Below are 230,686 nucleotides of genomic sequence, written 5' to 3' on the forward strand. Positions count from 1 at the left end.
TGCCCTGATCTTAAAACCTGGTACTAAGACTTGGCTTGAGTATATTATAATCCCTTTCTACCCAAAAAGAAAAGCTAAGAAAAACTAAAATCCAATAGATCTTCCATCCACAGCTAACATTGCTTCTCCGATAATCTCCGAAAGGGTAGGGTGAGCATGTATAGCTTCACCAATCTCCCAAGGTGTTGCATCCAGAAGCTGTGCCAAGGCCGCTTCTCCAATTAGATCCGTCACATGAGGACCAATCATCTGCACACCAAGAATATCTCCACTGCTACGATCGGCTACAACTTTGACAAATCCGTCCTTCTGGCCATATACAATTGCCTTACCAATGGCCGAGAATGGGAACTTGCCAATCACTACATCATGTCCAAGCTCTTTAGCTTCCTTCTCGGTGTAGCCCACACTTGCTACCTCAGGCCGAGTATAGACACAACGTGGTACTAAATGTATATGATAAGGATGTAGCTTCTCACCAGATAGATGGTTAACCGCCATAATCCCTTCATGACTGGCTGCATGAGCCAATTGAAGCCCGCCGATGCAGTCGCCAATCGCATAAATATGCGGTTCTGCCGTCTGCATACTAGCGTTTACAGCAATAATCCCTTTGTCAAAGCGAATGTCTGTGTTTTCCAGACCAATATTCTCGATGTTGGCCACTCTGCCTACGGATACAAGCAATTTTTCTGCGGATAGGCTTTGACTTTGCTCTCCCTTACGGGCTTCGATCGAAATTCCATCCTCCGTTACCTGGCAGGTTGCAGCATCCACTGTAGTTTCAGTCAGTACCTTAACACCACGCTTTTTCAACAACCGTTGTAGTTCCTTAGCTACCTCTTCATCCTCTTGAGGCAGTAACTGACTTGCCGCTTCAACCACAGTCACCTGCACTCCAAAATCAGCCAGCATTGAAGCCCATTCGACCCCAATTACACCGCCGCCCACAATAATGATAGAAGATGGCAGCTCTTCGAGCATGAGCGCTTCATCACTGCTAAGAATCACTTTCCCGTCTAGTTCGAGACCAGGCAATACTCGTGGGCGTGAGCCCGTAGCAATAATAAGATGGCTGGAAACTACTGTTTCCATCTCCCCATCTTCCAGTTCCACAGCTACAGCACCGCTGCGCGGAGAAAAAATAGAAGGACCCGTTACGCGCCCTTTACCTTTGACAACTTGTATTTTATTTTTGCGCATCAAATATTGTACGCCTTGATGAAGTTGCTCAACTACAGCTTCTTTGCGTTTCTGTACCTTTGGGAATACCAGCTGTACACCGCTTGTCTCAATGCCATAGCTCTCGCTCTCATTGATTTCAGCATATACCTCTGCACTACGGAGCAGTGATTTACTAGGAATGCAGCCCCGATGCAGACAGGTTCCTCCAAGTTTGTCCATTTCGATGACGACAACGGACTTTCCAAGCTGTGCAGCGCGAATAGCCGCCACATACCCTCCAGTACCTCCGCCAAGTATGGCCACGTCACATGAAATTGTCATGATATGTATCCTCCAGTCATTACTCGTAAGTTCATTTTACTTAGTATATTGTACTCTCTTTTTGCTCTATTACAAAACTTATAAACGTCATATGCAAATGGACTTTTTCTTGCTAAAGCGTTATCATATGGGTGAATCTAAAGGGCTAAGAGGGGTAGGAGACACTTATGAAACTGTTAATTTCACGCTTCATTGCCATCCTTATTCTTGTGTTTCCGGGCTTAATAGCAATGAAGGGCTTCCTTATGATGAAGGATGATATTTTTGATTACATATCCATGCATGGTGATGATACCGTTGTGCCCCACTTTGCTTGGCTGCATTTCGGTGGTGGATTGCTGCTCTTCGCAGCTGGCATGACTTTCCTTGGTGGCTGGATTCTGGCTAGGGACCGTAAGAAGAATTACGTAGGTCCAAGGTTCAAGGAGAAGCAAAAGGTGAAACAAGCCGGAACGCAGGAAACGATCTCTTAAGATGCTATGTTAAACTTAGAATCAGCTTTTTCATCTCATCATTTGTTCATCTGATCATATGAATCTCGAATCGCACACAATCAAGCCTTATTACCCTGCTGATTGTAATTTGTACAATAGATTTCCCCACATTCAAACCCTCCCAGCTCACCCGATCTGGTGCTCGTTATCTATCACAAATAACATAAAGGCGAGAACTTTCAAGGACGCAATCTGCGCTCCCTGAAAATTCTCGCCTTTTTCTTAAATACCAGACTTATCAAGTGCCTCGTTCCGCCGCCCCTGTACCAACTCACTGTACAGTCCGCCTTGCTTCAGCAGCTCTTCATGAGAGCCTTGCTGCAATAATCTGCCGCCCTGAAGCACAAGAATTCGATCAGCCGCACGAATCGTGCCAAGTCTATGAGCGATGACGAAGCTCGTTCGCCCTTTCATCAGCGCCTGCAGCCCTTCCTGAATCTTGATCTCGGTCACTGTATCAATACTGCTGGTTGCTTCATCAAGCACAAGCATAGAGGGGTTAGCAAGAATCGCTCTCGCAATGGAGAGCAGCTGCTTCTGCCCTTGGCTTATACCGCTGCCATCCGCCGAGAGCATCCGTTCATAACCTTCGGGCATTCGCATAATAAAAGAATGGGCATTGGCCAGCTTAGCCGCCTCTTCAACCTCTTCATCGGACGCATCCAGCCTCCCGTACCGGATGTTATCGCGGATACTCCCTTTGAACAAAAAGGAATCCTGCAATACAAAGGCCATATGACTTCTCAAGCTTTCCCGCCGAATCGAAGTGATATCTAAGCCATCCAGCGTGATTTTCCCCTGATTAGGATCATAAAAACGGGATAACAGCCCTATTAGCGTTGTTTTGCCTGCACCGGTAGGTCCAACTAAAGCGATCATCTCACCAGGCTTCGCTTCAAAGCTGATATCCTGCAGCGTGTTAGAACCTCCATCATAAGAAAAAGCTACATTTTCAAACTTCACCGCACCCTGTACAGTTTCAAGTGATATGGCTGCACCTTCATCTTTAGCCTCGGTCTCTTCGTCCAGCACTTCAAACACCCGTTCTGCCCCTGCCACCGCTGAAAGCAAGGTATTCCACTGATTCGCTAAATCATTAAGCGGACGAGTAAACTGGCGGGTATATTCAACGAATACGATGATCACACCCACTGTAATCGACCCACGGATCGCAAGCAGACCACCAATTCCTGCAACAATGGCGAAGCTGAGATTATTAAGACCATTCATAAGCTTGGGGATGAAACCAGAAATGGACTGCGCCCAGTAACCTGACAGCATAATTCGCTTGTTGCGTTCATGAAAACCGGAGATGACCCGTTCCTCTTGTGAAAAAGCCTTGATAATCCGTTGTCCGGATAAGGTCTCCTCAATATAACCGTTAAGCTCCCCTACATTGCGCTGACGTTCTTTAAATAGTGGGCCTGTACGGCGTGTAATCCAGCGCATGCCTAACAACATCAAAGGCACGACGAGGAATGTGAGCAGCGTCAACAAGGGACTAAGCCACAGCATAACCCCTACGGTTCCCAGCAAGGTTAAGACACTTGAAAATATCTGAATAGCCGAGCTATTCAACGTAGAGCTGACGTTCTCGATATCATTGGTAAGACGGCTCATAATTTCTCCCTGCTGTCTCCGATTAAAAAAGGAAATGGGCAGACGGTGTAAATGGGAGAATAGCTCCGTACGCATCCGTAATACAGTTTCTTGAGCAATTTCGATCATCCATATGTTTTGCAGCCAAGAAGTCAGAGAATAAAAAATGTACACACAAGCAAGGCTTGTCAGAAAAACAACCCATGAGCGCCCGCCGGTACCTTCCAGATAATTATCCACCGCTCTGCCAATCATGTATGGCCCCAGCAGCGCTAGCGCTGAGCTGAAGACAACCATGATCAGTACAAGAATAAGCTTGGCTTTACGCTCAGCTAGATAACTCCAGATCCGGATCAGCGTCCCTGACCAATCCTTCGCCTTTGCTTTGGGTTTGCCGCCAGATGCTGTCCCTAGACTTCGTCCCACGCCAAGTTCAAAGTTCGGTTTAGGATGACGAAAAGGTTCAATTAATGCTTTGAACATGCTGCTTCGCCTCCTCTACCTGTGATTCATAAATCTTGCGGTACAGCTCGGAGCTTGCCATAAGCTCCTTATGCGAGCCTTTGCCAATTAATCGTCCCTCATCCAGCAACAGGATCAAATCGGCTGATGCCGTTGAACTGATTTTCTGAGTAATCAAAAAGGTTGTACAGGAGATATCCTTTAGCGCCTCCAGCAAAAGCCCTTCCGTAACCGCATCAAGTGCACTGGTGCTGTCATCAAGGATCAACATAGCCGGTTTCCTAACAAGTGCGCGGGCAATCGTTAACCGCTGCTTTTGTCCGCCGGAGAGATTAACCCCTCGTTGACCAAGCATCGTGTCATAGCCATCCGGCAACCCTTTTACCGTCTCGTGAATTTGTGCAGCCGCCGCTGCTTGTTGGATTTGTTCAAGTGTGGCGTGTTCATTGCCCCATGCAATATTATTGCGGATTGATCCGCTGAAAAGCTGCAATTCCTGAGGCACATAACCTATCGATCTCCGCAGTCTGGAAATATCGATATCAGCACTTTTTTCACCGTCAATCCAAATGGTGCCGTCTGTCTCTTCATACAAGCGCGGAATCAGACTCACGAGTGAGGATTTTCCTGATCCGGTCGCCCCCATAATCGCTACTCGCTCACCAGCAGCTACTTCAAAATGAATGTCCTCCAGGACAGAGATATCACTATTAGGATACTTAAAGCAAACGCCTTCAAATTTAACGTGGCCCTGTATCGGCTCGCCTTGCAAAGTCCCGCCTTCACGAACTCCAGCTCCCGCTTCCATAACTTCTGAAACACGCTGAGAGGAGGCACGAGCGCGGGAAAACGTTACAACAAGACCAGATATAGCTGATAGTGCTCCAATCGTTCGCAAGGAGTAATTAATAACAGCAACAGTCTGACCCAAAGTAGCATCCCCATTGGAGATGGCTATCCGTCCAAACCATAAAATCGCCAAAATCGCCGCATTCACAATAAGCATAACAAAAGGCATCGTCGTCTCAGTCAAACGCAAGGCAGACACCGTTGATCTCATCAAATTCCCGCTAAATACCGTGAAACGTTCAATCTCATACCCCATACGCACAAATACGCGGATCAAGCGAATACCCGTAAGATTCTCCTGAATCACGCCATTAACTCCGTCTAAACGCTGCTGGACCGTACGAAATAACAAGGAAGCTTTTCTCATAATCCAGTAGAGGAAAAAAATCAACAAAGGTAACGCCACCGTCAGCAGTAATCCCAGCTTCACATGAACAACTAACGCCATAATCACACTGCCTACCACAACAAGTGGCACCCGTGTCATAAAGCGCAAGCTCATAAAAATAGTATCCTGCAGCTGTGATACATCACCAGTCAGACGGGTAATCAGTGAAGAGGTAGCAAAACGATTGAATACTTCATACGTAAAAGACTGTACCTTTTCGTACAATTTGTCCCTAAGATCGAACGCAAAGCTCTGACTTGCATGGGCAGCAAAAAAAGAACTGAGTACCCCGGCTGTAAACGCAACTACCGCGCTGCCGATCAATACACTGCCCCACAGCCATACTACAGAGGTATCTTTTTCTCGGATCCCTAAGTCAATGATTTTGGAAATGATCAAAGGCTGTGATAATTCTACCGTCAATTCAATGAGCATCATTACAAGGGCAGCTATTGCAGCTACCTTATATTTTTTGAGAAAAGAGAAAATCAAAGCCATTCGCATACCCTCTTTTTCTATTCGTACAGTGCATCCCTTAACCGAGTTGACATCGTGGAAGCCTGTCCAGTTTTCAGTATTGCTCTACGCAGTGCTTTATTACTCCGATTCAATTCCACCAAATCCGCCATCATTTCTTCCAGCAAGCTTTCAGTGTCACTGGATAAATCTCCATTCTGCTGCAAAAGAGCTAACCGTTCCTTATATTCGTCTAATCTTTCAGTCACACTTATTACTTCCTTTCCCATCTCTTATTACCTCTTATCATACCACATCCAAACAATCGCAATGTTTTCACTGGATACATCCGATCCGAATATGATACTCTAATATGGTCGCATTTTTAAGATATAATCAATGTTTTTTACGAAAGGATAGATGGAAGTGGCACAATTGTTTTTCAAATACGGAGCAATGAACAGTGGTAAATCTATTGAGATACTCAAGGTTGCACATAATTATGAAGAGCAGGGGAAATCGGTGCTTATTTTCACTCCATCCATAGACGACCGGGACGAGGTTGGTTTTATTTCTTCTCGTATTGGGCTTCGGAAACAAGCAATCCCCATCGATGAGAACACAGATATTTATAATATCGTCAGCAGTAACCAACCTAAACCACACTGTGTACTTATTGATGAATGTCAATTTCTAAGCAAGGAATGTATTCTCCAGCTAGTGCGTATCGTTGATGAGCTGGGTATTCCGGTAATGGCCTTCGGACTTAAAAATGATTTTCAGAATCAGTTATTTGAAGGCAGCAAATATATGCTGATCTACGCTGATAAAATTGAGGAAATGAAGACGATCTGCTGGTTCTGCGAGCGCAAAGCTACTATGGCTCTACGAGTAGAAAACGGCAAGCCCGTATATAGCGGCAAGCAAATCCAGATTGGTGGTAATGAAGCTTACTATCCGGTATGCCGCAAATGTCACAAGAATCCACCGCTATAGCCGTGTATAAAAAGCATCCCAAAGCCATAAAGGCTATTGGAATGCTTTTTTGATTAAGAAGATATTACCCTAAATATCTATCTTTAAGAATATTCAAATGATGATGGTCATGTCCAATCATAATGCAGGCCTGAGCTCTCGCAGAAAGAGTAGCCTCGTTAACTATTCCCTTCCGGATCCATGCTTCCTCCGGCAGAGTTTCCATTAGGAGTAATGTCGATTCTCGAACAAGCTTGTAATGGGCCAGTAATGCTTTTAAAGTGTGTACTTCGAAATTGGCGTTAAGTACGTAGTCTTTCTCTTCAAAACCCGGCAGTGGAGTCGTATCCCCTCTGGCGATGCACAATAAACGGTAGGACATGATTCTTCCGGTATCAGCCAGATGTCCGACCATTTCCTTGATACTCCATTTCTCTGGAGCGTAACGATAGTCCCCTTGTTCTTCCGTAAGATTCGAAATAAAAGTGCAAATCTCATCCGTCTGCTCTCTAAAAATAGTAATGATGTCTCCTTCAGCTGGCACTAAATCGACATATTTTGATAATTCTTCGAGATACTCACTGCTTTCTGGACGTCGCCCCATGTCTAAACCCCTCTCATTTTGAATTTTTTTGAAAAAATAGGAGGAAAATTATACTGTAGTTGTTGTATTTTAGCTCATTTTATACGATACTTGCAATAATAGGGTTGGTTAAACTAGAAGTCATCGGGAGTGTCGGCATGCTAGATTTTATTCTTTTTATGATATTTTCAATACTAGAGACTTATGCAATGTTTTTTCTGGCTTTCAAAATCTTCAAAATTGATCTATATCATAAAGAGATGGTGTTTGCTAGTTTTATTATGGGCTTTTGTTCTTATACAATTAGGATCAACTATGGGATGTTTCCATTAGATATTTTCTCACAATATGCACTAATGTTTTGTTTTATGTGGATGTTATTCCGGATTCATCCCTTCTACGCTTCTATATTAACAGGGATGACCTATCAAGCATACTTGGTGATTCAGACCAGTCTTATGTATCTATTAAACTCTGTAATCATCATGCCTCTAAATATCTTGAACCCGATTACCAAAAACATGATTACAATGCAGGTTTTATCAGCATTAACCGCGATTCTCATTGGTATGTATGTAGGTCATAAACGTATTGGATATGACTTTGTACCTGATAAACCCGATGTAAAAATTAAACCAACGACTAATGAAAAAATATTATTCGCTCTTAATCTTCCTACAATAATTGTCGTCACTTCACTCAACTACTTTTTTGAATCTTGTTTCTTTTTCATAATCCCATTTCTCTATGGAATACTATTATGGGGATATCTATATTTCTCATACAAAAAGGACAGAAATAATTATGAATCATTTATCTCTTAAAATTGTTGAGTTCATTAAGAAAAGTAATCCAGAGCAAACGCATTCTATTGAAATCATGCATTATGCCCTTAGCATTATTATGAATACTTTATTAATTATTATGACTTCGTTATGCATTGGCGGGCTCACTGGACAGCTAAAGGAAACATTCTTAGCCTTATTCAGCTTCATACTCCTAAGAATGTCATCTGGTGGTGTGCATTTAAAATCCGCAAGAGCCTGCAATATTGTATCTATCTTTATCTGTTCACTTATCCCTCATATTACCTATCTAATACATAACCATTTGATTTGGATTAATCTTTTTTCTTTAATTGTAATGATCTTATGTGCTCCGAATCCTGATGCTAATGCCCAAATCCCCAAAGAATGGTATTTGGGTTTAAAGATCATTTCCATAATTCTGGTTTCTTTGAATTTTTGGATCCATTCGTCTGTCATTGGATTGGCATTTTTAGTTCAATCCTTTACAGTTATAATCCCATTACAAAGGAGGTCAATCAGATGAAAAAAACCTTAGCTCGTTATGCTTCTAACCTACTGGGTACTTCTGCTCAAGTTTTTACAAAAATTCTAAAACCAGCAGCTTACAGCCCTGAAATTCCAAAAGAACTGCGCAAGTAATTAAACAAGGATGGGGAAAAGATGCGTGTCTTACAGAAAGACGGTTCCTCTAGTGATATTCTAGAGGAAGATATATTGTATTTCTCGAATTATAAAAATACAATATTCGTCCATACGAAAGAAGGCGAATTTATTCTCCCCACCACGCTTTCCGATCTTTCCGTAGCGTATGAGGGTAAGGGATTCGAACGCCTTGACCGCAGCAATGTCGTCAATATCAACAACATAGAAGGCTATGATCCCGGGCGGAAGATTGTATGCTTTAATCAAGGTACGCAGTTCACTACTGTTTCGGAATCCAATGAACCGCGCCTTAAGAAGTATCTTGCTTCACAAAAGAAAAAACCGTCAGAATAAAATTCAGTTTTTTAATAATCCCGGCATGTTCACGCATGCCGGGATTATTTTATTAAAAATTGAAACTTTTTAGCAATTTCCTCAAAATCGCACATTATGCCATAATAATCCTCAAATGTAAAGATAAATTCGTAGGATGAATGACAGGAGACGGATCCTATTCCAAATGATACCATATAGATAAACCTATAATAAAAACAATTAATGATGGAGGATCATAATGAATTACTATTTTCATCCCTCTCCACGGCCCTCATCTCTGGAATCTATATCTGACGAGGATTTACTAAGAATCTATGAGCTAGCGGTTGATGCCCATGCGTTACCGGATTTCATTGAAATTATTAAAGATATCATGAGAGGTAGAAATCTCATAGATTCTGAAAGTATATAACATCCCCTTCCCCATTAAATTCACACTGCGCATGGTACACATTATTCTTCAGCTTCAACCAACAATAAACTCCTTAGGTCGCCTTAAGTCAAGTACATAAACATAAAAAAAGGTAGAGCCTCCGCGGCCCTACCTTTTTTATATGCACATATGATGGTTAATCTGAGATAAAAATAATGCTCTATTCTGTAATTTCTGTTTTGAAAACATTTTCCAATTTGCCGCCGAGTCTTTTCTTCAAGGGAACTTTAATATCTCTGCCCAATTCTTTAAAGAAAGTTTCAACATCACATTTCACATTTTTTGCAGTTGCGATTACCGCACCATCACCAACAATGTTTTGATTCGCTTCAAGAGGAACATCAACTTCGATGTCATACTTTTTGGATAATGTCTTGATGTAACGTGCGAAGATCTCCAGCAATTCCTCGTTATTAAAATTCTCTATAGCGACTTTGCCCTTGCTGGTAAACTTCATGTTAATTTTCATTATTAATATCCCCTTTTCTGTCAAACCATTTTTAGTTGTTAGTTTATGGATCAAGATGAATAGATGGCTGCAAGAAAGGGCAACATTCATTCATTTTTGAGATCATTAGCAAAAGGCATACATTATTTATAAGCACCCTTTATTTGTTGTACTTTAAACTGAGTAAATTCTTTAAGTGCTTGTATGACCTGATCCTGTTCCTCTTCCTTCAGTTCATAAACGCACTCCCGTAGCCACTCGCCAAATAGAAAGGCTTGACGCCCTTTACGGGGGCTCTTTCTTAAGGAGTCGAGGTTACCCTCAAACTTATCGTTCAGGACATCGGTCAGATTGTATTTCTCAATCTTCTCTATTACCATTCCTGCCCCATATTCCGTTTCGTAAACTATAACTTCATTCGAATCAAAGGAAACGTACGATGTTTCTTTCCCTTCCTTCGCTCTGAATTCCTTAAGCTTGTTAAAGGCTGTCTCGTAGATGTAATCTTGAGACTGTTTGAGCTGTGGCAGCTCATATCCTTGCTTCAAGGTCTTGATATATTCAATATCTGGCATATAATCTGCCAAATGGTACATCCGATTCTTCAGATCCGTTCCAAGCGCTTCAATGATCTTGTCCAGATTGTCTTTAAGCGGAATGCTCTCTCCACGTTCGATTTTGCTGAGCTGTGAGTAACTTATACCGCTCTTTTCTTCCAGTCCTCTTAAGGTTAACCCTCTCGTCTTTCTGATGTGCCGAATGAAATTACCCAGCTCATCGGGATAGTTCTCAAAATCATTCATGGGAGTCACCTCCCTACTATCATAACACAACATAACAATTTGTGTTGGCTAATAACAATTATTCCTTGTTTTTACTTGCCTCTGAAGAGTAATTCCCAGTATTCCACGCCCAATATAACCCTATCTTTACAAAATACCGGAAAAAGACTCGGCGCTCGTCTGTAAGCATTTGGAATATGCTCGATACTCGCCTCAGTTTTACTATACGCTTAAACCCCATCTGTATTCTGCATCTTATCTTCCGTTTACTGACTCAGTTTACTGACTCAGTTTACTTACTTTACTCATCTAGCTCACCTTCTCAACTTGCTCACTTTACTCACTTGACTTACCTAGCTCACTTGGCTCACATAGCTCACCTTACTCACCTTACTCACCTTACTCACCTTATTAACTCAATTCTACTTCATCGGACCGAGGAGACCTTATTAAGCTGATTTCTGCCATTCTGCTCAGCTATCGGACTCAAATGCAGCTATTCATTAAAATATATTACGATTCCGTGCAAAAGTATGACAATAAGAGCTATGGAGTCCGAAAAATTGGAAAAATAGACCAAAAAGTTAAAATAGCGGCAATACAGTCCGTTACGATCCCAAACCATCGAGGCTATCTGTTAAAACAAACTTTCTTGATAAAAGTAGCTCGTCCGAGCCAAACTTACCAAGTGTGCATCGCTGTTGGCACACTTTAGCTTTAGCGTACCTCAGTGAGCGTACTTTAGCTTTAGCACACCTCAGCGAGCGTGCCTCAGCTTTATCGTACCTTAGCGAGCGTGCCTTAGTTCTCTGTTCTCCATATACACTTACCTTTTGTGTCTCACCCTTATTTTTACTTTTACTCCGCTTCCCCCTCAGTGTATTCATGCGTGCGTATCCTGCGTATATCCCACTAATCCAATTATCAAAAAAACAGCCAGTCCCCATAAACCTGAGACTGGCCATAATCATTACTCCATAACACTCAGCAGGTTGAGGATCATCTGTGCACTTTCAGCACGTGTTCCGTTTTGGCACGGTGCAAATTGCCCTTCAGCACGTCCTTGCATCAAACCAAGTCTGTACACTTCGCTGGTTGCCTCTTGAGCCCACTGTGGAGCAAGACCAATATCATTGAATGCCGAAATGTTACGGCTAGCTACAGATACACTACTCTTGGTGTAAGCTTAAAATCCATTGGGAACACCCGTAGCAAAACCGGGGATTTCATAGAAATCACCGTTGATCCCTGCGATCACTCGGTTTCCAGGCGAATCCGCATACATGGCCATTTCGGTAACGCCCTTCATACCGTATACCTTTCCATCCTTCGTACCTGCCCGCAGCTCCAAATTTCCTTGTTGCGGGTTGAACTCCACTGCATGTATCTTTTGTAAACCACGTTCATTCTGGAGATCTATCCAGGTATACATCGCCCCGGGTGCAAGCTCTGTTTGGCGAACATCAATAACGGTTCCGTAATCTGTTGCTGGTAAATCAGAAATGGAAGCGCGAACAATTGCTCCCGGTTGTAACAACGAAATCAACAAAACAAAGATAATAACAACATTAATTTGCCTAAGATACCATCTCACTGTGTTGACATCCTCCCCACTTGGCTGTCCTAATATCGATCTGAGCTTGGACAACATCATAGGGTTAATATTAACTAGGAAGCGTAAAGGTTAGATAAAATTTACCAAGGCATACTGTTAACTTCGTCTAATCATTTCATCAAATTCATGCTTTAGCCTGTTGATAAATCTCCGGGCGGTCTGGGAGGTCTGTTTTGAAGCAGAGACAATAGCTCCTGAATATTTCGCACGGGTATCTGGTGATCGTAACTCGATGGTTTTCATGAAGCCTGGAGAACCCTCTGATATTTTTAGAAACGAATAATCCAGACCAATTGTGATGGCCAGTCCTTCTGCAACTGCATTCTCAATCGCCCGTGTGTTGTTACTTACAAAAAGCAAATTGATCGGCCCATAGCCAGATAAATATCGCTCTACATAGTCCTTAATGTAAGAATCATCGTATAAAACCAACGTCTGCCCCACTAACTGAGCAGGTGTAAGGATGGAATTCAGGGCAAGCGGTGAGTGAGGATGTACACCAACTACAATCTTTCCTTCCACTAACCGTTCAAACTTAACCCCTTTATATTTGTCAGGCATTCCCTCCGGCGAGACCATAAGTCCAATATCCATTTCATCCTGAAGTACATTATCCAGAATTTCTTTGGGTCCCTTTTCAAAAATCTCTATTTTCACATTTGGAAAATCTGCCTTAAAGCTAGAGATTACCTTCACCATCAAATGCATGGGTCCGGGTATCGTAGCAATTTTCAAATGACCACTTAACGTATCGCTGTAAATCTGTGCTTCTTCTTTTAATTCATTTACTTTCATCAGGACTTCATTTGCTTTGCTAATAATGGCATTTCCTTCTGCTGTGGGAACCGCCTTTTGCCCGCGCGAACGGATGAACAAAGTAACTCCCAGCTCAGCCTCCAGCATGGTAATGGACTGACTCATTGCGGATAGAGTGATATGACGATTCTGAGCTGCTTTGGTTAAAGAACCAATCTTTGCGACTTCTACGATATTCTCGCACTGCTCCAAATTCATTTGAATCACCCCTTAAGTTAATCTTTACTTAATAACTATTAAATTTACTTAAATTTTAATTAATTTAGACAAGTGCTACAATGTAAACAAGTTAGTAAGTAACCATTTTTACTATATCAACTTTCATTTCTAGTATAACTATATTTCTCGAGGAGGAAACTCAAATGACAGACAAAAGAGTAGCCGTAATAACAGGTGGAGCCAGTGGAATCGGGAAACAAACCGCCATTAAATTTGCAAGTAAAGGTGATCAAGTTGTCGTTGCCGATTTCAATCAACAATTAGGTGAAGAAACGGTAGCACAAATTATTAAAGATGGTGGCGAAGCTATTTTCGTCAAAACTGACGTCTCAAAATACGAAGAAGTTGAAGCACTCGTTCAGAAAACTGTAGATACTTATGGAAGAATTGACGTAATGTTCAACAATGCCGGCATCGGCCGCGTCACTCCTGTACTAGACCAAGACCTTAAGGATTATCATAGTGTCATTAATGTCAATCAGCATGGCGTAGCCCATGGGATTATCGCTGCTGGTAAAAAAATGCGTGAGCTCGGCATTAAAGGTGTGATCATCAATACAGCTTCTGTATTTGGATTCCTAGCTTCCCCAGGTACATTCGCATATCACGCTTCCAAAGGTGCGGTCATTATGATGACTAAATCCGCAGCACTAGAACTTTCCGTCCATGGTATCCGCGTGCTTGCCGTTGCTCCAGGCGCTGTAGATACGCCAATTATCCAAGGATATAAAGATCAAGGAATGGTCGACCAAATGAAGAGTAAAGTAATGGGTAACAAATTAACATTGCCTGAACAAGTTGCAGACACTGTATACTTGCTCTCCTTACCAGAAGCTAGTGCAATTAACGGTAGTGTTGTAATGGCTGATGAAGGTTATGCTTCATTTAAATAAAATTTCGGGTGAAAAAAATCCAAGGCTTCCCACAGAGGAGGTCCTTGGATTTTTTTTTATAGTATTCAATAGATACACCTTACTCCCAAGTCCTCTGTTCATTAATCTCCAGCTTACGTTTAAAAGCCTGCTCCAGATCAATGCCAAGTTTATTGGCCAGATCAAAAATATTCCACACCACATCGTACATCTCGTATCCCAAGTTTTCTTTCCGCTCTGCATCTGGATGAAAAGATACGGACAAAACTTCTTTGGACAACTCCCCAACCTCAGTCATTAAGTACAGCATTCTCTGCTCAATGGTGCTGGTATCAAACCCTTTGATTTCACTGAACTCCTTAACATACTGTTGAAACTCTGCTGCATTCATTTCCTTACGCCTCGCTTTTTGGGTAAAAATCCCTATGTTCTATTGCTGCCTTAGGTTTAGATGGCTTGAATTGATTTATATTATACTACAAGGCAATTCGAACAGTACTCATTTATGTTCTTTGCTTCCTCCCCTGCTTCATTAATAGCGCCTCTACTTCTTATCTTCTGCAGGAACATCCGGAAATAATGGCCGCCCTTCCGGATAGGTTAATTGATTCAGCTGATCGCCAACCCATGCTTCGCCGTCTTCGCCCATTTCTTTTTTCCAAATAGGCACGATTTCTTTAATCCGGTCAATCACATATTCATTCGCTTCGTAAGCGGCCTTACGGCGCGGCGAGGATACAGCGATCACAACGGCGATATCAGTGATTTCAAGTTTTCCTATCCTATGGGTTACAGCAACCATAGTATTTGGCCAACGCTCATTCACTTCCTGCCCAATTCGTTCCAATTGCGCTACAGCCATGAGCGGATAAGCTTCATATTCAAGATATAATGTCCGCTTACCCTGCGTGAACTCCCGTACAGTGCCTAGGAATAAGGTAATCGCTCCCGCTTCTCTACGCAGGACTTTATCAGATACCTCCGCTGGTGTGATCGGTCCGTCTGTAATTTCAAATAATGAACTGCCCATGTGATCACTCCCTTTCGATAGATGCAGCAAATCCTTATATTGCTCAGGTGTATCTACATCTACAGTGAAATCCTCATATATACCAGCACCAGCAAGGTCGCCCTTATCTACCCCTAACCAATGCATCGAATCTAATAATCCTGATAGCCGGTACTGTCGTGTTTCCAGTCTATCAATGATACTTGGCAAAATCAGGTGCGGCCGATATACCCCATGGAGCATCTGATGCTTACCGTTAATGATGGGAAGAACAGCATCATAGTCGCCTTCCTTGAACCGGGTGAGCATCCACGAAGCTGCAGGGGCTGAAATATTAGGACTATCGCATCCGACAACCCAAGCATAATCCGTTTCCACCCTGACAAAAGCGGCATGAAACCCGCTTAAGGGTCCATGCCCTTCATAGATGTCCGGTAGAAAAATGAGACCGGATGGAAGACAATCCTCATACAGGGATGCATCTTTCGTAACAATAATGATCTTGGAGCAAAGGGTACGCATCTCCTTCACCTGTCTAACAATAAAATGCTCCCCGTGATAGGTCAGGAGCGCTTTATTCCGACCCTTCATCCGGGAATTCTGTCCCCCTGCCAGTATTATTCCAGTCAGCACAATGTGCACCTCCTGTAAGGGAATCTCCTTCTCTTATGTCAGGGATTCCCATATTAGATTGAAGCAGCGACAAAGCCAGGTTGAGGACCTCCTGATCAATAAGAGCTTGATCCCTTAAAAGTAGTACAGGGGTAGTATTCTTGCTTACCGCAGACGTTACACTTTTCATATTAGCGTCCTCCTCCCAGCTTAACCACATATAAATATTCGTTGCTTGACTTCGCAGATTTATCATTTCATTTACATTGCGGATCAAGGCGATTTTGGGATAATCTGCAGATTTGAACCCTTCAGCAATCAGCAGATCAACCTTACCATACATAGACTGTACGATTTCTTCTAATGAAGTCTCGGACTTCCGCATTATTCTTGTAGCCTCAGACGATGTCAGTACGGTTTCAATCGCACCGTGCAGCAGATGCCTGCTGCTGTCTGTACCCGGATCATCTAATTGAAAATGGTGAGCATCGTGTTTAGCAGACCCGACGCGTATACCTTGAGTAGATAGAGCGCGAATTAAACGGCAGGCAAGTGTTGTTTTTCCGCTATTCTTGTACCCGACAATTTGTAATACAGGAACCGGACCCTGTACTGTTGCATGATGAGATTCCATACTCACGATGTTTACTCCTTTTCTTAAAATGATTAGTGCTTCAAATCACCCGGGTCCCCTCAAGGAAAAACGTATAGTTAAAGAGTATGGCATCCTCGCATGCCATGATATTTCAGGGTAGGAGGATGTTTACTATGAAGAAGTATATCCCTAACCAGCACGGCGCCTGGGCGATGCTCGTCCTTCCCTTTCTGTTCGGGGTAGCCGCATCCCAGGAGCAACCGATACATATTCCGCTGTTTGCTTGCTGGCTTCTGATCTATTTGTTCAGTTTTCCTTTACTGCAGGGGGTGAAGACAGGAAGATTTAAACGCTATGCCCAGCCCTTGAAGGTATATGGAATTCTGCTACTCCCTTTGATCGTCTATCTGGTAGTAGCCGAACCTAAGTTGTTATGGTTTGTTCTACCGCTCGTGCCTTTGTTCGCTGTAAATCTCTATTATGCAAAAACTAAAAATGAACGTGCCCTGCTCAATGACATCTCGGCCATTTTGGCATTTTGCCTGATCATTTATCCGGTCTTCTACGTCGGTCAGGGAGAAAGCTGGCGGACAGCGACCGAGTTGTTCCTGCTGGCTGTCCTGTACTTTGTCGGAACCGCTTTGTATGTCAAAACCATCATCCGTGAACGAAATAATATTAGCTTCTATTACGGATCTGTTCTATATCACCTGCTGGTTGCAGCAGCCGGGCTGTTCCTGTTTCCATCTCTGCTTGTTCCGCTGCTCATCCTGCTTGTGCGGGCAGCTGTCCTGCCAAAGACGGGCATCACAGTAAAACGTACCGGAATCATCGAAATTGGCTTCTCCTTTATGTTATATGTGTCTGTGCTCGTGTTGTACTTCTAGTATACAGTTGTAAAAAACCAGAAAGCTCATCTGCCGGTAATCCGGGTAGAGGAGCTTCCTTGTTGTTGCGTTAGTCTATTCTGCGATCATTTCCGGATTGCTCGATCCTGGAGGTACAATAAGGATACATTGCTCAGCCAAAAATGATCTGCCATCCGGCTCGATCAACAGCTGAAATTGCATTCTGCTCTTTAACCTCCAATATAGGACATGCCGATCTTTGTTCTGTTCTTCACGGTTTGTTCTGTCCGCTCATCGGAGTAACGGTCTGTCCGCTGCTCCCATACATCCCTAATGGCTAGCAGCAGGCTTTGGTCACTCGCCCCGCTGCGGAGCATTTCCCTGAGATCAAAACCGTCTGATGCGAACAGGCAAGTGTATAATTTGCCGTCGGAAGACAGCCGGGCACGTGTACAGGAAGAGCAGAACGATTCAGATACGGAAGTAATAAAACCGACCTCGGTACAGCTACCCTTGTACCGGTACCTTTTGGCTACCTCGCCAAAATAATTATGGTCCTGTGCTTCCATTTCAAATGAGCCTTGGAGGCGCTCCAGTATTTCCCGTTTGGTTACAACCTTCTCATAGCTCCAGCCGTTATCGTTGCCGGCATCCATAAACTCGATGAACCGCAAAGTTATATTCTTATCCTTGAAATAGGCAGCCATCGGTACAATCTCCGATTCGTTCACACCTCTTTGTACCACCATGTTTACTTTGACCTCAAACCCGGCTTCTACGGCATGATCAATATGATGCAGAATTAATCCAGACGTAAAGCCCCGTCCGTTCATTTTTCCAAACCGCTTATGCTCCAAAGCATCCAAGCTGACGTTCAGTCTGCGGAGTCCCGCAGCATACAGTGGCGCTGCCTGCGCACCGAGCAGTACCCCATTCGTCGTCAGTCCCATATCTTTTACACCGCCGATAGCGCGGATTCCCGCAACAAGCTCAGGCAGATTACGCCGCATAAGCGGCTCGCCACCGGTCAACCGGATTTTGCTTACTCCAAGGGATACGAACAGCTTCGTCAGCCGGTAGATTTCCTCAAAGGTTAACAGCTCGCTTGCGGGGAGGAATGCATAATCATCACCGAACACTTCCTTCGGCATGCAGTAGGAACAGCGGAAATTGCACCGGTCTGTTACCGAAATCCGCAAATCATGGATAGGCCGTCGCAATTGATCCTGTAGTGGATGTGCATTCATGACTCTTATCTCCCTTCCGGTAGGCTTACAGTACCCATTTATCCGTACCTTCTTCAACACCCAGAAGCAGTACATCAACAAGATCACCTGCGGCGTAACCTCTTGTCCCGCCCGGCAGCACAATCAGCGAATTCCCGCGTGCGATGGAAGATACGGCATTAGATTTATTGAAACCGGCAGGACGCACCGAGGTGCGGTCATGAACAGCCCGGATAAACCGGGTGAACGGATTGGCCTTTGGGTAATCCTCTGCCAGTACCGCCGTCGTGCGCGGCAGATAAATTTTATCCGCTCCCATCATTTTGAGCAGGGCGGGTCTAACAAACAGCTCGAAGCCTGTGAAGCAGGCAGAAGGATTGCCGGACAGTCCGAACAAGTACGTATCCCCGGCAACCGCAACTGTGGTCACGCTGCCCGGACGCATCGCCACCTTGTTGAACAGCACATCAGCCCCGAGACGGTTATATATTTCCGGCAGGTAGTCATAATCACCGACGGACACACCTCCCGTTGTGATCAGGCAGTCTGTTTCTGTCATTGCCTTCCGCACCGTCAGCAGGCATGCTTCCAGTTGGTCTGCGGCTGTATCATACATCCGGTAAGGAATACCCATCCGGGCGAGCTGGGCTGCGATCATCGGTCCGTTACTGTTGCGGATTTTGCCGGGTGCAAGCTGTGCTGTCACCTCCAGCAGTTCGGTTCCCGTAGACAATATCCCTACTACCGGCCGCTTACCGACCTGAACATACCCATAACCGAATGTAGCCAGCAGCGCTACAATCCCGGGATGAATGAAGCTGCCGGCCGGAACGATCATTTCTCCTGACCGCATATCTTCACCCTTCAGGGACAGATTCTCCTGTGGCGCAAAAGCTTTACGGATTGTAAACGTATGACCTGCTGCTGTGGCCTGTTCAAACATAACTACAGCATCCGCTCCTGACGGCAGCGCCGCTCCCGTCATCAGACGGACAGCTTCGCATGGCCCAATTGCAATCTGAGATACTGCCCCTGCGCCGATATGATCTACTACAGTAAAGCTGATCCTGTTATTACCGGAAGCACCGGCAGAATCTGCCGAAGAAATTGCATATCCGTCATAGGGTGATCGGGTAAAATGCGGAACATCATGGGTTGCCGTCAGCGGCTCCGCCAGGATCCGTCCATAGCTTTCAGCAAGTGGAATCCTTTCTGTACCTATGCAACATGCTCTTTCAGTTACCCGGAATACAGCTTCGGCAACGGTAACCGGAGTTCTGGTCTTTTCCACCTTCATCTGCTCCTAACTTAGTGCCGTACTAAAAAACGGTTCATCCGGTTATTTCTCCGTAATATCGCTGAATGTGCCTACATACCGGACATCTTCGCCGGTCTCATCCTTTACAGCGCTGATATTCAGCCACTGCAAATACTCTTCCCCGCCCTTGCGCTTGTTCCAGATTTCACCCTGCCACATCCCCTTCTCCCTGACCTCGCTCCACATTAAGCGGTAGAACTCCTTGGATTGGCGGCCTGACTTCAGAATGCTGGGCTGTCTGCCAAGAACTTCGTCTTCCGTATAGCCGGTGAGCTTCGTGAACGCCGGATTGACGGTCTTGATCAGACCGGAGACATCCGTAACCAGAATCCCCTGTCCGGTAGAATTGAACACTTCAGAGGTAAGCGCAAGCCGGTCCTGAAAATAGATCCACACTACCAGCACCAGACTGGCCAGCGCTACCTGAGAGAGCAGCATGAACCCGATGGAATATTGCCCTGTAGCCGAATAAATCACCGACAGCATAATGGGAGGGAAAAAACCGCCCAGACCGCCCATCATCGATACGATCCCGTTGGCGACACCCGCCTGCTTATTGAAGTACAGTGGGACTAATTTGAATATGACTCCGTTACCGATTCCCGCACTGAACGCAATAGCAAGGCAACCTACTGTATATAAGCCCATGTCAGGCATAAATGCCAGGATGATTGCTGCAACCGTATAAATACTAAATGTGCCGGTAAGCAGAAACAAAGGCTGGAACTTGTCGGCAAGCCAGCCGCCTATCGGCCGGAAGAAGGTCGCAACGGCAATGAAGCCGGCTGTGCGCATCCCGGCATCCACTTTTTCCAGATCGAAGTTCGAAACTAGAAAGTTCGGCAGATAAATAGTGAAGGCAACGAAGGAGCCAAAGGTAATGAAATAGAACAAGGAGAAAAGCCAGAGCTTTTCATTTTTGGACACGCCCTTGATCTGTTCAATAATCGGCGTTTTGAGTTTAGGCTCATGACGATCCCCAAAGAAGAAATTTAATGCGATAAATACCAGTAACAGGATCAGATACATTTTAACCGCGGGTGCCCAGCCAATCTGTGCTGCCACAATCGGAGCCGAGAAGGTAGTGACAGCTGTTCCGATATTCCCGATCCCGTAGATTCCGTTGACCAGACCATGCTTATCTTTGGGGAAATACTTCGGCAAAGAGGTTACACCTACCGAAAAAACGGCTCCGCCGATTCCCAGGAACAAACCTCCGATAATTAAATGAGTGACCGAGGATGCTTCACTGATGAAATATACCGGAAACAAAAGCAGGATAAAGCTGAACATAAAAATAATGCGTGCTCCCAGAATGTTTGCATAATAGCCTAAAGGAATCCTTAGAATAGAGCCGAGCACCACCGGAATAGCCGTGACCATCGCTAGCCGCCCCGGAGGAATGCTGATATCCTCGGAAATAAAGGGCATCAGGGAAGAGATGATCACCCACACCATGAATCCAGTAATCAAGTTTAATGTTTGTAGCGGCAATTGCATTTTTTTAATCATTCGACTCACCTTTTCGCCGTTTATTCTCTTGATTATTCATACCAATACTTCCTGTACTCATTGTATCCGCCGATCCCCCGGCTCAGATATAGGGGAGTCCCCTTTCCCTGACAGGGGAAACCCTAAAAATAAAATAACCCCACATAGTGGGGCCTTGCTCCAGAACTTATTCACTCCTATCACAAATGAAACATAATACCTTATCTACTCTCTTAATAAGACCCAAAAAAGCCGCCCCAAGTAGGAGCAGCCTGTTCATTATCACGTAATGAGCGTATTCAATTGCTGGCTTAACCGTTCTTTGTCTTTCGCACTCAGCTGATGCTCGGCCATCGGGTAAATGACAGTCTCTTCTTTGACAAAGTGTACCGTCAGAACCTCAAAAGCCTCCCCTGCATCCTTAACAGCTGCGCGGATATCCTCAAGCGGCAGCATATCTATATTGCCCTCTGTGTAATGCAGGAAATGCCCTATATATCCGTCAATCTCGCGGTGCTCCTCCTGGATGCCGACCAGTGGTCCTTGTTCAAAGCCGATATAACTGCCAAGCAGCGGAAAAAAAAACGTTTCTTCCTTCACTGTATGCTTCTTCAACGGACCAGTAAACTCCAGAATCGCCTTACGCAGCTTATGCAGCTGTGTCCTAGATTCTTCCAGAGCGGGCTGATCGTGTTCAAACCAGAGTACAAGGGCATGCCATTCTTCCATCAGAAATGATAAATAGCGGTGTTCATTCTCAAGAATACGCATGGCGGGCATCGTAAACTTGAGCCCTGTATTTTCCGGCATCCTGCTAACCCTCCATTTGCAAATCAGAAATCCAGCATTTTTTTCCTTAAAGCATACTCGACCAGCTCCGGTCTGCTTCTAAGGTTTAACTTCTCCATAATTTTCGCTTTGTGGGCTTCCACCGTTTTTACCGAAATAAACAGCTTCTCTGCGATTTCCTTGTTCCCGTATCCCTTGGCGATAAGCGGCAGGATCTCCAGTTCACGTTTGGACAACAGCTCAAACAGATCCTCTGTACCGCCGGATTTGTCCTGCTTAATAAATTCACGGACCAGTGAGGTCGCCATCTTAGGATGGATATAAGTGCCGCCTTCATAAATGGTCCGGATGGCCAGCAAAAGCTCCTCGTCCGGAGCGCTTTTGAGAACATAACCGGAGGCCCCGTTCTTCAATACATGAAAAAGATATTCATCATCGTCATGCATCGTCAGAATCAGGATTTTGGTATCGGGATAATCCTCTTTAATCTTCCCGGTTGCAACCAGCCCACTTTCGCCCGGAGGCATGCTTAAATCCATAATCAGAATATCCGGCCGGAATTTGGCAACCATTATATAAGCTTCCCTCCCGTCTGCCGCCGCTCCGATCACTTCTATGTCATCCTGAAAATTGAGAATCATGGAGAATCCGCTCCGTACGATCGCATGGTCGTCTGCAATGACGATCTTCATCAGAAGCTCATTCCTTTCCTCTGGATAATCCTACTGGCACCTGTAAAATAATGGTTGTGCCCCTACCTATCCCTGAATCTACGGTGAAGGTGCCACCCACCAGCTCCGCCCGTTCCTGCATGCCAAAAAGACCAAGTCCGGTTCCATTGGGTTCGTCTCCCTGAATGAAGCCTGTTCCCTCATCCTTAATCAGAAGCCGCAGCACGCCGTCATTTTCTGTAAGAGATACTTTGACGCTGTCTATCTGGGCATACTTCAGGGCGTTCAACACAGCTTCCTGGCATACACGGTACATGACGGTTTCAATCTCACTCTCATACCGTTTCTCCAAAAGCCGGGACTCATATTCAATTATAAGTCCGTAGCTTTGTTCCATCCGCTTGAAGTGTGACCGGAATGCAGCCTCCAGCCCGAAATCATCAAGTGCAGCCGGCCTGAGCTCCACGGAAAGGTTGCGGATATCATTCAGAAGTCTTGTCATGGATACTTCGGTCTGCTTCACCTTCTTCAGCAGCTGTTCATCAGCTGTCATATATTTGAGCACACGCAGATCAATCACGGCACTCATCAGCTCTTGGGCAACGCTGTCATGCAGTTCACGGGATATCCGCTTGCGTTCATTCTCCTGCGCCTCAATGATATGCTTCATCATCTTGTTCTGGTAGAACTTCTCTTGTGTCGTGAACTGTCTGCTCAGATCCCTGAGCATAAACACTCTGATACCATTCTCGTCATCTATCGTGTGAAAGGTGGCGGCATAAGGGACAATACCCTTATCTTTCGTCTCCAGATAGACTTGATAAGAGGTAAAATCCTCTGAGTCCGGTGTATGAAAGTAACAATTAAGGCATGTGCGGAGCTCCGTCTCACTAGTGTATCCCCGGCAGGTCCCGCATAGTGCCTCCGGATTTCCCTGATACAACTGCTTCAGGATATCCTGGTCAACGATGTTCTCGGCAGCCGGATTCATCGCCAGGGCTTTCCCTTGCCGGTCAAAAAAGAACATCGCCTCCGAGCTGTTCTCGAACAGCTTCGTCATGAGCAGGCTCCGCAGATCCATTCCGGGTGTCATCAACTGAGCAACAATTCCTTCCCGTTCAAGTCTCCAATCCCCTTACGTGCTACCCTGTCCAGGTCTCTCAGCATTTCAGCGGTTACCTGCCGTTCACCCCTGAAACCGCCTAGAAGCACGCCTGCGACGCGGGCATCATTCCACACCGGTACAGCACCAATACTGTTCAAATTCTCCATCTTAGTAATGGGATAATTAAACAAGGTATCAGGCTTCACATCTGTCTGCACAGAAGGGATTAAGAACGGTTTTCCGGTCTTGAACACGATCCCTGCAATCCCTCTGCCGGATTGAAGTACAATCCGTTTGTAACGGTCATTAGTGTTCCCTGAGGCGTATTTCCACCGGATTACATAGTCATATTCCGCAGGTTCAGCAAGAGCCAGCGACATGAAGTCATATCCTAGAGCTGCGCGGATCCGGTCAAGTTCGATTTGATAATCCACCTTATTGTTCATCGTTTTCTCTCCTCGATTAGAACAGGAAAAGAAGTCCACGCAACTCTTTCCGTTAATTCGATTTATTTCTTCTGTATAGGATATAACTTCTGCCTATATAATTCAACGGAACACTCCATACATGGACCAACCGGGTGAACGGCCAAAAGGCAAAGATGGCAAACCCCGACAAGATGTGAAGCTTGAAGGAAAACGGCACATCACTCATCAGTGACGGGTCCGGACGGAACATGAACAGGCCGCGGAACCAGACAGAAATCGTATCGCGGTAGTCAAACTCAGGTTGTACGGCATTCGTTACAATGGTAGAGTACATCCCCATAAACACGATAAACAGGAGGAGTGAGTTGACTATCAGGTCCGATGCACTGCTGAGACGGCGGACATTCTTAAGCGTAAAGCGCCGCGAAGTCAGAATCAGCATCCCGAGCAGTGTGGCTGCACCGAAGATGCCCCCGATGTATACCGCGCCGATATGGTAAAGATGATCACTTACGCCGATGGATTCCAGCCATGATTTCGGAACAGCGAGCCCGCCAATATGGCCCAGGATAACCGGCATAATTCCGAGGTGGAACAGAATGCTGCCGAATTTCAGTTGTTTCTTTTCAATAAACTCACTTGATTTGGCCGTCCAGTTAAACTGATCCTTACGATAACGAAAAATATGTCCGCCGATAAAGATCACCATACACATGTAGGGAAAAATGACCCATAAAAACTGACCCAGCATATTCATTGACTCAGGGCCTCCTGTTCAGCACAAGCTTTTAATGTTTCGCGCAATCCCTTAACCAGATGGAAATAGGGACTTTCATTTCGTTCCAGAGCCTTGAGCAGATGATACGTACCATCCTCAAGAATCGCTATCAGCATCCGGAAATTCTCCGGCGCTCCCGGGACTTCCAACCACTGCGCGGCATATAGAAATTCACACATAAGCGGCAAATAATCAGGTAGTTCTTCCTCCGGCATTTCCAGACCGAACATTTCGTACAGAAGCTTCAACTTGGCGAGCATTTGCCCCCGTTCCTTGGCCTCCTCAAATTTGAAATAGGTCATATACAAGGCGCAGTCCTTCTGAAAATCAAATGTAGCGGCATAACTCTCCTGAATCTCATCCAGACTGAAGCTCTGCATTTGCTTCCAATAGGTATGCACATGGGCATAACCCGGATGAGTGCTGTCAAACGCCTCTTCCAGAAAAGCCGGATGAAAGTCCAGCTTCTCCGGGTACATGAGCTGCAGGGCGAAATAACCGAAGGATTCCTTGTAATCATGCAGTTTGATCAGATCAATCACGCCAAATCCCCCCGTAGAAATTCTCTTCATACATTTCCTTGCCGGTCTTCATCGTGTCGCCGGCAGAGCTGGCAGGTCCGCAGCCGTCACAACCGGAGCCGGAGCCCATATCGCCCATCCCGTTTCCGAAACCGGTCGAGCCCTGGGCACGGTAAGGGTTCATGTGCTGCTCCTTGTGGGAGGTTGGGATCACGAAACGGTCTTCATATTTGGCAATCGCGAGCAGCCGGTACATTTCCTCTGTCTGCTGTGCTGTCATACCGACACGTTCAAGACGGCTAGCGTCAAACCCTTGGCCTGAGGATTTAGCGCGCATGTAGGAACGCATCATGGCCATCCGCTGCAGGGCTTCTTTGACGGTCTCCGTATCGCCTGCGGTCAGCATGTTCGCCAGATACTGGATCGGTGTGCGCATCTCTTCGATAGCCGGGAAAATCATATCGGGATTCTTCAGCGAATCTTTACCTTCAAAATAATTCATGATCGGGCTAAGCGGCGGCACATACCACACCATAGGCAGTGTGCGGTATTCCGGGTGAAGCGGGAAGGCAAGCTTGTGCTCAATCGCCAGCTTATAGACCGGTGAGTTCTGGGCTGCCTCCAGCCAATCCTCAGAGATACCATCTTTTCTCGCCTGGGCAATGACTTCCGGATCATGCGGATTCATGAACAGATCACATTGTGCTTTGTACAAATCTTTCTCGTCCGGGGTGGATGCGGCATCAAGAACCTTGTCGGCATCATACAGCAGAACCCCGAGATAGCGGATTCGGCCTGTACAGGTCTCGGAGCATACCGTAGGCAGTCCTGCTTCCACACGCGGGAAACAGAAGGTGCACTTCTCCGCTTTGTTGGTCTGCCAGTTGAAATACACTTTTTTATACGGACAGCCAGTCATGCAATATCTCCAGCCTCGGCAGGCTTCCTGGTCGACCAGAACAATCCCGTCTTCATCCCGTTTGTACATCGCACCTGAAGGGCAGGAGGCGACACAGCTTGGGTTGAGGCAGTGTTCACAGAGGCGCGGCAGATAGATCATAAACGATTTCTCGAAGTTGAATTTAATTTCTTCCTCGATCTTCTGGATATTCGGGTCAAGCGGGCCGGTTACATGCGCTCCCGCCAGATCATCCTCCCAGTTAGGCCCCCATTCCAGATCCATCTTCTCGCCTGTTACAGCAGAATGAGCCCGCGCCACCGGGGAATGCTTTTGCTCTCCTGCATTCGTCAGATGCTCATAATTGTAAGTCCACGGTTCATAATAATCCTTCATCTCCGGCATGTCGGGGTTGTAGAAGATTTTGCCGAGCGCAATCTTGGACAGCTTATTGCCGGATTTCAGCTCCAGCTTCCCCTTGCGCAGCTGCCAGCCGCCCTTGTAGAGCTCCTGGTCTTCCCAGCGTTTCGGATAACCAATCCCCGGTTTCGTTTCCACGTTATTGAACCACATATATTCCGCACCTTTACGGTTCGTCCAGGTCGTCTTGCAGGTCACGCTGCAGGTGTGGCAGCCGATGCATTTATCCAGATTCATTACCATTGCAACTTGCGCTTTAATTTTCAAGCCAGTTGACCTCCTTCATTTTGCGGACGGCTACGTAGACATCACGCTGGTTGCCGATCGGACCATAGTAGTTAAAACCGTAGCTGAGCTGTGCGTATCCGCCGACCATCTGGGTAGGCTTCAGATGAATCCGGGTAGGCGCATTGTGGCTTCCGCCGCGCGTATCCGTAATTTCAGAGCCCGGTACTTGAATGTGCTTGTCCTGGGCATGGTACATAAACATGGTGCCTCTCGGCATCCGGTGACTGACAACCGCGCGTGCAGTTACGACACCGTTACGGTTGTAGACTTCGAGCCAGTCATTATCCTCAATGTGATGTGCCGCAGCATCCTCATTATTGATCCACACGGTTGGACCGCCCCGGAACAACGTCAGCATGTGCTGGTTATCCTGATAGGTCGAATGGATATTCCATTTCCCGTGCGGTGTCAGATATCTCAGAACCAGAGAATCCTGTCCACCCTTCACTTCCTTGTCACGCGGCCCGAAGACCATCGGAGGCAACGTTGGCTTGTAAACCGGCAGCGCTTCGCCGAACTGCTGGAAGATTTCATGGTCAATGTAGAAATGCTGTCTTCCGGTCAGCGTCCGGAACGGAACGAGACGTTCAATGTTCGTGGTGAACGGTGAATAGCGCCGTCCCTGCTTGTTCGACCCGCTGAATACCGGTGTCGGAATGACTTCCCGCGGCTGTGCGGTGATGCTCTGGAACGTAATCTTTTCTGCGGCCCGGTCCGCCGAGATATCTCGCAGCTCTACTCCTGAATCCTTCTCCGCTGCAGCGTAAGCCTTCTGGGACACGCGCCCGTTGGTAGCCGAAGACAGGTGAAGAATCGTATCTGCGGCCTGGCGGGCAGTCTGCAGCTTCGGCAGTCCGTTTTTAATCGTTTCATCGAAATAAACACCGCTGAGCTTCTTCAATTCCTCATATTCTTCGGCGACAGAGAAGCTGATGCCGTGCGCGCCTGCTTTGCCGATTGCGAGGTTAGGTCCGAGTGAAATGTATTTGTCATGAATTTTAGTATAATCACGCTCTACAATAGTAAAGTTCGGCATTGTTTTGCCCGGGATAGCCGGAACTTCGCCTTTGGTCCAGTCTTTGACAAGACCCATCGGCTGTGAGATCTCGCTTACCGAATCATGGCCGAGCGGTGACATCACAACATCCTTATAAACGCCAGGCAGATGCGATTTTGCCATTTCGGAGAATACCTCAGCCAGCTGGCGGTAAATATCCCAATCCGACCGGGATTCCCACAGCGGGTTAACTGCCGGATTGAACGGATGAACAAACGGATGCATGTCAGTCGACGACAGATCTGTTTTCTCATACCAGGTTGCGGCCGGCAGCACGATATCTGCATAGAGGGGTGTTGTCGTCATCCGGAAATCCAGGGCAACCATCAGATCGAGCTTACCTTCGACATCCTCACGCCAGATAATCTCTTCCGGTTTCTGTTCTTCATTCGGCTCGGCCAGCAGACCGTCGGAAGCTCCGAGCAAATGCTTCATGAAGTATTCCTGCCCTTTGGCAGAGCTTGAAATCAGGTTCGAGCGCCAGATAAATAATGAACGGGGAAAGTTCTCCGGTGCGCCGGGATCTTCCACGGCAAACCGTGTTTTCCGTGATTTAATCTCTTCCACGGTGTGACTGATAATCTCGCTGTTAGTCTTCTTGCCTTGCTGTGCGGCTTCCTCGGCGAACAGAAGACTGTTCTTGTTGAATTGCGGGAAGGATGGCAGCCATCCGAGACGGGCAGCCAATACGTTATAGTCAGCCGGATGTTGGTAAGCTACATCCCCTCCAGTCGGCGATTTCAGTGAATCAGTGCCGCTCTCCTCATAACGCCATTGCTCTGTTGCGAAATAGAAGAACGAAGTCGCGTTCTGCTGACGTGCCGGACCCTGCCAGTCCTTGGCAAAAGCAACCGTTGACCAGCCTTCAATCGGACGGCATTTCTCCTGACCAACATAATGCGCCCAGCCGCCGCCGTTAACACCTTGGGAAGCGGTCAGCACCACTAGATTCAGAATGGAACGATAGATGGTATCGCTGTTGAACCAGTGATTAATCCCTGCGCCCATGATGATCATAGAGCGTCCACCCGTATCAATCGCATTCTGGGCAAATTCGCGGGCAATCTGAACTACGACACTCGCCTTTACCGTCGTAATCTTCTCTTGCCATGCCGGGGTGTAATAAGAGGATTGATCCTCATATCCCTTTGCGTTAAGCGGACTTTCTGTACGTGCGACGCCATACTGGCTCATCATCAGATCATAGACTGTGGCGGCATAACGTTCTGCACCGTCGGCAAGCCGTATTTTGCGGGCCGGAATCACCCGTCTGAAGGTGCCGTTGCCGGCATTATCGAAGTACGGGAACACGATTTCCGTCCACTCTTCTCCGTGGCCTTCGATGGTCAAGGCGGGTTCTACTTTACTGCCGTCTTCCCGCTCGAGGATCAGATTCCATTTCTTTCCTTCCTCCCAGCGCTGCCCCATGGTACCGTTCGGAACCATCATCTCACCAGCCACCTCGTCAAAGATTACCGGTTTCCAGTCTGAGTGCTGGGAGTTATCTCCAAGATCACTCGCCCGCAAGAAACGTCCGCCTTTAAGGGCATCCTCATGAGGGTCAAGCAGAATCAGGAAAGGCATATCTGTATATTGCTTCGCATAATTCAGGAACATCGGCTCCTGGCGTTCCTGGTAGAACTCTTGCAGGATGACATGCGTCATGGCCTGGGCAAGCGCAGCGTCCGACCCTGGATTCGGGGCCAGCCAGTTGTCGGCGAATTTGACGTTCTCTGCGAGATCCGGTGCCACCGACACGACTTTGGTTCCCTTATAGCGTACTTCAGTCATAAAGTGGGCATCCGGCGTCCGAGTTAGCGGTACGTTAGAGCCCCACATCATCAGGTAACCGGCGTTGTACCAATCCGAAGATTCTGGAACATCCGTCTGCTCGCCCCAAATTTGCGGGGAAGCCGGAGGAAGATCAGCATACCAGTCATAGAAACTGAGCATTTGACCGCCTAGTAGTGATATGAATCGCGCCCCCGATGCGTAGCTGACCATGGACATGGCCGGAATCGGTGTGAAGCCGGCGATGCGGTCGGGACCGTATTTCCGGATCGTGTAGATCAGCTGGGCCGAGATCAGCCGCAGCGCGTCGTCCCAGGCTACACGTATATGTCCACCTTTACCGCGCGCCTTTTTGTACTGGCTAGCCTTCTCGGGGTCTTCAACAATACTGGCCCAGGCATCGATGTAATTGTCATGCTCCTTCAACGCCGTTTGCCACAGCCGCCACAGTTTCCCTCTGATATACGGGTATTTCACGCGCAATGGACTATATTCGTACCACGAGAAGGTAGCTCCGCGGGGACAACCGCGCGGTTCAAACTCCGGCATATCCGGTCCGCAGGAAGGATAATCGATCTGCTGATTTTCCCAAGTAATGATTCCGTTCTTCACAAACACCTTCCAGCTGCAGGAGCCTGTACAGTTGACTCCGTGAGTGGTACGCACTACTTTATCGTGAGACCAGCGCTGGCGGTACATATTCTCCCAATCTCTATTTTTCTCTTCAAGAATGGACCAGTTTCCGGAATAGCTTTCAACCGGTTTAAAAAAGTTAAGTCCGAATTTCTTCTTCATCGATCCAGAACACTCCCTTCAAAATTTATTCAATTAATACCATTATGGATCTACCCGGCCGTGCTTCCCATTAGGGAAACACCTATTGAACCTCGGGAATTCCCTCGATCTGAATAAAAAGCAAATAGCCTTTCCCACTGAGGAGAAAAGCTGTGTTCCTGCCGTTTACTTCCCGGGCAGAGGATGCCATTAGGGACTTCCCTCTTTTTGGTCCGGGGAATTCCTTAGCGGGAATTCCTCTGCAAATTCGTGTGCTATACTGGCAAGTGGAAACGGCTTTACCGTCCTTTTCTGAAGACGGTACCGTTTCAGCGAGAAGTAGAATGATCATTATCATATGAAACATATAGATTTTATATTTTCGAAAAACGGGAGGATGAAGCAACATGCCAGGACCCTCACTACGCCAGTTGCATGCCCACCATGCCATTCATCAGGGCGGGCTCTCCGGCGCTGTAGCCAAGACCGAAGAAGTGGAAGAACTGCTGGAAGCGAAGGAATTTGAAGTGGCGCATCAGGCCGCCGAACATCTAATTGAGTACTGGGAGACGCGGATTATCAGCCATGCTGACGCGGAGGAAGACGGGTTCTACCAGGAAATGGCCGGGAAGAATCCTAACCTGCAAGACGCAGTTCTCGGGCTTACACGTGATCATGAATTATTGCGGATTATAGTAAAAGATGTCAAAGCATTGCTTGCGGAAGAAGGCCTCACTCCGGAGGTGCTTCACCAGTTCCACGCGCTGCTGGTTGTGAACGCGATTCATAGCCGGGATGAAGAACGTCTTCTGTTTGAGGAGGCGTGACCTCATTTCTAGCTTGCAGGATGGCACGCAAATCAGCTTTGTTAATCAGTAATTCTTGCAGCGTGTATTCGCCCAACAATGGAAGCGATGATTGGCGAACTGCCCAGGCTCGGGATGAAAGAAGAGCAAATTCATTATGAGTTTTTCGGACCGGCACTCCAATTGAACAACAATTTAATTATGAATCTATTCACCCAGCATCTAATTTTATTTATTAAAAAAAGCACACGGGCCTCCCTCGAAATCCTTAACGATTCGGGGGAGATCCGTGTGCTTTTTATCTGGAAAGCAGCCATTTATATAATACATTCGCATGATTATGTATTGGGTCTTTCGCGGCATATACCAACGTAACATCCTGTTTCAGCACCCGTTCACGGATTGTCGCTGCAAGTCTCACGCGCGTCGGATCTTCCTCCAGTTCCCGGATATAACGGTCACTAAATGCCGCAAAACGCTCCGGCATGTGGTCAAACCATTTGCGCAGCTCCGGGCTTGGAGCAATCTCCTTCATCCATTCGTCTAATGCCGCCTGCGGTTTCGTAATTCCGCGTGCCCACAGCCTGTCCACCAGTATCCGGTACCCGTCCTCCGGAGCCGCCGGCTCATAAATCCGCTTCAGACATATAGAGTACTGATGTTCATCTAAATTGCGGCAGGTATTCTCCAACATGTAGTCTCCCTCCTGGCATCCATACTGGAACGGACCGTTGTCCAATGCTGTATCGAACGTGCGGCAGCTATTCCAAAAGAGCGATTTCTTAGTACACTGAATATACCATGGAACAAATTTTCCTGCCAAAGACAGTAACTTGGAGGGAATGTGGTACCGTAAGCAGGTTGATTGCCGATTAAATCCTCTAATTTCTGAGCGGCACTAGTGCCAGGCACAAGAAGAGCAACATTGTTTGTACCTTCTAATACTTGTGAGATAATCCGTGGAAACGGTGAATCGATCGTTAAAATATTGAAAATATACTCAGATGGAATAGAAACTTGTTACATTGCTTCTGGAACGATTCACGAAACTTCTGCAACCAATACAAATATAATGTTATTGCTTCAGGTGGGATGATCTTTTACTATTCACATTATTTTTACATAAAAAATACTCCTTCATTGGTTTTCCAAACCCAATAAAGGAGTGAATCCGCTTATTTACCAGCCCCTATTTCAGCCACTCTACGATTCTGGAAATGACGGATATCCGGACGCTCCAATCCTAAATGTTCACGAAGAGTACTCCCCGTGTACTCAGTACGGAACAAGCCGCGTGCCTGCAAGATGGGCACAACATGATCCACAAATTCATCCAAGTTGCCCGGCAGTACTGGTGGCATAATATTAAATCCATCGCAGCCGTACTCTTCGAACCACAATTGCATTAAATCTGCCAATTGTTCATAGGTTCCAACAAACTGCATATGTCCTCGTGCACCAAGCAAACGACGGCCTAATTCTAATATCGATAATTTGCCCTTACGAGCCATATCCATAATCAGCTGAACCCGGCTTTTCATTCCATTTGATGCTTCTACTGGATCAGGAATCTCAGGCAGCTGTCCATCTACTGGGTATTCGGACAGGTCAAACCTCAACATGCCAGACAACATACCAACAACAGCAGCAGGAGGAATCAACTCCTGCAGTTCTTTATATTTACTTTGGGCTTCCTCTTCGGTCGCTCCAATGATCGGAGATAAGCCCGGCATAATTTTTAAGCTACCACGTTCACGTCCGTAATCTGTTAATTTGGAATTGACGCTTTCATAGAAGGCCTTAGCCGCTTCAAGCGACTGCTGTGCCGTAAAGATCACCTCTCCAAAACTAGCTGCAAAATCTTGTCCTGGACCAGAAGATCCGGCTTGAATAAGTACAGGATACCCTTGAGGTGAGCGAGGAACATTGAGGGTTCCTTTTGTAGAATACCACTCCCCTTTGTATTCCACTTCTTTGATCTTCTTCGCGTCAGCAAATTGTCCGTCTTCGCGGTTGACGATTAAAGAGTCATCCTCCCAGCTGTCCCAGAGAAGTGTTGCCACCTCAACAAATTCACGTGCCATTTTATACCGAAGTCCGTGCTCCGGATGCTCCGGCTTCCCATAGTTATAAGCTTCCACATCGAGCTGGGAGGTGACAATATTCCAACCCGCTCGGCCTTCACTAATATGATCTAAAGAAGCAAATTTGCGGGCCACATTATAAGGTTCGTTATACGTGGTCGATACGGTAGCCGTTAATCCGAGTTTTTCTGTTTCTGTCGAAAGGGCTGACAACAGCGTCAATGGGTCCAGCATACCCGAAGCAGCTTGATCCGCACCCATCACGTACAACAAATCCGCCAAAAACATCATATCGAACTTCCCACGCTCGGCGGTTTTTGCCAATTCGCGATAAAATTTATAATTGAAGATCTTATCCGCTCCTGATTCCGGATGCCGCCAGCCATAATGATGATGTCCTGAATAATAAATAAATGCACCTAAATGTATCTGATCTTTTCTGGTTCCCATAATGACCCTGCCTTTCGAGTTCTAGAGTTCGTTAACCTTTGAATGTATCACGCCAATGCAGCCATCTTCTCTCCAGCAATCGAATTGCGGAATCCGAAAGTTTTCCTATCACTGCAAAGATTGAAATTCCAACGAATACTATATCTGTTTGCGAATAAGCTCTGGCATCCTGAATCATATAGCCTATCCCCGCACTTGTTCCCATCATCTCCGCTACGACGAGTACAAGCCACGATGCACCAAGTGATAAGCGAATACCAAGTAGAATATTAGGCATTGCAGCCGGAATAATCATTTTGCTAAGCAGCTGCCATCTTGTGTATTGGAAAATATGGGATACTTCAACAAGCTTGATATCAACATTACGAATTCCTAGAAAAGTGTTCAGATAAACTGGAAAAAAAGCACCTAATGAAATCATTAGTATTTTAGAAAACTCACCCACACCAAACCACAAAATGAATAACGGAATAAGGGCAAGTAATGGAATCGTTCGAAGCATCTGTAAAGATGGATCCAGTGTACGCTCTACTAATTTCCCAAGTCCTGTAGATAAGCCAAGCAGCAGTCCAGTAGCAGATCCCAATAAAAAGCCAAGCCCTGCCCGATAGGCGCTAATCCCCAGATGTCGAAACAGCTCACCGCTAGCTATTAAAGAAAAGAACTGCGCAATAATGGTAGATGGAGCAGGCAATGTCGTCGCAGAGACTAAATGGAGCGCAGCTGCCACTTCCCAAATCACCACTAGAGCTAGAGGTACAATCCAGCCATGCAGTTTTTTTGGAATCCAGCTTAAACCATCGTCGTGACGCTCTATTTTATTACTGGATAGGTGATTGCTCATGATCCTTTATCTCCTCTATAACTGTCCTGCCATCTTAGCAATCTCGATTCCAACAGCTTTACTAATGAGTCTGACAGCTTTCCTACTACGGCAAACACGATGATCCCAACAAATACCACTGTGGTCAAAGAAAACGATCGCGCGTCATTGATTAGATAGCCAACACCTGAGCTAGAACCCATCATCTCCGCTACGACAAGTCCAAGCCAAGCTATGCCCACAGACAAGCGGATACCTAAAAAGATGTTGGGCAGTGAGGCTGGAATAATTAATTTACTCACCATCTGCCATTTACTGAATTGCAGTACTCTCCCAACATCAAACAACTTGTTGTCCACCGAACGGATTCCTAGAAATGTGTTCACGTATAACGGGAAAAATGAACCTTTGGCAATCAACAATATTTTTGAGGTTTCACCGAATCCGAACCACAAAATAAATAGTGGAGCGATTGCTAAATGAGGCAGCGTGCGCAGCATTTGCAGCGACGGATCCAGCAAACGTTCTGTTTTGTATGAGAAGCCTACCCACAAACCCGCCGTTAAGCCAAGCCCTCCCCCAATTAAGAAACCAAGCAGTGCCCGCCAAGCAGATATGCCTAAATGTTTCGCCAGCTCACCGGACGCGGTCAAGCTAACCAGTTCCCGCCATATTTCACTTGGCCTTGGCAGCAATATAGGATTTAACTTTCCCATCGCTCCGGCTATCTCCCAAATCAGGAGTAAAGCAATTGGTAAGATAAGTCCAAGCAATATATTCGTCGTTTGGATGGAAAGTCCACGTTTCTTTACTGGATTCTTTTTATGGATTAGTGGCGAGATCACAGCTTTTTCAGCACTGAATTGCATGTAAACAACCTCTTTTCTACATCTGTGGTTTCATCCGTTACTTCAAAGGTTCCTTCAGTGCTGCTTCAATATATTGATTGTCTGTTATTTTAGAAACTTCAATCTCTTTACGGATGTTCTTAATATTAAATTGAAAATCGGCTGTCTTCTGCAATTCATCAACAACAGCATCACTAATTGGAATGTTGATCATCTGGGAACGTTCAAACGTACCCTCGATTACCGCTGCCGGAATGTTCCGCTCAGCTGCATATCTTTCAGTCGCTTCAGCGCGATTATCTGTCTCCCAAGCTATAGCTTTGTTGGTCACTTTTAAATAAAGCGTAACTAGTTCTGGATATTTCTCTGCGAACGCTGAACGGGAGATCACAAAAGAAGGAGATAAGACACCCAATTGCTCACCATCCGTCAAAACCTTCCCTTTACCGGTCAATGCATTTAGAGTAATATACGGATCCCATGTAGCCCATGCATCAACGCCACCGGATTCAAATGCAGGTTGTGCTTCATCGGGCTGTAGCTGGATAATCTCAAAATCTGCTTCTTTAAGACCTGATTCCTCAATACCGCGATAAAGGAAGTTGTAAGCATTGCTGCCTTTTGTAACAGCTATCTTCTTGCCTTTCAGATCCTCCAGTTTCTGAGCAGTACTACTACCAGGTACAAGAAGAGCAACGTTATTCGTACCTTCTAATACTTGTGAGATAATCTTAATAGGAATGCCCGCAGCTTGGGCTGCGATCACCGGCATGTTACCAAGCGTCGCTATGTCCAACTTATTAGAAGCGATCGCCTCTGTCATTGGGGGTCCACTTTGAAATTCCGTCCATTCTACTTTGACGCCCAGCTTATCAAATTCTTGCTCATACCATTTTTCCTCACGGGCTTTACCAAACATTCCCCCGCTGCCCTGCACGCCAATTTTAATGGTCACACCTTCATATTTGTTCGCATCGTTCTTTCCCGCGCTCTTTTCATTCGATGCACAACCCGTTGCAAATACAGACAAAACAAGCATAACAAGTAGTGAATTACGAAATAATTTCATGGATCATTTCTCCCCTTTTTATAAAAAATGGACTCTCTTTATCTAGATACCAGCACCAACATCGATTGCCGGTTCTTCAACCTTCTCAAACTCACTCAGAACCAGTCGACGTAACTCTTGGAATGAAGTACTGGATCTTTTTCGCGGAAACGGTAAATCGATGGGAAGAATATTGCGAATATGTCCAGGTCGAGGATTCATAATGACTACCCGCTCACCCAAAAATACAGCTTCATCCAGATCATGAGTTACAAATAACATAGTCGTCTTATTACTCTGCCAAATATCAAGAAGTACCTCTTGCAGATGTGATCTAGTAAAAGCGTCTAGTGCGCCAAAAGGTTCATCGAGCAATAATACATCCGGATTACGGAGCAACGCCCTAGCAATAGATACTCGCTGGGCCATCCCGCCTGACAGCTCACGTGGATAGGATTTCTCAAAACCCTTTAATCGTACAAGTTCAATCAATTCATTTACTTTTTTGCGAACCTCTGGATTTTTAAGCGATAAATTTGCTGCAATATTATGCTCCACCGTCAACCACGGAAAAAGTCTTGGTTCTTGAAATATAAATCCCTTCTCAATACTCGGACCGTCGATCTGTTTGCCATTCAGTAGAACCGTGCCGCTATAGCTCGTATCCAGTCCTGCCACAATTTTTAGCAAGGTACTTTTTCCGCAGCCGCTGGGACCTATAATCGTAATCAACTCGCCTTTTTTCACCTTCAGCTGAATATTACTTAATGCGATAACATCACCTGCAGGCGCGGCGTATACTTTATTCAAATGTTCGATAACCAGTGTTTCCTCCGACACTCCATTCACCCTTTCCGATAAATATAAATTAAACTATACTTATGTATTTAATAGGTATTTAAAGCAAAAAAATAATGAGATCCTCTAAAGAACCTTATCCGATTATTCAACTAGGTTTAATTTACATCATCTTATCAGTGACATTCCTCACATGTCAAACATTATTTTCCAAATGAGTGTCTATTATGTGAAGTGGAGTTTTGTGTGAATGGCAGGGATTTATCTAATTGCAAGTAAAAAAAGCCGCACCAGTAATGGCGAGACTTTTCGTCATTATTCATTTATTATTCGCCGAGCTGCGTCTTGATCTGCGAAATTTCTATTTCCATGAACTCTACACGTTTATTCAACTCCGCGATATAGTTTCTTCTAGCCTCTAAGTCTGCTGCGCTTGTTAGGTCGGCCGCAGTAGTTTCCACCAGTTGGATCGCTTCTTTGAGAACTTGAACGCTTGATTCTGCCCCTGCTAATCTTTCCCGGAGTTTAGCCGCAGCAATACTTGCCTTTAGCGCTGCCTTCTCAGTCTCCTTACTCTCCACTATTATCGTTTTTCCTTCAACCGTCACCCCTGCTCCGGTCGCTTCGGACATCGCGCGTACAGGTACGTAGGCCGAGTTATTTACTACAATCGCATCTGCAATCTTCTTTCCGTGCCACAGCCAACCCAACTACTGGCCAGATGTAATCGAGCTATAATACGCTATCTGGGCAGGCGTGATCATATTGTTCTAAGTTGTATTTTAAAATTTCACAAGCAACTTTAATGCGAAATGATTGAAGTTGCTTGTAAACAGTGTTACTCTATCAACGGTAAACTCAAAATCTGTGCTCTTCAATACATCTTATAATAGTCACTATTTTTAGTTAAGAAAGGTAACACTATGATAAAAGTTGATAACTTATCCTTCGCATTCCCGCAAAAAGACCTATATAAAAACATTTCATTTACGCTTGAAGAGGCACAACATTGCGCTTTTATAGGAACAAGCGGCAGTGGTAAAAGTACACTGATCGATATACTAATGGATCCAGAAAAATATTTGTTCGAAGGCAAGCTAGAGATGGACCCAACCTGCAAAATTGGGTATGTAAGTCAGTTTTCGCAACTAGACAAATCTAAAGAAACAACCGTTTTTGAATATATAGGAGAAGAATTTATTAAGATACAAAATGAAATAACAGCTATCCTCACTGAAATGGAAACATCATCAGATATTGATTCATTACTCGAAAAGTATCAATTAGCTCTAGATGCCTTTGATTTAATGGATGGAAATGATTTTGAAAGCAATATTAATAAGAAACTAAATTTAGCCAACCTCTTGAAGCTAAAAGATGCTAGGGTATCCGACCTAAGTGGTGGGGAATTTAAGCTTATTCAAGTGATGAAGGAAATGCTGACTAATCCAGACTTAATGATTATGGATGAGCCCGATGTATTTTTAGATTTTGAAAACCTAAATGCACTTAAAAATCTTATTAATGCTCACAAAGGAATATTGCTAGTGGTTACGCATAACCGTTATCTATTGAATCATTGTTTTAACAAAATTATACACCTTGAAAACATGGAGATCCAAGAGTTCGATGGGCGATATATTGAGTATAACTTCTCATTACTTCAGACGAAAATTGAGTTACAAGAAATCGCAGTCGCTGAACAAGAAGAGATAGAGAGATACGATAACATTATTGATAATCTTAGAGCGATCGCAACCTATAATTCAGAAGCATCTAGAGGAAGAGCGTTAAAAGCTAGGGTTAAGTTTCAAGAAAGATTGGAAGCGCGAAAAATTAAAGCACCATTCGTTGATATTAAGCAACCAAAAATCAGTTTTGGTGTGGACAATGAAATTGAAGAAGACATCACTGTTTTAAATGTGAATAATTATAGTGTTTCCTTTGATGAGTTGATTTTAGAAAATGTTAACTTTGAGATGAAACCTACAGATAAAATAGCCCTTATCGGTCCAAACGGTACCGGGAAAACGACTTTACTCCGAGATATCTTTAAAAATAATCATGATTCAATTAAAATGAATTCTGATATTAAAGTGGCTTATCTTTCTCAGCTTCAAGACGAAGTGCTAAAGGATTCTAATACCATACTAGAAGACTTCATCGATGCCGGGTTTGCAACTTATGACGAGATTAGAGCACATCTTTCAAACTATGGCTTTGAAGGAGAAATTCTTAATCAAAAGATAGAATCTTTATCTGGTGGCGAAAAAAATATACTGCAATTGGCAAAAGTTTCTGCTAGCAAAGCAAACTTATTGCTTCTTGATGAACCGACAAGCCATTTAGACACCTATACACAAATCGCACTGGAGAAAGCCATTGAAGACTATAAAGGTGCGATACTCATGATTTCTCATGATTTCTATTCTGTAGTAAATGGGATGGATTATGTACTAATCATTGACGATAAGACGATTAGAAAAATGAGTATGCGAAAATTCAGAAAGATGATTTATACCAGTCATTTTGATAAAGATTATTTAGAAAATGAACAAAATAAAAAAGCAGTTGAAATGAAAATAGAATTAGCTTTAAAAGACAATAATTTTGAACTTGCAAAAGGTATGGTTGATGAGCTAGAAGAGCTGATTAAGTTGCTTTAAATTCCAACCCTCTGAATGAAATGATTACAAGAACGATGAAATAAAATGTTGGTGGAAAAGTATCCAAAAAAAAGACACTGATGAATAGATCTCAGTGTCTTTTTACTGCATTGATTTTATTGATAGCTCATGCCGCGGACACTCTGATTGATATAACTATAATGAAGTATCATGAGAAATTTTTATCAAAACAGTCTTTAGTCGCGCATTTAATTTTATACCATTGATAACCATAATCCGATAAGTTTGGTAGGATCAATAATTTGTTACCACAGCGGATACAATTATTTTCTGATAAATTGCCGTTCTTATAGTCAGCTAAGTAACCTTCTGCTAGTTCTACTTCCTTAATGATATTTTCTAGAGCAACATCGCTTATATCAAAAGGGGTCATATCTCCTCTATTTGCATGGATAGAGCGTGAAAAAGCTCCAAATCCACCAACCAGTTCGTGGTGATGCGTATTAATCCGTCCCCCACCTCTCTCAAATAATTTGATCATCGGTTCATATATATCTGGAAACTGCAATGCGATATTGTCGCGCGCATCAAGCAAAGAGCACCAGCGTAAATAATGTATACTTATTAATTTCATAAGCATAATATCAATTTTATTAAAATTCGGACACGTTTCTAAGAAACTGTCCCACTCATTTTCCTCCATCTTAAAACCTAATAACATATCCATTCCTATGTATATACTTGCTGCTTCCTTTGAGATAAACTGCAAAAACACGCCGACTCTACGGTAATACTCTGCAATCAAATTAGCATCTGCTTCATATTCACCCTTAGATCTTACTTCTTCGTATCTTTTTTTTGAAATTTCAATGTATAAATTCGCATCAATATTCCTAATTCTTTCAACACCTGATTCGTAATAATTCATGAAGATTCCTCCGACTTAACTCATAAATGTAGTTCTGTATCTGGATAGAAAATTAGTTTATCTAACCAGTTCGCCCGATTGTTCTATGTCCCTGCTTGAGTTTCACCATTTATAAGATGGCTAATCTTTAAATAAAAACAAAACCCAATAAACCAAAAAGGTTTATCGGGTGAGATGGAAAAAGTTTATCGGCTTCAAAACAAGTTTATCGGTTTTTATATACTGACTGTAAACACCTACCATCAACCTACAATCCCTTACCCCGCACTACCCCTAACCCTTTCAACTAACCTTATGTTCAATCCGCAGCTTGTCTGCTACCATGGCAATAAATTCCGAGTTAGTAGGCTTAGATTTGGAGATATTAATGGTGTAACCGAATAAATGGCTGATGGAGTCGATGTTCCCACGTGTCCAAGCCACTTCAATCGCATGGCGAATCGCCCGTTCTACGCGTGAAGGCGTGGTTTTGAACTTCTCAGCGATTGCTGGGTAGAGCGTCTTCGTAATCGCACCAAGGATCTCGATATTGTTATATACCATGGTGATCGCTTCACGCAGGTACTGATAGCCCTTGATATGCGCTGGGACACCGATTTCATGGATGATCGAGGTAATGTTAGCGTCGAGGTTCTTGCCCTTAGAGAGCGGCACTACATTCGATCTGGACGTCGACGAATAATTGTACATGTTGGAGGAAGAGCTCATGCTGCCTTGAGAGCCGACAAGCTGACGTACACGATTTGCCAGGACCTCCATATCGAACGGTTTCAAAATATAATAGGATGCACCAAGCTGTACAGCTCTTTGAGTGATGTTCTCCTGACCAAAAGCAGTCAGCATGATGATCTTCGGTTGAGGATTCAGATCCATATCACGTAGACGTTCCAATACACCTAGGCCGTCTAAATGCGGCATGATGATATCAAGAATAAGAACATCGGGAATTTTACGCGCTTCGCTAAGCATTTGAAGCACTTCTTCACCATTGTAGGCGATACCCGTTACGGTCATATCTTCTTGCTCAGAAATGTACTCGGAAAGCAAATTCGTAAATTCCCTGTTATCATCGGCCAACAACACTTCAATATTCTGCACTGGCTGCTTCCTCCTTAATTATATCTGCTATTCGAAAATAACATTTTTTTCTTGTCTCTTACGTTTTCGACATGGAGATCGAATTCCCTTCTGTCGAAAATTATTTTTCTTTATTTTTTTTCTGCGTTGGATTATAATTAAATATTTTATCTCAATGTTCGAGGTTCTTCGTAATCGTTCGACAAAAAATCTTAAGGCTAAACCGCCTTAAGATTTAATGAATACCTATTCTCCTGTTTGGTCACACCTGAATCTTGAAGCATCCATTCGATGAAGCACCCATAACCGGACTTAGGATCATTTACAAATACATGAGTTACCGCCCCTATGAGACGGCCATCCTGTACGATAGGACTTCCGCTCATGCCTTGAACGATACCGCCTGTCTTATCGATAAGACGTGGATCGGTGATTCGCAGCACCATTCCTTTAGTGGCTGGCGTTTGCTGATGTGCTACATGAATGATCTCAACCTTAAACCGCTCCACCTGCTGTCCGTCAACTACAGTTAGGATCTCAGCAGGACCTTCCTTGACTTGATCACTCATCGCCACGGGAATCGGTTCTTTGTAAAGACTGTGCTCGGGATTGGAGCTCATTTTACCGAAGATGCCGAAGTCAGTATTACTCTCCACATTTCCAAGCACTTGGCTTTCTTTCAAAAAATGCGCTCGTTTCTCGCCCGGATCGCCATCCTGGCTTTTGGATATGGAGGTTACACTGGACTGAACAATATGACCACTGCCTACAACAATTGGGGTACCGGTATTCATGTCTGTAATCACATGTCCCAAAGCTCCATATACACCTTGCTCGGGAGCATAAAAAGTTAATGTGCCGACACCCGCTGCTGAATCACGAATGTACAGGCCTAACCGCCACACTTTGTCATGAATGTCATACGCGGGCTTTAGCTTAGCTGTATGCTCTTTACCCCCGCGTTTGAAGACAATGGTCAAGGGGTTATTCGCTTTACCAGCACGATCCACCAGCTTGGCCACCTTGGACAACTCATCCAATTTCTCACCATTCATGGAGATCATCAGATCACCCGGCACTAAACCGCTGACCTCTCCTGGGGAAAGCTTAGATTTCTCTGATACTTCAATCAGATGATGACCAACAACCAAAACACCTGCTGATTTCACTTTCACACCGATCGTTTGACCTCCCGGGATCACCTTAAGCTCGGAATGAATTCCTTGTGCAGTCACCTTGGCTGGTTCACCATGCAGTGGTGCAGCAGAACTTAGATTTGTTCCCGTTATGCCCGATAAACTAAGAAAGAAGGCAAATAAAAGGCCTGGCATTAACTTCCTGAGGTTAGGCTTCAATGGCTGTCACGCTCCCTTTTGCTTCTTTCGCTTGACGAAAAAGGTGGTCGCCAATTGCGTACCTATAAGATAACCTTGCCCCCAGGCTTTTATTACTGTCAATCATTGCTCCGCTTAGCTTGTTGCAGCCTTACTTGCCTCGGCCAGATTAAGCATTTCCTGCGAGTGATGCAATGTTTTTTCGGTAATTTCTACGCCACCCAGCATCCGGGCCAGCTCCATTACACGTCCATCGTTTGTTAGGGATTCCACTTCAGTCATGGTTCTTCCATCCTCAACCTTTTTGCGGATTAAGTACTGATGGTCAGCCATACAAGCCACCTGCGGCAAGTGAGTAATGGAGAACACCTGACAGGTAGAGGATAGCTTAAACAGCTTATCTGCGATGGACTGAGCGGCTCTGCCGCTGACACCGGTATCCACTTCGTCAAAAATCAGAACTGGAATTGCATCATGGCGCGCAAAAATACTTTTCATTGCCAGCATAATACGCGACAGCTCACCACCAGAGGCGATTTTGCCAAGAGGTCTCAGGGGTTCGCCCGGGTTAGGGGATATCATAAATTCTGCGCTGTCTATCCCTTGTCTTGTGAGGCGAATACGCCGACCATTGTATTCCACTCCACGGGGGTCCTCCAGCGTGTCTAATTTGACCTGCAACGAGGTTCTTTCCATTTGAAGGTCTTTAAGCTCACCCTCCACTTGGGTGGCCAGATCAGCAGCACAAAGCTTGCGTGCTTCACTTAATTCCGTAGCTGCTTCCATTAATACAGACAGCAGCGAATCGCGCTTCGCCGTCAGTTTCTCCAGATATTCATCTTTATTCTCAAGCAAATCAGTTTCCCGGTGAATTTGTTCATAATAAGCCAAAATCTGTTCTACACTCTCTCCATATTTACGTCGGAGTCCAGTGATCAAATCCAGACGATTCTCGATTTCTTCAAGTCGCATCGGATTGAACTCGATATTTTCCCGGTAATCACGAAGCTGAAAAGCAGCATCCTCTAGCTGGTAATATGAGGACTGCAGCTGTTCGAGCACTGTTCGCAGACCCTTCTCATCGTAACGAACTGCATCCTCAAGTCTGGAAATGACATTACCGATCGATTCCAAGCCTTGTCTGTCGTAAAGCAGCTCATATGCACCCGATACGGAATCCATCATTTTCTCACTGTGGGATAGTTTGACCCGTTCTTCGGTAAGTAATTCATCTTCTCCCGGTTTTAATCCGGCGGATGAAATTTCTTCAAGCTGAAAACGATATAAGTCGAGCATTTGGTATGCCTTCTGGCTGGATTCCTGCAGCTCTCGCAGCTCTTTCTCCACCTTCGCGAAGGCAGAATACCTTTCCTGAAAAACTGCCTTTAGCGGACCAATAATCGGTTCTCCGTATGTATCCAGCAGTCCCAGATGCCGTTCCGCCTTCAGCAAGTTCTGGTGCTCATGCTGGCCGTGTATATTAACCAGCTGCTCGCCGATCTCGCGAAGCATGGTAAGATTGACCATCTGTCCATTTACACGTGATGTACTTTTACCTTGAGAGGTAAGCTCGCGTCGTATAATAAGATGCTCCTCGCGCTGGGCCTCAATGCCAAGACGCTCCAAAGTCTCCCAAACGGGATGACCGCTGGGAAGACTGAAGAGCGCCTCCATCTCCGCTTTTTCACAACCATAACGAATGGAATCCGCTGAACCGCGGCCTCCAACAATCAATCCAAGCGCATCAATAATAATGGATTTACCTGCCCCGGTCTCTCCCGTAAGCACGTGGAAGCCAGGATAAAAATGCACATCAACCGCCTCAACGACGGCAAGATTGCGTATAGACAAGGTTTCTAACACTAATAGAGCACCTCCGAGAAGATGACAGGCATCTGATTAATTATAATTAAGAAATATAACCCATGATTTGTGAAATTACAGTCTTACTGTCCTCAGGTAAACGGCAAATAATAAGGATTGTATCATCACCAGAAAGGGTTCCCATAATTTGCGGCCAGTCAATATTATCAATCAAAGCAGCGACAGAGTTAGCCGTACCTGGTAAACATTTCATCACCACAAGATTAGCCGAGGAATCGATCTGCACAAAATTATCCACAAGAACGCGCTTAAGCTTCTGAATGGGATTGTACCGTTGATCCGTTGGAAGTGAATATTTATATCTTCCATCATCCATGGGTACCTTGATGAGCAACAGCTCTTTTATATCTCGAGATACTGTGGCTTGAGTAACTTGAAAACCTGATTCACGCAAGGCTTCCACAAGCTCGTCCTGTGTCTCGATATCCTTTTGTGTAATAATTTCACGAATCTTAATATGTCGTTGTCCCTTCATTGTTGCCTCCTGGTATATAAAAAATATGGACTCAGTTTGATTCTCCATCGTCTTTGCCAAGCTTAATTACATGGATCGATGCTGTTGCTACATTAACATATAGAACGCCGCTGCATTCCGGATAGATCAGCAGGTAGGGAAGCAAGGTATCACGTAAGCCGCTGCCAGTGAAATCCAAAGGCTTGCGTGGTCTGGAAAGGATAACTAAATATAACGATCCTTCCTCTTTTGTCGCCACATAATCTATAAATAACCGGCTATACATCTGCGCCCCATTTACGTTGAAAGACAAGGGGATTTTTAATTTCCCTCCAACGACCTCATATCCTTCATCCTCAAGTATATCAATAGAGGGATGTGGAATAATCACTTTATTGAACGGAATCTGATCCTTCATAAAAGAACGCGGAGAACTCTGCAGCCATACATATACCCGATATATTATAAAAATCGATAATGCTACCCCAATAAACGCCATAACGACCTTGTCAGAGCTACCCGCCACTATCAATCACCTCGGTGATTTATTCGCGTGAAGCCCTGGTAAATCCTGCTTCTAAGCTGTTTTTTTACGAGCTTTCCGCATAATTGATATTATTCGCTAATTCAGCATTTTACAATTACAACGAGCACAGTAAATCCAAAAAAGATTCAAAATATAAAGACCCGGATTTTATACCGGGTCTTTATTTTAATAAATTCAATCCATTTGAGCAAATCTGCAAAACACCCCGCTGACCATTTGAGGTTGACGGGGTGTTCATAAAGCTCTAGCGGCGCGGGGAGTTTCCATGAGTAGAACTCACATTAAAAGTACTCGTAGCCTGCTTAATCACTTCATCAGCAAGGGAAGCGAAGTCCTCCACTGGAATGACTGCTGCAACAGCAGCTGCCGGCTGTACGGATACTTCTTCGCCTTCCACCACTTCTGGCGTCAGTCTCCAGTGAGCAAGAAACTCAATATTGCCTTCTCCGCCTGTAATTGGTGAAAAGGTTAATCCATGTAGACCGAATCCTAACTCTGCAGCCATAGTCAGTACATTAATCAATACCTCTTTATGGACCGCGGAATCACGAATCACACCTGATTTTCCAACCTTCTCACGCCCAGCCTCAAATTGCGGCTTGATGAGTGCAGCGATATCTGCTGGACGTTGCAGCAAGGCTTTGAGGGGTGGGAGAATTATTTTTAAGGATATAAAAGAAACATCAATACTGGCAAAGTCCGGAACAGGACCCTGCAAATCTGAAGGTGTCATATACCGGAAGTTCGTACGCTCCATGACGCTCACTCGCTCATCATTACGCAGTGACCAATCCAGCTGGTTATAGCCAACATCAATGGCATACACATGGCTTACACCATTCTGAAGCGCACAATCTGTGAAGCCGCCAGTGGAAGCACCAATGTCCAGCATGTTCCGTCCGGTAAGATCAATATTAAATTGGCGAAGAGCCTTCTCCAGCTTTAGGCCTCCACGACTGACATACGGATGCACAGAGCCTTTAACCTTAAGGGTAGACTCCCGCGAGACCTTCATGCCAGCTTTTTCAATACGTTCCTCATCCGCGAGCACCAACCCTGCCATAATAGCAGCTTTAGCTTTCTCCCGGCTTTCATAAAAACCTTGCTCCACAAGCAGTACATCAATCCGTTCTTTACGGTGTTCCATGGTCATCTCCCGATCGTTCAAGGGTTACTAATTTCCGGCTTCCACTTAGGAAGACGAAGTCGTTTTGTAATTATAAGCACTTAGAGCCATCATGGACTTGATACGTGCACATAACGCTTCTACGGTAAGGCCTGTTTGCTGACGTTGTTCTTTAATGGAGCCATGCTCCACGAAGATGTCGGGCACACCCATCAGATGTACACGAGCGTCATAAATTTCATGCTCCGCGTAGAATTCCAATACCGCACTGCCGAGACTTCCCGCTTGGCAAGCCTCTTCAATAACAACCATATTGGTTCCAGCATGAGCCAAATCAAGAAGCATGGAGTTATCAAGCGGCTTCAGGAAACGCGCATTCACAATACCCACCTGAATCCCTTCCCGCTTCAGCAAATCAGCGGCTTCTTCAGCCACTTGAACCATAGGACCACATGCCACCACAGCATATCCTTCTCCTGTACGCAGTCGTTCCCATGATCCTATAGGAAGGGTATGCAGTTCAGCATCCATTGCCACGCCTGTTCCGTTAATACGCGGATAGCGGTAAGCAATTGGACCGTCATTATATTCAAGTGCCGTCTTCATCATATGACGCAGCTCATTTTCGTCTTTCGGCATCATCATCACCATATTAGGGATATGGCGCATAAAAGCAACATCGTACACACCCTGATGAGTCTCACCATCCGCACCCACAAATCCAGCACGGTCAATGGCGAACATAACATTGGCGTTATGGCGGCAAATATCATGGACGATCTGATCATAGGCACGCTGCATGAAGGTAGAATACACGGCGTATACCGGCTTCATCCCTTCCATAGCCAAAGCTGCACACAGGGTTGCTGCATGCTGCTCGGCAATACCGACGTCAATCATGCGATCCGGAAATTCCTTCGCAAAAGGAAACAACCCTGAACCGCCTGGCATCGCAGGGGTAACTGCAATCAGGCGCGAATCTTCACGTCCCAGCTCAATCAGCGTACTGCCAAATACTTCGGTATACATTGGAGGACCTACAGCTTTAAGTGCCTGACCCGACTCAATTTTGTAAGGGGAAATGGCATGCGATTTATAGAAATCAGTCTCAGCCGGTTTGTAGCCCTTGCCTTTGGTCGTCAGCACATGCACAAGCACAGGACCCGCCACGTTATCTGCTTGATGGAAGGTGTCGATCATTTTCTCCAGATCATGTCCATCCACTGGCCCAAGATACGTAAAGCCAAGCTCTTCAAACAATACTCCGGGTACCATCATATATTTAAGACTGTTTTTTAACTGTTCAGCGGTTTTCGCTAATCGTCCACCGATGGCCGGAATCTTCTTAAGCAGCCCTTCAACCTCGTCTTTAGCACGCAAATAATGACGGTCCGAACGAATTTTGCTTAAATAATTGTGCATCGCCCCTACATTCGGAGCAATCGACATTTCATTATCGTTCAAAATAACCATCAGCTTACGCTTCTCATGGCCAATGTGGTTAAGCGCTTCAAAAGCCATCCCGCCGGTAAGCGCACCGTCACCAATCACGGCAATTACCTTGTTGTCTTCGCCTTTAAGATCACGAGCCATAGCCATCCCCATCGCTGCCGACAAAGAGGTGCTGCTATGTCCAGCTTCCCACACATCATGTTCGCTTTCAGAGCGCTTAACAAAGCCGCACAATCCCTGATATTTGCGCAGGGTATCAAAGCGATCTTGACGGCCGGTCAGTATTTTGTGGACATAGGCTTGGTGGCCAACGTCGTAGATCATTTTGTCACGAGGACTGTTGTAGCAATAATGTAAGGCCAGCGTGAGCTCCACCACCCCCAGATTAGAACCGAGGTGCCCGCCGGTTGCTGTAAGCTTCTCAATCAGAAATCGTCGAATTTCCTCTGCAAGAGTAGTTAATTCTTCGACTGACAGTGATTTCAGTTGTTGTGGATCATTTATTTGTGGAAGCAGCACGAATAGTTCCCCGCTTTCCTAGATGTTGTAAAATATATAAAAACCATTATAACACAAACGAAACGGCTGTCGAAATACAGCCGCTTCGAAAGTTCATACTTAGTGATCACGTGCCATTAAATAATCTGCAATTTCCAGCAGGCGCTGGTTGTCGTAAAAACCGCCATTCAGCACAGCATTTTGAGCTGCTTCTGTAAGCTGCTTCACCTCAGCACGAGATTCCTCTAACCCAATAAAATAAGGGTAGGTTACCTTCTGCTGTTTGATATCGCTGCCTGTTTTTTTACCAAGCTTGCCTTCATCTCCAACCAAATCAAGAATATCATCCTGAATTTGAAAAGCGAGTCCGATGCTTGTGCCAAAATCACGCAGAGCTTCAAGCTGCTTCTCTGTTGCCCCTGCGATACGTCCGCCGGCTAACAACGAAAAGATAATTAAATCTCCGGTTTTATGCAGATGAATATACTTCAGCTGTGCAAGATCTGTTAGTCCTTGCTCGCCTTCCATATCTGCTATCTGACCGCCGACCATGCCGCGTGGACCCGCCATTTCCGCCAGATCCTCCACTATGGATAAAACATTATCAGCAGGGATGCCAAATTTACGGGAGGCTTGTACCACACTGTAAAAAGCATGGGTCAAAAGCGCATCACCCGCAAGAATAGCTGACGCTTCACCAAAGACTTTATGATTCGTCAGCTTGCCGCGCCGATAATCATCATTATCCATGGCAGGCAGATCATCATGAATCAACGAGTAGGTATGTACCATCTCAATAGCAGCAGCAATAGGCAAGGCTGCTTCACGGCTGCCTCCCAGTGATTCACAAGCAGCGATCACAAGCAGCGGCCGGAGGCGTTTGCCCCCTGCCATTAGCGAATACTTCATCGCTTGCTGTAAATTTTCCGGAACCGTCCATGCTGCGGGAAGAATAGTCTCAAGCTCCTGTGAGAGCAAATCACTTATCGATGCGATGTAATCCTCCAGCGGCTGCCGCATGCTTTCACTTGCGGACCTTCCCTCCAGATCATTCTCAAAGCGATTCATCGGCGTCCCCTTCCAGACGTGCACCAAACGGCTTTTTGCGCAGTTCTCCGTCCTCTTGGGTAATCATTTCGATCTTACGCTCTACTTGTTCCAGCTTGCTGCCGCAAAGCTGCGACAGCTTCATGCCCTGCTGAAATAAATCGATGGCCTTCTCCAGAGGAACGTCGCCGTGTTCAAGCTCACGAACGATTTCCTCCAGTCGGTCCATAGCGCCTTCAAAATCAAGTTCCGCTTCCTTCGTCATCGTCTTTGCCATCCTCCTTCATCCCCCATACTTGGCAGTTCAGCTGTCCGTCATTCATCTTTATCACCACAAGATCGCCAAGCTGCACTTCGGTCAGCGATTTGATTAAATGTTCTTCCGCCTCGTCATACACTAAGCTGTAGCCGCGCGACATTACTTTTAGCGGGCTCAGCGCATCCAGGTGACGAATCTCTGCCACATAGCGAGATCGCTTCTCCTGCAAACGAGCCTGCATAGCGCCCATTAACTCACGGCGCATGCTGTCCGTGCGCTGACGTGCTGCGGCAACACTGTCGCGCGGATGGAACCGCTGCAGACTGTGATGCAGCACCGCCTTACGCTCGCGGGAACGGCTGAGCCGTGCATCCGCTGAGCGCTGGAGCCGCTCACGCAGCATGTCCAACCGCTGCGTGTGCTGAATCAGCGTCCGGCGCGGGCCTGCCAGCGCCAGCGAGCGCTGCAGCACCGAGTGGCGCTCGCGTCCACGCTGGGCGCGTTGTTGCAGCGCTTGGCGCAGCCGCTGCTGCAGCTGGCGAAGCTGCGCAGCTAGCTCGCCGGCATGAGGCACGGCCAGCTCAGCGGCCGCTGTGGGCGTAGCCGCGCGGAGGTCGGCGGCGAAATCGGCAATCGTGAAATCGGTCTCGTGGCCGACGGCCGAGATGACCGGAATCCTTGATGCCGATATCGCTCGTGCGACTTCCTCCTCGTTGAACGCCCACAGCTCCTCCAGCGAACCGCCGCCGCGGCCGACGATAAGCACGTCGGCTTCACCCATGGCGTTCAGCGCGCCAATCGCCTTCACTATCGAAGGCGCAGCGCCTTTGCCTTGCACCAGTACGGGATAGATTACAATAGCTACCTGCGGAAACCGCCGCTGAAGCGTAATCACAATATCTCGTACAGCTGCTCCTGTTGGGGATGTAATCACACCAATACACTTCGGGAACCGCGGCAACGAACGCTTGCGAGCTTCTGCAAAAAGGCCTTCTTTTTCAAGCTTGCTCTTCAGCTGCTCATAGGCCAGATATAAACTGCCAATCCCATCAGGCTGCATATGTGTGGCGTAGAACTGATATTGCCCATCCCGTTCATAGACGGTCACATTACCTCTGGCAATTACCCGAGCGCCTTCCTTCGGAATAAAAGGCAGCCGCTGGTTATGAGAAGCGAACATAATCGCTTTAATGCGGCTGCTCTCATCCTTAAGTGTGAAATACATATGCCCGCTGCCATGATGTGTAAAGTTGGAAATCTCTCCGCGAATCCACACATCCGAAAGTAAATTATCCGAGTCTAGCTTCATGCGGATATAACGGTTGAGTTCTTTTATCGAATAAACCTGCCGCTCTGCCGCCATGAATCTTACCCCTATTCCAGGCCGTGACGGCGTTTAGCCGCAATCAGCGTGTTGCTCATCAGCATTGTAATAGTCATCGGTCCAACCCCGCCTGGAACAGGCGTGATGTATCCGGCAACTTCTTTTGCACTTTCATAATCAACGTCACCTGCGAGTTTACCGTTATCCAGACGGTTCATGCCCACATCGATGACAACAGCACCCGGCTTCACATAGGAAGCATCAATGAAATTAGCTCGTCCGATCGCTACAACCAAAATATCCGCTTGACGGCTAATCTCTTGCATATTAGCTGTACGGGAATGGCACATAGTTACGGTAGCATTTTCGCGTTGCAACAAGAGGGAAACTGGCTTTCCTACAATATTGCTACGACCAATTACAACGGCATGTTTACCTGCCATACCTGTTCCTGTACGTTTAATCAGTTCGATTACTCCTGCAGGAGTACATGGAAGAAGACTGTCGGCACCGATGACCAGGTTGCCTACATTGACAGGGTGAAAGCCGTCTACATCCTTTTCCACGGAGATTGCATCAATAACAGCCTTCTCCTCGATATGCTTAGGCAATGGGAGTTGAACCAGAATTCCGTCGATATCATCGCGTCCGTTTAGCTCTGCTACCAGTGCCAGAAGTTCTTCTTGAGAAGTGGATTCATCCAATTTATGCACTTCCGAATGGAATCCTAAGCTGATACAAGATTTCTCCTTATTGCGAACATAAACCTGAGATCCCGGGTCTTCACCTACTAGAATAACAGCCAAACCGGGCTTTACGCCGCGTTTCGCCAGTTCAGCAACCTCTTGGGCAATGCTAATACGAATTTCCTCGGATACTTGTTTACCACTGATGATTGCTGCTGTCATGTTAGTCTCTCCCCTTTTATATACTTTACTATGGTTTATAAATTAAGAATGGTCAGCTTTAATAGTATCTATCTCTTGGATCATCTTGCCGAGTACTCCGTTAACAAACTTCCCGGAATCATCCGTTCCAAAATGCTTGGCCAAATCGATCGCTTCATTCACCGCAACCTTCGCAGGCACATCATTGGCGAACACCATTTCATACGCTGCTAAACGTAGAATCTGACGATCCACACGTGACAGACGGCTCATTTGCCAGCCCTTCAGGTAATGTTCAAGTATATCGTCGATCGCTACCTTGTGCTCCCATACCCCATTCACATGCTCTACCACATAGTGTTTAAGCTGAATCTCGTCCGTGATTACACGTTCGGTTTCATTCTCTTCTGAAGCTTCCTCGAGCAGCATTTCTACGGCTTCCGCGCTTTCCACATCGTTCATTTCCATCTGATACAGGCTTTGGACAATAATCTCTCTAGCTATACGTCTTTTCATGTGTTCCTCCTAAAATCTTATATCGCATTAAAATATTCACTTGTACTGCAACAACGTCTACGACCTAAATATCGCTTCACACTTATTCATTCTTTCCCTAATCCTGTGAGGATTATTGCACAAAGCGAAGATACCTTCAGAGGAAGCTCGCAAATATACCTATCCCTTGTCGCAAAAAAACCGCAATGCCTTTCTTCCGGGGGCAACGGACAACACAAACTTACGGTTTCCTGCTCCGGGAAAAAGACTATCGCGGTTCACTTAAAGGGACGCCAGCGTCCGGATAATCGCGAAACCAACTCCTGCCATTGAAACAGGGGCGCTTGCGCGGTATCCTTTCTTTTGCCGAGCGTATATCCGATGAACACTACCAGTGCAAAGAACAGCATATCCCAAAAACCGCAAATTAAATAAATCAAACCCAGACCAATGCCGAAAGTCACTCCGGCGATTCTACCCCCGTGACTTTCCCATACTTCTTTCCAAGACATAAGGGAAACTCACCTCTATTCCACTCGACTTTTGAAGCTTGGAGACTGCGTGAGGTTAGCAATATATACAGACACATCAGCAACCGGAATGCCGGTTGTCTCCTGCACGAAATCATGCACCTGACGTTGTACTTCTGTCGTAAGCAGCGGTAATGAATGCTCACCGTCCACTACTGCACGAATTGTAATTTCAAGGCCAGCCTGAGAGACACGAATACGTGACTTGAGATCTCTGATTCCCTTCACTTTACCAGCAGCCTTAAGACTCAGATTCTCAATGGTTTCCATTGAAATCTGGATATCCCCATACTCTGTACGCTGATCGACCGAAGGCAATGAAGCGCGATCACGGCGCAGAGAGATGTAGAAAAATCGGATGCTCAGAAGGAACAAGACAACTGCTACTATTATTGCTGTAATATAAGCTGCTGGTCCATTCTCAATCTCCAAAGTTCTAGGAATCGCACCGCTTAAGAGGAGGATGGCAATAACAGATAGTATTCCGATACTTAAGCTGTAGACAAACAGCAAAAGTCTGTCCAAAATTTTTGCCACGAGTCTCATAACCTCCTTAAATTAGAGTAAACCCTCGACTTTGCTGTCGGGGGTTTATGGAAGAACGATGACTGCTATTTCACACGAAGAATCGTTTCAGCTTCTTCGTTCTTGTCTACAGTGTTGTTGTTCTTGAATTGCACATCATGAATATGCACATTCACTTCCACAACAGTCAGACCAGTCATAGTCTCGATGGAGCGCTTAACATTACGTTGAATTTCAGCAGCCACTTCAGGAAGGCGATTGCCATATTCAATAATTACAGAAACATCCACCGCAGCTTCACGTTGTCCAACCTCTACTTTAACTCCTTTGGACAGATTCTTACGTCCAAGAAGTTCAACAATACCACCGGCGAATCCGCCGCTCATACCTGCTACACCTTTAACCTCAACGGTCGCCAGACCTGCAATAACCTCGATTACTTCAGGAGCAATCTGGATTTCACCGATTTCCGTCCGTTCGTATTCTGTCGGCAATGTACTCATTTTAGACTTCACACCTTTCAAGAAAGATTGTTCATGATTTCAAGCGTAAAGCACGTCTCTTATTAAACATACTATATCATTTGACGAACTTTATGACAAACAAACCGAAGTCGTCCTAAATTTCATACTCTTCAAGAAACTTAATGTCAAAGTTACCATCCAAAAATACAGGATGCTCCAACAGTTTCTGATGGAAAGGGATGGTAGTATGAATGCCTTCCACGGCGAATTCAGCCAAGGCGCGCTTCATCTTCGCAATCGCTTCCTGACGTGTAGGAGCCCATACAATCAGTTTTGCAATCATAGAATCATAGAAAGGGGAAATCGTATATCCTGGGTACGCCGCACTATCTACACGAACGCCAAGGCCTCCGGGTGGCAAATAAAAGCCGATTTTTCCTGGTGAAGGCATGAAATTACGCTCTGGATCTTCAGCATTTATACGGCATTCAATCGACCAGCCATTAATCACGATATCTTCCTGAGTGAATGACAGCGGATTGCCTTCTGCTACAGAAATCATTTCCTTAATCAAATCCACGCCTGTAACCATTTCCGTTACTGGATGTTCGACCTGAATACGAGTATTCATCTCCATGAAGTAAAACTGTCCATCCGGTCCAAGCAGGAATTCAAGTGTTCCGGCTCCCGAATAATTCACGGCAAGTGCTGCTCGAACTGCTGCATTACCCATTGCTTCACGAATTTCAGGTGTGAGCACTGAACAAGGTGCCTCTTCAATCAGCTTTTGGCGACGACGCTGCACGGAGCAGTCCCGTTCGCCTAAGTGCACTACATTGCCATGTTTATCTGCAATAATCTGAATCTCCACATGCTTCATGCCTGTTAGGAATTTCTCCAGATATACACCAGCGTTACCAAACGCCTTTTGTGCTTCCTGTTGTGCAGCAGTGATCTGCTTCACCAAAGATTCCTCGTCCTCAGCAATCCGTATTCCCTTACCCCCGCCACCCGCAGTAGCCTTAACGATGATTGGGTAACCAATATCGCGGCCCAGCATGACAGCTTCCTCTACATCGCCTACAAGACCATCTGAGCCCGGGATAATCGGAACTCCAGCCAGTTTCATGGTTTCCTTCGCCACAGCCTTGTCACCCATACGGTTTATGGCATCTGGAGAAGGTCCTATGAAGATAATATTGCAAGATTCACAAATCTCTGCAAAATCCGCATTTTCAGCTAAAAATCCATAGCCAGGATGGATGGCATCACATTCCGTTAAGGTGGCTACACTCATAATATTTGTAAAGTTCAGATAGCTGTCCTTGGCCGGCATCGGACCGATGCAGTAAGCTTCATCAGCCAACCGGACATGCAGTGAATCCCGGTCGGGTTCCGAATAGACCGCGACGGTGGAAATGCCCAGTTCACGGCAGGCCCTAATAATGCGGACCGCGATTTCGCCGCGGTTGGCAATCAACACTTTTTGAATGTTCATGCGTTTCCTCCCAAAGTTTTGCGAAGCTTCCGCTCCTTAAGTAGTCTGCGGTATTTATTCCGGTTTAACCAAGAATAGTGGTTGACCATATTCTACAAGCTGACCGTTCTCAGCAAGTACAGACACGATTTCACCTTTGATCTCCGCTTCCAGCTCATTCATCAGTTTCATCGCCTCGATAATGCAAACCGTTGATTTTTCACTTACACGGTCTCCAACATTAACAAACGAAGGCGTTTCCGGAGAAGCGGCACTATAAAAGGTCCCCACCATTGGAGACACAATTTTATGTAGTTTGCCTTCATCAGCTGCTTGTGGCTGCTGCGCTGGAGGAACTTCACCAACTACCGGATAGGATACTTGCGGTACGCTCTGCGGCTGCGGGGCAGGCGTAAAGGGATAGGCAGCATAAGGAGTCGCCTGTACTGCTGTTCCATCAGCTTCAGGGCGATCCGGTTTGCGAATTGCAAGCTTCATTCCTTCGCTTTCGATCTCCAACTCATGTACAGAGGAGGTCTGGTCCAGCAATTTAATCAATTCCTTAATTTCGCTCAACTTGAACATATATCAGTTCACTCCTTCAGCTTTCTCTCGAAGCCACTTCTTAAGCGGACAAGATAACTTTATGTATTATATCACAATCGGTAAAAATGGAAAGAGCCCGGGGCAACCCGAGCTCTTTCGTCATTTTTCTTTTAATTTTACAGCTTATTATTGCTCGGAAACGTATTGTACACTAATTTTATCTTGAGATACACTGAGTTCCTTCATTACGAGATCCACGATACTAACCGCTTGTTTTACATCCAGTTTGTCGCTGAGAACAACCACTTTGTAGCTGTCTCCAGCTTCTTCCTTTACAATCGCTTCTCCATATTTTTGTTGAAGCTGTTCTTCGATACCGGTAATTTTGGATTCTTTTTCTTCAAGATTAAGAAGTTGTTCTTGAGCGACTGCGTTATCAGCAGGTGTTTTATCCATGTCATTAATCAAAGCAAGCAAGTCTTGTTGGTTCTTAAGATTCTTTTGCTCACGTTCATAAAGGTAGTTAGTGAACATGCTGCTCGCCGATACACTTTGAGAAGCTACTTCATCGAGAATTTCTTTGTCATTTTTGGCTGGAGTCTTGGTGGTTGTATTTGCGGCTGTATCTTTAGCAGATGTATCTGTTTTCGCGGCATCTTTAGCAGCAGTGTCGGTTGTTGCCTTCTCTGAGTCACTGCTATTTGCGGCAGCTTTACTGCTATCGTCCTTAGCAGCTGTAGTTGTACTGTCGTCCGTTTTAGCAGTAGTAGTGCTATCATCCGTTTTAGCGGTAGCAGCACTGTCATCCGTTTTGGCGGCAGTAGCGCTGTCGTCCGTAGTAGCGGCGCCAGTAGTGCTATCTACAACGCCTTCATCAGCAACAACATCGCCTTGACTAACAACTTCGTTCACAACAACACCTTTGTCACCAACCGTTGGCAACGCTGCACCTGCTGTGTCTTTCAGGGAATCAACCTGCATTGTGCCAGCCGTGTCTTTTGGAATCGAAGCACCTGAGTCTTCAGTGAATAAATAGTATGCAGAGAGGACCACCATCAAGCTGAGCATAGAAACCAACCATATCGTTTGTCTTTTGCCGTTCATTCCATATTCCTCCTAAAATTTAATCTAGTGGCTGCTTCGGAAGCACTCACTTATTGACTTTCTCCTGCTACTCTTGTTTGCGTGGTACTACTGAAATGCGCTGGATCGGGACGTTCAAGCCTTTTTCTATAGCCTGCTCGACGAGTCCACGAACAACCTTGTTCTCTGCCCCTTTGGCAACTACCAGTACGCCGCGTACCTGAGGTTTAATCCGCTTCGTCACAATGGGTGTTTCGTCCCCTGATTGCGAGTAGGTTACGATTTCGCCATCCCTCGTATATTGTGTCGTATGACGTTTTCCCCCACTGGCATCCGTCTCTTCACTAAGCTGCTGGGAGTCATTCATATTACGCACCACGACAATTTCTTCTGTAGACTCCACTGTAACCATGATATCGACTGTACCAACGCCAACGATTTTCTCCAAAATCTCCTTCATCCGGTTCTCCATCGCTAGTTCGATGCTGTCGAACGAATTGGTTGTTGTGGTTGGATCACTCTGCACCAACGCCGTTTGTGAGGACTGATTCAGCGGCGGCTCGCGCCCTGTATTCTCGTTATCAATCCTCTTCACATTGACGAAGGAATTGAATAGCATGATCGCTGCGCCCAGCAGTCCCAGAATGATCAGCCAGCGAAAGGTATGACTTCTCTTCGGACTGCCGGCCCCACCCCCAGCCCACTGCTCAAGCTTTTTCAGCCAATTGCCCACTCCCATCCCTCCTAAAAATTATAGTTATTTAGAAACCGTAAGCTCATGATTTGACGTTACTAGCCACGCCGCCATCCACCTGAATGACTTTGGGATCCAAATCCCACTTCAGTTCCAGCAGCTTTACAATGGACTCCATTTCACTCGAGGACGCGCTGTCTTCAGCCACAGTTCCGTTCACTGCTTTATTAGGTTCGTCTGATGATGTCGCTTCACTCTCTACGTTATCTCCCGGATTAGCGCCAATTTTAACTTCTACAGGTGCTACAGGAGTGATTGTAATGGGTGCTGTAGTCGCTGTGCTGGAAGCTCCGGAAGTACCCGGGGAGTTAGCCGATGTCTGAGGCATAGAGACCTTTACATTAGAAATGACAGGAACATCTTCCTTACCGGTGCCGCCAGACTTCCCCATGCCCAGCGTTACGGTGACATTAACCCCGCGTTTGCCGGTCTCGCTGATAATCTGCTCTTTCATCTGACCCGCCACCTCTTCGGCAGCGAGCTGCAGACTCTGTTCCTGACGGCCTTGTGCAAGCTTTTGCCCATCTGCCAGAATCTGTTCCAAGGATGGGTCTCCCTTCCCTCCGCCAGTGAACAAACCGCCTTCTTTCTCTTGCTGTCCCATAGCGACACTCAGTTCGGAGATTGCATCACCTTTCAGGAGAGAGACGATAGGGCTGAGCATCGTGAGCAGGATTAGGAGACTTAGCACCAATCTTGCATAACGCTCCATGGATTTGCTTGGGAGCAGCAATTCAACAAATGACGCCAACAGCACAACCAGGATGATCTCCCGCAGCCAATCGCCCAACCAGCTCATGGTTTCCCTCCTAAAGGTTTTGTTGCTTCACCTCATCATTACGGTCAAGTTGCCCGCAGTCAGCATGATCGTAACCGCCATAAAAAACATTAAGGAAACAGCAGCCAAAGCAGCGAATACGTACACCATGCTTTTTCCAATCGTCTGGAGACAGACTACAATCGGTGTCTCTCCCAGCGGCTGCATCACAGCGGCGGCTATGTTGTAGATAAGGGCAAGCACCAGGATTTTGATTGCCGGAAAAGCACACAGGAACAATATGATAATGACACCCGATAACCCGATCGCATTCTTCACCAGCAGTGAAGCTGAGATTACTGTGTCTGTGGCATCCGCGAACATTTTGCCGATGACCGGAACAAAATTCCCTGTAATATATTTGGCGGCCCGAATGGTGACCCCATCCGTTACTGAGCTTGTTATCCCTCGAACGGAAATTACACCTAGAAACACAGTTAGCAGTACACCTAACAGTCCAGCACCGATGTTTCGCAGCAGGTTAGCCAGCTGGGTTAGTTTATATTTCTCCGACAATGCGCTGACCAGATGCAGCACAGCCGAGAAGAACAGAAGCGGAAAAACAAGGGTGTGGATCATGGTGCCAACCGTATGAATCATAAAAACAATTAACGGATGGGTGACAGAGACTGTAACGATATTCCCCATCGAAGCCAGCAGCGCAAACAGCAGTGGAATCATCGCCATCATGAAATCGATCATCCGGTCGATAGCATCCTTTGCATAACCAATAGCGATATTGAAGCTGTTCACGGCAATAACCAGCACCACCATATAACAGAGCGTATAAGCGACCTTACTGACCGTTTTTCGCTCAAAAGCGGTTTGCAGCGTCTCCAGAATCATGCTGAGCACACTGATCATCACAATCGTCACGAGCAGCTTTCCATTGTACAGAACCTCATGCCACATAAAGCCTAGAAGCCCAGATAACACACCCTTTAAGCTGAGCCCCTTATCTCCTGGAAGCAGCATGTCCATTAGCGTAGGTGTGGCCCCGTCCGGGAAAAAACCACCATAATCCTTCATCAGCTGATCCCAATACGACTCCACTTTATCTTTTGGCAAATTATTCACCTGGCTCTTGACCCACTGGTCTACCGGGGAAGAACTGCCGGATTCTGGTGTTGAGGAAGCTTGCACACTCTGAGCTGTACCTGCAAACCATAGAATGAAAAAGAATGGAAGCAGCAGCAGTATTATTTTTAGTTTTGGAGGACGGAAAACACTGCGCTCTTGCATAATTTCTCCTCCCGATTCGTTGCTCAGCTCTCTTTACGATTGCTTTAAGCAGGCAGTAGTTTCATGACGGTTTCGATAATGATGCTGATGATGGGTACGGCTAGTACCATAATTAGCACTTTGCCGGCGAGTTCTATTTTGGAAGCAATGGATTCCTGACCGGCATCTCGTACAATTTGTGCACCGAACTCCGCGATATAGGAAATGCCGATGATTTTGAAAACAGTCTTCAAATAAATCATTTCCATCCCCGATGACTCAGCCACCCGCTCCAGTGTAGAGAGGATCATTCCGATCTTGCCGATCAGAAACATAAAAATTAGAATTCCTGTTGTAGTAGCAAGAAGGAAGGCGAACATCGGTTTTTGTTCCTTCAGTACGAGAATCAATATGGTCGATATCAGCCCAATCCCAACAACTTGAATAATCTCCATAGCACGCCTATTGAAAAAGAAAGATCGTTTTTATTTCCTGCAGCAACCCGTCCAGCATACGAATCACCATGAACAGCACGACTACGAACCCGATCACGGTGACCCAATGTGCGAAATCCTCTTTTCCCATCTGTTTGAGCACCGTGTGTATCATGGCGATAATTATGCCAATGCCGGCAATTTGAAAAATCGCATTGACTTCAATATTCATTCCTGGCACCTCGCTAAAAGATCAAAATGACGATCAGTACTCCAAGCAGCAGACCCAGGCTTTTACTTAACTTTTCATATTTGCCTTGATCCTCTCTGGCCACCGACTCCTCCTGCTTCAATTGCTGCAATGCTAACGCGATATGAGTGCTCTGATTCGACCTATCGCTTGTGCCGAGAGTACAGCTGAGCTGGCGAAGAATCTCTTTTTCTGTCCCCTTCATTGCGGTAGACTTCCAATATGCTTCCATCGCCCGCTGGATGGCATCCTGGGCGCTTCTGTCATAGGGAGGGCTCATCTCCTCCGCTGTTTTGACAAACAACGATTTCAGCGGGTCCTTAGACTGATTCCCAATCCGCCGCATGGCTTCCGGCAGTGGGGTGAAGCCGTACATGATCTCTGTTTCCAACCGCTGTAGTGCTGCTATTAAACCTCTGATATGTCTGGGCCTGTCTGCATATTGACGAGCAAACTGGAGACCTGCAAGCGTACCAGCCACCACAATGAGCACAGCACCGAACAGCTTAAGCATGCAAATCACCACCTAGTCGGTCCCCGGGAGAGATAAGCAGCATTCCTCTTTTCTGGCCATCCAGAATACGAAACGTGAGGCCTGCTTCTGAACGATGGAGTATGACATATCTCTCGAACATCTTTTGTTCCAGCAGTCCTCCAAGACCCGGCCTACGAGCCAACTCTGTTACATCTTTTCCGTGAGCGGAAGCAATGACAGATATTCCGGCATGCAGTGCCTCGGTAACCGCTTCGGCATCTTCAGGACGGCCAATCTCATCCGCGATTAATACATCTGGAGATAGCGACCGGATCATCATCATCATGCCTTCTGCCTTGGGACAGCCATCAAGAACGTCTGTCCGCGGACCCACGTCAAAGGCGGGAACACCACGCCGGCTGCCAGCAATTTCAGACCGTTCGTCAACAATTCCCACCTTCAGCCCCGGTCTACTCCCTTCGCGCTTGCCCAATTCTCCTAAGGAGATTTGTCTTGCGAGATCGCGGAGTAGGGTAGTCTTGCCATGTTGTGGAGGGGAGAGAATCAAGGTGTGCATCATTCGCTGCCGCCCCTTGTCCAGTAAATAAGGCAGCACTCCATCTGCGATTCCAGGTACTTCACGAGCAATACGGACATTAAAGCCAGTGATATCACGAAGATGTTCTACACCTCCGCCACTCAGTACTGTCCGACCAGCAAGTCCTATCCGATGACCGCCGGGAATCGTAATAAATCCTTTTCTCAGCTCTTCTTCCATCGTATATAGCGAATGGTTGCTGATCAGATCTAGCAGTCGATGAGTGTCTTCCCGATCCGGCTTGTAAGCTTCTTCAGGCCTCTGCGTCAAACTGCCATTCACTCTTAGAAAGTGATATTTACCAGAGTAGTTAATTTCCAGCGGACGACCTTCACGGACACGAATCTCCTCCACCATTCCTAGCAGCGGAAGGGGAAGGCACTTTAACAGCGCTCTTACTTTTTCAGGAAACAATTGCAGCCAGTCATCTGCCATACAAAGTACCCCCAAGCTGTCCTCTACTTAATTGCTTTATTCCATATTTATGCTTGTACGCGCCTAATATGCCTATCATCTATCATTTTTTCAAAATCCCGATTAAGAGAAAGGCTACACCGCAGCCCACCCAGCCTAATTTGCTCCATGACAGCTGCTGTGCCATCCCAGTCAGGCCAATTGCTGTCGTCAATATCAATATGGTCGGGCCTACCAAAGCCAGTCCAGAATTGACAGCCAGCGCCTTATCGACCTGATTTAATCTGAGCATTATCAGCGCAGCTATAATCTCTGCACTGCCCGAGAACAACCGCAGAGTCGCCATCCAGCTTACATACTTGTCCAATCTACTCCACTCCTTTTACTAATTCATTCATACCAAAAGACATCTGAGGCTTGTTTAGCTTTCTATTATTCATGGATATGCGTGGCTTTTTCACTTTAGACAATGAGAAATGACAGATTTACAGATCAGACTGTGAAAGAATTCATAGTGAGTGGGTTCATAAATAAATATAATCAGTACGATAAAATAATTTTTACGAACACCTTCATCTGTGGTATCCTTTTTAATTGGAAATATAGTGAGTTTATATTTTCAAAAAAAGGCAAACTAAAAAGACATAAGAAAAAGAGGGGATTTGTGTCATGCACGTTCGAAATTACGGGCTACCGCTCAGCATGCGGTCCGTAGTCAGACCAGTAAGAGAAGCGGCAATCATTATTTTTTCAGCTTTTTTAGTCGCCGCAGGGATGAGATTATTTCTAATTCCTCATCAACTGCTAAGCGGCGGGGTAGCGGGGGTGGCTTCAGTCATTGGGTATGTAACTAATCCGAAGTACATCTCAATCATTTATTTTGCGATAAACCTTCCTGTTCTGATCTGGGGATTTATTGCAGTGGGGAAAAAGTACATCTTACTAAGCATGCTTTCCGTTTTAGCTACCACCTGGTTCATGACAATTATTCCTGCGGTGAAAGTGACCAAAGACCCGATTTTGGCTAGTATTTTTGGCGGCGTAATTATTGCTGGCGGGGTTGGATTTTCTCTCCGTGCCGGGGGCTCATCTGGAGGATTTGATATATTAGGCTCGATTATTACACGTAAGCGGGATATTCCTATTGGGAATGTACTCTTCGTAATGGATGGGATCGTTATTCTGAGTTTAGGCTTCTTTAAAAGCTGGGACTCAGCCTTATACGCTATGCTCTGTATTTTTGTGAAAAGCAGAGTGGTTGATATGATTCATATTCGTCATGTCAAGCTAACCTGCTTCATTGTTACCAAGGAACGGGATAAAATGCTGAATCGTCTTAGAGAGCTGCCTCATGGCATCACAGTAGTCAACGCAGAGGGCGGTTACAGTCACGAGGGCAATACAATGCTGATGACCGTAACGACCCGCTATGAGCTGTCAGAGCTGCGTAAGACTATCCTTGAGACGGATCCAAGCTCTTTCGTCAATGTACTTGAGACTGTTGAAATTCTAGGCCGATTTAGACGTTTAGGATAAATACCCATATAGATGTAAAAAGGAACGCTGCATTCAAACCTGCAGCGTTCCTTTTCATTTATAGCTGATGCCCAAAAAGGAGACCCCGTAGCTAAGTAGCTGTAGGATCTCCCTTTTTATTGATTAAACGGCTCTTAACGACGATCCTTAGGACCACCAACAAAGGCCTGCTCAGTTGTATCCAGATTATAAGCGGTGTGAAGCGCCTGAATGATCGATGGCAAATTGCCGGATTCGATTACACAAGAAACCTTAATCTCTGACGTGCTGACCATCTTAATGCTTACGCCCTCTTGGGAGAGTACATCAAACATTTGAGCTGCAACACCAGGATGGCTAACCATACCCGCGCCAACAATAGAAACCTTCACGAGGTTATCCTCGGACGTCACTTCACGGTAAGGTAAAGTTTTATGGATTTCTTTAATTACTTCCTTCGCACGATCCAGTTCATCAAGTGAAACTGTAAATGAGAAGTCAGCCTGCTCATTCTGCACACCACTTTGTACAATGATATCTACGTTTACGCCTTCTTCAGCCAGCTTGCCGAAGACTTGAGCGAGTACACCCGGTACATCAGGTACTCCTAGAATACTGACACGCGCTACATTCTTATCATAAGCAATCCCACTAACTACGACACCTTGCTCCATGCTTGCTTCCTCCTTCACAACAGTACCTTCATTATGATTAAAGCTCGATCTAACGACCAGCTTAACTTGATGACGCTTAGCATACTCCACTGCACGCGGATGTAGTACGGCCGCTCCCAGATTGGCAAGCTCTAGCATCTCATCGTAAGAGATTTCGTTCAGCTTGCGGGCTGTTTTCACAATGCGTGGATCTGTAGAATAAATACCATCAACGTCGGTATAAATCTCACATACATCTGCTTGAATAGCAGCCGCAAGGGCTACAGCTGTCGTGTCCGATCCTCCGCGGCCCAGGGTAGTGATCTCACCATCCAAAGTCATCCCTTGGAAACCGGCAACGATAACGATCTGTTCGCGTTCCAAAGACGCTACTACACGGTGTGGATCAATATCATTGATACGAGCTCTACCGTGAGTTTCGTCTGTACGGAACCCGGCCTGCCATCCTGTATAAGATACTGCATTCCGCCCGATCCCATGAAGAGCTATGGACAAAAGAGCAACGGAAATCTGCTCTCCTGTTGTCATCAGCATATCCATTTCACGTGCAGGCGGCTGCCCGTTTAATTGCTTCGCCGTATCGATCAAATCATCTGTTGTATCCCCCATAGCAGATACAACTACAACGCAGCGATGTCCCTCATCCTGCTTGTCTGCGATGCGCTTGGCAACACGTTGCATGCGTTCTGTGTCGCCGACGGAGCTGCCTCCGAATTTCATAACATAAAGTGACAAAGTCCCACTCACTCCCCATATCGGTCTATGTAGTTGCTTCTAATCGGTTTCCCGCTTTAAACCAGTATAATACGAAAATAGCGTAATGCGTTAATGATTTCATTAAAAAATTATTGATTTTCCAGAAGCTAACAAAAAGATAAGGTCAGCTTCAAGACACTAGCTGACCTCATTTCACCCGTCTTCCAGTTTTTTATTGAGAAGCAGGTCGATAAGTCAGGGCCATCACTCCAGAGCTGAATCTTTTGGAGTCCACTAGCTCCAACGTCTTCTCTTCACCAACGTTATCGAACAGGCGCTGACCACTACCCAGCAGAATCGGGAAGACCAGAAGCTGATATTCATCGACAAGGCCAAGCTGCATGAGGCTCTGCGCAAGCGTACGACTGCCAAAAACGAGAATATCTCTCCCCGGCTGCTCCTTCAGCTTGGACACCTCCTGAACAAGATCGCCCTTGATCAAGCTTGAATTGCTCCATGTTGTTTCTTCGAGAGTTGTGGAGACTACGTACTTAGCGTATCCATTCATCATTTCACCGTACTCACCCGTCTGCTCAACCATATTTGGCCAAGCCTCTGCAAAACCTTCGTAGGTTGTCCGTCCTAACATTAGAGCGTCAGCAGCTTTCAGTTCAGCAAATTTGAAATGCTCCTGTTCTTCACTTCCGAATGAGAAGGTCCATTGTGGATTTTCCATAACACCATCAAGGGATATGAACTGAGATATAATTAATTTTCTCATATGCGCCTCCTTCTAATCCTTTAATTCGTAAGTATAATATCCCACACCCATACTGTTCCTCATGCATCCTCGTTTATATACCAAAAACCCCCCACCGTAATAACGGGGGAGGCTGATTGGTTATAAGTTCAGCAAGTATGATGCTTCCTACGCGCGGGAGATATATTTACCTTCGCGAGTATCAATAAGCAGCACATCTCCTTCATTGATGAACAAAGGAACTTGTACAGAATGACCTGTTTCAAGCTTGGCCGATTTAGTAGCGCCTTGAGCTGTATTTCCCTTCACACCTGGCTCAGTTTCAACAACCTTCAGCTCTACGCTGGTAGGCAGGTTGATCCCAAGGATTTCACCTTGGTAACTGATGATGTTTACAGTCATGTTCTCTTTAAGGAAGTTCAATTCCCATTCAAGCTGCTTGCTGGACAATTCGAATTGGTCATAGGTTTCGTTGTCCATGAAAGCATGCTCAGATCCGCTTGCATACAAATATTGCACGCCACGGTTCTCAATAATAGCACGGCCAATAGTTTCACCTGCACGGAAAGTACGCTCGACAGTGTTACCATTGCGCAGGTTTTTCAGCTTAGAGCGAACGAACGCTGCACCTTTACCTGGTTTAACGTGCTGGAAATCAAGAACGGTAAAAATATCACCGTCCACCTCTACGGTCAAGCCTGTCTTAAAATCGTTTACTGAAATCACTAAAAATCCCTCCTGAATTCGATAATTAAACCACTACTTTTTCTTACTTACAGTACTGTATATTCTTTGGACGAATGGGTCAGCAGCGATATTCCGCTCTCGGTGATCACAATATCGTCTTCAATACGTACTCCGCCAATCCCCGGCAAATAGATACCTGGTTCTACAGTAACGACCATTCCCGGCTGCATGATATCGTCACTCAGCTTGGACAAACGCGGCCATTCATGAACTTCCATTCCAAGTCCATGACCCGTACTATGTCCAAATTGATCACCATATCCGTAGCTAGCGATGATATCACGTGCCAGTGCATCACATTCCCGTCCAGTCATACCCGGTTTGATATGTGCCAACGTATGTAGCTGAGCTTCCAGCACAATATCATAGATTTCTTTTAGCTTCGGATCTGGAGCTCCGAGTGCAATGGTACGAGTCACATCTGAGCAGTATCCATCGAGTAATGCGCCGAAATCAAGCGTAATAAATTCATTACCTTGAATTACACGGCTGCTTGCTACGCCATGCGGCATGGACGAACGTTCACCTGAAGCAACAATCGTATCAAAAGATGACGCAGTTGCCCCGTGGGTACGCATATAGAATTCCATTTCCAAATCGACGTCTCTTTCAGTCATGCCTGGTTTGATCACATTCAGAATATGATTGAATGTAGCATCAGCCAGATCAGCTGCACGTTGCATAACAGCAAGCTCTTCAGCATCCTTGAACATACGGAGGTCTTCCACGGCTTTGGAAACTGGAACTAACACTGCCGGCTTAAGGGCTTCCGCATATGAGGTATAAGCGCTGAATGAGACATCATCCTGTTCGAAACCAACACGTACCTCACTGCCTGTTGGCAGCAACTCGCGTACTGTATCAATAAATTTAGGACCATGCTCTACAACCTTAACTCCTACCGCTTGATCCGCAGCCTGTGTCATGTACCTGAAGTCAGTTAGCAGATAACAATCATCGCTTGTCACCAATACATAACCGGACGATCCGGTAAATCCACTTAAATAGCGGCGGTTATAACCGCTGGTTATCAACATTGCTTCCAATCCTTTATCCTGCAAAACCTTACGCAGCTTGGAGACGCGCTCGTTACCCATTTTCATTCTCCTCTCGAAATAGCCACATTGTATTTTAACATAGGGATATCCCCTTGAGAAGTTTTTTCGAGCCGTTAGGCAAGTGCAGTCGCTTGCTCACGCTTTCGTTCGTCGGTATACTCAATCGCCGCTGTGTATCCAATGAACATCCCCCAAAGTAAAAAAAGGCAGAACTCACTAATCACAGTGTTCCACGGCAGCTTAAAAGGCGGCTGCATAAGAAACATTTGCGAGCCGGGAATAAATATAACTACCCACCACAAAACACCATAAACCAATCCTGGCCAAGGTCCCTTCAGCTTGCGCAGAATAAGCACATATAGCAGTGAGGCTATCACTGAAAATAAGATGAAAAACAAATAACCCACGAGATGTCCATACATTGTTGTCAGAAAAGTATGTTTAAAAAACGGCTCTGCTAAATAACCAGGACTAACCTTGGTAAAGCTGAACCAGTAGATTAACCAGTGCAGCCCTCCCCAAATCAAACCTGCGAAAAAACCTAATTCGAGCGCAAAAAACCAAATATTAGTATGATCTGATTGTTGTTGATGTGATTTGCTCATAGAATTGCCTCGCTTTCCGTATTTTAATACCGATTTGTCTCTCCTTGTCCCTATAAGGTAGTATGTGCAGCAAAAGGCGATCCAACTAGTAATGTCTTCAAAAATTAGTTACAATGTATTATATAAATCATATTAATTACGGGAAGGTGAATTGGTTGTCCCAGGAAACTCCCAGCTATGGCGGCCAAGCCGTCATTGAAGGCGTCATGTTCGGCGGCAAGCATATTAATGTAACAGCCGTGCGACGAAAGAATCAGGAGATTACATTTTTGGAGGTGCCAAGAAGCGATAAGAGCTGGGTCACTAAACTGCGCAAGATTCCGCTGCTTCGCGGCCTTGTCAGTATTATAGATGCCAGCGCCAAAGGCTCTAAGCACTTGAACTATTCGGCTGAATCCTATGCCGAAGATGAATTGGAACCCGAAGAACTGGCGAAAGAGAAAGCTAAGCCGAAGAAAAAGGACGAAGGCTGGAGCCTCGGAATGATTTTTGGCGTTGCTGTAATGGGTATTCTCTCCTTCTTATTCGGAAAGCTCATTTTTACGCTTGTCCCAGTATTTGTCGAAGATTTTTTATTCAAGAATGCATTTGATAACTATGTACTGCACAACCTCATAGAAGGCGGCATTAAAATGGTCCTCTTGCTGGTCTATTTATGGGCGATTTCGCAAACACCTGTGATCAAGCGGCTATTCCAGTATCACGGTGCGGAACACAAAGTCATCAGCGCCTTTGAAGCAGGCGAAGAACTGACTGTCCAGAACGTTCAGAAATACAGCCGTCTGCATTACCGCTGCGGAAGCAGTTTTATGATGCTGACGATTATCCTCGGCGTTATTATTTACTCCGTAGTACCATGGGATAATCTTTGGGAACGTGTGATCCAACGGATTATTCTGCTTCCTGTCGTAATCGGTGTTTCGTTTGAGGTTCTGAAGGGTACCAACGCAGTAAGAGAAATTCCAGGTCTCAAATACTTGGGATACCCTGGACTATGGCTGCAGCTGCTCACTACCAAAGAACCAAAGGATGATCAGGTAGAAGTATCCATCGCCTCTTTCAATCGTATGCGTGAGCTTGATGCAGAGATTGAAGCCAGAGGATATACGGAGGCAAGTGTGTCAGGCGGCATATTGGATCCTGCGAAAGGATGAGTGTCCTATGATCAGGCATGCTTTAATTTTTTGGATTTCAGTAATTCTTGCAATATTCGGTTTTGTGATTGGAGTCTTGACTGAGCCTTTCTACACGCTGTCGAAGCTGATTCTCCCCTTAGTATTGTTAGCGATTATCTATTATGCTTACAAAATGGGACCAGGGAAATACGCTCGCAGCAGTAATGGATCTAGAATCAAAGTCAAACCTTCGCAGAAAACCATGACCAAGGTTGCTGGGATTCGCAAGACACAAGCAGCACCAGGCAAACGCAAAAGTTATCCCTTCCAAGTCATCGAAGGAAATAAGGGGAAAAACGATGATCAGCTTCCGAAGTACCATTAACTAAATTATGACAAACACAAAAAAGCATCTCCACGTTTCAAAATAACGTGCGGGATGCTTTTTTTCTGATATTATGAAGCTTGCTTGTTATCGGGGGCGCCATTCCTTAAAGAAGTCTTCCCCTGCTTTCAGTCCGGCGGCATACAATTCGTCGCTTTGCATCTTCGTAATATTAAATTGGGTCGTGCCGATACCAAGCGTTGGGATGGTTACTGTGCGGACATATTTATCATTTTCAATATATTTCTCATCATGAGCAGACAGCATGGTACTGACCATAGCTTGCAGCATACTGAATGGTCCCCTAATCCTGTGGGGCTGCGGGTCGGTTTTACCTACTGTTTGATACCCTACGGTAGGGATTCTTTTCCCCGGCACTTTACTATTCTCATTCATCCCGTCAAATAGCCATAAAGGAAAATTGCTTAATAATCCTCCGTCCACAACGTATACAAATTGCTCAATAAAAGACTTCCCTCTAGCGGACTGTCCATTTAACCTGAGCATCACTGGATCAAAAAAATAAGGAATACTGCAGCTCATACGGACAGCCTTAGCCACCTCAAAATGTTCAGGAGAGATTCCATACTGTTCCAACCCATCTGGTAAGACCAATATCCGGCCATTGGTAATGTCAGAAGCAATTATAGATAGTTTGCCTGGAGGCAGATCACGAAAAGTGATAATTCCCTTTATAAGCAAAAGCGATCTCATCCACGATTCCAAGGCTTCACCCGAATACAATCCCTTCTTCAATAACACTCGCAGTGCAGGACCTACCCAAGCCGTATTATAAATGGGAGCTCGCTTCATAAACGATGAAAAAGAAGTTCCTTGGATAATCCGACTCATTTCCTCACCTTCATAACCCGCAGCCAGTAAAGTCGCTACAATCGCGCCTGAGGAGGTTCCAGCGACCTTTTTAAAGGTTCGCCCCGCCCTTTCTGTGGCTTCAACTGCTCCAGCGAGAGAAATCCCTTTTACTCCCCCTCCTTCAAACACAGCGTTAATCTCCATACACGAAAATCCCCCGTTTCCCATAGATTCTATTGCTTATCTATGAGCACGGGGGAGCATTCATGACTCCTTATCTAGAACAGTTATCTTATTTGGACTGAAAATAAAAGGTCAGCAAATTTGATAATCCAAACGGATTGCGGACTACAATGTCATTTGCTCTGAACATAATACTGCCTGCAACCTCTTTATATTTCTCATTATATTTAAGCTGGTTGATGATTTGGTCGCCACTTTGCCATTCTGCTTTCTGGTCACTTGCTCCAACCTTATAAGCGGCTTGCCCAATATAGAGCTTAACATTCGTATTCTCTACCTCTTTAACCCACCAATCTACTAGCTTATCGTAACGGGCAGTGCTAAAGGACAGACTCCAATAAATTTGCGGTGCGACATAGTCAATCCAGCCTTGCTTGATCCATGTCCGAACATCGGCGTACATATCGTCATAAGCGGTAACTCCAGCTGTGGTATCCGAACCTGTGCTGTCTTTTTTGATATTACGCCATACACCAAACGGACTAATTCCATAAGAAACCTTCGGTTTCACCTTATGAATCTGTTCTCCCAATTGACGGACGAATTCATTGATATTATCGCGGCGCCAATCCGCCTTAGAGGACAGGTTCTTCGTGTTATAAGTCTTATAAGCAGTATCATCGGCAAAAGATACACCTGAAGGATAGAAATAATCATCCAAATGGACACCATCTACATCATAGCCTTTGACGACCTCCAACACTGTATCGATAATATGCTGGCGGGCTGCTGGGATCCCTGGATTGATGTATTTTTTACCTCCTGCGTCTACAATCCATTCCGGATTTGACTTAGCCACATGATTACTTGCTAATGCGGATGTAGAAGCATCTGTTGTCGCGCGGAATGGGTTGAACCATGCATGGAACTGCATACCGCGTGAATGTGCAGCGCTGACCATATAGCTCAACGGGTCATAACCCGGATTTTTTCCTTGTGTGCCGGTCAGCACCTTAGACCAAGGAACTAGAACAGAAGGGTATAGGCTGTCTGCTGAGGTTCTAACCTGTACAAAAACAGCATTAAAACCAACAGCTTTTAGCTTGTCCAGCAGATTATCAAATTCTTGTTTTTGTTTCGCTTCGTTACCTGCAGAAGCTACTGAAGGCCAGTCCAGATTAAATACTGTAGAGATCCAGGCTCCCTTCATCTCCTTGTTAGCCGACGCACCAGGGATACTTGGAACTGTTGGCGAGGTCGGTTTTGGAGTCGCTGTAACGACTGGAGTCGCTGTAGGTACTGCTGGCGTTTCCGGATCAGCAGCCTGCGGCGGCTCTGTATTAGAGTACAAAGAAATATGTTTGGTAGTCTGATCCCAGATAACCTGTAACCCCAATTGCTCACTTACAAAACGAAGCGGCACCATAACCCGTCCCTGCTTAATCTGTACTGAGGTGTCGAGGGCTACAGAAGCATTATTAACTAATGCACTTTTCTGGCCACTGGTCAGCTTGATCTCTGTATCTCCTTGCGTGATTGTAACTGTCTTACTGCTTTGATTCCAAACTACTCCAGCACTCAACCCTTTACTAATGACGCTAATTGGCACCATCGTTACATTCGAAGCTGTGATATACGGCGGCACATCGCTTGCCAGCGCCTCGCCATCCAGTTCAATGGTAATCTGCACAGCTGCCGCACGTGCCCCAGGAGACCATAAAGGCAGAAACAATACTAATACTAGCAATCCCAACATCCATTTACGATAATTCATAATTCCTCCCCAAATCTAAAATAATATGTATCCAATAAAAAAAGAAAAAACGGATCAATCCTCCAAGTTGATGTACCGATTCCACCCTTCAAAAGAGCGGTATCAGTCTCAGCCAGAAAAAGGACTTATCCGTTTTGACGCTAAAAACTGGGAAAGGTTGCACTAAACAAAATAGAAACGGCTATACCATCAAGTAGTTTATGCTCACCAAAGCCTTGCTGGGCATAACTTTAAGGACGGTATCCGTTTCGGGAAAAAACATTTCAAGAATCGCTTGCCAGTTCATTGTGAATAGCATATAAAGTCTGCAGACGTTCTTCATCGCGGCGGAAATATTCCACCAACGTTTCGATACGTGTAATCGAATCCCAACTCAAGTGGTGCTCGATCCCTTCAACATCATTATAGATAAATTCCTGCTGTACTCCGATCAAACCGAGGAATTCTTCCAATAGTTGATGACGATCAACAAGACGTTTCCCTACTTTTTTCCCTTTGTTGGTTAGGACAAGCCCACGATATTTCTCATAGATGAGATATTCGTCCTTATCCAGTTTTTGGATCATCTTGGTCACAGAGGAGGGGTGTACTTCCAGTCCCTCGGCAATATCCGAGACCCGCGCATAACCTTTCTCATCAATGAGCTTATATATGCGCTCCAAATAATCCTCCATGCTGGGTGTTGGCATTAAAATTTACCTCTTTTCTATAATGAACCTGGCGCCGAGCCAAACCTTGCTCTAACAATGATACATGTTTCTAACGCCCCTTGGCAAGTCCTTCAAGAGAACATGCTGAGGAGTTACCCATGATTGCCATGCTTCTAATGAGACTCAGTTAGGCATAATAAACTTACTCATCTTTCAGAAGGAGCGTGAATTCATGACTATAGTGACACCTGAGACCCCTCCCGTAAAGAGAACCAGAAAAGCTACAGCCCTTTTTGTCCCCGAGCTTGTTTTCTTCGAGCCGGATGCTTTAAATTACCCGAAAGGTGAACGGATCATGGAATGGGTGAAGGCTAACAATATTCCCTATCGCATGACTACATCGCATAACCGCATAATGAATTTCCCGGGTGACACAGAGGTCGAGCAATATAAAATTGCCAAAAGAACACTTGTAGTCGGCCTGCGCAAAACCTTAAAGTTTGACCAATCCAAACCCTCCGCAGATTATGCAATTCCGATCGCAACTGGCTGCATGGGCCACTGCCATTATTGTTATTTGCAGACTACTTTAGGTGCAAAGCCTTACATTCGTGTATATGTAAACACCGAAGACATCATTGACGCCGCCAAAAAATATATCGAGGAGCGTAGCCCTGAAATCACGACTTTTGAAGCAGCCTGTACCTCAGATCCATTAGGACTGGAGCATATTACCGGATCTCTGTCAGAACTCATCACATTCATGGCAGCGGAGCCCCTTGGCCGCCTGCGCTTTGTGACCAAATACCAACATGTTGAACCTCTACTCGATTTGCAGCATAACGGACATACCAGAATTCGTTTTAGCGTAAATGCTGACTATGTGATCAAAAATTTCGAGCCTGCTACCTCGCGGTTTGAAGAGCGAATTGAAGCGGCTGGAAAGGTCGCACGTGCCGGCTATCCACTGGGCTTCATCATTGCCCCAATTATTTGGTATGACGGCTGGCAGGAAGGCTACGCGGAGCTGCTGGCCAAATTAGCCAAGACCCTCCCGCCGGAAATAGGAAAAGGTCTAACCTTTGAAATGATTCAGCACCGATTCACCAAAACAGCCAAGACTGTAATTGAGAAACGTTACCCGAAATCTAAACTAGAAATGGACATGGAGAAACGTAAAAAGAAATGGGGCCGCTGGGGACAGAACAAATATGTCTATCCGGATGAACAGCAAACCGCCCTGCGAGAATTTATCACAGAGCGGATTTTCGAGCATTTTCCTGAAGCAGGTATTGATTACTTCACCTAAGCTCTAAAAGTTCTTGTATTTTAAAAAATTAGCCAATCCGGCGTTATTCCTTGTAGCCACACTGTTATCCGGAACATTTGATCCGTGAACAGCAAAACACCCATAAATACCATTAGGACGCCGCCAATCTTCATCAGCAGATTCGAATACTTGAGGATACGCTTCACTCCGCCAAGGAAAAAGGCTAAAAGAAAAAATGGCAAAGCAAATCCGATGCTATACGCGGTAATCAATGTAAACCAAGTGCCTGGATCGCTTGCCGACAGTGCAATAATTGCCGTCAAAATCGGTCCGATACAAGGTGACCAACCAGCAGAAAAACCAATCCCGAAAATAAAGGAGCCCACATAACCCGCCGGTTTCCATTTTAAATCAAGCTTCCGTTCGCGAAGTAGAAACTGGGGCTGAAAAATCCCAAGCAAAAATAAACCCATTACAATAATTAGAATCGCCGACAATTGCCGGATCAGATCACGCTGGCCATTAAAGAATTGCCCGAATAACCCAGCCCCAAAACCAAGTGTGTAAAAAACAGCAGAAAAACCTAATATAAATGCCAATGTATGAGTCAGGGTGCGTATACGAACCTCTTTAGAGTTGCTGCCTGATTTTAATTGTTGAACGGATAACCCGGTAATATACGATAAATAAGAGGGGTACAGCGGTAAGCAGCATGGCGATATAAACGATGCCACCCCTGCAGCTAAAGCAATTCCTGCATTGATATTAGACAAAATAGCGGCTCTCCTTCCGGCATTCGAGTCACTTCATGGAGCTGCTTATGGCTCCTTTTTTTAATATAAGAAAGGATTAATTTCTCATTATTACTTTTCTTATATTTCACACCTAAACGCTTATCGTCCTTACAAGGACACCGAAGGCGTTTACGCTTGCCTAATGCGATACCGATTACTTAATTCGCTGTTTATGCTGGCAATCCCTTTTTACCGATCAAGGTTAATACCAATAATGATATGAGCAAAAGCACAATAGTTGCACCGGGAGCCAAATTCCACACTCCAGCTACTACTAGTCCTCCTACAACGGCAATCTCCGAAATGATAACCGCCAGGATGACCGAGGATTTAAAGCTACGAGATAGCAATAAGCTGATTGCGACCGGAATAGTCAACAAAGCAGATACTAATAGCGAGCCCACAATCTTGATCGCTGTGCTAATCACAAGTGCTGTCAGGATGGTGATCAGCATGTTAAGCAGCTTCACCGGCAGCCCACTTACACTTGCTGCATCCTCTTCAAAGCTAAGCAAAAAGAACTCTTTAAAGAACATCGATACTACTACTACAACAGCTATAGTCACTATGCCTACCACGATCAAATCAGTATTATCGAGCGTATAAATGCTGCCGAACAAATAACTCATTACGTCAGCATTATAACCTTTTCCTAAGGTGAAAAAGAGTGAAGCCAACGCCACTCCGCCCGACATTATAATGGCAATCGACAGCTCCGCATAACTCTTATAAGCCTTGCGAAGCTTTTCAATCGCGAAGGACGCTACCACTGCAAAGATAAGGCCTGCGCCCAGCGGATAAAATCCTGTTAGAAAACCGAGTGCTACCCCCGCTATAGTAACATGAGCCAGCGTATCACCAATCATGGATAATCGTCTAAGCACAAGAAAAACGCCTATAAGCGGCGCCGTTATACCAATCAGCAGTCCGCCCGCAAGCGCCCGCTGAAAAAAATCGCTAAATAGTATTTCCAACTTAAACTCTCCTTCATACAAACTCAAACCATTTTAAAACCTTTTTCAAACCTTTTTCAAACCTTTTTCGATCCCTCCCAAACCCTCCCTTCCAAGGGAGGGCCCCAAGGGCTCTGCCCTCTGGACACCCGTTAAGTGCAACTAGCGTAGGAGTTAGTGTTACTGAACATAGATAGGTCGGGGAAGATCGCTTTCGTCCCTAAAGGGACACGCTTGCAGACTGGCGGTGCCTAGATACGAGAAAGATTAAGATCAACTAGGATTGAGTCCCCGACTTCCGCACTCGCACACTATGTATAGCTCTAATCGCAGAGAAAGCTGCGATTCAGAGTTCAATTATGACTTAAGAGAGCGTGTGCTGCAGGTTCTCTTCTGTGCAATTCTGGAGATCATGTGAGTGGCGGGAGTAAAAGTTGATTTTACCATTTGTCTGCACGGGCTCATGACCTAAATAATTTTTGATCATGTCGATATCATGCGACACCATCAGGAAGGTCATATGATGATGAGCATGCATATGCGTAATTAATTCAAAGAATCCCGCTTGTGATTCGGCATCAATACCCACCGTAGGTTCGTCCAAAATCAGCAGGTCAGGATGGTTAATCAGCGCCCGAGCCAGAAAAACACGCTGCTGCTGACCGCCTGACAGCTGGCCTACTCTTTTCTCCGCAATATCTTGTATCCGCATGACTTCAAGTGCATCCTCACATTGACGATGCTGAGCCTTAGATACTCTGCGGATCAGATTCTTGTTATTATATAGACCTGACAGAACTACTTCACGCACCGTTGCTGGAAACAATGGGTTGAAGGCATTTTTTTGCGGAACATATCCGATCCGTTCCCAGTCTTTAAACTTGCGGACAGGCGTTCCGAATAATTTAATTTCACCACTGCTCGCCGGAAGCAAGCCGACGATCATTTTCATCAATGTTGTTTTACCAGCACCATTAGAACCAATGATACCAAGGAAATCTCGTTCTCTTACACTATAGTTAAGATTCGATATCACCTTCTGTTCCCCATATGAAAAAGAAAGATCCTGTATATCGATGATATGCTGATGGCAGTCCAAGGATACCGATTGCATGCTTAAGTACCGCCTTTCCCTTATACTTTCCTTATTATTGTAAGGCCATAATCAGATTTTGCAAATTTTTCTCCATCAGAGTGAAGTAATTATCTCCGTTCTTCTCTTGCTCCGCAGTAAGTCCCTCTACCGGATTAAGCACCATAGTGGAAACACCCGCTTCGGCTGCAAGTGTCTTAGCCAGTTTATCGGAGACAAGCTCTTCAAAAAAGATATACTTGATCCCTTCATCTTTTACCATTTTCGCAAGCTTCACTAAATCCTGTCCGCGCGGCTCGGCGTCCGGCGAAAGTCCCATAATCGCATGCTGATCCAATCCATAATCACGGGCAAGGTAAGAGAAAGCCTGATGTGATACTACGATCTTATGGTTGGGCAGCTTAGCAAGCTCCTCTTTGAATTTACTATCTAATGCCTGCAGACGTTCAGCAAGCTTATTGTAACGCTCTTCATAACCTTCTTTATGCTCAGGATCCACGGACTGAAGGCTTTCTTTAATATTCTGAGCCATAGTAATGGCTGATTTTGGACTTACCCAAGTATGCGGGTCCGTATGCAGGCTGTCTCCTGAGGCATTACTGTTATGATCCGTATCCTCATTTTGATGAGACTCTTCCTCACTTGCCCCATGATCATGCCCGTCATCTTCATCGGTCATGATATAATCAATACCTTGGCTTACTTCAACCGCCTTAACTTTACTGCTGCTATCAAGGCCTTTTAAAAAGTTAGGGACCCAGCCTTCTAAGCCTGCACCGTTATATAGAAATAGCTGTGCCTTAGAAGTGTTGATAATGTCTTGACTGCGCGGTGTCCAATCATGTGGCTCCACACCCACTGGAAGCAGGTTAATAGCATTGATATCTTCCCCGCCAATCTCCTTAGCAAACTCGTAAATAGGATAAAAGGTTGTAACTACATTTACTTTCCCTTCAACTATACTTCCACTGCTCTTAGGTCCGCATGCACTTAGTGTAAATACCAGTACCAGTGCAAGGACGAGCAAAATTATACGCGATTTCATTGCTGCCATTATATTGATCTACCCCTCAAATCGTAAATTTTACTATTAGTAGTATAATAGTAATCGTTACGATAAGTCAACAAAGTATCCAAAAAGAAACGGCAATATCGCCTTTAATAAAAAAGGAATGTTCCTTCAGCCAACCCGGCTGAAGGAGCATTCCCTTGATCAAACAACCTCATTAAAAAATTTCTACAACAGTATTGTCTTATTTCACTACTGCTCCGTTTGGCATGCTGTCCGGCACGGTAGCGATCGTTAGCTGGTCACCTTCAGAAGCCGCCAAAATCATCCCTTGGGACAACTCCCCACGCAGCTTCACCGGTTTAAGGTTTACGATACAAATCACTTTACGTCCCACCAGCTCTTCTGGTGTATAGAATTTCGCGATACCAGAAACCACTTGACGTTGTTCATAACCCAGATCCAGTTGCAGCTTCAGCAGCTTGTCAGCTTTTTTCACTGGCTCTGCAGCAATAACTTGAGCAACACGCAGCTCTGCTTTAGCGAAATCGTCAATGCCGATTTCCTCTTTATGCTCTTCCACTGGCTCGGAGTCCGCAGCCGCAGGAGCAGCCGCTTCCGCCACTTCAGCAGCCGCTTTGCCAGCGCCCATTGCCTCGGCAATATAAGCTACCTCTTGCTCCACATCCAGACGCGGGAAGATTGGATTGCCTTTCACCAGCTTTGTTCCCGCCGGAATCATGCCAAAAGTCTTACCGCTATCCCAAGTCGTTAACTCACCAGGCTCAATACCCAGCTGTTCCCAGATCTTCGCTGGTGTTTGTGTCAAGAACGGCTGCAACAGGATTGAAGCAGTACGCAGACCTTCCACCAGATGTCTCATCACAGAAGCCAACTCGGCAGTTCTATTTTCATCTTTGGCAAGTACCCAAGGTTGGGTCTCATCGATATATTTGTTGGTGCGGCTAATGAATGTTCCGATAGCTGTTAGCGCCACGGAAAACTCCATTTTTTCCATAGCTTCTTCTACTTTGGCATAAGTATTCTCAGCCGCAGCTTGAAGCTCACCATCAAATGCTGTTACATTCCCGTCATATGCCGGAATCTCGCCTGCAAAATACTTTTCAACCATAGCCCCTGTACGGTTCAACAGGTTACCAAGGTCGTTGGCAAGGTCATAGTTAACCCGGTCTACAAAGCTTTCCGGTGTGAACGTGCCATCAGAACCAAACGGTACTTCGCGCAGCAGGTAATATCGTAATGCATCCAAGCCATAACGATCAATCAGTGTCACAGGATCAACTACGTTACCTTTAGATTTCGACATTTTTCCATCTTTCATGAGCAACCAGCCATGGGCAAATACCTTTTTCGGAAGGGGTTCACCAAGCGCCATCAGAATGATCGGCCAGTAAATTGTATGGAAACGAACAATTTCTTTACCAACGATGTGTACATCCGCGGGCCAGAACTTGTCATACAAGGTGCGATCCTCGGAACCATAACCTAGAGCAGTAATATAGTTAGTCAAAGCATCAATCCACACGTACACGACATGCTTCTCGTCGCCCTTAACTTTCACACCCCAATCAAAGGTTGTGCGGGAAACTGCCAGGTCTTCCAGTCCGGGCTTGATGAAATTGTTAATCATTTCGTTCTTACGGGATTCCGGCAAAATAAACTCTGGATTCTCCTCGTAAAATTGCAGTAACCGATCCGCATATTTACTCATCCGGAAGAAATAACTTGCTTCCTTCACCAGCTCAACCGGGTGGCCGCTATCTGGGCTTTTTGCACCAGTAATCACACCGTTATCATCACGCACAATATCAACTAATTGCGTTTCTGTGTAAAAGGTTTCATCTGGGATACTATACCAGCCCTCATATTCACCTTTATAGATATCTCCTTGCTGCAGCAACCGATCAAAAATATCCTGTACCACTTTTTTATGACGCTCTTCCGTAGTACGGATGAAGTCATCGTTCGAAATGTCCAGCTTGCGCCATAGCTCCTTAATACCAACAACAATGTCGTCTACGAACTGCTGAGGGGTCTTTCCTGCTTCCTCTGCCTTCCGCTCAATCTTTTGTCCATGTTCGTCTGTACCGGTTAGATAACGCACTTCGTAGCCGCGCAGACGTTTGTAACGGGCCATTGCGTCTCCTGCCACGGTTGAATAAGCATGTCCGATATGTAGCTTGTCACTCGGATAATAAATTGGTGTCGTTAGGTAAAACGTTTTTTTCTCACTCATTCGGTAATCATCCTTTCTTATTAAAAAACAAAAAACTCCCGTCCCCATAATGGGGCGAGAGTATAACTCACGCGATACCACCCAAATTTCCTGCCTCTTCACAGAGCACAGGCTTCGCCAGTTCCCTCGCGGGAACTGTCCATTAACGCTGGATCACGCTGTTATCTTACGTGAACCTCAATTGCAGTCCCCGCTCGAACACAGTTCCTCCCGGACCATATTCAATCTAACGCTCCATACCGGCTTTCAGCACATTCCGGCTCTCTGTAATGGACGTAACGATTTACTTATCCGTTCTTCGGAATTCATACTATTACTTGTGAATATACCCAAAGGTAAGGCCCCATGTCAAGTCGCAGGGGCAGAATCCTTCTCAGCAGATTCATCTTGAAGCGGCGGCACAGGATCAAGTCCTCCAGGATGAAAGGGATGACATCTGGCAATCCGCTTAGCTGCAAGCCATGAGCCTTTCAGTGGACCATGGACTTCAATGGCTTCCAAGGCATAGGCAGAGCAGGTTGGATAGAAGCGACAGGTTGCTGGTTTAATAGGGGAAATGTACCTGCGGTACACCCGAATAGGCGCCTGAATCGTTCTGCGTAGGGTCACCATTTCTAAAGTCCCTTTTGTTTATCTGATGCTGCAACTAGTTCTTCTTCCCGGTTCTCTTCACATTCTTTGCAATAACCGAACACCTCAAATTTATGCTTGACTACCCGGAATTGATCGGGTGTATCCGTTAAATTCATCGGGCAGAAATTAATCGGGTAGGTCTTTTGGCATTGAAGGCAGATCATATGATGGTGATGATCCTGATGATTGCAGCTTCCCTTGAACTTCACTCCGTCTTCAAAGACAATCTGTTCAAGCACACCAAGCTCTTCCATTACACGAAGATTGCGGTACACCGTATCAAAGCTAAGCCCGCTATACTTGCGGCCCATATGCTCATATACATCCTTCGCTGACAAATATCCCTTATTCTCGCCGAATAACTGGGCAAGCGTTTTGCGTTGGTCGGTGATTCGCAGTCCTTGCCCCGACATGACTTCTAATATTTGTTCTGTCGACAGCATACGCTCATCTCCCATAAGATCAGTTCATTTATATTTCACTCTCTTAATAATGCCCCAAAATAAATGCCCCGTCAATGAAGCACAATGAAGCACCCCTACATAACCAATGAATTATTATATTTAAACAAAAGCCCGGCTGCGTATTCCTTTACGGAATATTCAGCCGGGCCTTTATTGTAGATAATTCCCCAATAGAGCTTATAGGGATATTCCTATTCTGTTATTTCTTTGCTGGAAGTGGAGTGATGAGGAAATTGACCGGCAAGTTACTGCCTGAAGCTGCTGTGAACAAAATCTCCACACTGCCGCCATACTCACCACTACGATAAACCACACTGTTCATATCAGCATTAGCAAGACTTCCCACGCTTGGCATATGCACGATTTGATTATTAACCATAACCGGCCCCATATAGTTACCGCCACGTGGATTAAACGTAATCAAGGAGTTTGGTGCAACATTTTCGAATCTGATCTTGTATAATACCCCGAAATTACCGGCATTGGATGCTTCCGTACCTGCCATTGGGTCTACGCCAGCCAGGTTCTTATCACTGGAATTATCGCCTAGCAGAAGTTTTGCAGGGGTTTTTCCTACCTCATCGGTAACCGTGATAATACGAGTAGAATCTTCGTAAGTTCCCCGATTATGCACTCCGTCTTGATCCAGAACTGGAAGTGTTGGAAGTGTAGTCAGTGGATCTTTATTCGCATCAATTAACATGACATTATAATCGATTGGATAATCACTAAATAAGTCCGCTTGCAGTGAAACAATTTCACTTGGTTTCATCGCAATTTGGTTTAGATCCGTCAGAATTGAGACGCTTTCCCCGGGTTGCAGAACAATCGTTTTATAATGCTCATTTGTAAGCATAGATTTCCAATAACGTTCTACAGACATTTTACCTGTACCTTCAGGATATGTGCTTGGGCCTGCAAAGCCAACATATTCTGTTGTAAGCGTAGTTGGGTAAAGATTGTTATTCGTAGCAATCACATACACTTTAGCTTTAATATTCAGGTTATTCTTGTGGTGAATCAAGAAGCGGGTTTTACCTAATGAAGTCTCACGGTAAGTAACACCTTCTGTATACACCGTTTCTGGGCTGTTGCTGCGAATTAGTTTATAAGGCTCGGAAGAAAGATTATAAGCTACTTGCTGCCAAGTAGGAACCATCGATCCATCGATGCTAAACACACTGCCCGGAGATGCAAATAATCTGTTGAAATCTTCTTTACTGTACAAGATTTCATCCGAAATATTAACGGTTTTCTCAAAGGTACTGATCGCGCCATGTGAATCTTTTACTTGGACAGCAATTGTCGCTGGACCCGGAGTAAAGAAAGCTTCTGCTTTGTTCGTCCAAGTTACGGTAATTTCATCACCATCAGGATCGTTACTTAGATCGGTATAAGTAATCATTTCACCCATCTTATATGAATCCTTGTCTGTAGTGAAATTAGCAACTGGAGGTGTATTAGGTTTAAGCACTGTGATGGTCATGGAGTAAGGATCACTCCACTGTTGATTCGCATCCATTACGGAATAGGTTACTACATAATATCCTGGTTGATCATAGATATCCTGCTTGTTACCTCCCCAGCTTTCATCCACAATAGCTACACCATTTGGTGACGAGCTGGAGGTAACGAAGGTCACTGGTTCGCCGGCGTAAATTTCAGTTGGCACTGTGAAAGAAGCTTTAGGTTTGTTGTTTAATGTAAGGATTACCCGCTTTTGTACATTATCAACGGTGTAAGGAATGCCCAGTGCCCCAGTTATGGATGTCAATGGAACCATGAAAGTACCCTTGTATTGGTAAGCTGGACCTTTCATTGTCTTCTTTTCACCATTAACTGTATAGACCTTGCTGTCGGTCTTAAAGCGCATAACGTCGCTTCCCTTGGTAACAATGGTTTCTTTCGTTTTATAATCATAAACGTATTTCACACCTACACGTTCTACCATAGCCCGGATCGAAACGTAGGACACGCCGTTTTTCACTGCCATAGGCTGATTAGCTAAATATTCCTGGCCGTTCTGATACATTTTGTTGCTGTTCATCATAAGGATAAGCTGATTGCTAGCCGCAGCACGAGCACCATCTGTTGTTGTAGTAGGTTCTGTAGTAACTCCAGGTGTTGCAGTTGGAAGCGGTGTTGCAGTAGGAAGCGGTGTTGCAGTAGGTTCAATTGTTGCTGTAGGTTCAACAGTAGTCGTAGGATCAACTGTCTCTGCAGGAATAGGAGTTGGTGTTGGTGACACTACTCCTCCTGGCGTCTCCGTCGGCAATGGCGGCAATGGATCGGTAGATTCTGGCATTACCTCCGGCGCAGCTGAAACAACTGTCCCTATTACAGTAGTATTACTTGGGGTATTATTGACAGCTTCAGCAAAAGCCGGCACTGCCGAGGCGGCCTGAGATACAGCCAAAACAGCAACTAACGTTAACTTTTTCAAATCCATGATATAACTCCTCTGCTCCTATTTGTAAATATAAGTAGGACTCTATCTTTTTCATACTCCTCTTATATTCCCCGCAAAATGCTACCACCCACGATAGGGCGGCAAAAAGCTTTTGCCACGATCGTCATAACAAACATAGTATTAGACGCATGCCACCATAAAAAGTTTCATTATTAAGTAAAGAAAGATTAACGCTGTATTAAATAACATTCTACAACCACGCTGTTTCCCCTGAAAAAAATGAGATTTTTTCTATAAATATGTTTATTTTTCGTCTGACTATATTCGCTTTCATTTGCTTTTGTTACAATGTATGGAAGAATATCTTTTACATGCGAGGGATAACATGTCCAAAAAAATCTCCATCCTCGTTCAATTAATCATGGGCTTCTCTCTAATCATCTTCACCATCGTAGGATTCACCATTTTTTTGTCCTACCGCTCTTCCTCTCAAGCTGTTTTAAACCGCTCCAACCAATATATCCTGGAATCCGTCAAGCAACTTCAAGGTAAAATGGACGCAATTCTTCAGGATAACGATAAGCTTTCTTCTACGATCATGTTCAGTCCCTTGATTCAAGAAACCTTGGGAGACTTAGCGTTGTCACGTTCACCTCGTACAGACGCCATGGAAATTACTCGTTACATAGATCAACAGACACGTTCCATAAACTCTGACATCCAGTTCAAGCTGCTCGGGCTGTCCGATGATCAGGTGTATACCAACAGCAGTTCCTTAAAGGTCATCTGGGACAGCGAAAAGGAAATCCGTGATGCTTATTGGTTTCCGGCTATAGCACAGAATAAAGGCCGAATGGTCTGGTTCGGTGTAGATGTATGGCAGAACGGTAATATCCCTGTGGTGATGGGTGCCAGACAAATTAATGATTGGAATGATCTAAACCGGTTAGGAACCCTGTTTCTTGTCCTCCCTGTCGAGGTTATCCATAACGCTGTCAGCCAATTTCACCTCGGCAAAAATGAGAAAATCCAAGTTGTTGATTCATTTAATACCATTGTCTATTCCACAGATCCAAAAGAAATTGGACTCTATATGAACGACGGGCTTCTAAAACAATTCAGCAATCATAAAGCCAGAATCATTCCACAAAAAATAAACTCACGCAATCTATTCGTATCCTATGCCTATTCCGACTATAGCGAGTGGAGCGTTTTTGCTTACATTGATTCTAAAGACGCTGTCAAAGATTTAAATACGATTCGCCGGAATATTATTTTAATTGGCCTGCTGGGGATGGGCGCTGCCCTACTATTCACTTTCTTTTTCTCTTGGACCCTATCCAAGCCCCTTCGTAATCTGGCAACCAAGCTGAGCAATGTCGAACGGGGAACTACTTTACCTTTTGTAAAAACAACCATGAACAAAGAAATGGCTATCCTTTATTCAAGCTATAATTCGATGCTCCAAAACCTGGATCATACTATCGCTGACCTATCCAGCAAGCAGATCAGTGAAAAGCAAGCTCAGATCGTAGCACTCAAAGCGCAATTCCGCCCGCATTTCCTTTATAACACTTTGAATACAATCTATTGGTCGCTCGCCAACAAACGCATGCAGGAAGAGTCCCAAATGGTACTCGCTCTAAGTGACCTGCTCCGCTATAGCATTGACCGCGGATCCGAATTCGTTACAGTTGAGGAGGATTTAAAGCAATTAGAACGGTTCATTTTTCTCCAGAAGCTGCGCTACGAGGACAAATTGCAGATTGATCTTTTTGTAAATCCTGAGGTTATGAATGGCCAGCTTATGAAATTAACCCTTCAGCCACTTGTCGAAAATGCCATTACTCATGGACTTGAACCCACACTTCGGGAAGTATGGCTAATTCGCATACGTGCCTATAGTGAAGGAACATCTCTGGTGTTAACTGTAGAAGACAACGGGGACGGCATGAGCGAGGAAAGTATGGCAGACGCATTAGTCGGCGGTGAGGTTAATCCGGAGAAGCTGCTTCATACCGGAATTGGACTATCCAATCTAAATCATCGCATAGAGCTGATCTACGGACAGGAATTTGGTCTACAGCTATCAACAAGCGAGCTTGGTGGCTTATTTGTGAAAGTCACTGTTCCATTACAGTATGATCAAAGTTAAGGAGGCACAACGATGAATGTGTTAATCGTGGACGACGAAAGTTTTGTTCGCCGTTCTCTGTCAGAAATGCTGGGAAGTGCGAATCATAACTTTAGCATTATTGGCTCGGCAGAGAACGGTTTAGAAGCTGTGCAACTGTTAAAAGAGCATATGGTTGATCTGGTGATATCCGATATACGAATGCCCGGCATGGATGGACTGGAACTTGCAAAGCATATCCATGAATGTTATCCAGACACTGAAACCGTGCTGCTCACAGGTTATCAGGATTTCACCTATGCTAGTCAAGCCATCCGTTATGGTGTAAAGGAATATTTGGTTAAACCAAATTCAGTAGAACATATTCTTGAAGTCGCAACAGGCGTATATGAACGTCTTCAATTGAAGAAACAGCAGAGGCAATTAACGCAGCTGAGAGAAAAAAACCTTCGGGAGAAACGCTTATCTGATCTTCTTTACGGCATCCCGTTACCCTATTTTGAAGAACAACTTATTCCTCCTTTTCATTCCTTTGTAGTCATAACCGTAAACCATCTTGGAGTAGGCATGCCGCAGAACTGGTCGGAACAAGCCATGTATGCAGCGGTCGTTAATATATTAGAAGAATGTTTTGCGCTGTACGCCAATGTTGTTGGTATTCAAGAGGAGCAGGAAGCCATCATGCTATTATTCTATCCTCTTGAGCAGCCTAACGGCGTGGATGAGGTATTGACACAAGAACTGCTGCATAAGCTGTCGGGTATTCTGAAATCGCCATTCTGTGCAGGGGTCTCCAACCCTCACTATCAATTGGGGGCACTCGCGACCGCCTATCACGAGAGTCTGGAAGCTTGTCAGCAGGTCAAAAAAGAGAGTACGCCATCCGTTATCTTTTTCAGAGACCTCACCATACATTCGGCTTCTCCACAGCTCGCTGAACAATTACAAGTAAAGGCAACGCGCAGGGTAATCTCTATGATGATTGAGGTTATGAATTCCCGGCTCCAAGAGAATCTCTCCCTCAAAATGATCGCAGATGAACTGTATATGAATCCTACCTATCTCGGCCGATTGTTTAAAGATGATGTAGGGGAACCTTTCTCTAGCTTCCTTACCAAACTTCGTATTCAAAAAGCTACTGAATTATTAGAGAATGTTACTCTCAAGGTATATGAGGTTAGCGAATTAGTAGGCTTTAAGGATCCTGCATATTTCAGCCTTATTTTTAAGAAATACATGGGGATGACTCCTCAGGAATTTCAGAAGCACAACAAATAAAGTAGAGGTGTGTTTCTCTTGAATGTAAATGGTAAGTTGATTACTGTCCTATTAGCATTTGGCTTATTACTTAATACAAGTGGTTGTCAGCTCTCCCCTTCCAAGGAAGATACCGCTTTACAAGACCCGATACAGCTGAACATCTGGCTCACTGCCGGATCAGGTCTTGAGTCGCTCATTGACCAATATCAATCTCAACATCCCGAGCTAGAGATTCATATTCAAACCTCCACCTCCACGCAGCTTCCAGCCAAGCTACAGACTTCATTCGCAGCAGGTTATAGTTCCCCGGACGTGGCTGCCATTGATATTAGCTATTTGGATCGCTTCAAACAGTTCCCTGATTATTTTTATAACCTAAAAACTTTTGAAGCTGACAATCTGAAGGACCAGTTTCTGAATTGGAAGTGGCAGGAGGTGCTGGGTAATGATTTTATTTTCGGATTACCAACGGAAATTGGACCCTATGCCATGTTATATCGAACGGATATATTCGCATTATCAGGTCTCCCTACTAAACCAGAGGAAGTGGCTAAAGAAATCCAAACTTGGGAGCAATTCCTTGAAGCGGGCACCAAAGTACAGGAAAGAACAGGAAAAGCTTTTGTAAATGACTTGGAGAACCTCTATCTCACCCTTCTACGTCAGTCCAAGCTTCAATATTACAGTCCCACAACGCAAGAATTGATCCTCGACAATAATCCAGCGGTCAAACGAGCCTGGGACTTCTCAATTCAAGCCCTTAAGCTAAATCTGTCCGCCAGTATTGCAGTGGATACGCAACGCTGGGGTGCAGGCCTGCTCAACGGAGATTTTGCAGTCATGCTCTGTCCGGCTTGGATGATTGGTCATATCAAGAGCAGTGCTCCAACTGCCAGCGGTTTATGGAATGTAACACAAATCCCAGAAAACAGCGCTAATCGCGGAGGCTCCGTTCTGACCTTACCAAAGACAGGTAATCATCCTGATGAATCCTTTGCTCTTATTAAATGGCTAACCGAACCAACGCAGCAATTGGTTTCTTTCAAGGTACAAGGGGCTTTCCCTTCCACCCCCGAAATCTATGATGACCCAGAGATCCACGATCTGCATGATCCTTATTTTCCTAATTCAGAGCTTGGTCTGACCCTTTCGTCAGCAGCAAAAGCAGTAATTCCGACCTATTACGGCCCTCATCACGCTGACGTGGAGACAAGCATGCTCGAATACTTGACCAAAGCTGAAAAAGGCGAGCTAACTCCTGAACTGGCTTGGACCCTTGCTGTTCAAGCCGCAAAACAAATAGACAGCTCCTTCCGCTAAGTAATATCATAAAAAAGGCTCTCCCCGGCTAAATTAGCCTGCTGGGGAGAGCCTTTTTTTAAATCATTTTCGCTTTATTTTTGCGCAGCCAGGAAAGCATCCAGCTGTTTTTGTTTCTCTGCAATAATCTTATCGAGCCCTGCCTTTTTCAGCTTATCAGCATACTTAGTCAGTACGGTATCAGGATCAACAGAACCCGTATCCAAACTGATGTCGTATTCATCCATTACAGCTTTACAAGCAGCCATTTCAGTCTTCATCGCGGAGGCGTCGAAGTTGAAACCAAGCGCTACAGAAGCTTTACCTTTAGAGTTAAAGGCTTTGAATTGTTCCCATTTGTCTGGAGCTTCACTTTCCCACACGGGGTTCAGGAATTGACTTCCAAGCATCCAAGCTGCAGCCGTATTATAATCAGCTGTTTTGTCTGTAGCTTTGATCGTATCACCACTTACGACTTCATAGTGAACACCTTTTATACCGAAAACAAGCAGATTGTTGATATCTTTATCTGTGTGCAGAATATCTAGCACCATCATAGCCCGGGCCGGATCACCAGAGGAAGCAGAGATCGCAAGCATAGATCCAGCAGCATCACTTGTAGAAATCGTTGGATCATTGAATGCAATTTGTTTCAGCTTGCCAACCAAGCCGGTAGCATTCGCCAGCTCACTATCTTTACCTGGTTTAAGCGATTGCACTGTCATAAAGACATTGCCAGCCTTCATTGCATCCTGAGTCGAATTCGTAGCAACTGCGGCGTCTTTGTTAATGTAACCCTTTTTCATATACTCACGAGTAAGTTTAATGATTTCTTTATAACGATCCATCTCAATCATCGATTGAATCTTAGTATCTGAGGAATCTTTAAGCAGAACACCAGGAATGGCAGCATCACCAAGGGTATCGTATTGTGCCATGTACTGTGAGTTAAAGGTCTCACCTTGTTTGAAATACAATGGAGTCAGGTCAGGTCTTTTCTCCTTCACTACTTTGAGAACTGCATCCAGATCTTGAATGGATTTCACATTCGACATATCGATGCCCAGTTCATCCGCAATATCGGAGCGATAGACAACCCCACCTTGTGCAGCCAGCTCCTTGTTTGTAGGAACAGCATAATTCACACCATTGATCGCTGAACCTTTTAAGAATTGTGGATCCAGATTTTTTAGAATCCCTTGGCCGTATTCATTTAGGAGATTACCATATTTGCCGCTATCGTCATTAATCGGGAGATAAGCGCCTTTAGCTGCATTCGTTACGTAGTTCTTCCATTGAGCTGTAAAGATGATATCGAATTTTTCCTGACTCGCAATTTTCAGATTGACATCATTGTCCCATGGACCCCAATCGATCGGTGCGATATCCAATTTGGCGTTGATTTTAGGTTCCAATAACTTATTGATTTCATCTTCTACTGCTTTTTCATCCTTTTGCACTGCACCGACATAGATTAACTTGACGGTATAAGGCTCCAATTCTTTTGCCGGTTCGGCAGTAGGATCTGCGGCTGGCTCATCCGTAGCAGCATTGGTAGCGGTTGCATTTTCACTTGGAGCAGGTGAAGCTGCTTCATTATTCCCGTTATTCCCACCGCAGCCTGCTAAACTAAAACTCAGTACCATCGTTAGCAATAGTGTCATTAGTGCGCTTTTTCTAACAGCTTTCATATACACCATAACCTCCCTCAAAATATTTATATATGCTGAATCGGCCGTTCACACCTTAGCATAAAGCGGCCGAATTAAGCCATGACAATCGTCCTTAACCTTTGACAGCACCCACGGTAAGCCCTTTAATAAAATACTTCTGGAAGAAGGAATATACAAACACGATAGGTCCAATACCAATAACAGCCATCGCCATTCTTACCGTTTCTGTCGGAATATTGATCTCTACACCTTGTGCAGCTAAGGCAGCCATCGCCTGAGGACTTGCAGTCAGGAACTGAACATTCAGCATCGTCTTATACATTAGGTATTGTAAATTGACATGACCTTCGGGTGAGATAAAGATCAAACTAAGGTACCAATCATTCCAATAGGCCAGGGTCTGAAACAAACCTACTGTAGCTAACACTGGCATAGACAAAGGCAAAATAATTTGAACGAAGATCCGGAATTCTGGTGCCCCATCGATCTTAGCAGATTCGATTAAAGCTGGTGGTATGGTATTGGCAAAAAAGGTCCGTAAGATGATAACAAAGAAAGCAGAAACCAGCAGCGGCATAATTAGAATCCATAACGTATCCTTCATATGCATCATTCGCGTGTAGACCAGATACCAAGGCACAAGGCCACCATTAAACAACATTGTAAAAAACATAAAAAATGAGAAGAAATTACGATGTGGAAAATCTCCACGTGAGATAGGGTAAGCGTACATAGCCATAATGATAAGACTCAGAATCGTGCCCACCACAGTCACAAATAACGAAACGGAAGCTGCATCGATAATTTGCCAATAATCTTTTAACAGAAATTCATAAGAAGAAATATCCCACTTGTTAGGAAAAAAGCTGTACCCGTTCTGAATAACGGAATTCTCGTCCGAAAACGATACAATAACTACGAGGATCAGCGGCACCACACAAATCGCTGTGTATATCCAAAAGAATATATTAATTAGCAAATTAGATATATTAGATATTTCATTGGGTTGTCTTTGCCGTTTTGTGCGCTTTCCTGTACGCCGTGACGACCCTATTGCTGTTTCTGTCTGGCTCAACACTCCCACCTCCCTTTAAAATAAAGCATCATCTTTACTGATTCGTCGCACTGCTAGATTCGCCAAGAAAATCAATAGAAATCCTACAACAGATTGAACGAGACCCGCGGCTGAAGACATTCCTATATCACCGATTGCAAGGAAGGTCTGATATACATAAGTGTCGATAACCTGCGTCGTCGAGTATAACGCTCCTGCATTTCTCGTAACCTGAAAGAATAATCCGAAGTCTGCGTTAAAAATCCTACCTATCTGCAGCAGCGTCATTACTATAATAACTGGACTGATCAGGGGCAGCGTGATTTTTCGAATCTGCTTCCATTTAGAAGCTCCATCAATAAGTGCCGCCTCATAATATTCATTATCTATTCCAATGATAGCGGCCATATAAATAACCGTTGTATACCCAATCTCTTTCCATATCTTCACAATTACAAGAATCCCAGGCCAATATTTAGACTGTGAATACCATTCGATAGGATCTACCCCAAAGAACGGGAGTAATGTCTTGTTCATGAACCCATGCTCTGCACTCAGAAAGCCGTATACTAAGTAACTTACGACGACCCAAGAGAGAAAATAAGGGAGAAACATAGCGCTTTGATGGAATTTCGATAGCCATCTGCTACGCATTTCGTTAAACATAATTGCGAAAGCTAGCGAAAAAAATAGCGTCAGTATAATAAACGCTGTATTATACAATAACGTATTCCTCGTAATGATCCAGGCCGTCTCCGTCGAGATTAAATATTTGAAGTTTGCTAACCCGACCCAATCACTACCTAGAATCCCTTTTTGGTAATTGATATCCTTAAATGCAATTACCGTTCCTAACATCGGTATGTAGTTATTGATGATTAGAATCACTATCGCAGGTAACATCATCAAATAGAACACCCAATATTTCTTCATTACTCTAAGGAAATTCGGCGTTCTTCCCCTGCCTGGTTTCTTTACTTCTGACAAGCTGACGGAAGGATTCGTCACACTCATTTTTGGTTCCCCCATTCTCCATCATCCCATTCTTAAGTCCCAAATACTCTTGCTTGCCTAACGTTTTGCGTATCCTCCTTACACTCTAATTAAAACATATGATAATTTATGGGAGTATAGGGAACATATTATATTTCTATAAAAAAAGAGACGATTATCCTCGAAAATCAAGGAAAACCATCTCTTCAGCCTCTAAATAGAGGCAAAAAATTTAATTAATCATAGCTTATGTACCTTAATCGCATTTATCACAGCCAAGAACTGATCGATAATCTTTGCTCTTTATCACAGCCAAAGGCTGGTTGATAATCTTCGTACTTTATCACAGCCAAGGGCTGGTCGATAATCTTTGTACTTCATCACAGCCAAGGGCTGGTCGATAATCTTTTCTCTTCATCACAGCTAAGGCTGGTCGATAATCTTTGCTCTTTATCACAGCCAAGGCTGGTTGATAATCTTTTCTCTTCATCACAGCCAAGGGCTGGTTGATAATACCTGCCTGCCTTAGATTAACCTAGGCAATCAGCCCTTGTGTTCCCAGAAAGGCCCACATCCGTAGGTGTGGGACGGCCCCTATACTACTACGAAGAGGGGTGAGGGAGAAGGAACGGAGAGGAAGTTTGGAACTGTAGGAGCGTAGCGTTCGCCTTTATCCTCGGATTTCAACCGCTAATAGCGGTTTCTAATCAAGAAATCTGAGGATAACAGCGACCGGAAGTCCAAACATTCCTTGGAGCGACGCTAACCTCACCACTCAGCAACAAACATTCCTCAGAGCGACGCCGACCTCACTGCACTTCGGTCCGGCATCGGTCGCGATACTCCTTAGGCGACATCCCCGTCTGCTTCTGAAATACCTTGGTAAAATAACGCCGCTCCTGATAGCCAACTCCGGAGCCAATCATCGTAATACTCTTATCACTGTTAGTTAGCATAAACTTAGCAGCTTCAATTCGTTGTAGGGTCACGTATTCCACAAAAGTCATAGCAAAACGATTCTTAAATAAGAGACAGAAATAACTGCCACTAATCCCGATCTTATTCGCCACTTCCTCAATCCCAATATCAGAATGGAGATGTTCTGTGATGTACTTAGCTGCTTGGTTCATCAGCTGATCCGGTGTTTTTTTGCCAGAATCATCTTCACCTTCAGGGATTTCCTGAAAAATTGGAATGCTATTATACAGTTTATTCTTAAACTGCTTACTACGGATCTTAGCCCCAATTTCCCGTACCTTATTGCCAAGCTCTTCATAATGTATCGGCTTACAAATATACTCTTTAACACCTAGCCGAATCGCTTCACGTGCATAATCAAACTCCTGATATCCGGTAAGAAGCAGCACCTCGCTATCCAATCCCATCTCCCGCAACTTACCGATAAAAGTTAACCCGTCCATCACTGGCATACGGATGTCACATAACACAAGATCAGGCTGTTTCTCCTCGGCAATACGCAAAGCATCCATTCCACTTCGCGCCATACCGACAACCTCCATCCCCATCTCCTGCCAAGGCAATACCCTGTTCAGATTATTCAGAATTGGGGCTTCGTCATCAACCAATAATACTTTTAGCATAATGATCTTCCCCCTGCTCGTATTTAGGTATGACACATTGGATAATAGTACCATGACCTGGACTAGAACAGATAAATATTCCGTACCTGTCACCGTATTCAATGCGGATGCGATCTGCTACACTGCGAATACCAAGACCTCTGCGTTCAAGATTCATCCGGTTATCCCGTTCAACCTTAACTTCTTGCTCCACAGGATCATTCACAATATATTGAAAAATAGCTAACTGAGACGGTGTAATACCAATACCATTATCTTCAATACGTAAAATCAAATCCCCCTGCTTCTCCCAAACTTTCACAGAAACATGACCTTTGTAATCAATGCCCTCAAATCCATGTTGAATGCTGTTCTCTACAAGCGGTTGTAAAGTGAGTTTAAGGATACCGCAACTCATCAATTCATTCGGAATATCGATCTCATATTCGAACAAATCTTCAAAGCGGAATTTTTGTATATCCAAATAATTGCGCAAATGTTTAACTTCTTCATCCAGCGTAATCTCTTCCCGATCCTGAATGCTAATTCGCAAAATACTGGCCAGCCTGTAGACCATCTCACTAACTTTTTTACCTTCATTCTGTATAGCGAGAACATTGATTGATTCTAATGTATTGAATAAAAAATGTGGTTTAATCTGTGCCTGCAGAACACGCATCTCAGCTTGATTCTTGCGACGCTGCTCCACATGAATTCTGTTAAATAACCCATTAATTTTATCCATAAGATCATTAAATCCCTTAGCAAGCAGCGTTAACTCATCATTTCCTTTAACTTCTACCCTAGTGGTCAGATCTCCGTCTTCAACCCGGCGCATAAAACGAACAATGACGGCGATGCCGCCGGTAATCCGGTTCATAAAAAATAAATTGAAGATCACAGCTGCCAATAAGCAAAGGAAAATCACAGCGACGAACCAGCGAGCAAATACTGTAACTTCGTGAGACAACGTATTCCAAGAAGTCACAGATACCAGACTCCATGGATAGTCCTTCAAGTGATACATGGAAAGAATGCTTTTCTCCCCGTTGTACTCTGTTTTGAAACTCTGAAACCCTTTTTTAAAGGTAATCTCTTTATCCGCGAAAGACTGGAAGTCCTGTCCATCCAGCTTTTGATCTGGGTCAAAAAGAATCATTCCATCATCATTTACAAGCATAAAGGAAACATCCTGATTGCTATCCCCAATTTTTAGATTGCGAAATATGGATTCGAACTCCCAATTCTTGATCTGCACAACTAGGATACCTATGTTCTGAAAGAAGCTCAATTCCTTCACTAAGCGAATTTGTGTAAACACAGGTTCAGTACCCGTAAGCTCGGGATACTCGTGAGGAGCCAGCCATTTCGGCACACCATTCAAGTCCATAACTTCCTGGTACAGATCACTTTTTTTGAATGTATCATAGGGTAGCGTTCGGAAATTTTCCTTGTTAAAAAGCGACACGATTTCAGAGTTACCTCTACCGTTAAAATTGTACAAAAACGCATAACTGATCGATGGATGATTAAACAACAGACTACGGAAATTGCGCTGGCTCGCATTCAGATTCAGTTGCTCAGCATCAGTCAAATCCTGATTGGTAGGATCATCTGCACTAAGGGCCATATGAAATACCGAGGTAGCAATTCCGTTGTCTGTAACGTTATCCATATCTTTTAGTACATTAGAAATACTGTAGCTAATCGCTTTAAGTGAGTATTCCGACTGCTGGCTGTACTTTTTCTCAATAGAATTATAAGTCACAAAAAACATAAGCATGCCTAGAATAAATAAAGGAATGATAATCAGGCCCAAAAATGCCGTAAATAATTTATAGCGCAAATTCATCGGCTAGTGCTCCTGACTGAGAATAAAGTTATCCTTTTACGCCGCCCGCTGTTACACCTTCAATAATCTTCTCCTGCAGAATAGCATAAATGATAATTACCGGCAGGACGCTGAAGACGATACCGGCTGACATTTGTGCATAGTTCATTTGGTATTGATCACGGAATTGGACCATACCTACTGGAAGCGTTCGCAGCTCGTCATTCGACAGGAAGTAGTTAGCTAGCAAGAACTCGTTCCAATTTCCCAGGAAATTAACAATGAATACAGTAACCATAGCCGGAACCGTTAGAGGTACAATAATTCTAGCAAAGATACCCGGTGCCTTCAAGCCATCCATGACCGCAGCTTCTTCTATTTCTCTAGGTAAATTTCGCATAAATGCTGCTAAAATAATTATGGTAAATGGAATCGCATTGGCGATATAAGGAATGATCAACGCCCAGTGGGTGTTCAGTATTCCTAACTTACGTACAATCGTATAAATCGGCAGCATTAAAGCATTATTCGGAATGAGCATTCCTACTAAAACCAGTGAGAACAAAATAGTATTCCATTTCCCCTGACGCATCCGCGTAACCGCAAAAGCAAACATAGACGCAAGCAGAATGGACACTACAGAAGCAAGTATCGAAATGTACAAACTGTTGAAAAAGTAAGTACTGATCTTGGCATTTACCCAAGCTTCGACGTAGTTATTGAAGACGAATTCCTTTGGAATGCCAAAAGGATTAAGCGCAATCTCATTATTATCCTTTTTCACAGAAGAGAATAATACGAATAGGAAAGGAAACAGGATCACTAACAAATAGAATAAAAGGGCAATATGTGGCAGACTCTTTTTCAGGGCGCGTGGCATCAGTATTCAATCCTTTCTGTACGACGTGCAATCAGCAGCTGATAAAGGACTGTAACCACCAGTGTAAACGCAAAGATCAGGACAGCGATGGCATTTCCGTATCCATACTTAAAGTTCGTGATCGCATATTTAATCATGTATGTTGCCATTACATCGGTTGAACCTGCAGGTCCCCCCTTAGTCATAACGATGACAATATCCGCCGCTTTCATTGCTCCAGCAATGGATAGCATAATTACAACCGAGATGATCGGTACGATTAGTGGGAGCGTGATACGGGTAGCGCGTTGAAATCCGGTTGCGCCGTCAATGGCTGCAGCTTCATCCAATTCACCAGGAATAGCTAGAATCGCCGCTAGGACCATAACGATATAAAATCCAGTCCACTGCCAAGCATTCGTCAACAAAATAGAAAGCATTGCAAATCTCTCATCTGACAGCCAGTAAATAGGATTAATTCCTACTAGACTAAGGAGCTTATTAAAAAGTCCAATGTTGGGCTCATAGATAAACCCCCAGAGAATACCGATAACTGCTGTAGACATAATGGAAGGCATAAAGACTGCTGTCTTATATAAGCCTTTTAACTTCTTCACATTAGAAATCAATAACGAGAAGAATACGATCAACGGTACCTGGATACATACGGAGAAAAGAATAAACCAACCGTTGTTTTTAACGGATATCCAGAATCGTTCATCTCCTAATGCTTTCTCATAATTACTTAATCCGGCTGATTTAACCGTCTCCGATACACCGTTCCAACTGGTAAAACTGTAATAAATAGAACTGAAAATGGGGTAAATGAAAAACATCGTGAACAATATCAATGCTGGAAGAACGAAAAGGAAAAATACCACTGGATTTCTTAATGCTTTATTCATGACTACCTCCGGTTGCTTTGACATCTGGCGAATAGTGAATGCTTCAGATCAAGTGCAAACACATATTTTCTTTGATTTTAAAAATGTACCCTGGATTTAGCACCAGGGTACATTCAGTTTGCAGCTATTTATTCAACTGCTGCGTTTGCTTCTTCTTGTACCTTTTGCAAAGCTTCGCCCATTTTCTCAGGAGTCGTCTGATCGCCAATCAGTTTTTGAATTTGAATGTTACTGATTTCTGTAGTTACATCAGCTTGAACAAGAGAGTCAAATGCTGGGAACGAAGATTGTGAGTTGTTAAGTACACCTACGATTTCGCTCATCAGATCATCAGTAATATTCTCATTCAATACGTTTTGGTCAATCTTCATTGCTGGCAATACACCATCTTCAACAAGTCCACGCAATTGCATTTCTTCATTAAATAAGTTTTTAATAAAAGATTTCACAGCAGCCAATTGACGTGGATCTTTCTCAGCAGATGCAGAGAAACCATAACCATTGTTCACATCGCGCATCAATGCAGTTTGGTCGCCCGCTCCGCCTTCAACTGCTGGGATATTGAAGAAGCCAACTTTACCGATCAAACCTTCGCCAGATTGGCCAGTTTTAAATACGGAGGATTTCCAAGTACCATCATACAGCAGGATCGCTTCACCACTAGTAAATTGTGTTGTGTATTCAGCATATTCAAAGCCAAGTTCGCCTTTTTTGAAGTAGCCTTTATCAACCCATTCTTTATATTTCGCAAATCCTTTTACTACATTTGGATCAGACCATTTAGCTTCGCCTGTTGCAAATTTAGCAGTTACATCTGGACCTGCATAACGTGACCACAAGTGGTTAGCTAACATAAGTGGTACCCAACCAGCTTTGGATGCACCAGCCAAAGGTACTTTTCCATCAGCCTTGATATCAGCCAATTGTTGTTCCAATTCGGCAAACGTTGTTGGAGCCTTCCAGCCCTTGCTTGTATAGTATTCTTTGTTATAGAAGAAGCCTTCTCCAGAACCACCGATAGGCAATCCATAGATTTTTCCTTCATAAGTGAAAGGATCAAGATTTGAGAATTTATCCTTAATTCCAAGTTCCTCAAGAATTGGAGTCAGGTCAAGTAATTTACCTTCTTTAGCATAGATCTTGGAGTCAGGACTACCGAACAGATCGAAGATTTCCGGCGGATTACCCGCAGCCATTTCACCACGCAATTTTTCTTTACGGTTTACATCTGAATCTACCCCATCGAGTTTAAAGGTCAGACCCGGTACATCCTCTTGTACCTTGTTAACTACTTCTTCGAGAATAGCCAGACGTTTCTGCTTGTCTGCACCGATTTGAGTGTGACGAATCGTCATTTCAAATGGCTCGTTATTTACCGGTTCTTCTGTTGCAGGAGCATTTGTAGCGGCTGAATTAGTCGCGGTAGCGTTTCCATCTCCTTTGTTAGAAGACTCATTGTTGTTGCCTCCGCAACCAGTCAGTAAAGCTGATGATACGAAAATCAGGGACAATAGCAAAGTCATACTTTTTTTCATTTCTTGTGACCCTCCCTATATATTGATGTGCTTTACACTTCTTATTATAGAAAACAGACTTCATTATCGTAAGGTTAAGATTCATCCACTATAGGGATAAAAATCTCTAATGTAAGCGGAATCAACTACATTATAAGTTATATTACATAACACAAAAATGTTAAATCGCTTAATTTATTTGTTTTTCTCATCACAAAACTTTGTATTCACTCTAGAAACAATTAATAAAACATCCAAATAGTCACATTACCTGACATATTCATTTATTATCCATCCCATTAACCACGTGTAACTATAGCATGTCTTTATTAGGAATAGTATAAAACTACCCCCTCAGAGGAGCTTTATCCCCTCCCTTTTTACTTCCTCATAACAAAAAACCGCACCTTCAGTGATCAACCACTGAGGGTACGGTCTCTCTTAAAAATATATATCTATTATACCAATGCCGTTTGCTTACGACCTTCTTCTACCAAGCGATATGCCCGTTGCACTTCTTCTTCTGTTGGAGAAGGTACTCCATCCAGTTCATAAGCTTTGCCGAGCATTTCCCATTTATAGATACCCATCTGATGATAAGGTAAGATTTCGAATTTCTCGACGCCATTTAAGGTTCCAATATAACGACCTAAGTTAATGAGATCCTCTTCACGATCATGAATACCAGGTACATACACATGTCGGATCCACATCTTACGATTATGGTCTGAGAGCCAGCGTGCAAGCTTCAAAGTTCGATCATTGGATTTACCGGTTAACTTGATATGCGCTTCTTCATCAATATGCTTCAGATCAAGCATAACCAAATCTGTAACGTCCAATAAGTCATTAATCTTGTCACCTTCGTTGTAGCCATTACTATCTAATGTGGTATGCAGATTCCAACGTTTTTTCACTTCCGTGAATAACTGCTTTACAAATTGCGCCTGCAAGGTTGGTTCTCCACCGGATACAGTTAACCCGCCACCGGATGAACGATAGTAGTTTATATATGGTTCGATCTCCGAAAGCACTTCTTCTAGAGTCATTTCTTTACCTTCATCTAAAGCCCAAGTATCAGGGTTATGGCAATACTGACATTTCAGCAAGCAGCCTTGCATAAACAAGACAAATCGAATACCAGGTCCATCAACGGTTCCAAAGGTTTCCAAAGAGTGTATGCGACCTTTAATCATAGGATGTCATCCTTTCGCCACGACAGACTAACAGTCCCTCTTTCAACGATGAAGCTTCCTGTCTTTGAGACTGTCATATCCCTAAATCGCGGCTATAAAATTTAAAATTTTAACAATTCTCAAACAAGATATTACCGCCCTTGAGACAAGGGCGGTATCTTCCTTGCAATTATTTCAATGTAGTACTAATTCAAAGATCTTCATGACAGGAACAAATTACATCGAACCGTGGAATGTACGGTTGATTACGTCCATTTGTTGTTCGCGAGTCAGCTTGATGAAGTTAACTGCATAGCCGGATACACGAATAGTCAATTGTGGATAGTTCTCTGGGTGCTCCATAGCGTCCATCAGCTGTTCACGGTTAAATACGTTAACATTCAAATGCTGAGCGTTGTTATGGAAGTATCCATCCATCATGTGTACCAGGTTAGACTTACGGGAATCCTCGTCTTTACCAAGTGCCTTAGGTACGATGGAGAACGTGTTAGAGATACCATCTTGTGCATCGGAGTAAGGCAGTTTAGCTACAGAGTTCAGGGAAGCCAAGGCGCCTTTCTTGTCACGTCCGTGCATTGGGTTAGCACCCGGTGCGAAAGGTTCACCTTTCTTACGTCCGTCAGGTGTAGTACCTGTCTTCTTACCGTACACTACATTCGAAGTAATGGTCAGTACCGATTGAGTTGGCACAGAATCACGATATGTTTTGTTTTTACGGATCATAGTCATGAAGGTTTCAACCAATTCTACTGCGATGCTGTCTACAGCATCGTCATTGTTACCGTAGCAAGGGAATTCGCCTTCGGTTTCGAAGTCGATCGCAATACCTTGTTCGTTACGAATAGGTTTTACTTTCGCGTATTTAATTGCGCTTAGTGAGTCAGCTGCAACGGACAGCCCAGCAATACCACAAGCCATCGTACGCAGAATGTCACGGTCATGCAGCGCCATTTCGATACGTTCGTAAGAATATTTGTCATGCATATAGTGAATGATGTTCAAAGTGTTAACATAAGTTTTAGCCAACCACTCCATCATCGGTTTGAAACGTTTCATTACTTCGTCATAATCCAGATATTCAGAAGTGATCGCTGGGAATTCCGGTCCAACTTGTGCTCCGGATTTTTCGTCTATACCACCATTGATAGCATACAGCAATGCTTTTGCCAGGTTGGCACGAGCGCCGAAGAACTGCATTTGTTTACCGATGCGCATTGGAGATACGCAGCAAGCAATCGCATAATCTTCACCCCAGTATGGACGCATTACATCGTCATTTTCATACTGAATTGCACTAGTTTCGATGGAAACCTTAGCACAATATTTTTTGAAGGCTTCAGGCAATTTTTCGGACCACAGTACAGTTAAGTTTGGTTCCGGAGCTGGACCCAAGTTGTACAGGGTGTTCAGGAAACGGAAGCTGTTCTTGGTAACACGAGTTGTTCCGTCTTCAGCCATACCACCGATGGATTCAGTTACCCATGTTGGGTCGCCGGAGAACAGATCATTATAGTCAGGTGTACGCAAGAATTTCACGATACGCAGTTTCATTACGAAATGATCGACGATTTCTTGAACTTGTTCTTCAGTCAAAGTACCTTCAGCAATATCGCGCTCTGCATAAATGTCCAGGAAAGAGGACACACGGCCCAGGGACATCGCCGCACCATTTTGTTCTTTAACTGCTGCCAGATATCCGAAGTATACCCATTGAGTAGCTTCTTTGAAGTTGGTCGCTGGTCTGGAAATATCCATACCATGAGCGGCTGCCATTTCTTTCAATTCGCCAAGTGCACGAATTTGCTCGGACAGCTCTTCACGCAAACGAATAATATCTTCAGTCATGGAATCAACTTCAAGCTCAGTTTGTTGTTGTTTTTTGTCTTTAATGAGGAAATCAATACCGTACAGAGCAATGCGGCGGTAGTCGCCGATGATGCGTCCGCGGCCGTAAGCATCAGGAAGACCTGTAATTACGCCGGATTTACGCACAGCTCTCATGTCTGGTGTATATGCATCAAATACGCCTTGGTTATGCGTTTTGCGAATGTTCGTAAACATGTCAACGATGTTTTGTGGAAGCTCGAAGCCGTAAGCCTTCGTAGCATCAACCATCATCTTGATCCCGCCAAATGGCTGGATGGAACGTTTGAAAGGAGCGTCAGTCTGTACGCCTACAATTTGTTCCTTGTCTTTGTCAATGTAGCCTGGAGCATGTGAAGTGATTGTGGAGACAGTATCTAGGGAAACATCCCATACGCCGCCTCTTTCTCTTTCTTCCTTGCTCAATTGGGAAATAATCTTCCATAGTTCAGTTGTGTTACTAGTAGGTCCTACGAGGAATTCTTCGTTTCCTTCATAAGGCTTAATGTTACTTGCGATAAAGTTGTTAACGTCAACTTTTCTGGACCATTTACCTTTTGTAAAACTTCTCCAACCGGATTTCACTTCTTGTACATCTTTTTCAATCACCGACATGCTAAATCCCTCCATCTATATTTATAATATTTGTAGAGATCGCGGGCTTGAAGGTTGATCCCGTGTCTCGTGATCCCAAGAAAGATATGGTTGTTCGAAAATTCACAATCATTGTTCCATGTATGGGACCGTTGTTTATATAAACATTTTAGTTTATTTTCTATAAATAGACTGTGACAAATATCACCTTTCCGGTGATATTTGTCACTTATATCTAATCCACAACCATCCTATTATCTACTTAACCAAATATTAATTATCAAATCTTCCGTAGAAAGCATTACGGTACACATCTGCAAGTTCAGATACCAGTGGCAGCTTAGGATTGGCAGTTGTACATTGATCTTCAAATGCACGGTCAGCCAAGTAATCTACACGGGATTCAAAATCCTTAGGATCAAAGCCCAGTTGTTGGAAGGATTCTTCGATACCCAGTTTTTTGTTCATATCGCGAATAGCATTGATCAGGCTAGTTACACCTTCTTCAGTTGTGCGAGCTGGCAATCCCAGAATACGGGCGATTTCTGCATAACGCTCGTCAGCTACGAAGTGTGAATATTTAGGGAACGAAGCGAACTTCGTAGGTTTCTTAGCATTGTAACGAATAACGTGTGGCATAAGGATCGCATTAGTACGACCGTGAGCAGTGTGATATTGACCGCCCCATTTATGCGCCAAGCTGTGGTTAATACCCAGGAAAGCATTAGCAAAGGCCATACCAGCAAGTGTTGATGCGTTATGCATTTTCTCACGGGCAACTCTGTCGCCTTCAAGCGCCGATTTTTCAAGGTATTGGAATACCAATTGGATTGCTTTAATTGCCAGACCATCAGTGTAGTCACTCGCCATAACTGATACATAAGCTTCGATGGCATGTGTCAATACGTCCATACCTGTATCAGCTACAGCAGTTTTTGGCAAGCTATATACGAACTCTGGATCAATGATAGCTACGTCTGGAGTTAGCTCGTAGTCAGCCAAAGGATATTTAGTGTGTTGTTCAGTTGTTTTATCGGTAATAACTGCGAAAGATGTTACTTCCGAACCCGTACCCGAAGTAGTTGGAATCGCTACAAACTTAGCTTTGTTTCCAAGTTTAGGGAATTTGTAAACCCGTTTACGGATATCCATGAATTTTTGTTTCAGACCGTTAAAGTCTGCGTCTGGATGTTCATAGAATAACCACATTCCTTTTGCAGCATCCATTGGGGAACCACCACCAAGTGCGATGATGCAGTCCGGTTGGAATCTGTTCATCATTGCTGTACCTTTTTCAACTGTAGTTGTCGATGGATCTGGTTCAACTTCCGAGAACACTTCGATCGCTACAGGAGTTTGGCGTTGACGCAGGTAATGTTCAACTCTCTCAACATATCCGAGCTTAACCATCATTGGGTCAGTGATAATTGCGACACGTGTGATATCAGGCATTTTGGTCAGGTACTGAGTAGCGCCTTTTTCGAAATAGATCTTGTCAGGTACTTTAAACCATTGCATATTCACGGTACGACGATTCACCCTTTTCACGTTGATCAAATTAATTGCTGTAACGTTTTGCGACACGGAGTTACGACCATAAGATCCGCAGCCCAGCGTCAACGAAGGGATGTTAGTGTTATAGATATCGCCGATCGCACCATGAGTGGAAGGCGAGTTAACGAGAATACGTCCTGTTTGCAGACGGTTGGAGAACTTCATGATTACTTCTTCGTTGTTGGAGTGGATAGCCGAACTATGGCCCATACCACCAAATTCAACAACTTGTGCTGCGCGTTCGATACCTTGATCTGCGTTTTTAACTTTGTAGCAAGCAAGCACAGGACTCAATTTTTCAGCGGACAATGGATATTTAGTGCCTACACCTTCAAGTTCTGCTACCAGAATCTTAGTGCCGGCAGGAACTTGAATGCCGCACATTTCAGCAATTTTCACTGCGGATTGTCCAACGATTGCTGGGTTAACCGCACATTTATCAACGTTCATAGCGCCGCTAGTAAGTTTGGCAGCTTCTTCTTTGTTAACAAAGTAGCAGCCATTAGCGATCATTTTCTTTTTCACTTGATCAAAGATTGGTTCTTCGATAATAACAGCTTGCTCGGAAGCACAGATCATACCATTATCAAATGTTTTGGAAAGAATGATGTCCGTTACGGCTTGATCGATATCCGCGCTCTTTTCGATGAATGCAGGTACGTTACCAGGACCTACGCCAAGAGCTGGTTTACCACAGCTATAAGCTGCTTTTACCATTGCAGAACCGCCTGTTGCGAGAATAAGTGCAACGTCAGGGTTGTTCATCAAAGCGTTTGTTTTGTCCATCGTTGGCATTTCAATCCATTGGATACAATTCTCAGGTGCGCCAGCTTTTACAGCCGCATCATGAAGAATTCTAGCAGCTGCTGCACTACACTCTTGCGCAGATGGGTGGAAACCGAATATAATAGGGTTCCGTGTCTTAATCGAAATCAACGCTTTAAACATCGTGGTGGATGTAGGGTTGGTTACCGGTGTGATACCCATTACAATTCCGACGGGCTCAGCAATTTTTTGGAAGCTTTCATAAGCATTGTCTTCAATAACGCCTACTGTTTTATCGTATTTAATTCCGTGCCAGATATATTCTGTCGAGAAGATGTTTTTAGTAATTTTGTCTTCGTAAACCCCGCGGCCAGTTTCTTCTACAGCCAATTTAGCGAGGTACATATGTTTGTCGAGTCCAGCCAACGCCATTGCATGAACGATTGTGTCAACTTGCTCTTGATCCAGCGCCATGAATGCCTCATGTGCTTTTTTCGCTTTATCCACTAAAGTCTGAATATACTCTTCAGCGGTAGTTTGTTTAACTTGGGCGGCGACTTCGTTCTTAACTGCCATCTCCCTCGTCCTCCTGTCAATTTTTAGGTTGTTTTTCTCTACACATTTATCTTATCACATCATTTCCACCTTGTATAGTGAAATCTTTCACAAAGTATAAAGTTTTTTTGATTTGTTTTCAAAGCGCTTTCATTCGATCATATTATAGCTTTTTTACCATTATTTATGCTTTATTATTCCTTAAATTTAAAGTTTATGTTTAAAAAGACAAGAACTGATACCCATTTTCTACCTTTCCGCTCGCAAAAATATTTTAAAAAAGCAAATCTAATTTTGTTGACACTCTATTTTTCCATTGGCCTCTAAAAAATAGTGGGATGCCCCCCGTCGTGTTGATTTATAAAAATATCAATAATATAAACATAAAAAAACCGACTCCTATGGAGCCGGTTCTGTTCTTCCTAGCTATTCTACTTTAATTGTGTCGAAGAATTTCTCTTGCACTGTTTTGGCAGCAGCTTCAAGCTGTGTCTTGGAATCTGTTCCTTTTTTGGAGAACAGCTCTTGAATTACATTGGACATGGTTGCGTAGTAGTCCTGTGTATTGTATTGCGCTTCCGGTTTACCGTCCAGCAAACCTAAAATATCAGGGCTGTATTGATATACATTTGTATATTTATCATACACAGCTTTCGTTTTCTTGCCGAAGTCAGAATCTGCAGAATAGTAATCTAAGAGCGGCGGAATAAAGTATTTACCATCCGTTGTACGTTGTTGCAGAACCGCATCCAGTGCTTCTAGACCTTTATCGGAGAAGTAATCAAATGTAATATAACGGAATGCCATTTCTTGCTCGTCTGGTGTTGCATTTGGATTGATTACAAGGTAGTCACCACCAAGTACCCCGGTGTGTTTTCCGCCTTTTTCCATTGCAGGCATTGGATACGTAAGTACATCTTCTGGTTTCAGACCTCCTTGATTCAACGCTTGCTCAATAACACCGTCAGATCCAGCCATTACCATTGCTGTACGACTTTGTTGGAATGCGCCTACAGCATCACCCCAGCCCAGTGCCCAGTCCTGAGGAATCGCGTTTGCTTCCCATCTAAGTTTCTTGTAGAAATCCAGCGCTTTAATCCCAGCCTCAGAATTAAAAGTAGCTACAACCTTACCGCCTTCAATCTTCTGAATTTCACCGCCAGCTTCGAACAGGAAGTTGGTCCAGTTCCAGCCTGCTTCATTCCCTTTACCCATTGGAGCAATACCGGAAATCCCTTTTTTGGTATCAGCTACGCCTTTGGCGGTATTCAGCATATCATCCCAAGTCCAATCCATAGGTGGAACAGCAACGCCTTTTTCGTCCAGCATTTTTTTGTTGATCATTGTGGTTGTTACATAACCCTTTTGAGTTACGCCGAAGACTTTACCGTCAATGATAAATTGATTTTGGAGAACCGGGTTAATTTGATCCTTAAATTCGTATTTATTCCACAGATCCGTAATGTCAGCTACCCAGCCTTTTTCAACTAGGAATTTTGCTTCTGTAGCGTAGGTGTTAAAGAAGGTTGGAGCTTCATTCGCTGCCATTTTGATACCGATTTCACTTACATTGTACTGCCAATCGTCTTTGACGATTTCAACATTCGGATATTCCTCTTGGAAACGTTTGATCTTGTCATCTTCCTGTGCTCTAACTTCGGTTAGGTCAGGGGTTGGATAGTGAATTTTGATGGTCACTTTTCTTTGTGTGATATCATCAGTTGGCGCTGCTGTAGCACTGCCAGCATTATCTGTTGCAGCATTCGTTGGCGCAGTAGTCGCTTCCCCTTCCTTGTTTCCTGTCGTGTTTCCGTTATTGTTATTACCGCCGCAAGCGGTTAACAACGATCCGGCCACAAGGAGGCTTAGTAGCACGCTAGAGTACTTACGCATTGAAACTCCCCTTTTCAATTCATAGTTATCTTACATATCGATCATAAAAGAGAAATCGTTTACAAACGAGGTGCATTTATATTCCTTTCATGTGCATGTTTACGATCCGTGACTAAATCCGTCGATCCGTGCTTATCCCTTAACTGCTGATAATGCGACGCCACGCATAATGAACTTTTGGAAGATCAGGAAGACAAGGATCGGCGGCAACGATACGATAAATAGGATGGCGAATTTAATATTCGTATTAAGTGCCTTTACATTAATAACGTATTTATAGATTGCTGTCGCGAGCGTATATTTCTCTTCACTGTGCATAACCAGAGATGGCCAGAACCAGTCATTCCATGCTGTAGAAAAGATAAAGATCGCCAGCGTAGCAAAAATCGGAACCGACAATGGCACTGCAATGGAGAAAAAGCTTCTCGGCTCAGAGGAACCGTCAATCCGCGCGGCTTCAAAAATTTCAGGATGTATCCCATCAAAAAAGTTCTTTAAGAGTAGAAAATAGAATGTATTCGCACCAGCCGGCAGCCAAAATGCTGCGTACTGATTTAGTAATCCAAGCTCTTTTAGATTGACAAAGTTGGGAATCATATAGCTGGTCGCCGGAATAAACAATGTCATCAGGAAAAAGAAATAAATTGCCTTTCTGTAAGGGACATTCATACGAGAAATGCTGAAAGCAGACATTCCCAATACTACTAGTGTCACGACCATATTCCCCACAAAAATATAAATGGTGTTTTTAAGGAACATCAGCAGATCAATGTAATTCATCGCTTCCTTAAGGTTGCTGAAGTGCCATTCCTGCGGGAAAAAATGCGGTGGGAATGAGTTCACCTCTTGATTCGATTTCAGTCCGTTAAATAACGTCATACAGATCGGATACAGCATGCTAAACACCATAATCAAAATGACCACGCACATCAAGCCATAAACGATCTTATTGCTTGTTTTTTTCAAATCATGTTCTGAGAGAATCCCTCTGTCTGCGCTCTTCATCTTAGTTGTCCTCCTTGTTAAGCTTGAACTGTAAAATGCCCAAACCACCTAGGACAATGAACATTAGCATGCCAAGCGCAGTCGCCGTTCCATAATCGAGTCGCGTAAAAGCATATTTTACGATCAGCAGCGCATAGGTAAGCGTAGTATTATTCGGTCCACCATCAAGCAGCGCCATTTGTGACTGATACCCTTGTGAAGTCCCGATAATCTGTAATATCAACATCAAAATGATCAAATTACGTAGCGAAGGCAATGTGATGTACTTTATACGTGCCCACACACCCGCCCCATCAATCTCAGCTGCTTCATACCAATCCCGCGGAATGCTGAGTACAGCAGCCAAGTATATTAACATCCCTGATCCAAACTGCTGCCACGTCTCCATAAAAACAAGAGAAATCATCGACCACCTTGTATCTGTCAGGAAGGCAACCTGGTCCACACCAAGCGAGCTTAATACCGCATTGATTGGGCCCACCGGATCATAAAGCCATCTCCAGAGTCCATATAGAACCACACCAGGCATAACGAAAGGAAGGTAAGCCGCTACCCGTACAAAGCCCCCAAACCTTCTCAGCTCCGAGATCATAATGGCAAAAGCGATCGGAACCCAGAACCCGATAATAAGACATAGAAGCATGTAATACCCTGTATTTTTTAATGCGGTCAAAACATCTGGATCACTAAGGGCTCTAGCGTAGTTTTCAAAACCAACAAAGCTATTTCCTTTTACAAAATCAACATGGTAAAAGCTGTACAACAAGCCTTTAAAAATTGGCACCCACAAGAACATTACAAAAATAATCACAGCAGGTACGAGGAACATATATCCCCAAAAGTTTTTCTTCCAGCGGTTTTGCTTATACGGTGTACCCTTCAGCGCCGGCGGATTTTCGGATACAACTGCGGTTTGATTCATCAAGCTCCCTCATTCCATTTTTCTTTCAGCATTTTTCGCAAAATGCTTCCTACCTTAAATTGTAGAAAATGAGGGTTGTACTGAACATGTCTAAATCTACCGAAGTAGTATGTGTTTTTACTTCTTCAATTCACTGGGGCTAATCCCATAATATTTTTTGAAAATTTTACTAAAATGCTCCGGTGATTCATAACCTACACGCTCGGCGATTTCGTATCTGCGAAGATCTGTGTTCAAAATCATCTCCCGGCTTTCTTCCATCCGCAGCTTAATTACATATTCCCACAGGTTATAACCTGTATTTTTCTTAAACAAATAGCTCAAATAATTAGGACTGACATGGTTTTTTTTAGCCACTTCATGGATGGTTAATCCTTTTTGCGCATAGTTCTCGTCAATATACTCTCTTGCTTTCTCTACAATCAGATTGCTGCGTGTATGAAGCTCTTCTACTGAAGGATCGGTTGTGTAGCTGTTCCAATTAAAATCCCCGTAGTAAAACACATAATGGTCATTATGTTCATTATTCCAAAGAATGGCTTTGGAGGCTTGACGGTTCAATACAGCCATAAATGATAGACCCTTGAGAATCTGGCTGATGCCGATGACTGCATTTAAGTGCAGATATTTTTGAATATTAAAATGAAGACTGCGGCCAAGGATATCTAGTCTATTAATTTGACTGGCAGACGAATCTTCATAGCTTTTTTCATCCCATTGAATAATGATCGTTATTTCTTCATCCTCTGCGTAAAAGGCTGTCGAGTTCCACTCCTGATCCATCAGCTCTTTGGCGATATTCAGCGCGGCATAACAAAGAAGCCGTCTGTCCCGCAGGGTGTAGTGCTTCTCCTGATTCATTCCAGCCAGAGGCACCTTAATTTTTAAGACGGAAAAATACGGCCCTTGCAGCTTCAGGTTATCCAGCTTTTGTAAGCGTTCTGCATCACACAGTACACCTTCAGGCTCATTGAGCAGCTCATTTAATAACTTGCTGTATTCCGGAAGCGGCTCTTCCAGCCGAAAGCTTTCGTTAATCCCTGACATGAAAATGTCCAATTCTGGTGATGGTTTGCCCATCTTAAGCAGCACATTTCGCACCGAATCCAGAAATTGCTCACTGTTCAAAGGTTTGATCAAATAATCCTTCGCGCCAAGCCTAACCGCCATTTGCGCATATTGAAATGTCTCGTGTGCAGAAATCACGATGGTCTGTACCCAGGGTTTGGCCAATTTTGCATGCTGCATCAGATCAATCCCGCTCATTGCGCCCATCTGAATATCAGTAACGAGCAGGTCTATTTCCTCCATCCGAATGCAGTCCAGCGCTTCAAAACCACTGTTTGCTGTATAAATATGGTCTATGTTTAACCCCGAAGAAGCTAATAAATTGCTCAGCCCTTTACAAATCAAGGGTTCGTCATCCACAACTAATATATTGAACATATCTGTATGCTCCCCTTCCTTAGTCCTGATTCTCTGATTTCGGAAGCTTAACCGTCACCAATGTACCGCCCTCTTTACGAGGCGTATAGCTGATGCCATAATCAGAGCCAAAGTGTAAATGTATGCGCTGGTTAATGTTGCGAATCCCGTAACCGCTGGCCGGATTTGGACTGTCGTCATTCAGCACAGCTTCAATGGCCTGATAATCAACAGACTTATAGCCGTTATCTTCAATAGTGATCTCGACGGTATCGTCCACACAAACTGCGCTAATGATGATTTCCCCATCCTCGCCCATATTTTTGACACCATGAATAATAGCATTCTCAATTAACGGCTGCAGGGTAATTTTAGGAATTAGATTTCTTTTCGTATCTGGATGAATCTCCATTACAACACGAAATATATAATCATACCGGTGCTGCTGCAGCTTGATATAGGCCGTTGCATGCTCCAGCTCTTCTTCAAGGCTAATCAGCTCCCTTCCCCGACTGAGGCTAATCTTCATAAGCTTGGATAATTCCTTGATCATCTCGGCGGATTCAACGTTGCCTTCCAGCGAGCTTTTCCAGTAAATACTCTCCAAAGTGTTGTAGAGCAAATGCGGATTGATCTGTTGATAGAGCAGTTGAAGCTGTGATTCCTTCTGTTTTAGCTCCATCTGATATTTATAAGTAATTAGTCCATTAAGCCTGCGGGCCATGTCATAGGTAGATCCAATCAGCACACTGACCTCATCGTTACTCCCTCTTTTTGGCGTCTCAGGGACACGATTGCCTGGCTCAAACTTTCGGACGAAAAAGGCTAACTTTTGCAAAGGCGTCATTAATGAACGCCAGAAATAAGTAATCATGATTAATCCAAAAACAGCATAGGCCACAGTTATGTATTGAATCACACTTTTCATTTCGTTTTGTTGCTGCAGCAGTGCTTTTACGGCGATTTTGTAGACTAGCTTCTGTCCTAAGGCGTGGTTATTATTGACCACATAAATAAAATCCGAGGTAATAACATCCACGGTACCTTCCAAATCCTCAGCAATGACCGTTTCCGGCAACGTAATGATCTCACCAGTATTATTCGTAGTAGAAGCGAGTACACGATTATCCAGATCCGTTAAGTAAATATCACCATCAGGCAACGATATGGATTTGAGGGATTCTCCGATTTTCGCGTCCATCTTGGTAATGACTAAGACCCCAATAGTCTCAGCTTTCCTGGAGATGTTATTGACAGCTCTCATATAGGTAAGAGTCTTCAAGTTTTCCGCTTGCGCACTTAGCTTCCCTGTGAATTTTAGAGATCCGCGGCCCTTTTTCTGGACAACCTCCTCGAACCAATATGGCTCTTCCGCTTTGGAAAAGAAATATACCCCCGCCTTCTTAACCTGTGGGAAATTGGGTGCAAAAAAATAATAATCCTCGGGATCGTATATATAAAGGGAATAATAGATGCCGTCCCCACGCTCAGCTCCCTGCGAGTAACTGACCAACAGCTTCTCTATCGTCTCATAGCGTTTAACCCGCTCCAGGATGGTATCCGAACCCGTCATATTAATCTGCTGAATCAGAGGGTTTTGAATTACAGTGGTAGTAATTTTATTTACGGTATCGATATCTCGGTTAATGATGGTGAAGTTTTGCTTGTTCAGCTCTACATAAGCATTCGTCACATGGCGCTTCAGAATTTGCTCAGCCTTCATATTCCCGTAAATGTTCAAAAACAGAATGGGCGAGATCATAATCAGAAACAGCAGGATAAGCTGCTGTTTGACGTTCAGCTTCAGAATCGGCCGAATCAGCCTAGACAACATCGAGATGCACCTCCGGGTTCAATAACTATATCAAAGTGATAAACGCTTACATATGTTTATTTTAAAGTTTTTTATGTTCATTTGTATGTAGTTTTTTCTGTTGGACGGATAAAAAGAGCACGATGATATGTTCGCCACTACGTGGAGCGTTTGGGCTTACGATCGCTGTTATCCTCAGATTTCCTGATTTTATACCGCTGAGCGGTAGAAATCCGAGGATAAAGGCGACCACTGGCGTTTCTCCAGCTCCAAACCTCCACTTCGCAACTCCATCAACGAACTCTTAAAAACCGCAAACGGAAAAAGGGGGAGACGGCGTAAAGGACACTGCGTGGGGCTAGGAGGAATGGACTCTATATGGAAGAAGTGCGATGTATGTTCTTGAACACTTGAACACTCAAGTACTTCAATACTTGAATGTGCTTTGCTGTTGGGCGTCTGGATTACTTGATGTGCTATTTAGCTGCTTGTTGTGCGTTAGGATTACCGGATGTGCGGCTTTGCTGCTTGTTGAGCGTTGGATTACTTAATGTGCGACTTACTACTTATTCGGCGTTTTACATTCCCACACACCCCTTCACGATGAGCGATCGGACTCAGATGCAGCTATTTGGTCAAATTTCAGCTTTTACGGGGAGTTTCGGACTCCAGAGGCGTTATTCGTTCCAAACATGCGCGATATGAGGGCTTTTCGAGCCAATAGCGACTATGGAGTCCGATAGGTTCGCAAATGAGCCGTATTATTACTTATAGAGACTATGAGGTCCGATAAACTGTTGAGCTTTTTGACTAACCTTCTGAATTATTTACTATACGGCTAATAGCGACTATGGGGTCCGATCACCGTCTGAGCTTAATACTAACCTTTTGGATTACTTAATGTGTAGCTAACTACTTATTCGGCGTTTTACATTCCCACACACCCCTTCACGATGAGCGATCGGACTCAGATGCTGCTATTTGGCTGATTTTTGGCTTTTACGGGGAGTTTCGGACTCCAGAGGCGTTATTCGTTCCAAACATGCGCGATATGAGGGCTTTTCGAGCCAATAGCGACTATGGAGTCCGATAGGTTCGCAAATGAGCCGTATTATGGCCAATAGCGACTATGAGGTCCGATAGACAGTCTGAGCTAGCTAAATACAGAGACTTTGCACAACAAAAGACCGCCCCCAAAGTCATCCGCTACTTTGGAGTCGGTCCCTTGTTTATTTAGAACTTCAGTCTGTCAGCAGCTCATACAACCCTTTTACGACCAGATCAGCTTCCTTCAGCACCTCATGTTTGCCGATACCTACAACCTTCATCCCAGCAGCTTTACCTGCTTGAACGCCCGCCTCAGCATCTTCAAACACAACACATTCATCCGGCTGCAAGCCTATCTCTTGAGCCGCGATCAGGAACACCTCTGGGTCAGGTTTGGCTAGTGACACTTTGTTGCCGTCAACAACTGCATCAAATAAGTCTGTAATGTTCAGCTTATTCAAAATAAACTCAGCGTTCTTACTGGCTGATCCTAGCGCAATCCCAATCTCACGTGATCTCAATCCTGTTAGGTATTCTTTCACTCCAGGCAGCAGCTCCGATTCCTCGAGTCGAGAAATGTATTCTACGTACAGGCGGTTTTTCTTCTCCGCCATTGCCTGCCTCTCTGCTTCCTCAAATTCCAGGCCACCCACTTCCAGCAGGATATCAAGCGATCTCATCCGGCTCACACCTTTAAGCCGTTCATTATCCTCCTCCGTGAATTTAAAGCCAAGCTCATCTGCAAGACTCGCCCACGCCAAATAATGATATTTGGCTGTATCTACGATCACGCCGTCCAGATCAAAGATGGCGCCTTTCATATTTTCCAACATTGATTTGCTTCCTCTCCGTTGTGTATTAATATTTATACTCCCGTTTCGACAAAGCCAGTCGAAGGTTCTCACCAGCAGAGCACGACTTGCCTTCTCCGCCTTGCACCGAGAATACTAAGTCTCCACTGTAATCAGCAGCTGTGATCACAGTGACTTCATCCTTACTGATCCGCAGTTGGATGGTATCGCCGCGCAGTGTAACCGGAAGCTGAACGGACTGCCAATGTTGCGGCAGAGATGGATTGATGTGCACAACCCCTCCGTCGTAGTCCAGCCCAGCAAAGCCAAGAACCGCAGCCATCCAAGCACCACCATTCGCAGCTGGATGAGTCCCTCCGATGTAGAGATCCCCTACATATTGCTTAGATTCGCCGGTGAGATCGACGGTAGCCGTACGCATAAAATACGGATAGCCCCAATCCGGTGAACCAATATCAGCAGCTACCAAAGCGTAGATACAAGGGCTTAAGCTTGATCCATGTTCCGTACGCGGTTCGTAAAATCCCCAGTTCGCTTGTTTCACTTCCTTGCTAAAGGAGTGTTTAAACAGATTCAGCATCAACACAACGTCTGCTTGTTTAAGTATGGTTGTGGTGGTAGCTAAGCCATTGCCGCCGCCAAAATACTCATTTTTATTAAGCACACGTGATTTCAGTTCTGTTAGTTCTACATCCTCCAAGGTGAGGTACCGGTCGAATTGTTCAATAACAAGACTGGCAGGATCAGGCTGTGGAACATAAAAGCTATCCAGCATCGTTTTGAACTCCTTCAGGAATGGCCCTGAGCTAAACGGAGCGGACAATTGACCGTAGGCCTCAGGATACTTCTCTTGCAGCAAAGCTGCCGTATGCAAGGCAATCTCCAGCGTCTCTTTAACCAGTGCATTGGTAAAAGCATTATTGTTCACACGCTCATGATATTCATCCGGACCTGTTACATCCAGAATCTCAAACCGCTGTTTAACCGAATTATAGTAAGCGTAAGAGTAGAAAAAGCGAGCGCATTCCCAGATCACCTCAGCTCCTCCACTAGTAAGCAGACTTTCATCGCCTGTGAATTGAACATACTTCCAGATCCCATGCACAACGTCACCACTGATATGAACCTGCTTATCGCGGAAATAGGTCCGCATCGGCCGGCCTGTAAATACATCGTTCACATTAAACAGCGTACAGGCATCGTCTCCCGTATCCTGACTTTCCCAAGCATAAAATGCGCCCAAAAATCCATATTCCGCTGCCTTACGGCGAGCACCATCCAATGTATGAATCCGGTACATCATCAAGTTCCGCGCTACCTTAGGATCACTGTGCAGGAAAAACGGCAACATAAACATTTCCGTATCCCAGAATACAGCTCCCTTATATACCTGACCCGATAATCCCCGGGCTGGAATAGACACCTTCTCCGAAACTGTAGGGGCAATGATTAACAGCTGATAGATACTATATCTCAAGGCAAATTGGGCAGCTTCATCACCTTCGATGATTACATCGCTGTGTGACCATCTCTCGTCCCATAACAGACGATGAGCCTTAAATAACCCCTCAAAACCCAGCGCCTCAGCAGCATGGACAGATTTAACAGCTTCCGACTCCGGCTGATCAGCATCAAGTCCAGTATAGACTGCTACATACTTAAACCATTCATACGTCTCACCCGCACGGGCATCAAAAGAAATCCGGCGAACAGCAGCCCCATCTTCCAGTAGCTCCTCACCAAAACTGAATACCGCCCTCTCCGCCACAACAACCGGAATCTTCAATTCTCCGCTAACAGAAGAAGAGATCAGCACCTCGTCCTTGAGCTGTACCTTTTGTCCGTAAAGATGAGGCCCATTGATATCCCACACATCTACGTCAATTCCCGTCTCAATCGCTACTCGGCAGTCTTGAGTACTGCGAATAGAGTATTTACTAACGAGCAAGTGAAGATTATCCTGGCTTACGAAACGATCTGCGGTAAACGTCAACGCCCCACCGTCAGATACAGCATATTCAGTGCTCCGATGATGAATGGCATTTCGGATATTCAGCTCCTGAGTATGAGCGACCGGTTCACAGTCAAGCACACTTAAGAGCTGATCATTACAGAAAACTTTGGTCAACAATCCATTAGGGGCATTAACTGGTTCTCTCCATTTGTCCCCCTCTTTGTCATATAGTCCTGCGAGGGTGACAGCTACTAGCTCAGTTTTACTGAATTCCTCCAGTGTGCCGCGATACCCCATGTAGCCGTTGCCTAACATATATTTGTTACCGTTCGTCGTCACAAGCTGTTTATCAAAACAACTCTCCTTTACGATCCAGTTCATCCTGCCAGCATCCCTTCGCCTAGCGGAAGCGTCTTCCCGGAAGCATCCACTGTAATCGACTGTCCGTACACTATAATTTCGGTACTTCCACCATTAACCGCAGTGATTGTTACTGAATTTTTGTCGACCACAATTCTCAGAAGCACTCCTTCATACAATACTTGGAAGCTATATTCATCCCAGCGTTCTGGCAGGGTTGGCTGAAAGGACAGACGTGCTCCATCCGAACGCATTCCACCAAAGCCGTAAACAATATTCATCCAAGCAGCTGCAATTGAGGTAGTATGCAGCCCTTCACGGGTATTGCGGTTATAGTTGTCTAAATCCAGTCGAGTAGCAAATTCAAAAAACGAATATGCTTCCTCGGGTTTGCCGATTTCACTCGCCAAAATGGAGTGGATCGAAGGTGACAGCGAAGACTCATGAATACATCTAGGCTCGTAATATTCATAGTTCGCCAGCTTCGCTTCTTTAGAGAATTGTCCGCTGTACAAGAACATAAACATAAGTACATCCGGCTGCTTAATCATGTCATAGCGATACAAACGATCATATGACCAGTTCGAATATAACGGGAATTCTGTAACAGGAATCGAATGAATATCAATATGTGGCATATCGAAGAACCCATCATGCTCTTCATAAACTCCTGTCACTTCGTCAACCGGAATCCGCATATGCTGCGCCTTGTTTTCCCAATCGGTGAGTTCCTCGTCATGAAGTTCTGTTTTCTCTACCACAGCTGCAAAAGCAGCAGGAGCCTGTTCTTTCATCTCCCGAAGAGTCTCTAGGGTGTATTCAAAAGATTGTTGAGCCATCAGATTAATGTAGCAGTTGTTATTGACCATCAATTGGAACTCATCAGGGCCCATAACGCCAAAATAACCATATTCCCCGCTGCGTTGCCCCCATTGGCCACGTGTAGCATAGAATCTGCTGATCTGAATCAGCATCTCAGCCCCTTTACTGTGCAGGAAGCTTTTATCACCGGTATTTTTGACATAATGCCAAATGCCATAAGAAACAGCAGTCCCTACATGAAGCTGAAGATTAGAGTGCTGCCAGAGATCACAGCTTTCTGTTCCATCTATAGTAGCAATTGGATAGCAGGCTCCCTCACAATCCACCTCTTTAGCGCGCTGCATAGCCTGCGGCAATGTTTTATATCTGAATTCCAATAAGCTCCGGGCAGCCCTTGGATTATTGAACATATAGAACGGTAAGCAATAGGATTCTGTATCCCAAAAAGCCAACCCACGATATACTTCACCCGTCAGCCCTTTGGCACCAATATTAAATCCGGGATGATCGCCATGATAGGTCTGATAAAGCTGGAAGATACAGAAACGAATACCCTGCTGATTCTCAGGATCGCCCTCAATTCGGATATCACTTGTCTCCCAGATGCCCTTCCAATAAGCTGTCTGATCAGCGATTATTTGGGTATCTGTCAACTGGCTTGCTGTTTCAGCAAGAGACAGACCTTTGCTCCACAGCTCTTCAGCTGTATGGGCAGAATCACTATCCGAATAGTTCATAACCAGTTTGGTAAAATAGGAGACTTCTCCTTCCGTAAGGTCCAGAGTGAAATTTTGTCCAATAAACTTATCACTCTCAGTAGCAGTGAGCTGCAACGGCTGCGAGGATTGTAAGGTAAAGCTTGAGAACAGCTTATTCCCAGTATTCACTGTACTGGCCATAATAGCAGAGGACGCTCCACTTACTCCGCTGCGGAGACTGTTCCACATACATTCGCCGCGTTCTTCATGAATAATGCCGAAATCAAGACCTGTACAAATGTCCACGCTCCCCGAGAAATTAAGGGGTTCAAAATCTACCCGCTGCAACCCCAAATGAGACATAGTCATGCTGACCAGACGTGTAAAGACTACTTTTAGCGACTTGCCATCGTTTAGATGCCAGATTAGCTCTCTCCGATACGTACCCTTACGAAGATCCAGCTTGCGCACATAATCTGTTACGTTGCTTTTTGCTAAATCAAGCTGTTCACCATCTACAGATAGACGTGTATACAGCCAGTCCACCGCATTCACCATATATCTCAGCGAGCGAATGATCCCTTTGTAGTGATTGCCAATATCCAATTGTTCATTTAATCCATTAAAATAACTTCCTTGCAGGGTGTCACCTGAATACCCTTCCTCTGCATATCCGCGTACACCCATGTATTCATTACCCAATGAAAAAATAGATTCCGAAGTCCGATTTCTTTCTGGATCAAAGCCCTCTTCAATAATTGCCCACGGATCAACCTTAAGATATTTGTCTGCTACTTTAGCCATATATGATTTCTCCTTCTCCTGATTTTTGCTCCAATTTCAGGATATCGCTGCATAGCAATAGAGCCAATGTCCGACCGTAATGAAGATGTGTGCATTTATACGGAGTTGAGATAAAACTAATTTCTTTAACATGAATTTCAACTGTGTTATATGTTACAATCTAACGGGGACGCAAAAAAACAGCGATTAACCCAGTATTTGAGAATAATGGATAGCCGCTGTTCATATATCATAAACGTGAGATCACTTACTCTTTTTTAGTTAAAAAGAATATTACATCGAACACTTTAGAAGTGAAATTTATCACAATGTTGAAAATTCGACACTTTTAAACGATTTTTTATAACCAATTCGAGGGATTTTCAAGGTATAATTAATTTAAAATTTACTGAAAAACTGAGGGAATAAAGGGGATGTCGATTATGCTAAAAGAACATTACAATGTTATCGAAGCCCACGGAAATACAAACTGTTTCTCCGAACAGAATTTCAACAGACTTCTAGTTACAATGAAAGAGCGCATAGTTCCAGAGGGTTCACATCTATTCTGGGAAGGCGACTACTCGGATAAATTGTTTTATATCAAACGTGGACGTGTGAAATTAACTAAATCTACTGATGAAGGTAAAGAACTCATTCTTTATATGTATCAAGCTGGCGATATGGTAGGTCAAGCAGATCCATTCTTCAGCACTAAGCATAGCTTTACAGCCGAAGTGATTGAAGAAAGTGAAGTTGGCGTCATCGAACAAAAGGATCTAGAAATTCTCATTTGCCAACATTGTGATTTTGCTATCGACTTTATGAAATGGATGGGTATTCATCACCGTCTCACCCAAACTAAATTCCGTGATCTAATGATGTACGGCAAACCTGGTGCACTATGCTCCACGCTCATTCGTCTTGGCAATACCTATGGTGAGAAGAGCAGCGATGGTGAGAATATCCTTATCAACAAAAAAATTACGCATACAGATTTGTCCAACATGATCGGTGCCACTCGTGAAAGTGTTAACCGGATGCTGAGCGACCTGCGTAAAAAAGATGCTGTTGAGTATGAGAACGGTATGATTGTCATCAAGGACCTTGGCATGCTGCAAGAAATTTGCCACTGCGAACTGTGTCCGAACGAAATCTGCCGGATCTAATTCCGTTATAATATACCCTCTATTCACCTCAATGAAACATACATGACCCAATTATTCTGCATAATATAAAATAGAGTGGTCCAAGGCGCCTAATGCAGGTGTCTTTTTTTTATATTCAACAAAAAAAGAGCTAAACCCAAGATCGGTTCAGCTCTAATATAGTTAATTAAAAATGGATTTAACGGTTATTGCGAGTACCACGCACTGGTGAGATCAGCCAATAGGCCATGCCGACAAATACGCCCCCACCAATGATATTCCCCAAAGTTACAGGGATCATATTATGCAGCCATCCAGCTATCGTAATGGTTTCCGGATGATTCGGAAGCAACACAGCAACACTAAGCAGAGTCATATTAGCCACACTATGCTCATATCCGCTTGCGATAAAGGCGAACAGACACCACCAGATTAAAATTAGCTTAGCAGATTCACTTTTAGCACGTGAGGACATCCATAGCGCTAAACAGACCAGCCAGTTACATAGGATTCCACGAAAAAACAGCTCAGAGAACGGGAGACTCATTTTTTTAGCAGCGGCTGTAAAGATCAAATGCTCTGGCGGCGCAGCACTGAATAACCCAGTCCCACGAATTAAAAGCGCTAAAATCACTGCACCCACCACATTCCCGATGAATACAAGGATCCAGTTCTTAACGGTATCCCAGATACTGGTTCTGCCTGCCAGTGTACTTACAGTAAAAAACATATTATTCCCAGTAAACAGTTCTGAGCCTGCAAATACTACAAGCGTCAAGGCGATGCCGAAGGATGTACCCATAATAAGCGGTTGGAAAGGTGATTTAGCAGCTGCTAGCGGTGCTCCTAGAGAGAAAATAAGGATAATCCCAATGCCTACATAAGCACCTGCCAACAGGGCTGCTAGAAAATATCTTGGCAAGCTTTCATTCATTTTGTCCCGCTTACTGACTGCCGTCTCTACGATGCTCTCCACACTTTGCGTAAACATAATACTCCACCCCACCGTTTTCTATTAAATCTATTACTACACTCTTCGGTGTCTACACGCTCACTGTAACTTTCTCTCCGTCCAGTGTGACTGGATAAGTCACAACACTACCTTGGTCTGGAGCCTGCACCTCACCCGTGCGCAGATCGATTTTCCAATCGTACAGCGGATCGTACAGATAGTGACCTGACACGATCCCTTCCGCAAGCGGGCCACCCTTAGGATGAGGACTACGATTCTCTACTGCATAGATGGCTCCGTCAGAGGCACGAAATACAGCCAGTTCAACAGCTCCAGCAATCACTACACGGCCAATCTGCAGCAGGAAATCCTGTACTGAGCCTATTGCATACGTTTGTGTGGTCTTATTCATTGGTCTCTCCCCTTCTGTGTGCGTTATATCCGCTAGACTCTTGTTTCTTCAAAAAGCGCAGTACGAGTGCTACTGTCATTAAGCATTTTTTTCCAAGGATCCGTCACCTGAGTCAGAGCAAAGTCAATCCGTGCGGCCAGCTCTTTGCGGTTATCTTCATTATTCAAAATGACCATTTGAATCTGCTCAAGTCCCATACGCTCAACCCACTCGGAGGTTCTCTCCAAATAATTACCGGTCTCACGATAATATTGCATCACAGCGGAGCACACTTCGATCAACTCTTCATCGGTCTTAATTTTGCAGAAGGAATCAGCAATCCGTGGTTTGATCCCACCGTTACCACCGATAAATACTTCCCAACCGCCGTCATTACCGACGATGCCAATATCCTTCGTGCAGGATTCCGCACAGTTACGTGGGCAGCCGTTGACAGCTATTTTAAACTTGGCAGGAAAATCAAGACGTTCATACTTACGTTCTATGAGCGCGCCCATTCCCAGCGAATCCTGTGTACCGAAACGGCAGAACTGTGAACCCACACAAGTCTTAACCGTACGTAGCGATTTGGCATAACCATAACCTGATGGCATATCGAGCTCTTCCCATACCTTCGGCAGATCCTCTTTTTTCACCCCGATTAGATCCAGGCGTTGCCCACCAGTCACCTTCACAACTTTTACATCATATTTAAGGGAGACATCAGCGATTTTCTTCAAATCCTCTGGTGTCGTTACCCCGCCGTACATGCGTGGAATAACGGTATAGGTTCCGTCTTTCTGAATATTGGCTCCCATACGTTCATTAACAAAACGTGATTCCTTCTCATCTTGATGTGTATCCGGATTTAGCATCCCCAGATAATAGTTAATCGCCGGACGGCATTTAGAGCAGCCTTCCTCTTGTTTCCAACCCAGTACATGCATAACCTCTTTAGTAGTACTAAGACCTTTAGCTGTAATCTCAGCAACAATCTCATCCCGGCTAAGCGTTGTACAGCTACAGATACCTTGCTTGGCAGACTGCTCAAAACTATCACCCAGGACAAATTGTAAAATTTGTTCTACAACCGGTTTACAACCTCCGCAAGAACGCGTCGCTCCTGTACATGCTTTGATCTCGTCCACAGTAGTAAAACCATTTTCTATGACCGCATCCACAATCGCTTTTTTCGTAACCCCATTACAGCCACAAACGATTTCTTCGTCCGCCATAGCTTCTACAGATGTGCTCTTTTTGGCTCCGCTTCCGCAGCAGCCCGTACCCATGACCTCTGTATAAATCTCATCAGTCATTACAGCACCTTGTTTTACTAACTTTTGCAGGTTAGCCGATTCCGTCACATCCCCGAACAGGACTGCACCAACAATGACATTGTCTTTGAGCAGAATTTTCTTATAGGTTCGCTTCCATTCATCTTTGCTTGAGATTACAGTGTGCTCAGGGGAATCCATAAACTCACCTGCAGAAAATACATCCACACCGGAAATTTTTAATTTGGTGGAGACAACAGAACCTTCATATGGATTTGTATCGCTTCCGCAGAGATGTTTAGCTAGAACCATACCCTGCTCGAAGAGCGGCGCTACTAATCCGTAACAAACTCCGCGATGTTCGGCACATTCGCCAATGGAATATACATTCTGCATAGAGGTCTGCAAATAATCGTCCACTACAATTCCACGATTAACAGCAATTCCGCTTTCTTTTGCCACAGTTATATTCGGTTTGATGCCTACAGCCATAACTACAAAATCAGCTGCAAGTGTAGTGCCATCACTAAATTGTAAACCACTTACTCTCTGTTCCCCTGTCAATTCTACTGTTTGTTTGCCCATGGCAAATTTCACGCCTTGACGCTCTAGCTCAGCTTGCAACATAGAGGAGGCATTACGATCAAGCTGGCGCTCCATTAGATCTTCCATCAGATGCACTACAGTAACGTCCATGCCAAGGTTCACAAGACCCTTTGCCGCTTCCAATCCAAGTAAGCCCCCGCCGATTACCGCCGCTTTGTTGTATTGTTTAGCCGCAGCTAGCATCGCATCACAATCTGCAATATCCCGGAAACCCACTACGCCTTCCTTATCACAACCAGGTACAGGTAAAATAAATGAATTCGAACCCGTTGCAATAATCACTTTATCGTAAGAAACAGCCATACCGTTATCCGCAATTACTTGCTTGGAATGCTCGTCAATTCGCGTAACTGTTGTTCCTGTATGCAAGGTAATGTTGTTATCTTCATACCAGTTCCAGTCGTTTAGGATGATATCGTTGATGGTTTTGCTGCCTTCGAGAACATAGGACAACATGATCCGATTATAATTGGGGTGAGGTTCGCTTCCAAAGACCGTAATGTCATAAGCTCCACCTAGCTTCAATATTTGCTCTAGCGTACCTATGCCTGCCATACCGTTGCCGACTAATACTAATTTTTCTCTCTTCGCTGCCATAGTTAGGTGCCTCCTCAGTCTTATCCGTTCTTGTTGAACTTTGCTTCAACTTATCTTCTACATAATGAAATTATACATTTCAAAATTTAAGAGAGATTGTGATTACAGTCACATTAAATGTGAATGTTTTCACATAAAAAATAAGACAATTTTGTTAGGTTCTAAATTCTAATAAAAAAAGCCAGATCACAGGTTCTGAATAACCGTAGATCTGGCATTTATGTACTTTTTTTAACGTATAGCCAATAAAATCTCCAATTCATCCTGCACTCTAAGCTTCATGTCCATTCCATTCTCAAGCAGCTGCTTCCCATTCACCTTCATCTTCCAAACTTCATTGCTAAGAGGAGTATAATCACCAATGGATAACACCTTTTTGTTGTCTTCGGTCAACTGCACCACACTGCTGTTCTTCAACAAACCTCTCACTGTTAAATCTTCAGTAAATCCCATAACATATGAATGATTCAAATTCACTTGCTCACTTCCGCCATTCACGGTCAACAACACAATTTGAAGGGGTTCCTCTTGTTCCTTAGACATCGCCGTAATTACTAATTTTGATTCATGCCCGACGGTTCGACCCCAATCCTCAGATCCAATGGTCTCCCCATCCATTTGCAGCTCCCAATTCATTCCTGGACTGAGTGAAATATTATTTACCGTTAGAATGCTTGTGTTATCCTCAGAAAAGGTGGCCTTCCCACTACCTTTCAGTAGGTCAAAGATCGTTATCCCTTTTCTGTAGCTCTCGCTAAGCTGCTTGTCCAAAGGGTTGGTCAGCAAGTCATTTCCCGCAACGATAAGCGAAAGCGTAGGCCCGTCTGATCCTGCTAAGCCATTATTCCCTTCATTATTAACGTCAGCAAGAGTCGAACATCCACCTATTATGAATACGATGACTAATCCTAGTAACAACCTCCACATATATTTCGTGGGCATAGTGACACCGCCTTGTCCCGCCTAATGACCACACAGCGTCTCAGGCTTGTAGTAAGTTATGCATACTGTCTATTTAAGAATAACGTAAATAAGCTTTGTTCTCAAATATAAAAAAAGTCCCCTAAGGGACTCTTTGAAAACTCATTTTTTCTACTGGAATCTAGGGAACAATATATTATTCTCCAGATGAACATGTTCAAAAGTCATGCTCTCCAGCTCCTCTAGCCGGGCATAAGTCAAACGATAGGTTGTACAAGCATGAGCCGGTGGGGTGAAATCATCTGTTATTTTGCGTATTTGTCTCAATATATCGCCTGCTGTGTCATGTTCACTCTCAAGTTCAAATAATGCCTCGCGAAGTGTGGTTAGCCCTTCTTCACTTGGATTGGCATCATACGCTAATAATTTCGGAAACTCATCTTCCTCTTCTTTAGCTGTATGCTGTAGCAGATCTTCCTTGAGTGCATTAAACAAACTATATAACTCTTCTAAATGAGGTGAATCTCCGCCATGAACCCGGTATACCTTAGTTACATTTTGGCTAATCAGGGGCAGTTCTTCCCGCAGGTAATGGTGATGTTTACTCACAATATGGTCGATTAACTCTGCAGAAGGTGCTGTGTTCCATGCGAGTTCTTCTTGTGGTACCGGATATTCCTCGAACAGCTTGTTGAGATCACTAATGATCATCTCTTGATCTAGTCCACGCTCTACAGCTGCTTCAGCAAGAGGTTTGGCGCCTCCACAGCAGAAATCAATCCGTTTAGACTTGAAATAATCCGCAGCTTTTGGGAATTGCAGCACAATATCTTTTACAAGGGCATCTGGAGTAAATCCAGGTTGCACCGATTGCTTATGCTGTAAATCTGAAATTCTATCATTAGGTTGTTTAGTTTCCATAATAGTTCCTCCTCGGGATATGTGATCAGGTTCTGAAAAAATCTTTTCTACCTGTTCACCTTAACCCTGAAAGGAGTTTTGACTTGTGATTGTACTCACGAAAATTGTATCTCTTTGTTGAACGAAAAAGGTCAATCATGGAGATAAATCCCCACAATCGACCTGTCTTTTGTTTACCACACGGGCATCAGTAATGTTATTTGTCTTACATTTATCTATTCGGTCACACCAAATCTGTATCTTTTATTGAACATAAGCCTGCATATACGTTCGCTTCCCCTTTGCGTCCTTCAAATAAGGTCCTAAGCCAGCAAAGCGGGAGTGATCCATATAAACACCAGTCATCCATCTTCCCTCTGTCAGGCCACCATTCCATTTGAGAACAAGGTCAGGGGCGGCTATCCATTCCTGATAGATCTGTATATTCTGATCTTTGTACTCTTTACAAGGCTTAGACTGCTCCAGAAGACGTAGATCATTAAGGTAGGTTGGCACGAAATAAGAGGATATCGTATGCAAATCATCTTCATCAAAAAAGGGCTCATCCCCTAAAAAGGGTTTGAATAATACGGTATTCTCGTACATGGACCAAATTAAGGCTTGTAGCACCATGCTCTGGCGAATGCCATTATGAAACTTATATTGTCGTTGATTACCTGCCATATTCACTTCTTGAAGAGGTTCCGTCGACTCCAGGCAATGCCGTTCACAACCGATACATTTCCAGCCAGAAGGACTTTGAATCCATTTTTGAAAAATAGTTCCGCTATCATTGTTGCCTTTGTAGAGTGAAGAGATAATGCTGTAAGGCACACCAATCCACGCATCCCATAAGGAATCTGGAAGATGGCTATGCAGCATGAACAACGTCTTGTCATAGATGAGCTGTACTTTGATCGAAGCGTTCTCCAGCTCAGCAACATCCTTTTTTCCATACGTTATTTCCCGGGAAAACAGGGTGGTCTTCATCTCCCTCGCCTCCTAATAGTTTTGCTATGCCTGTACTCCAGCTGAGTAGATTTGAGCAAAAACCAATATTGCAAGCGTTTCCATGCAAGGAACATACAACGTTTTTTCTATTATATTACAGATTTTTTCGATCTGTGCAAGGTTTTTATTTAAAAATTGAAAAGCCCTCCTCCGTTCTTCAGGAAAAAGGGCCACAACACGACTTTGATTTCTACTCTACCCAGCTCTCAGCCCAAGACTGAATCTGCTGCATAACAGGCTCCAGCGCACGGCCTTTGTCTGTTAGTTCATATTCAATACGTACAGGTGTTTCCGGGTATACATGTCTAACCAGAATACCCTCACCTTCCAAATCCTTCATCCGCTCGGACAGCATCTTATCGCTCATTGAAGGAATGAGGCCGGAAATATCTTTAAACCGCTTCGGTCCACTCATCAATGTCTGAATAATAAGTCCATTCCAACGTTTGCCTAAGAAAGAGAAGGCTGTCTCAAATCTGGGACACATCGAAATTTGATGTTCTTCCATTGTTCTCACCTCTCACTAGCGAAACTTACTATTAGTTAGTATATATAATATTAACACATTTCATCCCTGATGAACATCGTTTACTAAAAAAAGTTCATCTGACATTATCATTATATCCTCGTTGTCAATCCCCTGTATGTGCTTTAGATTCCCTTTGAGCAATCGCTTCTGTCACGATTTGCGCCAAGTCATCATTTCCGAATAAGGAGAGTACGCCGAGAACTGTGTCATCGGAAATATCCCCTGCTTCCTCCGCAGAAACCGTTAGGGCAAGCGCTTTTCGCAAGGCTTCATTCCCTTCTTGCTGTGGATAAGCCTGCAAATATAAACTGTGCGGGTCGAGTCCTTGATTCACGCACCACTGGGCGAATACAAGGATCATCATCTCTTCCTCCCGCTTATAGCTTTCGATGATTTGTTCCTCCACTAATTTACGGTTGTCTTCCATATTTTACTCCTTTCTTAGAGACCTCATTCAGCAAGCTGAGCTGCCAATCTATGACTAGGCAGAACTGCTGAAGCAGCAATACTGCATAACTCTGGTGTATTTATATTGTTCAGAAAATGATCTACCACTCCACCGAAACCTCTTCTATCCAGCACCGTATCCCAGCTTCCAAAGCTCTGGGTCCATGGCAAAGCATTTTTTTCATATAGGATGGCTTGGTCCAGATCTGCCACTTCCACCGAACGGCCATTACCGTGCAGCTCCAGCTTCTCCAAATCAACACCAGCCTCACGAACCATGCTATACATCCCCACTGAGCCTTGCTCCCAACCCAGCATTCCAGATGCCTGGACAAGTCGCCCCTCTCCATTGGATTGAAGATTACTGCGAAGCAGCTCATACTGATCTCCACATAACCATAACAGCAGATCAAGCATATGAATCAAGTCGTCATGTACAGTCTCACGGCTGCTGCCTAATTGCAGCTTCGTGCGATGTTTAATCGCGTGGCAATGGCTAATGCCTCCAGCTTCCTCGAGCCAACTCTTGGCGGTGACATACATTGGGGCAAAACGCCGATTAAAGCCCACTCCTAGCAGCAGCCCTTTATTTTCTGCCAGCTCTGCCATCCTTCTGGATTCTTCCAGATCATAGGACAGCGGCTTATCTACATACACCGAAATCCCCTGTTCGAGACATTTTGTTACTATATCATAATGGGTCGTCGTTGGGCTATGCACAAATACTGCATCCAGATCCCAAGACAACAGCTCGTCTAAATTTGTCGTACCTTTAGGAAAGCGATAGGCATTAACAGCTTGCTCTACTGTTGTGGATGAGTGACTGAGAACCCCCACTACCTCAACTTGTCCATGCTGAGAGAGCAGTGGCAAATATACTTTGCGGGCGATATTGCCAATCCCGATGATGGCGACTCTTTTGCGTACAGAAACGATCACTGATCTAACTCCCCTCTTTATAATTCAAGAATTTATCTCTCTCTTTGTTCTCTATAAATGCTATTATACCTGCTTGGCGTTCGCCGACAATGATCTTCACTTCAATATTTACTTTTTATCCCGTATGATGAGATGAATGAGTGGAAGAAAGGGTATATTAGCTATGAGAAAATGGTTCTCGATTATTCTTTATGTTTCGGGCACAATCCTTGCGTTTATCTACAGATATGACATCCTTAGCTGGATGAAAGAGGATCATAATGTTTTTGGCTCTATAGGGATCGCAACTTTACTGGCTCTCTTTCCAGTTGTACCGTACAAAGCGGTCATCGGATTTTTTGGTTATGCATACGGAAGTTTGGCTGGTGCTTTAATTTGCTGGGTAGCTACAACCCTTGCTGCCGCATTCCTTTTCGGCGTAGTGAAGTTCTTATTTCAAGATCAAGCGAGAGCTTATCTGACTTCTATTCCCCTACTTGAAAAATTCACAAAAGGCATAGAACGGCGGCCCTTTGCTTCTATTGTCTTAGCACGTCTCTTGCCGATTATCCCGCAGACCGCAGTTAACATCTATGCCGGAGCAGCCGGGCTGCCCTTCTGGAGTTATCTAGCTGCCTCAGCTATTGGAAAAATCCCAGGCATCGCCTTGTATGCCTTCCTTGGGGATCAACTGTTCCAGAACCCTGGAAATGCGATTATAGCCATCGTTGTTTATGCCATTGTGCTTATTATAGCCGGACTAAGCTTTCGTTACAGTTCACAGGAAGTAAAAAAACACTAGGTAACAGAGAGCTTATTTGGCGGAAGCTGGCAGGCTGTGGTTATTTGCTTTATAATTAGATTGTGATCTATTTAATTGCATTACATGAATGGAGGGATATTAATGAGTGAACATCAGACTAACCATATAAATTCCAAGGCGGAAAAAGCAACCTTTGCAGGTGGATGCTTCTGGTGCATGGTCTCGCCGTTCGAGGAATTGCCAGGCATTATTAGTGTCGTCTCCGGCTATACTGGCGGGCATACAGTGAATCCTACCTATGAAGAGGTATGCTCCGAAACCACAGGACATGTTGAAGCGGTACAAATTACGTTCAACCCAGAAATTTTCCCTTATAGCAAGCTGCTTGAATTATTCTGGCAGCAAATTGACCCAACCGATGCGGGTGGACAATTCCATGATCGCGGCACCTCTTACGGAACGGCTATCTTCACCCATTCTGAAGAGCAAAAGCAACAAGCAGAGGCTTCCAAGGCAGCTTTGCAAGAAAGCGGACGATTCGCTAGCCCGATTGTTACCCCGATCCTCCCGGCAGCAACCTTCTATCCTGCCGAAGAATATCATCAGGGCTACCATCGTAAGAACCCGGGCCACTACAAACGTTACCGTAAGGGTTCCGGCCGAGAGGATTTTATCGAAACCCACTGGACACATAAAGAAGATAAACTAAGCTTGAAAGAACGTCTGACGCCACTTCAATATGAAGTCACTCAGAATAGCGCTACAGAGTCACCTTTCCGAAATGATTTTTGGGATCACCACGGAGAAGGCATTTATGTAGATATCGTATCTGGTGAAGCATTATTCAGTTCGCAGGATAAATACGATTCCGGTTGTGGCTGGCCCAGCTTTACACGTCCAATCCGCGATTACGCCGTGAAGGAAAAGACGGACCTCAGCCATTTGATGGTTCGCACAGAAGTGCGCAGCAAAGTAGCAGATTCCCATCTAGGTCATGTCTTCGACGATGGTCCAGGGGAAAACGGCCTGCGCTACTGCATTAATTCAGCGGCACTGCGATTTATACCGAAAGAGGATCTGGAGAAAGAGGGCTATGGCGAGTATCGTGTACTCTTCCAGCCTGCCTAATCTTCGATAACGTGCGAAACTGTACTATCTTATAGAAAAGCCTCCAATTCACGGTATACCATGAATTGGAGGCTTTTTAATTCATAGGAGCTTATTCTTTATTCTCGTCCTCGTTCGCTTTCTTATCCTTTATTGAGGTTGTCACCTTTGGCTCTGCTGGTGCAGGGAGTACCTCCTTGTTCAGCTCCCGATTTTCCTGCCGTATCCGCTGGGTCTGCTGCTCCCGTCGTACGCGGATATTTTTGCGGGCAAACCAAACGATGGCTAAAATAATGCCCACACCGATTAGAATCGGCAATGCGCCTGCAAGAATTACAAAAAGCCACTGAAACATAACAGATAGTGCGTTCAGGCTTCCTTTTAAAGCATCTGATGCGCGTTCCAGCAATGGACCTTGCTCTGCCTTTTCCTTCACAGCTAAGCTCTCATCCGTCTGGTACACTCTAAGCTCTACCGTTGAAAAGGATACGTTCTGATCTATATATCGCATTCTGCCTTTGATCTGCTCAATCGTTTCTTGAATCGAACCAAGCTCGTTTGCAAAGGCGACCAGATCACTTGATTTCGTTGCTTTTTTCATAAACTCAGTATATTGAGCTTCCATTAACTGCTTTGCCTTCAGACGCGACTCTAGATCAATATACTCCTCCGAGACATCCTGACCTTGAATGCTGCGCTGTAGCGATTCGTGTTTTACTTTTTCCAAATTATTCAGAAAAGGAGAGAATCCGGAGGCTGGCACCTTAAGGATAAACGTCCCCCCTTGCTCATATTGCGACATGTTCTCGTTAAACTCTATAATATATCCTTTAGCCATCGTTACCATGTTTCGAATTTCAGTCTGAGCTTTACCGTAGTCTTCTACTTCCATAGTCAGATTGGCATGATAGATAAGCTTCTTGTTCAATCCTTCCACGACATCACTGCCCGTGAATCCCGCGTTTGCTTGATCCGTGTTCTCTGATGTCAAACCTTTTTCAACTGGGGCTTCGTTGCCTCCCGCTGCTGTCTCAGCCTCTGCTGAGGTGTTCTTATCCGCTAATGTAGCTTTTGAAGATTGCTCAGTTGTTGCTGCAGCAGAATTACTCGTATTTCCGCCGTCACTAGCTAATTTGTCAGCTGCCGAATTGTTATCACCCGAGCCACAACCTGCCAATACCACCGCAAGAATTAATAAACATAAGTAATGCAGACCCCATTTGCGCATTCTCATTCCTCCAAAAATGTAGTGGTAATCCCTAGCATTGTAACGTTACGGAATGTCATGTTCTATACAGATCTCTTCCGTCTCTCATTTCTTTGACGCCCCAAAACTTGGAAGGTTGCACTGGAATATGGAATTTCGGTAAATTTCTTTTGGTTTTTCTTGTTGAAATACACAAAAAGCCGCATTTCTGCGACTCTTATTGGACATATTTTTTATATGGGAGGGGTCCCGAAAGTTAAAGAACTCATTTGCTTACAAACTCATTATTTGGTACAATTACCACGTCTAACCTAGTAAAAAAATCCAAATACCCTCTATTCATAATGAATGAGGGCGTGACACGGCTTTGCTGAGACAAGCTCCACCTTGCTGAACAGAGCCGTTCTTTGAATGATACTGTCAATTACTAAAAGGGGAGGTGAACCCTCATGGCAAAAGACGTAGTTTGTGAAGTTAACTCATGCACCCACTGGGCAGAAGAGAACAAATGCAGCGCTGAATCGATCTTCGTAGCTTTCCACAGCTCCCAAGAACCAAAACGCGCAGAAGAAACAGATTGCAAAACTTTCGAAAGTAAATAAGTAAATGCCTAAAGGGACCCTCCACGGTTCCTTCTTTTTCTTTTTCATTCTAACAAGATTGAGAATTATTATCAAGTAGCTGATTACAAAAAAATAATTGAACTAAAAAGCCAGGGTAAATTACCCTGGCTCTAATTTATTTAAGTCTATTTAGAAGCAATAACCCCTGTCTTTTCCCTCGCAATAGCAGCAGCTCTTACCATGTTACGTAGTGCATCCTCTGTCTCCTGCCAGCCCCGCGTTTTCAGACCGCAATCCGGATTAATCCAGAACTGTTCAGGGTCAAGCACCCGCAGCGCACGATCGATATTCGCAGTCATTTCTTCGACAGCTGGAACCCGCGGGCTATGGATGTCGTACACTCCAAGACCGATTCCTTTATCATAGGCCTGCTCCTCAAAGCTGATAATCAGCTCACCATGGCTACGTGAAGTCTCAATGGAGATTACATCAGCATCCATAGCCGATATTGAATCGATCATGTCATTAAATTCGCTATAGCACATATGCGTATGAATTTGTGTCGTAGCCTTCACATGGTTCGTGGCAACACGGAACGACTTCACTGCCCAGTTCAGGTAATGCTCACGGTCTTCTGCCTTTAGCGGAAGTCCTTCACGAATAGCCGGCTCATCCACTTGAATCATTTCGATGCCTGCATCTTCCAACGCTTTTACCTCATGGCGAAGGGCAAGAGCAATTTGATTGGCTACCTCTTCCCGGCTGAGATCATCACGTACAAATGACCAATTGAGGATAGTAACAGGGCCCGTCAACATTCCTTTAACCGGAAGCTTCGTCAACGATTGTGCATAGACGCTTTCTTTAACAGTCATAGGCTGTATAAATGCAATATCCGCGTAGATCACCGGCGGCTTAACGCAACGGGAACCGTAGGATTGAACCCAGCCATTACTAGTAAACAAGTATCCATCCAGCTTTTCTCCGAAAAACTCCACCATATCTGTACGCTCGAACTCGCCGTGGACCAGAACATCCAGACCTAGCTTTTCTTGGAAGGTAATTGCATCCGCGATCTGCTCACGAACAAATCCATCATAACGCTCCTGATTCCAGACCCCTTTACGCCATTTCAATCTCGCCTGGCGCACTTCGACTGTCTGCGGAAAGCTACCAATTGTAGTGGTTGGCAGAAGTGGAAGCTGCCATTTCTCTTGCTGCACCTTTAAGCGCTCAGCAAAAGGCAGACTGCGTTGGTCTGGTAGAGCTGCAAGTGCAAGCACTTGCTCCGCCACATCCTTACGGCCACGCTCAGGTAGTGCGCGGAACGCTGCAATAGCTTCACGACTAGCGGCCAGCGCTGCTTGAGAAGCTTCTCCTTTATCTGCGACGGCTGCTCCGAGCAGACTAAGCTCTTTAAGCTTCTCATCGGCAAAGGCTAACGCATTCTTAACTGTCGCCTTCAGCTTCACTTCACCTTGAACGGTGACTGGGACATGCAGCAGGCTGCAAGAAGGCTGAAGAATAAGACGATCAAGCGGTACATGAACGCTGAGCTTTTCTACCAGTTGCAGCTTAGCGTCTAAATCGGAACGCCAAATGTTCCGTCCATCAATAATTCCGGCACCCAGCCATTTGTCCTTCGGCCAGCCAAGACGTTCGATGGAAGCCAGATTCGTTCCACCATCGTGCACAAAGTCAAGACCCAAGCCTTGAACAGGCAGCTCTAGCAGTGCCTCCAGCGGCTCAGCAGCTTCAAAATACGTCTGTAAAATAATATTCAAGCCCGGCACGGAGCCGGCAATGTCTGTGTATATCGAGTTAAGCAGTGTTAATTCTTCTTTACTTATGCCTGTAACAATCGCTGGCTCATCGATTTGTACCCAGCTTACCCCTTCTTGCTTCAGTTCCTGTAGCAGTTGAACATAGACTGGAACAAAACGTGCAGCAATCTTGGCGATATCTGCCGCTGCGTAACCTTTGGACAGCTTAAGGAAGGTATACAGACCTAAAAGTACCGGTTTACCTTCAATCCCTGCCTGCGATTTAGCAAAACGATAAGCCGCTAGAGGTTTGTTTTCAGTCAGGCGTGGTGTTTGTGTGCCGATCTCTGGAACGATATAGTGATAGTTCGTATTGAACCATTTGGTCATCTCGCAGGCAGTAGCCTCAGCATTACCACGGGCCATTGCAAAATAAAGATCAAGCCCGATGTCGCCGCCATCATACGCATACCGTGGAGGTACGATTCCAAACATAACAGCCGCATCCAACACATGATCATAAAATGTAAAATCATTTACCGGAATAAGCTCAATTCCTGCTTCTTGCTGGGTCTTCAAATGCTGCAGCTGGATTGCTGCCATTTCGGAGCGGAATTGCTCCTCATTTATTTTCCCCTGCCAGAATGCCTCCAGTGCCTTTTTCCATTCGCGGTTCTTTCCGATTCTCGGATATCCAAGATTGCTTACTTTTACCTTATTCGTCATTTCGATACACTCCCTCTTCAATCTCTTATTTCAAACTCCAAAACTACTTGCTTTCCTATAAAAAAGAGCGCCCTTCCCTAAAAAAGTCAAAGGGAAAGACGCCCATGATATACCCATGGTTAACGTCTAACACCTCCCTATCTTCCGTAGGTGAAGCAGTGCTGTTGAAACAGGCAGGTCTCCTGGCTAGCGGCGTCAACATCTTGAGCAGTCTTCCCAGCAGTAGTAAATTGCCAGTGACCTCTGTTGCTCGAGATTCTTCCGTTACAGTGGCGGGACCGCATCGGCTTCGAACCGAATTTCCCTATTAAGCCTACCGAATTACTATTTTCCGGTCAGCACCTGTCTCCGATATCATTCATCATTTGAGTGTCTTAATCTGATGTCATCATACGTGAAAGCCCCAGCAATCTGCAATAGATTACTGGGGCTTCTGTTATATCGATTCCTTATAACGGACTTAGAAAAATACGAAATATACTACAGCAGCAAGAATTATACGGTATATAGCAAACGGTAAGAGCTTGATACGATTGATCAGTTTTAAGAAGAAACGCATCGATAACAGCGCAAATAGGAAGGCACTAATAAAGCCTGCAATAAAAAACGGCAGCGCGTCCATGGTGAAATATTGCCAGTTCTTCATCAGTGACAACAGACTGGCACCTGCCATGATGGGTACTGCCATAATAAACGTAAAATCAGCAGCGGCACGATGGCTCATCCCGAGGATTACGCCACCAGAAATCGTCGAGCCCGAGCGTGAAAATCCAGGCCATAACGAAAAACACTGTACAAGACCTACACCAAGTGCCTGTTTGTATGTAATCTGATCTACACTCTCAGTTCTGATCTTCTTCGGCCCAAACAGATCCGCAATAATCATTAATATAGCCCCGATCACTAGACCAATTAACACCGTTGAGGTAGAGAATAAATGCTCATCAATATAATCATTAAACAGAACACCTAACACACCTGCAGGCACTAACCCTACCAGAACCTGTGTCAGCTTGAGGTGCCCGCCCTGCTCTAACTGCGGTAGCTTCTCTGTTACAGGGTCCAACTGCTTACGGCTGAAACGCCTTAAGCCCAACAGATCAATGAATCGATTTCTAAAAATCACAACAACCGCTAATATAGAACCCAGTTGAATAACTATTTTGAAGGTATTTGCCGTATATTGTCCAAATAACTCCTGTGATTTCAGCCACATATCATCAACAATAATCATATGACCCGTGGAGGATACTGGAGCAAATTCGGTTAAACCTTCAACAAGCCCCAAAATAATGGCTTTAATAATCGTTAATAGCTCCATGTGTTTCCCTCCTTTTTAATAGTCATTTCTATTATCAGTCCTCCACCCGCTTAGCCCTCAATGTTCATTCTCCGGCTGCGTTTGCGGAAGTACAGAAACCCAAGAATAACTAATCCGCCAGCAATTAGTACATAGACCACATTGGAGTAGACATCCATGTACATGGCAATGTCCTCCCAGGATTCGCCCAAAGCTGCGCCAATAAGCACAAGCAGCAAATTCCATCCCAATGTGCCAATCGTTGTGAAGATCATAAATACTCCAAATTTCATACCTGACATTCCCGCCGGAATCGAAATCAGACTGCGGACCAGCGGAACCATCCGACAAAACAATACAGTCCAATAGCCATATTTATCAAACCAGGCGTCAGCCTTGTGGATATCTTTTTTAGTGACGCGAATTAGGCCCCCCCAGCGTTCAACCAGTTTCTCTAACCGGCTCACATCCAATAATCGGCCAATATAATAGAGAATTACTGCACCCAGTAGTGATCCAGCCGTGGCAGCAATGATTACACCAGGTATAGTTAAGCTCGTCGTAGTGGTCATAAACCCTCCAAAGGGCAGGATCACTTCTGAAGGAATTGGTGGAAATATATTTTCAAAGGCCAGCATCAGAAAAATACCGAAGTAACCAAACTGCTCCATAAAGTCTGTAATCCATGCTTGCATTCTTGTTACCCCCATTTCTCATATCAAGTTCTTCTTCAGGTTGCGTAAATAGCGGCTGCGAATAAAAAAGAAGTATAGTCCTTGAACAGCCAAATATCCGAGTAACACCGCGCCTGTCTCCGTTGCGATAGATAAGTAGAACAACCGTTGAAGCGCAATAAAGGCAAACACACTGTGTAAAATAGCTATTCCGACCGGCACAAAAAACAATAGAGCGAGCTGAATTGTGACTATTCGATTGAGTTCTTTATCCGTAAGCCCCATCTTGGACAAAGTGGAATATTGATTGCGATCATGATCAAGATCGGTATATAACCGGAAGTAAAGAAAGCTGCCTGCCGCGATAAAAAAGACAGTACCCACCAGCAATGAAGCAAAAAGCATTGTGTTATACAATGTTTTCTGAAGCTCAAACAGCGTGCCGCTGATCACAATCGCATACGGAGAATCACTTTCATAGGACTGTTTGCCTTTATGGGCAAGATCATCTGCGATACCTACCGTCTGTGGAAAATCCTCTACATAAAAACCTGTATAAAGATCCGTCTGCACGGGATCAATAGCGCTGTAGAGCTCATCACTGATCACGACACCACTAAAATCCCCGCCATCTCTACCATCCAGCTCCGGCAATAAATATTCAGCAATGGGGACTTGCGCGGTATAACCTATTTCTTTAATGGCAAGTCCTTGCTGCAAGGAATAGACCGCTTTTACTCTGCCTTCTGTTAAACTGCGATCCCGCTGTGAACCAATCATCACCAGACCTTCGTTGCCCACCAGAGCACGCTCAGCCGTTGTGAAACCTGCACGCTGCAGGGCGAGATTATAATCACTAAAAGCAATCAAGGGAAGGCGTAAAGTGCGATCGGGTCCAGTCTGAGCTTCGACCTCAGCATATTTAATCGGGATACTAAGCGCTTCATAAGGGAGTCCGTGCGTCTTGAGCTCTTCCTTAATTTCGTTCAGATGCTGATCAAAGGGTTCATCCGCCTGATTTCCTTTAGCTACATAACCCACTGCTGCAGGATAATCCAATTTCAGCTCTCTGGAAAGTGTATGTATCGATGCAAATACCCCTACTGAAGTGAAGGAGACTGCGGATACAATCGTCACCATAAAAAACATTCGGCCATTCTCTTTCCAGCGGTAGGACAAGCCCGATAAAGTGATGATATTCGTACGATGCCAATACAAGCGCCGAATGTCCTTAAGCAGCTTAACCACACAAATACTTAGCTGGGTATAAAAGAGATACGTCCCGATAACCGTAATCGCAACGACCGGAAACATGACTTTCTCTACGGAAGCAGCTTTTGCAGTAGCCGCCATATAATAACCACTGATCAGCAGTACAGCAGAGATAAATGACAATATAAACGATACTTTGGGTTCTTCTTCTGCCTTACGTTCTCCCTGAAACAGACGCATCAGTGACTCATTGCCGATAAAAACAAAGGTGCAAAGCGATATCAGAAAAAACAATAACACGAAGCTGCAGATCGTAAGCACAAGTGCCTGCCATGGGAGATGAAAGGTTAACAGGGGAATTCCCAAAAAAGTGGATCCGATCATCAGGAATAATTTGCCCAGAAGTAACCCGAGAAGGGTACCCGTCAGGATGGCAGAGGTGCCGATCATCATATTTTCCAGAAAAACCATGGTGTTTAGCTGTCTCTTCGTCATTCCATGCATCAATAAAATTCCGAACTCCATCTTCCGCGACTGCAGGAAGGATCCAACGGATACGAGCACGAACAAAGAACAAAAGACATAAATAATTGCCTCTGCCACCATCATCGTATGAGCCGCCGTACTATAAATTAAGCTCTTTGAAATATCCGGATGGTAAATAAACAAAGCGCACACGAAAAAGATCATCACCGAAAAAGCACTGACGACAAAATAAGCGGCATATTTGCGTTTATTACGTGTTACATTCCTATAAGCGAATTGCCGAAAGGTCATGGCTGGTTCCCCCAAGCAGAGACAACATATCAATAATACTTTGGAAGAAAGCGCCTCTATTACTGCCCTTGTACATTTCACTATAGAAACGTCCGTCTTTAATAAAGATGACCCGGTTGCAAAAGCTCGCAGCCACTGCATCATGCGTGACCATCAGCACCGTAGCTCCTTCTTCCTTATTCACCTCTGTCAACATATTCATGACTTCCCCTGAGGCTTTGGAATCCAGATTGCCTGTGGGCTCATCCGCCAAAATTAACGCTGGACGATGAATCATCGCCCGGGCGATAGCCGCCCGCTGCATTTGTCCGCCTGAGACCTCATACGTGCGCTTCTTCAGCAAATGTTCTATGCCAAGCAAGGTAGTGACCTCTTTTAGCCTGCTCTCCATCTCTGGGACACGGGCACCTGCAAGCGTTAAAGGTAATACGATGTTCTCCTCTACAGTGAGCGTATCCAGTAGATTAAAATGCTGAAAGACGAAGCCTAGCTCATGACGGCGAAAAAGTGCCTTTTCTTTTCTGCTAAGCAGATTAGGATCTCGCCCGTTGATCAGAATCTGACCGGAGGTCGGTTGGTCGATGGTGGCAATCGTGTTGAGCAGCGTTGTTTTCCCACTCCCTGATGGGCCCATTATGCCAACGAACTCCCCCTTTTCTACAGAAAAGCGGATATGATTCAGCGCCTGAGTGGACACTTTACCCTCATATATTTTTGATAAATTATGAACATCTAGAATGGGCAAGTGTTACCTCTCCTTCTTTCGACTGGATTGCCTTCATTATACAAAGTGTACACATGGGCTGCTATTTCTGAAACTTACAATGCCCTTACACATTTGTAAGGTTTGTTATATGCTGCTCCCTAAATACAATCCGCACGGTGGTCCCGCTTCCTTCTTCGGAACGAATACTCACCTCATGTCCAAGCTTGCCGCAGATCTGCTTCACGAGATATAAACCCATCCCCGTAGATTCCTGGAAGGTTCGTCCATTCACCCCGGTAAAATATGCATCGAACACGCGCGGCAGATCTCCTGCTGGTATGCCCACTCCTTCATCCCGGATCTCAAGCACAGTCTGCTTATCTTCCGTGACCATCCCTTGGAAAAAAACATGTTTGCCCTCTTCAGTCGTATAACGTACAGCGTTCGTAATCAGCTGCGTAAGGACAAAAGTGAGCCATTTTTCATCCGTAGTTACGGTAATCTGCTCATCTATTTGTATAGCTGGAAAAACTCTTTTTCGAATAAAAAGCCGCTTCTGCTCAGAGGTCACACCACGCACGATTGTCTCCAAATTCAGCCGTTCCACATAGAAATCGTGTTCAAAAGTATCCAGACGGGCCGTATAAAGCACGGTATCCAGTCCTTTTTTCAGACGATCCAGTTCATCACCAATTGCCGTAAAAGGAGGGCCATCCTTATCCTGAATGATCAGATGAATGACAGACAACGGCGTCTTCATGCCATGTACCCATTGATTAATAAAGTGAATATGTTCTTCTAATTTGTGGCGGTAGCTGTGCAAATCATTTTTGTAGAGGCGGAATTGCGACCCCAGTAAACCTCGCAAGCTTACGGCTAGCGGAGAATCCTGTGCAGGGCCACCTGCCTCATCGAGAGAGGAGGGCGTAGTCTCCAAACGTTCGTAGAACGTGCGATTGGTGACATAACGGTAAGCGAGGTAGCCAATCAGTAGACAAGTGCTGAGCAGCGCGGCATATAAACTTACATTCAGACCGCTGCCTCCATCCAGCCGATACACTAATGTGATCAGGACTAGCTGGGCTAGATAAACCACGATCAGGGGGAACTGTTCCCGTAAAAACAACTTCATTCCTCATCCCCCCAATTCGGAATCAAACGGTAGCCTTGACCGCGCACGGTTTGTAGTCCATCTGTGATAGCGAGAGCAGCAAGTTTTTTGCGTACACGTGTAACATATACATTTAATGTATTTTCATCCACGAAGGCTTGATCATCCCAGATTTTTTCGAGCAGCCTGTCCCGGGTAACGATGACTCCGGACTTTTGCATCAGCTCATCTAGTATTTTGGCTTCCGTGTGGCTTAAGTCCACTTTAGCTTCGCCTCGGGTAAGGATTAGCCGCTCTACATCCAGCGTCATTCCCGCAACGTTCAGTGTGCGTTCATTATTCCCTCCGGCATAGGTGCCGTAGGCGCGCCGCAGCTGACTTTTGATTTTGGCCATCGCGATTTCGTAATCAAAAGGCTTAGTGATATAATCGTCGGCTCCATTTTCCAGCGCCATTACTTGGTCCATTTTGCCATCGCGGGCAGATATAAAAAGAATAGGGCAGGTTGAAATTCCGCGAATTTGGCGGCACCAGTAATAACCATCGTATTTTGGCAAATTAACATCAAGGAGCACCAGATGTGGCGCGAACGCCTCAAACTGAGTGCGGACCCGCTCAAAATCACTCACCGCCTGCGTATCATATCCAAACTTATGTAAATAATCCTGCAGCAAAGCCACAAGTCCACGGTCATCTTCTATAATAAATATTTTAAACATATCATACCTCCGGTCCAGCCTTAACAATATAAGGGGGTCTGCCAAATAATATATACACCGTGCATAGGGTTAGTCAAATCAGAAGGAAGAAAAAAGAACCCATGAAGCACCTATTTACGGCACCTTCTAGGTTCTTGGATAAGTTAGGTTTGCGGATATCAACTAGTCCCATTGTTTCTTCTGAATCCCGGCAAGAACTCGCTCTACAGGTGCCCAGCCGATAAGTTCTGGTTGGCTCCAGCCTGGAGCAGCTTGCAGATGGCAAATTTCCATGTAGTGATCTATCCTTACTTTATCCCAGGCATGAATGGCCTCGCCATTCCCAAGGGCCAAAGCTACATGCCCCCAATCCTTAAGCTCACCGTCCACCAAACCTGAGCAAGTATAAAAAACAAACGCGCCAGCTGGCGGAGCCCCGGTGTTCTTGTGCGCATCGTACAGCTCAGCGGATTCACGTGCATCGCTGCCTTCCCACATTTCGATCCCATTGCTTCTTTCATATGCATCTTCAACAAAAGCAAGACAACGCAGCGGATACTCCTGCGACCCCAGCCGCTCTTTAGCCCAACTAATAGCATTCTCAATTTCCTTGCCAAATTCCACGTCCATTACCAATATACATTCCTCCAAAGTACGATTTAGTGTTGAACACATCATACCTGAACCAGCTACTCATGAACTGGTATTATATAGTTATTAATTAAACTATCCCAATCCTACCTGAGTGGTCATCTACTTCAGCCAACCATTACTTACAAAAACATAAAAAACCGTAAATGAGCATAGCCCATTACGGCTTTAACAAACTATAAATTGGTTTAAGAATACAGTAGTGGTGGTAGCAGTGGTGGTAGCAGTGGTGGTAGCAGTGGTGGTAGCAGTGGTGGTGGCAGCAGTGGCAGCAGTGGTGGTGGCAGCAGTGGCAGCAGTGGTGGTGGCAGCAGTGGCAGCAGTGGTGGTGGCAGCAGTGGCAGCAGTGGTGGTGGCAGCAGTGGCAGCAGTGGTGGTGGCAGCAGTGGCAGCAGTGGTGGTGGCAGCAGTGGTGGTGGCAGCAGTGGTGGTGGCAGCAGTGGCAGCAGTGGTGGTGGCAGCAGTGGCAGCAGTGGTGGTGGCAGCAGTGGCAGCAGTGGTGGTGGCAGCAGTGGCAGCAGTGGTGGTGGCAGCAGTGGCAGCAGTGGTGGTGGCAGCAGTGGCAGCAGTGGTGGTGGCAGCAGTGGCAGCAGTGGTGGTGGCAGCAGTGGCAGCAGTGGCAGCAGTGGCAGCGATAACGGTAGTGGAGGACAATTTAGAGTTGATATTGCAAACGCCGAACGGTGATATCCCATCGAACATAAGTAACTTATTGCTTGTTGAAGTAACTTATCTGTGGATATATAGCGCTTATAGAGATGTATACGCTCGATCGGCTCTATTCTATGGGATTATACCGCTCCTTTGGCCGCAACTACTCCATCCGCTCCATTCTACGGGATTTATACCGTACATTTGACCGTATACGCTCGATCGCCTCTATTCTACGGGATTTATACCGTTCATTTGGCCATATACGCTCCATCGACTCCATTCTACGGGATTTATACCGTACATCTGGCTATATGTGCTCCATCGGCTCCATTCTACGGGATTTATACCGTTCATTTGGCTATAGGTGCTCCGTCGGCTCCATTCTACGGGACTTATACCGTACATTTGGCTATATGTGCTCCGTCGGCTCCATTCTACGGGATTTATACCGTTCATTTGGCTATAGGTGCTCGATCGCCTCTATTCTGCGGGATTTATACCGCTCATCTGACCGTATACGCTCGATCGGCTCTATTCTACGGCATTTATCCCGTTCATTTGACTGTAGGTGCTCCATCGGCTCCATTCTACGGGATTTATACCGTTCATTTGGCTTAATGTGCTCCGTCGGCTCCATTCTACGGGATTTATACCGTTCATTTGGCTATAGGTGCTCCGTCGGCTCCATTCTACGGGATTTATACCGTTCATTTGGCTATATGTGCTCCATCGGCTCCATTCTACGGGATTTATACCGCTCATCTGACCGTATACGCTCGATCGGCTCTATTCTACGGGATTTATACCGTTCATTTGCAGTATCAAGCAAATCAAAGGTACTTTTGTCCTTCTTTCGCGTCACACTAGCTAATTCGAGTAAATCAAAGGTACTTTTGTCCTTCTTTCGCGTCCCACTAGCTAATTCGAGTAAATCAAAGGCACTTTTACCCTTCTTTCGCGTCACACTAGCTCATTCGAGCAAATCAAAGGCACTTTTCCCCTTCTTTCGCGTCACACTAGCTCATTCGAGCAAATCAAAAGTACTTTCGCCCTTCTTTAGCGCGATACTAAACCTTTACAGCAAAACAAGGGCATTTCTGCCCTTGTTTCACCATCCCAATATAGCACCACCGCTGAAACGATGCGTCCTCTTGTAATGTTGTAAACCTCGTATGCTCCACATTTCGTACGCTCTTTGCTTCATATGCTCAGTATTTCCACGCTCACTCCATATTTCGTACGCTCTTTGCTACATATGTTCAGCATTTCCACGCTCACTCCACATTTCGGACGCTCTTTGCTACATATGTTCAGCAATTCCACGCTCACTCCACATTTCGCGCGCTCTTTGCCTCATATGTTCAGTATTTCCACGCTCACTCCATATTTCGTACGCTCTTTGCTTCATATGCTTTCCACGCTCACTCCACATTTCGCGCGCTCTTTGCCTCATATGCTCAGCAATTCCACGCTCACTCCATATTTCGTACGCTCTTTGCTTCATATGCTTTCCACGCTCACTCCACATTCCATATATCCTCTACTCCCACGCTATGCGCTTCGCTCACGCAGACTTATCTGCCATCCAGCAAATTACCAAGCCCACCAAGCACGCTTCCTTCTTCTTTCCGACCGCTGTTGCCGGCAGCGGACAGGATGCGATCGGCCATTCGGCTGAATGGCAGCGATTGTACCCACACCTTGCCGGGTCCGCGCAACGTTGCGAAGAACAGGCCTTCACCGCCGAACAGCGCGGTTTTGACCCCTTTTACAAACTCAATATTGTAATCCACCGAAGACGTCATAGCGACTAGACAGCCAGTGTCCAGCTTAAGCGTCTCTCCCGGTTGAAGTGTGCGTTCCATAACATAACCGCCAGAGTGTACAAATGAAAGTCCGTCACCCTCCAGCTTTTGCATAATAAAACCTTCCCCACCAAAAAAGCCGGTACCCAGCTTACGCTGAAATTCAATACCGATTGAAACGCCCTTTGCCGCGCAAAGGAACGAATCCTTTTGACAGATGATTTTTCCACCGTATTGCTGCAAGTCGAGCGGGATGATTTTGCCTGGGTACGGAGCAGCAAAGGTAACACTTTTACGCCCATAAGAACCACTGTGTGTGAAGACAGTCATAAACAAGCTTTCACCTGTCAACAGACGTTTGCCCGCGCCCATCAGCTTCCCCATCAAGCCACTTCCACGCGAGCCTCCGCTGCCGTCACCAAATATCGTCTCCATTGTTATTTCCTGATCCATCATCATGAAGCTCCCGGCTTCGGCAATTACACTCTCTCCTGGGTCAAGCTGCACCTCTACACACTGTATTTCCTCACCCATAATGGCATAATCAATCTCATGAGCACTCATCCCGCAGTTCCTCCTTATAATTAAAGTCATCATGTGACTTATGAATGAAAATATATACGTGCGTTGCGATTCACGGTTTCGCTAATCATAACTATCCATGAAAACCGCCTATATCCTGCAGAAAAAATCAACCAGAGGTTCTGGCTGACCTTAATCCTGGTATCCCTGAAAAATGATATTTATACCAGCTTTCTTCAGGTTACTGTACCACATCTCTTGTCAATACTTGATAATATGTTACAATACTTTTTATACTTAAATATTTATTTAGTAGTCTAATTCTAATGATAAAGGTGAAATGAATGAATCCACAATCGGAATATGCAATTCTGCTATACTATAAATTTGTAAAAGTGCCGGATGCAGAACTATTCGCCCAGGAGCATTTGGCTTACTGCAAAGAGCTTGATGTAAAGGGACGAATTCTCATTTCTGATGAAGGCATTAACGGAACACTATCAGGTACGGTTGCCCAAACCGAGCAATACATGAAGGATTTGCGCGCAAACCCTCTGTTTAGCGATATCGTCTTCAAGATCGATGAGGCTGATGCTCATGCCTTCAAAAAGATCTTCGTTCGTTATAAAAAGGAACTCGTGACGTTCCGGGTCGAGGATGAACTGGACCCTAACGTGATTACCGGAGAGCATCTGGCACCTAAAGATTTCTACGAAATGATGCAGCGCGACGATGTGGTGATTCTGGATGGTCGTACCGGCTACGAATTCGATCTTGGTCATTTCCGCGGCTCCATCCGCCCCGAAGTAGACAGCTTCAAAGAATTCCCGGACTGGATTCGCGAGAATATGAGCGACCTTAAGGATAAACCAATCCTGACCTACTGTACAGGCGGGATCCGCTGCGAGAAATTAAGCGGGTTTATGATGAAGGAAGGCTTTGAGCAGGTGTACCAGTTGGATGGCGGCATTGTGACTTATGGTAAAGACCCTGAGGTACAGGGCCAACTGTTTGATGGAAAATGTTATGTCTTCGATGAGCGGATCTCCGTACAGATTAATCATACCGACGAGGATATCGTTGTCGGACGTTGCCATCACTGCGGTCAGCCAGCTGACCAATTTATCAATTGCGCCAATGATGCTTGTCATCTTCAGCATATTTGCTGTGAGGACTGTGAAACACAGCACAGTGGTCATTGTTCGGACGAATGCGAAGCTATCACGAATACCGTGGGCTAAATAAAAGACAAGCTGGTCGCAAATGTCTCTACACGATTCAAAGACGAGCACAAGTGAGTCTTAAGTTAACTAAAAGGTGGCGTGCAGGATTTTCACTGTACGCCATCTTTTGTTATGAGCGAAACGTCCGAACAACGCCCCTAGGACTGCACCCTTTAAAATACGTCATATCCAACAAAAAAAAGTCAACCAGAAATTCTGGCTGACCTTAAATGTAGTATATCCCCGAAATAAGCTGTTTATACAGCCTTATTCACATTACCGTACCATCATGAGGTTTACGCAAAGTAGATTGAATCTTTGGCGACTTCACTAGCTTTGGTTTGCCTAAAGAGGTTGTAAAGGTGATCACATAGCCGGCTACGACTACTGCCATCACTGTATACATCGTTTCTTTAACAGGCATATAAAAGAGTGATAGTGCCAGAACGATTACATCCATCATGATGAATACCGTACCTACTTTGATTCCCTTCCATTCACTAACCAGCAGCGACAAAATATCGTCTCCACCGCTAGCCCCGCCACTCCGCAGGATAATTCCCGCTCCTAAACCTGTCAGTACGCCGGACAAAAGAGCTGCTAATGCCAAATTGTCCTGCAAGTTGATGACCAAACCGGAATAACGTTCCATGAGACCATAGAAGATTGTAAAAGCTCCTACAGAAACAAAAGTGTTGCACACGAACGCTTTCCCTTTGAACATCCATGCTATCAAGAGTACTGGAACGTCTAGAAGCAGAGTTGAAATCGAAGGTGAAATTCCTAATACATATTTGCCAAGCAGCGATAATCCTACGAATCCGCCCTCTGACAAATGATTCTGAAAATTGATGTGATAATAAGTAAATGCAAGCAAAAATGTTCCAAACAAAATGACTGTCAATCGGAGCAGTACATTCACTCCGTAATTGTGGTTCCTCATACAGGTCTCCCCTTATCGTATATGGCGGCTAGACGTCCCACCAACCTCTACGACGGGTAAAACCGGAGGTATCGCTCCTTCGCATATATATACTCCTTCCCCTCGCAGAGGCGGTTCGTCAAGTAACAACGGTTTACGCACCTTCTACAGGGAAGCTAAGTATAAGACAGATCATAACGTTTCCAAATCGTCCTTTGGGGAATCGTCCTTCGGGGACACATGGTATCCTGATCCTTTCTCTAATTTGATAAGTTCTGTTTACATTATACCACGGAGCCACCCTACTCTAAACAGTTTGCCAGAAAAAAGCAGGAATCACTCTGTACTCCGCAGCAAACGGTTGATTGTTTCACGTCTTACACCGATCAATTGCCCTATTTCTTCCTGGGTCAATAACTCTGTTAGCGCTGCGCCATGAGAATAGTCATTAAACCAGCGGGTTAGCAATTCCATACGTTCTGCAGGTGTACCTACAGTAAGATGATCCAGCCGTGTCTGCATAAACCGTACCTTCTCCTGAAGCAGTCTGGCGATTTCCATCGCTTGACCAGGATCATCCCGCAGCTGTTGATACCATTCTGCTGATGGAACTGCCTCCACCTCGCTCTTCATCATCGCAACTGCCGTTCCATGCGCCTCCTTTGGCGAAATGAGTGAATGATGGGGAACCATCTCACCAGGATACAGGATGTTAAATAACACCATGTTCCCATTCTCATGAAGTCTTGTGACCTTGAACAGCCCGCTTTTTACCTTAAATAAAAAATCACAGCTGTCTCCTTGGCGGAACAAGACTTCCCCCTTATGTAATATCATCTCGCTCGCTCCTTTTCCTTCTGATTATATATATTTTCAATTATATAAAATTAAACCTCATTTATGGAGATAAATCTACCTATGGGCGAGGAAAGGGGTAGATTAAAGTCCATGCAAAAACTGCTGGACACCAGAATGAAAATTCTGGCACCCAGCAGTTCAATTTACTTATAAAGTTACTTTGCTTCAAGCGGTTTCTTCCATAATCCGAGCATCAATCCGGAGATGACCGAACCGATCAGAACAGCCAACAGGAACAACAGCGCGTGGCTTGAAAGGGCAGCTACAAAGATCCCGCCATGCGGAGCAGGCACGTTGATATTCCAAAGTTGTGTAAGACCTCCAGCAACGGCCGAACCAAGAATACAAGAGGTTAGGACACGAAGTGGGTCGGCTGCGGCGAATGGAATGGCCCCTTCCGTAATGAACGACAAGCCCAGCACATAGTTCGTTAAGCCTGATTTACGTTCTTCTTCCGTGAATTTATTCTTAAAGAAAGTAGAAGCCAGTGCTATTGCAAGTGGAGGCACCATCCCCCCGGCCATTACAGCAGCCATCATGAAGCCGTTGGTATTGCCACTGGTAGTGAATACACCGATGGCAAAAGTATAAGCAGCTTTATTGAAAGGTCCACCCATATCTATGGCCATCATGCCACCGAGAACCAGGCCCAGAATAACAGCATTAACAGTTCCAAGATCATTAAGCCAATCAATCAGTCCTACATTGATCCAGCTAAAGACCGGATCGAACAGGTAATACATCAATCCACCGGTAATTAGAAGCCCGAATACCGGGTATAACAGGATCGGCTTCAGTCCGTCAAGTGTTTTAGGCAGACCTGCAAATACTTTACGTAGTCCGATAATTACATAACCCGCCAAGAAACCAGCAGCCAGCCCGCCGAGGAACCCAGCGTTGGAATTCAAGGCCATGTAGCCCCCAACCATACCTGGCATCAGAGCCGGACGATCACCAATGCTAAGCGCTATAAATCCAGCAAGGACTGGAATTAGGAAATGGAAGGCACCATCTCCGCCACCGATTGTCTGCAGTAACTGGAACAGCGGATGATCTGCTCCACCTACTTGTTCAATCAGGAAGGAGATTGCTAGCAGAATACCGCCACCGACTACAAACGGAAGCATGTGGGAGATCCCATTCATTAAGTCCTTATATATTTTACTGCCGATACTGCCAGATTTCTCTTTAGACCCTTCGTCATTGCCACCGCGACCTTCATTGTGATAGATCGGCGCTTCCCCATTCATAGCTTTACGAATAAGCTCTTCCGACTTACGGATGCCATCACTTACCGGTCTTTGCAGTACAGGTTTACCGTCAAAACGGGCCATTTCCACCTTTTTATCAGCTGCAACAATTACACCGCTTGCACGCCGAATCTCATCAGGGGTGAGTACGTTTTTGGCCCCTTCTGAACCATTCGTCTCTACACGGATATTAACTCCCATTTCTAGAGCTTTTTTCTTAAGGGCATCTTCAGCCATAAAAGTGTGCGCAATGCCTGTAGGACAAGCAGTTACAGCTACGACAAAAGCTTGGGAATCCGGGTTGCCCACGATTACACGTTCAGGCTCTGACTTTGCGGCAGTTTCAGCAGCTTCGTTCTCTTTCTCCTTAGCTTCGCCTTCCGCCTGCTTGGCATCAAACAAAGCTGATACCTCATCCGGAGTCTGAGTATTCATAAGCTGTTCAATGAACTCGCTATCGATCAGTAGTCTGGACAATGAGGCCAGTGTACGAAGATGCACATTGCCTGCTCCTTCTGGAGCGGCAATCATAAAGAAGATACGTGCTGGCTCATCATCAAGGGATTCAAACTCCACTCCCTTTGCGCTCTTAGCAAATACAACCGTCGCTTCATTTACCGCTTTAGTCTTAGCGTGCGGCATCGCGATACCGCCACCAATCCCAGTACTGGATTGCTCTTCGCGCTTCAGAATCATCTCTTTAAAAAGGATCGGATCATTAATTCGGCCACTAGCAGCAAGACTTGCAATCAATTCATCAATTGCAGCTTCCTTAGTTGTAGCTTTTAGATCCATGATCATAGTTTCTTTTATCATTAAATCCGTTATTTTCATCATGTTCAACTCCCTTAAGTACTTTGAATGCTGTCGGCTTACACTTCTGAGATTTGGATCAGCGGTCTCAGCTGTTCAATGAATTCTCTGTCCGCTAAATCATCAGAGAATGCGGTTGCACTGCCCGAGGCAACGCCTGCACGGAACGCCTCCAACAAGTCTCCTGTCAAAGACAGTGTCCCTACAAAACCAGCGATCATGGAATCCCCTGCACCTACAGAATTTTTCACTTTACCTTTTGGTGCGTTGGCGTGGTATACCCCTTGCTCCGTAATGAACAAAGCCCCTTCACCCGCCATGGAAACCAGTACATGTTTCGCTCCTGAATCCAGCAGCTTGCGTCCATAAGTAATAATCTCTTCCCTCGTGTCTATTGTTACGCCGAATAGCTCTGCAAGCTCATGATGGTTCGGTTTAACCAGCAATGGCTGATACGCCAGCGCTTTTTGAAGTGCAGCACCAGTAGTGTCAATGACGAATTCCGCTCCACTCTGTTTGCACACAGATATAAGCTTGTCATAGAAATCTGCACCCAGTGATGGGGGAACGCTTCCCGACAAAATCACTACATCCTCCGCGTTCAGAGCAGCCAGCTTTTGCAATAGTGCGTCGGCTTCCGGAACAAGAATGGCGGGTCCAACACCGTTAATCTCCGTTTCTTCTCCATGCTTGAGCTTGATGTTAATCCGCGTATCATCAGAAACAAACACGAAATCGCTTGAAATTGATTCTTCGTGTAACCAATCCTCAATATATCGGCCGGTGAAGCCGCCAAGGAATCCCATAGCCTTATTCTGAACCCCAAGCTGTTTAAGCACTCGGGATACGTTAATCCCCTTCCCTCCGGGAAGCTTCAAATCACGTTTCATCCGGTTCAAGTCACCCAGTCTCAAATCTTCCACTTCCACGATATAATCAATGGAAGGATTAAGCGTTACAGTATAGATCATGATTATCCCTCAATTATGTTGGTTTTCTAAGCCATAGATTACCGATCAAAAATACGGCATCTGTAATTTCTCCAAACGATCACACGGTAATTCATAATTGCTTATCCTATATAGAATTTATACCAGCGTGAAATCCACACCCAATTGCGTGATCTCACGGATGAATTTGTCAGACGCTCCTGAATCTATAATGCAATGATCCATTTCCGTCACATCAGCAACCTTGCTAAAGGATACCTGCCCCAGCTTACTGTGATCTGCCAGTAGAATAACTTGCTTGGCGACTGCGATCATTTTGCGTTTTGTAGCTGCCTCTAACATGTTCGGGGTTGTGATGCCTTCCCGCAAATCCAGTCCATTAGTAGCAAGAAAAGTTTTATCCACTCTCACCATATCTAAGGAACGTTCTGTCATCGGTCCAACAAAAGCCATCGTATCCGGGCGAAGCATACCACCTGTAATTGAGACTTCGATATTGCGGCAATCCCGCAGCTCATTCAGCGCCATAATCGAGTTCGTAATGACTTTGATATTCGAAAAGTTCTTCAGCTCTCTGGCAATCTGCAGTGTTGTTGTTCCTGCATCAAGCAGTATAGCGTCACCCTCCTGAATCATCTCCACTGCTTTGCGGGCAATCCGTTGCTTCTCATCCAATAAATGATCTTCCTTATCAGGATAAGCCGCCTCAAAATTGACACTCTGCAAGGAAACTGCTCCGCCATGAGTACGCTTTAATAGCTTGGCTTCTTCCAGCTCCTTCAGATCACGGCGCACAGTAGACTCGGATACGCCCATTTCCTGACTTAGCTCCTGTACAGAAGCTCTTGAGTTTTTTTCCACAAAAAGCACGATTTTTTGTTTTCTCTCTTCCTCAAACATCATCGTGGCTCGCTCCTTTATGTGAGAGCGCGACCTGTACAATTCCTTGCGCTCATCTATGAATTTTCTTGACCGTTAATTGATTATATGTGACCGTTATTGATCGTTTGTGCTCGTTTATGATTTTAACAGCGTTTTCATCCTATGTAAAGTGCTAAAAAGAGACAGTGCAAAATTACATCCCAATTGCCTATCTCATATACGGCATTTATAACATATTAATAATACATACCGGGAAAAGCGGGTGATCAGAAATGGCCAATGGAAGAAACCGTGGGAGAAATAACGGTAACAGCAATGCTAATAAGAATGGGACCACCAATAACACTAATCCAGTGGAATCCGCAGAACTTAGCGCTGAGGATTATGAGATCATCGCAGCTGGACTTGTAGCATTAGGTGAGATTTTTTCCTTTTTATCTCTTGTTAAAGCAAGACAAGTTACCAAAGAAACTGGAGGCGAGGAGGTAGTTCCTGAAATCTTCACTTTATCCACTAGAAAATCTCATAAACGAAAATCAAGATAATCCACGAAAAAAGCAGCGAAGTAGTGATATACCCTTGTTATATTGCGATCTTTTTACTTGGCGTAACCTTTGTAACTAGAACCTCTATATGGGTATGCCAAGAACTACCTATAAGGAATTACCCGCTTTTGAATCAATACTTGTAAATTAGGGTTATTAAACTACATAGATATAAATTTGAATTTTGGGGGATGTTTTTATTGCCACAACAGAAGTATTTTCGGACAAGCCTTGCTATTATCGCCTTTTTACTGATTTTGTACTTAGGCTCCAAAGTAATGTTTCTCTTCGCGCCACTAGGTGCCATTTTCAAATTATTACTTGTTCCCATGATGTTATCAGGGTTTATGTACTACCTGCTGCGTCCGTTAGTAAGAATCCTAGAGAAAAGAAAATTAAACCGGGCGTTCTCCATCCTGCTCATTTATTTTCTGATTGCGGGCTTGTTCGTTCTCTTCTGGATTCTAGTCTGGCCGACACTGCAAGAACAAATTCAGAACTTTATTGATAACACTCCCTACCTCGTGCAAGGTTTGCAGGATCAGTTCAATGCATTGAGGGAGAATCCGACACTGTCACGTTTTTTCAAAGGGGATTCTGACGTCGCGGCCCGTTTATCAGAATTTCTTAGCGATACTATTACCTGGGTTACCAATTCCATGTCCAATTTGATTGGCGTTGTTTCCAGCATTGTAGTGTTAATCGCCACTTTGCCCATCATTCTGTACTACATGCTAAAAGATGACTATAAGCTATCGCCTAAACTTCAAGGCTTAATTCCGAGAAAATATCGGAAGGAAGGCCAAGAGATGCTTGGAGATATCGACAGCGCCTTAAGCAGCTTCATCGTCACACGTGTGGTGCTAAATGTCGTACTCGGTATTATGTTATATATAGGATTCCTTATCATCGGACTGCCTTACTCCCTGTTACTCGCCGTAATTTCAGTGCCTCTTAACTTCATTCCATATGTGGGTTCATTCTTAGCAGCGATTCCGGTAATAATAGTAGGTTTCATTGAATCACCGACGATGGCCATATGGTCTCTAGTCATAATTTTCATTGCCCAGCAGATCCAGGATAATGTACTCTCACCGATTATTTACGGAAAATCATTGGATGTTCATCCACTGACTACGGTCATCCTTGTCCTTATAGGTGGAGACTTCTACGGTATTATCGGAGTTCTTATTGCGCTCCCTGTTTATATGATTATAAAAATTGTTTTCCTGCGCGTGTATGAGATTATTATTGCAGACCGTAAAGATGAAGCTGAGCCTATCAAAAAAGAGGAGCTATAACGGTTGTGATCTACTTCGTGAACGGGCGGAGCTTAACTATAAAATAAAAAAGGGTACGTCTCCAATCACTCGGAGTCGTACCCTTTTTTATTCTTTACAGGTTCCTGAAATCACCCTCGTAAAGAACGAACTACAAAGATGTGATTGCCCTTCATCAGGTTTTGGCCGTTCTGAAGTGTAACTGAACCTTTCGTATGTGAGGTAATAATCGTATTAAAGGCAATAAGCTGATCCTCTTTCCAGACGCTGACCGCCGATTTAAAATACACTGCATTGTCAAATTGCTGCCGATCCCTCATCACATAACCCACGGAATGGAGAACTGGAGGCAGAGCTCTTTCTTTTGGAGCCAGAGCCTTAATAACAACAATATCCCGAAACGGCACAGCAATTTCCTGATGGCCAATGACCGCCACCGATGCGGAAAGGTCCCATTTGCGCAGGATTCCCTTCATAATGGTATAAGGTTTCTCTCCGCAGTACATTATAACGGGTTTACCTACCCAATGCTTCATAGCTACCTCCCCTTCGCATCACTCCATAAATTATAAGTCCGGAATGAACCAATCTATTCCTTCCATACCCTGCGACTCTAGAAATTGACTGGCCTTCGAGAACGGACGACTGCCAAAGAATCCACGATGCGACGAGAGAGGGCTTGGATGAGGTGATTGCAGCACCTTATGCCGGCTTTGGTCGATGAAAGCACCTTTTTTCTGCGCATGACTCCCCCATAATATAAATACCATGGGCGTAGTTCTTTCATTCAGCTTTTGCATTATGGTGTCTGTGAATGTCTCCCAGCCCAGACCTTTATGTGAACCCGCCTCACCCTCACGTACCGTCAGTACGGTGTTCAGCAACAACACTCCCTGCTCTGCTAAGTGCAATAAAGAGCCGTGGTTCGGAACAGGCACACCGACGTCCTCCTTCAGCTCTGCATAAATATTGCGCAGTGACGGAGGGATACGTACCCCCGGATTGACAGAGAAGCTTAGTCCGTGAGCTTGTCCGGGACCATGATAAGGATCTTGACCTAAAATAACTACACGAGTCTCCTTATAAGGCGTTAGTTTTAATGCTGTGAACAATAATTCTTTTGGCGGATAAACGGTATGTTCCTTATATTCTTCTGTTAGTACATCCATTAATTTTAAAAAATAAGGCTTTTGCATTTCATCCTGCAATACCTCATCCCAATCGTTGCCAAACATCCCCAAACTCCTCCTTTAACCGAAACCATAGCGATATAGTTTTTTATTTCCGACCATAATCCGCTTTGATCTCGCCCCACTCTTTTGTGTGCCACTTGAGCACCTTATTGTCATATGTATTGGTTTGCAACCAACGCTCTGCCCGATCAATAAGCACCCAAATTTCCTCTGTTGAAGAATCGCGCGGCAAGGTTGTTGCCACCTTCTTCTGCTTCACCCACTTCATTGCATTTACAGAATCACTGTAAACCGTTTTATCGCTTCCCTCTTTCTTCAACAACGCCAAGGCATGGACAATCGCTAAAAATTCACCTAAATTATTAGTGCCCTTTTTGATCGGACCACAGGAGAAAATGATATCTCCCGTTTGTGTATCTACACCCTTATATTCAACAGGCCCCGGATTACCACGAGTCCCCACATCTACTGAAATACTGTTGTAATCAATCTCCTCAGAGTTCTCTACTGTAGCACTGCGTTTAAAAGAACTTGTCCCCTTAGACTTTGCTGCACCAGCTGCACCAGCTGCCCCTGTTCCCCAATTCCCCTTCCAGCCCGCTTTATATGCCGCATCAGCTGCTGCTTTGGATTCATAGGATTTATATTTTGCACCGGTATAATGATCTGTCTGTGCCTGGCATTCTGCCCAAGTGCTATAGACTCCCGGTTGTTTACCTTCCCAGACTACATAATATTTCTGCTTGGCCATGGATAATGCTCCTTTTCTACTGCCTGTACTTATTGTAATCCATATTGCTCGTGAATTCATCGGATAAATCACATTTTTCAGGTCATACTATACGCCAGAGATGTCCAGGCCTATATTACCATTTGTAGATTGATTGGTAAATTACTAACTAATCACTCTATAGTAAGCTCGAAGGATATCAGTACAATTACTTAGGGAGGTTATACAGATGAGAAAGATAGCAAGTGTTGCTGCGGTATTTGCTTTTGTGTTAATGGTCGGATGTGGAAATGCAACAGATAATGCTAATAATGCTACTGCAACAAGCACTCCTGAGAACACAAATAACGCGGGTACCACTAATAATGCAGGCACCGCTAATAATCAAAATAACACCACAGATGCTGTAACCTCAGCTTCCGTAGTAGATAATGAAGAAGCCTTCAAACGCGCCATCAGTCCAGAGGGAACCTGGATTGCTGCCACACTTAAAGACTTAACCTTCACCGAAGATCTCGTCGTGGATGGAGAATTCATGAATAAAGAGGAACCCGCCAGAAAAATTGCTCTATACACACAAGATGCGGATCACAACATCACCAACTCCTTCAAACTGACTGCTCCAAAATTGACCATCAAGAGTAAAAACGCCCGTATTCAAGGCGGCACTTTTATTGGAGATGTATACGTAGAAGCGGATGGTTTTACCCTGGTGAACGCAACCGTTGAAGGCAATGTCTACTTCGCAAACGATCAATATAAATCCACCTTTAATTCATCCGATCAAGGAAAAGTAACTGGTGTTACAGAAGTGAAAAAATAAGCTTCAACCCCAAAAAGGTGATCTGAAGTCGTTAAGACTTGAGACCACCTTTTTTATATACATTTTTATTCTTGATAAAAACCATCTTTGAAAAAATTGTACCATCCCTCGACGGTTTCGATTGGGAAACCCTCTAACTTCTTCATAACTTCCCTTGCAAATTCTAAAGCAGCCGTACCATTAGCAGTAATGATATGTTCACTCGAAACTGCCTGTTTTTCTATATAATTTGCATCTCCTTTATAATTAGGAGCGTTTTGTTTTAAATAATCCAATGAATTTCCGGTATGCGGTATGTTGTCTAAATAGCCATGTTCAGCCAAAAAAGTTGTAGCGTCACATATAGCGGCAATAGGTACACTCTCCTGCAAACATTTTTCAATCACTGGAGTAATAGCTGAATTATCTTTCCAGCCTGTGCCACCGATTAAAATTAACATTTCATACTGAACAGGTAAACTGTCTAAAGTATAGTCAGGTACAACAGTAAATCCACCCATAGATTTGACATTGTCGCTAGTTAAAGCAACTGTGCTTACTTTAAATTCACTCTCCGGCTTATTTAGTTCGGCACTAATATATCCGCTTTCCCAATCAGCGTAGCCATTGGATAGAAAGATCAAAACTTCTTTTTTCATATATTAGCACTCCCTTTAAGTTCTAACGTCACTTCCGCCACTTCTCGCCCATTTACCAGCAGCACAATCCGGTGCTCTCCTGGATAATGACGCCGAGTTGTTAAATCAGCCCAACGATGTGTCCGTTTACCTGACAGAATTGTACCTCCAGGTACGGTCTTATCCGATAACAAAAAAGATTTACGAGAGGTTCGACCTGCCGCTTTCACGAAATAGATTCCGTATTCAATCCGAATCCGTGCCGGAGCTCCCTCACGAACTTGAAGCTTATACTGTAATTCAGAGCTCTCGCCAATGGTCAGGATAGAAGGTTCCAATAGAATTGAAGCACTCGTTATAAGTGGAGTAGCTCCGTCTGTCTGCTCTGCGTATCCGAATAAAGCCATAATCTCTGGCTCAGCTTTACGAATCAAAGAACGGCAGCCGTGCCGCACAATCCAGTCTGTATCGGGATGTGTTCCCTTCCAGCGCCGAGCGGTATCGAGCACCACTTCCGGATGATCCTTCGCAATATCATTCAAATTATTAGCGACACTTTTACGCACATACAGGGATGTATCCGCCTTAAGCTGCTCAAGTACAGGTAATACCGGAGCTGGGTCAAGCTTGAACATGGGGAGCGCCTGTCCCCAAGGCAAACGAGGCCGACAGCCTTCACTAGCCAGCCTACGTACATGCTCATCAGGGTGCTTCGCCCATATCTGCATTTGAGCCATCATCCGCTCTGGTTCCCGAAAAAGAAACGGCCTAACTGCAAATTCAGCCGATGATTTCGTTGTGAATCTTTCCAGCGCCTGCATAGACAACTCCCAATGTTCGTCTCCTTGGCCATATACCTCAACGAAATCCGGAAAAATTAAATACGGAAATCCTACACATTCCTCAGCAATGGCGAATAGGATAGCCAGCGCTTCCTCATAAGGAAGCTGTAAGTGGCTGCCCAACGTCTCGGTGATCCGCCGCATTCTTGCCTTCAGCTCAAGCGTATCCCACGGTTCAGTCATGGCTGAGCTTACAAATGCCTCAGTATCGAAGACACTATGTACGCCACGAATCTTTTCGGCGAACTCACGCAGAAATTGTTCATTGTACATTGCTTTTAAAGGTTCAGCCATTCGATAATCCCTCATTTTCATCTTTAGATCAGCAAACGTGATTCTGTCAGGAAATCGTAGCACACCCAATTTGACAACAGTATGTCAACTTTGGCAGCTAAGAATTAATTAGTACCTTTACCTCTTCAATCCCTTGTTGGGCTCGACTGTTTAACGCACGTTTATCTTTAAGGTTATGTTCTTTAAGTTCGTGTCCAGGATCAATGACCAGCGGCTGTGAGATTACATCCTCGAGGATTTGAACAGCAACCTTACATCCTTGAAATAACAGTTCTTTTGTGATCACTTGATTATGAGAACGAATGATTTCAAGCATTTTTTCCGCATAAATCAGTCTAACCAAACTATCGGCGCTCATAATATTCCGCGAAGCAAAAGAAGCCACTTTTTCCACAATCCAGCTATCCTGATAATTCCGCGAGATGGATTCCAGTATCGTAATCGCATCCCAGTCCCGTATCGACAACTGCTTGACGTGCTCCGTGGCCCATTCCTGCAGCCATTCCAGCTCCACTTCTCTTGGAATTTCAAAACTCTTGTACTCCTTAAGCACTCCTGCTTTATGCATATTTAAAAAATGACCCAAAAACTGAATGTACAGCTCCTTGGCTCTTTGTGTCTGTTCCGTCATCTGGCAATCATCCTTTCATTATCCAAATCATATCCATTCCCCGGTTTCTTTTCAAATTAAAAAGATAAAAAAGGACAGGTAGCGAAATCATCGCAATACCTGCCCTTTAATAACTTCGGGTTATGGTAAATAGTTTGCTTCAACCGGAGGGTTTTTCTCCACTATTTTCAATTCTAGACCTCCGAATCTCTTCGCCAGCTTGTTATATACCAGCGCTACAAGCATACCCACCAATCCATAAATGAGTATCAAAATAACCGGCATAATCAAATAAGGGATACCCATAACAACCATAAACGTCTCTTTAATGATAAGCCCGATCACCACCATCCCTAAACCTACTATAAACAATAGCAGTGTAGGAATGATCATAAAATAGATAGTCGTTTTAAAAAAACTCTTTTTGTTAATTTCCAGCACTTCATAGTCTTTCATTATGTAATCCCCTTAATTTATTTAGAGTGGTAAAATTCCCCTCTTTGTTTCATTAAAGATGATCTTAAATACAATTTCAACCAAATTTCTCATATTTTCGACTTTTACCAAAGAATTCTTCCTAAAACTCAACGATAAATCATGGTAAAATAACTCCTATGGTTTAATATATCATCATGTACAAGATGTCACCGGAGGGAATAACATGCCACAAACACTAGTGAAAAACATTGATTTTTTTATAGCTGCCTTATCCCAAACCTATATTTCTGCGCTACAGCTTGATCCTGATGGAATGTATTCAGAGGTTGCTTCAGGAATTGTTGAACTGTTCTCTGATGAACAAGTACGGCTGAGAAGATATGACGGATCAGTATCCCATTATGCAAGAGACAATACCAAATTTCAGCGATGACAAAAGGACGTGAACTGGAAAAAGGTCATTGTGAATGATCCTCTTCCAGCTCACGTCCTTACTCACTCTGCACACAACTAATCTAGCACGATCCATTCGCCTTCAGCATCCGCTGACTTCATTTCTGCTTCCACGATTCTTAGAGACTCCGCTGTACTCTCTGGCGTACAAATAATGATAGGCTTATCCTGGATAATGACATTCAGAAAATATACAAGCTCTCTATAGTAGCCAACATCCGGCGAAAGTTCCGCTATATAGCCTGCCCTGTCATTCGGATTGACCTTGACCTCGCTGCCGTCAAACACTATATTTCCTCGTTCAAAATTAACCCGATACCCCATGTAAAACCCAAAATCACCTTCCAGCGTCCAATCCACCTGAGCATTAATTACTTTTGCATCCTTATAAAAATAGTGAGTCGATGCGATATCATATCCGCTTCCCGGAAGGATATTACGTCCTAAGGATGATACTTTATCCGGTCTGCCGAACAGATAGTTAATCATATCCGTATCGTGAATATGCATATCCATAATGCCTCCACCGCTTAGTGTCTCATCCAGAAACCAATCCTTAGGAGCACCAGATCCCCTGTAAAAATACCCTTCCGTGACCTGACCGAACTGCCCGCTCTCTATCACTTCTTTTAAATACTCATACCCCGGCCAAAAACGGAGACAATGTCCGATCATCAGTTTTTTCCCACAGCGGACTGCCGTCTCCACCATTTTCAGCGCTTGTGCGGAAGTTCTGGCCATCGGTTTCTCACAAAATACATGATATCCACGTTCCAGCAGCGAACAAGTCATTTCCGCATGCAGATAAGTAGGAACCGCAATGTCGATCATATCCAGTTCCTCACTGGCTATCATTTTCTCCAGATCATCGTATAGATTGTAAGCTGACAAATCATAGACTTCCTGGGCAGTGCTCATATTCCCGGCTGCTTTTCCATCCTTTAATTCCTCAATTCGCAAATCACAGATGGCTTTAAGGGCAATGGGCTGCCCCTCTTCCGTTAAGCGCACATAATTATCAAAATGCATCCGGCCCATAAATCCAAAACCGATCAAACCTATTTTCAACATCGTGAAGTCTCCTTTACTAAAAATATGGCACTTAACGTATCCGTATCCAGGTACCTTCCTGATCAGCCGATTGGATTTCAGCCTCAATGATTTCTATGGATTGGGCCGCACTTTCGGGCATACATAGAGTCACTGGCTCATCGTTCTGAATGACTTTTAAGAAATATACCAACTCTCTGTAATATCCGGTATGCGAAGAAAGCTTCGCAATGAACCCCGGTTGACAATTAGGATTCACCTTAACTTCCGCGCCATCGAAGACTACATTCCCCCGTTCAAAATTAATCCGATAGCCCATGTAAAAACCAAAGTCGCCTTCCAGTGTCCAGTCCGCTTGGGCATTGACCACTTTTCCATCCTGATAAAAATAATGAGTGGAGACGATATCATAGCCACTTCCCGGTAAAACCTTCCGCCCAAGCGTTGACACTTTATCCGGTTTTCCGAATAAGTGATGGATGATGTCCGTATCGTGTACATGCATATCCAGCATACAGCCACCACTTAGCTCATCATTGACCAGCCACCCTTTAGGAGCACCGGAACCCCGGTAAAAATAAGCCTCTGTCACTTCACCGAACTCACCGCTAGCTATGATCCCCTTCAAATATTCATATCCCGGCCAGAAGCGAAGACAATGGCCAATCAGCAATTTTTTTCCGCTGCTTTGCGCCGCCGCTACCATCTTCCAAGCTTCTGCGGAATGTCTCGCCATCGGCTTTTCACAGAACACATGATACCCTCGTTCCAGCAGCGAACAAGCCATTTCAGCATGCAAGTACGTAGGTACCGCAAGGCTAATAGCATCTAGTTCTTCTTTTTCGAGCATATGCTCCAAATTCTCATAAAAATTGTAAGGGGATAAATCATATACCTCGTGGGCCGTGTTCATATTCCCCGCGGATTTAGTATGTTTAAGGACTTCAATCTGCGGGTCACAAATGGCAACCAGAGAAATCGGATGGCCGTCTTCCTGCAATTGAACATACTGATCAAAGTTCATTCGGCCCATAAATCCAAAGCCCACCAGCCCCACTCTGAGCACAGCCTTCACCTCTCTTAAACTTAGTAACTAGTGCGTCCTAAAATAGCATCCATCGCTGCAGAAGTATTAAAAATGATTTGCTCCGAATAATGCGTATATGGCGGTATCATTTCACCAGTAACATAATTGCTGTAGCCGATCTCTTGCAGTGCTTCCATAACAGCAGGATAATCCACATCCCCAGCAAGTAGATCAACAAATCCATGAAGTCCTCCGGCTGCCCGGCGGTAATCTTTGAAATGCACCTTCTTGATTCTATGGCCTAGAATCCGTATCCACTGCTCTGGATAACCAGAATGAACGATATTCCCTACATCCAGATAGGAACCTACATAATTGGAGCCTACAGCATCTATAAAAGAACGTAATTCAAGCGGAGACAGCAGGAATTTATTCCACACATTTTCAATCCCAATAGAAACACCCGCCATTTTAGCATCCTGAGCTAGATCACTGATCGCCTTCAAGGCTCGATCATAAGCTTTTTCATAATCGATTACTTCACAGCCCTCAATAAAATCGACACCAACCGCACCAGGAATGACAAGAATCGTATCTACGCCAAGTGTTGCTGCCAGCTCCAATTGTTTTTTACATACATCGATAGCCTTCGTCCGGTTCGCCGCGGATTCACTTGTCATGGCATATGACCAATATAGTCCTGTCGCCAGTCCTGCAATTTCTAACCCCATCTCCTGAATGGAATTTCTGATCTTAATAGCTTCTTTCTCAGTGGTTTGCAGGCCAAGTTCACCCGATTCATTCAAAGACAATTCAATTCCATCGAACCCCGCCGCTTTAGCCAGACGTGCACATTCTTCGATCTCAGTACCTTCACGAAACGACCAAATGTTTATTCCCTTTTTCATCTGAATCCTCCTCAAATTTGTTATTTTCCGTCTTTTAAGATCCTGCCCTAAATACCCTTATATCCTTGATTTATTTATATTATAATAGATTGTAAGTTAGATTTATTTAGGTGAACAAGAGATTTTTTGCACGATTCCGGTCTATTTGAAAAAATCATTTTATACTGTATGGGAGGTTTATTCGTGGCTGAAAAAGAACCCCGTTATCCCCTGAGAAAACAGGTCCCTTCCCGGGAGTGGTCACCTGGCATTCACTACGCACAATTCCAAACCCTCTCACCTTGCCTCTTTCCAAGAAGAAGATTGTATGATTTCGAGCTGCTATATGTTCGCCAGGGGAAATTATCAACAAAAATGGATACGGAGGAATATATCCTGAATTCAGGACAACTGATATTCCTTTCTTCCGGGGTATATCATCAGAATGCGATTGTGTCAGATTCGGAAACCAAACTCATTGGGATCCATTTTGATTTTTTTGGGGAATCGATTATTACAAGCGATGAAGACATGCTGGTCAATGAGGAGGAGGTTATGGCCGAGAAGTTTGCCTTGGAAGCTGTGACCGCTCCTTTTATGCCATTGTCACAGGAGCCCATTTATACCCCGCCACCCGAATGTATTCATGCGATGGAACAGCTCGTGCATGAATTTACGATGCGGCCTGCCGGTTATGAATGGGTCTGTCGGGGGTTACTGCTCGGCATCCTAACCTCGCTGCTCCGAACACAAAGCTCCCGAAATGCAGCCAAATCTTCCGTTCATACCGGGCGGATCAGAGCTTTAATCGACGAGATGGATTCAAAGCTAGCAGACCGCTGGAGTAATAAATTCATGGCTGGTGCCATGAATATGCATGAAGACCATTTCTCCAAGCTATTTCGTGAGGTGGCTGGCATGCCTCCTGGTGAATATCTCCGTTCCATCCGGCATCGGGAAGCACGCAAGCTGCTGCGCGAAACGGATTGGCCGATTGAACAGGTCGGTGATAACGTTGGTTATCCTGATATCCATTATTTCAGCAGGGTATTTACCGCGAATGAGGGGATTTCTCCGCGGGCTTATCGCAAGTTGTCCCGGATACTCTAGATACGGAAACCCCAGAATATCTCAATCCAAGTGAGAAAAACCTGCCAAAAACATTGAGGGGGATGGATCATCTGCTTTGTATGATACCTGTGGGGGCCGATAAACAATATACATTGTACGGTGAGATGTGCAATATGCGGGGCGGCGAACGTTCGTGTTTTCTGCGTTAATGCAGTATGCGGGGACGGCTCTAAAACTAATTAGGGAAAAACTCCCTGAAAATAATCAATATTCGCTCTAAATGAACGAAATCAGGGAATTCCTCCCTAATAATAAGAGGAATTTCTATAATTGCTATCAAATCAGCTAAACTTTAGGGAGATTTTCCCTGATTATTAGTCTGATGACCAAAAATCCCGGAATTTCAGGGAGAAATTCCCCAATCACTCCATCGAAGCGGTACAATTCAGGAAAGTTGGAGATAACAGCGGCCGGAAGTCTAATTATTCGCCGTAGTTACGGCTGACTCCTAATGTGTGATCTCAAATTGAAACCACACACTTTCCATCCCACCCAACTCTATTTCTTGGATCACGGCATTGTCCATCAGGATCGTCGTCTTTTGGATCTCGGAAGTGTTATTTACGGCACAATATCGACCCGTCTCAGGATACGCATGACATTCAACATTCGGATTCACTGAGAACCATGAATACAACTGCTCCTCTTGATGTGCAGCCCAAAAGATCGCTCGGCTGAGTAGTCTGGTATTCTGAATACTGTACGGAAGTCCAGCGATATAAACGCCCCGACCCTGACCAAATGAATTCACGGCAAGATTGCAGCTGCCTTGGTGCACATCCAATATTTCTGCTCCGGCCTCCGCTTGATAAACCATGGTCATCCCTTCACCATAATCGATCTCACCTTCCAGATCTTCCGTTATGAAATGATCCTGCACAGGCGTTACCTTGGGCTTATTGATGCTTGCTGTAAATCCAATCTCCTTCTGAACCCCTAGAATATCCGCTAGTTGAAAAAGAACCCCTTGATGTTCATAAGCTGATGGATCACCAATCCCAATAAAACCGCCCCCTTGATCCACCCACTCACGAAGTGTTGCCACAACTTGCGGATCGCTCCATTGATCTCCACCGCTCCAAGAGGTATGGACATCACCCGCGTTAATAATCACACCGATACTAGGATCAATCCCACTTAACCTGATGTCATCAAAGCTTATAAACTCAATGTCGAACGGCAAGCCCGCCAATGACTCTAATGCCCCTATGTAGGAATAACATCTTTGATTCCATAAAGAATGAGCCACTTGATGTGTCTGCCAGCTTCGAAGGGAACCCCAGGTATTCAGAACCGCTACTTTAAAAGGAGCTTTAAAAGGCTGTGTCCCTTCTGCATTAGCATGAATCCCTTTGAACTGCGTCGCAATCTCTGTCACATGATCAATAAAATCCGGGAATTGATGCGCTAGACTCAAATATCCGCCATACCCCATCCTGCCAACTGGTTTGCGCATGAGCGCACGCCGGCATTTGATCCAGATCGGCATGGACTCTCCGACAGGGTCTCCCCCTTCAAAAAAGACATCTGGAAAGAAATAAGGATAGAAACGTGCCTCGGTATCCTTAATAGGTATATCCGCAATCATACGGGTTGTAACGCCATCTCCTGCTGCCCCAACCACTGCGTCGAGCCCGATCTCCGGAAAATATTTGCCATAAGGCTCTGTGCCCGCCCAGTGATCCCCAAAAAACATAATCGCTTTCTTCCCGAAATCATGCACCATATCTACACATTGTTTGGCATAACCTGCGATGAATTTCTGATTGAAGTCCATCCAGTCCAGATATCTTTGGGTCGGGTTCTTAAATGGTGTGTTATATCGCCCCTGATCCACAAAATCTTCTGCAGTCAATCGGTACCCATAAGCTTGTTCGAATTGCTCTAACGCAAGTGGACTTACACAACTGAGATAGCCAAACCAATTCACTTGTTTCTCCTTACCTTCCTTGTTAAAAATCAAATCAAAATTATAAAAGAAGGTAGTAAAACGTACGATATCTGTCTTGGGATGTTTCTTCAGCCAATCTTCCAGCACCCTCAATACATGTTTTTGAGCCTCGGGATAACGAATATCCAACGGTAAACGATGCTCCTCATCCCAATCATTCGTGATGTGGTTGTACATGGAGACCGGCTCCCATTTCTGGTAGGCCAAGAAACTGACCGTATATTTGTGAAATTGTACCGCCTGCTCAAATGTGACAATCCCCTCTGCATAACTCCAACATTCAGAAGGTAATACTTCTCCTGTAGTCCGGTTTACAACCTGCCAATATTTTTTTATATCCACATCTGTGTTAGGAATAAATTGATCGGCAAAAAAATCAGCCATAATATCGATAGTCTTCACCTTTGAAGTTACTATTACTGGAGCAGTCATCAGATAGATCTGCTGTCTATATTGCGGATGTTGCTTCGCCCACTCATTGTCCTCACGGACGAGACAAAGCGTTGAATAAATTTGCAGACCCATATCGAGAATGTCCTGCGATAGATTCGTGCCATCACTGTCACGTACAGCATCTACACCCCATCTTTCGACGAGATCGGCTATGACCTCTTCCATCCCTGTTTCACCAGGCAGTGTAAATCTTCCTTTGTCCACGTAACTTCCCTCCATGTCTTTGTTGTTCAGCCCTTAATCCCGCCTGCGCTTATTCCTTGGAGCAATTGCTTTTGTCCTATCACATATAAAAGAATCGTTGGAATCAGCACTAGGATCAGCGCGGCAAAAAGTGCACTCCAATCTGTAGCATAACGTTGAACCTCAAAAAGATTGGCTAAACCTACTGGCAATGTTTTTTTGCTATCACTTTGAATTAAGACCAACGCCAGCGGATACTCATTCCAAAAGCCCATCGCTGCCAGCATACAGACCGTCACAATACCCGGTTTAGCAAGCGGCGCAACAATTCTGACGAGCACTCCCGTGTTGCCACAACCGTCAATCTTAGCGGCTTCTTCATAATCTCTAGGGATGGACCGCAGAAATCCACTTAATACAAAGATGGCAAAGGGAAACTGCAGAACAGCATAGATTAAACTGAGCATCCCGCGATTGTCCAACATCCCGAACGAATTCACCTGAAGAAATAGAGGAACCATAATGTAGGAGGCTTGCAGAAAAATACAGGCCATATAAAGGTTAAGGATTAGTTTGGAGCCCCAAAACTTAAATCTCGTTAAGACATAAGCCATAGGAACCACAAAAATAACTAGAATCGCCGTGGATAACACCACAAGAAAGATAGAGTTCAGGAAATAACTCCCCATCTTGGATTTCTGAAAAGCGCGTACATAGTTATCAAAGTGTAAGGCTTGTGGTAAGGAGAAGGGGTCGGTTAGAAATTCCGTATTGCTTTTAAATGAAGCTAAGAGATTCCATACAAACGGATATAACAAAACAATGGTGGCTACAATCAGAAACAGCCGCGTGATCCAGTTGGCAATATTCATTTTTATAAGACTCTGTTGATTGCTCGTCATCCTTCTCCCCTACCCTTCTGCTCGATTTGTAAGTAGTCTGGACAGAAAAGAAAGCACAAAGGCGAACACCAGCGTAAAAATAGCAATAGCCATGGCATAACCAAAGTTCGCATTTTGGAAAGCTTGCGTGTACATGTAGTGGAGTAAAACAGTAGTTCCACCTGCCGGACCACCGCCAGTCATTACAGTTACAACTATAAAACTTAAATTGATCGTACCTGCCAGGGACAACACAAACGTAATGCCAATAATATCTTTTAGCAGAGGGATCGTAATGCTGGTAAGCTTCCGGAAATATCCCGCACCATCAATAGTCGCCGATTCAAACACATCCGCAGAAATCCCGTCAATCGCAGCGATATACATGACCATATAATAACCAACCGCTTGCCAGATCAGTGTAACGGCTACACACCACAATGCTGTTCGGCTATCTCCAAGCCAAGGTCTGCTCAGTTGATCTAATCCGATGCTCTCCAGAATATTATTCAAAATGCCCATGTTGGGATGAAACACAAAGGACCAGATAATTCCGACTACCGTCAAAGAGATGATACTAGGGAAAAAGAATACGGTTCGGTAAAATCCTCTTTCCTTCAGCTTTGTCTGCGTTAATAGAAAAGCGAGCACCAGCCCAAAAATCAACGTAATCACTGGCACAACCAGCATCAGTTTAAATGTATTGCTCAGCGCTTTGAGGAACATCTCATCTTGAAACATATATTTATAGTTATCCAAAAAGATAAACTTGTTCTCATCACTCATCCCGGTGGCATCCGTAAAAGACATAAAAAATGCCCGAAAGGTTGGAATAATCATAAATACGAGGGTTAACAAGAGCGTAGGAATCGTGCATACCGCTATGAATAGCTTAGGATTTCTGGTTTTCGCTGTCCTAATCTTTGATTTTCTCTGTCTAGGAGCTACTTCTGCCAGCTGCATTTCAGACATCTTTCTCACTCCTCTTCATACAAAATGCATCCCGTTCATAGATAACCTTATCCATTCCTAACAGGATGCATTTGCATGAGATACTATAGATTATTTACTAGCTGCTTTCTCTTTACGAATCTGTGCAAAAGCTTTTTCCACATTATCCATCCATTGATCCGTGGTCATCTGGCCTGTCATCACTGGTGTGACCGTATTCTTGAACATTTCAGTGACTACACTAACCTTGGAACCCTTCGGTAACGATTGCCAGCCCTGTAGAATAGAAATGGAACCATTATAAGCCTCAAACATGTCATAGACACCTTTAGTCAAAAATGGCTTAGACAGCTCCTTCGCATCGTTAAGCGCATACGCCCCATTCGCTTTTTCCGCGAATAGTTTCACAGACTCATCGGTATACAGGAACTTCAAGAATTCCTTAGCGAGCTCAGGATTTTTAGCCTTAGCAGGGATGGAGAATTGCTCGTAGCTGGAAAGCACATACTTCTGATCGCCTTTATTGAACACAGGTACTGTTGTCATCCCAAATTCAAACCCATTTTCTCTAGGTGAATCCTTCATTTCATTTTCCATCCAGTTGCCGTTTACGATAAACAAAGCTTTACCCATCATCATATCGGTCTGCGACTGTGTATGGTTCAAGGCAACCGTGCCGTCCATCAGATAACCGTCTTTAGAGATTTTATAGAAGATATCCAGTACTTTTTTGATCGTGTCGTTCTTAAATGAACCTTCTTCATATGCAAAGACTTTATCCAGCGTTTCTTTTCCCCCCGCACTGGCAATGGCCGGGTAGAGAATTTCCTCCAAATAATCCGGATAGATGCCTTGATAAGTGAATAAAGCCCGCTTCGTTTTAGTTCCATCTGCATTAACCAGGTAGTTCTCCTCTTTGTTCAGCTCATCACCTAAAGCAAAGAACTCCTCCCAAGTCTCAGGAACACTCCAGCCTTTTTCTGCGAACAGTGTTTTATTGTAAATCAAGCCCATCGGTCCAGCATTAAAAGGTGCGAGATACGTCTTTCCATCTTGATAGGGCTGAAATCTTGTACTGTCCAGCATCCCCGGTAGAATCATATCCTTAAGCGTCTCCTCTTTATCAAGCGCTTTGCTTTCAAATACATCGCTGATATCTAGCAGTCCTTTTTCTTTAATTAATGAAAGCACGATGCCACTTTGCTCTGTATCTGTAACAGACAGGAAGTCGGGAGGATTACCCGCAACAATCTGCGGCCGGATTACTTCACCAACTTTTGGATTAATCGTCATGTTCACTTTCACACCTGGATAAGTACTTTCGAATTTGCTGACAATTTCATTCCAATAATCCGCACCATATCCCCCTTGGAATACAGCAATACTAAGTTCCTTGTTATCAAAATCTTTAGCAGGTTCTTCTTTAGTATTCTCGGCGTTCGTTGTACTTGTAGCTTGCGCTGTGCTCGCAGCTTTCGTTGAATCCGATTCATTAGAGGCAGCAGGTTTATTATTGCTGTTCCCGCAGCCGAGCAACCCCACACCTAGCAGCATTACTGCTAATAATGTACTCATAGTCTTTTTCATAAACGCCCTCCTTAAGATATTCTTGTAAACGCTTTTTTAATAATCTAAGTATAGAAGGATTTACGCTATATTTACATTTACAATACAAACCTACCTATGTATTATCTTATCCATCTTCCAATGCGAGCTCGTATAAGCTTATTCATCAGGGTCACATAACCTGTAAACTTAGCCGTTAACGGAATGGATAATATTATCCATTCCATAGATTATTCTCACTTTTCGCCGCTGCATATATATTCCATTGTTCTTTTTATGTTAACTTGTAAGTAAAAGATAGTGAATGGGAGGTCATCCACCTGAGTCGACGTAAAGGGAAGCTGCATTTTCCTAATCCTCCGCAAATCATGCGCAAGGTTAAAATTCAAAATCGCTTAACCGTCATTTTCTTAATCGTTTCTGTGATCCCAATCATCTTTATAGGTTTCTACTCCTACACCATTTACTCCAAATCCATTAACAATAAATTAAGTAAATCCACATTTCAGGCTTTAACGCTGCTTAATCGAACGATGTTAAGTGAACTTAACAACTATCAATATCTTGCAGGCTCTGTTTCTACCAATAGTATTATTCAGGAGCGTTTATCGGCAGCACCAAATGAACCCGCTCCTAGCAATGCTGCCATTAATCATGCCATGGACAATTTATATAGAACCATCTACCCCGGATATGTCCAGAACGTTCGGGTCATCGACGCCAAGAACCAACCTATCTATGAATTAGGCTACGACGGCATCCCCAATCCTAAGTATGAAGAAATTATGAAACAAGTAGAGCTGAATGCCCCTTATGACAGTCTTAACTACGTAAAAAGCTATCGCGCTTACAATACCATTGTCCTGGGCCGGAAAATTTTTGATCAAGATGACATTGGCGTTCCCTTAGGTCATGTGTTTGTTTTTATTGGTGGGGAGTTATTTTCAAAAGTCATTCTTTCCAGTGTGGATTTAGGTACAGGTTCCAGTCTCCTTATTATGAATAGGGAGGGAAAAGTAATGTCCTCGAATCAAAAGGATACTCCGCTAGGAGAACCCTATTATAAAGATGAGCTTTTTAAGCAAATCAAGACACAAGAGGCAAAGAAAAACCATTCCTTCCAAGGCATGGTCAATGGAAAAATGCAGCAAATCTCTTATATTAACAATAATCAATTAGGCTGGTACATGATTTCTACCGTCCCCTTCTCTTATATCAATTCAGAGACAAGTAAAATCACCACTGGACTACTTATTGTTGTCAGCATCATTGTAGTCGTGTGTATTCTAATTATTATCGTATTGTATAAAAGCATCCTGAAACCAATCAAACAAATCATCGTCTTCTGCAACCAAATTTTTTATGGTGATCTATCGAGTCGGATCGAAGATCACAGCAACGATGAAATGGGCGTGTTGGCCAATAGAATTAACAGCATGGTCAGTAGAATGGAACAGCTGATGAAGGATCAAAAGAAAGATCTGAAAAGAAGACGTTCGCTCGAATTGCAAATGCTGCAATCGCAAATTAATCCTCACTTTCTTTTTAATACACTTAACTCCTTACGATGGCTGGCGATGATTAACCAGGTTCCCGTCCTTAGCGACGGCATCTCCTCACTAGCTGAATTGCTGCGTAGTACCATTATCGATCAAGATGAGCAAATCACCATCAAGCAGGAGCTGAACAATCTGGATCATTATTTTGCCATTCAAAAAATACGTTATGCCGACAGGTTTGACATTGAATATGACTTGGATGAGTCTTTATTACAGAGCATGATCCCCAAGCTCATCCTGCAGCCGATCGCAGAGAACGCGATTCTTCATGGGGTTACAGATATAGGAGGAAAAGTTCTAATCCAAATTAAGGTATACGCAAAAAATGAATATACCCTTATTATTGAAATCATCGATAACGGAAAAGGGTTTGACACCACCAAATCAGAAAAGGCTGACAATCTGTCGGGTATCGGAATTTCAAATGTGGCCGATCGCATTAAACTTCAATACGGTGAGAGTTACGGGCTGTTCATCACAAGCTCTATGGGTCATGGAACCTGCTGCCGCCTGATTATCCCTATACAAACATACGAACTTAAGGGGTGATACTATGTATCCTATGTATAATGTAATGCTAGTGGATGACGAACCTATTGTTAAAGTTGCGCTCAGAACCATGATTCCATGGGAAGAGCTTGGATACATGATCTGTGCTACTGCCTCTGACGGAGTTGAAGCCTTAACACTTGTAGACAAGTTTAATCCCCATATCATCATTACAGATCTCAAAATGCCTAATATGGATGGTCTGCAGCTGATAAAAGAACTGAATAACAGAGGGTTTGCAGGAAAAATTCTGGTGGCGAGCAACCACGGGGAGTATGAGTTAGTTCGTGAAGCCCTAGTGCTTGGTGCTGTAGATTATATGCTGAAGATTAGTATGAAAACGGGGGATTTGATCCATTTGCTGGAGAAATCTACGAAGTTAATTCAAGAGCAGCTTCAATCTAGGCAGCAGCAGGAGACCCAAACACAGTTATTACAACATAACTTAAAAAGCGTGAAAAATGCGCTTCTAAAAGATTATTTCACCGATCCTTATTACGATGTGCAGCAGCTTGATCAACATGAGGCTATAACGTTTGCTTTCAGCGAAAGCAGCTGTTATTTATTCTACATTACTTTTGAGCAGAATAACGCCACCCATAACGAAAGACAAAATCACATCTCCGTATCCTTTATTGAAAACATCATCTTAGATATCTTGGAGACCGTAGATCAGTTGGAAATTATTCAGCTTGAATCTAATGGGCTGCTGCTTCTAATCTCCTGTGATACCTTAGACGATCATCAAATTATCCGCACAGACTTTATCCAGAGGGTCATTCGGTTAATCAAAATGTATATTTCTATCACCCCTACCATTGTTTTTTCTGATCCTGTACGGGGATATGCTGAAGCAAAACGAACCCTAGAACGATGTAAAGAATCCTTGCTAATTCAATTTTACAACGAAATAACGATTATAGATCCAAAGGATGTCCATTTAAAGGATACGCTGGACTTCGAGGATGTACATGATTTCTCAACGCAATTAATTCAGAACTGGAAGCTTTCAGGGGTTGAAGCCGTTACTCAAGCAACTCAGCAATTTCTTGACATCTGTAAATCCAAGCAAATTAATCCTGCTGAAACCAAAAAGTTCATTGTAAATTGTCTGCATTATCTTCCCTTATGCGATGCCCATCTCATTGTCGAGGATCCAAAGCTTTTGAAGAACTATATAGAAAATATCGCCAGCAGTAAACGTACCACTGACGTTCTATCTATAATGGAGCTTGTGTTCCAATTATTCTCCCATCAAAAGCAACAGATCGTAACTACACACAATAGAGATGTTAAACAAGCGATTGACTATATCAACACACATTATCAGAAGAAGCTGACCTTATCTCTGATTGCCAAGCATGTCAACTTAAGTGAGAACTATCTGTCCAGAATCTTCAAAGAAGAAGTGGGGCAAAGCATCATTCACTACATTAATACTGTGAAAATGGAAAAAGCCGCAGATTTAATACTTAAAGGGAATCCATACATTAAAGAAATTTCCACGCAAATCGGTATACACGATCAATTTTATTTCACCCGGTTATTCAAAAAACACTTTGGTGTTAATCCTAGTGAATATAAGAATCACGTTCAGGCCACGCTTGGTTCAGGAAATTAAGACCATTCCAACTCTTTTTATTGGAATGCGGTTCCTGATTTTATGATCCTTTCACAACCTGAATGAACCCTTCTTTAGGTGCAAATATGGAATTAAACAACAATTCTTTTGTTTAACCGCTCCAGCTGCAGAAGATGATGACGATAGTGCATTTCAATAAGTAGGAACCATTCCTCCGCGCATAATCCACCGAATCGCGGGTGAGAAACGGTATTTTGTTTGGACGCTTTCTCAAGAGAGGGTTCGATCTCTCTCATTCTTTGGATGACTGTACGTAACCCTTGAATTAATTGTTCTTTGCTCTCCGGCTGCTCCGGCGTATATTGGGCGGAAGGCGGAACCTGAATACGAATGGGCGGAAAGCTTCCTTGCGCAAATATAGCCGCACCATCCTCAGTTTTCCCCACATGAGCTACTAAGGGATCTTGGTCGAGCACAAGGCATTGATCAATATTACGAAGCTGCATATACAGCGCCGAGTTAATGAGATGCTGAAACATCTGTCCGATGGACCACTCGTTTTCACTCGGCTTTTGCTTCAGCTGCTCCAGATTGAATCGCTCCAATTCTTGAATATAGTATGTCGCAGTTTCTTCAAATCGTTGTAAGACTTCTTTTGTTGTAATCATCATATATCAGCTCCTGTAGTCATTGATGGTCCAAGTATACAAAAACGCTGCTGACAGCGTTATGTCAGTAGCGTTTTAACATTATTTCTATTTCATTTCTAACCTGATCACGGAAAGATTCGGGCTCCAGCACAACCATACCGCCTCCCCAGCCAAGCACCCATTGCAGCAATTCCCCTGGCTCGCGAACGCGAAAAGTAACAAGTAACCCCTCCGCATGCTCCTCAATAGTTTCCATATAGAAATTATTTGATTCCCTTACCTTATCGGCTATGTCAGCTTGGACTAAGATAAGCACATGAACGTTGCGATCATCAGGAGGTTGGTATACCTCCAGATGAAAATCTGCTGGCAGTATAAATTCATCTTCCAGATTAATAAGCTCCCTCATTCGGGATAACCGGAAATGACGGATGTCTTGACGTAATTCACACCAGGCGATGAGTACCCATGACCCGTGATGAAGTACAAGTCCATAAGGAGCAACCGTACGAATACTTTGACGGTTCCCATCGGCTTCGGCGATTCTTTTGGAATAACGAAATCTTATTTTCCTTCCCTTCAATATCGCTCCACGAATGGCTTCCAAACATGCCTTCTCTTGTATGGGTGCTATATCTTCTACGGATGCAAATAAACGAAAACTTTTGCGAATCTGTGATGCTTCACTGCGGATGGCTTCCGGCAGGATAGCTTCTATCTTTGCTTTAGAACTTCTAGCCTTATTACCATAGTGTGCATCAAACCGCTGCTCGATAAAATCAGTTCCGATAAGCAATGTCACTGCTTCATCCAGCGTGAAACTAACGGGTGGCAGGAAATACCCCTCGATTAAGGAGTAACCCTGCCCTGGCGCTCCTATAATGGATACGCCCGCTTCACTCAGTGCCTGAATATCCCGATAGATCGTTCTTACGCTCGTTTCAAACCTAGCAGCCAAATCCTCCGCCCGCAACATTTTGTTACGCTGCAGTTCAAGCACTATAGCTAACAACCGGTCCATTTTGTTCATACGACTCCCCCTCCCCGAACAATCTCATCAACAGCTCGTCGATACCCACCCGAGTTCCGAAACGATTCACTGATATTGGAGACAGCTTTTTTATAAGATAAATCGCTTAATACATGATCTACGGCTTCTCGTAGGTGATTTGCAGTTAAACTTTGCATTTGTAACTTAATGCCTGCTCCGACATGGACGACTTGCTTCGCAATTATTGGCTGATCCGCACTTTGTGGAATTACAATTAGCGGAACCCCGTAATAAAGCCCTTCATTGATACTGTTCATTCCACCATGTGTAATAAATAACTTTGTGTATTGCAGTATATCCGTTTGTGGAACATAATTTTTCACGAAAAAGTTTTGCGGAATTTCCCCTAAATCAGTGATTTGGACTTTATCTCCAATTGACATCACAATAGTGTGCTCCGTGTTCCCCAATGCTTCAAAACAAAGTTTATAGAATTCAATGGCTTGGTTAAAAACTGTGCCGAGTGAAATGTAAATTAGACTTTTCCCCTTAATTGCCATGAGGTCGAAGTTTTCTGGAGCTAATCGTGAAGAGATGGAGGGTCCTACAAAGATATAAGACGGGTCGAAAGCTTCTCCCTCAGGTTGAAACTCCCTAGTTGTATAAACGATAGTAAGTGGGGCAGGATTACAAAACACTTCATAAGGGGATTCGATGTCCACATCATATTTGCCCTTCACCATTTGCGTCAAGCTTTGGAATTTATCCTTTATAGGATTAGTTACTTCTGCAGGAACGGTAGTATAAAATTGTTCTAACATTTCATCGAATGCTGCTTTTGTCTGCGCAAAAGAAGTACAGGAGCTAATGGCCGGAAGCTTAAGAATTTGAGCTAGCAAACGTCCACAACCAAACATAGAATCATGGATGATGTAATCAAAATGCTCCCCTTTGATCTGTTCAAGAACGCTTGGAATAACTATATCTGCCGTAAGTAAAAGGCCGTTGATTCTTTCCAGTACATAATTTCTTCCACCTGAGATAAAAGCTTGTATAAATTTCTGATCGTCAAATGTTCGTACTGTAGTCCCCGTCATTTCCATACGCTCTCTGTAAGCTTCTATACAAAAGTACACTACCTCTTCGCCACGCGAAATAAGCTCTTCCACAACGCCAATCGTGGGATTGATATGTCCCTCTGATCCACCATTAATAAATAACACACGCGCCAATTGTAATCCTCCTTAACTATAAATCATTTTTATATTAGATATTATAAACATTAATTTTACTTATATCGCTCTAAAAGGGTATAGTAATATAGGCTTTAAAACCATTTTAATAATATAGAGTATACCCTTATTAGAGGAGAGATCATATTGGAAAGAGTAGTTGGAACAGTTGTACGTGGACTTCGCGGACCTATCATTAACAATGGGGATAACATTGAAGAAATCGTAGTTCAGACGGTATTGAATGCAGCAACAGTCGAGGGTTTTTCGATCGAAGATCGTGACATTGTGACCGTAACTGAATCCATTGTTGCTCGGGCACAAGGAAACTATGCGACGATTGACAATATTGCTGCTGATATAAAGGGGAAATTCGGCGAAGAAACCGTAGGTGTTATTTTTCCAATCCTTAGCCGTAACCGGTTTGCTAACTGCTTACGCGGTATTGCCAAAGGGGCACAAAAAGTAGTCCTAATGTTAAGCTATCCAGCTGATGAAGTAGGCAACCACCTTGTAGACATCGACGAACTAGATGCTAAAGGTATCAATCCATGGACGGATGTATTAACAGAAGCTCAGTTCCGTGAGTTTTTCGGCTATATTAAGCACCCATTCACAGGGGTTGACTATATTGATTATTATAAAGGTTTAATTGAAGCTGAAGGTGTGGCTTGTGAAGTCATCTTCTCCAACAACCCAAAAACCATTTTAAACTATACAAAAAATGTATTAACTTGCGATATTCACACTCGCTTCAGAACCAAACGTATTCTCACAAACAACGGTGCTGAAAAAGTATTTGGCTTGGATGATATTCTTACACAATCAATCGATGGCAGCGGCTTTAACGAAGCCTATGGTCTGCTAGGATCAAATAAAGCAACAGAAGAAAGTGTAAAGCTATTTCCAAATAACTGCCAGCCTATCGTGGATGGTATCCAAGCAAAAATCAAAGAAATGACAGGTAAAACTGTAGAAGTTATGGTTTATGGCGATGGAGCATTCAAAGATCCAGTCGGAAAAATCTGGGAGCTGGCAGATCCAGTTGTCTCCCCTGCTTACACCGCCGGACTTGATGGAACACCAAATGAAGTAAAATTGAAATACTTGGCCGATAACAACTTCTCTCATCTTCGTGGTGAAGAGTTAAAACAAGCTATTTCTAAATACATCCAGAATAAAAATGATGATCTAGTTGGTGCGATGGAAGCCCAAGGGACTACACCTCGTAGATTAACTGACCTGATTGGATCATTATCTGATTTGACTTCTGGTAGTGGCGATAAAGGAACACCAATGATTTATATCCAAGGTTATTTCGATAACTACACAAAATAAGAGTAGTACAACAAAGGGAGTCTCTAAACGAGGCTCTCTTTTTTACTTTCTGGGTTATAATAAAAGCAAACAGCGGCATGCGGAGGATACTATGAACATAAGAAGGATTAAATATTTTATAGATCTCGTGGAATGCAGAAATTTTACGGAAACAGCTAAAAAGAACTATGTATCGCAGACCACCATTAGCCAACAAATCGCCGCGCTTGAAGAGGAATTCAACATTCAATTGATTGACAGAAAGCAGATCCCTATTGAGCCAACCAAAGCCGGATGGCTTTTCTATGGCGAAGCCCTCATCCTCTGGAAGCAATATAACCATATGAAGATGAGCATGGAAAACTTTCAAAAGTATAATACGCAATCCTTGAGTATCGAATATGCGGCGATGACGGATATCCAAAGTTTGTTGAAATTGATTCCCTCGTTTCAGGATCATCATCCGAATATTAAGCTGGAACTGAATAAAGTATTGCTAAAAGATATTGCAGAATACTTGCAAAAAGGGATTTACGACGTGGCTATTGCCTTTGATTCCGAGTTTCAAGGAAAAGAGGACATTGTAACCTATCCCTTGTATAAGGGACGTTATTGTGCGGCTGTGAGTCACCACCATCCCCTGTTTCATCACGAATCGATCGCCAAAGAGGAGTTATATGAACATCCACTAGTCATGCTGAATCCAACAGCTATTGGAAACTCTTATCATCTAATGATCCAGCATGCAATTGAAGACGGCTATCAGCCGAACATTCTTCGAACCGCAGACGATGTGGAGACAGAATTGTTTTATATCATCACGGAGAATTTGATTGGCTTTTTCCCGGATAACTATCAGCTCGCTTATCTTCAAGATGAAGTCCGGCTAATTCCCTTAGATGATTCACACCATACCTTTGCAATCGAAGCAGGTTATCTCAAAAATAATACAAACCCGGCCTTGCCTTCCTTCCTGCAACAAATCCAAATTGGATTTAGCAATCGACCATAAGTTTTATGTGTTAGACTATGTTACTTTTTTCACATACTATAAGGGTATAATTCATTTCAACAAGGAGTGACAACGATCATGGGTAAATTATTGTTGACTGGTGTCGATGGAAATCTAGGGAAGCAAGCTGCGGAATATTTGTTGGAGCTGGTAGATAAAGACCAAATCATTTTTTGCGCTTACGATCCAGCATGTTTGAAAGAATATGCGGAACAAGGGATTGAAACACATGTGACCAACTTTAATAACAAGGACGGCCTTGCCGAAGCTTTTGCTCATGCCGATAAACTCGCTCTAATCTCCATGCCTTTTGTTGGAGAAAAACGCCAAAATGCACAAAAACATGTGGTCGATGCTGCCAAAGAAGCTGGAGTCAAACAGATCATTTATACTTCTCTAGTAAACGCAGCCGATGAAAGCAATCCAAGCGTAGAAAAAATCGACCATGTGTATACCGAACGTTATATTCAAAGCGTTGGGCTAGATTATATCTTCCTTCGGAATTCCCAATACGCGGAAGCCATGATTACCAATTACTTCACGTATGTGAAGGGTGACGGGGTATTAACAAACAATCAAGGTGACGGTAAAATGGCTTATATCTCGCGGAAGGATTGCGCAAAAGCCGTTGCGTATGCCCTAGCCTCCAATAATTATCAGGAAGCGATTCTAAATATCAACGGACTTGAATTGATGACAATTACCGATTTCATTAAGATTGGTAATGAAGTAACGGGCAATCATATCACCTACAAAGAAAACACGGATGAAGAAAATTATGCCGTATTCGAAGCAATGGGCGTGCCTAGAACCACCGACGGTGCATTTAAAGAAGGCTCCGAAGCACCCTTTTCTTCAGAAGGTATGGTTACTTTCGGACAAGCTATTCGTGAAGGAAAAATGGATGTTTATACAGACGACTTCAAACAACTTACTGGTCATGACCCTCTGACCGTGAAATATATGTTTGAACATGCCGATGAATTCCAGGTTGGCGAAAGACACTCTAAAGACAATTAAAAGCTGACACTCTTACTTCTTAGGCTAAATCACCCCCGTTTATTAAACGGGGGTGATTTCTTTTATACTGAGCGTGGCAAAAAAACTCCGTAAAGCTCAATCATATGCTCGCCCTGGAGATAATTAGGGAATTCCTCCCTTATTACCAGAGGATTCTGGTCATCAGACTAATAATCAGGGAATTCTTCCCTGAAATTTAACTGATTTGGCGGTAATTCTTGATATTGCTCTGTTTTTTAGGGAGTTATTCCCTAATTTCATTCATTTAGAGCAATTATCGGCTTTTATTAGGGAGGTTTTCCCTAATCCTCCGTCACGGTATAGATAGAACTGGCCAAGTATATCGGTATGCTCACTGTAGAACAAAATACACCTTTAACCGAACGGATGAACATCCGAATGGCTAAAGGTGTATTGTCTCTGTCTACTTTTTAATTAGAGTTAGTTCCAAATCTCTTCAGCAATTTCTTTAATATAAGCAAGCTTACGCCATTGCTGCTCTTCTGTCAGGTGGTTGCCTTCTTCCGTGGAAGCAAAGCCACATTGCGGGCTAAGGCAAATCCGGTTTAGATCAACGTATTGCTTCGCTTCCTCAATACGCTTCAGAATATCTTCCTTGCTTTCAAGCTCACCAAATTTGGATGAGAACAGACCTAACACAACCTGCTGATTGTCTTTCAAGAAGCGCAATGGCTTGAAGTCGCCTGCACGTTCGGTATCAAACTCCAGATAATAACCCGAGTAGTTATTGATATTAAGAAGCGTTTGCGCGATAGGCTCGTAGCCTCCACCTACTCCAGCATAAGTCGAAACATAATTGCCCCGGCATACATGGGTCGTTACAACAAGATCTTCCGGCAGACCGGTTACAACTTCCTCATTCAATTTTGCAAGTTCGCTTGCATATTCAGCTACGTTCACGCCAATCTGATTCATAAACGCTATAAACTGTTCGTCGCAAAGCGCTCCCCACGTACAATCGTCGATTTGAATACTGCGGCAGCCCGCTGCATAGAAGGCAAGAATCGATGCTTTGTATGCTTTGGCAATATCCGAGATAAGCTCTTCGCGATTCGGGTATAATTCATTTGTGCTTTCCTTGTTTTCCGCCCGATCTAGCTCGAACAGGAATTGTGCAGCCGCAGGAATCGATTGACGCGCAACAACGTCCTCACCAGCAGCACCTTTTAAAAATTCATAATGCGAAACAAAAGGATGGCTGCTGTAGCTTATTTTTCCGGTCAGTCGGGCTGTTTCTGGTCTGGACTCTGCACCGTTAAATTGGTAACCTTGATCAATAATTGTGCGTTCTACACCGTCAAGTCCCCAGAAGAAATCGAGGTGCCACCAAGAGCGGCGGAATTCACCATCGGTTACCGCTTGAAGACCCACCTCTTTTTGTTTCTGCACGAGCTTAACGATTTCGTCGTTCTCTACTTCCTTCAACTGCCCGGCAGTAATTTCACCATTCTTGAATTTTAATCTAGCCTCTTTCAACGCTTGGGGGCGCAGGAAGCTGCCCACGATATCATATCGAAATGGAGTAACGGTTCGTTTTTGGGGTTTGGTCTGAATGCTCATATATTAATCTCCTCGTAAACAAATTATTAGAATTAATATAGCATAACCGACTGACTATACCGATCTACCAATGAGCTATGACAGGTTATAAGTATTAACTATAGCTAGATTCAGCGTGATAATTAGAAGGGCATGATAAAAAAAGAAGAGGCGCATGAGTAGCGCCTCTTCCTTAACAAATCATATCGACGGATATTACATAGTAATTAAACTCCGCAGTCACCTCGAACCCAACCGACTGATAGAGGGATAATGCATTTCTATTTTGAGTGACCACGCCAAGACGAATCTGAGAATTCTTCTGATCTCGCAAGATTTTAACTACCTCTGAAAGAATTTCACGACCGTATCCTCTGCCTTGACACGAAGGAAGCACACAAAAATCATGTATAACCGCAGTATTTGTATCTAAATAATTGACTCTGATCATCCCAACCGGAATCATGTTGTCCACAGCAATGTAAGTAATCCGTGCCGGTTCTCTTGTACGAGTTAAATAATTCCTAGTCCAGGACTCTGAATCACCAAAAGCTTGTGATGAACATTTAACCATGAACTCTAAATCCTGATCTTCTTCTAATCGCACAGCTAAACCGGAGTGGCTTGATCCAGCGATTTGTGCCCGATTAAAAACCATGAGGAATTCAGACGGTGCAGCACTTGCCCCTAAATACCGTATATAATCCATCCCTGATTCAGAATTAGAAGGTATCCTAAAACGGCAAGTTTGTATGCCTTGCATTTGCATATCTGATGCGGCACTTTTCAGTAAGTCGTGGAATACACCTTGGCGACGAAAGTCCGGGTGAACCATTCCGTTAATATTAGCTTCGATGCCATCCGAAGTATACCAACTGAGAAATCCGACTAATTGGTTATCGATCTGGCACAAGAATGCCTCATCTCCGTCTATCTCCTTAAGGCTTTCTATACCCACCCTCAAACTTGATCTGTCGGACGTCTTGCAAAGATGTTCTAATATGCGGATTTGATCAATCGATTGCTTTGAATAGTCTTTCATTGTACTAATTTTATATTCTTGCATCTAGTACCCTCATTAAGAAGGAAATACGCAGTTTATGGACGAGTAGGCGTTATCCTTCTAAATTCTGTCCACCTAATGATAGTTACCAATGGAACCGCCTCCTAAAAGTCAATGTCTTCACTCTAAACCAGGGTAATCATAAAACAAACCTTATAACTAAAAAAATGATAGCAATTATAGCCACAACGATCAACAGATTGGTTACCTCACTCCAGAATCCTGGAACGCCTTCAGTATGATATTTTTGCGCATTTACATCATGGTTTGCTTTATGGCCTGCAGGGTCCGACAAATTGGGATTAGGTCCTGAATTAAAAAAGTCAGACATAAATACAACTCCTTCCCATGATTATAAACCATATTATACCAGTTCATTGCCATTTAAACGACAACTTAATGCCACATTCAGTATATCGTTTGTCGGAGGGCTTTAGGGAGATTTTTGACAACCATATCGTAAGAATGATCAATCATTAAATAGATATCCGACTCTGGTAAGGAGCCATCCAAAACAATCGTATTCCAGTGTTTTTTGTTCATGTGGTATCCTGGCCGAACGCTCTCATGCTGCTCTCGCAAGTTCCCTGCAATCACCGGATCACATTTTAGATTTATGTAAGCATAATTCCCCTTATTCTCAAATATAAGCGCGAACATTTTACCGGCAATTTTGATCACCATTGGATCGAAGCCGAAAGGAAAATCCTTTGTTGCTCCATTCTTTTGTAAACAGTATTCGATAATATTATGGGTCAAAATCAGTCCCTCACCTTCTTCATTAAAACGAATCCTGTATACCTTATATCAAATATTATAACTGAAATAAACCTAACACTCTTGCCCTTGGCAAAATGAACTCGTGAGTAATCCTTTCAAGTGCACGAAACCTAAATAACCTTAAATACGTTAAAGTAATATACAAATCTACAGGAGGTTTTTATAATGAGATACAGTGCTGCAGGCGCACCAATAACCTGTCCTTGCTGTCAAAACGATACCTTTGATCTGGATTATAAACTGCTTAACACAAGCGGCGCATCATTTTTAGGCTTTGACTGGGCGAACAAAAACGCTGCCATCCTTATTTGTAAGCGATGCACCCATATTTCATGGTTTATGAAAGAACCAACATCTGATTAGTGTTTGGTAAAAATAAAGTATTAGACTGGATCCATTAAAACAAGCAGCGGCGGACCAAGACTTGATAAATAAAGTCTTAGACTGCCGCTGTTGTCGTTCCAATAACGTTCCTCGTGAGCGTAATCACCTTAAGTGACAAGGTCATCTTACCGTCTGGTAAACGAGACCTATGGCTCCAGAATCAAAGGTCTTGTTTTCGATTAGCTTAAGATTTCTCTTCTCCTTGAGACCTTGGAATAATGGCAATCCCTTACCGATCAGGACGGGAGAAACCGTAATTTTATACTCATCAATTAAATCAAGCTGCATAAGGTGGTGTGCGAATCTAGGACTGCCGAGGATGACCATATCCTTGCCGGGCTGCTGTTTGAGGTTATTGATCTCTTCCTCGACAGCTTCTTTCACGAGTCTGGAATTATTCCATTCGACTTTCTCCAGCGTCGTGGAAAAAACGATCTTAGCTGTCTTTTCGATCCACTCGGCATGATTCCGTTCATGCTGCGAAGCTGATGGGTTCGAAGGGACAGATGGCCAGTAACTGTGCATCATCTGATAAGTCCCACGTCCCCAAATGACAGTGTCGGCAGTACTCAGAATTTCTTTCGCATGGTTCTCCAAATCAGCATCGTAGGAAACCCAGCCAATGTCCATTTCACCATTCGGCCCTTCTACAAAACCGTCAAGCGATGCGTGAAGAAATAGAACGAGTTTTCTCATTTTCAGTTCTCCTTTGTTCATGAAGGATATCTACATTAGACATTAACTACATTTTAGCAGAATTCAACTTGGGTTGTTTTTTATGGATTGCTAATCTCAAACGCTCTTTTCTTCACTTTGGTATTTTTATCCACATCAACATTTTAGCAAACATACGTTCGTTTGTAAATGCACCTTTTTCTAATTTTCAAATCATCTTTCATTTCTTTAGAGCCGGCATTTTTCTGTGTTTCGTTTGTTGTTCGAATGCAAATGCAATCCGAATGAGTGTCGGTTCACTAAATGCCGTTCCTGCAAATGTGATCCCAAAGGCTCTTCCATTCTCTTGAAAGCCTGCGGGCACTGCTATAGTTGGATAACCTGCTCTAGCACTTAAATCAGCTCCGACATAAGCAGGAAACAGGATTGCATCCAATCCATACTTTTCTAAAGCATGATCGATCCCTATATTTTGCGAATAATATAAGTCAGAGATAGACTCTACAATATATTCCGAATGATTCAACGGTTTATCTAGCTGTGATCGATAGTTCAGCATATCTTGTCCATATTTCAAAGCCTTTTCCGAATTCCGCTCGTTCCATTCAATCAATTCATTTAGGTTATGGACAGGAAGTTGAGCCGGAAGGTTATATAAGTAATTTTCAACGGAATGCTTAAATTCAAGATTCATTTTGTTATATTTCCACTCTCTATGGAACGATGGAATATCTATATCTTCTATTATGTTGGCTCCAGAATCTTTTAATTTAGCCACAGCATCATTAAATAAATGTTCATCATATTCACCCATGTCACAATAATTCTTAGGTAGAGCATTTCTAAAAACGCCTATGGTCGCTTTATTTAATCCGTCTTTATCCAAAAATGCTGTGTAGTCCATAGTAGAATATTCATTTTTCCAAGTAGCAGGATCACTTTCATCTTTTCCCGTAAGTGCATTTAATAAGATCGCAACATCTGTCACATTCCTTGCCATAGGTCCAGCTGTATCCTGAGAATATGACCATGGAATTATGCCTGATCTACTTATTAGACCTACAGTTGGCTTTAAACCAACAATCGCGTTTTGCACAGCTGGACTTAAAATAGAGCCAGACGTTTCTGTCCCCACGGCTACTGTTGAAAAATTGGCTGCAACAGAAGCGGCAGAACCCGTACTGGAACCCCCCGGAAAATGATCCCCGTATGGATTTTTGGTTTGTCCTCCTATTGAGCTATACCCAGCCCACATGGATGATGACATCCCATTTGCCCATTCCGTCATATTTGTTTTTGCAAGTATAATTGCCCCAGCATCCCTTAGTTTTTGGACAAGAAAAGCATCGTTTGAGCTAACATGGTTTTCCAAAGCTAATGCGCCAGCGGTTGTATGCATTTTATCATTCGTTTCAATATTTCCTTTCAATAATACAGGCACACCATGTAAAAGACTTCGTGCTCCGCTTAATTTTCTCTCCTGATCTAATGCCTCGGCAATAAAAATCGCATCTGGATTCATTTCCATAATAGAGTTTATCATGGGACCACTCTGGTCAAACGTTGCTATCCGATACATGTAATACATAACAAGTTCCCTAGAACTAACATCCCCTCTTACCATTGCATCCTGCAGTTCGAGTATCGTTATTTCTTCACTCTTTATTTTTGCTAATTCGAAGATATGCTCCATGATAACTCCTGCTTTCCATTTGGGTCATTTATGTAATAGTGTCATGTTCATATATTTTGGTGGGCCGTCCCCACTCGAAGTTATCCAGACCTATCTCCTTAAATCCATATTTCTCATAATAAAGAATATGATCCGTCGCCAAGTAGACTTTTGCATAACCTAGTTGTCCAGCTATTTTTCTGGCATGCTCCAACAGAACGGCTCCTAGTGCTTTGCCTCTCTCACTTTCGTCAATAAACAATGGCGCAATCCAAGGTGATAAATCTTTTCGAGTTATAAATTCCTGCTCAATTAATTGATAAAACCCGATGATTACATCATGTTTCAACAGCAAAAATGTAAAAGGAAACTCCTCATCTTTTGAGATTAAACTTTCTTGTATATTGGGGAGCACAACTTGTTGTACTTTTGGCCACCGTTTTTTGACATACTTAATAAGCTCATTTTGACGAAGAGGACATTCTTGTAAGGATTTAATATCTAGCATCTAACCATCCCTTCTTGTAAAAAGAAATTCCTATACCCATGTCTGCTCTCACAATAGTCATCCACCAGCTCTCAAAATGCATAGCAGCAAGCCCCGAGTGGGGCTTGCTGTAGGTTGTAAATACTAAAGTAGGTTATAACGCTGGTTCACTTCATTACTTAGAAACCGGTGTATAGATCAGGCAGCGCAGCGTCTTCTCGGGATAGCGCAGCTCTGCCGTGTAGGTGCTACCGTCTTTCAGTTTGACCAAGACCGCTACCACTCCGCTTTTGTCATATGCACTGTCTTTAATGATAGAGGAGCTGGTTATCGCACGGGTCTCGCCCTGCTTGTCCACCACAATGGATTTAGCGGCTTGAAGCCAGCTGGAATCCTGGCTAATCTTTTTATTTATAGCTGCTGTAATCGGAGTTCTCTTATAGGACAGATCCACTATCGTAGTATCCAGTACGGTCCCACTCTTTGCATCCACGAACGTATTATACATGAAATAGGACTTATCCTGAGCCCGCAGTGTCTCTGCCCGGTAAGGTAGAAAATTAACGAACCATTGCCCTTTCGAATCAGGAAAAGGCTTATGATATGAGGTCTGAGCCTGCAACTTAGAGAGATCCACACCGAATAGACGGCTTACGCTCTCTTTTGCTCTGCGTAGGGCTTCATCCTGACTGATGTCCTTCTTATCTGGCTGTGCCACGACAAGATTGAGGCTTACCACATAATTAAAACGGTAATTCCAGTCGATCAATTGCAGCATTTCTTCATCGGTCAGTTCGCGCTTAGGAAATACATAGGTAAATTTGCTTTGATCCAGATAAAATTCGGAGCTCCCTGATTTCAAAGGTAGCTTCTGCTTGGGCCGTAAACCATCGTACTTGTATTGATCATCCAATAACATCCGCCGCTTATTCTCCTGGTCCGTAAATTGCCGCGTAAGCTGTTCATCCTTGCCAGTGAGCCTGGCCTTCTCTGCATACTCATTAATCTGCTTAATTTCTTCAGCGGTGACTGTGCGCTCAAAATAAGACTTGATCGTCGAGACTGGTGTTTTGGTTGCAACCTTAAGTACCGGGATCTGGCTGCTCGCCAGTTGAACAGCAGGCTTCTGGTTGAGTTCTTGCGTGTAGGAAACGTTCGCTTGAGACACATTCTGGTTCACTGTAGTGTAAGCGACGATTTTGGGCACTGCCAAAGCAGTCAGGGCCAGCAGACCACCGGATATCGCGATCACCCCAAGGGCTGATTTCACATCTTTACTCTTCATTTCTCATAACCTCCATAGTGTAAGTGGGCTTGACTTACATGTACTTTAAGTTACGAATGTTATAAAGTACGAAGCCCCTTGTTATGAAGTTGTAAAATCAGTTACAGACTCGTTCTAAATATTGGAGCCAAGCAACAGATCAAGGATTGGGAAGCATACACTGCCCATGTTGACATAGTCACAATTACTCATAACAGAAATAGCGATTTTTTCATCGGGAAGCAGGAACAGATTGCTTAAGAATCCAGTATCCCAGCCGCAATGTGAGAGAATACGAGAACCTTTATATTCTCCTAGAAACCAGCCCAATCCTATCTGTGCATTTTCCGGATCATAGCCCGTTTGTGCATGAGGTTTCCACATTTCATCATAGCTACCTGGCTGGAGGATTTCATTGCCGTTCCCGGCTGTTCCACCGTTTAGATGCATCAACAGATATTGGCACATATCTTCGGCATGGGTATATAAAGTGGAGCTAGGGGCATGGGCCCTGTTATATGGAAAAACACTACTAACGCAGCCACCACATTCATGGGTAGCTCCAAGCACATGAGGTGCAGCAATATAAGCTTCAACCTCCTGTTTAAGAAAAGAACTGGACTGCATTCCTGTTGGTTCAAGAATATTTTTTTCCATATACTGCTCGAAGCTCATATCGCTGACTTTTGCTATCATATCTCCCAATATCTCATATCCTATATTACTATAGGCAAATTTCTCTCCCGGTTGGCTTAACAGCTTGTGGTGACCTATCCCTTTTACATATCGTTCAAGACTTTGCTCGTCGTATTCAGGGCGATCCCACGCATAATCTTCCTCATCAGGCATACCGGAGGTATGATTCATAAGCTGTCTTATTGTTATATTTTGATACCGCTCATCCTCTAACTTAAAATATGACAGGTATTTAGTGATGGGGGCATCCAATTCTACCTTACCACGCTCAACTAATTGCATAATGGCGGTTGCTACGAAGGTTTTGGAGACAGAGGCTTGGTGAAACAAAGTGCCACGAACTACAGGATCACCCGTCGATAAATTTGCCGTCCCATATTCACCAGTAAACAGAACTCGGTTGTCCTTTACGATTCCGGCCGCTAATCCCGGAAACTTTTCATTTTCCACAAACTTGATTAGCATTTCATGCAAGATATCCTCTATCTTCTGATTCGTGTACATTTTGTCCTCTCCAATGACAATAAAGCACCATTTTCAATAAATTCACCCATACAAATAATAACATCTTATCGACCCTTTATCTGGTAATAAATAATTATAATCAAATAAACAGTCGCTTACTTGAAAAGGCAGCAATTCATTTTCCGAGCTTCCGAGCCAGCCTCCAATTAGAGGACCCACAACGCGTGGTCTTTCTACCTTGCTAATAATATCCATGAATCGTCTTCGCCTGCCCTTCAACAACCATAGATTTTACGGCTGAAACAGACGGCTGCCGCAGCTTGATAACCTCTAAAGCCTCAGTAACGATAGCATCCGCGGCTGATTTCCGGGAAAAGTTCTTCATATCCTGCACCTTTCCATCCCTGTACCCCAGATGCTCCAATCTCTGAAGCTGCTCTACTAACTGCTCCTCGTTTCGGGCAATCTCTATTAAATTGTGCTCAGACAACCATTCTGCATTGCCTGCCTCCTGACCGGGGAGCGGACGATAGACAATTACAGGAAGTGCTAGAGCCATCGCCTCAGTCAAGGTAATCCCCCCTGCTTTGGTCAACAGACAGGAGGATATGCACATTAGCTCCTGCATTTCTTCTGTATAACCCCGTATGTGAACCCGAGGATTCTCTTGAAAAAGCTCTTCCGTAGCCATCTGGAGCTTATGATTATTCCCGCACAATACCATTACATCGAAGTTTGATTGCTGCAGCGCCCTTATTATTAAATGGTTAATATCACTCAACACGCCGTAAGCCCCTGCCGCAAGTAATAGATAATGTCGATTTCCATCTAGTCCATGCTTACGTAAAAGGCCTTCACGTTCCTGAGTCTGTTTAAAAGCTTCACGAATCGGAATCCCGCTAACCACAAGCTTTTCTTCAGCAATACCTAATGACATCAGTTCTGCTTTCATACTTTCCGTAGCAATAAAATACTTCGAGGTTTGTGGATGAAGCCACCTGCCATGAACCACATAATCCGTCATGACAGTGAAAAGGGGGATTCGTCTTCCCTTTGTTGATGCAAGCTCAGCAGCGGCCAAATAGGGAAAGGTATGAATGATAATATCCGGTCCAATCTCGTCGATGATCCTTTGCACTTTCCGCTTGCCCATAGAATGAATCCATTTACCCATGAACTGGTCTGGTTTAATCTTGCTCGTCAACTTGTACACTAATCCATAAAATTCTTGAGTATAACCTGTGCTGTTCAGATAGAATCTGCGGGACAGCTCATTCAGACTAGGGTAGACTGCAGCGAAAAGATCCAAGGTAACAATCCGGCTGATCCCTCTACGTCTAAAAGAATGATCAATTGCTTCTGCTACTTTGATATGCCCGTCTCCAAATGCCGAAGTTACAATAAGTACTTTAGGATCTGTGTTCATGAGAAAGCTCCTTTTTCGCTTGGCCTTCTCTAACTCTAACTCTGAATCGTAAACAGATAGTGATGAGATCCTCAACTGAATATTAACTTCATGATTTTCTATAGAGCGAAGCAAACGAAGAAATCCGCAGAAAAAAACACAGTGCATCAACCTCCAGTAACGATAGGATTAATGTTCTGTGTTTAGTTAAAGGCCAACTGTGTCCGAAAGCATCTTCGAACATGTAATATGATCAAATTAAATGAAAGTTGGTGTCTGAGTAAATAAAGTTTTAGACTGCCGCTGGTTTATTGAACTAACGTGTCCCGTTAGCTCAATTGATTACCTTTGAAAAGTGAGTCTGTATTTGATATATATCCATAAATGAAAAATGTATTATTTTCTTCTCTATACGGAATTCTTAATTCATGTAAAATCGAAAGAAATTCTTTACTTATGTCAATTAATTCAGGAGGAAGCAGATTCCCCTTGTGCTTCTGATACCTTGGTCTAACCCGTATCCATTCTACAGAAAAAAAAGGTGAAAGTCCTTCTATCCAATCCCCTAAATACCAGACGTCGTTTTCGAAGTTCTCTGGATAAAGTATATCGTCTAATACATACTTAGCTTGATATGGAGGGGTAAAAGGTAGTTTATTTAGTACATCACTTTGTAAGTTTCCCCACTTAGTGTCATTCATAACTGAACATAATTGTTTCTGTGTAATAACTTCATGTACCCTTTTTTTAAAATCCTGTTCAAAACCCACAATTAAAAATCCTCCTGAATAACAACATAAATCCCACGCTGACCTGCCCGTGTGTCGTTATTGAGTTATCGTTATCCGTTAACTTAATACAAAATGGCTGCTCGGCTATTACATATTCAAAATTAGTCAAGTTTAATAATCTTATCAAAGCAGTATGAATCTTTGTCATAGCCATTATGCACATAGAAAGCATGGGCGTCGGTTCGCTTAAATCCGCTACATAAAATAATACTTGATATTTCCATTTCTTTAGCGTAATTTTCAGTGTATCTTAGTAGTTCTGTACCTATCCCACTATGCTGTAATTCCTTTTTAACAGCAAGCCCTTGAATATGTAGATAACCATTCGAAGACCCTACGGATAACGCCTGAACTATAGTGACAAAACCAACCACATCATTTTCAAATAATGCAACGAATGTTTTGTAATTTCCAGCCTTATTCATGTTTTCCATAGTAACTCGAAAGTTTTCAATATTAACATTGCGAACGCCAAGTACATCATTCCATAAAAAAACAACTTCAGTATAATCATTTGCTACAACTTCTCGTATTTTAATTTCCATCCCCCCCTTTATAGAAATATTCAAGCAAAGGATTCGACAATTGATGAAGCAATCCTGCCCGTAACTTTAACAAATAAAAGAGGAGCATTGTCATGGCAATGCTCCTCAGCTATCGTTTCCCGTAAGCTTTATAGATTGCCTCTTTTTCAGCCTGTAATCATTAGAATCCAATCTCTCATTAGTTTGTTGTTTTATAATATTCTGATAAAATGCCCTCTAAAACTTGCTTATAATCATTTTTATTATAAGAAGAGTTATCAACTTTTATCTTGGTAATGTTTAATCTGTTAAAAATTTCTTCTTCCAGTTCCCTTCTTGCTTTAAGAACCTGCAGTGTTCCATCTAACCCTTTATAATTTTGTTCTTTTCCATACCCTTGGTTCGTGTAATATTCAATAAATCCCTCTGACCATTCCTGAGGTCTTTCCTTTACAGCCTTTCTGAAAGAATGATCAAGATCATTCTGCTGTACATATATCAACAATGGATTCAATCGCTCTACAATTGTTGCCAGTTCAATAACATAACTTATAACGTCTTCCTTCTTCGCACCATGTTTAATCATGCCTATAGTTACAGGGTTTTGTATAAAACAACAATCAAAAACAAAGGTGTCTGCGCCATACAAAACACGATCCGCAAACTTCTTCCATCTTTCTGTTATCAGTTTCCTATTTTGATCTAGCGGCAATTCATAAATATCATGTTTAAAAACTGCGTGATGCAATTCATCTGGAAAACTTGACCAGACTTCATTTTTTATTTTCCGATATTCCAGGAAGTAATCGTTACCTTGTTTAATCATTAGATTACTCAACAAATCTTTAAACTTTTTACGGGTATTCAATAATTCATCGCATTCGGTTTTCTTAAAGAAAGCGACTCCATCATAATCAGCAGGATGTTCCAGATTTCCTTCTAAAAAAAGCTGGGATGTAATGTTCACTTCCGTAAGAATTTCATGAACTTGCTGAGCAGTTGTTGTTTTACCAGATCCTGGCATTCCCTCAATCAAGACTAACTTCGATCGCATAACAAAGTTCCTCCACTCGCTAGTAGAAGGATAAACAGGTAGGAATCAATAGAGATGCTGTTATGCTGTTTCCCACGAATAAAAGCGGATACCATCAGGTATCCGCAGGATGGGTATATGATACACTTTTTCCTGCATACCCTATAAGATTAAAGAAAAGCATACCTAATAAAATAGTGTAGTCACTATTTCAGGCATCCTTTCAAATTGTTAATCTTTACAGAGTATTCCACATGATAAGTTTATGCTCCTTTGTTTGCATCTCTATTGTTTAGATTAACAGTAAGCATAGGTAAATACAATCAGGGACTTTCTAAACAATCCTGCCTGTTAGCTTAATAAAAAGAGCAGGATACCGAAGCACCTGCTTATCAATGTAATGTATTATTCAACTATCGTTCTCCGTTAGTTGAATCCACCCGTGGAATGTAAAACTTGGCCGGTAATCCACTCCCCATCATCGGTGGCTAAGAATGCAACCAGACGAGCTGCATCCTTAGGCAATCCTACTCTACCTGTTACAAATTGCTTAGATAACTGCTGTCGTAGGTCAGGAGTCATCCAGCCGGTGTCTGTGGGTCCAGGATTTATCGCATTTACGGTGATGCCTTTCGGTCCCACCTCTGCTGCAAAAGTTCGTGTGAAAGCATCTATTGCCCCTTTCGTTGTGGCATAAGAGATTTCACCAGCCATGGGACCTAGTGATTGGCCCGATGTCATATTAATAACTCGACCACCTGCCGATTGCGTAAACCGTCTAGCGAATTCCACACTAAGCATAGTTACCGCCCTAACATTAATTGCGTAGTGTGCATCCAAAGACTCTGGGGTAATCGTGGTTAAGTCATCGTTAACCGAATAACAAGCATTGTTAACAAGAATGGAAGGTTCTCCCAGCTTCTGCTCAACGTTATTTAATAAATCCACAAAGCTTTCAGGTACAGAAAGATTCATCATTAGGTGTTCGCAACGAACGCCCATGGAACGTATTTCCTCACAAAGTTGCTTTTGCTCCTCATTATTGCTACCCCAGGGCATCTGTTGATCGTAACTAACCCAGTGTGTAAAAAATACATCAGCGCCTAGATAGGCCAACTCTTTGCACACTGCAGCACCGATTCCTGTGCTGCGACTTGCACCTGTTACTATTGCGATTCGACCTGTTAATCTGCCAAGTGTAGTATTCATGGGTCTTTTCTCTCCTTTTTATTTTGAAGTCGCATTAAACTGCGGTGACTATTGTGCAAATCTGCCCGTTACTTCAATAAAAACAGCAGGCTACCGTAGCGCCTGCTCATTAATGTGTATTATTCAACTAAAGTTCCCATTAGCTCAATAGTCATATGTTTTAATTAGAGTCGCTGCTTATAGTTGTGAGGCTTGCCAAACACCTAACGCTGTGACGTCCCGACGGGCTTAGGGGGCTGGATGTGGTCACTCGCTTCTCAGAGTGACCCGGAGCGTCAATATGGTGTTAGCCGAAGGAAGTTCTGGAAGCAGCCATTGCATTTAAGACGTTCTCAAAATAGCTACATACTTCATCTGCAATTCCCAGAAACTCTTCAACAAGTACATTACTATCCAAGTAACAAGCATACAGATAATCAACTAAAGCGGAGTCAATCTCACAATAGTTTAATAGGGCATTCTTCATCTTAATAATGTCATCTTGCCATACACCTGTATCTTCTAAAACCAAAGAGTATAATGCACGAATTAATCTCTTAGAGTAACCTTTAATATATCTAGTTTTCATTGTGTTATCACTAGCATTAGAAAGTAAACTATGTATACGATCTATTTCCTCCTTGGTCTCTGTATTTAAGTCTAAAATGAACTCTGGAGAAATAATTATCGGTGGTACTTTTTCACCAACGTCATGACCATATATGCAAACACAAATTATCTTTACCCAAAAACCCCACTCATTTGGTTTACTTAATACATCGTCAATCGAGCAAATTATCGTATCAATCTTAGTTACTATTGGATATTCTTCCAAAAGCCTGTCTTTAATTTTTGACAATCTTTCGTAATCAATATCTTTGGGATTTACACATACAATAGTAAAGTCTGCATCTGACTTAAAAGGTTTAGCAGTTCCTTTTGGAATCGAGCCACACATATAAATGCTATGAATCTTACCTTTGAATTCGGTAAGTATATTATCTATATACTTATCAACAAAATCCTTATATTCACTTTGTATTTCAATTCTATTTATAACTTTTTCTAATATCATATAGACTCCTCCTAAACTAAGAACTTCTTTCGGCTAACGCCTTTTTGCGAACTTCGTAAATTCGTCATGACTTAAGTTATTCGCGAAATCATTCAACTATCCTGCCCGTTAGCTTTAATGAAAAAGCAGCCGGTTGTTTGAGCGGCTGCTTACATGTTTTTATTAAATTAACGTTTCCCGTTAGTTTAATACCTTGGTGTATAAACATGGTCTGTATCTGTATCAATTACGAAATCAATCCCAATCCCTTCTTTGTATGCTTCATGAATTAATTCAAATTCAAATAGTCTGCAAAAGATGGCTGAAATATCATTTATGTTTGTGCAATGACTTTTGGCAATAATGTACATATTTCTTAATTCTATAATTGAACATGTTTTGCCTTTAAGCAGTACATTCTCAAAGTAACCATCAATTTCGATTATCACATCAATCACTGCTGGTTTCTAACCAGCCTATAAGCTCATAGTTTTTTACTTTCATCGGCTGTACTTAGATTCCGAAGTGAATAATCAATTGGTTATTGGCTGAAGCTTTGGCAGCCAAGTCAATTAATACTTCTAATTCACTTTGCATTGTTTCTCGTTTCAACCAATTTCTCGTCTGTTCCCAGTAGCCCTCTTCATTCTCTTCTTCTTTCCAAATAGTATCTCCCCTTAAACTAAAAGTGTCTGGGGCTTCTCCGATTAGTTCAAGCCATTTATCTAATATCTTTATTAGCTTCTCTGCTCCAAGCTTATTAATAACGGTTACGCCATAGTAATTTAACCCTTTGTGACTTACTTTTGTTTCAGGGTTATATGAAGGTAACCAGTTCAAAAAATCCGTCATGTATTGAATAGTCTCATCTAATACTACAGACTTCTCAGCCCATGTATACCGATTATTTCTGTACCATTCATATCTGTTATTCAAATCAAAATCAACGTTAAGAAGAAAAAATTCGTGGGTTAAACTCATACAAATCACCTGGGATGACCCGTGTTAATTTATTGGTCTTACATAAACTATATTAGCACATATCAGAACTAAACTACCCGTTAGTTCAATGAAAAAAGCAGGATACCTTAGCTCCTGCTCATCAATTTGTATTATTCAACTATCGTGTCCCGTTAGCTTAGTGCTACTCAGAAGGTATTCCTTTCAAGTCCCCATAATGTTTAACGATTTTCTTCAATCCATCCAATGTCTCCACAAAAAAGTTTTGATTGCTTTCAATTTCAAACTTTAACTTATTGTCCTCATGTGCAAATTCCTTAAAGTAACCTTCGACGATTACTTGCCCTCGCTTATTAAACGTAACATCTAACTTTAGGTTCACTTCAGAATTTATAAAGGTTGCAACACCGTCTAAATCAGCCCAACACAATATCAACTGATTATAAAACTGATAGGCTTCACCTGTTGAGAACCACAACTACCCCTTGAGATAATAGTTCCCACTTTTGATTTCGGCGGTTCCTCTAACATCATATCCACCAAAATGGCTTGTAATATTCGGGAAATCGAATACCTCTTCTATGGTGATTAATATAAAACAGCCCTTTTTCCCTCGTATTACAAATTCACACACCAAAACCAACCTCCTTCATTCGATTTTACTGTTTTGTTAAACTATGTTTTCCGTTAGCGTGATGGACTACTATAAGTTATTCATTGGAAGCTCTTCATTTATCGGCATTCTTACCATTGCTTTAAATCTTTCCTCACATACACCATATTTTTTAAAGTTTTCTCTAGCATGGTCTAAGGAAATATGGTTTGCACCTATATTAACTTTAGGCTTGTCATGAGCAACTTCATCGTACTGCCAAAAGCATACTTCACAGATTTCAAAGAGAGCATCTTCTATACTATTGAAAGTAAAATAGTCGCAACAAGGACACTGCACTCTCACCATTTTTTTGAGCCACCTTTTGATTATTTCCCCATTATTTCTACGTTACCGTTACGCTATCCTGCCCGTTAGCTTAATAAAAAGAGCAGAATACCGAAGCACCTGCTTATCAATGTAATGTATTATTCAACTATCGTTTCCCGATAGTTGAATGCTCAAAAAAAGGGTTCTTTTTCAAATAAAAGACGGTCAATTTCTCGCTGGTTCAGTTTCTCCTTTAGCTCAGGTAAAGTGACATCGCGGAATTGTTTTTGTTCCTCTTGTTGTCTCATACCAGCGTATAGGTGGCTTTTGTATAGCTAAAACCAAGCCGTTCAGCATTCTAGGGATTCCTTTTAGGGTATATTTCTCGCCGAACTCGCGAAGGACCCATGCACGAACGTCCAAGTGCATTTCGCTTCGAATCTAGCATCCACCGTTCTTTGCTTGGCAATGGTCTCCTTCAGCCGTTCTTCTTGTTCGTCAGAAAGTTTTCGGATTCCTCCAGGATACACACCAAATTCAAGGCCTGAAGTCCCAGCTTGCGTTAAGCGTTCCAAATACCCGCTGAGGGCAGGAAATAATTTGTCCAAAATGTCTACAATTTCGGTTAACGCATGTCTTTCCAAATGCCACCGGAAATACATAGAGAAGAATTGGAGATTTAATGCATAAGGAAATTAATATTATCGTAAAATGATGTTCACATGTACTTTAAAAGGTATTATTATAAAATTAGGAAAATAGAACATTTTATAGTGGGATCTTTTCCTTTACGAACCTTATCGATTCGTTCAACATTTTTGTGAATATAATGTTTTAAAGTAGGACATATTTACTGGTAAAGAAAGGTTGGGGATAGTATGTTTAAAAAAATAGGCTTAATAGCCTTTGCAGTGACTATTATTTCAGGAGTGGTGTTAATATCCAATTCAAAAGCAGACACCTATCCAGAAATGGTAACCGTAAATAAGACAGATGAACATCCTGTTAACACTAATTTTTCAACAAATAACGTGGAATCCGTAGAATCTGTAAAAGAATCCGTAGAATCAAAAATCGCAAAAGGGTATTATAGTCAACTATATACACCTCATGGCATGTTCTTGCGAGCAGATAAACAAAGTATCTTTAAGGAATCGGAGATAGCAAGAAATTTAGATCAAATCGGACCTAATACGAATCAACTAATTTTTGAAGGCAAGTTTTTTTTAAAAGTAGATGAATCAACATTTTCGAAATTTTATCCCAATTCGTTACTCATAAATGAAACAAATGAAAACCCGACTGATGCTGATATTCCAACAAGTTCATCAAAATAGCAAGTCATAAAGAAGGAGCCGTTGTTTTTCGACAATGGCTCCTTCTTCGCTTTCATGTTTTACTTTATTATTGATAGATCCATAACCACTAACATCCGTATTCCCAATATTTTATATTTGCGTCTCTCTTCCCTTATAAAATATTTTCAAGTTCAATATATATAGCTATATTTAAAAGCTCCGTTTCAGTCACGTCCATATCTATTTTCCTACGTTAATCTGCCCGTTAGCTTAGTACTGTTTCTCAAATAAACCTCCGGGGATTAGCCGATATTAATCTTGTCTTTATATTTCTCTGCCCATTCTTTAAACGGGGTTAATTTAAGATTATAAGTTTTTAACGAATCAATATCTACATTATAACCAGCTACGTTATTCCATTGCTCACTTCGTACAGATAATGGATGAATCCCTTGCTCTAATGCTTCCTCAATACTAAGTGTTGTGATTTTAAGCTCTTTTCCTGTTACCTCCGAGATGATCTCGGCAATTTCTTTATATGACAGCGATTCGGCAGCTAATTCAATATTATGTTTATTGAATTTTTCAGGATTTGCAAAGGCTGCACAAACAAAAGAAGCAATATCTTCAACTGCAATGTGATCTATACGTGTATCCGCAAACGTAACCGTTTTTATTTCCCCTTGTTTTAAAAGTGGATACATTAACTCAGGTTTTTCAGTGAAATTTTCCATAATATGTGCTGGTTTCACGATAGTCCATAAAGGAAAGCCTGCTGAACGAACAGCTTCCTCTATATCCCACTTATCTGTCCAATATTTTTCAAACCAATAACCTGTTCCCCATTCCGGGAATTCCGTATATCTGCTTGTGGCTGCAACGGAAGTATGCACAAATTGTTCTACGCCACTTTTTATTGCACTTTGAATTAATGCAAAAGCCTGTTTTCTCTCTCTATCTGTTTCATTGGTATCCACGCCAGAGATAGGCACAGAAAAAACAGCATCGACATTTTTCATAGCATTTTCCAAAGAGGTTGGGTCATCGAAGTTACCTACTACAGCCTCTGCCCCTTTTTGAATAAGTGCCTGGGCTTTAGTAGAATTTTTATCTCTAACTAAAATACGGACTTTAAATCCCTGCTTTAATGCTTCCCGTGCCACAGATCCCCCTTGTAAACCAGTTGCACCTGTGACTAATATTACTTTTTGCTTATTATTCATTTGAAAAACTCCTTTGTTGCGAAAATTTATTGATGTAGTAATAAGCATAGGATAGTATATAATGTGATTAAAAAACAGTATGCACTTATTAGTGAGTTACTATCCAAAAGGAGAGTATTAGAATGAACGAGAGCAATGAAAATTTCAATGGATTGGAATCCTTTGAATATACCCTCTCCATTATGAGTGGAAAATGGAAGATGTTAATTATTTTCTTTTTAGGACGAGATAAAGTGATGCGATACAATGAACTAAAAAGATCCATTAATGGGATTACACATAAAATGTTAAGCAAGCAACTGAAAGAATTAGAAAAAGAACAATTAATAATACGTCAGGAATATTCTCAAATCCCACCAAAAGTTGAATATTCTTTAAGCGATAAAGGGGTATCTTTGCTTCCTATAACAAAAACTATGTGTGACTGGGGGAAAGAACATACGCAACAGGGTTAATTCCTGATTACACTAACCTGCCCGTTAGTTGAACATAGGCAGCCGATCCATTGACCGACTGCCTGTGTGTCGTTATTGAGTTATCGTTTCACGTTAGCGTAAAGTTAAGGTAATGAATCGACATGTGATTCGACTTCAAAAATAAATTCTTCGAGGTTATCGCAGTCAAACCAACCACTTTTTTCATTAATTTCATATAGCCCTTGAAAACCAGGATAGGCAATTAATTCTATCCACCCGGCTCTCGAAATCATCAGCAGTTCGATCCATTTCTTATTTAATAGCCATAGTAGTTTTAGTCCTACTGCTCATTTTTTTAAATAGTAAGATGGCAAGAAGTAAAGCTATGCATACAGCGGCAAAACCCAGCCAATTCAAATATAGGACAGATGTACGACTGATAACTAACCCGCCTAATCCAGATCCCAGTGCAAAGCCAAATTGGATGAACGAAGTATTTACACTAAGAGCAATGTCCGGATTTCTAGGCGCCAGAGTAACCAGATATAGTTGCTGGGCCGGGGAAATACTCCACGTTGCTAACATAAAAATCATTAATACCAAGATTAATACCAAGAGATTCACTCCGGCTAGAGCGAATAAAAGCAAAGTCGCCCCTTGTAACAGGAGCCCGAGACAAATGGTAAATTCCGATCCTTTTGCATCTGCCAATTGTCCGCCTAATCTGGATCCGACAAAGCTGCAAATGCCCGCCAAGAACAGAACACCGCTGATTTCGGTCATGGAAAGAGAGGATGTTGCTTGCAAGAAAGGCGTAATATAAGTAAACAGTGTAGAATAGCCGCTGACATAAAATAACGTAATAACCAAGGCCATCAGAATAGTTGGATTTTTTAAAATAGAGAGCTGCATTCTGAGAGTAACCTTTTCCTCTTCTTTGATTGCCGGAACCTTTTTATAGATGATAAGTAATGGAAGAATACTTAATAATCCTATTAAAACAAATAGCACTCTCCATCCAAACATCTCACTAAAAAATGTGCCCACAGGAACACCAAGCACTAGCGAACTGCTAAGCCCCATCAAAATGATGCCGATGGCATTGCCCCTTTTTTCTTTTTCAACAAGACGTGTCGCTATTGCCATGGCCACAACGGTAGCAATTCCTCCGCTAGCCCCTTGGATAATACGTAACCATAGTACTGTTTCATAAGCAAGATCTACAAACATAAGTCCGTTGCTGGCAATAAACACACCTAAGGTGGTCATTAGTAGTTTTTTGCGATCTGCATTGATCGTTAATGCAATCAAAACCGGAGCGACAATGGCTGCGGAGAGGGCAAACACAGTCACCAATAATCCAACTTCTGAAGTAGATACTCCCAAGTCCACAGCGATCATCTCAATAACTCCCGTAATAATATATTCAATGGTTCCAATCAGAAAAACAGCCAGTGCCAGAACATAAATGATCCGTTTATTTTTCAATTTCCCCCACTCCACCTTCTTCAGTTATCTATTTATAATGGGAATTTGTATTTCTATGAATTGTGCATCTCGTTCTGGAGATAACGGTAAATATAACTCCCTGCCCGGTTCGTTCTCCTTGATCTGATAGTTGTTTTTCTCAATCCATTTAGCTAAATGAACACAGGCCGCACAATCAAAATTAGTATTTGAATGAAAAGCCATTGTGGCCATCATCGGTTCAGGAGGAAGAGTCCGTAGCTGAAACGGTTCTGGGAATGATCGCAGCTCACAGGTTAAAAAATACCCGACTTCAAACTCAAACTCATCCTCTTTTCCTTCGACTTCTTTCCACAAAACAACCTGAGTACCTTGAATTAATTGACGATTTTCCGTCGTTATAAACTGATCAAATTGACGAAGCAAATCCGGAATGTCCTCTTCTTTCCCGCATGCTTTCTGATAAAGAAACAATTGAGCACCCTCTGCCTTGACTCTGATTTCTTGACCCGTTTCGAATTGCCCCTCTTTTTCTATAAGCTGCATACGCTCCTCAATCCTGACGAGTTTAGCTTGTTCCGTATCGATGATATGCTGGATTTCGCTTCTTTTCAGCTTAAACATGCCTTGAATATTTTCTAATGAAATATTTTCCTGAAGCAGCTGTTTAATTTGGGGCAATGTAAAACCCAATTCCTTATAGATTAAAATTCGGTTGAGCTCAAGAAGCTGATCTGCGGAATAGTAACGGTAGCACGTATCCTGATCCACTTTTTTCGGCCTAAGTATGCCAATCTGGTCGTAATAACGCAGTGTTTTTAAGGATACCTTGCTTAGCCTAGAAAATGCACTGATTTTGAACAAAATATCATCTCCAATCTATAACATAATGTGAGTATACAGCTTCCCGTGCAGGGGAAAGTCAAGGATGCTTTTATTTATTTAAGAAATTACTCTTAGATGAACAAAAGCAGCTGATCGTGTTGATCGGCTGCCTTCTTGTTTATATTCAGCTTCTTTCCAATGTTTAATTGGTGCGTAATAAGCCAATAAACGTTTTCACCTTTGCCCATCCTTAAATTATCGCACGGAGTAGCTAGGTTGGGCTATAGGTAGCTAATTCCGCGCACGGTGTAGATAGCTTGAGCTATAGACGGCTAGTTTAAGCACTGGGTAGCACGTTTAGGAGCAAATTTGGCAGGCGGCGTTCTTTTCACCAACTGTTCAGACTCAGTTGCTCTTATTTCCATAATCCAGCTCGTTTTGCCACACTATCGGACTCAGTTGCAGCTATTCGCTCAAATGAACTTCTTTTCTGCGCAAATCAAGGGCAATAAGAGCTATACAGTCCGAAACCTTCGCAATATGAACCCATATGCTGGAATAGCTGCAATACGGTCCGATACGATCAAGATCGAGCAAAAGGCAGCTAGTTTCGAGACATAGGCGGCTAGTTTGAGCAACAGGTAACAAATTCTGCGCACGGTGTAGCTAGGTTGAGCTATAGGTAGCTAATTCCGCGCACGGTGTAGATAGCTTGAGCCATAGACGGCTAGTTTAAGCACTGGGTAGCACGTTTAGGAGCAAATTTGGCAGGCGGCGTTCTTTTCACCAACTGTTCGGACTCAGTTGCTCTTATTTCCATAATTCAGCTCGTTTTGCCACACTATCGGACTCAGTTGCAGCTATTCGCTCAAATGTACTTCTTTTCTGCGCAAATCAAGGGCAATAAGAGCTATACAGTCCGAAACCTTCGCAATATGAACTCATATGCTGGAATAGCTGCAATACGGTCCGATACGATCAAGATCGAGCAAAAGGCAGCCGACCACGCAGTTGCCTGATCGTGATTCTTGAGCCATCGTTTCCCGTTAATTAAACAAACTACTCCCAGTAAGGAGTCCCACTGAAGAGAAATTCTTCTTTATTTACATATAACTTAAATTCCCGACTTGCTAATTTACTAATATGACTGGGCAACCACTCATTAGAATCAGGCAACCCAAGCCAAAAATTCATTGTTTCGAGTTGGGCCGCCACAAAGAAGCCTTCTAACTGTTGAACATAGTTATGAGGCAGGTCGAATTGTTTTGCGTATGATTCTAGCAACTGGCTTCTGAAAACTGGATGGATATAAGAAAGTGTCCAACCTAAATCGAATAAATAATATCCGAACCCGCAAGCTCCAAAATCAATGGCTCTAGCTTCTTGTTTATGAAACACATAATTACTTGGAATCAAGTCTGCGTGAATTACCCCCCAGTTGCTAGGTGTTCTTTCTATATCGTTCATCATTAAAATTGCACGCTCTCCTGCCAATTGCAGAATTGCCACATCATTTTTATTGAGCTCACCACCGTCAGCAAGCTGTTTGAGCTTTTCTAATGATTGTGAAATTCTTGTATTATCAAAGGATGGTCTAGTAAATGATTGCGGAACCTTCCAAATAGATGATTGTTTATGAAGCTTTCCGATCAATTTGCCTACGTACTCGGCATCATTGACTGTTGGAACAAATTGTTTTTGCTCACCCTCTACCCATTTTACCAATGTACAGTTCATGTCAGCTATCTTAGTAACATATTCACCAATGTTATTTTTTATAGGTGACGGTAACACCAAATCAGTATCATTTATTAATGATTCCAGCCAAATCATTTCTGAATGAATGACTTTTTCCTCAGACCAAATCCTTTCCATCGAATCATTTTTTGATAGATGTATCCGCAAACTATAGCAGTTACTTTCTTCATCTGTCACTTTATAGATAGTGTTTGCATTTTGACCAATATGATCTATTGATTGATAAGTAATTGAATAACAAGTTAATGCTTCTATTGCAACATCATGAGTATTTAACATGTTCTCCTCACTCCCCCTGAAACAACCGAATAAGGACATCGTACCATGACTTTTTCTAATAGTTCGGGAGAGAACTCTTATATTTATATTTTATCCACCACCTAGTTTATTAAGGTAACTTGCCCGTTAGTTGAATAAAGGCAGCCGATCACATTTACTGACGGGCTGCCTTTATCGTGTTTATTGAACTAGCGTATGATGTTAGCTTAACGCCATTGCCTATGCATCACCAATCTCCGATATACGTGTCTACTTTACTTTATTTAATAAGTTTGTCACCATTCTGCTCAATGTCCCTTGATCGACGAAAGGAGCAAGGCTTGCCAGCAGATCTGGGCTAAGATGTTCAGCTTCGACTCCACTAATTAACTTCTCGAGATTTTCCCTGTCCAGAAAAGGTACGAGGCTAATGATCCGGTTCGCATCAATAGTGCCATCTGCAACCCGGTCTACCAAGCGGCTTAACGTTTCTCTGCTAATAAAGGGTGCCAACCCTTGAACGGAATTCCAGCTCAAGCTACCCTCTTCTGCTTGTTGTACCAACCGATCTACATGTTCTTTTTCAAGAAATGGGGCAATTCCAACAAGATTGTGCACTTCTAAGGAACCGTCAATTGATTTATCTACCAGTCGGCTTAATGTGTCGCTGCTGACGAACGGAGCGAGTCCAGTAATGGTATTCCACACAATTTCGCCCTCTTCTGCCTGACGAACCAGTTCATCCAATGTATCTGTTCCAAGGAACGGAGCCAGCCGCATGATCATGTCTAACTTAAGGACGCTGCTGTCTAATCGTTCTGTAACCTTATGCAGAGCACTTGCTTTTACAAACGGCGCTACTTCTACAAGCTCTTCCACCTCCACCTCACCGGTATTGACCATCTCTGCAACTTGGTCCGGCCTGTTCTCTGCGATCTCCTCAACGATCGTTCCTAGGTGCGGGTGCTCCCGATTTTCTGCGTTGTCTCCTGCATTTAAAATGTCGTCTACCGTTTTGCCGAATAACCTCGCAAACTGCGGAAGCGTTCCGATATCCGGTAGCGAGTCGCCCCGTTCCCATTTCGATACCGCTTGATGACTTACATTCAGTTGGTCGGCAAGTTCTAATTGGGTCAAATCCTGGTCTTTGCGAAGCTTTGAAATATAAGCTCCAATTTTACGCAAGTCGAGCATTGTATACCTCCAATAAAACAAAATGTACAGTGCGCACTGTCGAAAACAGCATAGCATTTCCTCAAACGCAATCCTATCAAGCGGTGGTTGAATTTTCACAGGCGCTTTATTCAACTGCCGGTAGAATTGTCCACTTTTGTCACTTTCATTTATAGGTTTTTTTCTACAAATCATTTCCATTATCCTACCCGCTAGTTGAATTACACCCAGGCCTTTGGTCAGTACCGAAGTCTTAAATACGTTGCTCTCTCGTCCAATTAATGCAGAAACCCTGAGGCTCATCAGCGCTCATCGTTTATACATAATATAATCATCACTCTAACTCATCGCTGTTAACAACACGGCAATCGTATTAAACACACCGTGAACGATCATACCAGGCACGACCGATCCCGTACGTTCATAGGTCCATGCCAGGACAACTCCACTAATAAAATTCACGGGCATGGCATTCATAGTGGGAAAATGTGCAAGCGTAAAGATTAGCGAACTAATCACAATCGCCCAGCTCATACTAACACGAGTCCGTAACCAACGATATACAAATCCACGGTAAAATATCTCCTCATAAAATGGTGACACGATCCCTGCCGACACAATACCAATAATTATAGTAAATAGAGTGACATTTTGCTTCAGACTCTCTGTTTTGCTATTGTCCACCGTATTCCCAAGAAAACTAGTGAGATAGAGAGTCACCACACTGAATACGATAAGAATAAGTGTCCACAGCGCAATCCTCCACCAATCTTTCGCAGAAAATCTCTTTACTCCTACCTCAGTCCAAGGCATTTTCTTCGGTCGTAAAGCAATAAAATATAAACCTAACAAAAGTACAATTGCTATGGTAAGCCCTGTAAGAGTCCCTGAATAAAGAGTATTCCCCAACCATTGCTCATACATTGACTGTACCGCATATTTGATAACGAATATAACGAATACAAATTCAAGCGCAAGTAAAGCAATAAACTCACGCCATGTCCACTGATCCATCTTCTTCCACATTTCCGTGCTGGTCATCCTTAATCCCTCAATCCTCTGTGATATAATTTAATGATAATAGGTGACGTTACGTCACCTGCAAGCATTATTTTTGGGAGGAAAAAGAACCATGAATAGATGGACAACAGGACAAATATCCAAACATCGGAACATTTCGGTTCGAACCCTACGTTATTACGATCAGATCGGTCTACTTACACCGAGTTATAAGGAAGATAACGGCCGCCGTTATTATTCAGAAGAAGATTTATTCACTCTCGAAAAGATAACGTTGCTTAAATCACTATCACTACCGCTTGAAGACATTCAAAATGTAATGGACAAGCTATCCTTTCGTCATATTCTAATCGCACATCATAATCATCTTCAGGAGCAGCTTGCTTCTCTTCAGGGCAGTATTGCAAATACTACTTCTTTGATCAACATGATTGATCTAGAAGGTACACTCTCCTGGGATCGGGTTTCTCATCTGGTCCAGAACGTACAACCCATTTCTAAACAATGGATCGATTACTTCAACGATGACGAAAGTACCTTTCTACAAAATGCACTACCCAATCTCAGCAGTAATGACCAGACCACTCAGCAATATGCCTCTTTGCTGCGCCGGATTGAGTGGTGCATACAACAATCTGTTCCACCTGAATCTGATGAAGGTTATTCCATTGCCTGTGAGTTAATAAAGCTATCACACGAAACCTTTAATGGAGACGAGGAATTGATGGAGAAGTTTTGGGAAGTGAGGAAGCTCCCTACATCAGAGTCAGGACTATATCCCGTTTCCGACGAAGCGCTGAACTTTGTGGAGCTTAGCATTGCTCACGCTCTAGAAAAAGAGACGGAACAGAAATAGGAGATTTCATCATATTGATAGATTTCTTTATACACCAGGTTGCGGTTTATCATAACTCGCTGGAGAACTTTTTTTTATTTCCTATAGCCATTTGAACGATAATCTGAAGCACGATGATTACAGCCAATCCATAAAATGCTTGAACGAAGCTGCCTGTTGCATCGTGCAGCCAGCCAATGGCTAGCGGCCCAAGCGCTCCGAGAATGTAGCCACCAGATTGGGTCATTGCGGACCAGCTACTGGCTTCTTGAGCACTGCTTGTTTCATCAATGGGCAACATCAGTGCAATCGGGAACAGCCCACCCGCTCCAATACCGAGCGGAATCGCCGCGAGCCAGGGGCTAACGGTTAGGTTCAGCATCAGGACACCCATCAACTCCAATAATGCACACCCGACAAGCCAGAATACACGTCTTTGGTAACGATGTACAAGCATGGGAATGAACAACGTAGAGGGCAGCGATATCAATGTAAATAAAGTTTGGATTTTGCCGGCCGTCTCTTGACTATACCCCTGGCTTTGGATTGCTGGTGCAAGCCAAGCGGTCAATGAATAGAAGATCGCTGCCATCAGCCCGAAGAATAATGTCAGCACCCAGGCACGTTTGTTGTTCACCGGAAGTGGTGCATTAAGTACACTGGAGATTTTACCGGATTGTCGATCTGCGTGCGCAGACCAGGCTAATCTCAACCATATCGGCAATGCAATGGCTGCGAGTAATGCCCATACAGCCAACGAGCCTCTCCACGAACCACCCAGCGTATGCTGTAGCGGAACCGATAGTCCCACACTAATGCTGGCCCCCATCACCATCGCTGTAGAGTAAATACCCACCATGGATGCCACTCGGTCAGGGAAGTACTGCTTGATGAAGCTGGACAACAGCGGCCCTGCCAATGCAATCCCTACACCGGACAGAAAAGAAGTGAACATCATCAAAGGAGTTGTACCAACAAACCATCGTAATCCCGTACCTAACCCAATGAGGATTAAAGCCAGAACAATTGCACCCTCATTTCCCCACCTTCTGCTTAATCGTACGGAGAACGGAGCAAATATACCCATACATAATACCGGAAGTGTGGTTAACAGACTGGCGGTAATCCCGCTTATACCCAGATCATTCTGAATGGTGCTCATTAGAGGAGAAATGGATGTAATGGGTGGCCGTAAATTCAGTGAAGCCAGAATAAGCGCCAAGACGATATAAAAAAGTTTCATTATGAATCACCTCATGGTAGTAGTATCGATGCATTCACCCATGATCCTATTTGTTAATAACAGATCTTTGGATGGTGCACGATTAAGTATAGAATCATTAGAATGATTGAACAATACTATAGTTTCTATTAAAATGATTACAAAAACCAATGATTAGAGGTCATTCATATGGAGATTCGTCAGATGGAAAACTTCATTGCTGTGTGTGAGGAGCTTCATTTTACACGAGCAGCTGAGAAGCTTGGCATATCTCAGCCTACGTTGAGTCAACAAATACGCGCGCTCGAGGATGAACTCGGAGTTCCCTTATTTGACCGAGTCGGCAAAAAGATTGTGATGACTCAGGCCGGAAATCTCTTTCTGGAGCACTGTGTACAGATGATTCGGCATTTACAGAATACCCAGGATGCGTTAGCTGAATTACGCAATGATCAACGAGGGCGGTTGGTAATTGGTGTTCTCCCTTCCGATCTGGACTATCGGCTCACCCCATTACTCGTGAATTTTCATACGCGATTCCCTAAGGTGCAGCTGAAGGTTATCTCTTCGATCTACGTCTTGAATCAAGTACTGGATAATGAAGTAGACATCGGGATCGAGATCATTTCCGCTCCTGATGACCGGCTTGTACGCATTCCTTTGTGCAGTGAAGAATATGTACTTGTCGTTTCCGAGAAACATGATTGGGCTGAACGAAGCACAATTGGAATCCAGGAACTGCGTAATATCCAAACTGTAATGTTCCCCGAAGGATTTACAGGCAGAGAATTGGTTGATGGCTATTGCCGTAAATATGGCTTCAGCTTAAATACGATCATGGAGACCAGTTCGGCAACTTCCATTATTAGCTTGGTTAAAGCCAACGTCGGAGGAACATTGCTGCCTTATCCTCTGATCCAAGCGATGAATGAACCAACACTACACTGCATCCGAATTACAGACGATCCGCCATATCGTCACTTTGAGATCATTCATCGTTCCGACCGTTTTCTGACAAAATCGGCCAAGGCATTTATTGAGAAAACTATCGAGTATTTCAATTAAAGGTGAGTTGCGAAAGAGATCGCTTCTGCTGCCAGAAGTAGAGTATAGTAGGAATAGTTGAAAATATATTAGGAGGCTACAGCCATGTCACAGGAGATTTGGATTAACCTGCCAGTCAAAGATGTTGAGAGGTCAACTGCCTTTTTCAATGAGATTGGATTCCAAGCGGTGAGTGTTGGTAACGAGAGAGCCAAGCTTGTTATAGGCCAAACAACAATTCTGCTGTTTCCGGATGCGGCGTTTGAGAAATTCACAGGTTCAAAGACCGCAGATACTTCCCATAGCGCTGAAGTAATATTCTCCATTGGTGCTGAAAGCAGAGAAGAAGTAGATGCCTTTATCCAAAAAGCAGAGTCTGCCGGAGGAAACATCTTTGGCAAGCCAAGTGAAACTGACGGCTGGATGTACGGCGCAGGATTTGCCGACCTGGACGGTCACCGCTGGAATCTGCTGTACATGGATGAGAGCAAAATGCCAAAACGCTAATATAAAAACGCAGGTCACCTGCATATTTGAACTAACCTTCCGTTAGCTAAACAAAGGCAGCCGCTCCATTGACTGGCTGCCTTTGTGTCGTAATTGAGTTTTTTAGGAGTGAAATTTGAAGCGAAAAGCCAACACCGACAAATCCAAGATATGGTGTAAAAATTTTGCTTATACGTTGATGAAAAGAGCTGGGAACGGAATGAATAAAGAAAATAGGGACTTCGCTGAACGAGTTCGATGATTTAGCTGGTCAACTGTACCTGAACATTGAATCAAAGTGGACTATATTTGATTCAGTTCCCTCTCAATACCCTAGTAATGAAAGTCAAATTGCAGATGTCTCAGAGGAAGAAAAGTACAGTCAAATAATAAAGCTGAGACGTGAAAAAATTACAGATATAAAATTGGGAGACGTTACTCCACATTTAATTATAAACTTGGAATCAGGAAGCATATTATTTGTTAATGGTTTTCATGAGAAGTATGAATGTTGGCAGGTGGGAGTAGAATTTGATAATTGGCTGGTTGTTGCATGTCCAATGAATGGAATTGCTACATGGACCTCAAATAAATTTGAATAACAAAAAACACTCCATTGTCAGGAGTGTTTTTTGCTTTATATACTGATATACATTTTGTGGTCAAACTGTACTTTGTATTTGGAAGCATTACGGTGAACCGTATTATATATTCAAATTTCATGGCTACGCGATTACACTTTCGGAGGAAACATACGTTTATGGACCCTCAACCACATGTACCTGCACTGTAAGCTTACTATCTACGGTTGCCAAGATGACATTGTTCAATAAGTGGGGCTGTATTACCGTTTCCAGCCATTCGCGGTTTTTGCCGATTTCGCGTAACAGTGCATGTTCAATGTGGCCATCCACAATAATCGGTTTGGTCAGGTTAAATGGTTGTGTGGCCAACTTCAGATCAGCCGGAGTTACAGGCTGATAAGCCGTATTTACGAAGACAGAAAGAGTACCGCCTGGCTCCCATGAAGCAAAGGCAACCTTCGAGATATCCTCTACGCTCGACTTTCTCAGCTCTGCATACAAAAAATCAATAGGTAACTTTGCCTTCGATAGGTTCCGGTAATTAAGCTTCCCTTCCTGAATAAGAGTAATCGCTGGAGGATCGAAAAATTGTTTTAACAGTGGGATCTTTAAACTGAGCCAGATCGCGACTATGTATAGGATCACGAGCGAAAGAGTCGTAATCATGGAACCCTTCAGGCCAAGTTGCTCGTCCGACAGTGGATGCGCAATAATATTTCCCAGCGTCAACGCGATGATGAAATCAAGAAACCTAAGCTGCGATATTGAACGCTGACCCATCATTTTGGCAGCAATTATAAGGAATACAAATCCGACAATCGAGCGTAAAATCCACCCTATTGCCGACAATGACTCTTGGCTCTTAAAAAAATCCACGCGCTCTTTTCCTCCGTTATCTTATTTTCCATTAATTAGGTTGCCCTATCTCTACCCAAGACATACAATTCGTAGCAACACTTTATGTAATGTTAGTTTTTTGTATCAGCGACATTACGCTCTACTGCCCGTTAATTGAACAAAGGCAGCCGATCCCCTGACCGGCTGCCCCAATGTCATCATTTAGCTATCGCTATTCGACAGTTTAACAATCAAGATTTCTGCACGCCGTGACCACTCTTCTAATGTCTATGTGCAAGGATATTAATAAGTTTGCCAAACGGGTCGCGGACATAGAATCGCCGAACGCCCCAAGGCTCATCAACAGGCCCATATTCTATCGGAAATCCAGCTTTCTTCATGCTTTCAAATGTAGCATCGACATCATCGACTTCAATTGATATATCAGGCGTAGGCGTTTCTGAGCCACCCTGTGAGGCAAAACTAATCTGAATGCTCATCTCCTCGTCTAAACCATAAGTTCTAATCCAACCATGATCCATCATTAAATCAAGACCGAGCACATCCTCATAGAAGCATTTAGCTGCCGTGATATCCTTCGTGTTTATATTGGCGACGATTCGTTTGACCTTCATTTCAAACCTCCCAGACATAAGTAGATTAATCTTGAATATAGAATACATTCAACATATAACAGTTAATTCTAGCCTCGGCGTTCCTAACCTTAATTTATCCATAATAAGCTGCGAGGCTCACCGAGCAGAAAACACCCGAAGAGTTGGCATTAAGTCTGGTTACGAAATCTCCGTACTAACCATCTCAACACAAGAAGCACCACGATTCCGCAAATGGTATAACTGATTGGGCGAATAAATTGCTCCACGATACCCCAGTTGTCACCTAAGCGGTATCCCAGATAGATCAAAGCTAAGTTCCACGGGATACAGCCGAGTGCTGTAAATGTTATGAATCTCCAAGCTTTCATTCCAGCAATCCCTGCGGGCAGTGAGATAAAAGTACGAATAAAGGGCAACATACGAGTAAAAAATACGGTACTCTCGCCATAACGCTCGAACCAACGCTCCGATTGCTCCAAATGATGCTCATTCAGGAGAATATATTTTCCGTATTTCTCTAATAACCGGCGTCCACCAGCCTTACCAATATAATAGGCAATGATGGAACCCAGTAGGTTTCCGAATATCCCAGCAACAGCAACTTCCATAAAAGTAAGCGAGCCTTGCGCAATCAGCCAGCCACCGCTGAGCATAATCACTTCGCTGGGAATGGGAATACAGGCACTCTCTAGAATCATCCCTAACCATATGCCCCAAATGCCCATAGAATTAACAAGGTGAAGCGCGGATTCAGATATCCACGTAAAGAGTTGATGCATGAGTGTTCACTCCGCTTCATAAATTTTCTATTATATAAGAAAGGAAACAAAATAATGGTGAAATTCAATATACACAAACTTTTGTACGGCATATTCGTTATAGCCGCTATCTTGCTGATGTTCCCTAAATTTTCTTACAATGATCCCGATACCTTCTGGCATATAGAGCTAGGACAATATATGATCGAGCACGGACAAGTTCTACATCATGCCATACATACTTTTTACGGAAATAAGCTGCCCTACGTCCCACATGAATTCGGATTCCAGCTGCTCGTTGCCCCGCTTTATGCAGCGTTTGGATGGCCGGGTGTGTATATTTTGACCGCTGTATGCTTGTTCTTTTTAGTGCTCGGATTGCTTCGGCTGGGTAAGGTTTCACGCAAAGAACTGGGACTTCCGGAAGACCATGTTCTCCTGCTCCCTTTTGTGCTGCTAATTTCTTGCTGGATTTATTATAATTATTTCAAAGGCCGTCCACAGATGATCTCTTCGTTTATGATTGTCTGGTTTTTCGTATATTTGCGTGAATATCAAATGAGTGCTCAAAAGAAATATGCCGCTGCGATGATTGCCCTTTCTATTGGCATTGCCAATTTCCATGCAGGAGTATGGCTTGTAATTGCTGTATTTACAGGGATGGCCTTGCTTGAATCATTGATCCAAAAAACGCTGAATGAGCGTAAAATTATAGTCTTCGGTCTCATCTGGTTAGTTGGCATTCTAAATCCAGGCGGCGTAAAAAGCCTCTTGTTTATTTTGACAGTAACGAAAAAGAACTTTAACCTGCTGATTAATGAATGGCAGCCGATTCGGTTCAACAGCTTGGATAATTTGCCCATTCTACTGTTGCTTTTGTTCTTTGCCTGCACACTTCCTTTTGCACTCCAGCGTAAACCGTTCCGTTTTTTTCTTATGCTTGGGATTCTATACCTCGGTGTATCAAACTTCAAGCAAAACCTGTTTATGTGGCTGTTCATTCCCTATTTTGCGGCTGTATTTTTTGATGCGCTTCCTGAGTTCACCAAAACAGGTATTCTAGTCCGACAAAGTACATTACGAGGGTTACTGGCAGTTGGTCTGCTGCTAAACATTGCTTATCTGTTCCTTGTACCACCAGTTATTGACGCTAAAAAATATCCTGTAGATGAAATGGACTATATTCTGCAGCATACACCTGAAGGTACACGTCCCAAAGTTCTCGCCCACTACGGTTCATCCGGCTATGTCATGTTCCGAGGGGGAGATGTGTTATGTGATGGCAGACAAGATCCCTTCGTGACAAAAGATTCTCTTGGCGTATTGGGTTGGACTGCTTTTGAACGCTCGATGCACGGATTCTCTGAATACCTTCCCGAGATCGTTAATTACGATCATCCCGATTATGTTATTACGAGCAAAAAGGTCTCATATAAGCTACTCAAGGAATGGACACAAAAATTCGGTCAGCCCGTATTTACAGGGACCTATGGCAGTGTCTTCTCGTTTATCCCAGAGTGATGATCCGGCTCGTTAATTCCTCACTCTGTAGAACGCAAAAAAACGCTGACCTGAGGCAATCTAGCCAATAGTCACCGATCCGCAATTAAGTATTCTGATTAATAACATCCACATGGTAAGGATATACATAATTACGACAAATAAGAAAAATAAGTTAGTAAAATATCAAATCTAGCGTTGATTGTTCCTAAATTGTATAGTATTTTATGGAAGAAAGGTAATTTAAAAGAAGGGAGGAATTAAAAATGGACAAGATGTGTATGGAAATGATGATGAACATGTGTATGGATGATATGATGTCTAAGATGAACTGTATGAAGATGGGCATGGAAAAAATGTCTGAAATGGGCATGATGGATATGAACATGGATATGATGATGAAAAAAATGCAGGACTGCGATGAAATGATGACTATGTGTATGACAATGATGCGCGAAGGAATGCAAATGTCTAAGTAGCCTATAGACCATCGTAAGTTTGGCAGAGCAGACTAACTGCATGCCTTTTTTTATTTTCTTTTTTATCACAATGTGGGCTTAAATTATATCCTGATATATCTACTCTGAATCTTCTTCGATAGATTAATCCGTTCCTGCTTTAACTCCCAGATTTTCTCTTTCCACCGATACTGCTCTACTGGATCCACACTTTCCCTCAGCTTATTAAATAAATCCATTAATATTGCATTTATATCGTCGAATTGAATCCACAGCTCGTTCACACTTTGTTCTGTTGTCTCAGCATGAGAAGCCTTACTCAGCTTATTCAAACGGTCTATGATGTCAGCTTGCCACTGTCCATCGTTAATTGCTTTGGCGTAGTTTAGAAGATCCAGATAATCATCGACAGACATTTTCACCGACTCCTTATTCTGTGTATACCCAGTATTATACTCGGCATTATAGAAATTGCAATAGTCTATCTGCAGAAAAGGCATCTTCTCAGATGCCCCCGCAATGTTATTCCTAATCTGTTACTGGATTTTCCCACCTTCAACAACAAGCTCATCGGTATATCCTTCACCGTAAATTTCATTTAAGGTTTCTTTATAGGCTTGATGGATAAATTGTTCTTTACCAAGGGTATCAAGTTCTGTATTAATCCAGTCCAATAATTCCTTATTCCCCTTTGCCACTGCTGGAGCAATTGTATCCTGACCCCCGAAAGCAGGAATGCTGACCGTAAATCCAGGATTTGATTTAGCCCAGGCAATGAGTTCTGTATTATCGTTAGCGATTGCCGCCCCCCGACCATCTTTAAGCGCTGCAAAAATCTCGGTGTACTGATCGAATTTGAGCAATTCAATATCCGGATATTCTTTGGTAAAATAGGTTTCCGCTGTCGTACCTTTAGCTACAATGAGCTTTTGCTTGTTCCCTTTTAATTGATCAATGGAAGTGATTGGAGCACTGTCTGGGGATACGATCCCAAAGGATAATTTCATGTACGGATTAGCAAAGTCCACTTTTTCTTTTCTTTCCTCGGTGACCGTAAAGTTAGCCATAATGATATCAACCTTACCCGATTCAAGATAAGCCACGCGGCTGGCAGCATCAACTAATACAAATTCAACCTTCGATTCATCCCCCAGCAGATCCTTGGCAAAGCGTTTGGCAATATACACATCAAACCCTTGGTTTTTACCCTCAGCGTCCACATAACCAAAAGGTGGTTTGTCTGCAAATACGCCGATCTTAATCTTCCCTTTCTTCTTTAGCTGTTCAATAGAAGTGAATTTAGAAGATGCTGAGTTTCCGTTGTTATCCGAACTATTGCCGCAAGCAGCTAATCCCATCAATAATATACTTACACTTACCAGCATCGTTAGCCATTTCAAACTTTTCTTCATTTCTCTTCCTCTCCTATTTCTATAATTTTTCGTACTGAAATATATCCAGAAAATGCTGGGCACGTTCTGTCGCAGGGTGGGTAAAAAATTGTTGTGGGGCAGCGATCTCACATATCTTTCCTTGATCCATAAACACGATTCGATCCCCAACCGATTTGGCAAACCCCATTTCATGAGTCACGATGATCATCGTCATTCCTTGCTGAGCAAGCCCTAAGATCACATCAAGCACTTCCCGAACCATTTCCGGATCCAAGGATGCCGTCACTTCATCAAATAACATAATCTCCGGGTTCATACATAAAGCTCTTACTATAGCTATTCTCTGCTTTTGTCCACCGGAAAGCTGGCGTGGATAGTCCAGTTTACGCTCTAGCAGCCCAACCCGCTCTAAGAGCTGTTCCGCTTGCTGCGTTGCTTCTTTAAGCTCTCTCTTTTGTACTTTCAGGGGGCCTAGAAGAATGTTATCCATAACCGTCATATGCGGGAATAACTCATAATTTTGAAAGACCATTCCGATATGCTGCCTAACTTCACGCCAATCTACAGCAGCCCCCGCAAGGTTCTGCCCGCGATATTGTATCGCCCCTTCCTGAACCGGTTCCAAACCGTTAAGACAACGCAGGAACGTACTTTTTCCACAGCCAGAGGGACCCAGAATAACGATTACTTCTCCTTTTTCCACCTGCAATTGAATGCCGTCCAGAACCTTTCGCTCTCCAAAATATTTATGTAATTGTGTAACCTCCAGCAGGAGTTTTCCGGAATCCTCCATTATAACCGTTCCTTCCTAAGCCTTAATTTTGCCATCTGCTTTCAACTTTTTTCGAAAGTCTGGATAACGGAAAACATACAGAAAAATATAATATAAAGATAAAGCCGTATACCCAAAATGAAGCGGTGGGTGCTTTTATCACGCCAAGTTCAATAATCTGCTGCCCGATCTTTACCACCTCAATCACTCCAATCAGCACCACCAGTGATGTTGTCTTGATCATTCGTGTGGCAAGATTAATCATTCCCGGCAGCATTCTGCGTACAGCCTGCGGGATCAAAATATGCCGATAAAGTTGACAGCTGCTCAGACCTAGCGCCCTGGCAGATTCCACCTGATGTTTTGGCATAGATTGCAAAGCTCCACGAACAAGATCCCCAATCTCAGCAGCTCCCCATAAGCTGAACACCAATATAGAGGTAGCCTCCCCGCTGATATCGATATGAAGTAATGGAGAGAAACTGAAATGTACTACATACAGCCACACTAGAATCGGAATAATTCTAAAGGTCTCCAAATAAAGACGTAATATAAACCTTAAAGGCCTCGATCCCAGCGTCCGGAGCAATCCCATAAGGATACCTAATAACGTACCGATTCCAATAGAGAGGAATGAAATTTCAATCGTTACAAGTAAGCCCCCTAATAATCGTTCGAAATTAGAACCTTCAAAAAGCACCTCAATCCCCGAATTCTGCATATCTCACCTTCCTTTCCACCCAAGTCAATAAAAGCGATAAGGGCAGGACTAACACCAAATAGGCGACTACCAGAAGGAGCAGAGACTCCGCTGTTTTGTAATGCATGCCGATCAAGTCTTTTGCCACATTCATCAAATCCATTAAAGCAATGGCACCTACAATAGAGGTCTCCTTCAGCAGAAAGATCGCATTTGCCCCTAAAGAAGGAATACTTATCGCAAAGGCTTGGGGAAAAATAACATATCTGACCAGCTGCAGCTTAGACAGTCCAATGCTCTGACCTGATTCAATCTGCGTTTGGCTAACTGCCTCGAACCCACCACGAAAAGCCTCCGTCATATAGCTCCCGCCCAAAAATATCATGCCTACAATCGCACAGGTCATCTCACTAAAGTGAATTCCGATCTTAGGTAAGCCATAGTAAAGAAAAAAGAGCTGCACAAGTAAAGGGGTGTTCCGTGAAAGCTCAATGTAGATCTTAATAACATCACTTACGATTTTGACCTTATAGTACAAGACGATACTAAACAGTAAGCCAATAAGGAGTGAGAAGACAATAGCTAACAACGCTAGCTTCACTGTCAGCCACATCGCCTCACTATAAAGCGGCAAACTCTCATAGATAAACTCCCAGTCTAAATTCATATCTGAGTAACCCGATCCCCTTTTCTTAATTTCTAATAATTATCAAAATCTTACATTAAACCTTACGTGTGGTGATATGATTTTATTCATACTATTCCAAGTAAATAACTACATTTTAAAATTCTTGTATAGTAGTCCACAAAAAAAAGAAAACCGCTAAGAGATTAGTCTTAGCAGTTTCCTTTTTCTATAGGCTAAACCTTTCCACATTCTAACATCCCACTACCAATAGCCTCGGATGCCAGTCTGCAAGCGGATCAACGCTTCCAAATAATAATAATCTCCCCAAATCATATGACCATCAGGCACACGTCCACCTCTCACATGATAAGAACCATGCTCTAAAAGTCCCTCTGCTTCCGGATTTCCAGATGTCGCATAATGTTCCACTAGGGATTTCATGCTACGGTGTAAAGCAACTTCATAAATGGCCCGGTCCGGATCATCTACGCCTAGGTGATCGAGCAGTTCCAAAAGACCGGCCGCAGCAATCGCCGAAGCCGAGCTGTCGCGAGGGGTGTCCGCTCCCACTGGCACATCGAAATCCCAATAAGCCACACTGTCCTCCGGTAGATGGCTGATAAAATAATCCGCTAGGCTCTTAGAGGTCTTAAGAAAATCCTCATTCTGCGTATAGCGATACGCCAGAGCAAAACCGTATATTCCCCAAGCTTGACCCCGTGTCCAGGTCGATCCGTCCTCATAACCTTGATGTGTTCCCCCACGAATTGCATTTCCGGTAGCCGGATCAAAATAAAAAGTATGGTAAGAGGAGGCATCCCCACGCACAAGAAATTTCCGGCTCTTAAACGCATGTTCGAGCGCTAGTTCATAATAGCGCTTATCTCCTGTTTCCTCCGCTGCCCAGAACAATAGAGGTAAATTCATCAAGCAGTCAATAATGATACGTCCCGCATTCTCCGGGTCACTCTCCAGTCCCCAGGCCTGAAGAATCCCTGCTGGTTCACGCCAGCGCTTGCACAGCGTGTCCGCAGCTTGCAGGCCGACAGCTCGCGCAGCTTCGCTGCCCGTTATTTTCCACTCCGCTACTGCAGTCAGTGTATACAAGAAACCAATATCATGATGGTCCAGGGCAATGTGCTGATCCAGACGATGCTTGAAGTCCCCTAACCAAGAGGCTGCCGCCTCCCTATAGCATGAATCCTTACTATATTCATAGGCAAGCCAGATCATCCCAACATAGAAACCCTCTATCCAGTCGTCGTTGTCTCCCCATTCGTACTGTTGCCCCTCAGCGATATGAGGCAGTTTGCCCGGATGGTTAGCCATATTGCTCCCAACTTTGTGAATCGCATCCTCAATAGCCTTATTCCACATCTTTGTTTCTCCCTTCCCTTAAATCAACAGTATGCAAAAGTGTATCGTTACTAGGTTCGTATACAGCAACCCTTCCGTCCGAGTGCCATTGAATAAGCGGTGGTGAAGCAAGACTTGCCTGGTTCTCCGGAGTATTCGTCGCTCCGAAGACAGCAGATATCAATACTTGATCTCCCGGTTCCAGTCTGGAGCACAAGCTCGGAAGAAGTGTCCGCGGCTTCAGCAGATTGGTATTCGGCTCGGGATGTACGCACTCTCCCCGATCAAAGCCGCTTAGCCTATGTATGGCACTGATTCCCCAGGGCAGCTGCACCGAAACAGCAGTGTTTGATACCTTAATGGTTTCCCGTTCACTGTGAGAGAAGCCAGCTGACTGGCCAATGGCAAATCCACCCTCCGCTACATCCAGCCGCCGGGCAGTATGAATGCTGTGAACACGAACATGCCATAGACCTGCCGGAATAATCCATGTCTCCACATCTACATCACTCCAGGGATGCCAGCGGGAATATACATAGCTGTCTCCGATTTCCCAGGTCTCGCAGAATCTGCGTACCCGATAGTGTTCATCACATTCGCATAGTGCGAGTGTAGAATCGTAAGCGCCTTGAACCAACCCGTAACCCGCTTTTGGGACACTAAAGCCAAACAGAGTGGAGTATGCAAATTTAGAATATTTGGCTGCACTATGGGCCATATCAAAATTAGCCATCTGGCCAGAGGTATAGGCAATAACATGCCTGTTTCCTTCCGGACGACTCACAAGCATTCGCGCCTCTTGGAGAGCCCGTACCTCTTTCAAAATAGGCAGCGGCTCTTCCTCCGCCTGCCAAAAAGGATGATCATCTGGCAAGGCAAGAATAAGCATAGCTTTAAAGGCCCAATACGGAGATCCGGGGGCGTTGTAGCTCTCTGTCATAACTAGATTCGGATAAGCATATCCGATGCTAAGCAGTCCGTCTAATCCCATAATAGGTTGTTCAAACCACCAACGAAAATGGCGCATAATGATTCCCTTAAGAACGCCATATGAAAAAGGAACCACTTCTGCATACACCAGCGCGCTCCAGAAAGAAACCTGTGCAAAACGATAGGTCAGGCTACGACCAAAAGGAAGTGCGCTTCCGTCCTCAGCGAACCAATAAATGAAATCCTCGGCAAATCGTGCGGATCTTTCCCGATAAACAGCAGCTCTCTGAGGATCATCATCCGCCATCAGCTTAGCGTATATCAGCGTATAATAATGCATAGCAAAAGCAATATAATAGTCCCTCTGATCGGTCAATCCATCGGAATACCAACCATCACCAAGATAGTAAGTATCGATCTTCGCTAGATAATCATCCATTATGCTCTGATCATAAGGCAATCCGACTTTCTTGAAGCCCACATTCACAAGAACCGTGAACATCAGCCAGTTATTCGGATTGGAACGATCCACATGATTAATCTGATTTAGCCAGTTATATACATTCATTTTCTGCGTGTCGCTCAGTGGCTCCCACATTTTATGTGGTGCAAGAGCAAGCCCCAATCCCAACACGGCCTGCTCTACCATACGCTGATCTTTGGTAGTAAATTGCCCCCAATATTCTTCATGCTCCGGGTCTGTTCCGTTGATGATCCCTTCCAGAAACATCGGCCAGAGTGCACTTTCCCCTCCACCGCTGACATGAGGAACAAGGCCCCATAAAGGACGGGCGAAAGCTTCCATAAGCGCTGTAGCTTCATTGTAAATCGATCCTGTAGCGCCCATATTAATTCCTGCACAACCAGAAGTAAATCTGCTCTCCAGTGGAGTATATAGTTCATTTAGGAACATCTGTAATTCATTTTTAGTGGCCTTTATTTCCACAGCAATGTTTCCTCCTGTCCACACTTAATGCCAAGCCGCATATTCGCTAGGTCTCATGCCCATTTCCCGTTTAAACAGCTTGATGAAATAACTTTTGTTGGCATATCCCAAATACTCGGAGATCTCTTCCACTGTCTTTTCAGATTGGTTAAGCAGCTCCTTTGCCTTCTGAAGCTTTAGCATATTTACATATTCAATGAAGTTCTGGTTTGTTTCCCGTTTGAATAAGCGGCTGAAATAACTGGCATTTAAGTTAAGGCGGCCTGCCATGTCCTCCAGCGTTATTTTCTCCGTCACATGACTAATCACGAACTGCTGGGCTTTGATGACTTCACTCCGTTTAGACTTGATGGAGAACATACTTATTTTCCGCGCTAATTCCTCCAAGTACTGCACCAGCCATTGTTCCAAATGCTCCAGAGTTTCAATGTCACCAACCACGCTAAATAGCTTTTCTTCGGTTATAGGCAATGGAGATTGCAGAAGCTGTTTCGTCTTCATCTGCAAGTCCATCAGCAAGCGAAGCACACATTCCTTGACTTCATTCGGATGGAATTTTTGCGAGGCCACCCATTCCCTCCATTCCTTTACATGAACGCGAAGCTCCGTGTTCCTGTTCAAGGCAATATCATCATTGATAACAGCGTACAAGGTTCCATATTCAGCATAAATATCTTCTCCGGAAAAGCAGACTTCTTCAAAACGGTGAATTCCCGCCGCAGGGAGATAAAAGCGCTGTATTTTCTCCTTCAGCATCCGCTGCAATGTTCCGCGAATTTCCTCAGGACTGCGCGCCTCAGCGCCAAATAAGCAAGAGACAGAAAGTTTAAGATATTTCTGAACCGCAGAGGCTGCATTTTGAATGGAGTGATAGATTGCCTGGTGATCTTTGGAAGGCTGGTCGCTACAAAAGAGAATGACTATCTCCTTATGGCTGTATCTCGAAATAAACAGACTGTGATCAGCCTCAAGCACTTCCTGCATAATATTCTCAACCGCAAAAGAAATCGTATATTCACTCATCCGGCGCACCCTTGAAGCTTCCTCTGGACGGTCAATTACAATAACCAGCGGGATATAGTTTTTGGCATGGATCATAATTCCGTTTGATCGGGCCTGCTCGATCCAAGCCCCCTTGTCCCAGGATTGATACAAGGTATCTTTTAGAAACTTTTCCTTCAGCGCGGCGCGATTTTGAGACTGCTTTTGCTTATAAACCAGCATCTCCGTATGCTGCTGCCTATTCAGTCCCACTTCCGCCACAAGGGTTCTAATCGCTTGCTGTAACTGCTCAATATCCAGTGATTCCTTTAAAATATATTCTCCTACGTTTAATTTCAGCGCTTGCTGGGCGTATTTGAATTCGTTGTGGCAGGAGAGAATAATCGCACGGATTCCGGGCTGCACAGCTCTGAATAGCTCCAGCATCTCCAGCCCGTTCATCTTGGGCATGCCAATATCGGTAATAATGAGATCTGGTGGACTCTGCTGTGCTTTTTCCCAAGCCTCGAGACCGCTATAATAACATCCGGTGAGTTCAATACCGAGCTCGCTCCAAGGTACGGCCTGCGACAAATAACGGATAACCGGATAGTCATCATCCACCAATATTGCCGTCAGCATTCTCCACACCCACCTTTCCGTAATCCAGAGGAAACTCCAGACAAATCTCCGTGCCCACATCAGGTTCACTTTGAATATTCAGCTTAAAAGAAGCGCCATAAATCATACTGAGGCGTTGGGCCACATTGCGTAAACCTATGCCGGAGAACCCTTTTCTGTCCTCCTCTGTAATTTGTTCGCTACTGTATGCGGTTTCACGAAGTCTTGTTAAAGTTTCCGGTGACATCCCGATCCCATTATCCTTAATGGTGATAACCAAGCTTCCCGTAGTTGCAACAATACGAGCTTCAATAAAAATCTCGCCACCAAACTGCTCGAAGCCATGGATGATGGCATTCTCGATCATGGGTTGAATCATAAATCGAGGCACCAGTGCTTCAGCGCTCCCGTCCTCTAAATTCATTTCCAGCCTGACCTGATTGGCATGGCGGAAATTCATTAAAGTGACATAATGCGATATCGTATCTGTCTCCTCACGAAGCGGGATAAACTCATTGTCCCTGTTAAAGGTCATACGGAGCAAAGACGACAGCGAACCAATCAACTCAGCATTCTCCCGATCGCCTTGCATCAGAATATTTAAGCGAATCGAATTCAGCAGATTAAACATAAAATGTGGATTGATCTGCGATTGTAGCATCTCTAGTTCGGCTTTTCTTTTTCCCGTCTGTTCATAAGTGATTTGTTCAATCATAGACTCGATCCGATCCAGCATCTGGTCAATGGTGCGGGCGAGCTGTGCTGCCTCATTATTCCCTCGAATGAACGAACGTTCATCTAACTGACCACGACCTATTCGCTTTACAAAAGCGCTTAATTTTACGATAGGCTGAGTCAGCTTTGAGATTAGAACGGTTAAGAGAACGGAAAACAAGGTAAAGAAAAGAATCTGCACCGCCAGGCTGATAAATAAAATCTGCTTATTTTTTGACAAGGCTGCCTTCAGCGGGATAATGCTGACCATCCGCCATTTGTTGCTGCTCAGCTCCTGATCAACATATAAAAACTTTTCTCCGTCGATTTCCACAGTGTCAAGCTCGCCATCCTTTTTCAACCACGTCATCGTCTCTCCGATTCGGGCCTTATCAGCATGGGAAACTACAGTTCCCTTGTCATCCAAAAGCATCATCTCTTTATCATTATCGTTATTTAGATAAGGACGGAGCTTGCGCTCATTGATATTAATAATTAAATATCCGATGGTACTGCTAGAGGTCGATTGAATCGGCCTTGCAATGGTTACCCAATCAGCTGAGCCTTTATCAGAATAATTGTAGTACGTATCGTGCTCCGCTCTCCAATAAGTCGAGATGGGTTGAATTTGTTTCAGCAACGATGTCCAATTCTTGTTGTAGAAATTACTCGGATTAAAGTCACTGTAAGGATAGCTGGTATAAATAAGACCATTTTTTCCGATTAACGTCACCTTCAAATATTCTGTTAAAACAAACATATCATCCAGCATCCGCGACATACGGTTATACTGAATGATCTGCTTTGGTGCACGGAGCGACTCTGAATCGGCAGACATCATCTGCCTGATCTCGCTGTTCTGGAGCACAAAGTTGGACTGTTCCAGTGTCTGTTCAAATATGGCATTCATATTGGCGCTGGCTGCATTTAAAGATTCTCTTGCGCTACCAACCGCTTTCTCCAGAATGAGATCCCGGGTCAAATAATCAGTAACCATGTAAATGCAGATCAGCGGGATCAGCACGCAGATCAGCGATGACCAGACAAGTTTCTTACGGAGGGATTGATGCTTTCTAAACACGGATTACAGGCCCCACATCTGTTTGAATTTGGAGCAGGAGGCAGAAATGCTTTCCTGCCCCCACATTATAAGCCCCCTTTGAAAAGCGTACAATCAACCTCCGCTTACTTTCCGCTATTGTTCTGAACAACTTCCGTTATTTTTTTATCGATATTGGCAACTGTGACATCCAGATCCTGTTGGCCAAGGAGATACATCTCCGCTTCTGGAATAACGTTGTTCTTAGCTTCATCCGCATATTTAGCCGGAACCTGCGTTGCACCAGGTATCGAGTTCTCCATCGTATATTTCAGAGAATCTACATCAATCTTAGAGGCATCCTTAGAACCACTCACAATTGTATCCACTAATTTGTTCGTATCCGATTTGGCCCAGCCAGAGAAAACGCGTCCACCGATTTCCAGTCCTTCTGAGGTATACCAGCGCACAAAGGTATAGGCAGCTTCCTTATGCTTGGATTTAGCGGCTATTCCCATGTAGGTCGGCTGTACGGGCGAGTAGTGTTTGCTCTCACTGTCAAGTCGGGGAATCGGCGCAAACGCGGTAACAAAGGTTGCCGGAATGGCATCCGTTCCACCCGATTCCGCAACCATCCAGTCGCCCATCGGAAGCATCGCTGCTAAACCGTTAAAATACTGATTTCGGTAGGCTAGTTTTTGCGAAATAATATCCTCATAAGGAGTGGCACTCTTATCTTCGTACATCATTTTCTTCATCATCTGCAGATTAGCCTTAAATTGCGGGTCAAGTGCATTGGAGGTTCCATCAGCTTTTAGAAAAGTATTATCCGTAGACTTGCTCATCAGCTGAAGCTGGAAATAATCCGGCCAATTATGCAGATACGCGCCAAAACGTTTCGTTGCGCCCTCACCCTTGGTCAATTTCTTGGCATACTCTTCGAAATCCGCCCATGTCCAATCGGTCGGAACCGGAAGGCCCGCCTCATCTAACATTTCTTTGTTAAGGAGCACGAACCAGCGCTGCATGGAAGACGGTAACGCATAGATTTTGCCATTGACCGTAGTGTCCACCAGATATTCATCTGCGAGCTTATAACCTTCCTTCTGAATATAGTCATCCATCGGTTCCAATAACCCGATATCTGCACGCTGTGAATAGTTGGTATAAGGCAGTTCGACAATATCCAGCGGATCGCTTGCAGCCGCCATCAAATCCAGCTTCTGCATAGAGGCTACCGAATCACCTTTTTCATTCAGCAAATCTACTTCCACATGAATATCGGGATGCGTCTTCTCAAACTCCGCGATAATCGTGCTCCATTTCGCTTTGGCTTCTGTCTGCCAGGTGCTCAGCTTCAGGGTAACCTTCTCTGCTGCAGGCTTTGAATTTCCACCAGCATCGGGTGCATTAGTCGCTCCTGCATTATTGGTTTTCGCATTTCCGCCGCAAGCGGCCAATGATAACGCCATCGATGTGATGATGAATGCAGATAATAATTTCTTTTTCATTTAGACCCTCCTATAAATGTGTTGGGCATCACTCGCTTAATAACCAGTGACTATGTAACTGCTTACAAGAACATCCTAACATGCAGGATTGACGAGGAAAGTTCTCATATTCTACCGAAGAGAAACTATTTTGACTTTTATTATCCTTTCACACCTCCGAGGGCAATTCCCTCAATAACCTGCTTCTGTCCGAGTGCAAAAATGATGAGCAACGGCAGAATTGCAGATACCGCACCAGCCATCATGAGTGAATAGACATCCCCGTATTGATCCCCGAACAACCGGATCCCCAGCTGAATCGTAAACAACTCTTTAGATTTCAAAAAAATGAGTGGATATTGATAGTCGTTCCAGGTCCAAATAAAGCGCAAAATAGCATAAGTAGCTACAGCGGGACGGATCAGCGGAAAGGCAATCTGTAGAAAAGAGCGAAAATGCCCTGCTCCATCCATCCGCGCCGATTCAAGATACTCGTTGTTTACCCCCATAAAAAATTGCTTGAGCATAAACGCTCCAATAATACTAAAGCTGTTAATCAGGATCAATCCCAAATGTGTGTCAATTAAATTCAGCCAGTTAAACAGTAGAAACTGTGGAACCAACGAAGCCTGCGGAGGAACCATATAAAGTGCCAATACAACTATAAACATCGCATCCCTGCCCGGAAAACGCAGCTTGGAGAACCCATAAGCAGCAAGTGCGCATATCAGCACATTAATTATAGTCGTAGCCAGCGTAATATAAATGGAATTTCCATAATAGCGAGCGAAGTCACCCGACCATACCTGTTTATAATTTTCAATGAGGTTCCACTGCTGTGGCAACCATTGAATCGGAAAGTTAAACACATCTTTCTCCAGCTTAAAGGAAGTGGATAACATCCATAGGAACGGTAAAAGAAATGCGATACCTAGCAGTCCCATGGCGATGGTCCAGAAGGTTCTGGATAGAAGCTCTTTTTTCACTGTAATTTCTCCTTTCCGCCTTTAATAGTTGACCCATTTTTTTTGCGCCAACATCTGCAAGGCTGTAATGATCAGGCAAATAAGGAACAGAACGAGTGCCATGCTAGAGGCGTAACCTGTCTTCAGCTGATTGAAGGCTGTATCATATAACTCGTAGACGATAACGGTCGTGGAGTTAGCCGGTCCACCCTGGGTCAATACTTGTATCAGATCAAAGATTTTAAATGAGCCGATAACCCCTGTTACCAGCAGGAAAAAGGTAGTTGGCGAAATGCAGGGAACCGTGATGTTGCGGAATTTGCGCCAGACATTGGCACCGTCAATATCAGCTGCTTCATAAAGATCCTTTGGAATACTCTGTAAACCTGCAATAAAAATAATAATGTTGTAACCGAGCTGAATCCAGACTTGAATCAACATCAGCGACGGCAGAGCATAATGGATATCAGCTAACCATTTGGGTGGGTTGTTCCACCCCAGTGACATCAGGAATTGATTGACGGGTCCCAGCGAAGGGTGAAACATAACCTGCCAAACCATAGCGATGGCAACTACACTGGAAATGTACGGAAGGAAATAAATTACTTTAAACAGATCCTTCAGAAAAACCTGTTTATCAATCAGGATAGCCAGCAGCAGGGCAACGATGATCGTAACCGGTACTGTGATAATAAAGAGCAAATTGTTCAGCAAGCTTTTCATAAAAGCATCATCATGAAACAGCCTGATGAAATTATCCACGCCCGCGAACTTAATCCCCCCTAACCCAGCCACAAAGTTCCAGTCCGTGAAGCTTAACAGCAGTGAGCCCAGCACCGGGATCAACGTCAAGATGATCAGCCCAAGCATAAGCGGAGCAACGAATAAATATCCCGCCATCGCTTCGCGCGTGTCCATGTTAAGATGAAACCTTTTTTTGCGTATCATAGTTCTCCTCCTTTACTTATCCATAATTGTAGAAAAAGTAAGCGGTCATCATAAGAACTAGAATTGTTCATTTTGGAACGAATTTTACCGATCCAGCAGTTTTATATTCCTTTTGCACAACGCAAAAAAAGCGCGAGCTAAGCTCCCGCAGCAAACAAAATCCATATTAAGTTTTACATAAAGCAATCGCGTTATACCGGCGTAACCTCTACAGCGCCTTTTCCATCCCCGCCCGCACTATTCAGTTTTTTCCGAAAAATCATAAACAAAACCACACCCATCACACTCGTTATTACCTCAGTCACAGTCATCGACCAAATCACACCGTGCAGGCCAAAAATAGAATGCAATACGATAATCATCGGTATAAATAATACACCTTGGCTTATTGCCATAATAGTAGTGGGTGTGCCTTGCCCCGTTGCTTGAAAAATGCTCATAAATAATCCGGTAAATCCATTAAATAAAGCCGAAATCAGCATAGCTGCCAAAATATAAGTTCCCATGCTTAACACAGAAGGATCGCCTGAGAACCAATGAAGAATCGTTCCTCTAAACACATATACTAGACTCACAAAAACAACTGCAATGCCGCCTATATATGCAAAAGCGTATTTGATGCTGGATTTAAGTCTCTCCGTATTTTTACTAGCAAAGTTAAAAGCAAATAGCGGAATCAATCCCAAAAATAAACCCATCGATAAAAATTCTGGAATCTGCACAATTCTTAAAGCCACACCAAATCCGGCGACCACACTCTCCCCATATTGAATGGAATAGTTATTTAACAAAAGCGTGCTGACAATTAAAAAACTGGCTTGCAATAGCTCGGCTGTACCTATTTTATAAACCTCAAGCTGATCTCGTACAGATATCTTAAAATGCTTCAAAAATCCTCTTAAATGCTCACTTTTCGTTTCCAAAAAGTAAATATAATAAATAGCAGAGCCCAAATTTGCTAAAACCATAGCCAAAGCAGCCCCGGCAACATGCCAATTCAGCACGAGAATAAATATAGGATCAAAAATCAAACTTAAAGCCGTACTGATAAAAATACCATACATTGATTCCTTCGAGGCCCCTTCCGAACGGACCAGTTGTTCCAATGCAAAATTAAGCACAACAGCAAATCCGCCTGCAAAAAGAGTGAGCGCGTAAGACTTCGTAAAGTCTAAGGTAGCAGCATCTGCACCAAGCATGCGCGTGATCGGATTAATAGCTAACCAAGCGATGAGCGCGATAAGAAGCCCCACTACAATACTCCCGTAAAAAGTATATCCGGCAACCTTTTTCCCTTTTTCCGTCTCTTTTTGCCCCGCCAAGCGGGTTACAAATGTTCCTCCGCCTACCCCCAATACATTTCCAAAAGCCATTAAAACGGTAAAAATAGGCAGGCCCAGCGTGATTGCGGTCAGCATACTTGTATTGTGCAATAAGCCGATGAAGTAAGCATTGATTACATTATAAATAGTACCCACAGACATCCCAATCATCATGGGAATCGATAAATGAGCGATCGCTTTTTTCATGGGCGCCGACTCTAA

Annotated in this window: 220 protein-coding genes, 1 pseudogene, 1 riboswitch and 1 other annotated feature (1 of these 223 running past the window's edge); of the genes and pseudogenes, 41 read left to right on the plus strand and 180 right to left on the minus strand. The window is 43.9% G+C overall.

Going from position 1 to position 230,686, the window contains the following annotated elements; all coding sequences use genetic code 11:
• Positions 1–84: 84 nt before the first annotated feature.
• A complete protein-coding gene (lpdA, locus tag NYE72_RS21460; RefSeq protein WP_076141334.1) occupies positions 85–1,506 on the minus strand; it encodes a dihydrolipoyl dehydrogenase in 1,422 nt (473 codons plus the stop codon).
• 167 nt (positions 1,507–1,673) lie between these two features.
• On the opposite strand from lpdA, the gene NYE72_RS21465 reads away from it, so the two are divergent.
• Positions 1,674–1,979: a DUF2627 domain-containing protein gene (locus NYE72_RS21465; protein ID WP_036676028.1), complete on the plus strand. Its 306-nt coding sequence runs from the start codon at positions 1,674–1,676 to the stop codon at positions 1,977–1,979.
• Between the two features lie 243 nt (positions 1,980–2,222).
• Here NYE72_RS21465 and NYE72_RS21470 read toward each other — a convergent pair whose 3' ends face one another.
• From NYE72_RS21470 to NYE72_RS21480, 3 genes are read right to left on the minus strand one after another with little or no spacing between them, the layout of a single operon-like run.
• Positions 2,223–4,082, minus strand: coding sequence for an ABC transporter ATP-binding protein (locus NYE72_RS21470; protein WP_036676026.1), 1,860 nt, complete (start codon positions 4,080–4,082; stop codon positions 2,223–2,225).
• On the minus strand, positions 4,063–5,796 hold the full coding sequence (locus tag NYE72_RS21475) for an ABC transporter ATP-binding protein (RefSeq protein WP_036676023.1): 1,734 nt from the start codon (positions 5,794–5,796) through the stop codon (positions 4,063–4,065). The genes NYE72_RS21470 and NYE72_RS21475 overlap by 20 nt, the downstream gene beginning before the upstream one ends.
• A 17-nt stretch (positions 5,797–5,813) precedes the next feature.
• Positions 5,814–6,044 (minus strand): hypothetical protein, encoded by a 231-nt coding sequence (locus NYE72_RS21480; protein ID WP_036676022.1) that lies wholly within the window; start codon positions 6,042–6,044, stop codon positions 5,814–5,816.
• Between the two features lie 136 nt (positions 6,045–6,180).
• On the opposite strand from NYE72_RS21480, the gene NYE72_RS21485 reads away from it, so the two are divergent.
• A complete protein-coding gene (locus tag NYE72_RS21485) occupies positions 6,181–6,750 on the plus strand; it encodes a thymidine kinase (RefSeq protein WP_036676019.1) in 570 nt (189 codons plus the stop codon).
• Positions 6,751–6,814: 64 nt separating this feature from the next.
• Here NYE72_RS21485 and NYE72_RS21490 read toward each other — a convergent pair whose 3' ends face one another.
• The gene (locus NYE72_RS21490; RefSeq protein ID WP_036676018.1) at positions 6,815–7,333 is read right to left on the minus strand and encodes a DinB family protein; all 519 of its coding nucleotides are present in this window, start codon (positions 7,331–7,333) and stop codon (positions 6,815–6,817) included.
• Between the two features lie 137 nt (positions 7,334–7,470).
• Between NYE72_RS21490 and NYE72_RS21495 the strand changes: the two genes are divergently transcribed.
• From NYE72_RS21495 to NYE72_RS21505, 3 genes are all read left to right on the plus strand, one after another.
• The gene (locus NYE72_RS21495; RefSeq protein ID WP_162164254.1) at positions 7,471–8,136 is read left to right on the plus strand and encodes a hypothetical protein; all 666 of its coding nucleotides are present in this window, start codon (positions 7,471–7,473) and stop codon (positions 8,134–8,136) included.
• Positions 8,137–8,640: 504 nt separating this feature from the next.
• Complete coding sequence (locus NYE72_RS21500) at positions 8,641–8,760, plus strand: cyclic lactone autoinducer peptide (RefSeq protein WP_139329854.1); 120 nt, start codon at positions 8,641–8,643, stop codon at positions 8,758–8,760.
• 21 nt (positions 8,761–8,781) lie between these two features.
• Complete coding sequence (locus tag NYE72_RS21505; RefSeq protein WP_036676016.1) at positions 8,782–9,117, plus strand: LytTR family DNA-binding domain-containing protein; 336 nt, start codon at positions 8,782–8,784, stop codon at positions 9,115–9,117.
• Between the two features lie 575 nt (positions 9,118–9,692).
• On the opposite strand, the gene NYE72_RS21510 is transcribed toward NYE72_RS21505, so the two are convergent.
• From NYE72_RS21510 to NYE72_RS21530, 5 genes are all read right to left on the minus strand, one after another.
• A complete protein-coding gene (locus NYE72_RS21510) occupies positions 9,693–10,001 on the minus strand; it encodes a hypothetical protein (RefSeq protein WP_036676014.1) in 309 nt (102 codons plus the stop codon).
• A gap of 122 nt (positions 10,002–10,123) precedes the next feature.
• Positions 10,124–10,783 (minus strand): helix-turn-helix transcriptional regulator, encoded by a 660-nt coding sequence (locus tag NYE72_RS21515; RefSeq protein WP_036676012.1) that lies wholly within the window; start codon positions 10,781–10,783, stop codon positions 10,124–10,126.
• Positions 10,784–11,732: 949 nt separating this feature from the next.
• Positions 11,733–11,909: an S-layer homology domain-containing protein gene (locus tag NYE72_RS21520; RefSeq protein WP_141118485.1), complete on the minus strand. Its 177-nt coding sequence runs from the start codon at positions 11,907–11,909 to the stop codon at positions 11,733–11,735.
• Between the two features lie 39 nt (positions 11,910–11,948).
• Entirely contained in the window at positions 11,949–12,356 is a 408-nt protein-coding gene (locus tag NYE72_RS21525) for a hypothetical protein (protein ID WP_076141335.1), read from the minus strand.
• A 117-nt stretch (positions 12,357–12,473) separates the two neighbouring features.
• Positions 12,474–13,391, minus strand: a complete 918-nt coding sequence (locus NYE72_RS21530) for a LysR family transcriptional regulator (RefSeq protein ID WP_076098659.1) — start codon at positions 13,389–13,391, stop codon at positions 12,474–12,476.
• 164 nt (positions 13,392–13,555) lie between these two features.
• On the opposite strand from NYE72_RS21530, the gene NYE72_RS21535 reads away from it, so the two are divergent.
• Positions 13,556–14,305: an SDR family oxidoreductase gene (locus tag NYE72_RS21535; RefSeq protein WP_036676006.1), complete on the plus strand. Its 750-nt coding sequence runs from the start codon at positions 13,556–13,558 to the stop codon at positions 14,303–14,305.
• A gap of 79 nt (positions 14,306–14,384) precedes the next feature.
• Here NYE72_RS21535 and NYE72_RS21540 read toward each other — a convergent pair whose 3' ends face one another.
• From NYE72_RS21540 to mobB, 4 genes and pseudogenes are all read right to left on the minus strand, one after another.
• Positions 14,385–14,675 (minus strand): MazG nucleotide pyrophosphohydrolase domain-containing protein, encoded by a 291-nt coding sequence (locus NYE72_RS21540; protein WP_036676004.1) that lies wholly within the window; start codon positions 14,673–14,675, stop codon positions 14,385–14,387.
• Positions 14,676–14,828: 153 nt separating this feature from the next.
• Positions 14,829–15,314 (minus strand): molybdenum cofactor biosynthesis protein MoaE, encoded by a 486-nt coding sequence (locus NYE72_RS21545; RefSeq protein WP_076297415.1) that lies wholly within the window; start codon positions 15,312–15,314, stop codon positions 14,829–14,831.
• Between the two features lie 240 nt (positions 15,315–15,554).
• Positions 15,555–15,884 (minus strand): annotated as a pseudogene (locus tag NYE72_RS21550) (NTP transferase domain-containing protein); the annotation flags it as partial.
• Positions 15,868–16,539 (minus strand): molybdopterin-guanine dinucleotide biosynthesis protein B, encoded by a 672-nt coding sequence (gene mobB, locus NYE72_RS21555; RefSeq protein WP_339212105.1) that lies wholly within the window; start codon positions 16,537–16,539, stop codon positions 15,868–15,870. The pseudogene NYE72_RS21550 and the gene mobB, both read right to left, overlap by 17 nt.
• 134 nt (positions 16,540–16,673) lie before the next feature.
• On the opposite strand from mobB, the gene NYE72_RS21560 reads away from it, so the two are divergent.
• Positions 16,674–17,387, plus strand: coding sequence for a YwiC-like family protein (locus tag NYE72_RS21560; protein ID WP_170914207.1), 714 nt, complete (start codon positions 16,674–16,676; stop codon positions 17,385–17,387).
• A gap of 191 nt (positions 17,388–17,578) precedes the next feature.
• Here the strand turns inward: NYE72_RS21560 and moaA are convergent, their stop codons facing one another.
• The 11 genes from moaA to NYE72_RS21615 all read right to left on the minus strand — a co-directional run bounded on the left by moaA (position 17,579) and on the right by NYE72_RS21615 (position 30,924).
• Positions 17,579–18,595 (minus strand): GTP 3',8-cyclase MoaA, encoded by a 1,017-nt coding sequence (gene moaA, locus NYE72_RS21565; protein WP_076141337.1) that lies wholly within the window; start codon positions 18,593–18,595, stop codon positions 17,579–17,581.
• A gap of 25 nt (positions 18,596–18,620) precedes the next feature.
• Positions 18,621–19,871 (minus strand): gephyrin-like molybdotransferase Glp, encoded by a 1,251-nt coding sequence (gene glp, locus NYE72_RS21570; protein WP_076141338.1) that lies wholly within the window; start codon positions 19,869–19,871, stop codon positions 18,621–18,623.
• A 42-nt stretch (positions 19,872–19,913) separates the two neighbouring features.
• The gene (locus NYE72_RS21575) at positions 19,914–21,404 is read right to left on the minus strand and encodes a nitrate/nitrite transporter (protein WP_076141339.1); all 1,491 of its coding nucleotides are present in this window, start codon (positions 21,402–21,404) and stop codon (positions 19,914–19,916) included.
• A gap of 261 nt (positions 21,405–21,665) precedes the next feature.
• Positions 21,666–22,193: a hemerythrin domain-containing protein gene (locus NYE72_RS21580; RefSeq protein WP_076141340.1), complete on the minus strand. Its 528-nt coding sequence runs from the start codon at positions 22,191–22,193 to the stop codon at positions 21,666–21,668.
• Between the two features lie 23 nt (positions 22,194–22,216).
• Complete coding sequence (locus NYE72_RS21585; protein ID WP_076141341.1) at positions 22,217–22,864, minus strand: response regulator transcription factor; 648 nt, start codon at positions 22,862–22,864, stop codon at positions 22,217–22,219.
• A 7-nt stretch (positions 22,865–22,871) separates the two neighbouring features.
• Complete coding sequence (locus tag NYE72_RS21590; RefSeq protein ID WP_076141342.1) at positions 22,872–23,936, minus strand: sensor histidine kinase; 1,065 nt, start codon at positions 23,934–23,936, stop codon at positions 22,872–22,874.
• The gene (locus NYE72_RS21595; protein ID WP_036675992.1) at positions 23,936–24,394 is read right to left on the minus strand and encodes a GAF domain-containing protein; all 459 of its coding nucleotides are present in this window, start codon (positions 24,392–24,394) and stop codon (positions 23,936–23,938) included. Before NYE72_RS21595 ends, NYE72_RS21590 begins: the two co-directional genes overlap by 1 nt.
• A 52-nt stretch (positions 24,395–24,446) precedes the next feature.
• A complete protein-coding gene (gene narI / locus NYE72_RS21600) occupies positions 24,447–25,133 on the minus strand; it encodes a respiratory nitrate reductase subunit gamma (protein ID WP_036675990.1) in 687 nt (228 codons plus the stop codon).
• On the minus strand, positions 25,130–25,696 hold the full coding sequence (gene narJ / locus NYE72_RS21605) for a nitrate reductase molybdenum cofactor assembly chaperone (protein WP_036675989.1): 567 nt from the start codon (positions 25,694–25,696) through the stop codon (positions 25,130–25,132). Before narJ ends, narI begins: the two co-directional genes overlap by 4 nt.
• Positions 25,689–27,260, minus strand: a complete 1,572-nt coding sequence (gene narH / locus NYE72_RS21610; RefSeq protein WP_036675987.1) for a nitrate reductase subunit beta — start codon at positions 27,258–27,260, stop codon at positions 25,689–25,691. The genes narJ and narH overlap by 8 nt, the downstream gene beginning before the upstream one ends.
• Positions 27,250–30,924 carry a nitrate reductase subunit alpha gene (locus NYE72_RS21615; protein WP_036675985.1) on the minus strand — a complete coding sequence of 1,225 codons (3,675 nt, stop codon included), beginning with the start codon at positions 30,922–30,924 and terminating at the stop codon, positions 27,250–27,252. The genes narH and NYE72_RS21615 overlap by 11 nt, the downstream gene beginning before the upstream one ends.
• A 386-nt stretch (positions 30,925–31,310) precedes the next feature.
• On the opposite strand from NYE72_RS21615, the gene NYE72_RS21620 reads away from it, so the two are divergent.
• Positions 31,311–31,730 (plus strand): hemerythrin domain-containing protein, encoded by a 420-nt coding sequence (locus NYE72_RS21620; RefSeq protein WP_036675981.1) that lies wholly within the window; start codon positions 31,311–31,313, stop codon positions 31,728–31,730.
• A 277-nt stretch (positions 31,731–32,007) separates the two neighbouring features.
• On the opposite strand, the gene NYE72_RS21625 is transcribed toward NYE72_RS21620, so the two are convergent.
• The 7 genes from NYE72_RS21625 to NYE72_RS21655 form a co-directional block, all read right to left on the minus strand.
• Entirely contained in the window at positions 32,008–32,403 is a 396-nt protein-coding gene (locus tag NYE72_RS21625) for a DUF488 family protein (RefSeq protein WP_051490895.1), read from the minus strand.
• A 481-nt stretch (positions 32,404–32,884) separates the two neighbouring features.
• Positions 32,885–34,243: an LLM class flavin-dependent oxidoreductase gene (locus NYE72_RS21630; protein WP_326047907.1), complete on the minus strand. Its 1,359-nt coding sequence runs from the start codon at positions 34,241–34,243 to the stop codon at positions 32,885–32,887.
• Between the two features lie 31 nt (positions 34,244–34,274).
• A complete protein-coding gene (locus NYE72_RS21635) occupies positions 34,275–35,087 on the minus strand; it encodes an ABC transporter permease (protein ID WP_326047906.1) in 813 nt (270 codons plus the stop codon).
• A complete protein-coding gene (locus NYE72_RS21640) occupies positions 35,084–35,935 on the minus strand; it encodes an ABC transporter permease (RefSeq protein ID WP_326047905.1) in 852 nt (283 codons plus the stop codon). The genes NYE72_RS21635 and NYE72_RS21640 overlap by 4 nt, the downstream gene beginning before the upstream one ends.
• 37 nt (positions 35,936–35,972) lie before the next feature.
• Complete coding sequence (locus tag NYE72_RS21645; RefSeq protein WP_326047904.1) at positions 35,973–36,983, minus strand: aliphatic sulfonate ABC transporter substrate-binding protein; 1,011 nt, start codon at positions 36,981–36,983, stop codon at positions 35,973–35,975.
• A gap of 42 nt (positions 36,984–37,025) precedes the next feature.
• On the minus strand, positions 37,026–37,802 hold the full coding sequence (locus tag NYE72_RS21650; protein WP_036675974.1) for an ABC transporter ATP-binding protein: 777 nt from the start codon (positions 37,800–37,802) through the stop codon (positions 37,026–37,028).
• Between the two features lie 284 nt (positions 37,803–38,086).
• Positions 38,087–38,470, minus strand: a complete 384-nt coding sequence (locus tag NYE72_RS21655) for a hypothetical protein (RefSeq protein WP_036675973.1) — start codon at positions 38,468–38,470, stop codon at positions 38,087–38,089.
• A 213-nt stretch (positions 38,471–38,683) separates the two neighbouring features.
• Here NYE72_RS21655 and NYE72_RS21660 point away from each other — a divergent pair, with 213 nt between their 5' ends.
• Complete coding sequence (locus NYE72_RS21660) at positions 38,684–40,426, plus strand: ATP-binding cassette domain-containing protein (RefSeq protein WP_036675971.1); 1,743 nt, start codon at positions 38,684–38,686, stop codon at positions 40,424–40,426.
• A 169-nt stretch (positions 40,427–40,595) separates the two neighbouring features.
• Here NYE72_RS21660 and NYE72_RS21665 read toward each other — a convergent pair whose 3' ends face one another.
• The 27 genes from NYE72_RS21665 to NYE72_RS21795 all read right to left on the minus strand — a co-directional run bounded on the left by NYE72_RS21665 (position 40,596) and on the right by NYE72_RS21795 (position 63,633).
• Positions 40,596–41,315 (minus strand): hypothetical protein, encoded by a 720-nt coding sequence (locus tag NYE72_RS21665; RefSeq protein WP_339210392.1) that lies wholly within the window; start codon positions 41,313–41,315, stop codon positions 40,596–40,598.
• A gap of 282 nt (positions 41,316–41,597) precedes the next feature.
• The gene (gene spo0A / locus NYE72_RS21670) at positions 41,598–42,413 is read right to left on the minus strand and encodes a sporulation transcription factor Spo0A (protein WP_036682806.1); all 816 of its coding nucleotides are present in this window, start codon (positions 42,411–42,413) and stop codon (positions 41,598–41,600) included.
• Positions 42,414–42,610: 197 nt separating this feature from the next.
• Positions 42,611–43,747 carry a SpoIVB peptidase gene (spoIVB, locus tag NYE72_RS21675; RefSeq protein ID WP_036682809.1) on the minus strand — a complete coding sequence of 379 codons (1,137 nt, stop codon included), beginning with the start codon at positions 43,745–43,747 and terminating at the stop codon, positions 42,611–42,613.
• Between the two features lie 114 nt (positions 43,748–43,861).
• On the minus strand, positions 43,862–45,589 hold the full coding sequence (recN, locus tag NYE72_RS21680; protein ID WP_038572526.1) for a DNA repair protein RecN: 1,728 nt from the start codon (positions 45,587–45,589) through the stop codon (positions 43,862–43,864).
• Between the two features lie 46 nt (positions 45,590–45,635).
• Entirely contained in the window at positions 45,636–46,085 is a 450-nt protein-coding gene (gene argR, locus NYE72_RS21685) for a transcriptional regulator ArgR (RefSeq protein WP_036682813.1), read from the minus strand.
• A gap of 31 nt (positions 46,086–46,116) precedes the next feature.
• Positions 46,117–46,590, minus strand: a complete 474-nt coding sequence (locus NYE72_RS21690; RefSeq protein ID WP_235219482.1) for a hypothetical protein — start codon at positions 46,588–46,590, stop codon at positions 46,117–46,119.
• Between the two features lie 265 nt (positions 46,591–46,855).
• Positions 46,856–47,758, minus strand: coding sequence for a TlyA family RNA methyltransferase (locus NYE72_RS21695; RefSeq protein WP_036682815.1), 903 nt, complete (start codon positions 47,756–47,758; stop codon positions 46,856–46,858).
• A 45-nt stretch (positions 47,759–47,803) separates the two neighbouring features.
• On the minus strand, positions 47,804–49,708 hold the full coding sequence (dxs, locus tag NYE72_RS21700) for a 1-deoxy-D-xylulose-5-phosphate synthase (RefSeq protein WP_038572528.1): 1,905 nt from the start codon (positions 49,706–49,708) through the stop codon (positions 47,804–47,806).
• A 99-nt stretch (positions 49,709–49,807) separates the two neighbouring features.
• Entirely contained in the window at positions 49,808–50,755 is a 948-nt protein-coding gene (locus tag NYE72_RS21705) for a polyprenyl synthetase family protein (RefSeq protein WP_052097217.1), read from the minus strand.
• The gene (gene xseB / locus NYE72_RS21710; RefSeq protein ID WP_036682818.1) at positions 50,742–50,999 is read right to left on the minus strand and encodes an exodeoxyribonuclease VII small subunit; all 258 of its coding nucleotides are present in this window, start codon (positions 50,997–50,999) and stop codon (positions 50,742–50,744) included. The genes NYE72_RS21705 and xseB overlap by 14 nt, the downstream gene beginning before the upstream one ends.
• Positions 50,977–52,356: an exodeoxyribonuclease VII large subunit gene (gene xseA, locus NYE72_RS21715; protein ID WP_038572529.1), complete on the minus strand. Its 1,380-nt coding sequence runs from the start codon at positions 52,354–52,356 to the stop codon at positions 50,977–50,979. The genes xseB and xseA overlap by 23 nt, the downstream gene beginning before the upstream one ends.
• Positions 52,357–52,367: 11 nt before the next feature.
• Entirely contained in the window at positions 52,368–53,225 is an 858-nt protein-coding gene (gene folD, locus NYE72_RS21720; protein ID WP_036682821.1) for a bifunctional methylenetetrahydrofolate dehydrogenase/methenyltetrahydrofolate cyclohydrolase FolD, read from the minus strand.
• A 42-nt stretch (positions 53,226–53,267) separates the two neighbouring features.
• Positions 53,268–53,720, minus strand: a complete 453-nt coding sequence (nusB, locus tag NYE72_RS21725; RefSeq protein WP_036682824.1) for a transcription antitermination factor NusB — start codon at positions 53,718–53,720, stop codon at positions 53,268–53,270.
• 257 nt (positions 53,721–53,977) lie between these two features.
• Positions 53,978–54,211 carry a DUF2273 domain-containing protein gene (locus NYE72_RS21730; protein ID WP_036682825.1) on the minus strand — a complete coding sequence of 78 codons (234 nt, stop codon included), beginning with the start codon at positions 54,209–54,211 and terminating at the stop codon, positions 53,978–53,980.
• Positions 54,212–54,226: 15 nt separating this feature from the next.
• Positions 54,227–54,766 carry an alkaline shock response membrane anchor protein AmaP gene (gene amaP, locus NYE72_RS21735; protein WP_036682827.1) on the minus strand — a complete coding sequence of 180 codons (540 nt, stop codon included), beginning with the start codon at positions 54,764–54,766 and terminating at the stop codon, positions 54,227–54,229.
• A gap of 74 nt (positions 54,767–54,840) precedes the next feature.
• Positions 54,841–55,257, minus strand: coding sequence for an Asp23/Gls24 family envelope stress response protein (locus tag NYE72_RS21740; RefSeq protein ID WP_036682829.1), 417 nt, complete (start codon positions 55,255–55,257; stop codon positions 54,841–54,843).
• A gap of 115 nt (positions 55,258–55,372) precedes the next feature.
• Positions 55,373–56,716 (minus strand): acetyl-CoA carboxylase biotin carboxylase subunit, encoded by a 1,344-nt coding sequence (gene accC / locus NYE72_RS21745; RefSeq protein WP_036682831.1) that lies wholly within the window; start codon positions 56,714–56,716, stop codon positions 55,373–55,375.
• 54 nt (positions 56,717–56,770) lie between these two features.
• Positions 56,771–57,280: an acetyl-CoA carboxylase biotin carboxyl carrier protein gene (accB, locus tag NYE72_RS21750; protein WP_036682835.1), complete on the minus strand. Its 510-nt coding sequence runs from the start codon at positions 57,278–57,280 to the stop codon at positions 56,771–56,773.
• Positions 57,281–57,427: 147 nt separating this feature from the next.
• Positions 57,428–58,345 carry a SpoIIIAH-like family protein gene (locus tag NYE72_RS21755; protein ID WP_036682837.1) on the minus strand — a complete coding sequence of 306 codons (918 nt, stop codon included), beginning with the start codon at positions 58,343–58,345 and terminating at the stop codon, positions 57,428–57,430.
• A 67-nt stretch (positions 58,346–58,412) separates the two neighbouring features.
• Positions 58,413–59,057, minus strand: coding sequence for a stage III sporulation protein AG (spoIIIAG, locus tag NYE72_RS21760; RefSeq protein ID WP_036682839.1), 645 nt, complete (start codon positions 59,055–59,057; stop codon positions 58,413–58,415).
• Positions 59,058–59,100: 43 nt separating this feature from the next.
• A complete protein-coding gene (gene spoIIIAF, locus NYE72_RS21765; protein ID WP_036682842.1) occupies positions 59,101–59,877 on the minus strand; it encodes a stage III sporulation protein AF in 777 nt (258 codons plus the stop codon).
• Between the two features lie 27 nt (positions 59,878–59,904).
• Positions 59,905–61,137 carry a stage III sporulation protein AE gene (gene spoIIIAE / locus NYE72_RS21770; RefSeq protein WP_036682845.1) on the minus strand — a complete coding sequence of 411 codons (1,233 nt, stop codon included), beginning with the start codon at positions 61,135–61,137 and terminating at the stop codon, positions 59,905–59,907.
• Positions 61,138–61,181: 44 nt separating this feature from the next.
• Positions 61,182–61,571 (minus strand): stage III sporulation protein AD, encoded by a 390-nt coding sequence (spoIIIAD, locus tag NYE72_RS21775; RefSeq protein ID WP_036682847.1) that lies wholly within the window; start codon positions 61,569–61,571, stop codon positions 61,182–61,184.
• A gap of 7 nt (positions 61,572–61,578) precedes the next feature.
• Positions 61,579–61,782, minus strand: a complete 204-nt coding sequence (gene spoIIIAC, locus NYE72_RS21780; protein WP_036682849.1) for a stage III sporulation protein AC — start codon at positions 61,780–61,782, stop codon at positions 61,579–61,581.
• A gap of 13 nt (positions 61,783–61,795) precedes the next feature.
• On the minus strand, positions 61,796–62,314 hold the full coding sequence (spoIIIAB, locus tag NYE72_RS21785) for a stage III sporulation protein SpoIIIAB (protein WP_036682851.1): 519 nt from the start codon (positions 62,312–62,314) through the stop codon (positions 61,796–61,798).
• A complete protein-coding gene (gene spoIIIAA, locus NYE72_RS21790; RefSeq protein WP_036682854.1) occupies positions 62,307–63,308 on the minus strand; it encodes a stage III sporulation protein AA in 1,002 nt (333 codons plus the stop codon). The genes spoIIIAB and spoIIIAA overlap by 8 nt, the downstream gene beginning before the upstream one ends.
• A gap of 82 nt (positions 63,309–63,390) precedes the next feature.
• A complete protein-coding gene (locus NYE72_RS21795; RefSeq protein WP_036683194.1) occupies positions 63,391–63,633 on the minus strand; it encodes a YqhV family protein in 243 nt (80 codons plus the stop codon).
• A gap of 323 nt (positions 63,634–63,956) precedes the next feature.
• Here NYE72_RS21795 and NYE72_RS21800 point away from each other — a divergent pair, with 323 nt between their 5' ends.
• On the plus strand, positions 63,957–64,823 hold the full coding sequence (locus NYE72_RS21800) for a YitT family protein (protein WP_081382367.1): 867 nt from the start codon (positions 63,957–63,959) through the stop codon (positions 64,821–64,823).
• A gap of 134 nt (positions 64,824–64,957) precedes the next feature.
• Here NYE72_RS21800 and NYE72_RS21805 read toward each other — a convergent pair whose 3' ends face one another.
• From NYE72_RS21805 to NYE72_RS21825, 5 genes are all read right to left on the minus strand, one after another.
• Positions 64,958–66,211: an aspartate kinase gene (locus tag NYE72_RS21805; RefSeq protein WP_036682855.1), complete on the minus strand. Its 1,254-nt coding sequence runs from the start codon at positions 66,209–66,211 to the stop codon at positions 64,958–64,960.
• 193 nt (positions 66,212–66,404) lie between these two features.
• Entirely contained in the window at positions 66,405–66,953 is a 549-nt protein-coding gene (locus tag NYE72_RS21810; protein WP_036682857.1) for a dihydrofolate reductase family protein, read from the minus strand.
• A gap of 147 nt (positions 66,954–67,100) precedes the next feature.
• Positions 67,101–67,658, minus strand: coding sequence for an elongation factor P (gene efp / locus NYE72_RS21815; RefSeq protein ID WP_038572538.1), 558 nt, complete (start codon positions 67,656–67,658; stop codon positions 67,101–67,103).
• 47 nt (positions 67,659–67,705) lie between these two features.
• Complete coding sequence (locus tag NYE72_RS21820; RefSeq protein ID WP_036682862.1) at positions 67,706–68,776, minus strand: Xaa-Pro peptidase family protein; 1,071 nt, start codon at positions 68,774–68,776, stop codon at positions 67,706–67,708.
• 74 nt (positions 68,777–68,850) lie between these two features.
• Complete coding sequence (locus NYE72_RS21825) at positions 68,851–69,342, minus strand: YqhR family membrane protein (RefSeq protein ID WP_036682865.1); 492 nt, start codon at positions 69,340–69,342, stop codon at positions 68,851–68,853.
• Between the two features lie 155 nt (positions 69,343–69,497).
• Here NYE72_RS21825 and NYE72_RS21830 point away from each other — a divergent pair, with 155 nt between their 5' ends.
• Both NYE72_RS21830 and NYE72_RS21835 read left to right on the plus strand, forming a co-directional pair.
• A complete protein-coding gene (locus tag NYE72_RS21830) occupies positions 69,498–70,496 on the plus strand; it encodes a DUF1385 domain-containing protein (protein WP_036682868.1) in 999 nt (332 codons plus the stop codon).
• A gap of 7 nt (positions 70,497–70,503) precedes the next feature.
• On the plus strand, positions 70,504–70,842 hold the full coding sequence (locus NYE72_RS21835; protein ID WP_036682871.1) for a hypothetical protein: 339 nt from the start codon (positions 70,504–70,506) through the stop codon (positions 70,840–70,842).
• Positions 70,843–70,929: 87 nt separating this feature from the next.
• On the opposite strand, the gene NYE72_RS21840 is transcribed toward NYE72_RS21835, so the two are convergent.
• From NYE72_RS21840 to mntR, 3 genes are all read right to left on the minus strand, one after another.
• A complete protein-coding gene (locus tag NYE72_RS21840; protein ID WP_076141624.1) occupies positions 70,930–71,859 on the minus strand; it encodes a patatin-like phospholipase family protein in 930 nt (309 codons plus the stop codon).
• Between the two features lie 88 nt (positions 71,860–71,947).
• Positions 71,948–73,612 carry a family 10 glycosylhydrolase gene (locus tag NYE72_RS21845; RefSeq protein ID WP_076141625.1) on the minus strand — a complete coding sequence of 555 codons (1,665 nt, stop codon included), beginning with the start codon at positions 73,610–73,612 and terminating at the stop codon, positions 71,948–71,950.
• 263 nt (positions 73,613–73,875) lie between these two features.
• Positions 73,876–74,301: a transcriptional regulator MntR gene (gene mntR / locus NYE72_RS21850; RefSeq protein ID WP_036682880.1), complete on the minus strand. Its 426-nt coding sequence runs from the start codon at positions 74,299–74,301 to the stop codon at positions 73,876–73,878.
• Positions 74,302–74,494: 193 nt separating this feature from the next.
• Here mntR and splB point away from each other — a divergent pair, with 193 nt between their 5' ends.
• Positions 74,495–75,571 carry a spore photoproduct lyase gene (splB, locus tag NYE72_RS21855; protein WP_036682882.1) on the plus strand — a complete coding sequence of 359 codons (1,077 nt, stop codon included), beginning with the start codon at positions 74,495–74,497 and terminating at the stop codon, positions 75,569–75,571.
• A gap of 20 nt (positions 75,572–75,591) precedes the next feature.
• Here the strand turns inward: splB and NYE72_RS21860 are convergent, their stop codons facing one another.
• The 8 genes from NYE72_RS21860 to NYE72_RS21895 all read right to left on the minus strand — a co-directional run bounded on the left by NYE72_RS21860 (position 75,592) and on the right by NYE72_RS21895 (position 85,184).
• Positions 75,592–76,305 (minus strand): cytochrome c biogenesis protein CcdA, encoded by a 714-nt coding sequence (locus NYE72_RS21860; RefSeq protein ID WP_036682883.1) that lies wholly within the window; start codon positions 76,303–76,305, stop codon positions 75,592–75,594.
• A 191-nt stretch (positions 76,306–76,496) separates the two neighbouring features.
• Positions 76,497–77,300 (minus strand): metal ABC transporter permease, encoded by an 804-nt coding sequence (locus tag NYE72_RS21865; RefSeq protein WP_036682884.1) that lies wholly within the window; start codon positions 77,298–77,300, stop codon positions 76,497–76,499.
• Positions 77,301–77,643: 343 nt separating this feature from the next.
• Positions 77,644–78,393, minus strand: coding sequence for a metal ABC transporter ATP-binding protein (locus NYE72_RS21870; RefSeq protein WP_036682888.1), 750 nt, complete (start codon positions 78,391–78,393; stop codon positions 77,644–77,646).
• Between the two features lie 34 nt (positions 78,394–78,427).
• A complete protein-coding gene (locus NYE72_RS21875; protein WP_051491262.1) occupies positions 78,428–79,426 on the minus strand; it encodes a zinc ABC transporter substrate-binding protein in 999 nt (332 codons plus the stop codon).
• Between the two features lie 199 nt (positions 79,427–79,625).
• Positions 79,626–81,638 carry a methionine--tRNA ligase gene (metG, locus tag NYE72_RS21880; protein ID WP_036682891.1) on the minus strand — a complete coding sequence of 671 codons (2,013 nt, stop codon included), beginning with the start codon at positions 81,636–81,638 and terminating at the stop codon, positions 79,626–79,628.
• A gap of 47 nt (positions 81,639–81,685) precedes the next feature.
• Positions 81,686–81,946 (minus strand) — a binding site (T-box leader).
• A gap of 40 nt (positions 81,947–81,986) precedes the next feature.
• Positions 81,987–82,250, minus strand: coding sequence for a membrane protein insertion efficiency factor YidD (gene yidD, locus NYE72_RS21885; RefSeq protein ID WP_036682893.1), 264 nt, complete (start codon positions 82,248–82,250; stop codon positions 81,987–81,989).
• 2 nt (positions 82,251–82,252) lie between these two features.
• Positions 82,253–82,714, minus strand: a complete 462-nt coding sequence (locus NYE72_RS21890) for a transcriptional repressor (protein WP_036682896.1) — start codon at positions 82,712–82,714, stop codon at positions 82,253–82,255.
• 220 nt (positions 82,715–82,934) lie between these two features.
• Complete coding sequence (locus NYE72_RS21895; protein WP_036682898.1) at positions 82,935–85,184, minus strand: copper amine oxidase N-terminal domain-containing protein; 2,250 nt, start codon at positions 85,182–85,184, stop codon at positions 82,935–82,937.
• A 346-nt stretch (positions 85,185–85,530) separates the two neighbouring features.
• Here NYE72_RS21895 and NYE72_RS21900 point away from each other — a divergent pair, with 346 nt between their 5' ends.
• Genes NYE72_RS21900 through NYE72_RS21910 form a run of 3 tightly spaced genes read left to right on the plus strand, consistent with a single transcriptional unit; the run spans position 85,531 to position 89,859 of the window.
• Entirely contained in the window at positions 85,531–87,300 is a 1,770-nt protein-coding gene (locus NYE72_RS21900; RefSeq protein ID WP_036682901.1) for a sensor histidine kinase, read from the plus strand.
• 12 nt (positions 87,301–87,312) lie between these two features.
• Entirely contained in the window at positions 87,313–88,557 is a 1,245-nt protein-coding gene (locus tag NYE72_RS21905) for a response regulator (protein ID WP_036682902.1), read from the plus strand.
• A gap of 18 nt (positions 88,558–88,575) precedes the next feature.
• Positions 88,576–89,859 (plus strand): extracellular solute-binding protein, encoded by a 1,284-nt coding sequence (locus NYE72_RS21910; protein ID WP_051491263.1) that lies wholly within the window; start codon positions 88,576–88,578, stop codon positions 89,857–89,859.
• Positions 89,860–89,933: 74 nt separating this feature from the next.
• Here the strand turns inward: NYE72_RS21910 and NYE72_RS21915 are convergent, their stop codons facing one another.
• From NYE72_RS21915 to NYE72_RS22005, 19 genes are all read right to left on the minus strand, one after another.
• Positions 89,934–91,529, minus strand: a complete 1,596-nt coding sequence (locus NYE72_RS21915) for an ABC transporter substrate-binding protein (protein WP_036682905.1) — start codon at positions 91,527–91,529, stop codon at positions 89,934–89,936.
• A gap of 94 nt (positions 91,530–91,623) precedes the next feature.
• Positions 91,624–92,586 carry a carbohydrate ABC transporter permease gene (locus tag NYE72_RS21920; RefSeq protein ID WP_235219483.1) on the minus strand — a complete coding sequence of 321 codons (963 nt, stop codon included), beginning with the start codon at positions 92,584–92,586 and terminating at the stop codon, positions 91,624–91,626.
• 15 nt (positions 92,587–92,601) lie between these two features.
• Positions 92,602–93,579 carry an ABC transporter permease subunit gene (locus NYE72_RS21925; RefSeq protein ID WP_235219484.1) on the minus strand — a complete coding sequence of 326 codons (978 nt, stop codon included), beginning with the start codon at positions 93,577–93,579 and terminating at the stop codon, positions 92,602–92,604.
• Positions 93,580–94,367: 788 nt separating this feature from the next.
• Positions 94,368–95,159 carry a response regulator gene (locus NYE72_RS21930; RefSeq protein WP_036682908.1) on the minus strand — a complete coding sequence of 264 codons (792 nt, stop codon included), beginning with the start codon at positions 95,157–95,159 and terminating at the stop codon, positions 94,368–94,370.
• Positions 95,137–96,990, minus strand: coding sequence for a sensor histidine kinase (locus tag NYE72_RS21935; RefSeq protein ID WP_036682911.1), 1,854 nt, complete (start codon positions 96,988–96,990; stop codon positions 95,137–95,139). The genes NYE72_RS21930 and NYE72_RS21935 overlap by 23 nt, the downstream gene beginning before the upstream one ends.
• A gap of 28 nt (positions 96,991–97,018) precedes the next feature.
• Positions 97,019–97,849: a carbohydrate ABC transporter permease gene (locus NYE72_RS21940; protein ID WP_036682912.1), complete on the minus strand. Its 831-nt coding sequence runs from the start codon at positions 97,847–97,849 to the stop codon at positions 97,019–97,021.
• A complete protein-coding gene (locus tag NYE72_RS21945; protein WP_036682917.1) occupies positions 97,849–98,733 on the minus strand; it encodes a sugar ABC transporter permease in 885 nt (294 codons plus the stop codon). The genes NYE72_RS21940 and NYE72_RS21945 overlap by 1 nt, the downstream gene beginning before the upstream one ends.
• Before the next feature lie 128 nt (positions 98,734–98,861).
• On the minus strand, positions 98,862–100,268 hold the full coding sequence (locus NYE72_RS21950) for an extracellular solute-binding protein (protein ID WP_036682919.1): 1,407 nt from the start codon (positions 100,266–100,268) through the stop codon (positions 98,862–98,864).
• A 437-nt stretch (positions 100,269–100,705) separates the two neighbouring features.
• Positions 100,706–101,443 (minus strand): pyruvate formate-lyase-activating protein, encoded by a 738-nt coding sequence (gene pflA, locus NYE72_RS21955; RefSeq protein WP_036682920.1) that lies wholly within the window; start codon positions 101,441–101,443, stop codon positions 100,706–100,708.
• A gap of 216 nt (positions 101,444–101,659) precedes the next feature.
• Entirely contained in the window at positions 101,660–103,921 is a 2,262-nt protein-coding gene (gene pflB / locus NYE72_RS21960; RefSeq protein ID WP_036682923.1) for a formate C-acetyltransferase, read from the minus strand.
• 252 nt (positions 103,922–104,173) lie between these two features.
• A complete protein-coding gene (gene adhE / locus NYE72_RS21965; RefSeq protein ID WP_038572553.1) occupies positions 104,174–106,795 on the minus strand; it encodes a bifunctional acetaldehyde-CoA/alcohol dehydrogenase in 2,622 nt (873 codons plus the stop codon).
• Positions 106,796–107,200: 405 nt separating this feature from the next.
• On the minus strand, positions 107,201–108,667 hold the full coding sequence (locus NYE72_RS21970) for an extracellular solute-binding protein (RefSeq protein ID WP_036682927.1): 1,467 nt from the start codon (positions 108,665–108,667) through the stop codon (positions 107,201–107,203).
• A gap of 132 nt (positions 108,668–108,799) precedes the next feature.
• On the minus strand, positions 108,800–109,672 hold the full coding sequence (locus NYE72_RS21975) for a carbohydrate ABC transporter permease (RefSeq protein WP_036682930.1): 873 nt from the start codon (positions 109,670–109,672) through the stop codon (positions 108,800–108,802).
• 1 nt (position 109,673) lies between these two features.
• Positions 109,674–110,594 carry a sugar ABC transporter permease gene (locus NYE72_RS21980; protein ID WP_076098630.1) on the minus strand — a complete coding sequence of 307 codons (921 nt, stop codon included), beginning with the start codon at positions 110,592–110,594 and terminating at the stop codon, positions 109,674–109,676.
• A 117-nt stretch (positions 110,595–110,711) separates the two neighbouring features.
• Positions 110,712–112,040 (minus strand): response regulator, encoded by a 1,329-nt coding sequence (locus NYE72_RS21985; protein WP_076146780.1) that lies wholly within the window; start codon positions 112,038–112,040, stop codon positions 110,712–110,714.
• Between the two features lie 19 nt (positions 112,041–112,059).
• On the minus strand, positions 112,060–113,853 hold the full coding sequence (locus tag NYE72_RS21990) for a histidine kinase (RefSeq protein ID WP_036682936.1): 1,794 nt from the start codon (positions 113,851–113,853) through the stop codon (positions 112,060–112,062).
• A gap of 1,220 nt (positions 113,854–115,073) precedes the next feature.
• On the minus strand, positions 115,074–115,712 hold the full coding sequence (pgmB, locus tag NYE72_RS21995) for a beta-phosphoglucomutase (protein ID WP_076216120.1): 639 nt from the start codon (positions 115,710–115,712) through the stop codon (positions 115,074–115,076).
• Positions 115,713–115,737: 25 nt separating this feature from the next.
• Positions 115,738–118,026: a glycosyl hydrolase family 65 protein gene (locus NYE72_RS22000; RefSeq protein WP_076273020.1), complete on the minus strand. Its 2,289-nt coding sequence runs from the start codon at positions 118,024–118,026 to the stop codon at positions 115,738–115,740.
• A complete protein-coding gene (locus tag NYE72_RS22005) occupies positions 118,023–120,329 on the minus strand; it encodes a glycosyl hydrolase family 65 protein (RefSeq protein WP_326047888.1) in 2,307 nt (768 codons plus the stop codon). The genes NYE72_RS22000 and NYE72_RS22005 overlap by 4 nt, the downstream gene beginning before the upstream one ends.
• Before the next feature lie 422 nt (positions 120,330–120,751).
• Here NYE72_RS22005 and NYE72_RS22010 point away from each other — a divergent pair, with 422 nt between their 5' ends.
• Positions 120,752–121,477 (plus strand): Crp/Fnr family transcriptional regulator, encoded by a 726-nt coding sequence (locus NYE72_RS22010; protein ID WP_036682945.1) that lies wholly within the window; start codon positions 120,752–120,754, stop codon positions 121,475–121,477.
• A gap of 178 nt (positions 121,478–121,655) precedes the next feature.
• Here NYE72_RS22010 and NYE72_RS22015 read toward each other — a convergent pair whose 3' ends face one another.
• The 9 genes from NYE72_RS22015 to NYE72_RS22055 form a co-directional block, all read right to left on the minus strand.
• A complete protein-coding gene (locus NYE72_RS22015) occupies positions 121,656–122,447 on the minus strand; it encodes a formate/nitrite transporter family protein (protein ID WP_036682946.1) in 792 nt (263 codons plus the stop codon).
• A 52-nt stretch (positions 122,448–122,499) separates the two neighbouring features.
• A complete protein-coding gene (gene nirD, locus NYE72_RS22020; protein WP_036682949.1) occupies positions 122,500–122,820 on the minus strand; it encodes a nitrite reductase small subunit NirD in 321 nt (106 codons plus the stop codon).
• A 32-nt stretch (positions 122,821–122,852) separates the two neighbouring features.
• Positions 122,853–125,276, minus strand: coding sequence for a nitrite reductase large subunit NirB (nirB, locus tag NYE72_RS22025; RefSeq protein ID WP_036682952.1), 2,424 nt, complete (start codon positions 125,274–125,276; stop codon positions 122,853–122,855).
• 231 nt (positions 125,277–125,507) lie between these two features.
• A complete protein-coding gene (locus tag NYE72_RS22030) occupies positions 125,508–126,218 on the minus strand; it encodes a hypothetical protein (protein ID WP_036682955.1) in 711 nt (236 codons plus the stop codon).
• A 150-nt stretch (positions 126,219–126,368) separates the two neighbouring features.
• On the minus strand, positions 126,369–127,064 hold the full coding sequence (ric, locus tag NYE72_RS22035; protein ID WP_038574702.1) for an iron-sulfur cluster repair di-iron protein: 696 nt from the start codon (positions 127,062–127,064) through the stop codon (positions 126,369–126,371).
• Between the two features lie 297 nt (positions 127,065–127,361).
• Positions 127,362–128,087 carry a hypothetical protein gene (locus NYE72_RS22040; RefSeq protein WP_038572559.1) on the minus strand — a complete coding sequence of 242 codons (726 nt, stop codon included), beginning with the start codon at positions 128,085–128,087 and terminating at the stop codon, positions 127,362–127,364.
• A 211-nt stretch (positions 128,088–128,298) separates the two neighbouring features.
• A complete protein-coding gene (locus tag NYE72_RS22045) occupies positions 128,299–128,616 on the minus strand; it encodes a helix-turn-helix domain-containing protein (protein WP_036682958.1) in 318 nt (105 codons plus the stop codon).
• Between the two features lie 124 nt (positions 128,617–128,740).
• Entirely contained in the window at positions 128,741–129,064 is a 324-nt protein-coding gene (locus NYE72_RS22050; RefSeq protein WP_036682960.1) for a hypothetical protein, read from the minus strand.
• 23 nt (positions 129,065–129,087) lie between these two features.
• Positions 129,088–130,023, minus strand: coding sequence for a Gfo/Idh/MocA family oxidoreductase (locus NYE72_RS22055; RefSeq protein WP_038572562.1), 936 nt, complete (start codon positions 130,021–130,023; stop codon positions 129,088–129,090).
• 163 nt (positions 130,024–130,186) lie between these two features.
• Between NYE72_RS22055 and NYE72_RS22060 the strand changes: the two genes are divergently transcribed.
• A complete protein-coding gene (locus NYE72_RS22060; RefSeq protein WP_038572564.1) occupies positions 130,187–130,804 on the plus strand; it encodes a VTT domain-containing protein in 618 nt (205 codons plus the stop codon).
• Positions 130,805–130,906: 102 nt separating this feature from the next.
• Positions 130,907–131,893: a peptide-methionine (S)-S-oxide reductase MsrA gene (gene msrA / locus NYE72_RS22065; RefSeq protein ID WP_038572566.1), complete on the plus strand. Its 987-nt coding sequence runs from the start codon at positions 130,907–130,909 to the stop codon at positions 131,891–131,893.
• Between the two features lie 91 nt (positions 131,894–131,984).
• Here the strand turns inward: msrA and NYE72_RS22070 are convergent, their stop codons facing one another.
• Complete coding sequence (locus NYE72_RS22070) at positions 131,985–133,100, minus strand: DUF4349 domain-containing protein (RefSeq protein WP_076141630.1); 1,116 nt, start codon at positions 133,098–133,100, stop codon at positions 131,985–131,987.
• A gap of 428 nt (positions 133,101–133,528) precedes the next feature.
• On the opposite strand from NYE72_RS22070, the gene NYE72_RS22075 reads away from it, so the two are divergent.
• Positions 133,529–133,681, plus strand: a complete 153-nt coding sequence (locus NYE72_RS22075; protein WP_076098619.1) for a DUF1540 domain-containing protein — start codon at positions 133,529–133,531, stop codon at positions 133,679–133,681.
• Between the two features lie 146 nt (positions 133,682–133,827).
• Here the strand turns inward: NYE72_RS22075 and metE are convergent, their stop codons facing one another.
• From metE to NYE72_RS22115, 8 genes are all read right to left on the minus strand, one after another.
• Positions 133,828–136,131 carry a 5-methyltetrahydropteroyltriglutamate--homocysteine S-methyltransferase gene (gene metE, locus NYE72_RS22080; RefSeq protein ID WP_076104363.1) on the minus strand — a complete coding sequence of 768 codons (2,304 nt, stop codon included), beginning with the start codon at positions 136,129–136,131 and terminating at the stop codon, positions 133,828–133,830.
• Between the two features lie 154 nt (positions 136,132–136,285).
• Positions 136,286–136,492, minus strand: a riboswitch (cobalamin riboswitch).
• Positions 136,493–136,591: 99 nt separating this feature from the next.
• Positions 136,592–137,452 (minus strand): undecaprenyl-diphosphate phosphatase, encoded by an 861-nt coding sequence (locus NYE72_RS22085; protein ID WP_036682972.1) that lies wholly within the window; start codon positions 137,450–137,452, stop codon positions 136,592–136,594.
• A gap of 50 nt (positions 137,453–137,502) precedes the next feature.
• Positions 137,503–138,126, minus strand: coding sequence for a DedA family protein (locus NYE72_RS22090; protein WP_038572570.1), 624 nt, complete (start codon positions 138,124–138,126; stop codon positions 137,503–137,505).
• Positions 138,127–138,144: 18 nt separating this feature from the next.
• Positions 138,145–140,094, minus strand: coding sequence for an FtsX-like permease family protein (locus tag NYE72_RS22095; protein WP_038572572.1), 1,950 nt, complete (start codon positions 140,092–140,094; stop codon positions 138,145–138,147).
• Positions 140,069–140,839, minus strand: coding sequence for an ABC transporter ATP-binding protein (locus NYE72_RS22100; RefSeq protein ID WP_036682980.1), 771 nt, complete (start codon positions 140,837–140,839; stop codon positions 140,069–140,071). The genes NYE72_RS22095 and NYE72_RS22100 overlap by 26 nt, the downstream gene beginning before the upstream one ends.
• Positions 140,840–140,924: 85 nt before the next feature.
• Positions 140,925–141,932, minus strand: a complete 1,008-nt coding sequence (locus NYE72_RS22105) for a sensor histidine kinase (protein ID WP_036682982.1) — start codon at positions 141,930–141,932, stop codon at positions 140,925–140,927.
• Positions 141,929–142,630, minus strand: coding sequence for a response regulator transcription factor (locus tag NYE72_RS22110; RefSeq protein WP_036682984.1), 702 nt, complete (start codon positions 142,628–142,630; stop codon positions 141,929–141,931). Before NYE72_RS22110 ends, NYE72_RS22105 begins: the two co-directional genes overlap by 4 nt.
• Before the next feature lie 162 nt (positions 142,631–142,792).
• Positions 142,793–143,239, minus strand: coding sequence for an NlpC/P60 family protein (locus NYE72_RS22115; protein WP_038574703.1), 447 nt, complete (start codon positions 143,237–143,239; stop codon positions 142,793–142,795).
• Positions 143,240–143,477: 238 nt separating this feature from the next.
• Here NYE72_RS22115 and NYE72_RS22120 point away from each other — a divergent pair, with 238 nt between their 5' ends.
• Both NYE72_RS22120 and NYE72_RS22125 read left to right on the plus strand, forming a co-directional pair.
• Positions 143,478–144,119, plus strand: coding sequence for a hypothetical protein (locus NYE72_RS22120; protein WP_339210397.1), 642 nt, complete (start codon positions 143,478–143,480; stop codon positions 144,117–144,119).
• On the plus strand, positions 144,065–144,532 hold the full coding sequence (locus NYE72_RS22125) for a hypothetical protein (RefSeq protein ID WP_155288162.1): 468 nt from the start codon (positions 144,065–144,067) through the stop codon (positions 144,530–144,532). The genes NYE72_RS22120 and NYE72_RS22125 overlap by 55 nt, the downstream gene beginning before the upstream one ends.
• Positions 144,533–144,629: 97 nt before the next feature.
• Here NYE72_RS22125 and NYE72_RS22130 read toward each other — a convergent pair whose 3' ends face one another.
• The 3 genes from NYE72_RS22130 to NYE72_RS22140 form a co-directional block, all read right to left on the minus strand.
• Positions 144,630–144,878: a hypothetical protein gene (locus NYE72_RS22130; protein ID WP_038572579.1), complete on the minus strand. Its 249-nt coding sequence runs from the start codon at positions 144,876–144,878 to the stop codon at positions 144,630–144,632.
• Positions 144,879–145,214: 336 nt separating this feature from the next.
• Positions 145,215–145,418 carry a hypothetical protein gene (locus NYE72_RS22135; RefSeq protein WP_339210399.1) on the minus strand — a complete coding sequence of 68 codons (204 nt, stop codon included), beginning with the start codon at positions 145,416–145,418 and terminating at the stop codon, positions 145,215–145,217.
• A gap of 70 nt (positions 145,419–145,488) precedes the next feature.
• Positions 145,489–146,283: a TIGR00266 family protein gene (locus NYE72_RS22140; RefSeq protein ID WP_038572584.1), complete on the minus strand. Its 795-nt coding sequence runs from the start codon at positions 146,281–146,283 to the stop codon at positions 145,489–145,491.
• Positions 146,284–146,585: 302 nt separating this feature from the next.
• On the opposite strand from NYE72_RS22140, the gene NYE72_RS22145 reads away from it, so the two are divergent.
• Positions 146,586–147,482, plus strand: coding sequence for a rhodanese-related sulfurtransferase (locus tag NYE72_RS22145; protein WP_036682991.1), 897 nt, complete (start codon positions 146,586–146,588; stop codon positions 147,480–147,482).
• 253 nt (positions 147,483–147,735) lie between these two features.
• On the opposite strand, the gene NYE72_RS22150 is transcribed toward NYE72_RS22145, so the two are convergent.
• The 5 genes from NYE72_RS22150 to NYE72_RS22170 form a co-directional block, all read right to left on the minus strand.
• A complete protein-coding gene (locus NYE72_RS22150) occupies positions 147,736–148,407 on the minus strand; it encodes a YitT family protein (protein ID WP_036682994.1) in 672 nt (223 codons plus the stop codon).
• Positions 148,408–148,722: 315 nt separating this feature from the next.
• Positions 148,723–149,223 carry a Crp/Fnr family transcriptional regulator gene (locus NYE72_RS22155; protein WP_036682996.1) on the minus strand — a complete coding sequence of 167 codons (501 nt, stop codon included), beginning with the start codon at positions 149,221–149,223 and terminating at the stop codon, positions 148,723–148,725.
• A gap of 176 nt (positions 149,224–149,399) precedes the next feature.
• Positions 149,400–151,328: a fructose-specific PTS transporter subunit EIIC gene (locus NYE72_RS22160; RefSeq protein WP_036682998.1), complete on the minus strand. Its 1,929-nt coding sequence runs from the start codon at positions 151,326–151,328 to the stop codon at positions 149,400–149,402.
• Positions 151,329–151,366: 38 nt separating this feature from the next.
• Positions 151,367–152,278, minus strand: coding sequence for a 1-phosphofructokinase (gene pfkB, locus NYE72_RS22165; protein WP_036683000.1), 912 nt, complete (start codon positions 152,276–152,278; stop codon positions 151,367–151,369).
• Positions 152,279–152,395: 117 nt separating this feature from the next.
• Positions 152,396–153,160: a DeoR/GlpR family DNA-binding transcription regulator gene (locus NYE72_RS22170; protein ID WP_305953507.1), complete on the minus strand. Its 765-nt coding sequence runs from the start codon at positions 153,158–153,160 to the stop codon at positions 152,396–152,398.
• A 251-nt stretch (positions 153,161–153,411) separates the two neighbouring features.
• Between NYE72_RS22170 and NYE72_RS22175 the strand changes: the two genes are divergently transcribed.
• A complete protein-coding gene (locus NYE72_RS22175; protein ID WP_036683002.1) occupies positions 153,412–153,684 on the plus strand; it encodes a hypothetical protein in 273 nt (90 codons plus the stop codon).
• Positions 153,685–153,875: 191 nt separating this feature from the next.
• Positions 153,876–154,985: an AI-2E family transporter gene (locus NYE72_RS22180; RefSeq protein ID WP_036683003.1), complete on the plus strand. Its 1,110-nt coding sequence runs from the start codon at positions 153,876–153,878 to the stop codon at positions 154,983–154,985.
• Positions 154,986–155,095: 110 nt separating this feature from the next.
• Here the strand turns inward: NYE72_RS22180 and NYE72_RS22185 are convergent, their stop codons facing one another.
• From NYE72_RS22185 to NYE72_RS22195, 3 genes are read right to left on the minus strand one after another with little or no spacing between them, the layout of a single operon-like run.
• The gene (locus NYE72_RS22185; RefSeq protein ID WP_036683006.1) at positions 155,096–155,500 is read right to left on the minus strand and encodes a hypothetical protein; all 405 of its coding nucleotides are present in this window, start codon (positions 155,498–155,500) and stop codon (positions 155,096–155,098) included.
• 30 nt (positions 155,501–155,530) lie between these two features.
• A complete protein-coding gene (ung, locus tag NYE72_RS22190) occupies positions 155,531–156,199 on the minus strand; it encodes a uracil-DNA glycosylase (RefSeq protein ID WP_339210401.1) in 669 nt (222 codons plus the stop codon).
• Positions 156,200–156,242: 43 nt separating this feature from the next.
• Entirely contained in the window at positions 156,243–156,908 is a 666-nt protein-coding gene (locus NYE72_RS22195) for a ribonuclease H family protein (RefSeq protein ID WP_036683011.1), read from the minus strand.
• A 208-nt stretch (positions 156,909–157,116) separates the two neighbouring features.
• Between NYE72_RS22195 and NYE72_RS22200 the strand changes: the two genes are divergently transcribed.
• On the plus strand, positions 157,117–157,710 hold the full coding sequence (locus NYE72_RS22200) for a hypothetical protein (RefSeq protein WP_036683014.1): 594 nt from the start codon (positions 157,117–157,119) through the stop codon (positions 157,708–157,710).
• Between the two features lie 65 nt (positions 157,711–157,775).
• Here the strand turns inward: NYE72_RS22200 and NYE72_RS22205 are convergent, their stop codons facing one another.
• The 4 genes from NYE72_RS22205 to NYE72_RS22220 all read right to left on the minus strand — a co-directional run bounded on the left by NYE72_RS22205 (position 157,776) and on the right by NYE72_RS22220 (position 160,529).
• Positions 157,776–158,348, minus strand: a complete 573-nt coding sequence (locus NYE72_RS22205) for a type 1 glutamine amidotransferase family protein (RefSeq protein ID WP_076146745.1) — start codon at positions 158,346–158,348, stop codon at positions 157,776–157,778.
• Positions 158,345–159,463 carry a hypothetical protein gene (locus tag NYE72_RS22210; RefSeq protein ID WP_339210404.1) on the minus strand — a complete coding sequence of 373 codons (1,119 nt, stop codon included), beginning with the start codon at positions 159,461–159,463 and terminating at the stop codon, positions 158,345–158,347. Before NYE72_RS22210 ends, NYE72_RS22205 begins: the two co-directional genes overlap by 4 nt.
• Positions 159,464–159,560: 97 nt before the next feature.
• Positions 159,561–160,094 (minus strand): hypothetical protein, encoded by a 534-nt coding sequence (locus NYE72_RS22215; protein WP_036683019.1) that lies wholly within the window; start codon positions 160,092–160,094, stop codon positions 159,561–159,563.
• Between the two features lie 120 nt (positions 160,095–160,214).
• On the minus strand, positions 160,215–160,529 hold the full coding sequence (locus NYE72_RS22220; protein WP_036683022.1) for a hypothetical protein: 315 nt from the start codon (positions 160,527–160,529) through the stop codon (positions 160,215–160,217).
• Between the two features lie 205 nt (positions 160,530–160,734).
• Between NYE72_RS22220 and NYE72_RS22225 the strand changes: the two genes are divergently transcribed.
• On the plus strand, positions 160,735–160,944 hold the full coding sequence (locus NYE72_RS22225) for a hypothetical protein (protein WP_036683023.1): 210 nt from the start codon (positions 160,735–160,737) through the stop codon (positions 160,942–160,944).
• A 77-nt stretch (positions 160,945–161,021) separates the two neighbouring features.
• On the opposite strand, the gene NYE72_RS22230 is transcribed toward NYE72_RS22225, so the two are convergent.
• From NYE72_RS22230 to NYE72_RS22240, 3 genes are read right to left on the minus strand one after another with little or no spacing between them, the layout of a single operon-like run.
• Entirely contained in the window at positions 161,022–162,035 is a 1,014-nt protein-coding gene (locus NYE72_RS22230) for a Gfo/Idh/MocA family oxidoreductase (RefSeq protein WP_339210406.1), read from the minus strand.
• 31 nt (positions 162,036–162,066) lie between these two features.
• Positions 162,067–163,080, minus strand: coding sequence for a Gfo/Idh/MocA family oxidoreductase (locus NYE72_RS22235; RefSeq protein ID WP_038572595.1), 1,014 nt, complete (start codon positions 163,078–163,080; stop codon positions 162,067–162,069).
• 20 nt (positions 163,081–163,100) lie between these two features.
• The gene (locus NYE72_RS22240; RefSeq protein WP_036683033.1) at positions 163,101–163,949 is read right to left on the minus strand and encodes a sugar phosphate isomerase/epimerase family protein; all 849 of its coding nucleotides are present in this window, start codon (positions 163,947–163,949) and stop codon (positions 163,101–163,103) included.
• 183 nt (positions 163,950–164,132) lie between these two features.
• On the opposite strand from NYE72_RS22240, the gene NYE72_RS22245 reads away from it, so the two are divergent.
• On the plus strand, positions 164,133–165,038 hold the full coding sequence (locus NYE72_RS22245; protein ID WP_076098612.1) for an AraC family transcriptional regulator: 906 nt from the start codon (positions 164,133–164,135) through the stop codon (positions 165,036–165,038).
• A 469-nt stretch (positions 165,039–165,507) separates the two neighbouring features.
• On the opposite strand, the gene gnpA is transcribed toward NYE72_RS22245, so the two are convergent.
• The 4 genes from gnpA to NYE72_RS22265 all read right to left on the minus strand — a co-directional run bounded on the left by gnpA (position 165,508) and on the right by NYE72_RS22265 (position 171,065).
• Positions 165,508–167,667, minus strand: a complete 2,160-nt coding sequence (gene gnpA / locus NYE72_RS22250) for a 1,3-beta-galactosyl-N-acetylhexosamine phosphorylase (protein WP_200870218.1) — start codon at positions 167,665–167,667, stop codon at positions 165,508–165,510.
• Between the two features lie 26 nt (positions 167,668–167,693).
• Entirely contained in the window at positions 167,694–168,548 is an 855-nt protein-coding gene (locus NYE72_RS22255; RefSeq protein ID WP_051491266.1) for a carbohydrate ABC transporter permease, read from the minus strand.
• Between the two features lie 9 nt (positions 168,549–168,557).
• On the minus strand, positions 168,558–169,499 hold the full coding sequence (locus NYE72_RS22260) for a sugar ABC transporter permease (RefSeq protein WP_235219487.1): 942 nt from the start codon (positions 169,497–169,499) through the stop codon (positions 168,558–168,560).
• A 90-nt stretch (positions 169,500–169,589) separates the two neighbouring features.
• Positions 169,590–171,065 carry a carbohydrate ABC transporter substrate-binding protein gene (locus NYE72_RS22265; RefSeq protein WP_036683041.1) on the minus strand — a complete coding sequence of 492 codons (1,476 nt, stop codon included), beginning with the start codon at positions 171,063–171,065 and terminating at the stop codon, positions 169,590–169,592.
• 347 nt (positions 171,066–171,412) lie between these two features.
• On the opposite strand from NYE72_RS22265, the gene NYE72_RS22270 reads away from it, so the two are divergent.
• Positions 171,413–173,152 carry a sensor histidine kinase gene (locus NYE72_RS22270; RefSeq protein WP_036683043.1) on the plus strand — a complete coding sequence of 580 codons (1,740 nt, stop codon included), beginning with the start codon at positions 171,413–171,415 and terminating at the stop codon, positions 173,150–173,152.
• A gap of 4 nt (positions 173,153–173,156) precedes the next feature.
• Positions 173,157–174,773 (plus strand): response regulator, encoded by a 1,617-nt coding sequence (locus tag NYE72_RS22275; protein ID WP_036683046.1) that lies wholly within the window; start codon positions 173,157–173,159, stop codon positions 174,771–174,773.
• A gap of 92 nt (positions 174,774–174,865) precedes the next feature.
• Here NYE72_RS22275 and NYE72_RS22280 read toward each other — a convergent pair whose 3' ends face one another.
• The 3 genes from NYE72_RS22280 to NYE72_RS22290 form a co-directional block, all read right to left on the minus strand.
• Positions 174,866–175,399 carry a DinB family protein gene (locus NYE72_RS22280; protein WP_036683215.1) on the minus strand — a complete coding sequence of 178 codons (534 nt, stop codon included), beginning with the start codon at positions 175,397–175,399 and terminating at the stop codon, positions 174,866–174,868.
• Between the two features lie 67 nt (positions 175,400–175,466).
• Positions 175,467–176,414, minus strand: coding sequence for a YafY family protein (locus tag NYE72_RS22285; RefSeq protein WP_339210409.1), 948 nt, complete (start codon positions 176,412–176,414; stop codon positions 175,467–175,469).
• Positions 176,411–177,607, minus strand: coding sequence for a macrolide family glycosyltransferase (locus NYE72_RS22290; protein ID WP_036683050.1), 1,197 nt, complete (start codon positions 177,605–177,607; stop codon positions 176,411–176,413). Before NYE72_RS22290 ends, NYE72_RS22285 begins: the two co-directional genes overlap by 4 nt.
• A 147-nt stretch (positions 177,608–177,754) precedes the next feature.
• Here NYE72_RS22290 and NYE72_RS22295 point away from each other — a divergent pair, with 147 nt between their 5' ends.
• The 3 genes from NYE72_RS22295 (at position 177,755) to NYE72_RS22305 (ending at position 180,956) form a co-directional block, all read left to right on the plus strand.
• Positions 177,755–178,945 carry a coenzyme F420-0:L-glutamate ligase gene (locus NYE72_RS22295; RefSeq protein ID WP_036683052.1) on the plus strand — a complete coding sequence of 397 codons (1,191 nt, stop codon included), beginning with the start codon at positions 177,755–177,757 and terminating at the stop codon, positions 178,943–178,945.
• A 91-nt stretch (positions 178,946–179,036) separates the two neighbouring features.
• Positions 179,037–179,936 (plus strand): LysR family transcriptional regulator, encoded by a 900-nt coding sequence (locus NYE72_RS22300; protein WP_036683054.1) that lies wholly within the window; start codon positions 179,037–179,039, stop codon positions 179,934–179,936.
• A 78-nt stretch (positions 179,937–180,014) separates the two neighbouring features.
• Positions 180,015–180,956, plus strand: coding sequence for an NAD(P)H-binding protein (locus NYE72_RS22305; protein WP_036683055.1), 942 nt, complete (start codon positions 180,015–180,017; stop codon positions 180,954–180,956).
• Between the two features lie 441 nt (positions 180,957–181,397).
• Here the strand turns inward: NYE72_RS22305 and NYE72_RS22310 are convergent, their stop codons facing one another.
• The 4 genes from NYE72_RS22310 to NYE72_RS22325 form a co-directional block, all read right to left on the minus strand.
• A complete protein-coding gene (locus tag NYE72_RS22310; RefSeq protein WP_326047000.1) occupies positions 181,398–182,537 on the minus strand; it encodes a 5-methyltetrahydropteroyltriglutamate--homocysteine S-methyltransferase in 1,140 nt (379 codons plus the stop codon).
• A gap of 172 nt (positions 182,538–182,709) precedes the next feature.
• Positions 182,710–183,474, minus strand: coding sequence for a GNAT family N-acetyltransferase (locus tag NYE72_RS22315; RefSeq protein ID WP_339210413.1), 765 nt, complete (start codon positions 183,472–183,474; stop codon positions 182,710–182,712).
• Between the two features lie 244 nt (positions 183,475–183,718).
• Positions 183,719–183,910, minus strand: coding sequence for a hypothetical protein (locus tag NYE72_RS22320; RefSeq protein ID WP_036683062.1), 192 nt, complete (start codon positions 183,908–183,910; stop codon positions 183,719–183,721).
• 77 nt (positions 183,911–183,987) lie between these two features.
• Positions 183,988–184,338, minus strand: a complete 351-nt coding sequence (locus NYE72_RS22325; protein WP_076104341.1) for an MmcQ/YjbR family DNA-binding protein — start codon at positions 184,336–184,338, stop codon at positions 183,988–183,990.
• A 186-nt stretch (positions 184,339–184,524) separates the two neighbouring features.
• On the opposite strand from NYE72_RS22325, the gene NYE72_RS22330 reads away from it, so the two are divergent.
• Positions 184,525–184,722, plus strand: a complete 198-nt coding sequence (locus tag NYE72_RS22330; RefSeq protein ID WP_036683067.1) for a hypothetical protein — start codon at positions 184,525–184,527, stop codon at positions 184,720–184,722.
• 141 nt (positions 184,723–184,863) lie between these two features.
• Here the strand turns inward: NYE72_RS22330 and NYE72_RS22335 are convergent, their stop codons facing one another.
• The 16 genes from NYE72_RS22335 to NYE72_RS22410 all read right to left on the minus strand — a co-directional run bounded on the left by NYE72_RS22335 (position 184,864) and on the right by NYE72_RS22410 (position 198,523).
• Positions 184,864–185,439, minus strand: coding sequence for a dihydrofolate reductase family protein (locus NYE72_RS22335; protein WP_038572611.1), 576 nt, complete (start codon positions 185,437–185,439; stop codon positions 184,864–184,866).
• Between the two features lie 199 nt (positions 185,440–185,638).
• Positions 185,639–187,111: an amidase family protein gene (locus NYE72_RS22340; RefSeq protein ID WP_326047002.1), complete on the minus strand. Its 1,473-nt coding sequence runs from the start codon at positions 187,109–187,111 to the stop codon at positions 185,639–185,641.
• A gap of 28 nt (positions 187,112–187,139) precedes the next feature.
• On the minus strand, positions 187,140–187,598 hold the full coding sequence (locus tag NYE72_RS22345; RefSeq protein WP_076104339.1) for a GNAT family N-acetyltransferase: 459 nt from the start codon (positions 187,596–187,598) through the stop codon (positions 187,140–187,142).
• A gap of 154 nt (positions 187,599–187,752) precedes the next feature.
• Positions 187,753–188,862 carry a hypothetical protein gene (locus tag NYE72_RS22350; protein WP_038572617.1) on the minus strand — a complete coding sequence of 370 codons (1,110 nt, stop codon included), beginning with the start codon at positions 188,860–188,862 and terminating at the stop codon, positions 187,753–187,755.
• 114 nt (positions 188,863–188,976) lie between these two features.
• Positions 188,977–190,041 (minus strand): serine hydrolase domain-containing protein, encoded by a 1,065-nt coding sequence (locus NYE72_RS22355; protein WP_326047003.1) that lies wholly within the window; start codon positions 190,039–190,041, stop codon positions 188,977–188,979.
• Positions 190,042–190,243: 202 nt separating this feature from the next.
• Positions 190,244–191,428: a glycosyltransferase gene (locus NYE72_RS22360; protein ID WP_076148241.1), complete on the minus strand. Its 1,185-nt coding sequence runs from the start codon at positions 191,426–191,428 to the stop codon at positions 190,244–190,246.
• 308 nt (positions 191,429–191,736) lie between these two features.
• Complete coding sequence (locus NYE72_RS22365; RefSeq protein WP_051491267.1) at positions 191,737–192,177, minus strand: DUF6678 family protein; 441 nt, start codon at positions 192,175–192,177, stop codon at positions 191,737–191,739.
• A gap of 122 nt (positions 192,178–192,299) precedes the next feature.
• Complete coding sequence (locus NYE72_RS22370; protein ID WP_076104336.1) at positions 192,300–192,743, minus strand: GNAT family N-acetyltransferase; 444 nt, start codon at positions 192,741–192,743, stop codon at positions 192,300–192,302.
• Between the two features lie 178 nt (positions 192,744–192,921).
• Positions 192,922–193,776 carry a hypothetical protein gene (locus NYE72_RS22375; RefSeq protein WP_076098601.1) on the minus strand — a complete coding sequence of 285 codons (855 nt, stop codon included), beginning with the start codon at positions 193,774–193,776 and terminating at the stop codon, positions 192,922–192,924.
• 405 nt (positions 193,777–194,181) lie between these two features.
• On the minus strand, positions 194,182–194,964 hold the full coding sequence (locus tag NYE72_RS22380) for an SDR family oxidoreductase (RefSeq protein WP_076148238.1): 783 nt from the start codon (positions 194,962–194,964) through the stop codon (positions 194,182–194,184).
• 286 nt (positions 194,965–195,250) lie between these two features.
• Complete coding sequence (locus tag NYE72_RS22385) at positions 195,251–196,018, minus strand: nucleotidyltransferase domain-containing protein (RefSeq protein WP_076148236.1); 768 nt, start codon at positions 196,016–196,018, stop codon at positions 195,251–195,253.
• A gap of 492 nt (positions 196,019–196,510) precedes the next feature.
• The gene (locus NYE72_RS22390; protein ID WP_076273043.1) at positions 196,511–196,978 is read right to left on the minus strand and encodes a hypothetical protein; all 468 of its coding nucleotides are present in this window, start codon (positions 196,976–196,978) and stop codon (positions 196,511–196,513) included.
• Between the two features lie 163 nt (positions 196,979–197,141).
• Positions 197,142–197,435 (minus strand): hypothetical protein, encoded by a 294-nt coding sequence (locus tag NYE72_RS22395; protein WP_076104332.1) that lies wholly within the window; start codon positions 197,433–197,435, stop codon positions 197,142–197,144.
• Entirely contained in the window at positions 197,436–197,591 is a 156-nt protein-coding gene (locus NYE72_RS22400; protein ID WP_179089994.1) for a hypothetical protein, read from the minus strand. It lies immediately after the preceding gene.
• 69 nt (positions 197,592–197,660) lie between these two features.
• Positions 197,661–197,918 (minus strand): CPCC family cysteine-rich protein, encoded by a 258-nt coding sequence (locus NYE72_RS22405; RefSeq protein WP_339210416.1) that lies wholly within the window; start codon positions 197,916–197,918, stop codon positions 197,661–197,663.
• Between the two features lie 332 nt (positions 197,919–198,250).
• Positions 198,251–198,523, minus strand: coding sequence for a hypothetical protein (locus NYE72_RS22410; protein ID WP_076104330.1), 273 nt, complete (start codon positions 198,521–198,523; stop codon positions 198,251–198,253).
• A gap of 234 nt (positions 198,524–198,757) precedes the next feature.
• On the opposite strand from NYE72_RS22410, the gene NYE72_RS22415 reads away from it, so the two are divergent.
• Positions 198,758–199,216, plus strand: coding sequence for a hypothetical protein (locus tag NYE72_RS22415; protein WP_076275068.1), 459 nt, complete (start codon positions 198,758–198,760; stop codon positions 199,214–199,216).
• 263 nt (positions 199,217–199,479) lie between these two features.
• Here the strand turns inward: NYE72_RS22415 and NYE72_RS22420 are convergent, their stop codons facing one another.
• Entirely contained in the window at positions 199,480–200,400 is a 921-nt protein-coding gene (locus NYE72_RS22420; protein ID WP_076104328.1) for an NmrA/HSCARG family protein, read from the minus strand.
• A gap of 122 nt (positions 200,401–200,522) precedes the next feature.
• Here NYE72_RS22420 and NYE72_RS22425 point away from each other — a divergent pair, with 122 nt between their 5' ends.
• Positions 200,523–200,855, plus strand: coding sequence for a helix-turn-helix domain-containing protein (locus tag NYE72_RS22425; protein ID WP_076104327.1), 333 nt, complete (start codon positions 200,523–200,525; stop codon positions 200,853–200,855).
• Between the two features lie 273 nt (positions 200,856–201,128).
• Here the strand turns inward: NYE72_RS22425 and NYE72_RS22430 are convergent, their stop codons facing one another.
• From NYE72_RS22430 to NYE72_RS22450, 5 genes are all read right to left on the minus strand, one after another.
• Entirely contained in the window at positions 201,129–202,304 is a 1,176-nt protein-coding gene (locus NYE72_RS22430) for an MFS transporter (protein ID WP_038572629.1), read from the minus strand.
• A 24-nt stretch (positions 202,305–202,328) separates the two neighbouring features.
• On the minus strand, positions 202,329–203,147 hold the full coding sequence (locus NYE72_RS22435; protein WP_076104326.1) for a helix-turn-helix domain-containing protein: 819 nt from the start codon (positions 203,145–203,147) through the stop codon (positions 202,329–202,331).
• 1,020 nt (positions 203,148–204,167) lie between these two features.
• Positions 204,168–205,145: a phosphotransferase gene (locus NYE72_RS22440; RefSeq protein ID WP_038572637.1), complete on the minus strand. Its 978-nt coding sequence runs from the start codon at positions 205,143–205,145 to the stop codon at positions 204,168–204,170.
• A gap of 249 nt (positions 205,146–205,394) precedes the next feature.
• Complete coding sequence (locus NYE72_RS22445; protein WP_076317236.1) at positions 205,395–206,318, minus strand: helix-turn-helix transcriptional regulator; 924 nt, start codon at positions 206,316–206,318, stop codon at positions 205,395–205,397.
• Positions 206,319–206,636: 318 nt separating this feature from the next.
• A complete protein-coding gene (locus NYE72_RS22450) occupies positions 206,637–207,338 on the minus strand; it encodes a type II CAAX endopeptidase family protein (RefSeq protein WP_076104323.1) in 702 nt (233 codons plus the stop codon).
• 91 nt (positions 207,339–207,429) lie between these two features.
• Here NYE72_RS22450 and NYE72_RS22455 point away from each other — a divergent pair, with 91 nt between their 5' ends.
• Positions 207,430–208,173, plus strand: a complete 744-nt coding sequence (locus NYE72_RS22455) for a MerR family transcriptional regulator (RefSeq protein WP_076317237.1) — start codon at positions 207,430–207,432, stop codon at positions 208,171–208,173.
• 49 nt (positions 208,174–208,222) lie between these two features.
• On the opposite strand, the gene NYE72_RS22460 is transcribed toward NYE72_RS22455, so the two are convergent.
• Complete coding sequence (locus NYE72_RS22460; protein ID WP_036683107.1) at positions 208,223–209,395, minus strand: MFS transporter; 1,173 nt, start codon at positions 209,393–209,395, stop codon at positions 208,223–208,225.
• Positions 209,396–209,578: 183 nt separating this feature from the next.
• Between NYE72_RS22460 and NYE72_RS22465 the strand changes: the two genes are divergently transcribed.
• Together NYE72_RS22465 and NYE72_RS22470 are read left to right on the plus strand one after the other, a co-directional pair.
• A complete protein-coding gene (locus NYE72_RS22465) occupies positions 209,579–210,439 on the plus strand; it encodes a LysR family transcriptional regulator (protein WP_235219488.1) in 861 nt (286 codons plus the stop codon).
• A gap of 84 nt (positions 210,440–210,523) precedes the next feature.
• On the plus strand, positions 210,524–210,925 hold the full coding sequence (locus NYE72_RS22470) for a VOC family protein (protein ID WP_036683113.1): 402 nt from the start codon (positions 210,524–210,526) through the stop codon (positions 210,923–210,925).
• A gap of 737 nt (positions 210,926–211,662) precedes the next feature.
• On the opposite strand, the gene NYE72_RS22475 is transcribed toward NYE72_RS22470, so the two are convergent.
• From NYE72_RS22475 to NYE72_RS22485, 3 genes are all read right to left on the minus strand, one after another.
• Entirely contained in the window at positions 211,663–212,364 is a 702-nt protein-coding gene (locus NYE72_RS22475; protein WP_036683116.1) for a YetF domain-containing protein, read from the minus strand.
• Positions 212,365–212,606: 242 nt separating this feature from the next.
• Entirely contained in the window at positions 212,607–212,960 is a 354-nt protein-coding gene (locus NYE72_RS22480; protein WP_076100525.1) for a VOC family protein, read from the minus strand.
• Between the two features lie 149 nt (positions 212,961–213,109).
• The gene (locus tag NYE72_RS22485; protein ID WP_036683119.1) at positions 213,110–213,721 is read right to left on the minus strand and encodes a DedA family protein; all 612 of its coding nucleotides are present in this window, start codon (positions 213,719–213,721) and stop codon (positions 213,110–213,112) included.
• Positions 213,722–213,775: 54 nt separating this feature from the next.
• On the opposite strand from NYE72_RS22485, the gene NYE72_RS22490 reads away from it, so the two are divergent.
• Together NYE72_RS22490 and NYE72_RS22495 are read left to right on the plus strand one after the other, a co-directional pair.
• Positions 213,776–215,221: a hypothetical protein gene (locus NYE72_RS22490; RefSeq protein ID WP_326047005.1), complete on the plus strand. Its 1,446-nt coding sequence runs from the start codon at positions 213,776–213,778 to the stop codon at positions 215,219–215,221.
• 245 nt (positions 215,222–215,466) lie between these two features.
• Positions 215,467–215,679, plus strand: a complete 213-nt coding sequence (locus NYE72_RS22495) for a hypothetical protein (protein WP_038572647.1) — start codon at positions 215,467–215,469, stop codon at positions 215,677–215,679.
• Between the two features lie 83 nt (positions 215,680–215,762).
• Here NYE72_RS22495 and NYE72_RS22500 read toward each other — a convergent pair whose 3' ends face one another.
• The 13 genes from NYE72_RS22500 to NYE72_RS22560 all read right to left on the minus strand — a co-directional run.
• A complete protein-coding gene (locus NYE72_RS22500) occupies positions 215,763–216,074 on the minus strand; it encodes a hypothetical protein (protein ID WP_036683223.1) in 312 nt (103 codons plus the stop codon).
• Between the two features lie 120 nt (positions 216,075–216,194).
• Positions 216,195–217,070, minus strand: coding sequence for a cysteine ABC transporter substrate-binding protein (locus NYE72_RS22505; protein WP_076134603.1), 876 nt, complete (start codon positions 217,068–217,070; stop codon positions 216,195–216,197).
• A 19-nt stretch (positions 217,071–217,089) separates the two neighbouring features.
• Positions 217,090–217,845 carry an amino acid ABC transporter ATP-binding protein gene (locus tag NYE72_RS22510; RefSeq protein WP_339210422.1) on the minus strand — a complete coding sequence of 252 codons (756 nt, stop codon included), beginning with the start codon at positions 217,843–217,845 and terminating at the stop codon, positions 217,090–217,092.
• Positions 217,846–217,867: 22 nt separating this feature from the next.
• Entirely contained in the window at positions 217,868–218,545 is a 678-nt protein-coding gene (locus NYE72_RS22515; RefSeq protein ID WP_326047008.1) for an amino acid ABC transporter permease, read from the minus strand.
• Positions 218,526–219,191: an amino acid ABC transporter permease gene (locus tag NYE72_RS22520; protein WP_339210424.1), complete on the minus strand. Its 666-nt coding sequence runs from the start codon at positions 219,189–219,191 to the stop codon at positions 218,526–218,528. Before NYE72_RS22520 ends, NYE72_RS22515 begins: the two co-directional genes overlap by 20 nt.
• 222 nt (positions 219,192–219,413) lie before the next feature.
• A complete protein-coding gene (locus tag NYE72_RS22525; RefSeq protein ID WP_326047009.1) occupies positions 219,414–220,529 on the minus strand; it encodes a glycoside hydrolase family 88 protein in 1,116 nt (371 codons plus the stop codon).
• Positions 220,519–222,384, minus strand: coding sequence for a DUF2264 domain-containing protein (locus NYE72_RS22530; RefSeq protein WP_339210427.1), 1,866 nt, complete (start codon positions 222,382–222,384; stop codon positions 220,519–220,521). The genes NYE72_RS22525 and NYE72_RS22530 overlap by 11 nt, the downstream gene beginning before the upstream one ends.
• A 24-nt stretch (positions 222,385–222,408) precedes the next feature.
• On the minus strand, positions 222,409–224,007 hold the full coding sequence (locus NYE72_RS22535) for a helix-turn-helix domain-containing protein (RefSeq protein ID WP_036683135.1): 1,599 nt from the start codon (positions 224,005–224,007) through the stop codon (positions 222,409–222,411).
• Positions 223,982–225,781, minus strand: coding sequence for a sensor histidine kinase (locus NYE72_RS22540; protein ID WP_339210430.1), 1,800 nt, complete (start codon positions 225,779–225,781; stop codon positions 223,982–223,984). The genes NYE72_RS22535 and NYE72_RS22540 overlap by 26 nt, the downstream gene beginning before the upstream one ends.
• A 104-nt stretch (positions 225,782–225,885) precedes the next feature.
• Positions 225,886–227,250, minus strand: a complete 1,365-nt coding sequence (locus tag NYE72_RS22545) for an extracellular solute-binding protein (protein WP_076142262.1) — start codon at positions 227,248–227,250, stop codon at positions 225,886–225,888.
• Positions 227,251–227,390: 140 nt separating this feature from the next.
• On the minus strand, positions 227,391–228,173 hold the full coding sequence (locus NYE72_RS22550; RefSeq protein WP_052097522.1) for a carbohydrate ABC transporter permease: 783 nt from the start codon (positions 228,171–228,173) through the stop codon (positions 227,391–227,393).
• A 63-nt stretch (positions 228,174–228,236) separates the two neighbouring features.
• Positions 228,237–229,142, minus strand: a complete 906-nt coding sequence (locus NYE72_RS22555; protein WP_036683142.1) for a sugar ABC transporter permease — start codon at positions 229,140–229,142, stop codon at positions 228,237–228,239.
• 191 nt (positions 229,143–229,333) lie between these two features.
• Positions 229,334–230,686, minus strand: the 3' portion of a protein-coding gene (locus NYE72_RS22560; protein WP_076100504.1) for an MATE family efflux transporter. It continues 30 nt past the right edge of the window; the window shows 1,353 of its 1,383 coding nt (coding positions 31–1,383); the start codon falls outside the window, past its right edge — the gene reads right to left on this strand; its stop codon occupies positions 229,334–229,336.

The sequence above is a fragment of the Paenibacillus sp. FSL L8-0333 genome, assembly GCF_037965665.1.
In the GTDB taxonomy this organism is placed as follows: Bacteria; Bacillota; Bacilli; order Paenibacillales; family Paenibacillaceae; genus Paenibacillus_AQ; species Paenibacillus_AQ odorifer.

Excerpts from the sequence above, each read along its gene's own strand:
- lpdA (WP_076141334.1), bottom strand. The coding sequence starts at position 1,506 with ATGACAATTTCATGTGACGTGGCCATACTTGGCGGAGGTACTGGAGGG.
- NYE72_RS21465 (WP_036676028.1), top strand. The coding sequence starts at position 1,674 with ATGAAACTGTTAATTTCACGCTTCATTGCCATCCTTATTCTTGTGTTT.
- NYE72_RS21470 (WP_036676026.1), bottom strand. The coding sequence starts at position 4,082 with ATGTTCAAAGCATTAATTGAACCTTTTCGTCATCCTAAACCGAACTTT.
- NYE72_RS21475 (WP_036676023.1), bottom strand. The coding sequence starts at position 5,796 with ATGGCTTTGATTTTCTCTTTTCTCAAAAAATATAAGGTAGCTGCAATA.
- NYE72_RS21480 (WP_036676022.1), bottom strand. The coding sequence starts at position 6,044 with ATGGGAAAGGAAGTAATAAGTGTGACTGAAAGATTAGACGAATATAAG.
- NYE72_RS21490 (WP_036676018.1), bottom strand. The coding sequence starts at position 7,333 with ATGGGGCGACGTCCAGAAAGCAGTGAGTATCTCGAAGAATTATCAAAA.
- NYE72_RS21495 (WP_162164254.1), top strand. The coding sequence starts at position 7,471 with ATGCTAGATTTTATTCTTTTTATGATATTTTCAATACTAGAGACTTAT.
- NYE72_RS21500 (WP_139329854.1), top strand. The coding sequence starts at position 8,641 with ATGAAAAAAACCTTAGCTCGTTATGCTTCTAACCTACTGGGTACTTCT.
- NYE72_RS21505 (WP_036676016.1), top strand. The coding sequence starts at position 8,782 with ATGCGTGTCTTACAGAAAGACGGTTCCTCTAGTGATATTCTAGAGGAA.
- NYE72_RS21510 (WP_036676014.1), bottom strand. The coding sequence starts at position 10,001 with ATGAAAATTAACATGAAGTTTACCAGCAAGGGCAAAGTCGCTATAGAG.
- NYE72_RS21515 (WP_036676012.1), bottom strand. The coding sequence starts at position 10,783 with ATGAATGATTTTGAGAACTATCCCGATGAGCTGGGTAATTTCATTCGG.
- NYE72_RS21530 (WP_076098659.1), bottom strand. The coding sequence starts at position 13,391 with ATGAATTTGGAGCAGTGCGAGAATATCGTAGAAGTCGCAAAGATTGGT.
- NYE72_RS21535 (WP_036676006.1), top strand. The coding sequence starts at position 13,556 with ATGACAGACAAAAGAGTAGCCGTAATAACAGGTGGAGCCAGTGGAATC.
- NYE72_RS21540 (WP_036676004.1), bottom strand. The coding sequence starts at position 14,675 with ATGAATGCAGCAGAGTTTCAACAGTATGTTAAGGAGTTCAGTGAAATC.
- NYE72_RS21545 (WP_076297415.1), bottom strand. The coding sequence starts at position 15,314 with ATGGGCAGTTCATTATTTGAAATTACAGACGGACCGATCACACCAGCG.
- mobB (WP_339212105.1), bottom strand. The coding sequence starts at position 16,539 with ATGGAATCTCATCATGCAACAGTACAGGGTCCGGTTCCTGTATTACAA.
- NYE72_RS21560 (WP_170914207.1), top strand. The coding sequence starts at position 16,674 with ATGAAGAAGTATATCCCTAACCAGCACGGCGCCTGGGCGATGCTCGTC.
- moaA (WP_076141337.1), bottom strand. The coding sequence starts at position 18,595 with ATGAATGCACATCCACTACAGGATCAATTGCGACGGCCTATCCATGAT.
- glp (WP_076141338.1), bottom strand. The coding sequence starts at position 19,871 with ATGAAGGTGGAAAAGACCAGAACTCCGGTTACCGTTGCCGAAGCTGTA.
- NYE72_RS21575 (WP_076141339.1), bottom strand. The coding sequence starts at position 21,404 with ATGATTAAAAAAATGCAATTGCCGCTACAAACATTAAACTTGATTACT.
- NYE72_RS21580 (WP_076141340.1), bottom strand. The coding sequence starts at position 22,193 with ATGCCGGAAAATACAGGGCTCAAGTTTACGATGCCCGCCATGCGTATT.
- NYE72_RS21585 (WP_076141341.1), bottom strand. The coding sequence starts at position 22,864 with ATGAAGATCGTCATTGCAGACGACCATGCGATCGTACGGAGCGGATTC.
- NYE72_RS21590 (WP_076141342.1), bottom strand. The coding sequence starts at position 23,936 with ATGACACCCGGAATGGATCTGCGGAGCCTGCTCATGACGAAGCTGTTC.
- NYE72_RS21595 (WP_036675992.1), bottom strand. The coding sequence starts at position 24,394 with ATGAACAATAAGGTGGATTATCAAATCGAACTTGACCGGATCCGCGCA.
- narI (WP_036675990.1), bottom strand. The coding sequence starts at position 25,133 with ATGAATATGCTGGGTCAGTTTTTATGGGTCATTTTTCCCTACATGTGT.
- NYE72_RS21615 (WP_036675985.1), bottom strand. The coding sequence starts at position 30,924 with ATGAAGAAGAAATTCGGACTTAACTTTTTTAAACCGGTTGAAAGCTAT.
- NYE72_RS21620 (WP_036675981.1), top strand. The coding sequence starts at position 31,311 with ATGCCAGGACCCTCACTACGCCAGTTGCATGCCCACCATGCCATTCAT.
- NYE72_RS21625 (WP_051490895.1), bottom strand. The coding sequence starts at position 32,403 with ATGTTGGAGAATACCTGCCGCAATTTAGATGAACATCAGTACTCTATA.
- NYE72_RS21630 (WP_326047907.1), bottom strand. The coding sequence starts at position 34,243 with ATGGGAACCAGAAAAGATCAGATACATTTAGGTGCATTTATTTATTAT.
- NYE72_RS21635 (WP_326047906.1), bottom strand. The coding sequence starts at position 35,087 with ATGAGCAATCACCTATCCAGTAATAAAATAGAGCGTCACGACGATGGT.
- NYE72_RS21640 (WP_326047905.1), bottom strand. The coding sequence starts at position 35,935 with ATGCAATTCAGTGCTGAAAAAGCTGTGATCTCGCCACTAATCCATAAA.
- NYE72_RS21645 (WP_326047904.1), bottom strand. The coding sequence starts at position 36,983 with ATGAAATTATTTCGTAATTCACTACTTGTTATGCTTGTTTTGTCTGTA.
- NYE72_RS21660 (WP_036675971.1), top strand. The coding sequence starts at position 38,684 with ATGATAAAAGTTGATAACTTATCCTTCGCATTCCCGCAAAAAGACCTA.
- NYE72_RS21665 (WP_339210392.1), bottom strand. The coding sequence starts at position 41,315 with ATGAATTATTACGAATCAGGTGTTGAAAGAATTAGGAATATTGATGCG.
- argR (WP_036682813.1), bottom strand. The coding sequence starts at position 46,085 with ATGAAGGGACAACGACATATTAAGATTCGTGAAATTATTACACAAAAG.
- NYE72_RS21695 (WP_036682815.1), bottom strand. The coding sequence starts at position 47,758 with ATGGAACACCGTAAAGAACGGATTGATGTACTGCTTGTGGAGCAAGGT.
- NYE72_RS21705 (WP_052097217.1), bottom strand. The coding sequence starts at position 50,755 with ATGAATCGCTTTGAGAATGATCTGGAGGGAAGGTCCGCAAGTGAAAGC.
- xseB (WP_036682818.1), bottom strand. The coding sequence starts at position 50,999 with ATGACGAAGGAAGCGGAACTTGATTTTGAAGGCGCTATGGACCGACTG.
- xseA (WP_038572529.1), bottom strand. The coding sequence starts at position 52,356 with ATGGCGGCAGAGCGGCAGGTTTATTCGATAAAAGAACTCAACCGTTAT.
- folD (WP_036682821.1), bottom strand. The coding sequence starts at position 53,225 with ATGACAGCAGCAATCATCAGTGGTAAACAAGTATCCGAGGAAATTCGT.
- nusB (WP_036682824.1), bottom strand. The coding sequence starts at position 53,720 with ATGAAAAGACGTATAGCTAGAGAGATTATTGTCCAAAGCCTGTATCAG.
- NYE72_RS21730 (WP_036682825.1), bottom strand. The coding sequence starts at position 54,211 with ATGTCTTGGAAAGAAGTATGGGAAAGTCACGGGGGTAGAATCGCCGGA.
- NYE72_RS21740 (WP_036682829.1), bottom strand. The coding sequence starts at position 55,257 with ATGAGTACATTGCCGACAGAATACGAACGGACGGAAATCGGTGAAATC.
- accC (WP_036682831.1), bottom strand. The coding sequence starts at position 56,716 with ATGAACATTCAAAAAGTGTTGATTGCCAACCGCGGCGAAATCGCGGTC.
- accB (WP_036682835.1), bottom strand. The coding sequence starts at position 57,280 with ATGTTCAAGTTGAGCGAAATTAAGGAATTGATTAAATTGCTGGACCAG.
- NYE72_RS21755 (WP_036682837.1), bottom strand. The coding sequence starts at position 58,345 with ATGAACGGCAAAAGACAAACGATATGGTTGGTTTCTATGCTCAGCTTG.
- spoIIIAF (WP_036682842.1), bottom strand. The coding sequence starts at position 59,877 with ATGAGCTGGTTGGGCGATTGGCTGCGGGAGATCATCCTGGTTGTGCTG.
- spoIIIAE (WP_036682845.1), bottom strand. The coding sequence starts at position 61,137 with ATGCAAGAGCGCAGTGTTTTCCGTCCTCCAAAACTAAAAATAATACTG.
- spoIIIAD (WP_036682847.1), bottom strand. The coding sequence starts at position 61,571 with ATGGAGATTATTCAAGTTGTTGGGATTGGGCTGATATCGACCATATTG.
- spoIIIAC (WP_036682849.1), bottom strand. The coding sequence starts at position 61,782 with ATGAATATTGAAGTCAATGCGATTTTTCAAATTGCCGGCATTGGCATA.
- spoIIIAB (WP_036682851.1), bottom strand. The coding sequence starts at position 62,314 with ATGCTTAAGCTGTTCGGTGCTGTGCTCATTGTGGTGGCTGGTACGCTT.
- spoIIIAA (WP_036682854.1), bottom strand. The coding sequence starts at position 63,308 with ATGGCAGATGACTGGCTGCAATTGTTTCCTGAAAAAGTAAGAGCGCTG.
- NYE72_RS21795 (WP_036683194.1), bottom strand. The coding sequence starts at position 63,633 with ATGGCGACTCTGCGGTTGTTCTCGGGCAGTGCAGAGATTATAGCTGCG.
- NYE72_RS21800 (WP_081382367.1), top strand. The coding sequence starts at position 63,957 with ATGCACGTTCGAAATTACGGGCTACCGCTCAGCATGCGGTCCGTAGTC.
- NYE72_RS21810 (WP_036682857.1), bottom strand. The coding sequence starts at position 66,953 with ATGAGAAAATTAATTATATCTCAGTTCATATCCCTTGATGGTGTTATG.
- NYE72_RS21820 (WP_036682862.1), bottom strand. The coding sequence starts at position 68,776 with ATGGGTAACGAGCGCGTCTCCAAGCTGCGTAAGGTTTTGCAGGATAAA.
- NYE72_RS21825 (WP_036682865.1), bottom strand. The coding sequence starts at position 69,342 with ATGAGCAAATCACATCAACAACAATCAGATCATACTAATATTTGGTTT.
- NYE72_RS21835 (WP_036682871.1), top strand. The coding sequence starts at position 70,504 with ATGATCAGGCATGCTTTAATTTTTTGGATTTCAGTAATTCTTGCAATA.
- NYE72_RS21840 (WP_076141624.1), bottom strand. The coding sequence starts at position 71,859 with ATGGAGATTAACGCTGTGTTTGAAGGAGGGGGAGTAAAAGGGATTTCT.
- NYE72_RS21845 (WP_076141625.1), bottom strand. The coding sequence starts at position 73,612 with ATGAATTATCGTAAATGGATGTTGGGATTGCTAGTATTAGTATTGTTT.
- mntR (WP_036682880.1), bottom strand. The coding sequence starts at position 74,301 with ATGCCAACACCCAGCATGGAGGATTATTTGGAGCGCATATATAAGCTC.
- splB (WP_036682882.1), top strand. The coding sequence starts at position 74,495 with ATGACTATAGTGACACCTGAGACCCCTCCCGTAAAGAGAACCAGAAAA.
- NYE72_RS21870 (WP_036682888.1), bottom strand. The coding sequence starts at position 78,393 with ATGCAATCGGTATCCTTGGACTGCCATCAGCATATCATCGATATACAG.
- NYE72_RS21875 (WP_051491262.1), bottom strand. The coding sequence starts at position 79,426 with ATGGCAGCAATGAAATCGCGTATAATTTTGCTCGTCCTTGCACTGGTA.
- metG (WP_036682891.1), bottom strand. The coding sequence starts at position 81,638 with ATGAGTGAGAAAAAAACGTTTTACCTAACGACACCAATTTATTATCCG.
- yidD (WP_036682893.1), bottom strand. The coding sequence starts at position 82,250 with ATGGTGACCCTACGCAGAACGATTCAGGCGCCTATTCGGGTGTACCGC.
- NYE72_RS21890 (WP_036682896.1), bottom strand. The coding sequence starts at position 82,714 with ATGCTGTCGACAGAACAAATATTAGAAGTCATGTCGGGGCAAGGACTG.
- NYE72_RS21895 (WP_036682898.1), bottom strand. The coding sequence starts at position 85,184 with ATGGATTTGAAAAAGTTAACGTTAGTTGCTGTTTTGGCTGTATCTCAG.
- NYE72_RS21900 (WP_036682901.1), top strand. The coding sequence starts at position 85,531 with ATGTCCAAAAAAATCTCCATCCTCGTTCAATTAATCATGGGCTTCTCT.
- NYE72_RS21905 (WP_036682902.1), top strand. The coding sequence starts at position 87,313 with ATGAATGTGTTAATCGTGGACGACGAAAGTTTTGTTCGCCGTTCTCTG.
- NYE72_RS21915 (WP_036682905.1), bottom strand. The coding sequence starts at position 91,529 with ATGAAAGCTGTTAGAAAAAGCGCACTAATGACACTATTGCTAACGATG.
- NYE72_RS21925 (WP_235219484.1), bottom strand. The coding sequence starts at position 93,579 with ATGAGTGTGACGAATCCTTCCGTCAGCTTGTCAGAAGTAAAGAAACCA.
- NYE72_RS21930 (WP_036682908.1), bottom strand. The coding sequence starts at position 95,159 with ATGCTAAAAGTATTATTGGTTGATGACGAAGCCCCAATTCTGAATAAT.
- NYE72_RS21935 (WP_036682911.1), bottom strand. The coding sequence starts at position 96,990 with ATGAATTTGCGCTATAAATTATTTACGGCATTTTTGGGCCTGATTATC.
- NYE72_RS21940 (WP_036682912.1), bottom strand. The coding sequence starts at position 97,849 with ATGCCACGCGCCCTGAAAAAGAGTCTGCCACATATTGCCCTTTTATTC.
- NYE72_RS21945 (WP_036682917.1), bottom strand. The coding sequence starts at position 98,733 with ATGAATAAAGCATTAAGAAATCCAGTGGTATTTTTCCTTTTCGTTCTT.
- NYE72_RS21950 (WP_036682919.1), bottom strand. The coding sequence starts at position 100,268 with ATGAAAAAAAGTATGACTTTGCTATTGTCCCTGATTTTCGTATCATCA.
- pflA (WP_036682920.1), bottom strand. The coding sequence starts at position 101,443 with ATGATTAAAGGTCGCATACACTCTTTGGAAACCTTTGGAACCGTTGAT.
- pflB (WP_036682923.1), bottom strand. The coding sequence starts at position 103,921 with ATGTCGGTGATTGAAAAAGATGTACAAGAAGTGAAATCCGGTTGGAGA.
- adhE (WP_038572553.1), bottom strand. The coding sequence starts at position 106,795 with ATGGCAGTTAAGAACGAAGTCGCCGCCCAAGTTAAACAAACTACCGCT.
- NYE72_RS21970 (WP_036682927.1), bottom strand. The coding sequence starts at position 108,667 with ATGCGTAAGTACTCTAGCGTGCTACTAAGCCTCCTTGTGGCCGGATCG.
- NYE72_RS21975 (WP_036682930.1), bottom strand. The coding sequence starts at position 109,672 with ATGAAGAGCGCAGACAGAGGGATTCTCTCAGAACATGATTTGAAAAAA.
- NYE72_RS21980 (WP_076098630.1), bottom strand. The coding sequence starts at position 110,594 with ATGAATCAAACCGCAGTTGTATCCGAAAATCCGCCGGCGCTGAAGGGT.
- NYE72_RS21985 (WP_076146780.1), bottom strand. The coding sequence starts at position 112,040 with ATGTTCAATATATTAGTTGTGGATGACGAACCCTTGATTTGTAAAGGG.
- NYE72_RS21990 (WP_036682936.1), bottom strand. The coding sequence starts at position 113,853 with ATGTTGTCTAGGCTGATTCGGCCGATTCTGAAGCTGAACGTCAAACAG.
- pgmB (WP_076216120.1), bottom strand. The coding sequence starts at position 115,712 with ATGTTGGAAAATATGAAAGGCGCCATCTTTGATCTGGACGGCGTGATC.
- NYE72_RS22000 (WP_076273020.1), bottom strand. The coding sequence starts at position 118,026 with ATGAACTGGATCGTAAAGGAGAGTTGTTTTGATAAACAGCTTGTGACG.
- NYE72_RS22005 (WP_326047888.1), bottom strand. The coding sequence starts at position 120,329 with ATGGCTAAAGTAGCAGACAAATATCTTAAGGTTGATCCGTGGGCAATT.
- NYE72_RS22010 (WP_036682945.1), top strand. The coding sequence starts at position 120,752 with ATGCTAAAAGAACATTACAATGTTATCGAAGCCCACGGAAATACAAAC.
- NYE72_RS22015 (WP_036682946.1), bottom strand. The coding sequence starts at position 122,447 with ATGTTTACGCAAAGTGTGGAGAGCATCGTAGAGACGGCAGTCAGTAAG.
- nirD (WP_036682949.1), bottom strand. The coding sequence starts at position 122,820 with ATGAATAAGACCACACAAACGTATGCAATAGGCTCAGTACAGGATTTC.
- nirB (WP_036682952.1), bottom strand. The coding sequence starts at position 125,276 with ATGGCAGCGAAGAGAGAAAAATTAGTATTAGTCGGCAACGGTATGGCA.
- NYE72_RS22030 (WP_036682955.1), bottom strand. The coding sequence starts at position 126,218 with ATGCCCACGAAATATATGTGGAGGTTGTTACTAGGATTAGTCATCGTA.
- NYE72_RS22040 (WP_038572559.1), bottom strand. The coding sequence starts at position 128,087 with ATGAAGACCACCCTGTTTTCCCGGGAAATAACGTATGGAAAAAAGGAT.
- NYE72_RS22045 (WP_036682958.1), bottom strand. The coding sequence starts at position 128,616 with ATGGAAGAACATCAAATTTCGATGTGTCCCAGATTTGAGACAGCCTTC.
- NYE72_RS22050 (WP_036682960.1), bottom strand. The coding sequence starts at position 129,064 with ATGGAAGACAACCGTAAATTAGTGGAGGAACAAATCATCGAAAGCTAT.
- NYE72_RS22060 (WP_038572564.1), top strand. The coding sequence starts at position 130,187 with ATGAGAAAATGGTTCTCGATTATTCTTTATGTTTCGGGCACAATCCTT.
- msrA (WP_038572566.1), top strand. The coding sequence starts at position 130,907 with ATGAGTGAACATCAGACTAACCATATAAATTCCAAGGCGGAAAAAGCA.
- NYE72_RS22070 (WP_076141630.1), bottom strand. The coding sequence starts at position 133,100 with ATGCGCAAATGGGGTCTGCATTACTTATGTTTATTAATTCTTGCGGTG.
- NYE72_RS22075 (WP_076098619.1), top strand. The coding sequence starts at position 133,529 with ATGGCAAAAGACGTAGTTTGTGAAGTTAACTCATGCACCCACTGGGCA.
- metE (WP_076104363.1), bottom strand. The coding sequence starts at position 136,131 with ATGACGAATAAGGTAAAAGTAAGCAATCTTGGATATCCGAGAATCGGA.
- NYE72_RS22085 (WP_036682972.1), bottom strand. The coding sequence starts at position 137,452 with ATGGAGCTATTAACGATTATTAAAGCCATTATTTTGGGGCTTGTTGAA.
- NYE72_RS22090 (WP_038572570.1), bottom strand. The coding sequence starts at position 138,126 with ATGCAAGCATGGATTACAGACTTTATGGAGCAGTTTGGTTACTTCGGT.
- NYE72_RS22095 (WP_038572572.1), bottom strand. The coding sequence starts at position 140,094 with ATGACCTTTCGGCAATTCGCTTATAGGAATGTAACACGTAATAAACGC.
- NYE72_RS22105 (WP_036682982.1), bottom strand. The coding sequence starts at position 141,932 with ATGAAGTTGTTTTTACGGGAACAGTTCCCCCTGATCGTGGTTTATCTA.
- NYE72_RS22110 (WP_036682984.1), bottom strand. The coding sequence starts at position 142,630 with ATGTTTAAAATATTTATTATAGAAGATGACCGTGGACTTGTGGCTTTG.
- NYE72_RS22115 (WP_038574703.1), bottom strand. The coding sequence starts at position 143,239 with ATGGACGTGGAATTTGGCAAGGAAATTGAGAATGCTATTAGTTGGGCT.
- NYE72_RS22135 (WP_339210399.1), bottom strand. The coding sequence starts at position 145,418 with ATGAAGCAAAGAGCGTACGAAATATGGAGTGAGCGTGGAATTGCTGAG.
- NYE72_RS22140 (WP_038572584.1), bottom strand. The coding sequence starts at position 146,283 with ATGAGTGCTCATGAGATTGATTATGCCATTATGGGTGAGGAAATACAG.
- NYE72_RS22145 (WP_036682991.1), top strand. The coding sequence starts at position 146,586 with ATGAATCCACAATCGGAATATGCAATTCTGCTATACTATAAATTTGTA.
- NYE72_RS22150 (WP_036682994.1), bottom strand. The coding sequence starts at position 148,407 with ATGAGGAACCACAATTACGGAGTGAATGTACTGCTCCGATTGACAGTC.
- NYE72_RS22155 (WP_036682996.1), bottom strand. The coding sequence starts at position 149,223 with ATGATATTACATAAGGGGGAAGTCTTGTTCCGCCAAGGAGACAGCTGT.
- NYE72_RS22160 (WP_036682998.1), bottom strand. The coding sequence starts at position 151,328 with ATGAAAATAACGGATTTAATGATAAAAGAAACTATGATCATGGATCTA.
- pfkB (WP_036683000.1), bottom strand. The coding sequence starts at position 152,278 with ATGATCTATACTGTAACGCTTAATCCTTCCATTGATTATATCGTGGAA.
- NYE72_RS22170 (WP_305953507.1), bottom strand. The coding sequence starts at position 153,160 with ATGATGTTTGAGGAAGAGAGAAAACAAAAAATCGTGCTTTTTGTGGAA.
- NYE72_RS22175 (WP_036683002.1), top strand. The coding sequence starts at position 153,412 with ATGGCCAATGGAAGAAACCGTGGGAGAAATAACGGTAACAGCAATGCT.
- NYE72_RS22180 (WP_036683003.1), top strand. The coding sequence starts at position 153,876 with ATGTTTTTATTGCCACAACAGAAGTATTTTCGGACAAGCCTTGCTATT.
- NYE72_RS22185 (WP_036683006.1), bottom strand. The coding sequence starts at position 155,500 with ATGAAGCATTGGGTAGGTAAACCCGTTATAATGTACTGCGGAGAGAAA.
- ung (WP_339210401.1), bottom strand. The coding sequence starts at position 156,199 with ATGTTTGGCAACGATTGGGATGAGGTATTGCAGGATGAAATGCAAAAG.
- NYE72_RS22195 (WP_036683011.1), bottom strand. The coding sequence starts at position 156,908 with ATGGCCAAGCAGAAATATTATGTAGTCTGGGAAGGTAAACAACCGGGA.
- NYE72_RS22200 (WP_036683014.1), top strand. The coding sequence starts at position 157,117 with ATGAGAAAGATAGCAAGTGTTGCTGCGGTATTTGCTTTTGTGTTAATG.
- NYE72_RS22205 (WP_076146745.1), bottom strand. The coding sequence starts at position 158,348 with ATGAAAAAAGAAGTTTTGATCTTTCTATCCAATGGCTACGCTGATTGG.
- NYE72_RS22210 (WP_339210404.1), bottom strand. The coding sequence starts at position 159,463 with ATGGCTGAACCTTTAAAAGCAATGTACAATGAACAATTTCTGCGTGAG.
- NYE72_RS22215 (WP_036683019.1), bottom strand. The coding sequence starts at position 160,094 with ATGACGGAACAGACACAAAGAGCCAAGGAGCTGTACATTCAGTTTTTG.
- NYE72_RS22220 (WP_036683022.1), bottom strand. The coding sequence starts at position 160,529 with ATGAAAGACTATGAAGTGCTGGAAATTAACAAAAAGAGTTTTTTTAAA.
- NYE72_RS22225 (WP_036683023.1), top strand. The coding sequence starts at position 160,735 with ATGCCACAAACACTAGTGAAAAACATTGATTTTTTTATAGCTGCCTTA.
- NYE72_RS22230 (WP_339210406.1), bottom strand. The coding sequence starts at position 162,035 with ATGTTGAAAATAGGTTTGATCGGTTTTGGATTTATGGGCCGGATGCAT.
- NYE72_RS22240 (WP_036683033.1), bottom strand. The coding sequence starts at position 163,949 with ATGAAAAAGGGAATAAACATTTGGTCGTTTCGTGAAGGTACTGAGATC.
- NYE72_RS22255 (WP_051491266.1), bottom strand. The coding sequence starts at position 168,548 with ATGACGAGCAATCAACAGAGTCTTATAAAAATGAATATTGCCAACTGG.
- NYE72_RS22260 (WP_235219487.1), bottom strand. The coding sequence starts at position 169,499 with ATGTCTGAAATGCAGCTGGCAGAAGTAGCTCCTAGACAGAGAAAATCA.
- NYE72_RS22265 (WP_036683041.1), bottom strand. The coding sequence starts at position 171,065 with ATGAAAAAGACTATGAGTACATTATTAGCAGTAATGCTGCTAGGTGTG.
- NYE72_RS22270 (WP_036683043.1), top strand. The coding sequence starts at position 171,413 with ATGCGCAAGGTTAAAATTCAAAATCGCTTAACCGTCATTTTCTTAATC.
- NYE72_RS22275 (WP_036683046.1), top strand. The coding sequence starts at position 173,157 with ATGTATCCTATGTATAATGTAATGCTAGTGGATGACGAACCTATTGTT.
- NYE72_RS22285 (WP_339210409.1), bottom strand. The coding sequence starts at position 176,414 with ATGAACAAAATGGACCGGTTGTTAGCTATAGTGCTTGAACTGCAGCGT.
- NYE72_RS22300 (WP_036683054.1), top strand. The coding sequence starts at position 179,037 with ATGAACATAAGAAGGATTAAATATTTTATAGATCTCGTGGAATGCAGA.
- NYE72_RS22305 (WP_036683055.1), top strand. The coding sequence starts at position 180,015 with ATGGGTAAATTATTGTTGACTGGTGTCGATGGAAATCTAGGGAAGCAA.
- NYE72_RS22310 (WP_326047000.1), bottom strand. The coding sequence starts at position 182,537 with ATGAGCATTCAGACCAAACCCCAAAAACGAACCGTTACTCCATTTCGA.
- NYE72_RS22320 (WP_036683062.1), bottom strand. The coding sequence starts at position 183,910 with ATGTCTGACTTTTTTAATTCAGGACCTAATCCCAATTTGTCGGACCCT.
- NYE72_RS22330 (WP_036683067.1), top strand. The coding sequence starts at position 184,525 with ATGAGATACAGTGCTGCAGGCGCACCAATAACCTGTCCTTGCTGTCAA.
- NYE72_RS22335 (WP_038572611.1), bottom strand. The coding sequence starts at position 185,439 with ATGAGAAAACTCGTTCTATTTCTTCACGCATCGCTTGACGGTTTTGTA.
- NYE72_RS22340 (WP_326047002.1), bottom strand. The coding sequence starts at position 187,111 with ATGGAGCATATCTTCGAATTAGCAAAAATAAAGAGTGAAGAAATAACG.
- NYE72_RS22345 (WP_076104339.1), bottom strand. The coding sequence starts at position 187,598 with ATGCTAGATATTAAATCCTTACAAGAATGTCCTCTTCGTCAAAATGAG.
- NYE72_RS22350 (WP_038572617.1), bottom strand. The coding sequence starts at position 188,862 with ATGAAGAGTAAAGATGTGAAATCAGCCCTTGGGGTGATCGCGATATCC.
- NYE72_RS22355 (WP_326047003.1), bottom strand. The coding sequence starts at position 190,041 with ATGTACACGAATCAGAAGATAGAGGATATCTTGCATGAAATGCTAATC.
- NYE72_RS22360 (WP_076148241.1), bottom strand. The coding sequence starts at position 191,428 with ATGAACACAGATCCTAAAGTACTTATTGTAACTTCGGCATTTGGAGAC.
- NYE72_RS22370 (WP_076104336.1), bottom strand. The coding sequence starts at position 192,743 with ATGGAAATTAAAATACGAGAAGTTGTAGCAAATGATTATACTGAAGTT.
- NYE72_RS22375 (WP_076098601.1), bottom strand. The coding sequence starts at position 193,776 with ATGCGATCGAAGTTAGTCTTGATTGAGGGAATGCCAGGATCTGGTAAA.
- NYE72_RS22380 (WP_076148238.1), bottom strand. The coding sequence starts at position 194,964 with ATGAATACTACACTTGGCAGATTAACAGGTCGAATCGCAATAGTAACA.
- NYE72_RS22385 (WP_076148236.1), bottom strand. The coding sequence starts at position 196,018 with ATGATATTAGAAAAAGTTATAAATAGAATTGAAATACAAAGTGAATAT.
- NYE72_RS22390 (WP_076273043.1), bottom strand. The coding sequence starts at position 196,978 with ATGAGTTTAACCCACGAATTTTTTCTTCTTAACGTTGATTTTGATTTG.
- NYE72_RS22405 (WP_339210416.1), bottom strand. The coding sequence starts at position 197,918 with ATGGTGAGAGTGCAGTGTCCTTGTTGCGACTATTTTACTTTCAATAGT.
- NYE72_RS22415 (WP_076275068.1), top strand. The coding sequence starts at position 198,758 with ATGTTTAAAAAAATAGGCTTAATAGCCTTTGCAGTGACTATTATTTCA.
- NYE72_RS22420 (WP_076104328.1), bottom strand. The coding sequence starts at position 200,400 with ATGAATAATAAGCAAAAAGTAATATTAGTCACAGGTGCAACTGGTTTA.
- NYE72_RS22425 (WP_076104327.1), top strand. The coding sequence starts at position 200,523 with ATGAACGAGAGCAATGAAAATTTCAATGGATTGGAATCCTTTGAATAT.
- NYE72_RS22440 (WP_038572637.1), bottom strand. The coding sequence starts at position 205,145 with ATGTTAAATACTCATGATGTTGCAATAGAAGCATTAACTTGTTATTCA.
- NYE72_RS22445 (WP_076317236.1), bottom strand. The coding sequence starts at position 206,318 with ATGCTCGACTTGCGTAAAATTGGAGCTTATATTTCAAAGCTTCGCAAA.
- NYE72_RS22450 (WP_076104323.1), bottom strand. The coding sequence starts at position 207,338 with ATGACCAGCACGGAAATGTGGAAGAAGATGGATCAGTGGACATGGCGT.
- NYE72_RS22455 (WP_076317237.1), top strand. The coding sequence starts at position 207,430 with ATGAATAGATGGACAACAGGACAAATATCCAAACATCGGAACATTTCG.
- NYE72_RS22460 (WP_036683107.1), bottom strand. The coding sequence starts at position 209,395 with ATGAAACTTTTTTATATCGTCTTGGCGCTTATTCTGGCTTCACTGAAT.
- NYE72_RS22465 (WP_235219488.1), top strand. The coding sequence starts at position 209,579 with ATGGAAAACTTCATTGCTGTGTGTGAGGAGCTTCATTTTACACGAGCA.
- NYE72_RS22470 (WP_036683113.1), top strand. The coding sequence starts at position 210,524 with ATGTCACAGGAGATTTGGATTAACCTGCCAGTCAAAGATGTTGAGAGG.
- NYE72_RS22480 (WP_076100525.1), bottom strand. The coding sequence starts at position 212,960 with ATGAAGGTCAAACGAATCGTCGCCAATATAAACACGAAGGATATCACG.
- NYE72_RS22485 (WP_036683119.1), bottom strand. The coding sequence starts at position 213,721 with ATGCATCAACTCTTTACGTGGATATCTGAATCCGCGCTTCACCTTGTT.
- NYE72_RS22490 (WP_326047005.1), top strand. The coding sequence starts at position 213,776 with ATGGTGAAATTCAATATACACAAACTTTTGTACGGCATATTCGTTATA.
- NYE72_RS22495 (WP_038572647.1), top strand. The coding sequence starts at position 215,467 with ATGGACAAGATGTGTATGGAAATGATGATGAACATGTGTATGGATGAT.
- NYE72_RS22500 (WP_036683223.1), bottom strand. The coding sequence starts at position 216,074 with ATGTCTGTCGATGATTATCTGGATCTTCTAAACTACGCCAAAGCAATT.
- NYE72_RS22505 (WP_076134603.1), bottom strand. The coding sequence starts at position 217,070 with ATGAAGAAAAGTTTGAAATGGCTAACGATGCTGGTAAGTGTAAGTATA.
- NYE72_RS22510 (WP_339210422.1), bottom strand. The coding sequence starts at position 217,845 with ATGGAGGATTCCGGAAAACTCCTGCTGGAGGTTACACAATTACATAAA.
- NYE72_RS22515 (WP_326047008.1), bottom strand. The coding sequence starts at position 218,545 with ATGCAGAATTCGGGGATTGAGGTGCTTTTTGAAGGTTCTAATTTCGAA.
- NYE72_RS22520 (WP_339210424.1), bottom strand. The coding sequence starts at position 219,191 with ATGAATTTAGACTGGGAGTTTATCTATGAGAGTTTGCCGCTTTATAGT.
- NYE72_RS22525 (WP_326047009.1), bottom strand. The coding sequence starts at position 220,529 with ATGTGGAATAAGGCTATTGAGGATGCGATTCACAAAGTTGGGAGCAAT.
- NYE72_RS22535 (WP_036683135.1), bottom strand. The coding sequence starts at position 224,007 with ATGCTGACGGCAATATTGGTGGATGATGACTATCCGGTTATCCGTTAT.
- NYE72_RS22545 (WP_076142262.1), bottom strand. The coding sequence starts at position 227,250 with ATGAAAAAGAAATTATTATCTGCATTCATCATCACATCGATGGCGTTA.
- NYE72_RS22550 (WP_052097522.1), bottom strand. The coding sequence starts at position 228,173 with ATGGGACTGCTAGGTATCGCATTTCTTTTACCGTTCCTATGGATGTTA.
- NYE72_RS22555 (WP_036683142.1), bottom strand. The coding sequence starts at position 229,142 with ATGATACGCAAAAAAAGGTTTCATCTTAACATGGACACGCGCGAAGCG.